Origin of the sequence: Streptomyces fragilis, from assembly GCF_003112515.1 — a bacterium.
In the GTDB taxonomy this organism is placed as follows: Bacteria; Actinomycetota; Actinomycetes; order Streptomycetales; family Streptomycetaceae; genus Streptomyces; species Streptomyces fragilis.
The window spans coordinates 393,681-607,197 of sequence record NZ_BEVZ01000006.1 but is presented as its reverse complement, the minus strand read 5'-3'; the positions used below and the strand labels follow the sequence as shown (position 1 = coordinate 607,197).

Here is a 213,517-nt window from a genome sequence, read left to right as displayed (position 1 = left end):
CCACGTAGGGATCACGTTCGGAGCCACATGACGTCGGTGCCGCCAGTGTCCGCAACCAGGACTATGCGGAACGCAACGTCAGTCAGGGGCCGACGTGTATGACGGCCGCCGATGTAGCCGACCAGCCACGGCTGCCCGCGCCATCCGATAGCGTATCGCCGTGATCACAGGCGAGCTCAAGAGCAAGGTAGGACGCGTCTGGGATGCGTTTTGGTCCGGTGGGATCTCGAATCCGCTGGAGGTGATAGAGCAGATCACGTACCTGCTCTTCATCAAGCGGCTGGACGAGATCCAAACCCGCAAGGACAACCGGGCGAGCCGTACAGCCAAACCGGATCCGGACCCACTCTTCGCTGAGGACCAGCAGGAACTGCGCTGGCAGAATTTCAAGGCCTGCGATCCCGAGGTCATGTACCGCATCGTCGAGCAGGGGGTCTTCCCCTATCTCCGCGCGATGGGCGGTGACGGCTCCACGTACTCCCACCACATGCGCGACGCCCGTTTCACCATCCCGGGCCCCAACCTGCTTGCCAAGGTCGTAGAGCTGCTCGACTCCATCTCGATGGAGTCGAGTGACACCGCAGGCGACATCTACGAGTACCTGCTAGCGAAGATCGCCACGAGTGGCCGGAATGGCCAGTTCCGCACACCGCGCCACCTCATCCAGTTGATGGTCGAGATGACCCAGCCGAAGCCGGACGACGAGGTCTGCGACCCGGCGTGCGGCACGGCTGGCTTCCTGGTTCAGTCGGCGTCGTACGTGAAGCGCGAGCATGCGAAGGCGCTCCTGGACGTGGAGCAGCAAGCGCACTTCAACGCGAGCATGTTCCACGGCTTCGACTTCGACTCCACGATGCTGCGCATCGGTTCGATGAACATGCTGCTGCATGGCATCGAGGACCCGGACATCCGCTACCGCGACTCGCTTGTGGAGTCCTCGGCGGGCGAGGCAGAACGCTACTCCCTGATCTTGGCGAACCCGCCGTTCGCCGGCAGTCTGGACTATGAGTCCCCGGCGGCGGACCTGCTGCCCGTGGTGAAGACCAAGAAAACCGAACTCCTCTTCTTGGCCTTGTTCTTGAGGCTCCTCAAGCCCGGTGGCCGCGCGGCGGTCATCGTTCCGGACGGCGTCCTTTTCGGTTCGACGAAGGCGCACAAAGAGCTGCGCCGGACGCTGGTTGAGGACCACAAACTGGACGGCGTGGTGAAACTCCCGAGCGGGGTCTTCAAGCCGTACGCGGGAGTCTCGACCGCGATCCTGCTGTTCACCCGCACGGATAGCGGAGGCACGGACAACGTTTGGTTCTACGACGTCCAGGCGGACGGCTTCAGCCTCGACGACAGGCGCAACCCGCTCCTCCCGGAGGACCGTTTGGGCGTCCGGCCTGCGGCCGGCTCCTTGTCACAGGAGGAGCACACCAAGAACAACCTCCCGGACGCCCTCTCTCGCTGGTTCGACCGTGGCGGCTCTGAGCACAACCGCGCGCGTACGGAACAGAGCTTCTGCGTCCCAAAGTCAGACATCGTCGCCCAGGGATACGACCTGAGCCTGAACCGATACGCCGAACGGCCTCGTTACCTCACGGCAGGCAGGCGTGTGACCATGGCTGACCTTCTCGATGCTGGTCTAATCACAGAGGGTACGCAGTTGACTTTCGAGCGTGCAGGGGCACGCTACTCCGCGAGAGTGACGGCTGCGGGTCGGCTCGAACTGGTTGGTGGTCAACAGTTTCCATCCCCCAACCGGGCTGCGGCCGCAGCGGTCGGCGAAGGGACCGTTGATGGCTGGCGAAGCTGGGCTTTGGAAGACGGCACAACGCTTGATCGACTGCGTCAGCGATTCCTGGGCACCTCAGCCGTGGGTGCCTCCAGCCCTGGTGCCGGCGAATTGGCCAACGAGCGACTGGGCGTATCGCCCAACTTTGATGCGGCTCCCAAGTCCGTCGCGGCGCAAAGCGATAGTGCAATACGGCACACTGAAACCGCAGAGGATCCACTCCGGATTCAAACGGTCAACGAATCCCCGGCCCAAGGCGAAGACAAGGATGCACCCGTGGTCGGTCTGACCGTAGGCGACTTGCCCTCTGCTCTTGGTGGTGTCGTCCATGTGTCCCCCTCTGCCACATTCGATGAAGCCATCACTCAAATGATGATCAACGACTACTCCCAGCTCCCTGTCTTGTCGGGACGCCAACTCCGCGGGGCCGTGACGTGGAAGTCAATCGCACGGGCACGCCACGCCAATCACGCACCGCCATTTTCTCGGGCCATAATCCAAGCCCGCGAAGTATCCTATGATCAAGACCTCATCGATATTCTCCCAATGCTCGCGGAATCTGAATTTGTTCTTATTCGAAACCGAAGTAATGAGATTTCGGGCATCGTAACTGCGAGCGACGTAGCGGCAGCCTACGGAGCCATGGCCACCCCATTCTTTCTTATCGGTGAATTCGATCAACGGCTGCGCCAGGTGCTCGCCTCTTCTATTGAATTTTCTAGAGTTCAGGAGTTGTGTGACCCGGAAGGCAACCGGAGTATCACAGGATTCGATGACCTGTCGATCGGAGACTACCAGCGCGTCTTGGAGAATAAGGAAGAATGGGAGAGGGTCGGCTGGTCCTTGGATCGAAAAGTCTTCATCGAGCGACTTGATGAGATACGGGAAATCAGGAACGGTCTCATGCATTTCAACCCCAAACCGTTGCCTGGCAACTCCACTCACAAGATACGGCACATGATCAACGTACTGCGAGAGTACGGAAACTGATTCATGTAGAATGCATCCCGCTTTACTGGCGGGAGGGGGTTATTCCGACCGTGCACTATTCCTGGGATTTGGGAAGCCTCGACCGCAGTTGACACCTGCTCTGGCCAGCCGCCAGCCCGTGGCGGACGCCTCCGGCTCAGGAGTCGAACGGGCTTGTCCTGTCGAGAACACGCTAGGGACACAAGGACAGGCGCCGCAGGGCAGTGGTGATCTCTCACAGAGATGAGCTGCCTGAGGCCGTGTGCGGAAGCCACAGCCCACGGTCGGTGTCCCGCATCTCCCGCAGCCACGATCGCAGCATCTCCCGGTTCACCTCATCCACCGGATAGCCTCTCGTCTTGACAAGTTTTCTGGCTCCAGGAGCCCACTCTGCGGTAGCAACAAGCAACCCTTTCTGAGCTCCTACCCATTTCACATCAGCGAAGAGCGCTTTCACGACGACCTGCTCGATCTTCCGGTGTTCACGTTTGCATTGGACGATGAATGTTGGTGGAGCGTCATGCGTTGAGGAGCCGGATTCCCAGACTCGGAGATGAACTCCCCCATCACCGCGTCCAGGCCCTAGATCTACTTCAAACCCTAGACGCTCAAAGCGCTCCGCCACGAGGGCTTCGAATTTTCTCCAATTAATCGACCCGATCGCCTCGAAGTTGCTCGCCAAGTAATTGACGAATCGTTGATCAAAGAATCTTCCATAGGAAGCTGTGACCGACTCTGATGCGAAGAGCTCTTGGAGGTCGAGCACGTCAGCCCATACCTGCTCTTCTCTTACCGGTGTGGGGTTACGCACGGCGCGGAACTGCATCTCATCAAGGGCAGCTTCCACTGCGGCCGCCAGAGCGTGACCATGCAGCTGCGCCGCTTCCCGCACTACTTCACGTGCACGCTCCCGGCTGACGCACTTCAGGGTGACTCCGATACCATCGGCCCTGCCCTCGGGGATTCCGGCGAAGACTTCCTCCTCTGCTCCGTAGATTCTCTGCGCCATGAAGGAGAGTGCCCGCAGAGCAAGGTCATAGTCGTGGACTCGATCTCGGACAACGAGAATGATCGAGTGGTCTTCTGCTCGCATCGCACCTTCTAGGCCAAACGCCTCCAAGACAGCCCTCCCCAGGAGTGGATAGGCAAACCTATAATGCGTCTTGAATGCCTCGGGTAGCAGCTGCATTCCTCCTCTGACGGCACTCTTGATCTTTTCCTCCGATGCCGCCAGGCCGACCCTGATACCGAGCAACTCGGCCATGTCCTCCAAGAATCCCAGATCGCTGGCCCAGTCCCAATCTCCAGCGACCCCCGGCTCCCCGTACCGATGGCTTCTCCCCCACGACTTCTTTTCCGTTTCGGGGTCACGCCTTGCTTGTTCCTTCGGCAGCTGACCTCCGGAACTGCGACGCTCCGTCATGTCCTGCTATTCCCTTCTCTCGTTTCTCGGCGTCGTCTTCGGCTCGGGCGGCGAGGTACTCGGCCCAGTCGCGTCGGGCGTAGGCGACCCAGCGGAGTGCGGTGTGGCGGTGCATCCCGGTCACGTCGGCGAGAATCGGGCTGGGGAGGTCAGCGGCGAGGCCGGCCAGTGCCGCGTTGCGGGCGGTGCGAACCGGGATGCCGTGCCGGTTGAGCTTCTGGGTCATGCCGTGGGTCGAGATCGGCTTGCCCGGGACCATGCCCGGGAAGAGCCATCGAGGGCCTGCGTGGACTCGCGAGAGCTGCGGCCGTAGCTGGGGCTGTTCGACGAGGCGGCGAAGGAGCTCGGCGAGCCGTGGAGGCAGCAGGACGGGGTGGCGTCCCAGGACGAGGTGGGTGTCCTTGTCGCCGAGCTTGAGGTGCTCGGGCGTCAGATGGCAGAGGCGTTCAGTGGACGGGCCGAACAGCAGAGTGATCGCTCCGGCCGCCCGGACATCGGTGGGCAGGGCCTCGTCGGTCAGGCAACGCTGGAGGAGCGGCCATCGATTGTCCTCGTCGAGCAGGTTCTGGGGCTCCTGCCTCGGGATGGAGGGAACCGTGAGCTCGCGGGTAAGCCGACGGCTCGTGGTCCATTTCAAGAAGTACCGGATCAGGTAGCGACGTTGGCTGGTGGCTCCAGCGATCCAGTCGTCGATGTGCTCCTGGGCGAGGTCGGCGAGGGCCAAGCCGCGTTCGTCTGTCCAGGCCAGGAAGTCCAGGGCGACGCTGACGCGGCGCCGCAGGTCGCGATCGACGGAGGCGGGGTGGCGTCGGATGGCGGCCCGCTGGCGTGCCCGCCGGAGCAGAAACCAGTGCAGGAACGGGCGGGCCAGGTTGGCGTGCGCGGCCGGCTCGTCCGCGAGCTCGTGCTCCAGCCAGCCCGGGATGCGTTCGAGGTCCTCATGGCGTTCTTCCAAGATGCCGGTGTGGACCAGGAGTTGACGGATGTAGCGCTGGTTCCGACTGGGCGGGAGCTCGTCCAACAACTCGTGGCTGAGCGTGTGGCCTTCGGCGGCGAGCTGGGCGAGGAGCCTGGTGTTCGGGCTCTCCTTGAGCCACTGGATCGCCGGAAACGGCGAGGGAGCGTCCGCCAAGGCCGAGCGGACGTGTGACCTCTACGCCGCAGCAGAAGAACGGTTGCTCGGCATCATCGCGCGCCAGCTCGCCGCCAGCCTCGACGCGTCCGGATGGGGCAAGGCCAAACTCGCCGCCGTGCAGCAGGTACGCCGCGAGTCTCAGGCCGTCCTCGACGAGCTGGGCGCGCCGCACAGCTCGAAGTGTTCGACGCGGTCGCCGAGGCGTAGAACGTCGGGCACCGCGCCGCGGTCGCCGAGTTGGGCGCCCTGTCCGACGACGCCCGCCGCCTGGTCGACGAGCGTCTACCGCAGGCGCAGGCTGTCGGACCGCCTCGCTGCCGAGGCCATGCAGGTGGTGACCTCGACGTAGCGGTCGATCCTGCGGGCCGTCGCCGACGGTTTCCGGGCGATCGTCGGGGCCGTCGCCGCAACGCCCCTGCTCGCGGGCCCCCTCGGCGCACCACGTCACACACACGAGGGAAGACCTCTGGTCTCAGGGTTCACGACCACTTCCGCGCGGAAGGACAGCAGCATGCGCCTTGCCTCGACGATCCGTACCGCACTGGCCGCCGCCACCCTGGCCGCGGGCACCCTGATCGGCACAGCTGCTCCCGCCAACGCCTTGCCGTGCGGGCGCACCCACAACATCACGATCGACGGCGCGGCAGCCCGTGTCTTGCTGGCCTGCGAAGACAGGTACACGCGGATGAGCGGGTGGGGCAAGGACACACGTACAGACGGCCTGTGCGCCCAACTCAGCGTCTTCCCTGAAGGGCGTGGTCCTGTCGCCCGGCACCGGCACCGGGCGTGCGGCGAGGGCACAGCCCGAAACTTCAGCAATCGCTATTACGGCCGCAGCGTCGGTCTCATCCTGGAAATCATCCTGGCGTGACCGCCCGCACGTGCGACGTGTTCGGATCCATGGCATGACGGCCGCCGAGCCGGGCATGCCGCACCCCCCATGGGAGTCCTGCTCGGCGCCCTGTCGGCGCTCGTCCTGGCCCGCGCCCCCGGCACAACCCCCACGGGTGACAACTTCGCGGACACCGACCGCACCGGCACCCGAGCGCCGCCGGCGGGACGGCCCCTGGGGCCGTCTCATGGTGCGCTCAGGGTGTGCGGCGGTGACGTAGCGAGTTCCAGGCCAATGCCGTGGCCCTGTTCGACTCCACACCCGGGGCGACGTACAAGAGCATCGACGCTGACCTGGGCGTCAAACGGGCCCCTGCGCCAGTGGTTGCTGCGGGACCGCCGTCGCGGCGTCGGCGCCGCTGCCCGGGGACACCAGGACAGCCGCCCAGGTCTCGTAAGCGGCGTCGGCAGCCGGATCCGGACGAGCGGATCCGGCAACTGGAATCGAACGGCGGCTGGTAGCAGTGGCGGCGGTCATCTGGCGTCTGCCTACCGTTTCGCGTCCCGAGGTGCTCTCGACTGCACTCAGTCATCGATTGCCGATCGGCCGGGAGGGGCGTCGGCACGGAAGGCGACAGGGCGCTTGTGGTCGTAGGTGCTGGGGACCTCAGACACTCTGATGCGGGGTACCGCATCGGCGGCATCAGAGTGGCCGAAACGAAGCGTGAATCGTGACGCTCGTTTGACGCTGCGATCTTGGAAGCGGTCTTCTGACGCTTGGAAAAGGCCTCTGACCTGCACTTTCTCCGTCAGCGGGAAGCTTTGATGTGATCCCCATGACCCACCACGTGGAGTGCGTGGCGATCCTGGAGCCGGCCGCGAAGGGATCCTGACCTGGGGTTTTTCTGTGCGCGTTATGTGCGGTGTGGGCGTTGCGGGCGATATCTTCACGCTGAAATGACGCTCATTTGACGCTCCTTCTGATGGGGTGTCAGGTATGTTGCATCGCTGGTCAGGCGGTCTGATGGCTTTAGGTGCAGGCTGTATCTGTGAGGGGGGTGCGCCCACCCGTCGACGAGGGCGGCTCCCAGTGCTGTGCCCGCTGGGTTCGGGCGGGCCACTGCCGCGCCTCGGAGCTGACGCTCATCGCCCCAGGTGCAAAGCAGCGTTTCTGGCTGTCCGCGCTCCGGCCGGGCCCTTCCAGTCCGCCAGGAGGACGTCAGCGACGGCCTCTTCGTAGACGGCGCGGTTCTCCCGTTTCATGGCCTCGGCGAGCCCTGGCTCCCAGGCAGTGTCCTGTGCCTTGCCGCTCAGCTGGACGTGATCGCTGTCGACGCGAACCGCGCTGAGATAGTCCGCAGTGCTCATCCGCCAGGGTTCGGCCCGGTAGCGGGCGCGGAGCTGGTTGGTCATGTCGATGCCGGGCCAGTCGAAGTCCCCGTGGTAGCGCAAGGTGCCGCCAGCTTCGACGATCAGTCGCACCAGCCGGTGGAAAGCGGTCGAGGGGCGGCCCTCGGCGCAGATCAGCGGCGGACTGCTGGCACCGAGCTCACCGGCGGCACGGCGGAGCACGGCGGGGTTCTCGCAGACGTACACCGTGGGGAGGTCTACGGCGATCGGCAGGGTGATGAGCTGGTGGAGGGTGACGTGGAAGGGAGTACCGTAGCGGGCGGCGTCGGTGAGCCAGTGGCCCAGCCCCTGGCCGGTCGCGGGCAGATTGAGGACGAGGACACGGCTGGCGAGGTCGTCGACGATGACGTCGAAGGTGTCCCACAGCTCGCGCCGAGCCTCGGCTCCTTTTTCGAGCGGGATTCCACGTGCCATGGCCAGGGCTCGCAGGACCAGAGTCGGGAGAGAGCCGCGGCCGGGGTTGAGGGCTTTGGTGTCTCCTGTGGTGGCGTCGGCCAGGGCGGGCAGCATGATCGGTGGAGCGTCGCTGGGCCGGCTGTAGAGGTATTCCAGGACGCGGACGGCCTGGCTGAAGAGGCGGGTGTCCTTCTTGTTGATCAGTGCGGTGATCGTGCCGTCGGATGCGAGGTCGGCCAGCCACCGCCGGTACCAGGCGTGCTCGGCGTGCAGCGGGCTGGCCTCGCCCTCAGCAAGGATCCTCTGTCGGGCCTGATCGAGCGTGGTCCGCTCGTCGGCGCGAAAGCGCAGCTTGGGGCCGATCCGTTCGAGGACATCGCGGAGCGACATGCCCGTGACGTTGCGGACGCTCTGCTCCAACGCTGAGAGGGGGATGGTGATGCGGCGGACGTCGGCCGACCGGTAAGTACCGGTGATGCCGATGATGGCGTTGCGTTCGGCCGTGGTCGGGTTGGCAAGGCCGATGGAGCCCTTGACTTCGCCGCCGTTGCGTTCGAGCGAGCGCCGGGCAGCGGCCAGGAGCCGGCGGAACTCGGTGGCTCGGTAGCGCTCGTATGCCTCTGTTGGCCCGGTCACTCTGCTTCCTCGGCATCGTCGTTCGTCGGCTCGTCATCGGGGATGTCCGCGAGCAGTCCTGCCTGTGCGGGAACGTGTCGACGGGGCGTGAAGCCGAGGAGTTCGGCGGCCAGATCGTCGGATCCGGGGTATTCGAGGTCATCGAGGACCTGTTCGCCGTCCCAGACCAGCAACATGGCGGAGACGGTGTGGGATGCCTCGTCGTGCTTCATGTCGTAGTGCGAGATCTGCGGCACGTCGGGGTAGGTGATCCACAGGTCGTAGCCCGTCATGAAGAGGTCGAGGTCGAACTTGGCCGTGAGGGCGAGCAGATCGGGACGGTACTTTTCGTCGATGCCGGCGAATGCCTCGTCGAGGGCGATCAGCCTCGGGCAGGTGGGGTAGGCGGAGCTGTACTGTGCGTGGGCGGCTGCAAAGAGCGGCAGGTGGATGGAGGCGGACTTCTCGCCGCCGGACATCACGCTGTGCTTTGCCTTGGTGAGCAGTTCTCCCTTCTTCCGCTCTTCCTCGGTCATGCCCGGCCGGAACAGACGGAGCTCGAACTTGCGCCAGGCGCGGTAGTCCAGGACTTCCGCGATCACTTGCTGGTAGCTCCTCTTCTTGTCGGCAGCGGCCTTGGTGCGAATCTGGCTGCGCAGGTGGGAGCGGAGTTCGGCCAGTCCGGCCGGACCGAGACCGGAGGCGTCCTTGTCGAGCAGTTTGTTGACGGCCTGCTGGGAGTCGGTGAGCGCGTCGGAGATGACCCAGTTGATGCCCACCGTCGTCCCGGAGGACATCGGCTTGGATCGGGTGTCGGCGTCCATGCTCTTGACCAGGTCGCGGGCGGCGACGGTGCGGTCGTGGATCTGTTCGGCCAGCCCGGTCAGGAGGCCGTCCTCCAGGACGGTCCGTTCCTTGTCTTCCAGTAGCACGCTCTGATCGGCGAGCTGTTCGGCCAGGCGGCGGGCGAAGTCCGCCACGGGAGCCGGCCCTTCGCTGTCGGTGACCCGGGCCAGGATGATGTCACCGGCCGGTTCCCACTCGAAGAGGTAGCCCTGATCGGACTCCAGCAGGGCTGCCTCCAGCGCTGTGATAGCGGTAGAGATCTTGGTTGTCACGGTCTTCAGGAGGCTCGCGGTGATCGGCCGTCCTCGTGTTGCCTCGTCGAGCGCGTTGATCAAGGAGGCAACGGACGTGGGGACGACGTTCTGGGCGGCCTCCATGCCCGTGAGGGAAGTGCCGAGTGAGGTCAGGCTGTCCATGAGGGCCTGGACTGCCTGCTCGGGGCTCGGCCACATGTCGTGCGGCAGCCAGACGGTCTCGGCGTTCGCTTCGAGGAGGCCGAGGAGGTCGGGCCGGGCATAGGGCTCCAGCGTGAGCGTGGTGCGCATCTGCTCAGCCACGGCTGTGGCCAGCGCTGTACGGCCGAACTCCAAGGCATGGTCAGCCTTCAGGAGCCGGTCTCGCTGCTCTTCGGCGTCCTTCTTCGCGCGGCTGTACGTCTTCTGCGCCGCGGTGAGCTGCTCCTCCGCGTCCGCGATCTGCTGCAGAATCTCCTGAAGTGGGGCTTCGAGCGTCGCTTCCTGGGTGCGCAGACGTTCCTCCTGAACGGCGAACTCATCCTTGCGCGCCTGTAGTGCCTCAGCCTGTTCTGCGCAGGACTCGGTCTGCGCTGCGATGATCTCCTTGCGGCCGACGATGTCGCGCTCGGCGGCCTCGGCCTGCTCGCGGCAGGTGGAGAGGGCCTTGCCGGCGTCGGCGAAGTCGTCAGTGGCCTGGGCGACGTTGTCCAGTTCCCCACGGACGGTGGGCAGCCGTGCGGCGGTCGCGGTATGCCGAAGCTGCCGGTTCTTCTCATGGGCGCGCGCGATCGCCCCGTCGAGCCGCTTGCGGGATTCGATGAGGCGGCGGCGGGCGCCGGCGACCTTCTCCGCCACCACGGCCACCTCGCCTACCGCATCGGTGATCGGCCGGGTGCGGGGGAGCTCGCACCTGGCGCGGTCGAAGTCGTCGAATGCTTCTTGCGCGTACCGCTGCTGCTCTTCGATGCCGACGAGCTGAGCTTCCAGGGCGGCGATGGATTCTTCGAGCAGGCGCAACCGTTCGCGCCGACGGGCGGCCCGCGCGGTGGCCCCGATGTACTCCGGCTGGTCCTTGGGATGCGCACCGACCTGGATGCCGAGGCAGAAGTGCGAGCCTGTCGTGACTGCAGCAGCGCGCGGTGGGTCGTCCGTTGCAGGGCTGTCGTCCGCTACGGCGATGGACGACAGGACGGCCTGTACGGCCGCGACATCGACACGCTGCTGATCTTCGACGACCAGTACATCGGCCAGAGTGGGGCCGGTGGGCCGCTGTGCGGGAGGCAGGGGGCGCAGATAGGCGTCGGCGACCTTGTCGTGCAGGGCCTGGTCGGTCAGCGCGGGGTCTGGGTGCAGCCATGCGGTAAGCAGGCCGGCCGCGTACAGGGCGCCCTCCACAGCGGCTGCATGGGCGTCCGGAATGTGATCGGCGAACCGCACGAGTTGCCACAGCGGGGCGCCTGGCCGATCATCGCGGTTGGCAGGACGCAGGTCACTGGATGGGGGCGCGTCATCAGCCTCGGCGGCAACGGTGTCGCGCTCAACCCGTCTGCTGCGCAACGCGTCCGCAGTATCGCTGTGCTCCCGCTTCAAGGTCTCGACGCGGGTCAGGGCCCTGGTGCGGCGCTGGTCGGTGAGAGAACGAAACACCTCCGGCAGCGGTGACGCTTCGGGTTCCCCTACCGCGTCGATGGCCACGCGCAGTGCGTCACCGTCGGCGGCGGCCAAGACCGTGATGTCGTTGCCGCTGCTCCAGCGGCTGATGAATCCGTCCAGTTCCTGTCTCGCCGTGGTGCGGGCGATCACGAGCTTCTCGGCGGCTGCTGCGGACTGCCGCTCGGCCTCGGTCAGCTCACCGCTGGCCGCGTCACAGTGGTCCTGCTCGCGTTCCTGGTCTTTCGTGGCGTCCTCAAACGCGCTGAGGTGGGCGCGTACGTCTTCCAGTTCCCTGCGCCGCGCGGCTACGCGACCTGCTACGTCTATGTCCAGATCGGCACCAAGATCCAGCGTGGCGTCGTCGTGCAGGATGCCGCAACGGCGTGCGGCGTCCGTCAGCCTGTGGGTGTGCCGGGAGGCCGCTTCGCGCAGCTCATCGTGCCGCTGGACAGCGCGCTCAGCCTCCCCCTTGAGGGTGGCCAAGTTGTTCTGAGCCTGGCTGAGGTGGCGCTCGCTGTCGGCGATGCCCCGGCGTTCCGTGCGCACGCGGTCGCGCAGTTCCTTGAGATCGTCACGTTGTCTGATGGCGTCGTGGTTCTTGTACTCGGCAAGGCGGGCGCCGATTTCGTTGCACTGGCGTTCGGCGGTATCCCGCTCATGCTGTGCGGAAGCCAGCTGCCGCTCGGAGGTGCGGCGGTCCTCTGCGGCTTCCATGATCTTCTCGCACTGGGCGGCCGTGTCCTGGATGCGCCCGGTGACCTGGTCGACGCGGTCACGGGCATGGGCGCGAAGGTAACTGGTGTACTCGCGCAGGAAGTTCCGGACCGCGGTATCTGCCCCCGTCAGGGCATTGAGGAGCGCTTGGATCTCGGCGAGATTCTCGAAGTCGCGGGCCGCCTGCAGGATGAGGTCATCGTCGACGGGGCGCAGGCCGGCGGTGAGGGTGTCGGACAGCTTGACCGGGTCAAGATCCTTGGCCAGCAGCGGGCGTCGCAGCTGGAGCAGAAGATTGACCAGCTGGCTGTAGCGCTCGCGGCCCAGCCCGAACAGCCGGTCATCGATCTTTTCCCGGTACGCCTCCGCCGTATCGAAGATGGCCTTCTTACCCAGCAGCTGCTCCAGGGCCTTCTCCCGCAGCGGGCGCGAGGCGGCATCCAGCAGGCCGAAGTCGATGCCGACTCTGCCGTCGGCGACAAAGAAGAAGCGGGCTGGCGTGGACATCGCCTTGGTCACCCGCATGCCGATCCCCACGGTGACGGCTTCGAGGACCTCCCCGTCGGGGCCGGTGCGGGCAAATTCCATCCACACATAGCCGTAGGCGGACTCCTGCCCCTTGTAGAGCAGGTTCGACTTCATGGTCCGCTCCTCGCCGCTGAAGGGATCAAGACGCCTTGCGTCGAGGACACCGTCCAGCACGAGGGGGAACAGCACTTCGAGGGCCTTGGTCTTGCCGGAGCCGTTGTGCCCCCGCAGGACCAGTCGGCCATCGGCGAAGACGAACTCCTCGTCGGTGTAGTCCCAAAGGCCGATCACTCCGGCGCGCGTGGGCTTGAAGCGAACCTCCGGCTCGTCAGCGGTGCGAGAGTGGGGGATGAGCGTCATCGAGAGGTGTCCTCAAGGGGGAAGTCGAGAGCGAACTGGCCGTGCGCGGGGCGCGGCAGGACGGCAGTGATGTTGCGGTAACGGCCGGCCGCGGGCCGGACCAGGATCCCGCCGGGGACGATGTGGACCAGGCGCAGGTCGGCCAGGAGCGCGACCGCCTCTGCCAGCAGCCCGCCAGGGTCGGCCTGCCACTTGTTGGTGAAGGAGGAGGGGCCGAACTCTTCATAGAGCTCGTTGATCATCTGCTCCAACGTGCCGTGTTCCACGAAAGGCAGACCCGCCTGCCCGTCATGCGCTGGCATGTCCGGATCGGCCTCGTCCGCAGGCCAACCAGCGTCCGCATGCGGGTCCTGCGCCAAGGCTTCGAGCGTGCCGGCTTGCGGTAGGGCCATGTCGATGCGGCTCAGTAGGTCCGCATGTTCCTCGCCTGGTCCGGCGGGTAGGAGGTACTGAAGACTGCTGGACCGGTCCGGGTCTTCCCGCAAGTCCGCGATCTTCGCGAGCATCAGCCCCGCGGTGCGGTTGACCGCCCCGCCGCGGCCGGGGAATCGCTTGTCAGTGAAGTGCCCCGTGGTGTCGACGAGCATGATCCCCTCTGCGCGGCGCTCGACCGGCAATCCGGTCAGCCGTGCGATGTCCTCCGCCAGAGTGGGCTGGCGCAGCGCTATCGCCGTCTCCGCGTCGGTGTCGCTGAAGTAAACCACCGGGTACTCGATCAGCAATCGGCGAGCTCGCTGGGCAGCAAAGCGTCGGCGGGGGTCCCGTCCGGTGCCGGCGGTCGGGGTGTCCAGCAGGCCGGCAGCGCTGACCAAGTGCTGCAGCGGCTTGTTCGGCCTGAAAAGTGCCGCGCAGGTGTCGTGGTCGATGTCGAACAGCGCATCGCCGCGGTCGTGGTCACGGGCCCAGTCCTCCATGGAGCCATCGGAGATCCGCAGCGCACCCCGGTCGACAAGCCAGTCCATCACATCCACGACTGCGTCCTTGTGGCCCGGTGCGGTCGCATCGAAGCCCAGGTGCTCGATCGCGTTGGCGGACGGTGTGAGCAGCTTGACGAGATCGGCGAGGTTGATCTCGATGCGTGACCGGTGCAAGCAGGCCAGGATCAGGCAGAGGTAGGCCAGACGCCGCCGGTCGAACGGCCTCTTGCTTTTCACCGTAAGGAACGCCTGGCTGGCATCGAAAGCATCCAGCCGCCGCAGCAGCCGTGCGTGACGGGCGCTCGTCTGCAACGAGTAGCCGAATAAGTCACGGAAATCCTTGGCCAGTTCCTCTGACCACTGCAGCACCAGAGCCAGTGCCTTGGCTCGGGGATAGCTCTCGGTGACAATTCCGTGCAACAGCATGAGCCGGGCAGCTTGCTGGTAGGAGCCGAGGTCCGCGGGCTCCACTGAGGCGGCGACGCGATGGGCGGGCATCAGGGCTTCTCCGTTCGGCGTCGGCGCAGCGCACCGTGGGGCGTGATCTCCAGGGCGAAGCCGGGCAGGTGCAGCGTGCCGGTCTCGGTTCGCAGCTGGCTGCCGCGCTCGTTCGGGACCAGGCGCAGCGTCATCACGTCGCTGCTGCCGGTCCCCGAACGCAGCTGGCCCGCGACGACCGTTCGTGCTTGGAGGGCACGGGTCAGCAGCTTGAGCACGGCTCGGGTCTCTGCCTCGCTTAGCACCCGGTCGTGGGGGCCGTGGTCCAGGAGATCCGTGGCGGCCTCCCGGTCCGCGGCCCGATCCGCCAGCTGCTGCTCTCGCAGCCGGGCGTGCGCGCCACGACGCGTGCGGACTGGCTGCGGCCCGCCCGGCGCAGGCCGCTTGCCATGCCGGAACAGGCTGATGCTGATCTCCACACCGGGCGCATCCCACCACGTCGCCCGCGGCGAAATCTGGTCATCGTCGTCGTGGGCACCCGACAGATGCCGCACCGAGCGTAGGTCGAAGGCGGCGGACACCAGTGCGTTCGCTGCCTGCTCATCCGGCGCAGCCGCCGCCCAGGCGGCAAGATGCCGCAGCTGAGTGGTCCGGCTCACCCCTCCTCGACGTGACTCCGTCACCTGCCGCAGCAGGGCAATGACCCCTGAAATGGCCGTGCGGGTAGCGCCTTGCAGCTGAGCGGCCTTGGTCTCTCCAGGGCCGTCGGCCAAGAACCACTGGCGCAGACCCATCCAGCGCCGCCGCCAGTCTTCAAGCCGGGCGGCCGGCCGCATCATCGGCCGTTCATCCACCGCGGCGGCTCGCTCCAACAGGGTCTCCACTCCGCTGTCTTCCACCTCGTACACGGCCTCCGCCAGCCGGGGCGCGTAGCGCTCCAGCTCTGTGGTGAACTCACTCATGTGTGCCAGCAGCGCGTGCTTATAGCGCAGGAACGTCTCGGGGGAGACGTCCGTGGTCCGCGCCACGTCGTTGAGGGTCAGGTAGAAGCGTGCTGCCCGCTGGGTCATGTCCTCTAGCACGTTGTCGAGCCGGGCGAGCTTGCGATACACCTCGTCCTGGTCACCCGATCGGTTCGCCGCAGCCAGCGCCTTGAAGTCCGCCAGGATGTCGGCGAAGACCAGCCGCGACAGGTTCGCGTCCTGCACGCGGGAGCCGATGACCTCTTCCACTGCGCAATAGACGCGGTAGCCGATCTCCGTGAACTGGTAGACCGACTGCCGGTTCCGGTATGCGGCCAGATTGCCGCACCGCGCCGCGTCCTCCACTCGGTAGAGAACCTGCTCATTGTCCGAGGAGAGGTTGTCCAGCATGGCCCGCAGGTTTAAGTCGGCGGCGGACGGCACCTCGTCGTGCGCTATCGCGAGCTCTTTCAGCGCGTTCGCCACGTCGTCGGGGTGGACCTGCAGTTGGTGAACAGCCCGTAGAACGTTCATCGCCCGCAACACCCACAGATACGCCACGCGGTCATCACGCTGCGTGAAATTGAACAGTCGCAGGCGGTCACCCACCGTCAGGGAATCAAGATCGAATGACTCGGAGACACCAGAGTCATCACGCTGCAACACCTATACCGCCCCTCGTCCCGCCATGCATTGCGCACACCCTGACAGATGCCACTGACAATCGGCTTGGGATCGGGACACGGAGGCCGATTCCGCCCTCTTCGGCATTCTCAACAGTAGACGCCTGCACGTCCGCTCCGGTGAAATGGGACCTCGCTTGCTCTCGCCCGACGCTGCCCTCCCGGAGGGGATGGTGTCCCGCCAAGTGGTGTAGGAATCCGGACCGCCTCGCTCCGGCGACCGCCTCCACGGCGATCACCGTCGAGGCGCCTCGGTCGGTGTCGATCCCGTTCCAGCCCACAGGAGCGACCCCGGAGGGCCCGCTTGGGCCCCGAGCGGGCCCCGAAACAGCGTTCCGGTACTGCTGGCGATCTATGCACGCTGCATCGTCGGTCAGCAAGATGGCTACCTGAAGCGGATCGCAGGCGTCCAATATGCGTCGGGGGCGGCGGTAGGAGAGCGGCCGCGAACCCCCCGAGATGGTGCTCTGAGGCTGCTCTGCCGTGTGCTCGTCTAGTAGTGCTTCGTTAGGTTCTGCGCTGTCTGCGGCGGCTTCGTCGGCTGGGTAGGGGGCGTCCGCAGGTGGTGCAGGCACCGGTCCAGCACCTCAGCAGGTCCTGAAGAACGTCGAGGACCTGGTAGAGGGTCAGGCCGGTGTGCGGGTTTTTGGGTTGTGCCGCCTGAGGGTGAGGAATGCCTGGGCGGCGGTGACGAGGGTGACGTGGTGGTGTCAGCCGCGCCATGTGCGGCCTTCGAAGTGGTCCAGGCCGAGGCCGTGCTTGAGTTCGCGGTAGTCGTGCTCGATCCGCCAGCGCATCTTCGCCCATCGCACGAGGTCGGCGACCGGGGTGGTTGCGGGCAGATTCGATATCCAGTACTCCGTGGGAGCGTCCTGGCCGTCCGGCCACTCGGCCAGGAGTGTCTGTGTGGGCAGGACACCGTCCCACTGGTTGCGGCCGCCGCCTGCTTCCTGGGCCGCGGCCAGGGACTGCTTGCCCGCGGGCCGGACGGTCAGGACCGCGAACCGTGAGGTCATCGCCCCTTTGATGCCCTGCCGCCAGGTCACCTTGGCGAACCGGTCCACATCGGTCTCGGCCGCCAGGGCGGAGACCGCTCGTGGCGGGGTGCGGTAGCGGGGCAGCGTGGGCGGCCCGAGCCCTCCGTAAGCCGGCTGGTGCGGTTCGGCGTCCTCCGGGTGGGCGACCTCCTTGCCGGTCAGTGCGAGGACATAGGACAGGCCGCGTTCCTCAAGGCCGAGCCGGAACGGGGTGCTGACGCCGTAGCCGGCATCGGCGACCACGACCGGCACCTTCAGATGCCACTCGGCCAGACTGTCGAGCAGGCCGAGCGCGATCCGCCACTTCTCCTGGTGGACGACGTCGTCGGGGACTCCTGCCCGGCGGCAGCGGTCCGGCTCGTCCGTCCACTCGAGCGGCAGATACAACTGCCAGTTCAGCGGGCACGAGGCGGTGTCGGTGGCGGCATGGACGCTGACCGCGACCTGGCAGTTCGCCCGTTTCCCGACCGCGCCGCAGTACTGGCGGGCCACCCCGGCCGACGCCCTGCCGCACTTGGGGAACGACACGTCGTCGACCACCCACACGTCAGGCGTGATCACCTCGGACAGCCGCTCGGCGATCCGCCGCCTCACCGGCAGCGGATCCCACGGCGACTGGTTCACGAACTGCTGCAGGGCCTGCATGTTCCCGTCCGGCAGCCGCTCGGCCATCGGCTGGACCGACTTCCGCCGGCCGTCGAGCATCAGGCCCCGCAGGTAACACTCGCCCCACCGCCGTTGATCCCGCCGCGACAACGACCCGAACACATCGGCAACGAACTCCGCCAACTCACCCCGGAGCCGTTCCACCTCCCCCAGCTTCACCCTGGAAGGCTGCCCACCACCAGCGAGGATCACTCAACGTAACGAAGCACTGCTAGACCGTGACGCGGTGGTATTTACCACCATCACCAAGGGCAGGGCCGGACGACTCCTCGATGACGGCAACTGGCGGAGGCAGACCTGGTGGCCGGCTGTCGAAGGCGCCTACTACTTCGACGGCGACGGTGAGCAGCAGCCCGTCCCGCACTACCCACCGCACTCCATGCGCCACACCTGCGCCTCGTGGCTGGTGCAGCAGGGAGTCTCGCTCTACGAGGTCCAGCACCTCCTCGGCCATGAAAGCTTCCAGACCACGCAGCGCTACGCCCACCTGCAGCCGGACGCTCACAAGGCAGTCCTAGGAGCCTGGGAGAGAACGGAAGCCCCGCTCACTGTAGCTGCATGAACGTTCCTCCACCTCTGTCCGTGCAGGACAGGGGTGAAGGCGTTTTGAGTGCAGGCCACGCCCGGATCGCGGTGGGGTGCAGATGCGGTGATGAGCCGACAGTTCCTGACGCCGTGCTACTCGCGGAGTCATCCATGCTCGCGCCCAGTTGGAATGACCAGTTCGCTTCAGGGGCGGGGAGCCGCATGGCCGATGAGATCAAGTACGAGTACAAGGTCGTGCAGACGCTTCGGGGCACCGACGGTTTGGTCATCTCGAAGATGCAGAAGGACGGCTGGGAGCTCGTGGAACAGCTCCCAGGCCGGCTGCGCACCACCCTCAACTTCCGTCGGCCGAAGAGGCCGCTACCGTGGCGTCTGATCGGGGCGGGGGCTGCCGTCCTCGTGGTCTTGGCCGCCATCATCGTCACTGGCGTTGCGCTCGGCGACGGAGACGAGGAGAAGGACGCGTCAGCCAGCTCGACGGCCAGCGGCGAAAAGCCTTCCACTACGCCCTCCGCAGATGAGCCGACTGCCGCTGAGATGATCACGGCGCAAAACGATCGCGAGTTCGCAGAGTTGCTGAAGGCGGACCCGTGCAGCGAAGCGAACGCGAACTTCGCAACCAAGCACGAGGGGCAGACGATCGCGTTCGACGGGTCAGTCAGGCACATGGCGTCCTATGGGAGTGATCAGACCCGCTACGACTTCCTTCTCGGCCCAGGCGACAAGGGGCCGCAGACGACGGACGGCCCGAACTTTAAGTACGAGGACGTCAACACCGGCGACCTGCACCTGGCTGGTCAGCAGGCCCCTGCAACCGTTGCAGTTGGCGATAAGTTCCGCTTCGTCGCGGAGGTGATCGAGTTCAACACGGTCCAGTGCGTCTTCCGCCTCGACCCGGTCTCGACGAAGGCCCGTTAGCCGAAATGGGAAACCTTCCCATCAGGGAGGGGCTGCGCGAAGGAACGGCACCTCCATCCCGCCATCTATTCCAGAACTTTGCACTTTCTAGCCCGATTGTCAGACCGCAGCGCCATCATTGGCCCATGCCCACATCCAGCCCTGCCCGACGGCTCGCCGATCACGTTCAACATCTACTCGGCAGCGGTCCGTTTCCCCAGCCCGGCGGATGGACCCACATGGGTGCTGTCATCTGCGACGTCAGCTTTCAGCCCCGGTGCAACTACGAGAGGACTCTCCGACCGCGGCTCCTCCATCTGCAGTTGAGTTGGCCTGATGCAAGAACGGTCGGAGGCTTCCAGCGCCAGCTCGCCACGGAGGACCTTGCCGTGGCCATGAAGTTCAACCACGCCCAGAAGGTCGCGACGGCCCACGCCATCACCGACCTCCTCGCTGCCCATGGGGTCGACACCCGCGAGGACCTCCACGCGTGGCTCGATCATCAGGCCAATCGCGCTGCTCTGCGCAGGGTGAAGGGGGTGGGGCCGAAGAGCATCGACTACATCGGCAATCTTGTTGGCCGTTCGCATGTGGCCGTTGATGTACATCTGCGCGCCTTCGCCGTAGGTGCTGGCGTTCCGGACCTCCCATACGACCAGTTGCGCGCTGTCTATGAGGAAGCCGCCGCGCTTCTCGGGCACGACAAGGGCGGACTGGAGCACGCCGTTTGGCGGCACAGGTCGAAGGGCGCGTAGCCACCCAGCGGGCCTGGCCGTTGTAGGTGCGGGTTACTGCAGGCTGATCTGCTCATGGGCGACGCGCGGCCGAGTCCGTGGCCCTTGCCTCCGGTCTTCTCCTCTCACCCGCTAGACGAATAGCCTGCAGTGGCACCGTCGAGGCCAGGTGGAACCGGCCTGTGGCCGAGAATCAACGTGGGCGGAAACGGCGTCACGCTGCAGGCTGTGGCGGCCCCAGACCTACGTTCTGACGCGCACATTGGCGCAAGGAAGACCTTAGGCTTCTCCGATGAGCACGGTGCGCGCCCGGGTGTGGCGCTTCACGATCGAGAAGGGGAAGGCCGGCGCGGAGGCTGTCCAGGCCGTCGAGATCGGACAGGGCCCGCTGCCGGTCTCCCTGGCCGCCATGGTCAACATCAACGCCCTCGCTTGTGACCTGCGCAAGACGGTCGACCAGCGCGTGCGCGATTACGAGATCAGCCTCCTCCTCAGTTACATCATCGGTGGCCAGGGCAAAGGGCCGCTCGGAGTCGAGTGCTCTGCTCTCGACTCCAGCGCCGGCCACATCCAGCGCTTCGTCAGCGAGTGCACCGGGCTCGGCGTGATGAGCGCCGCCAGCGAGGCACTGTTCGACTGGAAGCCCGGCGCCAGCCGACTGAGCAGCTTCGACGTGCTTCCGGGCAAACTCTCTCGGGTCTACGCCAAGACCGGTGTGCGGCCCGATCTGCTGTACGACCTGGCTGCGGGGCCGGTTGCCGGAGAGGCGCGAGGGCGGCGACGGCGCGCCATGAAGATGTTCCCGCCGGGCAAGGGCACCCCGGAGCAGAAAAAGCGATTGGAGAAGCTTGCGCAGTGGTCCGTTGACCACGATGATCACGCCTACTTCATGAGCTGGGTCTGGCTCGGCGCGGGCGGTGTCTACGTCGATGTCTTCCTGCCCGACGGCTCCGCCGCCCTGACGGGCCTCAAGACCGGATGGATCGACGTGCCCGGAGGCGCGAAGCCTTGGGAAGTCCGTGTGTCCCGGCCCGATCACCGCCGAGTGGTGAACGTGGCACAGCAACAGGGGCACATGGTCGACCTCCCGCATCCGGAGATCAGCGGTGAGGGGGCTGCGAGCAGGCAAGCGATCAGCCGGGTGGGACCGAAGGTCGAGAAAGCAATGGACCGGGCCTTCAGCCGCGAGGAGCACCAGCTTGGCACGCTCAACGGTGTACCGGTCCGAGGACGGTGGATCCGCGGCGACATCCTCGGCGAGGCGCGTCACGAGGTATTGCTCGGAGTTCTGGGCGAGCGGGTAGAGGTGAACCGCCGTGCTCAACGCGAGCGGCTGGCCACCCTGGCCGGCGGTCGGCTCGATACGTTCCTCGACGGCCGCCGGCTTACAGCCGTACGCCCGGTCGATGGCCCCCGACCGAGCTGGGACCGGATCAGCGCGGAGCTGCTGGAGCAGACCTGAGGCCCGTACCTCGCATGTCGCTGGCGGGCCAACAAAAATGCGCGAACAGCGGCGCTAGAGAGGCGCGGTCGTGACGCTCAAATGACGCTCCGGCCCGGGGCAGGCCGTTTCCGGTGCCGGAGAAAGGCCCCCTCACCTGCGGTTTTCTCCGGCTGAAGAATGCGGACATGTTTCCGATGACCCACCATGTCGAGTGTGTCGCGATCCTTGAACCTGCGGCGAGGGGCGCTGAGCTGCGGATTTACGAATGCGCGTGAGGCGTGGGGTGTGCGGTATGGGCGAGTCATTGACGCTCGTCGGAGATCCTTTCCGGCGGCACGTCAGCGGCAATGTGCGGCGCTGTCCGCGGCGGAGCGGTACTTGCTGCCCACCCGGCGCTTGAAAGGTCCGTTGGCGAGCCGATTGAGGAAGAGCGTCACGGTGCCCCGCCTGGGTTGGAAGGTGTAACGGCGGAGCATGGATGAGCCGCTCATCCGGCCAGAGCTCCTCGAGGCGCGTTGCTACCCGCGCCTCACGCGACCTCTGTGAACACCTCCGTCCATGCCTCGCCATGTGCCGCGCGCCCCGCCCACGATGCCGTACTGCGCAGGGCCGGCATGAGGGCGGGCGGAGTCCGCGGGTCACGCATCAGGGCGTACAGCTCGGGCGAGATGTCGCCGAGGCTCTGGCCGGCGACCTCCACGAGCTGCTTGGCGAAGGCGATGTCCCGGATGGCGAAATCGAGGATCGTCTCGGTCAGCTGCTCTCGGTTTTCGAGGCTGACCACGCGGAGGTAGCGCCGCCAGTCGTTGGCCAAGCCGTCGCGCCAGTTGCCCTTGCCGGAGGGGTGGACCCGGTTGGTGAAGTCGAGCACGCGGTCCAGGAGGGCGCGGGCGGCTTCCCGGTGGTTTGCGGCGGCGAGGCGGCGGCACAGGTGGGGGAGGTGCTCGAAGCGTCGGCGCCATGCGTGCAGCGCGATCTCTCTGTCACCTGGCGGGAGGAAGAGCGGGAGATCCGCGAAGGCCAAGCCTTCCAGGTTGTGGAGAAGTTGGCTCACGGGCCGCGCTGAGAGGTCGTCGAAGTGGGCGTGCAGAGCGATGCGTAGGAGGTACGCCTCGTTGGCGGCCAGCATGAACTGCCGGGCATGGTGGTCGTACGGCGGGCCGACCGTGGCACGCTTCTCTCGTCCTCGGTCCTCCATCGCCTCCAAGACCGGGCCGAGCTTGCCGAACGGGTCCTGACTTCGCCAGTGCTCGGCGTGTCTGTGCAGTTGGTCGCTGACGCTGCTGAGGATGGCCTTGTGGGTCTCGGCGTTGCGTGTGGCCGTCAGAAGGGCGACCGTCTCGTCGACGGTGGCCGGGAGTAGGCCGCCCTGGGTGGTCGCCAGGGTCTGCAGCTTGACGCCTAGGGCCTTGAGACCGGTGGGCGAGTCCTGGAGGGTCTTGGCGATCGTGAGCAGTGTCTCCCGGTGTCCGGGGTCCTCAAGGACGACGGTCAGCATGTCGGGGCCCATGGTGGCCAGGCGTTTCAGTCCGCTCAGGTCGCCGCTGTGAGTGGCGTCCTGCTGGAGTGGGCCGAGCAGAGCATTGGGGTGGTCGGCCGCGAGTCGGCCGAGCGCTTCCCGTAGCCGTACCGCGTAGGTGCCGGTGGCTGGCGGTTCCATGTCGACGTGCAGGGCGAGGGCTTGCTTGGCCACGGCGTGGCCTCCGGCGGCTGCGGCCACCGTGAGAGAGGGCGGCCACGGGTCGCACAGCCAGCGCCGCAGCGTGGAGTTACGACAGCGGGCCGGGTCAGGCGGCGTGGGCAGGCAGGCCGCCACCGTCTCGGCGGGCAGGGGCACCTTGTCCACGGCAAGGGCTTTGGCGATCACGCCCGTGGCGCCACGTTCTGCGTCACTGTCGTGAGTCAGCTCCGTCGGCGACAGATGGCTACGGCACCAATCGCGGGCGGCGGCGACGCCGGTCTGCTGAGGCTCCTGAGAGAGGAGGGGCGCCAGCAGGTACTTGGCGACGGGCTCGGCGGACTCGGGTGAGGTAGCCGCCTCCGCGAGGAGATCCAGGCAGCTGCGGACGAGTTTGCGAGACCTGGTGGCGAACACGTGCGCCAGGGTACGCAGACGCAGCGCATCCGATGGCACTGCAGGGCCGGCCGTCAGATGTTCGGCCAGGGAGCGGGCGGTGTTCTCGATCTGCTCGGCGGTGGCGGCTCGTAGCGTGGACGCCCACGCTGGGGCGGCTGCGTCGACGAGCTTGTCCAGGGATGCCTGCCACTGCTTCTGTTGGAGCCCGTCGAGGAGTCCGGGCAGGTCCGCGGCATTGGCGTCGTACATGCCGGGGTGCCGGGCCGTGAGGTGCGCCAGCGCTGTAAGCGTGTGGAGCAGGACGGACTTGTTCCGAAAGGTGACCGCCGCCTCCAGCAGGTTGCTGACGCCGGTCGCGCATTGCTCGGGTGTCGCGGTGTGCAGGCAGAGGAGGAAGAGGGTCAGATCTCGGCCGTAGGGGAGGCACTTCAGCTGTTCGAGGTCTGTGAAGTCGAGCAGGCCGAGAGAGGTGAGGAACTGTGCGACCTGCTGTGGCTGCTGGTGCGCGAGGTGTGTGACGGCGATCAGTGCCCGGCGTCGGTCCTGGGGGTCCTCGCGGTTCCAGATGGCGCGAAGGGTGTGCGGCCAGGCGGATGGGGCCGGATTGCTGATGCCGGTGAGCACTGTCATGTAGGACGCCGTCTGCCATGGATCGGCGTCCCGCAGGGTCTTCACGGCCTGGGATACCGCGCTCTTCGGGGGGTGGCGCAGACCGGCGTGAATGCGCAGGGCGGTGAGCCGGGTGGCGGCGTGGTGGTGCTGCATCAGCGTGTCCAGCGCGGTGTGCCAGCCGGCCGCGCCGTCGCGATCCGCGATGTGGAAGGCGTGCTTGGCGGCCTCGGCGAGGAACAGGTCGTCCGGGTGACGGGTCACGCGCTCGGCGGCCGCGGAAAGACCGTGTCTGGCGAACCGCAGCGCTTGCCCGGCTGCGTGCTCGGCGAACGCCTGGTGGTGGAAGGAGATGCGGTCGCCGTCGATCTTGCGCAGCACGCCGCGGCGCAGCAGCACGGACACCGCTTGCCGTGCGCGTTGGTATTTGAGGTCCGCATGCGCCCTGAGGGCGTTCAGTGCATTCGCGTGGTGCAGTTCCGGTCTGCCCTCGCGGAGCATCGCCAGCCCCAGGGCCCGTACCTCCTTCGAGAGGTCCCACCGGGTTTCGTCGTCCGCCGGGCCGTCGTTGACGACCGCGTGCCGGACGTCCTCCACCACACGAGCTTCCCAGTACTCCCGGAAGAGGTCGGTGACGTCGAGGTCCTTGTCCCGCGGGCCGGCGGGGGCATAGACGTCGAACAACATGCGCAGGGAGAGCGGGTGGCGGATCAACTGTCCGAGCGGCAGTCCCCGTGCTGCCGCGTACACGAGCGTCGACCGCATGCGCTGGGCGAGCGGCTCCACCGGGCCGCGGCCGTGCCGGCTGTCTTCCTCGCGCGGGCTCGGCATTCCATAGTCTCGGCAGAAGACGCGTAGGTGCGCCTCCACGGCGCGGTCGAGCTCGGAGCCCGGTTCCCACGGGGCGCCGACGTGCTGTCCGCCACCCGCCGCCGAGCGGCCATCGTCGTAGCCCTCCAAGTGCTCCTTGGTGAGCAGGGCCTCGACGCCTTCCAGGCCGCGATCCTCCAGCCTGCGTGCCTCGACCGACCGGCAGGCGACAGCGACGGCAACACCCAGCTTGCGGGCACCCCTGATCAGGGCCACCAGCCGGTTGCGCCCCTGGTCGGTGTCGTCATGGAGGAGCAAGTCCACAGTGTCCAGTAGAAGAGCGACGGGCCGGGGCGTCTTCCGGACACGCATGCCCGACAGATGAGCCTCAAGAGCTGTCAGCAGATCCGGGAGTCTGAGATCCGCGGGGCGGTCGGGAGTGTCGAGCAGGGCGGACGCCGAGACCGCCACGACCGTCCACCCGGCGGCGCGGAGTTCCTCGCGCACTCCCCAGAGCACGCAACTCTTGCCGGTGCCGGGCTCGCCGAGTACGGCACTTCCCTGGGGACGGCGGTTGACCAGCTGGTTCTTGAGGCTCCGGACGAGCACCTTCTGAGCCCGGCGGGTTACGTAGAGGTCCCGCAGGTGGACGGCGGCCCGACTAGGGTCGTCCAGCAGGGGGACGACGGACTCCCAGGTGCGAACGGTCCGGCGGTCGACCGTGTCGACTTTGCGGAGGGCGGCACGGGTCTCATCCTCCTCGCCCGGAACCGACCGGTCGCGGAGGTCCATACGCCGGATCGAAGAGCTGGCGGGCCGGGGAACGGCCGTGTCGATGCGGACCGGTGACCGGCGGACGGGCACCACAGCGTCCCTGCCCTCCTTCTTCTGCTCCTTCTCCTCCTGGTCCGCAGCATGGAGACGCCGGAACAGTTGCTCCTCATCCGCGTACGGCGAATCGCAGGTGGCAGGGGCGCAGCCCACCCGGGACCGCACGACTACGAACCACTCGAGGTTCCAGAGATTGCCCTTGCGCCAGTCCGTAACGGCGGACTCACTGCAGCCGAGCCATGCGCCGACCGTCCTGTTCCGGGGCTGGCACCCGGTCTCGGGGTCGCCATGCTCGGCTGTCCAGTGCGCCAAGGCTCGCCACAACCAGGCGGTATGGGGACGGGCCGTCTCGTCGAAACAATCCGCCACCGACGTCCAGTCGAGCTTGCGCCCTCGCCCCGACGGCAGAGGCCGCGCGTCCACCGATTTCTTCACCACTTCCCCCGGTATGCCGCGCTGAAGAATTCCTCCCATCCTGCCAGGTCGTGGCGATCGGTGAGCAGGCTTCAGGGGGTGCCTCCGCTCGAAGCGGGCGAAGAAATACGGCACCGAGGTGATCTGTTCGGGCCGGTCGCCGACCGGCCTCTCCTCAGGGCCGATTGAAGCCTCACGCAGGAGAGCCCTCGGGCCAGGAGCCGAAGCATGACACTCGACATGGTCCTCGACCTGCTGAGCGCGCTGCCGCACGTTTTCGGGCCAGCCGGCACCATTACCGCCGCCCTTGTCCTCGTGCGCACCACGGTGCGACACCTCACCCTGATCTGGCTGACGCGCGGGGCCACTCCGCCGGAACGGGCGATGATCCTCGCCTCGGTGCATGAGCGACCGCGGCCTTCCTGGCGTGCCCGCGCCAGTCGGCTCTTCCGGCGCTGGAGGTGGCGCCGGTGACGTGACGGAGGCTCCCAGAGCGGCGGCGCTCCACCACGGGCGCCGCCCCGGGCCGCGCGGTATGGAGTGAGCCTGGCGACACCGTATTTCCGGGAAGTCCGGTCGGCCCGAACTGCGGTCTTGTCGTCTGGATCTGAGCGACCTCAGCTTCGACCCAGAGCACAAAGACGGCCCAATCCGTCGGCGGACCCTGGGGAAACTTCGAGTCCGGATCCCTCCCGAAATTCGGGCAGCCTATGCGGACCGTCAAGGTGTCCAGTGCTGGAATTCGCTCACGGCAGACGAGGGAAACCTTGAACGTGCTGGCCTTTGTTCTGAGGCTATGTCAACCTACAACACCTCGCTGGGAACGGAGAGTCGAGAGGTGGATTAATTGGGGTTGGTCAGACGAGCAGCCTGTTCCAGGGGGACGTCGGCGCAACATAGACCACGATCGCCGGTTATGCAAAACGGTAGCCGTGATCATCATGGATGTGGTTGGCCCCGACTGTGCTTGGCGTCGTGTACAGGGAGGTGGGGTGGGTTCCGTAGGTCGCGACGATGAAGATCGTGGCATCTGCTGTTCACGCGATGGCGACGCGACAGAGTATGGGGAACGGTTATTCGCGTAATGGCCACCGATGAGATGGTAGGTGTGATCTTGGCGCATGGCGGGAGCTATCGGCTTCTGACGCCGGCTGAAGTAGCTGACTGGTTGAAGGTCAGCGAGTCGACCATTAAGAACAAGTATCGAGCGTGGGGCCTGCGGCCGCAGAAGGTCGGTCGTCTCCTGAGGTTTCGCGAACGAGACGTGGTTGCCTATCTTGAAAGGAAGTATGGGTAACTCAAGGGGATTGCTGTTTTCGTCGGCCGAGCAGACGGTGCGATAATTGGCTCGAGTATTCCAGAAGTGCAAGGAAGACGAGAAGAGTGGCAACTACCCGTGCGTCATGACTCGCTGCGGTCATCCTTGGACCGTGCGATATCGGGAGCCTGGCGGGCGAGGTGGGCGGCAGAGGGAGAAATCGTTCGACAAGAAGGGGGCCGCCGACTCCTTCGCGGCCAAGGTCGAACGGGAAAAAGATCTCGGTACCTATATCGCTCCCACTGGTCTGCTGGTGCCGCTCGTGGCCGTGTACCGCGAGTTCATCGACTCCGGGACTCGGGTAAATGGAACGCGGTATCAGTACGAGACGAGCCTTCGACTCCACGTGGAGCCCTACTTCGGGTCTACCGCTATCGGCGCGGTCAAACCGAAGCACCTGAACGCGTGGCTGAAGTGGATGGTGGAAGAGCGAGGCTATGAAGAGAGCACGGCGATCAATCGCTATGAGACGCTTGCCGGTGTCTTCAGCTTCGCTGTCGCCAATGAGTACATAACCAAGAATCCGTGCCAGCACGTACGAACCGGTCGGCAGCGTGTGAAGCGGAGGGTGAAGAAGACGATCCGCCTGCCGACCCTGGCGGAGATCGAAGCGATCGAGCGGCACCTGCCGGGTCCTTACAAGCTGCTCGTGTGGCTTATGGCGGGGTGCGGCCTGCGGATAGGTGAGGCATGTGCTGTGACGCTGCAGCAGTTCGACTTCGAGAGCGGAACCCTCCACGTCGACCGCCAGGTCACGCAGGACGGCGAGAATGAGGAGCCCAAGACCGCAGTCCAGAAGGCCATCACGAAGGGGAGAGGGCGGGCCCACTGCGTCCGCCACCTGAAGTGGCGTGATCTGGATGAGGGGCGAGCGGTTCCCGTGCCACCGACCATCGCGGCCAAGGTGCAAGAGCACGTTCGGCTGCACGGCACCTTTCGGGTGGAGGAGGGGCCGAACCGCCTGGAGGGGGACTACCTCTTCTCCAACGTCGGGCGTACCAACATCCTCATGTACTCCCTGGTCGACCGGCTGTGGCGCAACGCCAAGAAGGCAGCGGGCATCAAGCGGAGGATCACCACGCACTGGCTACGCCACTTCTTCGCCTCCGCCGGCCTCTCGAAGGGGGTGCCGGTGACGGACATGGCCGAGTGGCTGGGACATCGAGACCCGAGAGTCACCCATCAGACCTACGCGCACGTGATGCCCGATGCCCCCGAGCGCCTGAGGTCTCTGATGGACGCTGTCTTCACGATGCAGACCGAACTCAACCTGCCTCTCGAGTTCGAGGCGGTGGTTGAGGCGGCCTGAACTGAATTTGTGAACGGGCGATGCCCGCAGCCGGACGCTCGGTTGCGGGCATCGCCCGTTCGGCTTGGTGCCGCTGAGAATCGTTGAACTGACGTATCACTCACCGGCCCCCGCCTACGCCTTGGTGTGTGTCCGCGAAACCTGGCCTCGTCCCGGCGCCTGGTTCTCAGCCACGACCGGCGCGTCGTGCACGGTCACGGACCTCACCGGCGACGATGCGCCGTTTGTACTGCCACAGCTGTTTGCGCTCCTCCGTTGTGAGGTTGTCCGCGAGACGGTTCACCTCGCCCCAGGCCGCTGAGCGGGCCGCGCGGGCGGAGGCCCAGTCGCCTCTCTCAACGGCTTCGCGCAGGTCTTCCATCAGCCTCAGCAGCGGCTTGCGAGCTTCCCGCTGCCGTCTGCTGAACGGTACCGACTTTGCGGGCGCTTGCCGCTGTTCCCAATTGGGTCCGCCGGTCAGCAGGTGCACACGGGGGCGCGATCGGTGAGTCATGACGCATTCTCCTTCCTCTTGCACCACGGGCAGGCGGACTCCCGCTCGATCACGAGATCACGTAGCCGAACCCGGCCGCCAGACGGCCAAGGCAACGCGCCGTGCCGTGGTGAGGACGACATCCGGTGAGCGATGTCGTTCCCTGCTGCGGTCGAGTGCATGGACCAGTGCTGCTGCCTCGGGCTCCTCCAAGGCGACCGACCGGATTCTCGGCCTCAGCCGGTCGAGCCCTTGGGGATCCAGTCCGCGAAGACCTCCGGCAGGCGATTCAGGTCCTCGACCGTGATGGTGACGAGACGCAGTCCGTGGTGGCGGGCCAGTTCCCGCTTGCGGGCGACCTTGGCCGCGTACGCCTTCTTCGTCATGAGGCCCAGGGCCTCGACGAACGTGCCGTCAGCCAGGCGCCAGTCCGCCCGTAGGCCGGTCGTGTTGAGTTCCGGATGGCGCGGATAGGAGGGCTCCGGCTCATGAGCTACCCCCCAGTGATGAAGGAAGTCGTCCACGTGCCGCTCGAACAGGGAGCGGCACGGATGACCGTCCGTGGCCGTGGTCGCTGTACCCATCGAGGTACGGAGCCCGTCTGTGAGGAGCCCTGCGTATGCCAGCCACTCCGTCCAGGTGCGGGCCGGGCGCGTCGGCCGCGCACTCAGCAACGCGGAGTGGGGACGCGGCAGCAGGAAACGACAGAGCAGTACCTCGTCGACCAGGACGTGGTCCTCGAAGGGAACTCCGACACGGTCCAGCTGGGCGAGGGACGGCGGCCCGGAGAACTCGGCCTCCGCCAGCCTGCGTAGGGCGTACACGATCGCCTCCGTCCACGCGCCGTCCACTCCGGTTTCCCGCAGCACTCCTTGGCTCGCCAGGGCGCAGCAGCCGTGGCAGTAGAACAGCCCCGGGCGGGCCGACTGAGCCGATCGCCCGCAGAGCCGGCACGGTCCGCGCTCGGCCAGATTCACGGGCGCGCCGAAGAGCGCCTCCAGAGCTCGCCGGTAGTAGGAGTTCTCCGCTGCGTCGTCGATGAGTGGCGGCGGCAGGCTGTTGGCCCGCGCGGAGAGCGCCTCCCCGTTGTTGGGCTTTGCGTTGAGCCACCGGCGGTGGGGCTTTGGGATCAGCCGCTGCGCGGCGGCCGTCACCCGGCTGTAGCTGCTGACGGGGCTGATCTCGGCCGGCGCGACCGCGGCACGGAGGTTGTGTCGTTCCACCTCCTCGTGCGGCGTGCCCCAGGTCACGAGCAGGGGACGCACGCCGTGCCGGAGCAGCAGCACCGTCAGCGGCTCGGCGAGCGACGCGGCGTACACGGTGAGCGTGCCCGAGTCCGGGTCGAACCAGCCGACCTCGGGGAGTCCGTCCCGCGAGACCCCCGGCTGCGGGAGCCGGATCGACCACCTGCCTACGTCCGCGACGATCACAGCGTCCGGGAAGCCAACGAGGGACGCCAGGTCCTCGGGGGCGTCCACGTCCACCCCGTGCGCGCGCAGTGCGTCGAGTGCCTCTGCGCGCACTCGCTCGTCAATCAGGGTGAGCGGGCCGTCCGGATGATGGTATTGCCCTACCTCCACGCCGGAGCCGTCCAGGACGAGGATTCGGGTGTGGAAGAAGACAGACCGGGTGACGGCGCGCAGGTCACGGAAACCAGGCGGCGAGGTCCGGTACGTTTCCCAGGCGGCCAGGAGCGGCCGTGCCTCGGCGTCCCGGCGCCGGCGCGCACGCTCGCGCTCGGTTTCCCGGCCCCAGGCCCCGCCGGCGGCGCGGTGGCTCAGACCGGTGCGCATCCGGACGGCGAGGCGTTCGGCGAGCGCCCGGCGCAGGTCCCGCTCGACACCGGACGCGGCCGGCTCTCTTTCCGCGCGCGGGTCGGCTTGCCGCCTGTGAGCGGCCAGGTAGTCGTCCACCAGGGCCCGCACTGTCTGACGCTCGGGCAACAGGACACGGACCGAACCGACCCCGTACCCGAACGCCTGCTGCTCCGCCCAGGACAGCGGCTCGTCGCTGCTGGGTTCCCAGCTCGCTTCGTCGCCGTCTTCCTCGTCGTCGTAGAAGCGGCTGTCCTCCTCGAGATCGTAGAGCTCTATCCATCCGTGACAGCCGACGGGCGTCCCCGTCTCCTCGGTGAGCTCGCGGATGCTCTCGCTCGTGACGTGCAGGGCGCTGCTGTAGAGGTAGCCCATGTGTCGGTCAAGGATGGACCCGCCGTCGCAGGGCGGTGCGGCGACCGACACAGCACTCGTGTCGTAGTCGTTGTCGGGCCGGGGGATCAGACCCACGCGCACGGGTATGACGGCACCACTCTTCGCCCTGGGCGCCGCTGGCCTGATGTTCTCCTTCCGCAGCCGGTCCAGAATGAACGCGCGCAGGGCGGGGACGGAGTCGTCGAAGACCGCGAATCCTGGGGAGTAGTCCTTCGCCGGATCACCGGGGATCATGAGGAGTCCCACGTCAGGGGCGTATTGGATGGTGTCACGGCTAGACATGTGCAGATTATGTCAAGAGCATATGCATCTTCATGGCTCGGGGCTGGAGGGGTGACGGATGGGCGGTGGCCCGAGTGAGGCCGCCGCGTACGACCGGCTTCATGTGGTCCCGAGTACGCCCTACTTCATACCGGGCGGATTTCCCGGCATCGGTCAGTAGGGGAAAAGATCGCTGGCGTCGACCGCGAGGTAGGTCTCGGGGGTGGTGGCTTCGAGGGCCGCCGGGGCGACGGTAAGGCGTGGGATGCCCGTCAGGCGGTGTTCCCAGGGCTGGTCGTGGGAGGCGACGAAGACCTCGCGGAGCTGACGTTGGAGGATGGGCCTGACGTCTTCTTGGCGCTCACGGTACTCGCGGCGCGCGGCCGCCGACCGTTCCTCCAATTCTTCCTCCTCGACGGCCGTGGCGCGGTCCTCGGCGCGCAGCCCTGGCGTCCTGTCCGCGATTTCCCTGTCGGCTCGGAAGAGTGCCGCGCAGGTGGCGTAAAGCCGTCGAGACATGCCGAGAGTGACTTCCGTGTGCGGGATGCGACCCGTGAGGAAGCTTTCCAGGCCCGTCGTCCGGGCGCTCGCATCGTTCGGGGCCGCTTCCCGCGAGTGCAGGGCAGCTCGTCGTTCACGGGTGGTCTCGTCGTCCTCCATGAGGGTGAGCGGCCCCGCTGTCGGGCGACGCCCGCCGCGGTCACGGGCCACTGGTACCAAACGGAGCCGGGAGAAGGCGGAGGCTTCCAGGGCCCTCAGGGCCAGGTACGTCAAGATCTGTGAGCGGGCAACATCGAGCAGGAGTTCCCCGGTGTCGTCCTCGTCGAGGAGTTCCTCCGCCGATTGCCCCTCAGTGGGGGCCGTTCCGTCACCGCTCGCAGAGGTCAGGGAACCGCCTTGTGCTCCGGGGTGATGCTCGTGGCGGATGATGACGAACAGGTCATTCTTGGGGCCGACGCCGCGTTTTAAGGCGGCGCCACAGAGCACGACGCGGTGATCCACGCCGTGGGGGTGAAGTACCGTGCATCCGCCGAGGAGCTGCTCCCACCCGCGGTCGAGCTGGGCACTCTTGATGTCTCCGCCTTTGGCCTCGATCAGCCAGTGGCGGCCCTCGGCATGGTGCTGACCCCACAGGTCGGGCCGGGGGTGCTTCTTTCCCTTGGCCGGCTTCGTCCCTGCGGCAGGGTCCCGGATGCCCAAGGGCCAGCTGTTCTCGATGTGCCATGTCTCGCCGAGCCCCATCAGCGAGCGACAGGCCCACTCGGCCATCGTCATGCCCAGCCGGTAACTGAAGGCCCCGACGGCACTGGCTTCGGTGCCCTGTTCGAGTACGACGTTCGCGGTCAGCCGCCTTCCGGCGTTGTAGCCGTGTAGGCGGTCAGCCTCGTGGAGGTCCAGATACGCGTTCAGGGGCGCGATCCGGGCCCCCATCTCGCGCATCGCGTAGTGCGGACGATTGAGCCAGGGGGAGATGTCACGTCCCACACCGACCGCGGCCTGGAGGATGTTCCGCCACGTCGTGGTGGGCAAGTACCAGCCGTTGCTGGAGGGGAAGCTGGTGCCGGTCCACGCGGCGTGGTCGTTCCGGCGCCACTCGCTCCTCGTCCGCCCGCCGGGGACGTCACGGAAGAGCACGGGTATGTCGATGGCGTCGACGTACCTCAGAGGCTTCTGATCCTTCGTGTTCTTGGCGGGCACAAAGCTCACTCTGGCAGGGCCCGGGTGCCTGTCGCCGGGACTTGGATTGGTTCCTGCGTGGGTGTTCCTCTTCGGGCCATCGACTTCCCAGGGCGGCCCAGCATTTGGTAACAGTAAGTGACCGCATCCGGAGGGCGCCAGGGGTAGCTCAGCGCGCTGCGACGCAGTTCGGCCAGCGCCGACTCAGCACGCCGCGCACCCCGTGCTGGTTCCGTGCTGACTTCGAAGACCGGAACAGCGCAAAACCGCAGGTCCTAGCCCTGGTCGGATGAGTTGTCGTACCACTCGATGGTGGTGCCGATGAGGCTCGCGGCGACGATCTTCTTCAGACTGTTCGGCGTCTCAGGCGCGGGCGCGGCTGCCGATGAGGCCATGGTGACCACTTCCAGATGTGGGATGGGGACGTCTACGTGTCGCCACACCGTAGGAATCCGCAGGTCAGGCGCACATGTGGCGGGGCAACATAGTTTCGGCTGCAGCAGTGCGTGTCCCAACCATGACGGTGCGATCGTTCCTCGCCAGAGCCCTTTCGGGGGCCGAAAACCGCCCACGGGGACGCTGCCCGAGTCGCCCTGCCGAGGCCCGTTGGGGAACCGCCGTGCTGACTCTCGTGCTGGTTCGGCGCTGACTACGCTGCGGTGAACTCGGGCATCTGGGGTTGATCGGCTCCGGCGGGGCGCCGGGCAGGCAGTCGAGGAAGTCGGTCGTCTCGTGACCTTCGGCGGGCAACGAGTCGCAGCGGAACCCTCCGGACGCTGCGGAGGCGGGCGATCCCACCACCTCGGAGATCATTTCGTCAGGAGTTCCACGCGTTGCTCCAACCGTGCGTGCGGGAATAGGAGTCCAGCAGATCCACGACGAAGACCAGGGTCGAGCCTGCCGGGATCGACGGCGAAGGCGACTGATTGCCGTAGCCGAGACGTGGGGGAACGATGATCTCGCGCCGACCGCCGACCTTCATCCCCCTCACCCCCCGGTCCCAGCCCTTGATGACCTTGCCACTGCCCAGGGTGAACTTGAACGGCTGACCGCGGTCCCAGGAGGCATCGAACTGTTTCCCGGACTCGAAGGTCACACCGACATAGTGGACCCGTACCACCGTGCCCGGCTTCACCTCGGCTCCCTCCCCGACGACCAGGTCCCGGACGGTCAGCTCGGTAGGAGCGTCGACCTCCGGAACGGCGACCTCGGGCTTCGTCAGTTCACTCATTGCAGCCTCATCACTATCGGTCGGTCGGAAGTCGTCGCACGGACCGGTCGGACACAAGGACACTCCGTGCCGCAGCTGGTCACGCTACCGAGAAGGCACGGCCCCGAAACACACCGGAGCCCGATCGGCGGCCCGTCATCACGCGAAGGCCGCACCGATGGCGTCGCCGATCTCGTTCAGCACGTCGCGCGAGACCTGGACGTCGCGGGTGAAGGACAGGAATGCGTGGGGCACTCCCTCGACCGGTCGGTGCGTCACCGGCACTCCAGCCTCGCGGAGGGCGTCCGCGTATCGGATGCCCTGGTCGCGTAGTGGGTCGAGCTCGGCAGTGACGATGAACGTGGCCGGGAGCCCGGCAAGGTCTTCCGCGCGCAGCGGAGAGACGCGGGGGTCAGCGCCCTCGTCCGGGGTGTTCAGGTAGGCGCCCCAGAACCACTCGAGCCAAGGGCGCGTCAGCAGAGGGCCGGCGGCGTTCTCGTACATCGATGCGCTGTCGTCGAAGCGGTCGGTTGCGGGATAGGCGAGGGCCTGGAAGGCGACGGTCGGTCCGCCGCGTCGCTTCGCTTCCTGCGTGGTGACGGCGGCGAGATTGCCTCCCGCGCTCTCTCCGAACAGGGCGATGCGCTTCGGATCCGCGCCGAAGGCGCCGGCGTTCCGCTCGACCCACCGCAGCGCGGCGTAGGCGTCCTCGACGGCGCCCGGGAACCGGTGCTCCGGCGCCAGCCGGTAGCCGACGGAGACGACGACGGTCCCCGACCGCGTCGCGACCACCCTGGCGAAGTGGTCCTGGCTGTCGAGGTCGCCGAACACCCAGCCGCCGCCGTGGAAGAACACCGTCACCGGGGCGGGCGAGCCCGTCGGGGCCGTCCCGGGTGTGTAGATGCGGATCGGGACGTCATGGTCACCGTTGCGGAAGGCCGTGTCGCGAATCTCGCGAACCGGGACGACGCCACCGGCGAACGAGGCGAACGCAAGACCGACGGCGCGGTTCTCCGCCACGGTGAGGGTGTTGGCCGCGGGCGCGGGGGTTGCGGCCAAGTCGTCGAGCACGGTCTGGATCTGCGGGTCGAGAGCCATGGGCTGCGCCTTTCACAGGTGCTGGAACGATCTTGGAATGAACGCTCCAACCGTAGGCGTCGCAAAATTGGAAAGTCAATTCCAATCCTTGGTAGGCTGGCTCGCATGCAGACGCGCAGGGTCGAGACCCGGGTCAAGGCGGCGGCTACCGAGGGCGGTCGTCGCACACGGGACCGCATCCTGCGCGCCGCCGCCGAGCTGATGTTCAAGCAGGGGGTCGCCGGTACGAGCATCCCCGACGTGCAACGCCGAGCTCAGGTGAGTGCCTCGCAGATCTATCACTACTTCGGGGACAAGAAGGGCCTCACGGCGGCGGTGATCGAGTATCAGAGCACCGTGAAGCTCGAACAGCAGCGGCCCCTGCTCGATCACCTGGACAGCATCGACGCGCTGCGTGAATGGTGCGAACGCGCCGCCGTCCGCCTGGACGCGGTGCACTGTGCCGGAGGGTGCGAAATCGGCTCGCTCGCGAGCGAGTTGTCGGACATCGACCCCTCTGCTCGCCTCGGCCTGGCCGCGGGATTCGCCGCGTGGCAGACGGCGATCGAATCCGGGCTTGCTCGCATGCGCGAGCGCGGCGACCTCGGAGCCGACGAGGACGTTTCGGCGCTTGCGGTCACGCTGCTGGCCGCGATACAAGGCGGCATGCTCCTGTCGCAGGTGAGCCAGGACGCCACCCCGTACCGCCGGGCGGTCAACGTGGTCATCGACCACATCGCAGACCGCGTGGCGGCGGCTCAAACTTCGCGGTCCGCCGATCGCTGAACACGGACCGGTCAGCAGGGGCCGTGGCGTGATGCGAGGTCGGCAACGGCGGGCACTCGTCTACGGCGAAGGCCCCGCCTCCGCCGACAAGGCCGCGGTCGGCTTCCTGGCCACCGGCCGCCTGCCGGACAAGGACGTCCACTCCACCGACGTCACCCGGAATTGACCCGACGGAACGCGGTGCTTCCCCGTCCGGCGGCGGTTCGGCGTGCGGCGTCGGAGCTCGACCCGGCCGAAGCGGTGCCCGATGGTCAGGCACGCACGCACCGGTGAAGCACGATCATGCGACGCGGAACGCACGGGGCTGCGGTGTCGAGCCTGAGCGCGTCAGCAAAACCTCGTCCTCGGCCGGCGCGGGATCGACGCGCACGTGGTCGTTCACCGTTCGTCCGCTGATCGTGACGCCGGTCCGGTCAGCCCGTGCAACAGCAGATCCGTGAGGGTGTCGATGACGCGCTGGTCGTCCTCGCCGCCGGGGGGCGTGACCACAGCGTAGTTGAGGGTGACGAGCATCGCTCCTATCGCCGTCGCGATGAACTCGGGGTCGCCAGGCAGCCGGTGTCCGCGCTCGACCAAGTACTCCAGATGCTCCCGAATGGTTCCGGTCTGCTCGCACAGGTCACGCCAGGCCCGGCCCGTGCCGGGGTCGTCGGCCACCATCGCCTGAAACAGCGCGAGCGTGACCGGGCGGTTCTGCCGCATCACCGTCCACGCGACACCGACGTGGTCGCGCAACTGGCCGCGGTCGGTCAGGTCGTGGTCACGGGGGTGCTCCAGGCCCACCATGCGCTCGTCGATCGCATCCTCCATCTCGGCGAGGAGCGCCTGGAGCAGTTCGTCCTTGCCGGCGAAGTGTTCGTAGAACGAGCCGGTCGAGCGTCCGGCCGCGGCGGTGATGTCGGTGATCTTCGTATTGAGGTAGCCGCGGTCGTTGAACAGCCCCCGCGCCGCGTCCAGCAGCGCGGCACGGGTCTGGGCCGCCCGGGCTTTTCGACCGGCGGTGCTCGCCTGCGGCATGTCGTCCTCCAACGCCTGTTGACAGACACCAGCGTATCGGAACACACTTTCACCGAATCGAAGTTCAGTGAAAATGGATTCAGGGAGGTACCGTGCGGACGATTGTGATCGGTGGCGGGATAGCCGGACCCGCCATCGCCCTTGCGCTGCAGCGGATCGGTCACGACGTGACCGTCTACGAGGCGTACGAGGTTCCGGTCGAGGACGTCGGCGCCCACTTCAGCCTGGCGGTCAACGGCCTGCGCGCACTGGAGAAGCTGGGCTGCCTGCGCGACGTACAGGCGGCCGGATTCCCCGTCGACCGGATGCGGTTCTACACGGCGGGCGGCCACCTCCTGGGCGACGTGCCGCGTCTTCGGCGCGAAGCCGACCCGATGCGCAGCATCTCGCTCCAGCGCGGACGGCTGGTGGCGATCCTGCGGCGCGCGGCGCTCGACGCGGGCGCGCAGATCGTCACCGGCGAACGCCTGGTGCATGCGACGGAGTCGGCGGACGGCGTGGTGGCCGAATTCGCCTCCGGCCGGCGCGACACCGCGGAGCTGCTCGTGGGTGCCGACGGCGTCTGGTCGACCGTGCGCGGGCTGATCGACTCGTCCGCGCCGCGCGCGGAGTACGCGGGGCTCTACGGGGTCGCCGGGATCGCCACCATGACGGGTCTCGAACCCGGCGTCTGGAACCTCTCCTACGCGCGCAACGGCGCGTTCGTATACACCAGCATCGACGAAGAGACCCAGTGGTGGACGGCTCAGATCGGGGATCCGGCCAAGCCCGACCTGCGGGGCATCGACGACGCGCAATGGCTGCGGCGCGTCACCGAGCTGTTTCCCGAGGCAATGCCGAGGGCCATCGTCGGAGCCGCGACATCGATAGTCGCGTCCGGCCACCTGAACGTCTGCGGCCCGGTCCAGAAGTGGCACAGTGGGCGCATGGTCCTGGTCGGCGACGCCGCTCACCCCGTCGGCGTCGGACACGGAGCCTCGATGTGCGTCGAGGACGCACTGGAGCTCGCGGCGGCGCTGAGCGGCGCCCCGACCGTCCCGGCGGCGCTCAAGGCCTACGACGCGACGCGTCGCCCGCGCATCGACAAGCTGCTCAAGCACGGGCACAACGCCCGTGAGAGCAAGAGGCCCGGCGCCGTGAAGCGACAGATCAACTCGGCGAAGATGCGCGTACTCCTTCCGTTCTTCGAACGGGCGCAGGGATACCTGTACGACTACGAGCCGCCCTCCCTGCCCGCCGTAGGCGGATCACGGTCCGTCACGCGCTGGACGTAGTGCCTCGCGACGTTGCGCAAGACCGTACCGACCGGCCATTGCTTGGCCCGAACGGATGACGACCCGGTGCGGCGCCGTACCGAGGACGATGCGGCGTCCCACCCATCGAGAAGGAGGAACAGGTGCTGAAATCGCGGGTGAGGAAGAACCTGGCCATTGGGCTGGTGATCACGGTCGTCATCACGGCGCTGTCGGTGGTCGTCGCGGACGACGGCAGCAAGCGTGAGGAGTTCAGGAAGTCGCTGACAGTGGGCTTATCGGTGACGGGGACGGTGACAGGGGGTACCTGGTTGCTGCAGCGGAGGCGTTCGGCACAGTGACCGGCAGGAGATCAACTCGACTCGCGGACCACCAGTTCGTTCGGCATGATCACCGGGCTGGTGGGGCCGCCGTCGATGAGGCCGAGGAGGAGGTGGACGGCGGCGGTCGCCTGGTCGGCCATCGGGCTGCGCACCGAGGTGAGAGCGGGGGTGGTGTAGGAGGCCGCTTCTATGTCGTCAAAACCGACGACGGCGACGTCTTCGGGGACGCGTCGTCCCGCTTGGTGGAGTGTGCGCAGCGCCCCGATCGCCATCAGGTCGTTGGCGGCGAACACGGCGTCGAGGTCGGGATCGTCCTCCAGGAGCTGGCGCATGGCGGCGGCGCCGGAGGCCCGGGTGAAGTCTCCCAGCGCCACGATGGAGCGCCGGCCGGTGTCGCGTAGCGTGTCGCGGTAACCGTCGAGACGTTCGCGGGCCTCGTAGAGTTCGAGCGGTCCGGTGATGGTGGCGATACGGCGGCGGCCGCGCTCCAGGAGGTGCCGCACGGCCAGTGCTGCTCCGCCGGCATTGTCCAGGGCCACGTACGGGACGTTCGGTGCGGAGGTCCGGTTGAAGGAGACGACCGGCAGGCCCTGTCTGGCCAGAGCGGCGGGCAGCGGGTCCGCGCCGTGCAGAGCGACGAGCAGCACACCGTCCACGTGGCCGCCCGCGATGTGCTGCTCCACCCTCGTTCGGCTCTGGTCCGATTCGGCGAGCATCAGCACCAGTCGTTTCCCGGCGGTCTCGAGCTCCCTGCTGACGGCACGGACCACGGCGGAGAAGAGAGGGTCGTCGGAGACGACTCCCTGGGGCGGGTCGGAGACGACCACGGCGAGGGTGTCCGTACGACGGGTGACGAGGTTGCGTGCCGCCCCGTTGGGGACGTAACCCAGTTCGTGCACGGCTCGCATGACGACGTCGCGGATCTGGGGGGCGACCGTCGTCTCGCCGTTGATGACGCGGGAGACGCTCGACTTGGACACGCCCGCCCGGGCGGCGACCACTTCGAGAGTGGGGCGCTTCATGCCTGTCCGTCCCCGGCGCCGCCACCCGGGTCACTGCTCGGGGAGAGGTGTCTCATCAGGGTGACCTCCGGCTCTGCGTCATGGCGATGCGAGCAGCGTATCCGCAGGCGGGGACCGACGTGAGCCGACCAGGGCGTCAACTCCCTTTGCACGACGCGCGTGTTGTCCACCTGGCGCGAGGGCCGCGAGAAAACGCTCCCCGGAGGCGACGCGCCGGTTCCGGCGCCGTATTTCCTGGGTGACAGGGCTCTTGACAGCCGTCCCCGACCCTTCCATTCTCCGATCAGGGAGCGCTCCCTCAGCCCACCTCCGCCAGAGGAGTCGCCCGTGCAAACACTCTTACGTCGCTTCGGCCTGCTTCTGGCCGTCGCGTCCTCGTTGCTCGCCTTCGTGGCCCTGCCCGCTCCCGCCGCTCAGGCGGCGGACGTTCTGCTGTCCCAGGGGAAGACCGCCACCGCCTCGAGTACGGAAGGCGTCTTCAGCGCTCGCAGCGCCGTCGACGGCGACGCCGGCACCCGGTGGTCCAGTGCGTTCTCGGATCCCCAGTGGATCCAGATCGACCTCGGAACCACGGCCCGGATCAGCCGTGTCGCGCTCAACTGGGAGACCGCGTACGGCAAGGCGTTCAGGATCGAGGTGTCGAACGACGCCGCCAGGTGGACCGTCGTCCACGAGACGGCCACGGGTACCGGCGGCGCCCAGAGCCTGACCGTCGCCGGAACGGGCCGCTACGTACGCATGTACGGCATCCAGCGCGGCACTGCCTACGGGTACTCCCTGTGGGAGTTCCAAGTGTTCGGCGCCTTCGGCTCCGGCGACCCGGGCGGTGACGCGGACAAGCTGCTCTCCTACGGCAGGACGGGCGCGGCCTCTTCGTCGCAGACCGACTCCAACTGCTGGGAGTGCTCGCCCGCCAGGGCCTTCGACCGCGATCCGGCCTCACGCTGGGCGACGAGTCCCGGCACGGGGTGGACGGATCCGGGTTGGATCTCCGTCGACCTCGGCGCGACGGCGCAGATCAACAAGGTCGTACTGCAGTGGGATCCCGCCTACGCCAAGTCCTTCCAGATCCAGGTCTCGCCGAACGGGACCGACTGGACGCCGATCTACTCGACCACGGCCGGCACAGGGTTCAAGCAGACGCTGCTCGTCTCCGGCAGCGGCCGCCATGTCCGCATGTACGGCACCGAGCGCGCCACCCCGTACGGCTACTCGCTGTGGGAGTTCCAGGTGTACGGCGCCGGCGGTGACCCCGTACCGGCCCCGCCCCTGCCGAGCGACCCCGCGAACCCGCCCCGGCTGGTGTGGAGCGACGAGTTCGACGGCGCCGCCAACAGCAGGCCCGATGCCGCGAAGTGGAGGCCGGACCCCGGCACCGGACCCAACAACGAGCTGGAGTACTACACCGACCGCAACGCCACCCTGGACGGGTCCGGGCACCTCGTGATGGAAGCACGCAAGGAAACCACCGCCGGATCCTCGTGCCCGCGTGATCCGCTGAGCGGGAGCGGCACCTGCCAGTACACATCGGCGCGGATCAACACGGGTGCGACGTTCCAGTTCACCTACGGACGTGTCGAGGCACGCATCAAGGTGCCCAAGGGCAACGGCCTGTGGCCCGCCTTCTGGATGATGGGCGCGGACTTCCTCACGGGCCGGCCGTGGCCGTACAACGGCGAGGTCGACATCGTGGAGGTCCTCGGCAAGGACGTGAAGACCGCGTACTCGACCGTCCACGCACCGGCCTACAACGGGGGAGGCGGGATCGGCGCACCGTACACGCTGCCCGGGAACGCCGACTTCTCCGACGACTTCCACACCTGGGCCGCCGACTGGAACAGCAAGGGCATCACCTACAGCCTGGACGGCCGGACCGTGTTCTCCCTCGACAAGGACGAGGTGGAACGAACCCGCGGACCGTGGATCTTCGACCACCCGCACTACATGATCCTCAACCTGGCGGTGGGAGGGGACTGGCCGGGCCCGCCGGACGCCGGTACGCCCTTCCCCTCGAAGATGCTCGTCGACTACGTGCGGGTCTATCAGTAGTCGCCCCGGACGCCTCCGCCGCGCACCCAGGGCACGATCCCTCCGGTCCGCTGCCCTGCCCCCTCTCTCACGGCCGTGCTCGCAAGGAGCCGGCCCCCTGAATCCGACGCACGTGAGGATGTGACATGCGTAGATACCCCCCATCGCTGTACACGCTGTTCGCCGGCGCCTTGGCGGTCGTGCTGGCCGCCGCGCTGGGTCTGACGGTCTCGGCCCAGCAGGCGCAGGCCGCCACGGTCACGGTCCAGGCCGAGTCCTACGCCGCCCAGTCGGGCGTCGTTCTGGAGGCCACCGGGGACACCGGTGGCGGTCAGAACGCGGCGTTCCTCGCCGATGGCGACTGGATGCGGTTCGACAACGTCGATCTCGGCGCGGCCGGCCGCCTGACGGTGTCCGCCCGGATCGCTTCCGCCACCGGCTCGGGCGCGGTCGAGTTACGCACCGGCAGCCTGACCGGTCCGCTGCTCGCCGTCGTGCAGACGTCCCCGACCGGGGGCTGGCAGAGCTGGGTGACCCGGGCGACCGAGGTCGCCACCCATCCCACCGGGTCGCAGACCGTGTTCGCCGTGCTGCGCGGCGCGACCGGGGGCGACTTCCTCAACATCAACTGGTTCTCCTTCGTCGGTGAGGGGGACGGCACGGCGACCGGATGGGTGCCTGTCGACCAGGCCAAGTGGAACGCCCAGCTGGCGCAGTTCCGTGCGATGTCTCCGGCCGCAGTGCCCGCCGGCACGGTCCGTGTTCCGGAGTTCAACGCCACCTGCACCTACAGCCACTCCAAGCAGGACGACCCCATCGTCCTGCCGGGCCTTCCCGGTGCGTCCCACATGCACAGCTTCTTCGGCAACCGGAGCACGGACGCGTTCTCCACCGCCCGATCGCTGCTGGCCAGCACGCCGACCACCTGCGCCCCCGCCAAGGACCTCTCGGCGTACTGGATCCCCACCCTCTACGAGGGCGACAGGGCCGTCGAAGCCGAGGGCATGATCGTCTACTACGGTTCGCGGTTGCCCGACCCGTCGGTGACCGTGCCCTTCCCCGAGGGTTTCCGCATGATCGCCGGCGATGCCAAGGCACAGACGCCCACACCCGCGGGATCACCCGGCCAGTTCTGGTGCGCCGGCGAGGGCGGCGAGACCGGCCGCAGTGCCGACGGCAACTGGCCGGTCTGCGCCCCGAAGGCCCACCTCACCCACCAACTCGTCTTTCCCGACTGCTGGGACGGCAAGCACCTGGACAGTCCCGACCACAAGTCGCACGTCGCGTTCGCCTACGACGGCAAGTGCAGCGGCGCCTACCCCGTCGCCATCCCGAACCTCTCCTTCGTCGTCAGCTACCCCACCAGCGGCAGCGCGGCAGGCTTCCGGCTGGCCTCGGGCATGGCATCGTCCATCCACGGCGACTTCTTCAACGCCTGGGACGACGCCGCTCTCGGGCAGCGCGTGAAGGACTGCATCACCCAGAAGGCCAAGTGCAACTCCGCCGGCACCTTCTGACCCGGCGGACGGCATGTGCCGTGGCCACGGCACTGCTGGCTGTCGGCTGCACCACGCAGCCGACAGCCGGCACGTCGCCGGCGGCCACCGGCGCATCGCCGTCAGCCGCGGGTGCCTCCCCGACGGCCGGCGCATCGCCGTCGGTGGCCTTCAACGCCACCGACACCGCATGGATCCAGCTGATGATCCCCATGGACGAGCGGGCGCTGCTCCTGACCGACCTGGCACCTTCACGCACGGCGGACCCGGCCCTGACGGTGCTGGCGGCCGAGACCGGATCGGCACTGCGTGAAGACCTGCGCCGCCTGCGCGCCCTGCTGCACCTCTCAGGCGTCCCCGACACCCGCCCGCACGAGGGGCACGACATGCCGGGCATGGTCAGCCTCACCACCATCGAGAAGGCACGCGCCGCGACGGGGCACGAGTTCGACGAGATTCTCACCGAGGCGCTGCGGGCCCACTGGACCCAGTCCCGGACGCTCTGCGCAGGCGAACGCGCCAACGGCCGAGCCGGCATGGCGAAGGAACTGGCCGCGACCATCGCGAGGAACACCGGCGAACGGATCACCCGGCTGGGCAGGGTGCGTCCGGCGCGACCTGCGCCGGACGGCACCACGGCGATGCCGGGGCCGTAGGTGCGCAGCAGGTGCGGGGGCCGACGCCGGCGCATCATGCCCCCAGGACGTTCCACTGGCTCCGCACACCTACCGCCGGCCTCACCGCGGCGCCTTGGCGCAGTTGCCCGAGGACCACGGCGACCACCTGGCCGAGGACGCCCGAGCTGGTCGTGGTCGGTCAGGCCGGTTCTGGGCGCCGCAGTGCGCGTTCCCGCCACGACGGTGCGCTCGGAGCACCGTCATGGCGGTGACGGTGGTGCAGGGGCGGATCGGAAGGATCAGCTTGCCCGGACTCGGACCGGCCGTTCATCATGATGGGTCAGGGGAGACGCGAGCAACGGGGTGGGCGGATGGGCCGGAGTCGTCATGCGCTTCTGGTGGGGGTGCCGCAGCAGACCGAACCGGATCTTCCTCTGCGGAGCATCGGCGATCCCGTCCGCGAAGACCTGCGCCGCATGCGGGAGGCGCTGGACGCCTGCGACTACCACTGCACGGTGCGCGGGCTGGGGGACCCCGACGAGAGCAGACGCGACGCGGTCCAGGATGCGATTCGGGAGGCGTTACGTTCCGCCCCCGCCGACGGCGTCCTGCTCGTCTACTTCTCGGGCCACGGCCTTCACCTGGAGGGGAAGGACTACGTGCTCCCCGCCAACGCCAAGGCGCTGTCGGACGGCAGCATGGACGTGGGCTCGCTGATCGACCTGGACAGGGACTTCTTCCAGGTGCTGGACACGAGCGGCTGCCCTGCGGCGCTGGTTCTGGCCTGCTTCGACGCTTGTCGCGACGGTTCGGGTGCGAACGCGATCCGCCCCTACCACTACCGGGCACCGGAGCCCACCCAGCTCGTGGTGGCCAACAGCTGCTCGGCGGGAGAGACCAGTGGTTACGACGCCGACGGCAGCCACTTCACCAAGGCCCTCGCCCACGCGTTGCACCCCGAAGCACCGCACAGGACGCTGCGGGAGCTCAGTGCGTCGGTCACGGCGCAGCTCAGAGACCACGACCAGCGTCCGAGGTGGTCCCCCGCGGGCGAGCTGCCGGACTTCGTGATCGCCGAAGCCGACGGCGTGCCGGAGTGGGTGCAAGCGGTGTCCGTCGCGCGCCTGTGGGATCTGCCGTGCAGCGATCCGCAGGATCTGCAGGACACGCTGCGCGCGAGCGTGACGGCGGCGGTGCGCAGCCTGTCCGGGAAGTACCGCAGGGCGTGCGAGCAACTGCGGCATCCCTGGCAGGACGACGACTACCCGATGCGCGTGCTGGATGCCGTCGCAGGGCTTCCGGCCGGGACGCGTCCGCTCAGCGCGCTCGAGAAGGCGCTGCTGTGCGGTCTGCCGTTCATGCTCGCCACGGCCCTGGCCGAGGAGTTCTCGTCCGTCTTCGACTCGTTCACCGGTTTCTCCCGCTTCGACTCCGCCCAGCTGCAGAACGCCCTGATGGATCACGACTTCTCCCCGCTGGAGGAGAACCGGGTACGCCGACTGCACGCCCGGGGCGAGAACGAGGACGCGTGGGCGCTGGTCACCTGGCGGTTGGTGCACCGCAGTAGTGGCCTGCGCATCGCCGGAACAGAGGGCACGGACCACCTCGCGGACACTGCGGAGAGGCTCGCCGACGCCCTGTTGCCCGACGTGGCGTCCAGCCATCGCAAAAGGCTGCAGGCCATCGTCGACCAGCTTTCCCGGTACCACCTGTCGTATCCGAGCTGCACGGCTCTGGACGACTACCCAGGGACCTCCAGTCACTTCAAGGTCACCTCCCAGGGCGCCTCGCAGCTCAACGACCATGATCTGGCCGCGCGATGGTCGATGGGCGCCGCGCTGGCGATCGATGTGCGCGAACTGTCGGACACCGTCGGCGAACACATCGGAACCATGTATCCGCTGGAGCCGGAGGAGGTGCTGCTCTGCCTCGAGGACGCAAGCCGTCGTGTGGTCGAGGACCGCGCCGAGATACAGGTGCACCTGTGCCCGCACGGAGCGGTCCACAAGGCCTTGGAAGCACACGCGACCCGGTGCCGTGAAGCGATCAGCCGACTGCACGGCCTGGGTCTGCCGCCCGACCTCGCATGGTTGCGCTCCGTGCGGGCGATCGATGTCTCGGTCCACCCCGCTCCGGGCGCGTACAACCTCCCGTTGCTGACCTTCCAGTTCGACCAGCGGGCGGTCTCCCACCTCCTCATGGGTGAACAGTTGTACGGCGATCCGGCGCTGGCGTTGCGCGAGTTGTACCAGAACGCCCTCGACGCCTGCCGGTACCGCATGTACCGCTACCGGTGGGCCGAGTCCTTGGGCGGCGGGGCCGACTGGGACGGCGAGATCCGCATCACCCAGTACGAACGGGAAGGCCGTACCGTCATCGAGTGCCTCGACAACGGGGTGGGCATGACTGCGGAGCAGCTCAAGGACCTGTTCGCCAGAGCCGGCCGCAGGCTCTCCGACTCCTCCGCGTTCCAGCACGAACTCGGCGAGTGGCAGGAAGCCGGCATCGAGGCCCGCTTCAACAGCCGGTTCGGGATCGGAGTCCTCAGCTACTTCATGCTGGCCGACGAGATCACGGTGGTCACCCGGCCCACCAACATCCACGGCCAGACGACCGGGGAGCCGCTCCAGGCCCACATCGTGGGCACGGCGACCCTGTTCCGCATCGGTCCTGCCCGGTACGACAACGACGACGCCTCCAAGGTGCAGAACGGTGGCACACTGATCCGTCTGTATCTGTCGAACGACCAGGCGGACGAGCCGACAGGAGGCGTCTCGGCGAGTCGTACGCTCGGCGACCTGCTCTGGTACAGCGAGTTCGACACCAGGGTGGAGGACGAGTCGACCGGGCACCACGTCCTGTGGAGGAGTCAGGAACTGCGCATCCCTGACGGCGTGGTACGGAGCGTCCTTCCGGTCGACGGCGCGCCGGGGGAACTGTGGTGGGTGGACGGCGACGGCCGGCTGCTCGCGGACGGGATCGCCACCACGCAGCAGACCTTCGGCTGCGTGGTGAACGTACGTGATCAACGCGACCTGACGCTGAGCGTGAGCCGCAACGAGGTGCAGAGCTGGAACCGGAACAAAGTCACGGCCCTCCTTACTGCCCATCTGCCGGAACTGGCCTCCTGGCCGACCGTCACGCTGCCCTGGCTCCTGCGCTTCGGCCAGGAAGCGCCGCGGCTGGGGGACGACCTGCTCCGGGTGTTCTCGGACCGTCCGCTGCGGGCGGAGAGCCTGCGCCAGGACGACGAGTCCGCTCAGGAGGGGGCTTCGGGCCAGGGCGGGGTCTTCCATCTCTCCGACATAGGCTGGTGCCCGGCCGACGCGACCCTGCTCACGACCGGAGAGCTTCCTGCGGTCCTGCAGGCCTTCTCGTTCGCCGACGAACTGCAAGGGTGGCGAAGCGCCGTCCTGGGACAGGAGACCCGCGACCAGGCCAGACGTCCGTGGATCACGACCACGCTCAACATGATGGCCGCGAACCAGGGCGGTCTGTACGCCGATCTCAGGGCAGCGCTCAGTCCACGTGCCGGATCGCGGGCCCGGCTGCTCGCCGCGGAGACCAGCGCAGCCGACTGGTTCCTCCTCTCCGTGCGTCCGGACTTCGGGATGACAGCGAGTTACCAGCTGACAGCGAGAGGGACAGCCGTCGTCTGGCTCCCCGTGGAGGACACGCAACGGGCCGTCCTGGGATGGCGGCGCACCGTGCTGGGACGCGACTACGATCTGCTCGTCCCGCCAGGTCTTCCGATGAGCACGGACCTGGCGCGCATCCTCGCGACCCAGGAGCTCAGGGGACAATTGCTCTCCCGGAAGCAGCACGATTCCTGGCCGTGGCACGTCCTCGTGGGCGTGGCGGCCAGGTGCAGGATCCCCCTGGGGGAGCTCTGGGCGGAGCTCGACGACTTTCCGGAGAGCTGTTTCGGCCCACTTCCCGCGCTGCCGGAGCACCTGGCCGACAACACGCCCCGTGCCAATGACGCGATCTGGAACAACCTGGTGGTCTCGAGGCGCGAAGCTCTGCAGGGGCCCAAGGCGCTGCGCGACTGGGCCGAACGCTACGAAGGTCTCGGCATTCCGGCTCACGTGCGGAGACTGCTGGGATACCTGGACGTGAGGGAGACGCTCACCCCCGCGTCCAGGTCCCTGGCCGAGCGGCTCATGGACTTCCACGGGTTCCTGGAGGACGGCACGGTGAGCGGCTTCGACATCGCCCGTGCGGCGGCCGGTGCCCAAGTGCCCATGGGGGACGTCCTCGAGGTGGTGACGCAACTCCAAGAACCCTTGGAGCTGACCGGTGTTCCGGTGATCAGCGACATCGGTGTCCGCCCTCCGGAATGGCTGGCCGACCTCCCGTCCACCCAGGCGGGGTTGGAGCTTCCCGAAGGGAGCGAGCACGTCAGGGCAGAGGCACTGCACAGAGTCAGGCGCCGTCCCAAGGAACAACTCCGCAAGGGGTTCGAGGTCCTGCACGAACTGGGCGTGCGCTGTCCCGTCGCGCCGGCGGCACTGCAAGACCTGCAGGACGGCGATGTCGACCCGGACGTGTGGGCCCTCGTCACGGGAGCCCTGCACACCCGGGAGGAGGACCGACTCGCCTACGTGGACAGCTGGGAGATCGACGCGGGCAAACTCCTCTGGTTCGCAGCCCAGCACAGACTGACGGTGGGAGAGGCGCTCGAACGCGCCGCCCGGGTATCGGCACGATGGGACGTGCCGCTGACCGTCCAGCCGTCGGAAGCCCTGGCCCGAATCGAAGTCACCCCGGCCCTGTGGACCGCGCTCAACGGTGCCGCGGACCTCGGCAGCGCCTTCACGGAGACGGATTGGCGGGAAGTGACACCGCTGTCCGTCGCGCGACTCGCCTACCTCGAGGACCTGACCCTGTACGAGGCCATGAGCGCCCTGCGGCCGTTCGGGGAACTCGGCGTCGACCTTCCGGAACTCGACGGTGTCACGGAGAAGGCGCTGGGTCGCAGGCCCACCGAGGACGACCTGTGGATCCTCTCCCGGGACGGGGACGGGAGCCTGCCCGCCGCACCCACGGACGTCGACCCGCTCACGCTCCTCCGCGCCGCGCTGCGCCTCGGCCGTACTCCTCGGTCCGTCCACCGGATGCTGGCCGCGTACCGCCCGTTCGGCATGACCCTGTGCTTCACCGAACCGGACGACGACCTGGGTGTTCCCTCCTGGGAGGACGCCATCATCCTCAGCTTTGCCGGAGACGGACAGGCGCCGGCGTTCGAGGGTCCGGTCGGCGAGGGGCGCATCGCCTGGTGCGCCAGGGTCATCGGCCGTCCTGACGACACGGAGTGGGTCCGGGAACGGCTGCGGCTGTACGCACCCATGTTCGGTCTGGAGATCCCGAGCGCACCTGTACGGACGAAGGAGACATGATGGCCACACCGCGGCACCGCAAGCGGCTCGGCTGGGAGAACGCGCCCATGGGGCCGCAGCAGACGCCCTTGACCACGGACGGGGACGGTGGCCTGGTCTTCTCCGGCCCGTGTCCGCGATGCATGGGCACCTTCTCCAGGACCTACCCTGCGGCGATCCCCGGATCGACGAAGGGCGTCGGGTCGTCCGGCGGCTCCGCGAAGCCGATCAGGGTGCTGTGCGAGTGCGGTGTCCGCCACGCCGGGCGTCCCGACGTCGAGAAGGAAGTCGGTTGCGGCGCCCACTGGCAGGTGGACAGGTCGTGACCCAGCGCCCGGAAAGCAGGTGGCAGAACCTCGCCGACGAGCTCCCCTTTCAGCAGCTCGACATCGTCCGCAGGCAGGCGGAGGGCTGGCGCAACGGCCTCACCGGGCTGACCGGGCTGCTCACGGCAGTTCTCGTCCTCAAGGGGCGCGAGACCTTCACGGGTCTGCCCTCGTGGGCGGTGACCCTGGCGAGCTGCCTCATCGCCACCGGCTTCCTGCTCCTTGTGGCCGGGACCCTGCTCGCCGTGCGCGCCAGCCATGGGCGCCGCGCCGAGGACATCGTGACCAACGGTGCGGATCTGGAGGGGTGGACGAAGCAGGAGGCGAAGGACTCCCAGCGGGCTCTGGTCCTGGCCGTCGGCTGCTTCGTTGCCGGGGTTCTGCTCGTGGCGTCATCCGTCGGGGTGGCCTGGACGACGTACCGGGACGCGGGTCCGGACCCGGCCTCCGGTGCGAGCGTCCGGGTGACGACGTCCAGCGGCGCGGTGTGCGGACGGCTTGCGGCGTCGGACGGGAAGACCCTGCGGCTGCTCACCGGTGCGGTGCGGGACCGGAAGATCACGCAATTGCCGATGAGCACGGTGCTGGCCGTGGCTCCGGTGCCCGGGTGCTGACAGGCTGATCAGCGAACCGTCCCCGGAGGGGAAGGGTCCGCGACGGCTTCCGTCCGGGTGAAGTCGTCGAGCGCCTCGGTCAGCCCGTCGAGCAGGGCGCGCAGCGCGAGGGCGTCCTGGTGGCCGAGGCCGGTGGCCGCGGCGATGCGGAGCGGCACCCGGCGAGCCCGGTCCCGCAGGGCCTCGCCGTCGGGGGTCAGGTGGATCTGGACCGACCGTTCGTCCTCGGCCGAGCGCTCGCGGCGCACCAGCCCCGCCGCCTCCAGGCGCTTGAGCAGGGGGGACAGCGTGCCGGAGTCGAGCCGCAGACGCTCGCCCAGGCCCTTCACCGGCGTCGTGCCGTGCTCCCACAGCACCAGCATCACGAGGTACTGGGGGTAGGTGAGTCCGAGCTCCTTGAGTACGACGCGGTAGACGCCGTTGAAGGCCCGCGAGGCCGCGTTCAGGGAGAAGCAGATCTGGCGGTCCAGGACGAGGAAGTCGTCCTCGACGCCGGGGGCGACGTCGCCGGGGCCGGCGGCGGGGCGGCCGGCTTCGGTGGGGCGGGACTCCTGGTGGCTCATGGGAACAAGCCTAGCCAAGAACGAGCCGCACGCATTTTGATTGTGCACAACTGAATTGTGTGCTTCACTTGGTCGTGCCGCGGTCGTCCGACCGCGGGAACACCTGGGGAAGGCACGCACATGGACGCGCTCTACACCGCAGTCGCCACCGCCACGCACGGCCGGGACGGCCGCGCGGTCGCCTCCGACGGAAAGCTGGACGTCCAGCTGGCGCCGCCGCGTGAGCTGGGCGGCAACGGTGAGGGGACCAACCCCGAGCAGCTCTTCGCGGCCGGGTACGCCGCCTGTTTCGCCAGCGCGCTGGGCGCGGTCGGCCGGCAGGCCAAGATCGACGTCTCGGACGCCGCGGTCACCGGCGAGGTGTCGATAGGCAAGGAGGGCGTCGGCTTCGCCCTGGCCGTCACGCTGCGCATCGAGCTGCCCGAGTCGGTGGACGAGGAGACCGGCCGCAAGCTCGTCGAGCAGGCCCATCAGGTCTGCCCCTACTCCAACGCCACCCGCGGCAACATCCCGGTGGACCTCGTCATCGAGTAGGCGCGTTCCCGCGGGCGGCCGTCCCTCGACGCCCCGTCGACCTGCGGCCGACGCCCCCGGCCCCCGCGGCCGGGGGCGTCAGCCGTTCCTCCAGCACCTCGCGACGGAGAAGCGCGCCGCGGCCTCGGCGGGGGTGACCCCTTGACGGCGGCCGGGGACGTCGTGAACGGCGTGTGCGCCTTCGGTGCGCAGCTGTCGGCCCCGGCGTGCCGGGCCATGACCGCCGCGGCGGTGTGGACGTCGGTGGCGCTCACGTCGGTGCGGCCCCGCCCCGCCTGCTGCGCGAGGAGGACATCGAGGCCGGGGTCGAAGCGCAGCACGGTCACCGGAGCGTCGAAGCGCCTGGCGATGGCGATCAGGCGGGTGCGCGCCTGCGGGGTGACGTTCGTGGACTCGGCGACCGCCGTCCGTCCGTCGGCGAGCCGGTCGGCGATCCGTCGGTCACGTACCTGGAAGATCTGCGCGTCCGCCGTGTCGGTGTGCGCTTCGGAAGGCGACGTGCCGAACAGTTCCGCGCGGATGCCGTCGCTGGACACCACGGCGTCCTCCTCGAGGAGCCCACGTGCGACCAGGGCCCGGACGAAGCTGCTCTTGCCCGAGGCCGGCGGGCCGACGAGCACCACGAGGCCTGCCCGCACCGCGGTGGCCTCGCCCGCGATGCCGTCCTCCGGCGTGTCCTTCATGGACGCCGCCCCCTTTCCTGCGCGTGTCCCGTCCATCCTTCCAGTACGGGGCAGCCCGGAGGGGGTGGTGCGCCACGCGGAATTCGCGTTGCACCGGTTCGAGGCGGGGGAGGATCCTGACTCGTCGGAGGTGGGTCAAGTGATCACTCTGACCTTGGGGTTGACCGTACGCGACCTGGTGCACGCGGATCTGGCGGCGTGCGGTTGGGCCGGCTCCGCCCGCCATCTCGCCGTGGTGGGAGAGCAGTTGGAACGCAGGCGGCTCGGCGAGGTGGACTATCTGGCGGTCTGCGCCCGCGCCGACGTCCCGATCGCCAAGGGCGGTGTCGACTACCGGGCCAAGGACGGCGTGGGCACGCTGTGGCAACTCGCCGTCCACCCCGCGCTGCAGTCCTGCGGCGTGGGCACGGTCCTCGTCGAGGCCGCGGAACAGCGGATCAGGGACCGAGGGCTGCGGCAGGCGGAGCTGGGTGTGGAGGACGGCAACGATCGTGCTCGCGCCCTGTACGAGAGGCTTGGCTACCGTGCCTACGACCGCCGACCCGACGCGTGGGACGTGCAGGCCCCCGACGGGACTCTGCGCCGGCACGAGACGATGTGCACCATGATGCGCAAGGACCTGGCGTGACGCGCGACGCGGGGAGTGAGGCCGCCGAGGTGCTCACACTGACGGGCATCGCCGCGGACCCGCTGTGCCTGACCTGCCGCTTGCGGGCCCGTGACGGTGCGGAGCTCGTCCTTCGTCCCCTCGTACACGCCGACGCGGCGGGCCTGGCCGGCTTCCTCGCGGCCATGTCCGCCGCATCGAGGCGGTTCAGCACGTTCGACGGCTACGGCCTCGCGACCGCCCGGGAGGTGTGTGACGCGATCGCGCGCTACGACAAGCTCAGGCTGGTCCTCGAGGACGTCGCGTCCGGCAGGATCGTCGGCCTTCTCGAGCACAGCCTCGACCTGACGCCGACGGACGTCGCGCGCTACCGGGACGCGGGCGTCCGCCTGACCGCGACCACCGACTGCCGCTTCGGCATCACGCCGGCCGACGACCACCAGGACCGGGGCCTCGGGACGCTCGTTCTCCCGCTGGTCGAGGAGGTCGCCCGACGCCTCGGGAGGACGAGGATCATCCTGTGGGGCGGCGTCCGCGCCGACAACCCGCGCGCCGTCCGCTACTACGAGAAGAACGGCTTCCGGACGGTGGGTGCCTTCGAGGAGGCGGACGGGTCCCTGTCGCTGGACATGATGCTCACCCTGGACCCGGTGCCCGATCGGCCGTGACCGTCACCCGGTCGCGCCCGAGAACCGTGCGCGCCGTCGGACGGGCCGAAGGGCCGGAGCGCCTGCCAGGCGGGCTTCCCGGCGAGGACGTGACGGAAGTAGTCCGCCAGGTCCAGCCGGGAGGCGGCCGCCTCGTCGGCCACCACCGTGACGTGCGGGTGCAGTTGGAGCGCCGAGGCCGGGCAGCGGGCGGCGAGCGGTCCCTCGACCGCCGCGGCCAGCGCCTCGGCCTTGCCCGCACCGGTGGCCAGCAGCACCACGTGTCGGGCCTCCAGGATCGTGCCGACGCCCTGGGTGACGACGTGGCGCGGCACCTGTTCGACGTCCCCGCCGAAGAACCGCGCGTTGTCGCCGCGGGTGCGCTCGGTGAGCGTTTTGATGCGGGTGCGGGAGGCGAGCGACGAGCAGGGCTCGTTGAAGCCGATGTGGCCGTCGCCGCCGATGCCCAGGAGCTGCAGGTCCACCCCGCCGGCCGCCGCGAGCGCCTGCTCGTAGGCCCGGCACGCCGCAGGGAGGTCGGCCGCGGTGGTGTCCGGCCCGAGGAACGCCTCCGGGCCCAGACCCAGCGGCTCCAGTACCTCCCGTGCCAGGACGGACCGGTACGATTCCGGGTGCCTGGCGGGCAGCCCCACGTACTCGTCCAGCTGGGCGATCCGCACCCGCGAGAGGTCCGCCTCACCCCCGGACACCAGGGCGGCGAGCGCCCGGTAGACGGGCAGCGGGGTGGAGCCGGTGGCCACGCCGAGCAGCGCGTCGGGCTTGAGCCCGACCAGCCGGGCGATGCCCTCGGCGACGAAGCGGCCGCCGGTCTCCGCGTCCGGAACGATGACGACTTCCATGCGGGTCCTGCCGATCGGTGAGGGGTCCGGTGGTCGGCCGGACCCGGAACGGTGAGTGGTGCGTCGTGGGGCGTCGGCCGGGCGCCGCGTGCGCGGCTCTCCCGGCCGGGGAAGCGGGCTGGGGACCCCCGCCGCGGGCACGAGGCCCCTCCCGCCCGCTGGACGCGGGTGACGAAGCGCCTCCGGATCGCCGGCGTGATGCCCCTCCACACGGGGTCCTTTGCCTGCCGCACCAGGGACGCGAAACGCACCTCCGCCCGCGGGGCGGGGAGGGGAAACGGACCCCCGCCCGCGGGGCGGGGAGGGGAAACGGATCCCCGCCCGCGGGGGCGGGGACGGGTAACGCACCTCCGCCCGCGGGGCGGGGAGGGGAAACGGACCCCCGCCCGCGGGGGCGGGGACGGGGAACGCACCCCCGCCCGTGGGAGCGGGGAGGGGTAACGCACCTCCGCCCGCGGGGGCGGGGGAGGGGAAACGCACCTCCGCCCGCGGGAGGGGGGAGGGGAACGGACCTCCGCCCGCGGGAGCGGGGAGGGTAACGCACCTCCGCCCGCGGGAGGGGGCACGGGAAACGGACTCCCGACCCCGCCCCCGCGCCGGGCGGCGTCAGCCCGTGGTGGTGGTGACGGCGGCGGCCCCCGCAGGGGAGGGCTCCGGGGCGGCCCCGTCGCCCGGCTGGGGGTGGACGCAGTGCCAGCGGTGACCGTCCACCCCCTCCGTTGCCGCCGGGAAGACCGTCGCGCAGGCGTCGTCCGCCTTCCAGCAGCGGGTCCGGAACGGGCAGCCGGAGGGCGGGTTGGTGGCCGAGGGCACCGGGCCGTGCAGCACGATGCGCTCGGGGCGCTCCAGCAGGCTGGGCGTGGCGGACAGCAGGGCCTCGGTGTACGGGTGGCGCGGGGCGCCGGTGACCCGCGCGGCCCCGCCCTCCTCGACGACCCGCCCCAGGTACAGCACCGCGATGCGGTCGGCCAGGTACCGCACCGTCTGCACGTCGTGCGAGATGAACACCATGCCGAGGCCCAGGCGCGCCCGCAGGTCGACCAGCAGGTTGAGGACCTGGGCGCGCACCGACACGTCCAGGGCGCTGGTCGGCTCGTCGGCGACGATCAGCTCCGGCTCCAGGGCGAGGGCCCGGGCGATGGCCACCCGCTGGCGCTGGCCGCCGGAGAGCTGTCCGGGCAGCGCCTCCAGGGTGTGGCCGGGCAGGCCGACCAGGTCGAGCAGTTCCTCGACGCGGCTCTCCCGCTCGGCGCGGGTCCCCCGGCGGTGCACGTCCAGCGGGTCCCGCAGGATCTGCCGGACGGACAGGCGGGGGTTCAGCGCGGTGGACGGGTCCTGGAAGACCACGCCGACGGCCTGGCCGAACCGCTCGCGGCGGTCCGCGGCGGTCATGCCCCACAGGTCCTCGCCGCGGAAGCGCACCCGGCCCTCGGTCGGGCGCTGCAGGCCGGTCACCACACGGGCCAGCGTGGACTTGCCGCAGCCGGACTCGCCGACCAGGCCCAGGATCTCGCCGCGCCGCACCTCCAGCGTGGCGTCGGTCAGGGCGTGCACGGCGTCCCGGCGGAAGAGCCCGCCGCTGCGCGCCCGGTGCCGGACGTGGACGTGGTCGAGCCGGATGAGGGGGTCCATGGCGGTGTCCTTCGGGGCGGTCATCGGGCGCTCTCCAGGGGCTTCGCCGGCCGCCGCGCGGGCGCCGGGTGGTGGCAGGCGAACCGGTGGTCCTCCCCGGCGGCGCCGCGGTCGGCGGTGGGCGGCGGGGTGGTGGCGCACAGCTCGGTGGCGGCGGCGCAACGGGACGCGAACCGGCAGCCGTCACCGAACGCCCGGGGCGCGGGCACGACGCCGCGGATCTGGTGCAGCCGCTCCGTGCCCGCCTCCAGGGAGACGACGGAACCGAGCAGGCCGCGGCTGTAGTGGTGCGCCGGGTCGGTCAGCAGGGCGCGGGTGTCGCCGGCCTCGGCGACCTGTCCCGCGTACATCACCGCGACCCGGTGCGCGAGGTCGCCGACCAGGGCCAGGTCGTGCGAGACCAGGACCATCGCGAAACCGAGCTCGTCGCGCAGCCCGACCAGCAGCTCGACGACCTGCGCCTGCACGGTCACGTCCAGCGCGGTCGTCGGCTCGTCGGCGATCAGCAGCCGGGGGCTGCGGGAGAGGGCCATGGCGATGAGCACGCGCTGGCGCTGCCCGCCGGAGAGCTCGTGGGGGTAGCTGCGCAGGGTGCGCTCGGGGGACAGGCCGACCAGCTCCAGCAGCTCGGCGGGCGTCCTGGTGCCGCCGCGCGAGGTCAGCCGCTTCAGCTGGGTGCCGATCAGCACCGACGGGTTGAGCGAGGACATGGCGTCCTGGTAGACCATGGCGATCTCCGGGCCCATCAGCGCGCGGCGCTCCTTGGGCGAGAGCTTCAGCAGGTCCCGGCCCCGGTAGAGGATCTCGCCCTCGGCCTCGGCGTTGCGGGCCAGCAGGCCCATGACCGCCAGGCTGGTGACGGACTTCCCGCAGCCGGACTCACCGACCAGGCCGAGGGTCTCGCCCTCGCGGACGGTGAAGGAGATGCCGTCGACGACCCGGGTGTCGCCGTAGCGGTCGGGGAAGCGGATCGTCAGGTCGCGGACGACCAGCAGCTCGGGGGCGTCCTCGGGCAGCGCCGGCACGGCGGGCTCGGTGGCCTCCAGCCGGACCGCGAGCTCGGTGAGCGCGGCGGCGACCCCTGCGTCCTCGGCGGCGGGGGCCGCGGCGACGTCCTTGTCCGCACCCGCCCCGCCCGCGCGGGCCTTGTCCGGGGAGGCGGCGGCGTCCGTCATGCCCTCGGAGAGGACGTTCAGGGCCAGCACGGTGACCAGCAGGCACAGGCCCGGGAAGAGGGTCGCCCACCAGCCGCCGGACAGCAGGATCTGCCGGCCGTAGGCCAGCACGCTGCCCCAGCTCGGGTCGGGGTCCTGCACCCCGGCGCCGATGAACGACAGGCTGGCCTCGAAGATGATCGAGTCGGCCACCATGACGGTCGCGAACACCAGCACCGGCGCCGCGCAGTTGACGGCGACGTGCCGGGCCACGATGTAGCCGCGGCGGGCGCCGATCACCTGCTCCGCCGCGACGTAGTCCTCGCCGTACTGCTCCAGCACGTTGGCCCGCACCACGCGGGCCAGCGAGGGCGAGTAGACGAACGCGATGGTGAAGATGATGACCGGGACGCTGGGCCCGAACACGGCGACCAGGACGGCGGCCAGGGCGATCGGCGGGAACGACATGACGACGTCCAGCGAACGCATCACCGCCTCGTCGGCGAACCGGCGCGAGGTCGCGGCCAGGGCGCCCAGGCAGGAGCCGGCGACCAGGGCCAGCAGGGTCGCGCCCAGGCCGATGACCAGGGAGTAGCGCGCGCCGTGCACCACCCGGGCGAAGACGTCACGGCCCGCCCGGTCGGTGCCGAACCAGTGGTTGGCGCCCGGCGGTTGCGCGGGGACGCCGGTGGCCAGCGGGTCCTGGGTGAGCAGGGGTGCGAACACCGCGCCCAGCACGACGACGACGAGGATCACCAGGGCGATCCGTGAGGGCGCCGGCAGACGGCGCAGGCGGGTGCCGGGTGACAGCCGCTCGGCGAGGGATCGGGGGGCGAACATCACACCGTCCTGATACGCGGGTTGACGAGCAGGTAGAGCAGGTCGACGACGACGTTGACCACGAGGAAGGCGACCGCGATGGTCAGCACGGTGCCCTGGACCAGTGCGACGTCGCCCCCGGTGACGCCCTCGAGGATCAGCTTGCCCATGCCGGGCAGGTCGAAGATCGCCTCGATGACCACGGCGCCGCTGAGCATGTAGCCGACCTTGACGCCGAGCACCGTCAACGGCGTGATCAGGGAGTTGCGCAGCACCGACCGGATGATCAGGAACGGCGGCAGCCCGCTGCCCCGGGCCGTGCGCACGTAGTCCCGGTCGAGCTCGGAGACCATCGCGGTGCGCACCAGGCGGGCCAGCGAGGCGGCCACCGGCAGGGCGAGCGCGACGGCGGGCAGGGTCATGCCGCGCAGCCAGCCGCCGAAGGAGTCGGCGGGGTTGACGTAACCGCCGGTCGGGAAGAGCGGCGTGTTCAGCGCGAACTGCTGGATGAGCAGCACGCCCAGCCAGAACGAGGGCAGCGCGATGCCCACCATCGACAGCACCCGGAAGACCTGGTCGGGCCAGCGGTCGCGGTACACGGCGCTGATGACGCCGAGGACCAGGGCCAGCACGACGGCCAGCGCGAGGCCCAGCAGCGTCAGCTGCAGCGTGAGCGGGAACGCGGTGGCGATCCGGTCGGCCACCGGCTGGCTGGGCGGCACGGTGACACCGAGGTCCCCGCGCGCCAGATCGCCCAGGAAGGCGAAGTACCGCACCGGCAGCGGGTCGTCGAGGCCGTGCGCCGCGGCGAACGCCGCACGGGCCTCGGCGCTCGCGGAGTCGCCGAGCGCGTTGTACGCGGGGTCGGCCGGCGAGAACTGCAGCACCACGAAGACCAGCAGGGCGATGCCGAGGACCATCACCGGCATCATCGCGACGCGGCGCAGCGCGAGCCGGAGAAAAGCAACCATCGTGAGGTTCCTAGAGATCGGGGCGACGGCCGCCGCCGCCCGGGGGACGGCGGCGGCCCGGCGTCCGGGCGGACGAGGTCAGGCGCGACCGACGTCGACGAAGGACAGACCGGTGGTGGGCAGCGGCCTGAAGCCGGTGAGGGTGCCCTCGCGCCAGGCGGTGGGCAGCTTGCGGTGCAGGACCGGGTACAGGGCCGCCTCGTCGGCGACCAGGTCGGTGACCTCGCCCCACAGCTCCTTGCGCCGGGCCCCGTCGGCCTCGCGGGCGGCCTCGTCGAGCAGCGACCTGACCTTCTTGTAGGCGTCCGAGCCGGTCCAGCCGTAGCGCTTCTCCGGCCAGAAGCCGTAGTAGAACCAGCGCAGCAGCAGGTCGGCGTCGTTGCCGAAGACGGACGGGTCGCCCGGCGCCGCCAGCACCTCGAAGTCGCCCTTGTCGACCTTGGAGTACTGGGCGGGGGACTGGGCGATGTCGAGCTTCACCTCGATGCCGGCCGCCGCCCAGCTCTCCTTGATCAGCGGGGCGATGTCCTTGACCCAGCCGGTGTCCGTGACCAGCAGGGTGAAGGAGAGCTTCTTCACGCCCGCCTCGTCCAGCAGCTTCCTGGCCTTCGCCGGGTCGTGGCCGTAGACGGTGGCGGCCTTGTGGTAGTCCGGGTGCGTGTCCGGCACGTAGCCGGTGGCGGACTCGGCGTGGCCGAGCAGCGCGGTGGAGATGACCTTCTCGGTGTCCAGCGCGTAGTGCAGCGCCTGGCGCACCCGCTTGTCGGCGAAACGCTCGTCCTTGCAGTTGAACATCAGGAAGAGCAGCCCGAAGGACTGCACGGACTCGACCTTGTCGTCGCCGGTGAAGCCCTTCAGGTCGATGTAGGGCACGTCCTCGATCGCCTGCACCCGGCCCGAGCGGAGCGCGCTGACCCGGGCGGACGGGTCGGACATCAGGTGCCAGGTCATCTTCCGGACCTTGGCCGGGTGGGGGCCGTTGTACTTGTCGTACGCCTCCATGACGATCTTGTCCTCGCGGACCGCCGACACGAAGCGGAAGGGACCGGAGCCGACCGGCTTGGCGTCGAAGGCCTTGGCGTCGGCGCCGACGATCTTCTCGGGCACGATGCGCACCACGGATATGCGCGAGGGGAACAGCGCGAAGGGGTGCTTCAGCTTGAATTCGACCGTGGACGCGTCGACCGCCACCACGCGGTCGATGAACGGCACGAACTGCGCCATCAGCGAGGCGTTCTTCGGATCCAGGACCCGCTCGAAGCTGAAGACCACGTCCTGGGCGGTGACGGGGGAGCCGTCGTGGAAGGTCGCGCCCTCGCGCAGGGTCGCGCGATAGGTGGTCGCGTTGATCTTCTTGGGCATCTCGGTGGCCAGCGCCGGACGCGCCACCAGCGTGGCCGGGTCAAGGTCCACCAGGCCCTCGAAGATGTGCATGTTCGCGGCGTACGGCGTCGCGCCCGAGGTGATCATCGGGTCGAAGCCGGTGGAGAGCGGGTAGGACAGGCCCGCCTCCAGGGTGTCGGCGCCCTTGCCGGAGGCGGAGGAACCCTCGGCGGTGCTGCCCGGGCCCCCGCAGGCGGACAGGCCGGCCGTGATCGCGGTCGCCGCGCCGATGGCGCCGGTGAGTCTGAGGAAGGCGCGGCGGTCGACGCCGGCAGTGCTGCGCGGGGACAAAGGTTCCTCCAGGCGGGAGACATGACGGGCGAATCAGGAAGAAGCGGGGTGCGGACGGCGTCTGCTCCGGATGCATCAGACGTCTGATGTCCGACCCTTGATAGCGTGGGAACGTAGCCCGACAGTGGAGAGGGGTCAAGAGGTGGCGGTGGGACAAGGAGCTGTCCGACGTGCGGAGCCGGAGCCGAGACCGGCGCGTCAGCCGTTGCGACAGGAGGTCGTGGACGGCATCAAGGCCTACATCCTGCGCAACCAGCTGCGCCCCGGGGACCCGCTGCCGACCGAGCCGGCCCTGTGCGAGGCGCTGGGCGCCAGCCGCTCCAGCGTCCGGGAGGCCATCAGGATCCTGACCGCGCTGGACATCGTCGAGGTGCGCCACGGCCACGGGACGTACGTGGGGAGGCTGAGCCTCTCCGCGCTGGTCGAGAGCCTGACCTTCCGTGGTCTGCTCAGCCCCGACGACGACTTCCAGGTGCTGTCCGACCTCGTCGACGTCCGCGAGCTGTTCGAACGCGGCATGGCGGAACGCCTCGTGGAGTCGCTCAGCGACGAGCAGATCGAGCGGCTGGAAGGCCACGTCGACGAGATGCGCCGGGCCGGGGCGGGGGAGGGGCAGGGCTTCGTCGTCGCCGACCGCGCTTTCCACACCCTGCTCCTCGCCCCCCTCGGCAACGACCTCATCGGGCAGCTGTCCACGGCGTTCTGGGACGTGTACGTCATCGTCGCGCCACATCTGGACGTCTTCACCCATGAGCACGAAGTGGCCACCATCGCCCACCATAAGCGCATAGTGGACGCCGTCCGGGACCGGGACCCGGTGCGGTTCGCCGCCGCGCTGACCGACCACTACGCGCCGGTCCGCCAGCGCATCGCCGAGGCCCGCGCCCGCCGCTGACCGGGCGTTTCCCGCGGTGGGGCCGGTCCGGGTCACGGGCCGGCCCCACCGTCGTCCAACTGGGGAGGGCGGGGCGGCACTTCGCCCGCGACGGCCGGTGCGCTCGGCCCGCGGTGACCGCCGCGGCCGGCCCCCGATGCCCGAGGTCCCCGCCCGCGACGACCGCGGTGCCCCGCTCTTGACGGCCGCGTTGTGGATCTCTAAGGTCCCTCAACAGCAGACATCAGACGTCTGTTCTTCCCACACCGACTGGGGCGGACTCCTCATGCCACTGACGGACCTCACCCTCGCCGAGTGCCTCGCACTGCGGCCCGACCTCCACGAACCCCCCGACCTCGACGCGTTCTGGGACCTGACCCTGCGGGAGGCCCGGGCGGCGGGCGGAACCCCCCGCTGGACGCCCGTGGACACCGGCCTGACCCAGGTCACCACCTTCGACGTCGCCGTGCCCGGCTTCGCAGGCGAGACCGTTCGGGGCTGGCTGCACCTGCCCGCCGGCGCGGGTCTCCCGCTCGGCTGCGTCGTGGAGTTCCTCGGCTACGGCCGGGGACGGGGCCTGGCGCACGAGCAGGTGCTGTGGGCCAACGCCGGCTACGCGCACCTCGTCATGGACACCCGAGGGCAGGGCTGGTCCACGGCCGGGGGCGACACCCCCGACACGGCCACCCTCAACGGCGAGGTCCCCGGTTTCCTCACCCGCGGCGTCGAGGATCCCCACGACCTCTACTACCGGCGGCTGTTCACGGACGCCGTGCGCTTCGTCGAGGCGGCCCGGGAGCACCCGGCCGTCGACCCCGACCGGATCGTGGTGACCGGGCACAGCCAGGGCGGCGGCATCTCGCTCGCGGTGGCCGCGCTCGTCCCCGGCCTGGCCGGCGTCATGCCCGACGTCCCGTTCCTGTGCGACATCCGGCGCGGGGCGCAGATCGCCGGGCAGCCCCCGTACACCGAGATCGCGGAGTACCTGAGCCTGCACCGCGACCGTGCCGACGCCGTCCTCACCTCGCTGTCCTACGTCGACGCCGCGGTGCTGGCCTCCCGCGCCACCGCCCCCGCGTTCTTCTCCGTCGCCATGATGGACGCCGTCTGCCCGCCCTCCACCTGCTTCGCGGCCTACCACCGCTACGGCGGCCCCAAGGACCTGCGGGTCTACGAGTTCAACGGCCACGAGGGCGGCGGCGGTCACCACCGGCGCGCCCAGCTCGCCTGGGTCAAGGACCTCTTCTCCGCCTCCTAGACCCGGTGTTCCACCGCTCCGCGCACGTCCCGACCGTCCGACCGCACTCCCGAGAAGAGGCACGTCCATGCAGCGAAGAGTCTCCCTGGTCCTCGGCACCGCCTGTCTGACCCTGCTCGGCCTCACCACCGGCGCCCACGGCGCCCCCGCGCAGAGCGGCTCCGTCGCCGCGGCCGCCGCGGGAGCCCTCACCTCGCAGGACATCGCCACCGCGGGCACCGGCTCCCCCTACTACCGCATCCCCGCGCTGACCAGGACCACCAAGGGCACCCTGATCGCCGCCTACGACGCCCGCCCCACCCTCGGCGACCTCCCCGGCAACCTCGGCGTCGTCATGCGCCGCAGCACCGACGGCGGCGCCACCTGGCAGGCGCAGCAGGTGGTGCGCAAGGACGCCGCGCCCCAGGGGTACGGCGACCCGAGCCTCCTCGTGGACCGGGTGACGGGACGGATCTTCGTCTTCTACGCGGCCTCCGTGAACCAGGGCTTCTTCGGCTCGGCGACCGGCAACGACGAGAGCGACCCGAACGTCCTGCAGGCCGACTACAGCTACTCCGACGACGACGGCCTGACCTGGAAGCACGAGCGGATCACCGCCGAGATCAAGAACCCGGCCTGGGCGGGCATGTTCGCCGCCTCCGGCGAGGGCATCCAGCTGCGCCAGGGCGCCCACAAGGGCCGGCTGATCCAGCAGTACGCCATCCGCGACAACGGCGCCAACTACGCGGTCAGCGCCTACAGCGACGACCACGGCGCCACCTGGAGGATGGGCACCCCCGTCGGACCGGGCGGCGACGAGAACAAGACCGTCGAGCTGTCCGACGGCCGCGTCATGCTGAACAACCGCTCCGCGCCCTACCGCACGGTCGCCCACTCCTCGGACGGCGGCGTCACCTACACGCCCTTCCAGCGCGACACCGAACTGCCCGACCCCGCCAACAACGGCTCCGTCGTCCGGTTCGCGCCGGACGCGGCCCCCTCCCACCCGAGAGCCTCCTGGCTGCTGTTCAGCAACACGGCCACCACCAACAGCCGCAGCAACCTCACCGTCCGGCTGTCCTGCGACAACGGACAGAACTGGCCGGTGCGCAAGGTGGTCGAGGCCGGCTCCGCCGCCTACTCGACGCTCACCCCGCTCGGCGACGGCATGGGCAACGCCCGGGTCGGCCTCCTGTGGGAGCGCGCCAACTACCAGCACATCACGTACTCCTCCTTCGACCTCCAGTGGCTCGGCGGAGTCTGCGCCCCGGTCACCGTCACCCCGCCCGCCGCCCTGCCCGCGGGCCGCACCACCGAGGTCACCGTCCGCGTCGTCAGCCAGAACGACGTCGACCTCCCCTCTGGCACGGTCTCGCTCAAGCTGCCCTCCGGCTGGAGCGCCCCCTCCGTCACGATGCCCGCGCTCAAGCCGGGCCAGGGCGCCAACGTCAAGATCCCCGTCACCGTCCCGGCCGGCACCGCCGCCGGCAACGTGGCGGTCACCGCGGCCTACCAGGTCCGCGGCACCCAGCACTCCTACGGCGACGCGACCCTCCCGGTCACCGCCCCGTAGGCCGAGCCCGGCCGGCCACCGGGACCTCCCCGCCCCGGCGGCCGGCCGACCCCCTCCCGAACCACCCCTCGCACAGCCCCAGGAGACACCCATGTCCTCGTCCCAGCCACTGCGCGGCGTCGTGCCGCCCGTCTGCACCCCCCTGGACGCGTCGGGCGAGGTCGACACCGCGTCGCTCGCACGCCTCGTCGAGCACCTCGTCGCGGGGGGAGTGCACGGGCTGTTCGCCCTGGGCTCCAGCAGCGAGGTCGCCTTCCTCACCGACCGGCAGCGGGCCGTGGCCCTGGAGACCGTCGTGGAGGCCGCCGCGGGACGCGTCCCGGTGCTCGCCGGCGTCATCGACATGACGACCCCGCGGGTGCTCGTCCACGCCGAGGCCGCCCGCAAGGCCGGCGCCGACGCCCTGGTGGCGACCGCCCCCTTCTACGCCCGCACGCATCCCCGCGAGATCGCGCTCCACTTCCGCACCGTCCGCGAGCGGGGGGAACTGCCGCTGTACGCCTACGACCTGCCGGTCTCCGTGCACAGCAAGCTCTCCACCGCCCTGGTGCGCGAGCTCGCCGAGGACGGCACCCTGGCCGGCCTGAAGGACAGCAGCGGGGACGAGGGGGGACTGCGCCGCCTGATCGTCGCCCTGGGCGGACGCGCGGGCCGCGCGGACGGCCCCGCCCCCTCCTTCAGCATCCTCACCGGCTCGGAACTGACCGTAGACGCCGCGCTGCTGGCCGGCGCGGACGGGGTGGTGCCCGGTCTGGGCAACGTGGACCCGGCCGGCTACGTCCGCCTCTACGACGCCGTGCGCGGCGGCGACCTGGACCGCGCGGTCGCCGAGCAGGAGCGGCTGGTCCAGCTGTTCGGCCTGGTGGACGCGGGTCCCGAGAGCGAGATGGGCCGCAACTCGTCGGCCATCGGCGCCTTCAAGCACGCGCTGCGGCTGCTCGGCGTGTTCACGCACGGCACCACCGCGGGTTCGCAGATCCAGCTGGACGAGGTCTGCGTCGCCCACGTCGAGCGGCATCTGCGCGACGCCGCGCTGCTGCCGGTCCGATGACCGGGCGCGACACCCGGGCGCCGGTCGTCGGCCTCGACCTGGGCGGCACCAAGATCGCCGCCGCCCTGGTCGGCGCCGACGGCACCGTCCTGGTCCGGCACACCCGGCCCACCCCGGCGACGGGCGGGGCCGAGGCGGTGCTGGACGCCCTGGCCGAGGCCGCCCGCGAGGTCCGGGTGCCGGGCGTCACCAGGCTGGGCGTCGCCGCGGCCGGGGTGATCGACCCGGTGTCCGGGACGGTCACCAGCGCCACCGACACGATCCGCGGCTGGGCCGGCACCGCCCTGGCCGCGGGCCTCGCCGCCCGCACCGGACTGCGGGTGGCCTGCGACAACGACGTCCGGGCGGCCGCGGCCACGGAGCTGGCGGACCTGGGCGGGGACGGCACCCTGATCTACGCGGCCGTCGGCACCGGGGTCGGCGGCGCCGTCGCGGCCGGCGGACGGATGCTGCAGGGCGCCGGCGGCGTCGCCGGTCACCTCGGGCACCTGCCGAGCCCCGAGGCGGACGGACTGCCCTGCACCTGCGGCGCCACCGGTCACCTGGAGGCGATCGCCGCGGGGCCCGCCATCACCGCCCACTACGCACGGCTCGGCGGAGAGCCCGCCGACCGGCTGCAGACCGTCGCCGCCCGCGCCGCCCTCGGCGACCCGCACGCCACCGCCGCCATCACCCTCGGCGCCCGCGCGGCCGGCCGCGTCCTGGGCGGCCTCGCCAACGCGCTGGGCCCGCACCGGGTGGTCGTCGCCGGCGGCGTGCCGGGCATCGGCGCCCTGTACCAGGACGCCCTGCGCACCGCCTTCACCGCCGAACTCATGCCCCCGCTCCGCGCGTTGCGTCCCACGCCGCCGCGCGGCGGAACCGACGCCGCGGTTCTCGGGGCCGCCGCGCTGACCCGCACCCTGCCGCTGCACGATCCCCACACCACCGGAGTTCCCCGATGACCCCGCCGCCCCCGCCCCCGCTTCCGCAGCCGCGTCCGGCCGACGCCCTGGGAGGACGGCTGATCGTCTCCTGCCAGGCGCCTCCCGGCGACCCGATGCGTCACACCGGCACCCTCGTCCGGATGGCCATGGCGGCCGAGGCCGGCGGCGCGGCGGCCGTGCGGGTCAACGACCCCGAGGTCGTCGCCGCCACGGTCGCGGCGGTCGGCCTGCCGGTGATCGGCCTGTGGAAGGACGGTGACACCGGCGTCTACATCACGCCGGGCGTGCGCCACGCGCTCGCCCTGGTGGAGGCGGGAGCGGCCGTCGTCGCGGCCGACGCGACCGCCCGGCCGCGTCCCGACGGCAGCACCTTCGCCGAACTCGTCGCCGCGGTGCACGCGGCCGGAGCCCAGGTCATGGCGGACGTCTCCACCCTCGCGGAGGGGCGGGAGGCGGCGGCGCGGGGAGCCGACCTCGTCTCGACGACCCTGTCCGGCTACGTGCCGGGCTCCCCGCGGCAGACGGCACCCGACCTCGCGCTCGTCGCGGAACTCGCCGCGGCGATCGACGTCCCGGTGGTCGCCGAGGGCCGCATCGCGACGCCGGCCCAGGCCGCCGAGGCGCTGGCGGCCGGCGCGGCGAGCGTGGTCGTCGGCACCGCCATCACCGCCCCCACGGCCCTGACCCGCCTGTTCGCCGAGGCCCTCCCGCGCTGACCGGGAGGTGGCCCCCCGCGCCGCCCGGACCTGGGTGCCCGCGCGGGCGCCGTGCCTCACGGGCGGCGTCCCGGACAGCGGTTCGCCGTGCGGGTGCACCCGCACGGCGGTTGGTCGGCGCCTGTGTCTGCGCGTGCCTGCGCCGCGTCGTGTGCCAGCGTGGCTCTGCGCCGCGTCGTGTAACCCGCGTGGCTCTGCGTCGCGTCGTGTACCCGCGTGCTTCGCCGCGCCGTGTGCCTGCGCGGGCCTGCGCCGCGTCGTGTGCCTGCGCGGGCTTGCGCCGCGTCGTGTAACCCGCGTGGCTCTGCGTCGCGTCGTGTACCCGCGTGCTTCGCCGCGCCGTGTGCCTGCGCGGGCCTGCGCCGCGCCGTGTACCCGCGTGGGCCTGCGCCGCGCCCGGTGCCCGCGCGGGCACCGGGTCGTGCACCCGGGCCCGGTTCGTCGCGCAGTGCACCCGTGCGGCCGGGTCGCGACGGCTGTCCGGGGGCCCACCCCTCCACCCCCGGGCGGCCTTCGTGGTCCGGCCGCACGGGTGCGGGGGGACGCCACGCGCGGGCGGCGTGTCAGCGGGAGACGTTCTCCGACGCCGTCAGCAGGCCCAGTTCGCGGCGGGTGGGCAGGCCCTCCCAGTCGCCCGGGACCGTGCAGGCGAACGCCCCGGTCGCGGACGCCGTGGTGAGCCGCTCCGCCAGCGGGCGGCCCGCGAGCAGCTCGGCCAGGTAGCCGGCCACGAAGGCGTCGCCCGCCCCCACCGTGTCCACCGCGTCGACCCGCAGGGCGGGCACCCGCAGCCGTTCGCCGTCCGCGACCGCCGCGCACCCGTCCGCGCCCAGCTTCACGACCGCCTGAGAGGGCCCCAGCGCGCACAACGCCGCCGCCACCTCAAGGGGGTCGTCGTCCGCGGCCACGAACAGCTCGGCCTCCTCCGGCCCGGCGAACACCACGTCCGCCTCCCGCACCAGCCAGGACAGCCCTTCCGCGGCCTCCGCCGGACTCCACAGCTTGGTACGGAGGTTGACGTCGAAGGAGACCAGCAGCCCCCGCTCGCGGGCGGCCGACACGGCGTGCCGCACCGCCTCGGCGGCCGACGCCGACAGCGCCGGGGTGATGCCCGTGACGTGCAGCAGGCGCGCGCCGTGGAAGACCTCGTCCGGCACGTCGCCGGGGGAGAGGCGCGACCCGGCGCTGCCGGCACGGTAGTACCAGACCCCGGCCGTGCGGGCCGTGCGCCGCTCCTTGACCATCAGCCCGGTGGGCGCTCCCGCGTCCACCACCGCCCGTACGTCCAGCCCTTCGCCGCGCAGCTCGCGCAGCACCCGCTGCCCGAACGGGTCGTCGCCGACCCGGCCGATCCAGGCCGCGGACACGCCGAGCCGCCGCAGGCCGACGGCCACGTTGCTCTCCGCCCCGCCGATGCCCAGGCTCATCCCCGGCACGTGCGCCAGGGCGCCCACCCGGTCGGGCGCGAGCAGCGCCATGGTCTCCCCGAGGGTGACGACCTCAGCCACCGGACACCTCCGCGGCCGCCTCGGTCACGCCCTTCACGACCTCCCGCGCCCGCTCCCGCAGTGCGCCCAGGTCGCCGCCGGACAGCGCGTCGCCGAGCAGCGGACCGCCCAGGCTGACGGCAGGGCAGCCGACCCGGATCCACTCGCCGGCGCTCGCCCGGTCCACGCCGCCGGAGGGGATGACCGGCATCCCCGGGAACGGGCCGTGCAGGTCCTTCACGTACCGGGGTCCCACCGCGGACGCCGGGAACAGCTTCACCGCGCTCGCCCCGGCCGCCCAGCCGGTGCGCAGCTCGGTCGGCGTCAGCCCGCCGGGCACGATCGGCACGCCCCGCCCCACGGCCGCGCGGATCAGCTCGGGATCGGTGTGCGGGGTGACCACGTACCGCGCCCCGGCCGCGAGCACGGCGTCGAGGTCCTCGGTCGTGAGGACCGTGCCCGCGCCCACCTCGACGCCGGGGCCGAGGTGGGCGGCCAGCTCGGCGATCGCGTCGACGCCGCCGGCGGTGGTCAGCGTCACCTCGAAGCTGCGCACCCCCTCCTCGGCCAGGGCCTCCGCCGCCGGCCGCAGGTACGAGGCGTCGGCGGCGCGCAGCACCGCGATCACCCGGCTCTCCAGCAGTATCGGGCTCAGGGGGATGCTCATCGGTGCTGCTCCTTCGTTCGGGCCCGGCGGCGCGGGGGTGCGGAGTCCTCGCCGTCGAACAGTTCGGGGTGGCGGTCGCGGATGGTCTCGACGTCGGCGAACACCTGCCGCAGGTGGCCGCGGAGCGCGCTGTCCGCGCCGCCCTCGTCCCCCCGCTCCAGGGCGTCGACCACGTCGGTGTGCTGCTGCACCAGCAGCGTGATCCGGTCCTCCAGGGGCAGCGACAGCCGCCGCGCCCGGTCCAGGTGCGCCTTGGCGTGGCCCACCACCGACCAGGCGTCGCCGTGCCCGCCGACCGCCATGAGGCGGGCGTGGAACTCCTCGTCGAGCCGGAAGAACGCCTCCGGGTCGCCGCGCCGGTCGGCGTCGACCTGCCCGGCCAGCAGCGCCCGCAGCTCCAGGACGTCGCGCTCGGTGGCCTGGGCCACGCCGTCGCGCAGGGCGGCCAGTTCCAGGGCCTCGCGGACGAACTGGGCCGAGGCCACGGCCTGCGGCCGGATCCGCGAGACGAAGGTGCCCAGCTGCGGATAGACGTCCACCAGGCCCTCCTCGCCGAGCAGGATCAGGCTCTCGCGGACCGGGGTCCGGCTCACACCCAGCTCGGCGGCCAGGTCGTTCTCCGACAGCGCCGCGCCGGGCCGCAGCTCCAGCCCCACGATCCGCCCCCGCAGCAGCTCGTACACCAGCTGCCTGGTGTTCTGCCCCCGCGCCCGCGCCGCGCGCAACCCGTTGACCGCCGAAGCCATCCCGGGCCCTCCCCTCTTGACGTTGTCTGACGTACTTGTATGGTAGCCGACGAACTCAGGGGCCCGCAGGCACCCGGGGCGCTTCTCCCCAGCTCCCTCCCCGTCCATGCGGCGGCCCTCCCCCTGCAAGGAGGCAGGCAGATGAGCAACACCCCCGCCACGGCGTCCCCCGCGCCGCCGACGCCCAAGGACGTGCGCCGCACCGTCGGCGCCTCGGTCGTCGGCACGGTCGCCGAGTACTACGACTTCTTCATCTACGGCACCGCGTCGGCGCTCGCCTTCAACAAGGTGTTCTTCCCCGAGGTCGACCCCACCGTGGGCACCCTCGCCGCGTTCTCCACCTACGCCGTCGGGTTCTTCGCGCGTCCCCTCGGCGGCCTGGTCTGGGGCCACATCGGCGACCGGGTCGGCCGCAAGAAGGCGCTGGTCCTCACGCTGCTGCTGACCGGCCTGGGCACCTTCGCGGTCGGCCTGCTGCCCACCTACGAACAGATCGGCATGTGGGCCGCCGTCATCCTGGTCCTGGTCCGCCTGATCCAGGGCTTCGGCGTCGGCGGCGAGCAGGGCGGCGCGGTCCTGCTGACCGCCGAGGCGGCGCCGCCCGGCAGGCGCGGCTTCCTCGCCAGCTTCGTCCAGCTCGGCTCGCCCGCCGCCTACCTGATCCCCACCGGCCTGTTCGCGCTGCTCACCACCCAGCTGTCCGAGGAGGCGTTCCTCTCCTGGGGCTGGCGGGTGCCGTTCCTGCTCAGCATCCTGGTCGTCGCCGTCGGCGTCTTCATCCGCCTGCGGGTCAACGAGTCCGAGACCTTCCAGCAGGCCAAGGAGCAGCAGAGCGCGCACCAGGCCGCGCCGCTCAAGCTGCTCGCCCGTGACCACAGGCGCGAGCTGCTCGGCGGCCTGTTCACCAAGTTCGTCGAGGCCGCGGTCTTCCCCTTCTACACGGTCTTCCTCGTGACGTACGCCAAGGAACACGGCGTCGACGAGGGCATGGTCCTCAACTCCGTGCTGATAGCCATCGCCTGCGAACTGCTCGCCATCCCGCTGCTCGGCCGCCTCACCGACAAGGTGGGACGCAAGCCGGTCTACCTCGCCGCCGCGGTCCTCAACCTGGTCCTGGTCGTCCCCGCGTTCAAGGCGATCGAGACCGGCGACATGGCCGTGATCGTCGCCCTCCTGATCGCGGGCCTCGCCCTGGGGCACGCCGGCACGTACGCGCCGCAGGCCTCGTACTTCCCCGAGCTGTTCCCGGCCCGCGCCCGCTACAGCGGCGTCTCGGTGGTCTGGCAGTTCGGCTCGATGATCGCCAGCGGTCCGTTCACCGTCGTGGCGGCCGCGCTGCTGATCGCCGGCGACGGATCCTTCACCTGGGTCGCCGTCTACGTCACGGCGCTGATCCTGGTCAGCATCGTCGCCCTGTACTTCATGCCGGAGACCGCCCCCGGCCGCCGCGGCGGCGTCGAGTACGCCGACTGGGGCCGCGGCCAGGACACCGCGGACGCCTCCGCGGCCACCGCCGCCGCACCCGCCGCGCGCGTCACCACGCACGCCGGCAACTGATCCACCACGCTCCCACGCTCCCCGGGAAGGGCTGCTCCATGGCCACCATCACCGAGGCGAAGGTCGTCGTGACCTCGCCCGGCCGCAACTTCGTCACCCTCAAGCTCACCACCTCCGACGGGGTGACGGGCCTGGGCGACGCCACCCTCAACGGCCGTGAACTCGCCGTCGCCTCCTACCTGCGGGACCACCTGGTCCCGCTGCTGATCGGCCGCGACGCCGACCGCATCGAGGACATGTGGCAGTACCTCTACAAGGGCGCCTACTGGCGCCGCGGCCCCGTCACCATGACGGCCATCGCCGCGGTCGACACCGCCCTGTGGGACATCAAGGGCAAGGTCGCCGGCATGCCGGTCTACGACCTGCTCGGCGGCAAGGCCCGCGAAGGCGCCCTGGTCTACGGCCACGCGAGCGGCGCCACCGTCGGCGAACTGCTCGAGGACGTCGCCCGGTTCCAGGAGGCCGGCTACCGCGCGATCCGCGCCCAGGCGGCCGTGCCCGGTGTCGCCGGCACCTACGGCGTCCGCAAGGGCGCCGTCTACGAGCCGGCCGCGGGGGCCCTTCCCGAGGAGCAGCTCTGGGACACCGAGAAGTACCTGGACTTCGCGCCGCGCTACCTCGCCCGCGTCCGGGAGGAGTTCGGCTTCGACTTCCACCTGCTGCACGACGTCCACCACCGGCTGACCCCCACCGAGGCGGGACGGCTCGGCGCGCGGCTGGAGGAACTGCGGCTGTTCTGGATGGAGGACCCGAGCCCGGCCGAGCTGCAGGAGAACTTCCGTCAGATCCGGCAGGCCACCACCACGCCGATCGCGGTCGGCGAGGTCTTCAACTCCGTCTGGGACTGCCAGCAGCTGATCACCGAGCGGCTGATCGACTACATCCGCTGCTCGGTCGCCCACGCCGGCGGCATCACCCACCTGCGGCGTATCTTCCACCTGGCCGAGCTGTACCAGGTGCGCACCGGCTCGCACGGCGCCACCGACCTCTCCCCGGTCAGCATGTCCGCCGCCGTCCACCTCGACGTCACCGTGCCCAACTTCGGCATCCAGGAGTACATGGAGCACGACCCGGTCACCCACGAGGTGTTCCGGCCCACCTACGAACTTCGCGACGGGGCCCTGCATCCGTCCGACGCCGCCGGACTCGGCGTGGAACTCGACGAGGAGGCCGCGGCGCGCTTCCCGTACGACCCCAGGTACCTGCCGGTGGGCCGCCGTTCGGACGGATCGGTGCACGACTGGTGACCAGGCTGAACCTCGGCGCGCTGACCGGGCTGCCCGAGGGGACCGGACCCCTCGTCGACCCCCGCTCCCTCGGCACCCGCATCGTCCACCTCGGCCCGGGCGCCTTCCACCGCGCCCACCAGGCCGTCCACACCGAGCAGGCCGAGGCGCTGCACGGCGGGGGCTGGGGCATCGTCGGCTTCTCCCAGCGCGGGCGCGGCGTGGTCGGACAGCTCGCCCCGCAGGACGGGCTGTACTCGCTGACCCTGCGCACCCCGGACGGTCCGCGCACCCGCGTGGTCGGCCAGCTCCGCGAGGCCCTGCACGCGGCCGACGACGCTGACAGGCTGCGGGCCCTGCTGGCCTCCCCGCGGGTCACCGTGGTCACCCTCACGGTGACCGAGAAGGGCTACCGCCGCGCGCCCGGCGGCGGCCTGGACACCACGGACCCGCTGGTCGCCGCCGACCTGGCCGGGGCGCCCGTCCCGGGAAGCGTGCCCGGGCAGCTGGCTCACGGACTGCGCGCCCGGCGCGTGGTCTGCGGGGCCCCGCTGAACGTCGTGCCCTGCGACAACATGGCCGACAACGGGCAGGTGGTGGCCCGCCTCGTCCGCGAGTTCGTGCAGGCGTCCGGCTGGGACGACCGCGACACGCTGCTCGCCTGGATCGACGAAGCCGTCGCCTTCCCCTCCACGGTCGTCGACCGGATCGTCCCCGCGACGACCGACGCCGACCGGGACGCCGCGAGCGTGGCCCTCGGCGTCCGCGACGAGGCGGCGGTCACCGGCGAGCCGTTCACCCAGTGGGTTCTCCAGGACGCCTTCGCGGCGGACCGGCCCCGCTGGGAGGACACCGGGGCACTCCTCGTGCCGGACGTCGCGCCCTACCAGGTGATGAAGCTACGGCTCCTCAACGGCGGCCACACGCTGCTGAGTTGCCTCGGTCTCGCCGACGGGCGTGGGACGGTCGCCGACGCGATGACGGCGCCGTGGGCCGAGCCGGTGCTGCGCGCCTACGCCGCCGAGGTCGCAGGGAGCCTTCCGGCGGGCCTCGACGTGGACGGCTACGTGGACGGCCTGGTGGCCCGGTTCGCCAACCCGGCGATGCGCCACCGGCTGCGGCAGATCGCCACCGACGGCTCCCTCAAGGTGCCCGAACGCTGGCTGGCCCCGCTGCGGGAGCTGCGCGCGGCGGGCCACGCGACCCCGGCGCTGGTCACCGCCGTCGCGGCGTGGGCCCGTCACACCCGGGACGAGCGGCTCGACGACCCGGCGGCGGAGCGTCTGCGCGCCGCCTGGCAGGGCCCCGCCGACCGGGGCGTCCCCGCCCTCCTCACCGTCCTCGGCGCCGAGGACCTCGCCGGGGACCGGCACTTCGTCGCCGAGGTGCGCGAACGCCTCGCCGCACTGGACGCCCACGGAGCCGCGGCGAGCATCTGAACCCGACGGCCGCCGCCGGGGCCGGAGTGCCGGCCCGTCGCCCACGGGTGGTGACGGGCCGGCCCGGCCGGGTCACTTCCCGGCGCGCTGCTCCTGCACGTCGCAGTCGGTGTACACCGGAGGCCGGGTCATCAGGGCCGAGAGCTGCTGGGCCAGCTCGCCGGTCTCGGGCGCGTCGCTGTTGGCCATGGCCGTCTCGTAGTCCTCGAACTCCACGACGGCGAGGTAGCGGTTGCCGTTCGCCCGGTCCTTGAGCAGCATGCGGGCGGTGGGGGCGGTGGTCCGGCCCTGGGTACGGGACTGCTCCTCGTACTCGGCCATCCTCTGCCGCACCTCGTCGATGCGCTCCGTCTCGAAGTCGATGATCTGCACGAATTTCATGGCGGGGGCCGCTCCTCCTGGTGCGCTGACCTGCGGGTGGTGGCGCGCCTCCGCACCGGGCGGGGCGACGCCACCAGGCCAACGACCCGCCGGTCACCAGGCAACGGGGAGTTCGGCCACCCGGGGCGGACCCGGGCCGGCGAGGAGCAGGACGATGTCCCCGCCCGCCGCACCCGCGCGGTCTCCCCGGCGGGAGGCCGCGCGGCGGCGCGCCGTCACGCGGCGAGGGCGGCTGCCTTCTCGGCCTGGCGCGTCCGCCACTCCCTGCGGGCGGTGAAGAAGCGGAGGGCGCCCACCGCGAAGAACATCAGCGCGACCGCGCCCCGCTGCCAGGCTCCCGCGACGACGAACCAGTACGCGGCGAGCCCGCCCATGCCGAGACAGAGGCCGACGGCCAGCGGCTCGCGGATCCAGAACGGCAGGACCTTGAGGAGGATTCCCAGCATCGCGCCAGTTGATCACCGGACCTCGCGGACCGCCATGGGCTCGACGACATCGTGGCGCTTCCGAGATGTTCGCCGGACAGCCCCTAGGGGGCGTCGACCACGGCGCGGCCGGCGGCGGTGACGCCCGCGGTCAGGCCGTTCGCGTAGAAGGACTCCACGCGGGCCTGCTCGGTCAGGTTCGGCACCGCGTTGGTGCAGCTGGTGCCCGCGCTGGAGCCGGACATCAGCTGGGAGCACGGGCCGGGCTTGGTGTCGGGCAGCCCCAGGCTGTGGCCGAGTTCGTGGGCCGCGATGCGGGTCTTGTTGTACCCCTGCGCCACGGCCTGGCTGCCGAGTTCGACCCGCACCTGGCCGCCCGGACGCACCGGACCGAGGTACGCCTGCGGCCAGCCGGTGGTGGCGACGATGACGATCTCGGCGCGGGTTCCGGCCGGGGCCTCGACCAGCTGGACGTTGTCCACGTTCCGGTTCCAGGAGGCGACTCCCGCGGCGATCGCCGACTCCCAGCCGGCGGCCCGGCTGTCGTCGTAGCGGAGCGTCACCGCGGCGGCGGCGGCGCGCGCCGTACCGGCCGGTGCGGGGGCCGCCTGCGCGGCGGTCGTCGCGGCGAAGGTGAGCGCTGCGGCGGCGCCGGCCGCCTTCAGCCACAAGGACTTCTGCATGGCTGTCCTTTCGGTCATGGGTTCCGGCCCTGTCCGGAACGGGGGGTGGGGGGTGCGGGACCACACCGGCAGGTGACCAACCGTCGGTCCCGTCGTAGGTTCTCCCAGGGCCCCAGGACACTGCCCACCCCGACCGATAGGTCATGCCCATGTCATGCAAGTAGGCCGGAAAGCGCCCCCGGCCGCGGGCTCCGGGCCAGGGCTGTCCGCCGGCCGGCCGGGCCCGTAGGATCACCGCAGGCAAGGCCGTAGCGCAGTGGTCGTCGCACCCGAGCTCCACGCTGGTGGACGTCGGTTCGAATCCGACCGGCCTTGCCGTCCAAGCCCCTTGGGGGCAGAAACCGGCCGGGGCGCCATGGCCGGGACCCGTCGGAGGAGTGGGGGAGCGGGATGAGGGGGAGTACGCCCGTGCGCTGCCCCGCGATCGGGCATCCGCGGATCGCGCTCACCGACCCCGCGCTGCTGGACCCGCTGCTCGCGCGGCTGACGGAGCGTGAACCGGTCACCGCCGGCCGGACCTTCCCCCTGGGGACGCTGCACGCCGACGGGCGGGTCGACCTGTGCAAGCAGGGGCTCGGCCCCGCCGGCGCGGCACGGCTGATGCCGGTGGCCGCCCGCTCGCCGCACGCCGTGCACGTGCTGCTCGGCACCAACGCCGTCGGGGACGCAGGCGCGCGCTCGGTGGCGGACGCACTCACCGAGGGGCACGCACGCACCGAGCGGCACGGGCCCACCGAGGGGCACGGGCTGACCACCCTCTACCTCGGCTGCAACCGCATCGGCCCCCACGGCGCGGCGGCCCTGGCGGACCGGCTGGCCGGGGACGGCACCGTCCGGGCCCTGTGGCTCAAGCGCAACCCGCTGGGAGACGCCGGAGTCCGGGCCCTCGCCGACTGCCTCTCCGTCAACACCACGCTGCGCACCCTCGACCTGGTGAACACGGGCATCACCTCGCGGGGCCTCACCGCCCTCGTGGAGACGCTCACCGCGAGGCCGCGGCCCGTCGAGCGGCTCTTCCTCGGCGGCAACGGGCTCACCGCCCGGGACGCCCCGCTCCTCGCCGCCCTGCTCAGGGACGCCGGCGTCCGCGAGCTGTACCTGTCCGCCAACCACCTCGGGGACGAGGGCGCGGCCGTGCTCGCCGCCGCGGCCGACCCCGCCCGCCCCGTGCGCCTGGGCCTCGGCGGCAACGGCATCGGCCCGGCCGGTGCGCGGGCGCTGGCCGACGCCCTCGGCGGGATCGAGGCGCTCGACCTCGGCCGGCCCGCCTCCGAACGCGCCCTTGGCGCCCCGCCCAACGGCACCGGCGACGCGGGCGCCGGGGCCCTGGCCGCCGCACTGCCCGGAAGCCCGCTGCGCCGCCTGGAGCTGCGGCACACCGGCCTGACCGGCCGCGGGGCCAAGACGCTCCTGCAGGCCGCGGACGGCGGGGTGCTGGAGCACGTGGGTCTCGGTCCCGGACTGCCCCGGAAGGTGAAGCGCGCCTTCGCCCTCCTGCTGCGCCCCGCGAGCGGGAGCCACCCCGACCTGCGGGCGGTCAGGAGCGCCTACCGGTGAACGGACCGAACCCCGTGGACACGTCGAGCCGGCGGCGGGCGCGCCGCTACGCCGTGCCGCGCACGATGATCGAGCGCGCCACCGAGCGACGCCTGGCCGGTGACTGGGCCGGCGCCTGCGCGGCCGCCCACGTCGACCTCGGCTTCGACCCGCACGACGTCGCCGCACGGCACGGCGCCGACGTCGCCGCCGCCGTGGAGGACGACCTCCGCCACCTCGTCCCGGACCTGTTGCGCTGGCACGCGCCGCGCAGGCTCGGCGGGCGGTCCACGCTGGCTCCCGACGTGGCCGTGCTGCTCTCCCGGCACACCTCGCGCTCGGCCGGGCCCGTCCTCCTGTACGTCCTCACGCCCGCGACGGTCGACGGCCCGCAGCGTCTCCTGCTGCGCCTCGGGTCGCCGCAGGAGGAACGGCGGCCGGGGGCCGAGGCGATCACCTGCGAGGACTGGTCGACGGCCCGCCACCTCTGGGACGAGCGGCACACCGCCGAACTGCGGGAGCGCTGCGGCGGCGGCCCCGACCGGCCGCCCTTCCTGGAGGCCGACGGCACCCCTCGCGACCCGTCCCTGCTTCCCGTCGCGGACCCCGGCGACGCCCCGGGCGCCGACCCCGCGGCGCGCACCGAGTGGACGGTCCTCCTGCAGGAGAGCGGGCGCACGGCCGAGGCGTTCGCCGCGGCGGGCATCACGCTGGAAGCCGCACCTCCCCGGTGGGAGCTCGCCCCGTACGTCCTCACGCTCACCCGCCTGGAGGACGAGCTGGAACGGCTCGCCGCCCAGCTGCCCGGGAGCCGTTTCCGGCTGGACGCCGGCCGGCGCGGGACGCTGTACCTCGAACCGGCGGCCGGGGCGGACGACGTGGTGCAGGCCCAGGTGGCCGCCCCCCGGGGCGACACCCCGCTCCTGCCCCGGTGGCTGCACCAGCCGCTCCCCGACCTGCTGTTGCTGCGGGAGGGCCACCTCAAGCCGGCCGATCTCCACCCTCTGGTGGGCGCCTCGCTGTTCCCCTCGCTCCCGGTCCCCGAGGGACCTCCGGGTCCGCGGAGGCCGGAGCCGGTGCGCGTGAGGTGCGGCGGGACGTGGCACGAGGTGGTCTCCCGCGGCGGACGGCTCGACATACCGCACCGGGAGGAGGAGCAGCCGCCGGAGCATGCCGGGTGCGGACTCCCGGCCGCCTGCGGTCTTCCGGCCGACTGCCGCCGCCTGCTCCGGCAGCCGCGCCCCACCGACTGCTTCGCGGTCCGCGAAACGTGGACGACCGGGGTGGGGCGGTTGCCCAAGGCACTGAGGGCGCAGCGGACCGAGCTGTTCCAGCGGGCGCAGCACGGGGACACCGCCGGCGTGCTGGCGCTCCTGGACGCCGGTGTCGACCCGCGCGTGCGGGACGCAGGACGCCGGAGTCTGCTGCACGTGCTCCACCTGCTCGACCACGAGGCCCTGCTGCCCCGGCTGGTCGAGGCGGGTCTCGACCTCGAGGCCCGGGACTGCCGGCAGCGGACGCCGCTGTACGCCGCGGTGCACCAGGGAGGTTCCCCCGCCCTGGTGCGGTCGCTCCTCGCGCTGGGGGCGCGCATCGATGTGGTGGACGAGCTGGGTCTGACGATGGCCCAGGTGATCGGCAGGTACCGGCGGAGCGACCTGGGCTTTCTGCGTGAACGCGTGGAGAGGGAGCACCCCGGCCGTGGCAGCTGGTGGCCGGGGATGACGCGGGACGAAGAGCCCGTCTGGAAGCGGGGACGCGCCGCGGAGTGACCGCGTCGCGGAACCCGGTCGGTCCGCTCCGGGCGGCCGTCCCGTCGCGCGCCCGACCGCGCGAGGCCCGTGGTCGGGCCGGGGACCGGATCCGGACAGTTCCACCGTGTCGCTCTTGACCCAGACATGCCACGCGTTCACCATGAGCGCCACCGCACCAGCACGTCGTACGCGCACGTCGCACCGCCCCGCTCCACTCCCACAGGCCGGACAATCCCGGTACTCCCGGAGAAACAAGGAGACTTCATGCGACTCCGCCCCCACGGCACGGGCGCCCGCCACCGCGGGCGCACCGCCGCCCTGGCCGCCCTGCTGGCCCTGGCGCTCGCCGCACCCGTCTCGGCCACGGCCGACGACACGCCGACCGCCTCCGCCACGTCGGCCGCGGCGGACGAGGTCCGCCAGTACGAGATCACCGTGCACTCCACCCCCGAGGACCGCGCCGCCCTGCAGCGCACCGGGGTGACCGTCGACGAGGTCCACGGCCACGGCGTCGTCGTCTCGGGCCGCGCCGACCAGATCAGGAAACTGCGCTCGCTGGGCTACGACGTGACGCCTCTCGGCTCGGTCCCCGACCGGTCCGCCGGAGAGGACGACGTCCGCCCCCTCGACTTCCCGTCGGCCGACGCGCGCTACCACAACTACGCGGAGATGACGGCCGAGATCAACGCGATCGTCCAGGCCAACCCGCAGATCGCCTCGCAGCGGGTGATCGGCACCTCCTACCAGGGGCGCAACATCGTCGCCGTCAAGATCAGCGACAACGTCGCCACCGACGAGGCCGAGCCCGAGGTGCTGTTCACCCACCACCAGCACGCGCGTGAGCACCTCACCGTGGAGATGGCGCTGTACCTGCTGCGCGAGCTCACCGGCGACTACGGGACCGACTCCCGGGTCACCAACATGGTGAACGGCCGCGAGATCTGGATCATCCCGGACCTCAACCCGGACGGCGGCGAGTACGACGTGGCCAGCGGCTCCTACCGCTCCTGGCGCAAGAACCGCCAGCCCAACTCCGGCTCCAGCTACGTCGGCACGGACCTCAACCGCAACTGGGCCTACCGCTGGGGCTGCTGCGGCGGCTCCTCCGGCTCCACCTCCTCCGACACCTACCGCGGCACCGCCGGCGAGTCGGCCAAGGAGGTCAAGGTGGTCGCCGACTTCGTGCGCGGACGCGTGGTGGGCGGCAAGCAGCAGATCAAGGCGGGGATCGACTTCCACACCTACAGCGAGCTGGTGCTGTGGCCGTACGGGTACACCACGGCCGACACCGCGACCGGCCTGACGGCCGACGACCGCAACGCCCTCGCCACGGTGGGGCAGAAGATGGCCGCCAGCAACGGCTACACCGCCGAGCAGTCGAGCGACCTCTACATCACCGACGGCTCGATCAACGACTGGCTCTGGGGCACGTACAAGATCTTCTCGTACACCTTCGAGATGTACCCGTCGTCCAGCTCCGGCGGCGGCTTCTACCCGCCCGACGAGGTGATCGACCGCGAGACCTCCCGCAACCGGGACGCGGTGCTGCAACTCCTGGAGAACGCGGACTGCATGTACCGCTCGATCGGCAAGCAGGCCCAGTACTGCGCCTGACGCCCCGGGCGGACACCCGCACCGCCCCTGCCGCCCCGCCGCGCACACGACGCGGCGGGGCGGCGACGGCATGGCGTCAGCGCTGCCCGGCCAGCCACTCCTCGAAGGTGGTCGGCGCGATGCGGGCGTCCGGACCCGGCAGCATCACGTCCCCGGCCATCTCCGTGCCGAACAGCCCCGACCAGGTCGGCACGAGCCGGACGGTGCGGCCGCGCGCCTGATGGGTGCGCCGGGCCATGTCCACCAGGTCCTGCGGGTCGGGCCCCGCGACGTCCCGGTACTGCCCCTGCGGGGCGCCCACGGCGATCTCGGCGAGGACGTCGGCCACGGCCTGCGGCGCGATCGGCTGGACGAGCAGCGGGGCGACGGTCGCGACGCCGTCCTGCTCCGTCCACCCCGTCACCATCTCGGCGAAGTCGTGGAACTGCGTCGCCGGGACGATCGTCCAGGGCACCAGGCCCTCGGAGACGAGGCGTTCCTGCTCCCGCTTGCCGGCGTAGTGCGCGTTGCCCTCGACGCGGTGCAGGCAGGCGATCGAGAGCAGCACGTGGTGGCGGACACCCGCCCGCGCCCCGGCGGCGAGCAGGTTCCGGGTGGTGGTGCCGAAGAACGCGACCGCTTCGTCACGGTCGGCCGCGGGACCGTTGGTGGCGTCCACGACGGCCTCGACTCCGGTCAGGGCGGCGTCGAGGCCGTCCCCGGTGGTCAGGTCGACGCCGAGCGAGCGGCTGATGCGCACGACCTCGTGCCCGGCCTCCTCCAGGGCGGCGACGGTCAGGGCGCCGATGTTGCCGGTCGCGCCGGCGACAGCGATCCGCATGGTGGGATCTCCTCCAGGTCAGGAGTGGTGGATGGTCTCGCCGGTGATCCCGGCGAGGACGTCCAGCAGGCGGTCCTGGACGTCGAGGTCGTAGGCGGCCGGATTGGCCCGCAGGGAGACGCGGTGCTTGAGGTACCGGCCGGTCACCAGCGCGTCCGGCTCGTCGGACGAGGCCAGCCACACCTGGGTCTCGGCACCGTCGGGCAGCGCGTCGGTGGCGTTCGGGCCGCCCATCCGGGTGCGGACCCAGCCGGGGTCGACCGCGTTGACGACGACGTCCGGCCACCGGCGCGCCAGGGCGAAGGCGAGCGCCACGTCCATGAGCTTGCTGTCGGAGTAGGCCTGCATGCCGTCCCACGCGCGCTTCTCGAACATCAGGTCGCCGAAGTCGAGGCGCCCCGCGGACTCCAGCCCCGAGGTGAGGAGGACCAGGCGCGCCGGGCGGGGCGAGAGGGCGGTCAGCAGGTAGGGCGCCACCACGTTCACCTGGAAGATGTGCTCCAGCCCGTCGGCGGTCGTCACCCGCTCGGAGGCGCCGCCGCCCACACCCGCGTTGTGGATCACGACGTCGAAGGGACCCGCCTGCGCGGCCGCGGAGGCCAGCGCGCGGGTGCTGTCCAGGGACGCCAGGTCGCCGGTCAGCACGGCGGCGGCACCGGGCAGGGAGGCGCGCAACTCGGCGGCGCGCCGGTCGTCGCGGGCGTGCACGACCACCCGGTGCCCGGCGTCGATCAGTGCCCGGGCGGTCTCGTGGCCGATGCCCTGGGCCGAACCGGTGACGAAGACGCTGCTCAAGGTGGTCTCTCCCCGTGACGGGAGCGGCGACTGCCGCTCTTGACGATCCGTCGCCAACCCTACGAGACTCCGACGGTGACCGTGCCGAACCTGACCAGCCTGCCCTTCCCGCTCGAACCGGAAGGCGCGCCGCCGTGCGCGTTCGAGACGTCCGGCGGCTCCCTGCGGCTGACCGGACAGGCCGGCACCGACCTCTTCCTCGACCCGGCGGGCGGCGGCACGCCCCCGGACGCCGGCCGTCTCGTCGGCGTCCCGCCCCAGGGCGACTTCAGCCTGGCGGCGCGGGTACGGGTGGAGTTCGCCTCCGTCTTCGACGCCGGCGTGCTGCTGGTGCACGCGGCCGAGGACCGCTGGGCCAAGCTGTGCTTCGAGTACTCCCCGCAGAAGACCCCGACCGCGGTTTCCGTGGTCACCCGCGGCACCTCCGACGACGCCAACGCCTTCGAGGTGTCCGGCGACACGCTGTGGCTGCGCGTCACCCGCTCGGGCCGCGCCTGGGCCTTCCACGCCTCCACCGACGGGCGGTGGTGGCGCCTGCTGCGCTACTTCTCCCTGCACGAGCACGAGCACGAGCACGAGCACGAGCATGAGGCGGCCCCTGGGCGCACCACGGTCGGCTTCCTCGCGCAGTCGCCCACCGGCCAGGGCTGCACCGCCTGGTTCGAGGACGTGACCTTCACGCTCTCGGCCCCCGCCGACCTGCGCGACGGTTCCTGAGGGGGCCGCGTACGCGCAGGTGAAAGTGGTTTGCCGGGGTGATCGGACGCCAGCTAGCGTCGCCGCGTGACCCCGACCCTGCGCACCGCGCGTCTGCTGCTCGAGCCCTACCGCCGTGAGGACGAGGACGACTTCGTCGCCCTGTTCCTCGACGAGAGGGTCTCCCGCTGGATGGGTGACGGTCCCGAGCCCGAGGCGGCGTACCGGGCCCTGTTCGGACGGGTCTTCACCAAGGTCTACGCCCGGGAACTGTTCGACGTCTGGGCCGTGCGGCAGGACGGCAACCTGGTCGGGCACGCCGAGATCAAGCCCAACGAGGAGCTGGGCGGTCACGAGATCGTCTACGCCCTCGCCCCCGGCGCCTGGGGCTCGGGCCTCGGGCGGGAGCTGGCCGCGGCGGTCGTCGCCCACGGCTTCGGCGCCCTCGGCCTCACCGAGGTGCACGCCACCGTCGCCGAACCGAACACCGCTTCCCTGGCCGTGCTCCGGAAGCTCGGCTTCGCGCACGTCCGGGACGTGACCGAGGACGACGGTTCCGTCACGAGGGTACTGACCTGCCGCGACGCCGACCGGTAGGTCCACGGGGAACGGCACGGACGCGAGGACGTCCCCCGGGGAGCCGCGAACGGCGCTCCGCCCGCGCACGATCCGCCCCCGCACGATCCGGGCGCGAGCGGCCTGGTGCCGCGGCGGCGGAGGCACTAGCGTCCCGGCGGGGCACATGTGCAGTACCGATGCGGCAGGGGCCCGCGACTCGGCGGGCCCGCGCCGCTCCGTCCGCTCCCCCCTGCGAAACCCAGGAGCCGTACATGCCGTACCTGCCGTACCCGCTCAAGAGACGATTACCGCGCCGCTGGTCAGGTCTGCTGCTCGCCCTTCCCCTGGTCCTGAGCGGCCCGTTCACCCTCCCGGCCGCCTCCGCCGAGGCCCCGCCCGCCAAGGTGTCGCGGACCGCCGCCGCGGTGCCGCCGCTGGAGGAGGTCGCCGCCACCACCACCCAGGTGGCCTCCGGCCTGCGACGCCCCACCGCCATCGCCGCCCCGAGCGACGGCACCGGGCGGCTGTTCATCACCGAGAAGTCCGGCCGGGTCCGCGTCTACCAGCCCGGCACCGGCCTCTCCTCCACCCCGCTGCTGGACATCGTCGACAAGGTCGACGAGTCGGGCAACGAGCGGGGCCTGCTGGGCATCGCCCTGCCGCCCGACTTCACCACCAGCAAGAAGCTCTACCTCGCCTACACCGCGCTGCCCGACGCCGCGGTCACCCTGGCCCGCTACAGCCTCGCCGACCAGAAGCTCGAGGTCCTGCTGCAGCAGCCGCACGCCGACTACAGCAACCACAACGGCGGCCAGCTCGCCTTCGGTCCCGACGGCAAGCTGTACATGGCCATCGGCGACGGCGGCGGGTCCGGCGACCCGTTCGACACCGGCCAGCGCAAGGACACCCTGCTCGGCAAGATCCTCCGCATCGACGTGAGCCGCAGCTGCGGCTCGCTCCCGTACTGCGTCCCGGCCGACAACCCGTTCGTCGACACCGCCGGCGCCAGGGGCGAGATCTGGCTCTGGGGAACCCGCAACCCCTGGAAGTTCTCCTTCGACCCGGCGGACGGGTCGATGTGGGTGGCCGACGTCGGCCAGGGCCGCTGGGAGGAGATCACCCAGCTGACGCGCGCCGAGCAGGCGGGCGCGAACCTCGGCTGGTCCTGCTACGAGGGCCCCCAGGTCTTCGACGAGACCCAGTGCGCCTCCGGAGCCCGCCACACCCGGCAGGACTTCTACTATTCGCCCTACAACGGCAACTGCGCGGTCATCGGCGGGCACGTCTACCACGGCAAGCAGTTCGCCGATCTGGTCGGCGGCACCTACATCGCCACCGACTACTGCTCGTCCCAGGTCTGGGCGCTGCGCCCGGACGGGAACGGCGGGTTCCGCCAGGCGGACATCGGCGACCTGCCCACCCAGGTGACGGCCGTCGGCACCACCCAGGAAGGCGAGTTCTACGTCGTCAACGACCTGCCCGGGGGCCTGCACAAGGTCTCCTTCCAGCGGACGGAGCCTCCCTGCAGGGTCGACGTGAGGAAGACGGCCTGGGGCACCGGCATGACCGTCGACCTCACCGTCACCAACACGGGCACCACACCGATCGACGGCTGGTCGCTGCAGTTCCCGCTGCCCTACGGGCAGAGCGTCACCTCGGACTGGAACACCGACCTCACCCACCTCGGCGACATCCACACCGCGGTCAACGCCGCCCACAACGCGGTGATCCCACCGGGCGGTTCCGTCACCCTCGGCTACCTGGTGAGCCACACCGGCGACGCCTCCGCACCGGGCCGCTTCACCCTCGACGAGACGCCCTGCGCCCGCACCGGCAGCAGCTGACACCGCCGCGGCGGCAGCACCAGGTACCAACAGGGCCCGTGCCACGGCCGGTCGGCCGTGGCACGGGCGCCTGACGTGCGCCCCGGCCGCCCCGGCCGCTCCGGCAGGCACGGCGGACGGCGGGCCGGAGCCGCCGCCCGTTCCGAGCAGGAGCGATGTCCGACCCGCTCAGTAGGCTCGGGTGACCCCGGGCGCCGGACGGCGGGCGGGCACTGAGTACCCGTACTCATGACCTTCCGCGCCGCCTCGGCCACGCTGGTCGCGCAGGACTACACAAGGGGGACCCATGGCCAGGCCGCTGCTCTACCTCGACGTCGACGGGCCGCTCAACCCGTACGCCGCCGCGCGGCCGAACCCCCTGCCCGGCTACCGGGAGCGTCCGGTGCCCAGCACCCTCAGGGCCCGCCCGTGGCGGCTGTGGCTGAACCCGGCGCACGGGCCCGCGCTGCTGTCGCTGGGCTTCGACATCTGCTGGGCCACCGCCTGGACCTCCCACGCCGACCGGCACATCGCCCCCGTCCTCGGCCTGCCCGAGCTGCCCTTCGTCGACTTCGGCGACGACCTGTTCCGGAAGCGGGCCGACGGCGTCCACTGGAAGACCGCCGCGATCGTGGAGCACGCCGCCGGCCGTCCGTTCATCTGGGTGGACGACGAGCAGAGCGTGCTGGACGAGCTGTACGTCGACGCCTGCAGCCCCGCGCCGGCGGCCCTCCACCACGTCGACCCGCGCCTCGGTCTGCGTCCCGAGGACTTCGTCGCGCTGGCCGATCTCGCGGACGGCCTCTTCGACCGCGCCGGACTGCGGGAGCCGCCACTCGCCCGCAACTGGTAGTTGGCTGATCATTTTTTATAACTGGACTCTTATGTGAAAGCGGCTCATTGATCACCTTCCGCCATTCCTGATCAACCTTTCTTCGCGCCGGATCACTCCGCGTACGTTGCGATCGCAGGCGGGCCCGGAACCGGGGCCCGTACCGCCGACAATCAACGGAGGCTCCGATGGCGAGCGTGGAAGTTGCACTCAAGGAACTGATGACCGAGGTCGAGGGCTCGCTGGGTGCGGCCGTCGTCGACTACACCAGCGGCATGGCCCTGGGCACGCTCGGCGGCGGGAAGGAACTGGACCTGACCGTCGCGGCGGCCGGCAACACCGACGTGATCCGGGCCAAGGTGCGCACCATGGAGCACCTCGGGCTGCAGAGCCAGATCGAGGACATCCTCATCACGCTGGGGACGCAGTACCACCTGATCCGGCTGGTGACGGGCCGCAACGGAAACGGCCTGTTCCTCTACCTGGTGATCGACAAGGAGCGTTCGAACCTGGCGATGGCCCGCCACGTGCTCAAGCGGGTCGAGGCACAGCTGGAAGTCTGACCGCTCCGCGACCCGGCAGACGCATGCCCGTGAATTGCAGAATTCTTCAAGTCATCACTTGGAGATCATTCCAACTGGTGCACGTGAGCTGCGCGGATCGAGAAGATGAGCGGATAAACCCATGGCGCGGTGGGGGAGCGCCGCGCCATGGGAGCCAGCCACCCCGACCGGCAGGAAGAGCGCCATGCAACCGCCCCTCTACCAAGCCAAGGCAGAGTTCTTTCGCATGCTGGGGCACCCGGCACGCATCAGGGTCCTGGAACTGCTGCAGCACGGGCCGGTCCCGGTGCGGGACCTGCTCGCCGACATCGAGATCGAGCCGTCCAGCCTGTCGCAGCAACTGGCCGTGCTCCGCCGTGCGGGCATCGTCGTGTCCATCCGGGAGGGCTCGACCGTCAGCTACGCGCTCGCCGGCGGCGACGTGGCGGAGCTGCTCCGCGCGGCCCGCCGCATCCTCACCGAACTCCTGGCGGGACGCAACGAACTCCTCGCCGAACTGCGCGAGAGCGACCCCGCCCCGCCGGTCCCGGCGGCTGCCGAGTAGCCGACCGGAACCACTCCCGCCGTTTCCGGCGACCGGTCGGGGGCAGACGAACCGTGACCGCCTACGAAGGGAGTAGCCATGAGTGCCGAAGAGAAGGCCAAGGCCAAGGGCGAGCAGATCGTGGGCAAGGCCGTACGCAAGTCCGCCCACGCCGCCGGGGACGACAAGACCGCGGCCAAGGGGGGCGCCCTCGAGGGCCGCGGGCACGCCCGGGGCACCAAGGAGAAGGGCAAGGACGCCTTCAAGGGCTGACCTGCCGACCCGCGGGTCGCACCCGCGACCGACGGCCCGCCGTGCGCCCACTGCGCACGGCGGGCCGTCGCGTCGTTCGGCGGCGGGGCAGGCCGTGCGGGCCGTGCGGGCCGTGCGTGCGCGCCGTGCGGCCGGGGTCGCTGGGGCCCCGGCCGCACGGCCCGCCGTCCTCAGGCCGGCGGCCGCCGGCCCACCAGGTGCTCGACCACGCCCCAGTCGAGCCGGGACTCCTCGGTGCCCTCGGGGACCAGGCTCCAGGTCCGGTCGAGCCAGTGCTGCACCGGCTCCAGGAGCAGGTCGAGGAGCGCGTAGCCGGTGGGGCCCTGCAACAGGATTCGGGCGTGGGTGCTGCCGCAGCAGCCGCACCGGCAGCCGCCGGACGGCCAGACACGGACGTCCCCCTCGCCGGTGGGCTCGTACAGCCCGTCCTGCAGCAGGTCCCGGGAGAACACCCAGCGGCTCCGGCGGTTCTCGTCACAGGGGAAGCTCACGCTCACCCCGAAGGGCTCCGCGGGGTCGTAGCCGAGGCGCACCGTCAGCGGCGTGGCCGCCTCCTGGTTGACGACGAGGTGGCAGGTCAGACAGGTCTCCACCGGGAGCTCCTGCGGGAACCGGCCGTCGGGGCCGGGGCGGTGCGCGGGGGACATGGGCAGCACTCCTGGGGCGGGGCGGGGGACGACGCCGACGCGGGCGCGGCGCCCGTTCGTCCTTCGCCCGTACTGTGGCGGTCGCCGTCGCTCACCCGCCAGACCAGTGGGTGCTCACCCGTCGCTCACCTTGGCGCCGCCCGGCCCGCACGGCCCGCGCCGTCCGCCCGTCCGGGTGGCGGGAGCGGATCCCCGCCCGCCGGGCCGGCGTATACATTGCGCGGATGAAGCGTGAAGCGAAGAGCCTTGCGGAACGGCTGAGGTGGGCGCGGGAGCGGGCCTTCGTCGGGCGTTCCGCGCAGCTGGCGGTGTTCCGCGAGGCCCTCGCCGGCGGCGACGGCGCGCCCGCGGTGATCTACGTCCACGGGCCCGGCGGAGTGGGCAAGTCGACGCTGCTGCGGCGGTTCGCGGACGAGAGCCGGGACGCGGGACGTCCCGTGGTCGAGGTGAACGGTCGGCTCGTGGACCCCTCGCCCGCCGGGGTGGAGGCCGAGGTCGCGGGCGCCCCCGCGGACGCCGTGCTGCTCGTCGACGCCTTCGAGCACTGCCAGGGGCTGGAGAGCTGGCTGGTCGACCGCTTCCTGCCCGCCCTGTCGCCGCGGACGCTGGTGGTGCTCGCCGGCCGGGAGGCGCCGAGTCCCACCTGGACCGCCGACGTCGCCTGGAGCGAGATCCTGGCCGTCATGCCGCTCGGCGACCTCGACGAGGCCGAGGCCGCGCGGCTGCTGGAGCTGCGGGGGGTGTCGCCGGCCGTGCGCCGCCGCGTCCTGCGGTTCGCCGGCGGACACCCGCTGGCGCTCAACCTCGCCGCCGGCATCGCCGCCGACGGCAACGGAGGGGACTGGACACCCAGCCCCGACGTCCTGACGGCGCTGCTCCAGCAGATGGTGGGAGACGTGCCCTCGCCCACCCACCGGCTCGCCCTGGAGGTCGCCGCGCACGCGATGACCACCACCGAGGGCCTGCTGCGCGCGATGATCGGGCCCGAACGGGGCGCCGAGATGTTCACCTGGCTGCGGCGGCTGCCGATCGCCGACTGGGGGCGGCAGGGACTGTTCCTGCACGAGCTGGCCGGCGACGCCATCGACACCGACCTGCGCTGGCGGGACCCCCAGGCGTACGAGGAGATGCACCGCCGTCTCGGGCACATCCTGCTCGAGCAGGCCCGCACCGCCCCGCCGGCCGAGGCCATGACCGCGATCCGCGAGCTCACCTACCTCAAGCGCTACGGGTCGATGGGCGAGTACTTCCAGATGCGCCGGGAGGGCGACTTCCACGAGGACACCCTCCGGCCGGGCGACCACGAGGCCGTGCGCCGGCTGATCGCCCGGACCGAGGGACCCGAGTCCGCGGCCGTCGTCGACTTCTGGCTGGAGCGGCAGCCGGAGGCCTTCTGGCTCTACCGCGACTCGGCCACCGGCGAGGCGGCCGCGTTCATGACCTGGCTGCGGATCTCCACGCCGAGCGAGGACGAACTGGCCGCCGACCCCATCCTCGCGCAGGCGTGGGAGTACGCCGGGCGCACCAGTCCGCTGCGCCCCGGCCAGCACATGCTGGTGGCCCGCTTCTTCGTCAACCCCGCGGCCTACGGCGAGATCTCCCCGGTGCAGCACCTGATGCAGCTGCGCATCTGCGCCGACTGGATCCGCTCCGCGGGGCTCGCCTGGTCGTTCCTGCTCAGCCCGTTCGCCGACCTGTGGGACCCGCTGATGCGGCACCTGGGGCACGAGAGGGCCACGGACATGCCCTGGCCCAACGGCCACACGTACTCGCTGTTCGCCTGCGACTGGCGGACCACCCCGCTGTCGGTCTGGTTCGACCGGACCCAGCCCGGCGCGCTCACCGAGGAGCCGCCGGCCGTGCCGGCGGCCGGACCCGCCGCCCCGCTGACCCGCGCCGACTTCGACACGGCCGTCCGCGCCGCACTGCGCGACTGGCACCGGGAGGACGACTTCGCGGCCGGCCCGCTGCTGCGGTCGCGCATGGTCACCGGCCTGCCCGGTCACACGCCGGACCGCGCCGCGGACCTGCTCCGCGAGCTGCTCACCGACGTCGTCGACGCCATGCGCGCCGACCCCCGGGACGCCAGGGTGCACCGGGTGGTCGCCACCACCTACTTCCACCGGGTGCCCAACCAGATGGCGGCGGCCGAACGGCTGGGCCTGCCCTACAGCACCTACCGACGTCATCTGCAGCGGGCCCACGAGCGCCTGTGCGACGCGCTCTGGCGACGGGAGACCTCCGGCCACCCGGTGCCCGTCCGGGCCGTGACGGCCGGCGCGAACCTGGCGGCTCCGGCCGGGGTGGTTGAACAGTGAATGACCGCTTTTCGCGGGGATCCGCCGCATGGACCGGGAATGAGACGTCCTGTTCGGGCGCGCGCCGGGGCGCAAAGGGCGCGTGAAACGGTTGGCGCGATGTGATGGCTCGCGCAATTGCCGGAGACATTGTCGGACACCGTCGTGAAACCGTCACGAGGGTGACTCCGGCGAATGCTTTTGCCGGATTATTTTCGTGGTCATGACAGCCGGAAGGAAAGGGATCGATGATCGCGGAAAATGTCGTAGTCCCAGGTGGTGCAAGGTGCGTGAAGCAGATCAAGGAATGCGGTGGCATATGCGCCGACGGGTATCGGCGTATGCGTTTCGGCCAAGTGCGGACAGCTGTCTAGGCGGATGCCTGGGAACGTTGGAGCATGAGGGAGTCGGCGGTCGGCGGGACCTCGATTGGCCGACAAGTGGCTTCCGCGCCGCGCCGGAAGCGCGAGGAACGACGGGAACAGGGGGTCTCCACGGTGGATCTGTTCGGTACCGCCACGCACGACGCATTACGGGCCAGGGTGCGGGAGTTCGCCGAGACCGAGATCCGACCCCGGATCGGTGATCTGGAGACGGAGAAGACCGTCGGCGAAGTGGGGCACAAACTCTCCCGGGCCATCGCCGAACAGGGATGGATGGGCGCCACGATAGATCCCGTGTACCAGGGCATGGGCGTAGGACATCTCGGCAAGACCGTGATCATCGAGGAACTCTCCCGCGTCTGCGGCGCGATGGGCGCGATGGCACAGGCGAGCATTCTGGGCGTCGCCAAAATCATTCATTTCGGCGACGCGGCGCAGCGCGCGGCCTGGCTGCCGCGCATAGCCAAGGGCCTGTGCCTGCCCACCATCGCCGTCACCGAGCCGGGCTCGGGCGGTCACGTCCTCGGCATGACCGGCAGTGCGGTCCGCGACGGCGGCGACTACGTGCTCACCGGCCGCAAGGTCCACGTGGGCAACAGCCACGTGGGAGACCTGCACGGTGTGGTGGTGCGCACCGGGCCGGGATCGCGCGGGCTGAGCGCCTTCCTGGTCGAGGCCGGTCGGCCGGGCGTGCGCCTCGCCCCTCAGCGGGAGTCCATGGGGCTGCACGGCTTCTCCTTCGGGGAGATCGTCCTCGACGGCGTCCGGGTGCCGGCGGCGAACCGGCTCGGCGAGGAGGGACAGGGCCTGGACGTCGCCTACTCCTCCTCCACGCTCTACGGCAGACCCAACCTCGCCGCCGTGTCGCTCGGCATCCACCAGGCCGTGGTCGAGGAGACCGCGGCCTTCTGCACGGAACGGATCCGCTACGGCCGGCCGCTCAAGGACCTGACCAACGTCAAGATCAAGCTGGGCGAGATGCAGTCCCGGCTGATGACCGCCCGGACCGCGCTGTACCACGCGGTCAGCCTGCTCGACCACGGCCTGCCGTGCGACGAGGAGATGATGAACGCCAAGGCGGTCAACGCGGAGTACGCCATCACCTCGGCCCGGCAGGCGATGGAGATCCACGCGGCGGCGGGCCTGTTCACCGACCGCGCGGTGGAACGGCACGTACGGGACGCGTTCCACATCCTGGCGCCGGCGGGCACCTCCGACGTCCAGTACCTGCGGCTCGCCGAGACGGCGCTGGGCGAGGGCAAGGGCTCCTGGTCCGTCCGCCTTGCCCACGTGGCCCGCACGGTCCCGCCCGGCCCGGAGCGCGGACTGCTCGCGGTGTGACCGCCCGCTCAGCACACGGTCTCGGGCCAGACGCCGTAGGCGAAGCCGCCGGTGACGTCGTCCACGGTCAGCCGCCAGTGATGGCCCGGCGGCATCCGCGGGGCCACGCCGGTCATGAGCTCCTCCTCCAGCTCCTCCCTGCTCCACTCCGCCGGAGGCACGACGCCCACCAGCCGGGCGTACAGCCCGGTCAGTGCCGCCCGCAGCACCTCGTCGTCCGCCAGCACCTGCGGGGGCACCCGCAGGTGCGCGCCGGGCCACAGCCGCGAGGGGACCACGGCGACGCGGGCCAGGGCCCGCGCCCGCGCGGGGCTCAGACCGGCCGCCTCCTCCACCTCGACGGCGTCCGCGCCCTCGTACCGCGCCTGGAGCACCAGCCGGTCGCGCGCGGCGCAGGCCGCAGCGACGTGCTCGGCATGCCACCGCAGGCGCTCCAGCAGCTCCTTGACCCGTACCCCGCCGTCCCGCGCGCCGCTCACGACACCTCCGCGGGCCAGGGGGAGGCGTTCGCCGGCCGCGGCGCCCGCCCCACGGTCGTCAGCGCCGGGTACGGCTCACCCGGCGGGGTGGTGGCGTACATGGCGCAGGTCAGCGGCCGGATCCCGCTGAGCCGGTGCTCGCCGTGGTCCTCCATCAGGTCCTGCGGGATGCCGGTGATGAAATCGCGCTCCAGCAGGTGCTCCGCCGCCTGGATGTGGGCGCGGACCGTCTTGGGCGCGATACCGACCCGGGCGGCGGCCTGGTCGACGTGGAACTCGCAGGTCACCCACGCCCGCAGGGTGCGGACCAGGTCGCGCCGGTCGGTGGCGAGGGGGCGCAGCGTCTTGTCCGCCCAGGCCCGCACCTCCTGACCGGTCAGCAGGTCGTGCAGGGTGGCCGGCGGGCCGGACTCCGCCGCGCTCCCCGTGCCGTGCATCCGCACCACCTGGATGGCCAGGGACAGCGCGATCCGGTGCATGGCGCGCTCCGGGTCCAGTCCCACCGCCCCACAGGTCTGGGCGACCCGCCGGGCCAGCGTGTTGCGGTGCATGCCCAGCACCTTCGAGGCCGCCGTGGTGCGGAACTCCAGTGCCATGGCCGTCAGTTCGAGCTGCCGAATGCGGGCCGTGCTGAGGATCGGCTGCAGCAGCGCGGTGGCCCACGACCGGGCGGGCCCGGCGGGCAGCACGTCGGCGAGGCCCGGCGGCCGCGGCGAGGCGATGACGATCCGCTCGGGGTAGTGGGAGGCCCGGGTGAGCGCGGCCAGGGCCTCGTCGTAGGCGTCGCCCACCGCCTTGAGCTCGTGCGGCTGGCTGCCGCCGATGTGCACGCCCGCGGTGCGGAACACCTCGAGCAGGTGGCGCACGGTGTGCTCGTGCTCCTGCTCCTCGACGAGCGGGACGACGCTGATGATGTGGTTGTCGAAGGCCGGGCAGGCCACGGTGAGCGCCTGCCCCGCGAAGAGCCGGTCGGCCTGCGCCATCACCAGCGCACGCCCGGCCCGCCCGCAGTCGGCGACGTAGACCTGGGCGTGGGTGGGGTCCAGCAGGCCCGGCATGATGGAGGCGGTGACCCGCTGGGCGTCGACCGCGTGCCCGGTCATCAGCAGCTGGAACGCCGACAGCCGCACCTGGCGGACGGCGTCGGAGACCACCAGGTCGTCGGAGCGCTGCCCGCCGGGCAGGGCGACGGTGAGCACCTTGGCGGCACAGGTGGTGAGCTCGGTCCCGGCCTGCCCCAGCGGCCCCGGCGTGCCGACCACGAGAGCCCCGTGCGCGCCCAGCGGCACCGAGGTGACGTGCAGCCCGTCCAGCGCCTGCCGCGGCTGGTCGGGGTGTTCCAGCGCGGCCGCCAGGGTGACCGGGGCAGCGGGCGGGGCCGCCGCCCGCACCCCGCCGGCGTCCCGGACGACGACGCTGCCGGGCAGCTCCTCCGCGAGGTACTCGACGACCCCGGTGACGGTGTCGGCCCGCGGGTGGGCGAGCTGGTCGAGCAGGGTGCCCAGGCGCGCGGCGTGCCGCCGGGCCGCGGTCACGCACAACTCGGAGACACGGTGGGTCAGCAGCGCCTTCCAGTCGCTCAGCGAGTGCGAGGTGGTCAGCAGCGGCAGCCGGTGCTGTGCCGCGGTGTCCCGCAGGGCGGGGTCGAGCGTGTCGGCACTCGCCCCGGACACGACGAGCGCCGCCGCGCCGCCGGCCGAGAGGGTGAACATGATGCGTTCGGCGTCCTCCAGATATCTGCTGTGCGTGACGATCAGCGCGTGTGCGATGTTCGACCGGATCCAGTCGGTGTCGGACAGCACCTGCGCGGACTGCACTTCACGGTCGTCCCCGACGTGGCACGCGGTGATGCCGAGTTCGGGGAACGCCGGTAAATCTCGGACGGTCAACATGTGCCTGTCTCACTCCTCGTCGCTGGGGCGTACGTCGCGTCCGTCGCGCCAGGTGGAAAGGCCTCTCCTGCCTTTCCGGGTGGTGGAGAACAGCACCCCCACGTGGGCGGGGCAGGCGCGGAACGGGCTGGGCCGCCGGGCGACCGCGGTGATCGGGGCGGTCAGGTCCCACAGCATGTCGACGGCCGTCTCGGTCGCGGCCTCCGCGATGGTGGTCGCCAGACCGGGCGCCGGGCACCGGTGGACCCCCGCGGACCAGGCGAGGTGACTGCGGTCGTGCGCGCCGCCGTCCCCGGGGCGGTCGGGATCGACGCCGGTGGCCGCGTGGTGGATCAGCACGGGGATGCCGGGCGGGACGTGCACCCCGTGCAGCACGGTGGGGCTCACCGCGTAGTAGGCGGACATGGTGGCGGCCGGGCAGCGGCGCGAGAGGGTCTCGGTGAGCGCCGCCCGCACGGTCACCGAACCGCCGATCAGCCGGGTCGCGTAGGCCGGGTCGGCGACCAGGGCGTGCAGGGTGGTGCCGATCCAGGCCGCGGTGGGCGCCGCGCCCAGGATGATCAGGGCGATCACCTGGTGGCACACCTCGTCGTCGCTGAGACCGGCGGGGTGCGCCAGCAGCCAGGACGCGAAGTCCCGGGCCGGATGCTCCCGTTTCCCGTCGAGCACCTCCTGGACCATGCCGTACAGGTCCCACCACGCGGTGGTGGCGTCCGGCTGGGCGTCGGCGAGCCGGTCGGTCGCCGCCCGCACCCGGTCGGCCTGCCCGGGCGGAAGACCGGCCAGCCCGGTCATGGTCCGGGCCACCACCCGGTCCGCGTACTCGGCCATCAGGTCCAGGTGACCGCGCTCGGCCACCTCCTCGATCAGGTCCCGGGCGTGACGCTGCACCGTCTCGCGGACCGCGTGCAGGTTGACCGAGGCCAGGCAGTCGCCCACCGCGCGCCGCAGCCGCTCGTGCCGCTCGCCGTCGCTGTGGTGCAGGCCGGGCGTGGCCAGATAGGTCAGCCGGGAGGGGACCACGCCGCGGTTCAGCGCCTCCCAGTGACCGGGGTCCTTGCGGAAGGCGGGGCCGGTCAGCACCTCGCGGGCCGCCTGCCAGCCCGTCACCACCAGGACGTGTATGCCGTCGGCGATCTCCGCCCAGGCCACCGGGCCCTGCGACCGCAGGTGCGCGTAGAGGTCCTGTTCGTCCAGGGCCGTGCCGTGAAGTCGGGGGACACCCGCGGAAGTCGTCATCGCACCTGGATCTCCTTGGGACTCAGGACGTCCTTGACCAGGGCGATCAGGGACAGTTTCGCCGACTCGCGGGCCCGCGCGTCGATCCGGATCAGCGGCCGGTCGTCGGGCAGGCTCAGCGCGTCCCGCAGGACCGGTTCCGGGTACACGGGCGCCTGGGGGAAGTCGTTGATCGCGATGACGTACGGCAGGCCGGCCTCCTCCAGGAGACCGATCGACTCGTAACAGGCGTCCACGTGCCGCGTGTCGACGAGGACGATGCCGCCCAGCGCGCCGTTGAGCAGGGAACGGATCATGTCGGCGAACCGGGGCTGTCCGGGCGCGCCGAACATGTAGACGACGATGCCGCCGGCCAGCGTGCGCCGTCCGAAGTCCATGGCGACGGTGGTGGTCGTCTTGGCCGCGGTCGGCAGGTCGTCGACCATCTGCCCCGCCCGGGTGAGCCGTTCCTCGGTGCGCAGCGGCAGGATCTCGGAGACCGCCTCCACCAGGGTCGTCTTGCCGACGCCGAAGGCGCCGAGCACCACGATCTTCACGGAGGTGGACCCCGGGGGCAGGTAGTGCGGGCGTCTAGAGTCGCTGAAGGCCATCGAGTATCCGTTCCAGGAATTCCTTCTCGTGCGGCTGGGCCTGCGGGACGAACGGGTCGGCCGCCAGCAGGTTCCCCCGGGTCACCAGGTCGGTCACCAGCACGCGGACCACCCCGCCGGGCATCTCCAGGTGGGCCGCCACCTCGGCCACCGAGACCACTCCCGGCGCGCACAGCGCCAGCACCCGGTGGGCCTGCACGCCCAGGCCGGCCCGCGGTGCGGCCGGGGCGAGCGAGAGGAGGGTGGCGTGGTCGGTGCACAGCCGTGGCGGCTCCGGTTCCGCGTCCACGCCGGCCCGGTCCACCTCGCCGGAGGGCTCGTCCTCCACGAGGGGGATGACGGTGTGGGAGCGGACCACCCCACGCCGGGTGTGCCCGCCGCCTGCCGGTCCGCCGCTCATTGCCCGGCGGTGAGCTGCCGTTCGCGGGCCTCCAGGTACGAGCCGAGCCCTTTGATCAGTTTGAGGCTCTTGCCGATCGCGGCCTGCACCCGTGGTGACCGGTCGCCCTCCACGGCCACCGCCAGACCGGTGTTCCGTCCGGCGGACAGGACCGCGACCGTCATCTCGGTGAAGTCGATGATGTTGTACTTCATCCGCATCTGCTCGGGACGGCTGCCGGAGAACTCCAGGAAGACCGAGGTGTGCAGCGACGCCAGTCCGCTGAAGGCGGCGCTGAGCTTCTCGGCGGTGTCCCGCGGGATCCCGTCGGTGTGGGTGAGCATCATCCCGTCGCTGGAGAACAGCACGGCGCCGGTGACCCCGTCACCGAGCAGGGTGTTGAGCTGGGGGGCCATGTCGACGGTGTCGGCGGTGGCGTGGGTGTACTCGGACATCTCAGGCTCCTAAGTCGTTCGTGCCGTCGCCGTAGCCCTCCATCAGGGTGTCCATCACCCGTCCCAGGTCCGCGGTGAACGTCTCGGGGTCGGGAAGGGCGGCGTGGGTCGGCCGGGGCGACGGCGCGGCATGGCGGCGGGGCGCCCGCGGCTGTCGTTTGGGGAGGACGGGGAGCTCCGGTGCGGCGTCGGCGGGCGCGCCGAACCCGTGGGCGGGGTCGGGCAGCCGCGGGGTCTGTGCCTGGTACGCCCCGTTGTGCTGGGCGGGCGTCAGGCGGGCCGGGGCGGGTGCCGGGGCGGCGGGCGGTGGCGCCACGGCCCAGGCGTCGGCGGGCGGTGCGAGGCCGGGCGGTGCGAGGGCGGCCATCGGCGCGCGGGGACCGGGGACGGCGGAGGGACGTGCGCCGCCGGGGAATTCCGGCCGGACCGCGTGCCGCAGGTCGCCCGCCGCGGCCGGCTCCCGCGGAGCCTCCTCCTGCAGGTGGGCGTCCGGGACGAGGAGGTCGGCGCGCATCCCGCCGGCCGCGGACGGCGCGAGGCCCGCCCGCAGTCCGTACTCGGCCGTCAGCCGTCCCACCACCAGGAATCCCAGCCGCCCGGGCTCCGCCAGGTCGGTCACCCCGGTGCCGCCGGCGGAGAGGGAACGTTCCGCCTCCTCGAGCTGCAGCGGGGCCATGCCGAGTCCCTGGTCCTCCACCGAGAACCGGATCCCGTTGGGCACCCGCTGCACGTGGACCGAGACCGTGCCTCCGGAGTAGGCCGTCGCGTTGGCCAGCAGCTCGGTCAGGGCGACGATGGCCGGCTCCACGATCAGGCCGTCGACGACGATCTCGCCGGTTTCGACGTGGTAGGCGTAGTCGACGGCGCTGCTGTGCCGGATGCGGCCGCGGGCGCTCTCCACGATCTCCGCCACCGTGCAGCTCGCCCGCTGCACGCCGGGCCAGGAGTCGGTGAGGATCCGCAGCCGCTGCACGCTGTGGACGCCCATGGTGACGCTGTGGTCGACCTTGGTGAGGATGGAGCGCACGTCCTTCGCCCCGGCGTACGCGCCGCCGCCGGTCAGCTCCAGGTCGTCGAGACCGTCGTCGATGTCGGCCTGAGCGTGCGTCAGGGCCGCCTGGACCTCCTCCGCGATGCCGCGCAGCGCCCCCCGCGCGGACTCCTCCATGCCGCGCCGGACGACGCCGCCCGCGCCGCGGACCAGCTCCTCGGCGGCTGTGAGGTAGCCGGCCACCTCGGTGCCCTCGAACACGGCAGGGTGTGCGAGTCCGGCCGTGGCCGGCACCCGCACACCCTCCAGTTCCTGCACCACCTGGGGAAGCCGCCGCTCCACCAGGCACTCCAGCTCGCTGATCACCTGCTGGGCGTACTGCCAGTGCCGGCCCTGCTCCTGCCGGGCGAGCTCGGCGGCCTCGGCCTTCTCGCGGGCGGCCGCCAAGGCCTCGTCCAGTTCCCGTGCGACGCGGCGCCTGCCCGGCAGACAGGCCGACCACACCACGATCGCCGAGCCGAGCGCGGACGACGCTCCGATGACCAAGTCCGTGTAATCGAGCACGCGTTATCGCCAATCGACCAGAGTTTTTGTCGTCGCCCGCGGGGACGCGATGCCGGCCTCGCCGGTGATCGCTTATCTCGGGCATGTTCGGCGGTCCCGGGCCGTTGTCGATCTTTCGCCCGGGAGGGGCCGATCGGACCGCCGCCCGCTTTCACGGCCGGCCGGACCGGGGATCAGCCCTGAGGATGGAAGGCGAGCACCCGGCAGCCCGACGAGGACGCCGGGAAATGCACCGAACCAGGATGCCCGATAATCACGGTGCCGGGGCCGTGAACGGCGTCGCCGTCACTGAACTCGCCCTCCAGGACGTGCAGGATCTCCAACTCGGCGTGCTCGTCCCTGCCGAACGCCGCACCCGGGGCGAAGGTCAGTTCCATGAAGACCGACGGGTCCTCCGCCGTGCCTTCCTTGAGGATCTTCGCGGTGATGCCCTCCTTCACTTCCTTCGGTGGGACATCGGTGATCGAGAGAAATCGGAACCCTTCGAGCATCTGTCGTTTCCTTCGGATCCACGGCCGCAGGGGAGCACTGCGCGCAAGCAGCCCGGGCCTCAAGTGGCGGGATCAGGAGACTATGCCAGCAGCATGAGTCGAAGGCAGGGGCCTGGTGCACAATTTTCGGCCGAATCAGGGATCCCGTGCACCACGTGGAAGGGCTTCCGGAAAAGCGTTGGGTAATGCTTTGACGCTGAGTTGCGAATCTTGAAAAGAAAAACAACGAACGGGACGGCGAGGGCTTTTCGGGGTTCACGGGCCCGTGGCCGGTGCTCGTGAGCACCCCACGGACGCCGCCTTGACCCGTCGTCGGGCGGCGACCTACAGTTCAGGCGACGGTTCGCACATGGAGATGACGTCCACATATGTAGACATCAGGAGCCCCGAGGTGCCGATGTTCGACGGCGTACTGTTCTTCCCGGTGACCCCCTTCGCGCGGGCCGGGCACATCGACAAGGCGGCGCTCGCCGAACACGTTGGACGAGGACTCGACGCCGGGCCCGGAGGCGTCTTCGCCGCCTGCGGCACGGGGGAGTTCCACGCACTGGACCCGGAGGAGTACGGCGAGGTCGTCCGCACCGCGGTGGAGACCACGGCCGGCCGTGTGCCCGTCTTCGCCGGCACCGGCGGCCCGCTGCCCCTGGCCTGGCGCCTGTCCCGCATCGCCCAGGACGCGGGGGCCGACGGTCTGCTGCTGCTCCCGCCCTACCTGGTCGAGTCCCCGCCCGCTGGCCTGGTCGCCTACACCCGGCAGGTGGCCGCCGCGAGCGAGCTGCCGCTGATCGTCTACAACCGGTCCAACGCGCGCTACACCCCCGAGGCGGCGGCCGAGGTGGCGCGGCTGGAGAAGGTCGTCGGCTTCAAGGACGGCGTCGGCGACCTCGACCGGCTCTCCCGCACCGTGCTGGCGGTCCGCTCCGCCCTGGCCGGGCGCGACAAGCCGTTCCAGTTCTTCAACGGGATGCCCACGGCCGAGGTGACCGTCCCGGCCTACCGCGGCATCGGCGTCGAGCTCTACTCCTCGGCCGTGTTCTGCTTCGCGCCGGAGATCTCCCACGCGTTCCACCGCGCCGTCACCACGGGCGACGACGCCACCCGTGACCTCCTGCTGCGCGACTTCTTCCACCCGCTGGTGGCGCTGCGCGACCGGGTGCCCGGCTACGCCGTCTCCCTGGTCAAGGCCGCCGTGACCCTGCGCGGCCACGACGTCGGCGGTGTCCGCCCGCCGCTGACCGATCCGGCGCCCCAGCACCTCGAGCGCCTGCGCCGTATCGTCGGCACCGGGCTGGAGATCGCCGCGCGCTCCGGGAAGGAGGCCGTCCGGTGAGCGACGCGATACGGATCACCTCCGTCACCGTCACCCCCGTCGCCTTCCGTGACCCGCCGCTGCTCAACGCCGTCGGCGTCCACGAGCCGTACGCCCTGCGGGCCGTCCTGGAGGTGCACACCGACCAAGGGCTCACCGGTCTCGGCGAGACCTACGCCGACACCGGGCACCTGCGCCGCCTGCGCACCGCGGCGGATGCCCTCACCGGCCTGGACGTCCACCACCTCGGCGCCGTCAGGGCCGCCGTCGCGCGGGCGCTGGACGGCGACACCGGCAGCGACGGGCACGGCCTCACCGGGATGATCACCACCAGCAGCACCGTCGACCGGGTCTTCTCGCCCTTCGAGGTGGCCTGCCTCGACGTCCAGGGCCGGGCCGTCGGCCGCCCGGTCAGCGACCTGCTCGGCGGGGCGGTACGCGAGCGGGTCCCCTTCAGCGCCTACCTCTTCCACAAGTGGGCCGCGCACCCGGGCGCCGCACCCGACGAGTGGGGCGAGGCGCTGGACGCGGACGGCATCGTCGCCCAGGCCCGCCGCATGGTCGACACCTACGGCTTCACGGCGCTCAAGCTCAAAGGGGGAGTGTTCCCGCCGGAGAGGGAGATCGACACCGTCCACGCCCTGCGCGATGCCTTCCCCTCGCTCCCGCTGCGGATCGACCCCAACGCCGCCTGGACCGTCGAAACCTCCCTGCGGGTGGCCCGGGAGCTCGACGGCGTCCTCGAGTACCTGGAGGACCCCACCCCCGGCCAGGAGGGCATGGCGGCGGTGGCCCGTCAGGCGTCGATGCCGCTGGCCACCAACATGTGCGTGGTCTCCTTCGAGGAGGTGGCTCCCGCCGTCGCGCGCGACGCCGTGCAGGTCGTGCTCTCCGACCACCACTACTGGGGCGGCCTGCGGCGCTCGGGCGTGCTCGCCGGGATCTGCGACACCTTCGGTCTGGGCCTGTCCATGCACTCCAACTCACACCTCGGCATCAGCCTCGCCGCCATGACCCATCTGGCCGCCGCCACGCCCAACCTCACCTACGCCTGCGACACCCACTGGCCGTGGAAGGACGAGGACGTGATCGCCCCCGGGGTGCTGGCGTTCGAGGACGGGGCGGTGGCGGTGCCCCCCGGTCCCGGGCTCGGCGTCGAGCTCGACCGGGACGAACTGGCCCGGCTGCACGAGCAGTACCTCGCCTGCGGCCTCCGCGACCGTGACGACACCGGGTACATGCGGAGCGTCGACCCCGCCTACGAGAAGAAGGTGCCGCGCTGGTGAACCCGGCGGCCGGCGCCTCGCCCGGCTGCCGCCGGCCGGCGCCTCGCTCCCGCCGGCCGGCGCCTCGCTCCCGCCGGCCGGCGCCTCGCTCTCCGCGGCCGGTGTCCGTCCGTGGGGAGCCGGCGCCCACGGACGCCGCAGGGGCACGGCCCACCGCGCGCCGTGCCCCTGCGGCGTCGTGCGCGGGCTCAGCGGATCCCCTCCCGCCGCAGGGTGCCCGCCAGCTCGGACCGGTGGTGCAGCACCGCCTCCGAGACCCGCGCGATCTCCTGGTCCGAGGCGTGGTCCAGCGGGATCGAGCAGCTGATCGCGTCCGTCGCGGGGATGCGGTAAGGCACCGCGGCGGCCACGCAGCACAGCCCCGGCGTGTTCTGCTCGTTCTCCAGCGACCAGCCGCGCGCCCGGACCCCGTCCAGCTCCTCGGCCAGCTCCCGGCGCCCGGTCACGGTGTGCGCCGTCAGCCCCTCCAGCGGCTCCGGCAGCAGCGCGTCCACTTCCCGCGCCGTCAGCTCCGCCATCAACGCCTTGCCCAACGCGGTCGCGTGCGCCGGGAGTTGACGTCCCACGCGGGAGGTCAGGCGCCGTGAATCGGTGGCCTCACGGGTTGCCAGGTAGATCACGCGGGCCTCGTCGAGGCGCGCGTAGTGCGTGGTGTACCCCACGTCCGCCCGCAGCCGCTCGATCTGGCGCACCGCGTGCGGCAGCGCCGGATCCCGGTCCAGGTAGGCCGTCCCGCACAGCAGGGCCCGGGGGCCGATCCCGTAGGCCGCGGACTCCCCGCCGTCCTGCGCCTCGATCCACTTCATCCCGGCCAGGGTGCGCAACAGCGCGTACAGGCTGGACCGCGGATACCCCGTCAGCTCCTGCAGCGCGCCCAGCGTGAGCCGCTCGGGCGACGAGGCCAGCGCCTCCATGATCCGCACGGTCCGCTCCGCCGACTTCACCGGTCCGCGCGCGACCGCTTCCTCCCGTGCCAACGAAACCCTCCGAAACATCGACGCATCGATTGACCGCCCCTGGGTGCGGCAATAACCTGCACGCGCGTTCAAGGCAAGAATGCAGACGCAGTCTACATACGTGGACGTCCGCGCTCGTTCGTTCCTCCCGCTCGTCGCCGCATCCCCCACCGCCCGCTCGCGATCGCGCGGACCGTCGCGCTCGCGCCGACATCGAGGAGTTCGTATGGCTTGGCCGGACTGGGTGGCCCTGGCGGGCTACTTCCTGGTGATGCTGCTCATCGGGTTCTGGTCACACCGGCGGATCACCACCGTCAGCGACTTCTTCACCGGCGGCGGGCGCATGCCGTGGTGGCTGTCCGGCATCTCGCACCACATGTCGGGCTACAGCGCGGCGGTGTTCGTCGCCTACGCCGCCGTCGCCTACAGCTACGGCATCACCATCTACATCTGGGCGTTCGTGCCGCTGGCGCTCTCCACCGCCGTGGGCGCCTTCGTGTTCGCGCCCCGCTGGAACCGGCTGCGCATCAGGTACGACGTGGCGTCGCCGCTGGAGTACCTCGCCCGGCGGTACAACGTGCCCACCCAGCAGGCGCTGGCCTGGAGCGGCACCCTGCTGAAGGTGTTCGACGTGGCCGCCAAGTGGGCGTCCGCGGCGATCCTGCTGAACGTCTTCACCGGCCTGAGCCTCCCCGTCGGCATCCTGCTCACCGGCCTGGTCACGCTCGTCTACTGCACCGCGGGCGGCCTCTGGGCGGACGCCCTCACCGACTTCGGCCAGTTCGTCGTCCAGGGCATCGCCGCCCTCACCATGCTCTGGGTCGTCGTCGACCAGGTCGGCGGCCTCGGCGGGCTCGGCGCCGCCCTCGGCGAGCTGCCCGACGGGCACACCGAGCCGCTGGTCGGCCCGTACACGGCTGGCTTCCTCACCGCCTACGTCGTCATCAAGCTCTTCGAGTACAACGGCGGCATGTGGAACCTGGCCCAGCGCTACATGGCCACCGACTCCCCGCCCGCCGCCAGGCGTTCGGCGCTGCTGTCCGCGTCGCTCTACCTGATATGGCCGGCCATCATCCTCTTCCCGTCCGTGCTCGGCCCCGTGCTCATGCCGAACCTGGAGAGGCCCGAGCAGGTCTACGCGCTGATGGCGCAGGACCTGCTGCCCGCCGGTCTCGTCGGCCTGACCGTCGCCGGCATGTTCTCCCACACCATGGCCATGGCGTCCTCCGACGCCAACGCCATCTCCTCCGTCGTGGTCCGCGACATCCTGCCCGCCGTCAGCAGGCGCGCCCGCGCCTTCGACCCACGGTCGGGCCTGCTCGCCGGCCGGGTCTGCACGGTCCTCTTCATCGGCGCGAGCATGGTCGTCGCCCTGCAGGCCGAGGCGCTGGGCGGCCCGCTCGGCATCATCGTCGCCCTGGTTGCCGCGGTGATGGGGCCCATCTCCATCCCCATGCTCCTCGGACTCCTGCCGGCCTTCCGCCGCTGCGGGCCCAGGGCCGCCCTCATCTCCTGGGGCTGCGGCCTCCTCGGATACGTCCTGGTGAAGTACGTCATCGGCAGCCAGGACCAGACCGCCACGGTCGCCACCCCGCTGCTGACCTCCCTGGTCCTCTTCGTCGGCATCGGCCTGCTGTTCCCCGAACCCAGCGCCGCCGCCGACGAGATCACCCGGGCACTCGGCCCCGACGGCGACGACCGTCCCGGCACCGGCACCACCCCCGAACCCCTTGTCGGCACCACCGGCTGACGGACCGGTCCGCACACCACGCCGTCGGCCCCCGCCCGCTCCCCCGGGCGGGGGCCGATGAGGCGCCCCGCCCCCCGGCAGGCCCTGCTCCACCAGGGCAGCCAATTGTCTAGACGGCCTGGTTCCGGGCAGGGCACCCGCCCCCGTATTGGTTCGCGTAGATCGCGTTACCCTGCCTGTCGCTGAGGTGGAAGCAGTGGCCGTTCGCCCACACCGTGACCGAGTCCGGTCGATGCTCGACCTCGAACGGCTCGTCGCCCCATGACGTCCCACCCCAGGCGTCATCTCCTGCGGGCGAGTGGGTGACAACGACGCAGGCCTCCTTCGGCGGGATCCGGTGGATGTCCGCCCAGGGTTCGACCGTCAGCTCCAGTAGTACCTCGCCCTCGTTACGGACCACCAGCCGCGCTGTTCTCCCCGCGAACAATCCAGCACCCCCGCTCGACCTTGCGTACGCCCGCGCCACTGCACTGCCCCTCACCGACCCACCCGTGCGATGCCCCGGCATGATGCCGCGTCCATCGTAGGAGCGGGTGACCAGCGCTCCCGGCACCGTTCGGGACAGCACGAGCTCTGGGCCCACGACTGCCCCCACTCAGTCTCCAGGCACGGTCACGCCCACACGTCCGAGAAGTCGATCTCCCGGGCCCACTCGGGGTGGTCCGTCAGCGGGTTGCGGTTGCCCTGTATCTCCGCGACGGCCGCGTTGCGGTGGCGTTCGTACTCGTCCACCGGCTCACGCTCGTGCCAGGCCAGCAGGACGGGCAGCCGGCTCCGGGGGAACTCGCCGCTCTCGCCGACCAGGCCCGGATAGCGCAGCAGGAAGTACAGCGTCGCCCGGGCGACGGCCCCCTTCCCGTGCGACGGCTCGAAGCCGCCCGCCTCGCGCAGGCCGCAGTCCTCCCGCACGACCTCCTCGAAGTCGGGGAAGTCCTGGTACGGGATGTTGCCCCGGAAGCTGTTGCACCCGGCCTCGCACGCGAACAGGTGGTGCAGGTCGCCCCGCATCGGCTCGCGCTTGGCGAACCAGGACTGGGGCACGACGTGCTCGCAGTTGAACGGCGACGCCGCCTCCAGCGCGTCCAGCTCCGAGGCGAGCTCTCCCGGCCCCGCCGTGCTCTCGCGGAGCAGGAAGTCCTGCAGACCGGTGAGCCGGACCGCCTCGGCGGCGACGTCGGCGCGGATGAACTCCTCGGCGTCGAAGGACTTGCCCGAGTAGACGCTCCGCAGCCTGCGGTCGGGACGCAGGTCGACCCACGGATAGACCATCCGCGCCGGCTGGTAGGCCGGACGCCGGTCGTGCGTGTCCTCCAGCAAGGAGCTCAGGGCCCGGCGCAGCGCGCCGCCGTCGGCCACCGCCCCCAGCGGGGCGTAGTAGGCGTCCCGGGCCCGGCGGTCACCGTCCGCGTCGTAGTAGTCCCGCTCGTCCCCCAGCCGGAGATTGACCAGGGCGGCGGCCAGATCCCGCTCCGCCGACTCCCGGACGGCCGTCGCCGCCCGGGCCGCCCCGGACGCGGCCCCCGCCGACCGGGCGGCGCCGGCCGCCGCGTCGCCCGCGGGGAGCCGGAACAGTTCGTCCCGCAGCCGTGCGGCCGTACCGGTCAGGGACAGCGCGCCCAGCGCCCGCAGGATGCTGCTGACGCGCACCCCCTCGTTGGCCTTCCAGGCCACCCGGTGCTCTCCCGCCTCGGGACTCCAGACGCCGCCGTCGACGTCGAGCGGTCGGCCCTCCTCGTCGGTCACCGGCACGGCGCTGTGGTGCAGCGCGACGACCTCCCACTGGTCGTTGAACACCGGGGAACCCGAGGAACCGGGTGCGCTGTCGGTGGTGTACTGGACGAACCCGTCCAGCAGGTCGACCACCGTGTTCTCCCGCAGCGCGACCTGCTTGGGCTCGCCGTTGGGGTGCTGCACGATGTTGACGGTCTCGCCGACGAGCACCTTGCCCCGCGCGCCGTCCAGGGGCAGCCAGCGGTAGTCCGCCAGCCGCCCGTCCCGCCCGTCCTGCGCGTCCCGGGTCTCCCGCCGGTCCCGCTCCGCGACCGCGACGACGGTGAAGTCCAGGGCCCGGTCGGTGGCGAAGAACCGGCGCGGCTCGAGCGCGAAGACCACCGACGCGAGCGGGTGGCCGTCCGGACCGTCCTGGTAGTCGAACTCGACCACGCCGCGCTCCGCCTCCGCCTCGTCGCGCAGCACGTGGTTGTTGGTCATCAGCAGCGACGGCGACACCATGAACCCGGTGCCGTGACGACCGCCGCCGGGCCCCCGCACCGTCACCCTGCCGACCGGCCGGGCGGCGCTCCGGCCGGCTTCCAGGAAGGCGACGCCGATCAGGTCGTTGCGCCCCATGACCCGCTCCAGGCCCAGCAGATCAGGCCCGAACGGCACCGCCGCCACCGACGGCGCGCCGTCCGCCGTCGCCCCGGGCCCGGTCTCCGCCCGCTCGACCGACCGGGCGAGGGACCAGTCGGCGTTCAGGCGGGCCAGCCGCTCGGTGACCCTGTCGGGATCGTTGGCCTGGAGCACTCCGCGGCGTTCGACCGCCCGCAGGCGCTCCTCGCGCCGCGCGCTGCGGGCGTCGTACCGCCGGGCGGCCTGCCTCAGCTGTTCCGGATAGTCCGTATCGGCCCGGGACACGTGCTCTGCGATGGTCATGACCATTACCTCGCCTCGTGGGGCCCCCTTTCATTGTGCGCGCCATGGACCGGGTACTTCCTGCCGGGAGGGCGTGGTGCTCCGTTCAACTGTCGCCCGTTCAAGCAGGCCCCGGCGGCCTTCGGGTGGGGCTCGTGGCGTGGGGGAGGGGCGCGGCCTCAGCGGAAGGCGGCCTCGCCGGTGAGGGCCTTGCCGATGACCAGGCTGTGGACCTCGCTGGTGCCCTCGTAGGTCAGCACCGACTCCAGGTTGTTGGCGTGCCGGAGCACCGGGTACTCCAGGGTGACGCCGTTGGCCCCGAGGATCGTGCGGCACTCCCGCGCGATGGCGATGGCCTCACGGACGTTGTTCAGCTTGCCGACGCTGACCTGCTCGGGGGTGAGACGGCCCTCCTCCTTGAGGCGGCCGAGGCGCAGCGCGAGCAGCATGCCCTTGTCGAGCTCCACCGCCATGTCGGCGAGCTTCTGCTGGGTGAGCTGGTAGGAGGCGAGTGACCGGCCGAAGACGGTGCGGTCGGCGGCGTAGGAGAGAGCGGTCTCCAGGCAGTCGCGGGCCGCGCCGATCGCGCCGAAGACGATGCCGAAGCGGGCCTCGTTGAGGCAGCCGAGCGGGCCGGACAGGCCGCGGGCGCCGGGCAGCATCGCATCCGCGGGCAACCGGACGCCGTCGAGGACGAGTTCGCCGGTGACACTGGCGCGCAGCGAGAGCTTGCGCCGGATCTCGGGCGCGGAGAAACCGGGAGTGCCGGCCGGGACGACGAAACCGCGCACGCCCTCGTCGGTGCGGGCCCACACCACGGCGACGTCGGCCACCGAGGCGTTGGTGATCCACATCTTGGCGCCGTCGAGGATCCAGTCGGAGCCGTCGCGCCGCGCCCGGGTGCGCATGGAGCCGGGGTCGGAGCCCGCGTCGGGCTCGGTGAGGCCGAAGCAGCCGATCTTCTCGCCGGCCGCCATCCCGGGCAGCCACTGCCGCCGCTGTTCCTCGGAGCCGTACGCGTGGATCGCGTACATCGCCAGCGAACCCTGCACCGACACCAGACTGCGCAGTCCCGAGTCGACGGCCTCCAGCTCCAGGCAGGCCAGGCCGTAGGAGACCGCGCCGGCCCCGGCGCAGCCGTAGCCCTCCAGATGCATGCCGAGCACGCCGAGCTTGCCGAGGAGCCGGGCCAGCTCGCGGGCGGGGATCGCACCGTCCTCGAACCAGTCGGCGACGTGCGGACGCAACTCCCGCTCTCCCAGGGCCCGTACGGTCCGCTGGATCTCGCGCTCCTCCTCGGTCAGCAGGCCGTCGACGGCGACGAGATCGAAGGGGTGGACGGCTGAGCTGGTCATGGCTGGCCTCCGTGGTACACGCGGCGGGCGGGGTGCGGCCCTCAGTTAACCTTGGATCGGATTTTGGATCCAGTGTGGGTCCGGCCACGAGGAAGAGGTGCCCGTGACGAACGGCGCTGTGCAGCGCAGGAGGCCCCCGACCGCCCAGCAGTACGTGCTGGCGGAGCTGCGGAGCGCCATCACCGGCGGTCGGTTGCGGCCCGGCGAGCCGATCCGGCAGGACGCCCTGGCCGCGCGGCTGGAGGTCAGCCGGGTCCCGCTGAGGGAGGCCCTGAAGATCCTGGAGGGCGAAGGGCTCGTCGAACACAAGGTGCACCGGGGCTACTTCGTGACCGAGCTGTCCCTCGACGACCTGCGGGAGGTGTACCGGATCCGCGAACTGCTGGAGGCGGAGGCCGTGCGCAGGGCGGCGGCCAGGACCGACGCCGACCTGCTCACGGTGCTGGAGCGGGCCCAGAGCGAGGTGGAACGGGCCGGCGGGAGCGGGGACGTCACGGCGATGGCGGACGCCAACCGCCGCTTCCACTTCGCCCTCTTCGATGCGTCCGGCATGCCCCGCCTCGTCCGGCTGATCGGGACGCTGTGGGACTCCACCGACGCCTACCGCTCCCTGTACTACGCGGAACCCCCCAACCGGGAACGCGTCGTCGACGAACACCACGCCGTCCTCGACGCCCTGCGCGCGGGCGACACCGACGAGGCCCTCCGCCTGCTCGACCGGCACCGCGCCCACGCCGTCACCAGGCTGGAGCGCGTCCTGGGAAAATCCCGGTGACCGGACAGCCGCCGGTTGCGTAGGGTTCGCCGCCATGGATCCCGCCGACTTCTACACGGGCATCGTCGCCGACCTCTACGGTCCGCTGAAATCCGCCTCGCACGACCCGCTGACCTACGCCGCCTTCATCGAGGAAGCCGGCCAGCCGGCGCTGGAGCTGGGGTGCGGCGACGGCGACCCGCTGCTCGAACTGCGCCGCCGCGGCCTGGACGTCGAGGGAGTCGACTCCTCCGAGGACATGCTGCGACGGCTCCGGCGCAGGGCCGGACAACAGGGGCTCGCCGTGACCGTCCACCATCAGCGGATGGAGCGGCTGGACCTGCCCCGCAGCTACCGGTCGGTCTTCCTCGTCGGGCCCACCTTCACCTTGCTCCCGGACGACGCCACGGCGCTCGCCGCGCTGCGCGGCATCCGCGCGCACCTGGCGGACGACGGCACCGCCCTGGTGCCCCTCTTCGTCCCCGCTCCCACCCCGGCCGGACAGATCGGCCTGGTGCGGACGGCCACCGCGCCCGATGGCGCCGAACTGAGCGTGTCGGTCGTCTCCGAGTACCGCGACGGCACGGCACGCACGCAGACGGCGCTGCTGCGCTACGAGCGCCGGCTCGGCTCCGACCTCACCGTGAGCGAGCGACCGTGGGTTCTCCACTGGTACCCCCGCGACGTGTTCGCGGAGCTGGTCACGGCGGCCGGGCTGACCGTGGCGGGCGTCACCGATCCGCAGGGCCGCCCCGCCCCCGCCGACGCCACCGACGTGACCTACCGACTGCGGCGCGCCGCCTGACACCCCTACAGGTCGGCTGCGGCCGGCGGCAGCGGCCAGCCGGTGTAGGCCTCGGAGAAGTAGGCGCGGCCCGCCTCCGACCCGACGACCGAACGCAGCTCCCCGAGCTGACGCAGACGGTCGAACTCGTCGGCGTCCGGCTGCAGATGGAGCATGCTCGTCATCCACCAGGAGAAGTGCTGCGCCTTCCAGATGCGGTCGAGGGCAGTTCGCGGGAAGGCGTCCAGCAGACCCGTGTCCCGCTCCAGCAGCAGTGCCCGGAGGGCGTCGGTGAGCAGGACGACGTCGGCGACGGCCAGGTTCATGCCCTTGGCGCCGGTGGGCGGCACGGTGTGGGCGGCGTCACCGACCAGCACGACCCGGCCACGGCGCATCTCGTGCGCGACGAAGCTGCGGAAACGCAGCACGTCACGCTGGAAGACGCGTCCCTCCCTCAGCGTGGTGCCGGGGACGCGCGAGCGCAGGATCCGCCACAGCTGCTCCTCGGTGTACGCCTCGGGGTCGTCCTGCGGGTCGCACTGGAAGTACATCCGCTGCACCTCGGCGCTGCGCCTGCTGATCAGCGCGAAGCCGTCCGGCGAGTTGCTGTAGATCAGCTCCTCGGAACTGGGCGGTGCCTCGCACAGGATGCCGAACCAGGCGAAGGGGTACTCCCGGAAGTGCCCGCCGTACGCGCCGCTGACGGCCTCGCGCGCGACCCCGCGGGAGCCGTCCGCGCCGACCACCACGTCGGCCTCGATCTCCACCCGTCCGCCCCGGGCGTCCCGGGCGACCACTCGCGGCCGGTCGGTCTCCGCGTCCTCGACGCGCTCGGCGGTCACCTCGAACCGCAGGTCCTGGCCGGCGGCGAGGCGCGCGGCGATCAGGTCCTTGAGCACCTCGTGCTGCGGGTAGAGCCACACCGCGCGGCCGACGCTGTCCGCGAAGTCGATCCGGTGGCCCTCCCCGCCGAAACGCAGCTCGACGCCCTCGTGCCTCTGCCCGACCCGCAGCACCCGGTCCGAGGCCCCGGTACGGTCGAGGACCTCCACCGTCCCCTGCTCGAGGATGCCGGCCCGGATCGTGCTCTCGATCTCCGCGCGGCTGCGGGAGTCGATCACGACCGATTCGATGCCCTGACGGTCGAGCAGGTGGGCCAGCAGCAGACCGGCGGGGCCTGCGCCGATGATCGCGACACGGGTGCGTACGTGCATGGCGTCTCCTAGAGGGCGGACGGATGGCAGGAGTCTCGCCCGCACCGGCGCGGCTGACGACGGGGTTTCCCGTTCAACGGGAATCGGAGCGGGGCGCCTGCGGACCCACGCCCCTGCCAGGTGTCCGACGCGCCTGAGCCACCATGCTCAGCCTCAGTAGGCCTGAAAGTCGCTGTACGGGTGCATTCGGGCACCAGTAGTAATGATGGCCGGCCCCAACAAGCCGTCCGCGACCAGGGAGACTTCACGATGACTCGCTTCCGCACCGTTTGTCTGGCACTGTCCGGTACCGCGGCGATGTTCGCCCTGACCGCCGCACCCGCCCATGCCGCACCCGGCGATGTCAGCGTCACGTGCTCGAGCGTTCTCACCCCGACGGGCTTCGTGGACGTCAGCTGGGGCTACAGCAGCAGCTGCGGCACGAGCAGTTTCGCCCCGAACCAGAAGTCGATCAAGCAGCTCACCGGGCTGCCCGTCGGCACCGTGGTCTCGGCCTGCTCCTCCACGTACCAGCCGGCCGGGTGGATACAGACCAGCTTCTACTACAGCAGCAGCTGCAACTACTCGTCGGTCCCCAGCCTCAACAACAACGCCTGGCAGTTGAAGCGCGTCTCCTGACCCCGATCACCCCGGACAGGCCCTAGGGGCGTTGGGCCTCGAGGGCGGCGGAGATGCCGGTGGCCGCGGCCCGGAGCTCGTCCACGGCCGGGCGGGTGGGCGCGTCGCGGGGGAGGACCACCGACAGCGCGGCGACCACCGGCCCGCGCCCCTCCCGGACCGGCACGGCGACACCGGTCGAGACGCTCTCCACCGTTCCCGGAGCGACGACGACGCCGTCGCGGCGGACGGAGGCCAGCACCCGGCGCAGCCGCGCCGGATCCGTCTCGGTCTCCGGCGACACCGCGTCGAGGGGCCCGGTGAGGACCTGTTCCTGCAGTTCCCGGGGGCCGTGAGCCAGCAGGACCAGACCCGCGGACGAGGCGTGCAGGGGCAGCCGGCCCGCGATCCGGGTGATGTTCGCCCCCGCCTGCGGATGCGACAGCCGCTCGACGAAGAGGGTCTCACCGTTCTCCAGGACGGCGAGCTGCGTGTGCTCCCGGATCCGCGCCTGCACCCGCTCCATGAAGGGCAGCGCCGCCTGCCGCAGCCGCAGCGCGCGCGAGCCGCGCAGGGCCAGCTCCCACAGCCGCATGCCCAGGCGCACCCGGTGCTCCTCGTCGCGCTCCAGCAGACCGCACGACACCAGTTCGGCCACCACCCGGTGCGCGGTGGACGACGGGAGATGCGCGCGCCGCCCGATCTCCGACGCGGTCTGCACGGTGCGGTCGGTGTCGAAGGTCTCCAGGACGCGGACGATCCGCTCGGTGACCGTCTCGCCGGACGGTGAGTTCGCCATCCGCCCACGGTGCCACAGACACGGCGGCGTCCTCCGGCACGGGGGCCGGAGGACGCCGCGGTGGGGCGGGGCGGAGGGTCAACGCCGAGGGTCGGCGTTGAACTTGGCGGTGGCCCAGAAGTAGCCCAGGATCGCGAGGCCGAGGCACCAGCCGGCCGCCAGCCAGCCGTTGTGGCCGATCCCGGTGCCGAGGAGCAGGCCGCGCAGGGTCTCGATGGCCGGGGTGAAGGGCTGGTACTCGGCGATCGGCTGGAACCAGCCCGGCATCGAGTCGATGGGCACGAAGGTGCTCGAGATCAGCGGCAGGAAGACCAGCGGCAGGGCGTTGTTGCTGGCAGCCTCCGCGTTCGGGCTGATCAGGCCCATGCCGATCGCGATCCAGGTGAGGGCGAGCGAGAAGAACGCCAGCAGCACCGCGGCCAGGACCCACTCGACGACCGTGGCGCCGCTGGACCGGAACCCGATGGCGACGCCGACGGCCGTCACGAGCAGCACGCTCGCCAGGCACTGGACGACGCTCCCCAGCAGGTGCCCGACCAGCACCGAGCCGCGGTGGATGGCCATCGTGCGGAAGCGGGCGATGATGCCCTCGCTCATGTCCATCGAGACGGAGACCGCGGTGCCGACGGCGGTGGAACCGATGGTCATCATCAGGATGCCCGGGACCAGGAACGCGACGTACTCCGAGCGGTCGGCCGCACCGCCACCCATCCCGGCGCTCATCACGTCGCCGAAGATGTAGACGAAGAGCAGGAGCAGCATGATCGGGGTGAGCAGGAGGTTGAGGGTGAGGGAGGGGTAGCGGCGGGCGTGGAGGAGGTTGCGGCGGAGCATGGTTCGGCTGTCGCGGAGGGCGAGGGGGAGGGTGCTGCTCATCGCGCGGTCTCCTTGTCGGTGGTGGTGCCGGTGGTGGGGGTGGTGTCGTCGGTGAGGGCGAAGAAGACGTCGTCGAGGTCGGGGGTGTGGACGGTGAGTTCGGTGGCTTCGATGCCGGCGGTGTCGAGGCGGTCGAGGAGGGTGCGCAGGGAGCGCTGGCTGCCGTCGCCGGGGACGCGCAGGGTGAGGGAGTCCTCGTCGTGCGTGGCGTCGGTGAGCAGGGCGGTGGCGTGGCGGTAGGCGGTGGGGTCGGTGAAGCGGAGCTGGACGTGGCCGCCGGGGATGATGCGCTTGAGTTCGTCGGGGGTGCCTTCGGCGGCGATGCGGCCGTTGTGGAGGACGGCGATGCGGTCGGCGAGCTGGTCGGCCTCCTCGAGGTACTGGGTGGTGAGGAGGACGGTGACGCCGCCGGTGACCAGTTCCCTGATGATCTGCCACATGGTGTGGCGTGAGCGGGGGTCGAGGCCGGTGGTGGGTTCGTCGAGGAAGATGACGCGGGGGCTGCCGACCAGGGTCATCGCGATGTCCAGCCGTCGTTTCATGCCGCCCGAGTAGGTGGAGGCGGGCTTGGCGGCCGCCTCCGCCAGGTCGAAGCGCTCCAGCAGGTCCGCGGTGACGCGTCGGCCCTCGGCCTTGGACAGGTGGTGCAGGTCGGCCATCAGGAGCATGTTCTCCTCACCGGTGATCAGGCCGTCCACCGCCGAGAACTGCCCCGTCACCCCGATCGCCGACCTCACACCCTGCGGTGACGTGGCGAGGTCGTGGCCCGCGACCTGGGCCTGACCGCCGTCGGCGGAGATGAGCGTCGAGAGGATCTTGACGACCGTGGTCTTGCCCGCACCGTTCGGGCCGAGCAGCGCGAACACGGAACCCGCGGGGATGCGCAGGTCGATGCCGTCGAGGACGTGCTTGTCGCCGAAGGACTTGCGCAGGCCGGCGGCGGACACCGCGGCGGGGGACGCGGCGCCGGTCCCGTGATTTGGTGTGGGCATGACAGAAACAGGCATGGGACCCTCCGGTCCGAAGGTGAAGTGACGAGGATGTGGGCGAGCGGGAACGCGGTGGCCGGCGCCGGGCCCCTGGATGCCGAGGGGCCGGCGCGCTCACCTGCGGGTGGTGCGAAGGGGTTCGGCCCGCAGGGGCCGGTGGTGCTCAGCCGCGGGCGCGGCGGACGTCGATGTTCCCGTAACGGGTCCGTGCGCGGATCTTGACGGTCTCCTCGGCGTCCTCGGGGGAATCCGAGGCGGTCAGCGAGTTCCGGACCTGACCGGAGGTGGAGCTGACGTCCAGCCAGGCGGCGGTGCCCTCGCGGACGCCGACCTCGATCGCGCCGTAGGAGGTCTCGAGCTGCACCGAACCTCGGACGGCCTCGCCGATGCGCAGGGTGCCGTGCGCGGTGGTCGCGGTGACCGAGTCCTCGGCGCGGCGGACGTCGATGTCGCCGTTGGCACCGCTCACCCGCAGCTCGCCGGTGGCCGCCTCCACGGTGGTGCTGCCGTGCGAGTTCTTCAGGACGGCGGCGCCGTCGAGGACACCGGCGCGGAGGCTGCCGGAGCTGGTGGTGATCTCGGCCGTGCCCTCGACCCGGTCCACGGTGATGGACCCGTGCGAGGCGGTCAGCTTCAGCGGACCGGTGGCGTCCATGCGGACGTCGCCGGCCGAGGTCTTGACGCGCACCTCGCCGAGCCGTCCCTCGCCGAGCACCTGGGTCCACGAGCCCGTCATGTCGACGTGCGACCCGGTGGGCAGTTCGACCGTCACGTCCACCACGCCGGTGCGGCCGAACAGGCCGGACTTGGGCGTCCGCACCGTCAGTGCGCCGCCGGCGAAGCGGACATCGGTCTGGTCGGCGGCCCGCACGTCCAGGTCCCGCTTCGGGTCCCGGGGCCGCACCTCGACGACCGTGTCGGAGCGGTCGGTCGCCGTGAGCTGGAGTGAACCGGCCTCCACGGTCGCCGTGACCGAGATGGGCGCGGGGGTGTCGAAAGAAGGCATGGCTGTCCCGTCCTCTTGGCTCTGCGGGCGTCCCCGTCGCGGGGACGTGATGGATGGGGTCGGATGTGATGTGCCGTGCGGGACGACGTGGGCGGTCAGCGCACCCAGCCGGTGAAGCTCTGGCCGACGGTCCGTGCCCGTTCCGGTGTGCGCGGCCGGGCGCCGCCGTCGACCGCGGCCGACACGGCGCGCACCAGCCAGGCGTTGACCGACAGACCCTCCAGGTTCGCGGCCTCCTCGGCACGCACCTTCAGATGGGCCGGCAGCCGCAGGTTGACGCGGGCGGTGCCCCCTTCGTCGCCCTCGGCGGACGTCGGCGCCCTGAGGGGTTCGAGGGCCGGGGCCGGCTCGGAAAGGGCGGCTCCGTCCGAGGGCGGCGGGGTCACCACGAAGTCGGGGTCCAGTCCCCGCAGCCGTACGTCGACCGAACCCGGGGCGAGGTCACGGGTGACCTCACTCATCGCCGCGGAGAGAACGTTGAGCATGACCAGGCGGGTCGCCGACTCCAGCGGAGCGGTGAGCCGGTCGGCCAGTTCCCGGGCTTCCTCGCCGCCGGCCTCGGCGGCCACCGCGAGTTCGCGGCGGAGGGTTTCGACATACGGGGTGAGGTCCATGACGCCATACTGGCACCACATTGGCGTCATGCGCAAGCGCCTTGTTGACGCCGCAGGCCACGGCTCGCTTCGTACTGCTCTGACCTGCATGTTCGCCGGTGGCTGCATCGCTTGGCGTGTGGCGTCACGTGGTGCGGGGTGGCGTCATGTGACGCCACGTGGTGCCATGCGGTGCCAAGTGGCGTCATGTGGTCACTGGCGGCGCGCCACGCGGCGTCGGTGTGGCCCCATCGCCGTGCCGGCGGGTGAGGGCGGGCGTCCGGGAGTCGCGGATCAGGACTTCTCGGGAGGCTGGAGCGACCTGGTCAGCACGTCCAGTTCGTCGAGCCGCTGGGACGCCTGGAGCCGGGACGCGGCCGCGACGAGCAGGAGCTCGGTCACCGCGATCTCGTGCGTGAGCGGGGCGATGGGGCCGGCCGCCTCGCGGGGGAGGGGGACCAGGATCTGGGCCTGACCGGCCAGCGGTGACCCCCAGGCGTCGGTGACCAGCAGGAGCCGGGCCCCACGGGCGAGGGCGGCCCGCACGAAGGCCGCCGTCTCCGCCGAGTAGCGCCGGAAGTCGTAGGCCACCACGAGGTCGGCCGAGGTCACCTCCAGCAGCGACCGGGCCCGCTCCGCCGCCGGACCCGTGACGAAGCGCACCGCGGGCCGCAGTGCGCCCAACTGCCGGCCCAGGTAGTCCGCGGCGAGCTCGCTCAACGGGCCGCCCAGCGTCCACACCGTCCCCGCCGACACGAGCGCGTCGGCCGCCGCGTCCAGCAGCGGCGCGTTCACGGCGGTGATCGTCTCCACCAGGCCGCTGTGGAGGTCGGCCGCCGCACTCCGGGGGTCGGCGCCCTCGGCGGTGAAGGCGCGCAGCCGCGACCTGTCCTCCTGCGCCGCCGTGCGCACCGCGGCCTGGAACTGGGCGAAACCCTGGTAGCCGAGGCGGTCGACCAGGCGCGACGCGGTGGGTGCGCTCACCCCGGCCCGCTCGGCCAGGGACCGGAGCGAGCCGAGCGCGGCGAACGGATAGTCGTCCAGCAGCAGGCGGGCGACGGCACGCTCCCCCGGGGAGAGCCGTGGATAGATCTCTTCGAGCCGGGACACCACAGGTTCCATACTGCCGAATGTTACATACACAGGATCTAGAAGGGGTTGGTGAAACATGTGTTACGTTCGCTTCATGACCCCTTGGCAAGGATTGATCAACAGCCGGTACCGGCGCCTGCTCCCGGTCACCGACCGCACCCCGGCCGTCTCCCTCCACGAGGGCAACACGCCGTTGCTGCGTTCCCGGCACCTGTCGGAGCTGACGGGATGCGACGTCCACCTCAAGAACGAGGGCGCGAACCCCACCGGCTCGTTCAAGGACCGGGGGATGACGATGGCCATCAGCAAGGCCGCCGAGGGCGGCGCCCAGGCGGTCATCTGCGCCTCCACGGGCAACACCAGCGCCTCGGCGGCCGCCTACGCGGCCCGGGCCGGCATCACCTCGGTGGTCCTGGTGCCCCGGGGCAGGGTGGCGCTCGGCAAGCTCGGCCAGGCCGTGCGCCACGGGGCCCGCATCGTGGAGGTGGACGGCGGCTTCGACGACTGCCTGCGGATCGCGCGGGAACTCGCCGACCGGCACCCGGTCGCCCTCGTCAACAGCGTCGGCAACGAACTGCGCCTGTCCGGCCAGCGCACCGTCGCCTACGAGATCGTCGACGCGTTGGGCGAGGCCCCCGACATCCACTGCCTGCCGGTGGGCAACGGCGGGAACATCACCGCCACCTGGCAGGGCTACCGGACCTACCGGGCGGAAGGCGCCGCCACCCGCCTGCCGCGGATGTGGGGTTTCCAGGCGGCCGGCGCGGCGCCCCTCGTGCACGGCGAACCCGTCGCCCGGCCGGAGACGTCGGCGAGCGCCATCCGCGTGGGACACCCGGCGACCTGGCGGGGCGCCGTCGCCGCCCGTGACGAATCCGGCGGGCTCTTCGCGGCCGTCACCGACGAGCAGATTTTCGAGGCCTACCGGATGCTGGCCCGCCACGACGGCGTCTTCGTGGAGCCCGCCTCGGCCGCGGGCGTCGCCGGCCTCCTCGACCGGCACCGCCGCGGGCTGATCGACCCCGGGCGGACGGTCGTCGTCACCCTCACCGGCAACGGCCTCAAGGACCAGGACGCGTCCCTCCAGGACGGCTACGACGTGATACCGGCCGGCTCCTCCACCGCCGAGGTCGTCGAGGCGCTGCGGCTCACCGCCTGAACAAGGCCGCGCCGCCTTGCCCGAGTTGCGGCGGGCGGCCGATACGAGATGGTGAGAGGGGACAGCCGCACGAAGGGAGCGTGCTGTGACAGACGGTTCCGTCGACGACGCCGCCGTGCTGAACGCCCTGTTCGCCAACTCTCCCCAGGGCCTGTTCATCCTCGACGCCGAGCGCCGGGTGAGCCGCTACAACACCTCCGGACGTGGGGTGAGGGGACTGGACCCCGAGGACATCATCGGGCACAGCGTCGACGACTTCGCCCCCGGTTTCGACCCGGCAGTCCTCGACGCCCTGATCGACGAGGCGTGGTCGAGCGGACAGCCCCTGCGCGGCAGGCTGGTGCGGGGTGAGGCCCCGTCGGAGCCGGGGCGGACGGTCACGGCCCAGCTGTCCCTGTTCCCCCTGGAGAGCGCGGGCGAGGGGCCTCCGCCGCTGCTGTGCGTGGTGGAGGACGTGACCGAGTCACAGGCCGCCGCCGACCGGCTGGCCGTGCTCGCCTCGGTGCACGCGAACGTCGGCACCACCCTGGACACACGCTCCACCGCCGAGGAGCTCGTGAGGGCCCTGGCGCCCGCCTTCGCCGACGCGGCCGCCGTCGACCTGCTGGAGAACGCGGACGTGGCCGCCCAGCGGGCGGGCACCTCCGCGACGGGCGCCCCGCTGCGCCGGACGGCCTTCGCCCCGTCGTCCGCCCGGCGGATCTGGCGGGACAAGGAGAGCCGGGTGTTCCCCTTCGCCACCCCCTACGCCCAGGCGCTCAACGACCGCCGGGCCCGGCTGCTGACGGTCACGCCGGACACGCCGTGGCTGTCCGTCGCCCCCGACGACTTCGCCCTGCTGGTCCGGGTGGGCGTGCACTCGATGATCGTGGCGCCGCTCACCGTCCGCGACACCCTCCTCGGACTGCTGACGCTCTACCGCCACCGGTCCGACCCGTTCTCGGAGGCGGACCTGGGCATCGCCGTGCAGGCGGCCTCCGCCGCGTCGGCACACCTGGACAACGCGCGCAGCTACCACCGTGAGCACACGGTGGCCACGACGCTGCACCGATGGCTGCAGCCGACCGCGACCCCCGACCTCTCGGCGGTGGAGACCGCCAACGTGTACCTGCCGGAGACGGCCGGCGGCGACTGGTTCGACGTCATCCCCCTCTCCGGCACACGGGTCGGTCTCGTCGTCGGCGACGTCGTCGGGCAGGGCATCGAGGCGGCCGCGACCATGGGACAGCTGCGGACGGCCCTGCGCTCGCTCGCCCTGCAGGACCTGGAGACGGACGAGATGCTGAGCCACCTGTACGAGGTGGCCGCCCAGATGGCGGGCGAGGGGGCGCCGGTCGCCAACAGCCACCTCGCCACGTGTGCCCTCACCGTCTACGACCCGCTCTCCCGGCAGTGCTCCATGGTCCGCGCGGGCCACCCCGCGCCCCTCCTCGTCGACCCGCACGGATTCAAGCTCGAGGTGGACGTTCCCGAGGGTCCCTCGCTGGGACCGGGCGGCGGACACGCCTTCGCCCCCGTCGAGATCGAGGTGGAACCGGGCACGGTGCTGGCCCATTACACCAACGGCCTGCTCGACGCCGGCGGCCCCGACCGCGAGACCGCCGCCCGCCGCCTCACCGACGTCCTCGCGTCCTCCAACGGGCCGCTGCGGGAACTGTGCGACACCGCCGTGTACCGCATGGCTCCGTCCCACGACGACGACGCCGTGCTGCTGCTCGCGCGCACCCGCGCCATGCCCCGCGACCGGATCGCGGACTGGACACTGCCCGCCGACGCCTCCGTGGTCGGCACGGCACGCCGGCTGGTGGACCGCCAGCTCGCCGCCTGGCACCTGGAGGAGTTCGCCTTCACCACCGGGCTGGTGGTCAGCGAGCTGTTCACCAACGCCATCCGCTACGGCAGCGAACCGCTGCGTCTGCGGCTCATCCGCGACCAGAACCGGCTGCTCAGCGAGGTCACCGACGCCAACAGCGCCAGCCCTCACATGCGCCGCGCGCGGGAGAGCGACGAGGGCGGCCGGGGCCTGTTCGTCGTCATGCGGCTCAGCACCCGCTGGGGCGTCCGGCACAACCGCCAGGACAAGACCATCTGGTCCGAACAGCGCCTCGACGGCCCGCCCCCGGACCTGACGGCCACCGACACGGTGTTCGACCTGGACGACGTGCCGGAGCTGTGACGACCCCTCGGTCGTGCGCGGCGGCTCTCCCCGGGTTCGTCACACCGTGAGCCGGTCAGGGGCGTGGATGGGTCGTCCTTCGTCGGAGGTGGACGGGCGGTCTCAGTCGGGTCGACGGGCGCACAGGAGGGTGCAGGAGGTGGGATCGCCCGTGCCGGGTGCGGTGAGGACCTCGACCTGACCGACGGTCAGACCGTGCTCGACGAGCAACTGTCGCCAGCGGGAGGGTGTGAGCACCCACATCTCGACGGGACGAGGGCCGACATCCACCAGGCGCAGGGTCTCGCGGCGGGCCGTGACGGTGTCCCGGGGACCGTCGCCCTCGGAGTTGGTGTGGAGAACGGAGAAGACCAGTCGCCCGCCGGGAGTGAGCGCCGAGGCGAGCGCCGGGAGCACCCGGTAGGGGTCCAGGAAGGCGAGGCCGTGGGCGCAGAGGACGACGTCGTACGGCTCGGCCTCACCGAGATGGGTCACGGCGTCCGCGTGGACGAACCGCAGCCCGGGCGGACCTCCGAAGCGGGCGACGGCGCGCTCGTGCTGGGAGCGGGCGCCCTCGACCGCGTCCACGCGGACGCCCCCACGCGCCAGGTACGCCGCGAACCTTCCCATGCCGGAACACAGGTCGAGCACCCGACAGCCCGTCAGGTCACCAAGGATCTCCTCACCGGGACCCACGCCCTCCCAGTAACCCCAGTACAGGCTGCCGGGCTCGGGGATCTCCGTCCCGCGGGACAGATGGTTGTCGCCGTAGTCGCTCCACACAGCGAGGTTCCGCCGCTCCGGCTCCGACGGACGCGACGGGGCCGCACCGGACCGGTCGACGCGGATGGATTCCACAGATAGCTCCCTTCCAGGACGAACAGGCGTACACCGGGTACAACGACGAGGCCCCGTCCGTCGAACACATGTCTTTCGGACGGAGTGTGCGCCCCGGGCCTGAGCGGTGCGCCGAAGGTGTGGGGGGCACGGGCCCTTGCGGCACCAGGGGCGGCCGATGCGCGGCGGTGGCCGAAACGCCGACGGTGGGTCGGACGGGCCTCCGAAAACAGGTGGCGGCGTTCGCCCCGCGTCCTTACCGTCGTGTTCATGGGATCTCTGTGACAGCCCCCGCACGCCACGGCGTCTGAGCTCGGCTCCGCCGTTGGCCCGTGCTGCCCGCCTCCATCTTCCGGACTCCACATCTCGGCATGCCGAGAGGCGAGGGGCTGCTCATGCGCGCGTCACTCTCATCCCAGCTCTCCCTGCACGGCGTCACCCGTCGGTACGACGACCGCACCGTGCTCGACCAGGTCTCCTTCTCCCTCGCCCCGGGCGAGAAAGCCGGCATCGTCGGCGACAACGGGGCCGGCAAGTCCACCCTGCTCCGGCTGCTGGCGGGGGTGGAGCGCCCCGACGCCGGGGAGGTCACGGTCGTGGCCCCTGGCGGCGTCGGGTACCTGCCGCAGGCCCTCACCCTGCCGCCCGGGGCGACCGTGCAGGACGCGGTGGACCTCGCCCTGGCCGAACTGCGGTCCATGGAAGTCCAGTTGCGCCGGGAGGAGGCCGCGATGGCGGCACTTCCGCCCGGCCCCGAACTCGACGCGGCGCTGGCCGCCTACGCCGGCCTCAGGGCCCGGTACGAGGCCCGCGAGGGCTACGACGCCGACGTGCGGGTGAACGTGGCCCTCGACGACCTGGGGCTGCCGCGGCTGGACCGGGCGCGTCCGCTGGACACGCTGTCCGGCGGTGAGCGGTCCCGGCTGGTGCTGGCCGCCACCCTGGCGTCGCAGCCCGAACTGCTGCTGCTCGACGAGCCGACCAACGACCTGGACGACCAGGCTGTCGCCCGGCTGGAGGAGCGGCTGCGCCGGCACCCCGGCACGGTGGTGGCGGTGACCCACGACCGGGTGTTCCTGGAACGGCTGACCTCCACGGTGCTGGAGGTGGCGGAGGGCCAGGTCACCCGGCACGGCCACGGGTACGCCGGTTACCTGGCCGCCAAGGCGGCCGAGCGCAGGCGCCGGCAGCAGCGGTACGACGAGTGGCGGGAGGAACTGGCCCGCTCCCGCCGCCTCGCGGCGACCGGCGCGGCCCGGCTGGAGGCGATCCCGCGGAAGATGGAGAAGGCCATCTTCGGCGCCTCCGCCTTCCGTGCCCGCGGACGCTCGCACGGCGCGATGGGCCGCATCCGCAACGCCAAGGAGCGGATGGAACGGCTCACCGCCTCGCCCGTCGCGCCGCCGCCGGAGCCGCTGTCCCTGCGGGCGCGCCTCACCACCGGGAGCGGGGCGGAAGCCGGCGCCCGGCCCGCCGCCGAGCTGTGCGACGTGGCGGTGGACGGACGGCTGCGGCTGCCGGAGCTGCGGATCGAGGCGGGCGAACGGCTGCTGGTCACCGGGCCCAACGGCGCCGGTAAGAGCACCCTGCTGCGGGTGCTCGCCGGTGAACTCGAGCCGGACACCGGCACCGTGACGACGACCGGAAGGATCGGGCACCTGCGGCAGGAGGAGGCGCCCTGGCCCCCCTCCGCCACCACCCTGGCCGCCTTCGCGCACGGGCGAGCGGGCGACCGGGAGGAGCACGCCGACCGGCTGCTGTCGCTGGGGCTGTTCGAATCGTCGGCGCTGCGGCTGCGTGTGGCCGAACTGTCCTACGGGCAGCGGCGACGGATCGAACTGGCCAGGCTGGTCGTAGAACCCGTCGACCTGCTGCTGCTCGACGAGCCGACCAACCACCTCTCTCCCGCCCTGGTCGAGGAGTTGGAGGAGGCCCTGGCCGACTACGCCGGAGCGGTCGTCCTGGTGACCCACGACCGGCGCATGCGGGAGCGCTTCACCGGTTCCCGGCTCCAGCTGGACGGCGGCGAGGTGCGCCTGCTCGACCGCCCTGTCGCGTGCCGTTGACGCGGAACCGGACGGGCCGGCGCGTCCGGCTCGGCTCCCGGTGGGCAGGCTTCCCGGACTCCCCGAGACCCTTCGCGTCACCACGGACGAGCAACTGCGCGCCGTCTCCAACCTCACCCGCCACCGGATCATGGCGGTGCTCCGCTTCGAGCCCGCGACGATCACACAGATCGCCGAGCGGGTGGGCCTCGCGAAGAGAAGTTCCAGCTACCACGTGCGGCTGCTGGAGCGGGCCGGCCTGGTGAAGGTGGTGCGGACGCGGAAGGTCCGGGGCGTCACCGAGCGGTACTACGCCATGGCCGCCCGGACGATCGCGCTGCCGGACCCGGGCGAGGGAGCACCGGACGTGCTGATGCGGCACGCGGTGGCGGACCTGGAAGCGTCACCGACCGACGGTGAGGGGCACGTGCGGATGGCGCATCTGCGGCTCACCGAGGAGCAGTTCGCGGAGCTGGGCGCACGACTGCAGGCGCTGGCGGACGAGTACCCCCGACCACCCGGAGTCGCAGGCTCCCGCCACGCACGGCACCCCCGAGGTGTCGTGACACCCGCCACCGGCCGCCGCGGTCGGCGGGTCCCCCCACTGCCGAGGCCGTGCGACAGCGGGAGCCGCCGCCTGGGTTCTCACAGCGGCCGTCCTCGGCCTCGCGGCGGGACGGCGACCCGGCCGGCGCGGATAAATCGGTTCCCCGCGGGCCGCCGCCGGCATGACACTTGCCTCCCACCGTGCTGTCCCCGACGGGCGGGGCCGGCCGGCCGTGCCCGCGCGCCGGCCGCCGGACGTCCGCCTCGTGAACCGACCTGGAGCCACCCGCCGTGACCGTGACCGCACCCGGCCTCGCCGCACTCAACAGCGCGACGAAGTACCCGAGCATCCCCACCTACCACCGCCTCGACCCCAGGAACGGCGGTCTCCTCGAGGAGCCGGCCGACTTCACCGGTGACGTGCTGCTCACCGAGAAGGTCGACGGCACCAACGGGCGGATCGTCCTGCTCCCCGACGGCGACTACTTCATCGGCTCGCGCGAGGAACTCCTGCACGCGAAGGGCGACCGGGTCCACAACCCCGCTCTCGGCATCGTCGAAGAGCTGAGGCCGCAAGCCGACCGGCTTCAGCCCGGTGACGCGCGGGGCCTCATCACCGTGTTCTACCTCGAGGTGTACGGCCGCAAGATCGGTGGCGCGGCCAAGCAGTACACCGGCGGGAGCGGCGTCGGCCACCGGCTCTTCGACGTCGCGTTCCTGCGGACCGAGGACCTGGACCGGAGCGTCGAACAGATATCGTCCTGGCGCGACGGCGGCGGCCAGGAGTTCGGCGACGAGGCCGATCTCCAGCGGATCGCCGCCTCCGAGGACATCCCTCTCGTCCCGCGTGTCGCGACCGTCCCCGGCGACCTGCTGCCCGCAAGCGTCGACGGCATGGCCGCCCTGCTCGCCGGGCGTCTGCCCGCCACCCGGGTCGCCCTCGACGACGGCGCCGGTGGCACCCCGGAGGGCATCGTGCTGCGCACCACCGATCGGTCCGTCATCGCCAAGGCCCGCTTCCAGGACTACGCCCGCACCCTGAAGCGCCGCGCGCGCGGCTGAGTCCTGAGGCCCGGCCATCGGCCCCCGGCCCCTGGGACCGGCCCGGTGGGACATACTCGCCGGATGGGTTCACGCACTTCCGGGGCCGGGCGGCCGGTCACCGTACGGAGGGCCGTCGCGCGGGACGCCAAGCGGCTCACGCGGCTCGTGCGGGGTTCGGGGGCCTACGAGGGCAGATACGCGACCGCGGTCGCGGGTTACCGGGTGGGCCCCGACTACCTCGAGGCCCACCGCGTCTTCGTGGCCGTCGACGGCGGCGCGGAGGAAGGCGGCGCGGAGGAAGGCGGCGCGGAGGAAGGCGGCGAGAAGGGAGGCCGGATCCTCGGGTTCTACTCGCTCGTCCTCGCTCCACCGGAGCTGGATCTGCTGTTCGTCGCCGACGAAGCGCAAGGACGGGGCATCGGACGACTGCTCGTCACGCACATGAAGGCGCAGGCCCGTGCCGCAGGCCTCGACCGTGTCGAGGTCGTGTCGCACCCTCCCGCCGAGGACTTCTACCTCCGGGTCGGTGCGGTGCGGACCGGGACCGTGCCGGCGAACCCGCCCGCCGTGCCGTGGGACCGCCCCGCACTCGAGTTCCGCATCGCGGAGTGAACGGGCACGGGGCGGCGGGCGACCGGACCCGGCGGCGCCGCGGGGACGGCGGGAAGGATCCGGACGACAGCGGCACTCAGGCCGCGACGAGCTCCCGCTCCCGGTCCGGCGTGGTGACCGCGGGCTTCTTCTTGTTCGGCAGCGACAGCCGGACGACCTTGCGCCACGCGGAGAACACCTGCTTGGGCAGCGGCCCGGTGACGTACTCCAGCTCGTACTTCTCGAACAGGGCGCGCACCTTCACCGAGACCTCGGCGTACCGGTTGCTCGGCAGGTCCGGGAACAGGTGGTGCTCGATCTGGTGCGACAGGTTGCCGGTCATGAAGTGCATGGCCTTGCTGCCGCTGATGTTCGCCGAGCCCATCATCTGGCGCAGGTACCACTGACCGCGCGTCTCGCCCTTGATCGACCGGCGCTCGAAGACCTGCACGCCCTCGGGGAAGTGCCCGCACATGATCACCGAGTGGGACCAGAGGTTGCGGACCAGGTTCGCGGTAAACGTGGCGGCGAGCGTGGTGAGGAACGACGGGCCCGACAGCAGCGGGTGAACCACGTAGTCCTTGAGCACCTGCTTGCGGATCTTGCGGCCCACGGCCCTGGCGCGGGCGCGGAACTCCGGGTTCTTGCGGCGGCGCTTGTGCAGGTTCTTGCCGAGCTCCAGGTCGTACGCCGCGATGCCGTACTCGAAGAAGCAGGCGTTGATGAAGTTCCACAACGGCTGGCCGAGGTGGAACGGCTGCCACTTCTGGTCCTCGTCGACGCGCATGATGCCGTAGCCGAGGTCGTTGTCCTTGCCGAGCACGTTGGTGTACGTGTGGTGCAGCTCGTTGTGCGAGTGCTTCCACTGGTCGGCCGGCGAGACGTGATCCCAGTCCCAGGTGGTGGAGTGGATCTTCGGGTCCCGCATCCAGTCCCACTGGCCGTGCAGGACGTTGTGACCGATCTCCATGTTGTCCATGATCTTCGCCACGGACAGACCGGCGGTGCCGAGGATCCACGCGGGCGGGAAGAACGAGAACAGCAGCACGCCCCTGCTGGCCAGCTCGAGCTTGCGCTGCGCCGAGATGACCTTGCGGATGTACGCGGCGTCCTTCTCTCCGCGGCTGGCGATCACCTCGTCGCGGATCGCGTCCAGCTCGCGGCCGAGCTCCTCGATCTGCTCCGCGGTCAGGTGGGCGGTGGGGTCGATGGCGGTCAAGTTGCTCCTACCGTTCGATGTCACAGGGGCCCGCGGCGGCGGACACGCAGGTCTGGATGAGGACGCCCGGCTCGGCCTCGGTGATCTCGCCGGTGCGCAGGTCGCGGACGGCGCCCGCCTTGAGCGGCGTGACGCAGCCGAAGCAGATGCCCATGCGGCACCCGGAGGGCATGAGCACCCCGGCCTCCTCGCCGACGTCCAGCAACGGCGTTGCGCCGTCCGCGTCGACCGTCTTGCCGGTCGCGCTGAACGTAACCTCGCCGCCGGCACCGGCGACGACGACGCTGGGGCGGAAACGCTCGGTGTGCAGGCGTTCCTGGACCCCGTGCTCGCTCCAGTGCTCCTCGGCGGCGTCCAGCAGGCCCGCGGGCCCGCAGGCCCAGGTCTCGCGCTCGGCCCAGTCGGGCACGGTTTCGGCGAGACGGGCCACGTCGAGCGTGCCGTCCGTGTCGGTGTGCACCTCGGTGAGCCGCAGCTTCTTCTGCGCGACCAGGTCGTGCAGTTCGTCGCGGAAGATCACGTCCTGGGGCCGCGGCGCACTGTGGACCATGACGACGTCGTCGAACGCGGTGTCGCGCAGCATGCCCATCACGGGGGTGATGCCGCTGCCGGCCGTCAGGAAGAGCACCTTGGGGGGCTTGGCCTGCGGCAGCACGAAGTCACCGGTGGCCTGGTCGAGCTGGACCAGCGTGCCGGGTTTGGCTCTCCGGACCAGGTAGTTGCTCACCTTGCCGTCCTGGATGGCCTTCACGGTGATCGTGACGCGGCCGTCCCGGCGGTTCGTCGGCGAGGTGAGGGAGTAGGCACGCCACAGGCGCACGCCGTCGACGTCGACCCCGATGCGCACGTACTGACCGGCTGTGTGGCCGCGCCAGCCCTTCCCCGGTCTGATCACGACGGTCGCGGCGTCACCCGTCTCGGGGTGCACGGCCTCGATGCGTCCACGCAGGTCGGCGCCCGCACGCAGCGGGCTGACCAGGTCGAGGTAGTCCGACGGCAGCAGCGGCGTCGTGATCAGCTCCAGCATTTTCCACGCCCGGCTGCGGAGGGCTGTACTCGTCATGACTCCAGCTTGCTGCGCCTCAGGGCGTAAAGTCCTGACCGCAGGACGTAAATCTGATCGGTTAAATTGTTCGCAGGGAACAAAACGTGAACCAGGCAATCCGGAGGGTCAGCGAACTGGCCCTCGACGAGACGACGGTCACCGCGCTTCGGGCCGCGCTGAAGACCACCGCCGACGAGGTCGTCCAGGCGATCATCGACGAGGTCCCTCCCTACGCCAACGCCCTCTCGGGCCACATGGGCGGCACCATCCGCCGGGCCGTCCGCACCGCCCTGGGGCACTACCTGGACCTCGCGAGCGGCAACGCCACCGGCGGCAACGCCGGTGACGCGGCCTACGAGCTGGGCCGCGGCGAGGTGCGCGACGGCCGTTCGATGGACGCCCTGCTCAGCGCGTACCGCGTCGGCGCCCGCGTGGCCTGGCGATGTCTGGCGGCGGGCGCGGTACCCGCGGGTCTGCCCGCCGCCGAGGTCGCCAAGTTCGCCGAGCTGACCTTCGCCTACATCGACGAGCTCTCCGCCGCGAGCGCCGCCGGCCACGCCGACGAACTGGCCGCCCGCGGCAGGGCCCAGGAGCGCCACCTGGAACACCTGGCCCGCGACCTCCTCGCCGGCGCGAGCCCGGACGCGCTGCTGGCCTCCGCGCAACGGGCCGGGTGGCAGCCTCCGGTCTCGCTGACCGCGGTGCTGCTGCCCGCCGTCCAGGCCCGGCCCGCCTACCGCGTGCTCGACCCGAGCACCCTCGTCCTCGACGATCTGCCGGACGCCACCGGCGTGCTGCTCGTCCCCGACGCGGACCGGGTCCATCTCCTGCGGCAGCTGACCGACCGCGCCGCCGTGGTCGGCCCGGCCCGGCCGTGGACCCGTGCGGCCGCCTCGTACGCACGGGCCCTTCGCGCGCGCTCCCTCTCCTGCGACATCCGCGACACCGAGGACCACCTGCCCGAGCTGGTGCTGAGCGCCGACGCGGACGCTTTCGCGGACCTGCGGGCCCGGGCCCTGGCACCGCTGCGGACCTTGCCCGTCGCGACCGCACGGCGGCTGGAGGAGACGTTGCGGGCGTGGCTGCTGCACCAGGGCAGGCGGGACGAGGTGGCGGCGGCGCTGTTCGTCCATCCCCAGACGGTCCGCTACCGCATGGCGCAGCTGCGGGAGCTGTTCCCGGACCTGGCATCGCCGCAGCGGGCCCTCGAACTGACGCTGGCGGTCGGCCTCCGGGCCGGCTGACGAGTACGGCGGCGCACGGAGCGGACCCCCGCTCAGGGGTGGTCCGCCGCGCCGACCGCGACCCCGCCCTCCGCACACCCGGTGCGTCCCATCCGGCGCCGGGCACGGTGCAGGAGGTAGGCGGTGGCCAGACCTCCCGCCATGACCGCCGCCGCCCCCAGCGCCTGCCCGGTGCGGGCCGCCGCCGCGAAGGCGTCCAGCACGGCCGGACCGCCCTCCGGCCCGGCGGCCTCCAGCACCGCGGTCAGCGACGCCGAACCGGCGGACCCCGGCTCCCGCGCGGCGAGGTGGCTGCTGACGACCGCGCCGAGAACCGCCACGCCCAGACTGCCTCCGACCTCGCCCATGGTGCCGTCGACCGCCGCGCCCGACCCCGCCCGGTCCGCGGGGATCGAGCCCATCACCGCGGCGACGATGGCCGGATTGGCGAGGGCACAGCCGACGCCCATCAGCAACAGCCCGGCCAGCAGCACCGGGTGGCCGCCCCGGTCCAGCACGCCGGCCACCGCGAAGCCGCCGGCCAGCAGGCCCATGCCGAGGGCCACGGCACGGACCTCGCCCAGCCGGTTGATCATCCTCGGGGCCAGACCACGGATGTTGAGCACCACGACGCTCAGCGGGAAGGGCGCCATGTACAGTCCGGCCTCCAGGGCGGTGAAGCCCCGGACGTACTGGAGTTGCTGCGCGAGCAGGAACAACGCCCCCGCGCTGCCGAAACTGATCAGCAGGACCCCGGTGACCGCGCCGGTGAAGCGGGGGTCGCGGAAGAGCTGGGGCGCCAGCACGGGATCGGCGCAATGCCGCTCCCACACCACGAGCGCGGTCAGCGCCACCACCGCGGTCACGGTCGCCGCCAGCACCGGGAGGGAACCGGGGCCGTGCTCCGGCCAGGAGGTCACCGCGTGGACCAGCGCCACCACGCCGACGGCGGACAGCACCGCGCCGGGGACGTCCGGGCGTCCCGCCCCCGCCCGCCGCGACTCGGGAACGAGCCGGCGGGCGGCGGCCAGGCCCAGCAGGGCCACCGGCACGTTGACCAGGAAGATGGCGCCCCACGAGAAGTGGGAGAGGATCAGCCCGCCGAGCGGCGGGCCGGCCGCGAAGCCGAGACCGTTGACCGCCGCCCAGATGCCGATGGCCCGCACGCGCTCGCCCTCGGGGAAGACCTGGGCGACCACCGCGAGGGTGGTGCACGTGATCAGCGCGCCGCCCACGCCCATGCCGGCCCGGGCGGCGACGAGCTGCCCGACGTCCTGGCTCAGTCCGGCCGCCAGGGAGCACGTACCGAACAGGGCGAGCCCGGTCAGCAGCAGCCGGCGCCGTCCGTAGCGGTCGGCGGCCGCGCCGGCGGCCAGCAGCAGCCCCGCCTGGGCCAGCGGATAGGCGTTGACCACCCACTGGATCGCCGCCATCCCCGCGTCCAGTTCCCGGGAGAGCGTGGGGACGGCGACGGTCAGCACCGAGTTGTCGAGGACGACGACGAGCTGCACCAGGCAGACCACGCCGAGCACCACCGCCCGCCGGTCGGCGCGCGTCCCCGGGCCCCCGGGTCCGTCCGAGGGGGCGCCGGGCGCGCGGGCGTCGCCCGTGGACGGTGCGCCGGTCACCGGACGGGTGCGAAGCGGGCTATGGGGTTGGTCAGTTCGCCGACCAGCTGGAGTGCCGCGGAGGGGTCGGCGAGGTCCACCATCTGGCGGTTGTTGCGCAGCTGCAGACGGTTGAGGCAGGACAGCGCGAAGGTCTTCGCGAACGGGTCGTGGCGCCGGAACCGCTCGGCGAGGTCGGGGACGGCGTCCTGGTAGTCGGCGACGCAGTGGGCGACCGTCTGCCAGAAGGCTTCCTCGGAGAGCGTGCCGGCTTCGTCCAGCAGCGCGGCCAGGTAGCGCAGGAAGCCGTCGAAGACGTCGGTGAAGATGGACAGCAGCCGCATGTCCTCCGGGACGTCCGCGCGGACACGCTGCACGGCCGGCGGCAGGTCCGCCTGCGGATCCATGACCACGATCTCCTCGGCGATGTCCTTGAACACCGCGCGCACCACCGCGCCCTCGTCGTCGAGCACCAGGATGACGTTCTCCCCGTGCGGCATGAACGCGAGGTCGTGGGCGTAGAAGCTGTGCAGCAGCGGCACGAGGTACGCGTCGAGGTAGCGGCGCAGCCACTGCTGCGCGGGCAGGCCGCTGCGGGAGATCAGCGCCGCGGCGAAGGACCGGCCGTCGCGGTCGGCGTGCAGGAGCGCGGCCATGGTGAACACCCGCTCGCCGGGCGCCAGCGAGGGCACCGGGCTCTCCCGCCACAGTGCGGCCAGCATCTTGCGGTACGGCGAGTAGCGGTCCGTGGCCGCCTCGTACCGGGGGTTGCGGTACCCGATGGCGGCGTGCTCGCGGATGATGGTCAGCCCGGTTCCGCGCAGCACCGGATCGGAGGCGATCAGCTCGGCCAGCCAGTCGTTGATCGCGGGCGTCGCCTCCATGTAGGCGGCCGAGAGACCGCGCATGAAGCCCATGTTGAGGACCGACATGGCCGTCTTCACGTAGTGCCGGTCCGGGCGGCTGGTGTTGAAGAAGGTGCGGATGGACTGCTGTGCCTGGTAGAGGTCCGTGCTCTCGCCCAGCGGGACCAGGTGCCGGGTGGCGATTTCCCCGGCGAAGGTGACCGCCAGCTTGTTGGTCCATTGCCAGGGGTGCGCGGGGAAGAGGAGGTAGTCGGCGGGGTCCAGTCCGAGGCCGGTGAGCACTCCTTCGAGACGGGCCCGCTCCTCGGCGCCGAGCTCCTGCGCGATCAGGGTGTCGTAGTCGATGTCCGCGCAGCAGGTGAAGGTGGCGCGGTCGCGGTGCGCGGCGAGCCACATCAGGCGGATCGGCGCCGCGGCCTCCGGGGCGTAGGAGTGGAACTCCGCGATGTCGAAGCCGATCCTGCCGTTGTTGGCGACGAAGCCGGGGTGCCCCTCCGTCATGTTCGCCTCGACGCTCTGGAAGTCGGCGGTCACCAGTTCGTCCGCGGTCGGGGCCGGGCGGGAGAGCTTGTAGGCGGTGGAGGAGAGGGTGGAGCTGAGTTCTTCCAGGTAGACGGGCAGGACCTCGTCGCTCAGCCCCAGCGTGGTGCGCAGCTCGAGGATCAGTTCGAGGGCGTCCAGCGGCGCTTCGGAGCCGGACCGGTGCCGGGTGACGGAGCCGGCGTCTATCTGCCAGTGGTCCAGGGACATCGTCCGGGCGGCGAAGCGGTACTCGGTGGCGCCGTCGTCGGACCGCACGGTGTAGCGCCCGTCGCCCGCGGGCTCCGGCGTCAGCAGCCGCTCGTGGGCGAACTCCGCGAGCGCCTTGCGGACCAGGGCCCGGTTCGCGGCCGCCCACAGCTCGGGGCGCAGGTGGGTCACCTGCTCGAGGGCGGCGGTGGTGTCCCGGTGGGGCGGGGCGGCGGTCATGCGTGGGCTCCTTCTACGGCGGCCGTGAACTGTTCCCTGGTGCAGAAGCTGAGCAGGGCGGTCTTCTCGGGCTTGGCGAGCGGGCCTTCGGGGACGAATCCGACGAAGGCGTTGAGGGCGTGGACGGCGGTGTTGCGGATGTCCGGCTCGACGACGACGCGGCGTGCCGACGGGTCGTCGAAGAGGAAGGCCATCACGGTGGTGATGACCGCGCGGGTGAAGCCGTGACGGGGAGTGCCGGCCGGAGCGCACAGGAAGTGCATGCCGACGTCCCCCGGCCGTGCGTCGTACAGCCCGGCCAGCTCCACCCGCGCCGGGTCGTAGCGTTCGACCAGGAAGCACGACTCGTCGTCCAGGGCGCCGAGGAACGCGTCGTGGTGCGGGTGCCGGACGATCGCCTCGTAGGTCTCGACGACCTCGGCGGCGCTGAGACCCCCCATCATCCAGTAGGCGGCCTTCGGGTCGGTGACCCAGGCGTGCAGCAGGGCGGACTCCCGTGCCGGGTCCAGCGGATGCAGCGACATCGTGCCCAGGGCAGTGGGCCGGGAGTAGAGCGCGGGGGTCACGGGGCGGGTCACGAGACCACGCCCTCGGGCGCGCCGAACTCCTGGAACGCGATCGACTTCTCGATCGGGTAGACCTCGCGACCGGCGATCTCGCGGATGATCCAGCTGTTGCGGTACGGGCCCATGCCGAGGTCGGGCGAGGTCACGCTGTGCGCGTGGGTGGCGCCGTTCTGCAGGAACACGCCGCGGCCGGTGTCGTCGACGCTGTAGTTCCGGGCCACGTCCAGACGTCCGCGGCCGTCCCACCGCAGCCGGTCGCGGACCGGCTCGAGGAAGGCGGGCGGCTGGTAGGCGTAGCCGGTGGCCAGCACCAGCCCGTGGGTGAGGAGGGTGAAGTCCCGGTCCTGCTCGTCGTGGTGCAGCCCGAGCTCGTACCGGTCCGCGGCCTCGTCGTGGCGGGCGGTGCGCAGCGTGGTGTTGGTGAACAGCCGGGCGGGTACCGGGCCGTGCACGCTCTTCTGGTAGAGCAGATCGAAGATGTTGTTGATCAGCTCGGCGTCGATGCCCTTGCTGAGGCCCTTCTGCTCCGACTCCAGCCGGTAGCGGGTCGCCTCGGGAAGCGCGTGGAAGTAGTCCACGTACTCGGGCGAGGTCATCTCGAGCGTGAGCTTGGTGTACTCCAGCGGGAAGAAGCGCGGCGAGCGGGTCACCCAGTTGAGCCGGTAGCCGTGGGTGTCGATGTCGCCGAGCAGGTCGTAGAAGATCTCGGCCGCGCTCTGGCCGGACCCGATGACGGTCACCGACTCCTTGGCCTGCAGCACCTTCTTGTGCTGCAGGTAGCGCGAGTTGTGGATGGCGTCGTCGGGCAGGTCGCGGCAGGAGGGCGGCAGGTGCGGAGGCGTCCCGGTGCCGAGCACCAGGTGCCGGCCACGGTGTTGGACCCGGTCCCCGGCCGCCCGTGTGGAGGTGACGACGTAGACGCCCTCCGCCTCGTCGAACTCCACCCGCTCCACGTGATGGCCGAACCGTACGGACGTCAGCTGCGCCGCGGCCCAGCGGCAGTAGTCGTTGTACTCGGCGCGCACCGGATAGAAGTTCTCCCGTATGTAGAACGGGTAGAGCCGTCCCTTCTCCTTGAGGTACTGGAGGAAGGAGAAGGGGGAGGTCGGATCGGCGAGGCTGACGAGGTCGGCCAGGAACGGGGTCTGCAGCGTCGCGAAGTCGAGCAGCATCCCGGGGTGCCAGTCGAACCGCTCCCGGCTCTCCAGGAAGACGCCGTCGAGGTCGTCCAACGGCGCGGTGAGGCAGGCCAGGCCCAGGTTGTACGGGCCTAGGCCGACCGCGACGAAGTCGTGCACGGGCTCGGTTGCGGGCTGGGGCATGCGTGTCTCCAGAAGCACTGTGGTGATGGGGGTGGCGGCATGTGACGCGCGGCTCCGGTCCGCCGGGGCCGGTCGGGCCCGGGGCCGGACGGAGCGGTGCGCCGTCAGGAGGCGTCGTCCGCGGCCCTGCCGCGGGGAGCGGCCTCGATGAACTCGGCGGCGTGCGCCGCCAGAAGGTCGAGGACGTGGGCGACGTCGCCCGGGGTGGTGCGGGGGTTGAGGAACGTGCACTTCAGGAAGTGCCGCCCGTCCACCTTGGTGCCGGCGACCATGCCCTCGCCCGAGGCGGCGAGCGCTTCGCGGGCGTGCAGGTTGGCGTCGTCGGCGAGATGGGCGTCCTGCGCGGCGGGGCGGTAGCGGAAGACGACGGTGGACAGCTGGGAGCGGCCGACCACCTCGAACCGGGGGTCGGCGGCGAGCATCTCGTGCACGGCGCCCGCCAGGTCCACCACTTCGTCGAAGAGGGCTCCCACTCCGTCGGCGCCCATGACGCGCAGGGTCATCCACAGTTTCAGGGCGTCGAAACGGCGGGTGGTCTGCAAGGACTTGTCCACCTGGTTGGGGATCCGGCGTTCGGCCATCCGCGCGGGGTTCAGGTAGTCGGCGTAGTAGGTCGCGTGCGACATCATCCGGCTGTCACGGACCACCACCGCGCTGGAACTCACCGGCTGGAAGAAGGACTTGTGGAAGTCCACCGTCACCGAATCGGCGCGTTCGATGCCTGCGAGCAGGTGCCGACGGGTGGGGGAGACCAACAGCCCGCAGCCGTAGGCGGCGTCCACGTGGAGCCAGGTGGAGGCCGCCGCGCAGACGTCCGCCGCTTCCGCGAGGGGATCGATGCTGCCGAAGTCGGTGGTGCCGGCGGTGGCGACCACGGCCATCACCGTCAGTCCTTCGGCGCGCAGGCGGTCGCACTCCCGGCGCAGCGACGCCGCGTCCATCCGCCGGTCGGCCGTGGTGCCCACGCTCACCACGGCCTCCATCGGCAGGCCGAGCATCTTGGCGGACTTGCTGACGCTGAAGTGGGCCGCCTCGGAGGCGAGCACCCGCATCCGCGGCAGCAGGGACTGGCGGGCCTCGGACGTGCGGGCCCCGGCGCGGGCGAAGGCCTCCTCGCGCGCCAGCACCAGCGCGTGCAGGTTGGACTGCGTGCCGCCGCTGGTGAAGACGCCGTCCGCGTCCAGGCCGAAGCCGATCCGTCCCGCGGTCCAGTCGATCAGGCGGCGCTCGATCAGCGTGGCGCCGGCGCTCTGGTCCCACGTGTCCATGGAGGAGTTGACCGCGCTGAGCACCGCTTCGCCGAGCAGGGCGGGGATCACGACGGGGCAGTTGAGATGGGCGAGATAGCGCGGATGGTGGAAGTAGACGGCGTCGCGGAGGTAGAGCTGTTCCAGCTCGGCGAGCGCCGCCGCCGAGTCGCCGAGCGGCCGGTCCAGATCGACCTGGTCGACCTCAGGTGCGAGCGCGTCCGGGCTGATGCCGGTGAACGGCCCCTCGACCCCCGTCACGCGGGACGCCACCGCGTCGACGCCCAGGAGCAGCGCCTCGCGGTAGGCGTCCGCGGTCGGCGCGCCGAAGAGGTGCCGCCGGGCCTCGGCGTGCCGGACCTCGGGGTTCGGCGAGGCGACGGAGCGCTGCGTCGGGACAGTCTTGCCGTCAATGGTCATGTCAGCCTTCTGGTGGGGACAGCGGAACGAACAGGAGGTTAGGTTAGCCTCACCTAACCATCACTTGTTCCGCTTGTCGACACCGCCCCCGGCAGGTCACCCGGCGGTTGTCCTCGTCCTGGCCCGATGAGTAAGGTTAGGCTCTCCTAAGCGCATGTCAACCGTCCCTTCCGCCGGCGGGCCGAATCCACGACCGGCCGCAATTCGCCGCGTGGGAGCACCCGTTGACCAGCCGAGCCCACGCCGACCGAGGAGTCCGGGTTGCCCCCAGTCCGCCACCGCGTCCACCGCGACCCCTACGGCATCCCGCACGTGTGGGCTCCCGACGCACTCGCACTCGCCCACGCCCAGGGCGTGGTGACCGCGCGCGACCGGGGCTGGCAGATCGAGGTCGAGCGGCACAGGGCGCTGGGCAGCTCGGCCTCCTTCCTCGGCCCGGATCACCTGTCGTGGGACGTCCTCGCCCGTCGCGCCCGACTCGCCGACACCGCCCGGCGTTGTTACGAGGCGCTCGACGAGTCCACCGCCGCCTGGGTTCGCGCGTACGCCGAAGGAATCGACAGCGCACTGCCGGAGGCGGCCGGCCGGGCGCCCGAGTTCGCCCGAACCGGTCTGCGGCCGGGCCGCTGGGAGCCGTGGGCGCCGCTGGCCGTGTGGCTCTCCCACCACCTGCTCTTCGCCGGTTTCCCGGCGAAACTCTGGCGCGGTCGTGTCGCCTCGGCACTCGGGCCCGGCATGGTGGCGTCCTTCGCGACCGACGGCCCGGGCACCGCGGGCAGCAACGGCTGGCTCCTCACCCCGGAGCGCACCACCACAGGTGCGGCGCTCCTGGCCGGCGATCCGCACCGCTTCATCGAGGCCCCCGGGGTGTACCAGCAGATCCGGCTGGCGTGCCCGGAGTTCGACGTCGTGGGTCTCGCGGTACCGGGCGTGCCCGGCATCGCCCACTTCGGTCACACGGGACATGTCGCGTGGGCCATCACCAACGCCATGGCGGACTACCAGGACCTCTACCGCGAGCGGCTGCGGCGCGTCCGGCGGCCGAACGGGACGACCGCGGTGGAAGCGTTCGGGCCGGACGGCTGGGAACCCGCCGAGGTCCGCACCGAGACCTTCCTGATCGCGGACGGCGATCCGGTGGAGGTCGAGACGGTGGAGACCGCCCGAGGACCCGTCGTGCTCCAGGGAGCGATACCGGACGCGCCGGAGGAGGCCCCCGACGCCGCTGCCCGTGCCGCCGACGCCCGGCACGCGGAGGCGCACGGGAGCGGTCCCGGGACGACCCTCGCCCTGCGCCTGCCGGCGAGAGTGCTCGGCACCCTCGGCTTCGAGGCCCTGCCCGCCCTGCTGCGGGCCACGACCGTCACGGACGTCGACACCGCGGTGGACGCGTGGGTGGAACCGGTCAACGTGGTGATGGCCGCCGACACCTCGGGTGGTCTGCTGCACCGGGTGGCCGGAGCCGTCCCGGTCCGCGCCGAAGCCAACCGGCGGGGTCCCGTCGACGCCTGGGACCGGGCCGCGGCCTGGTCGGGCCGGTGGGAGGTGATGCCGCGGGGTGACGTCGCCGACGGCCGGGCCGTGATGGCCAACGCCCGCGGGATCGCCACCCCGCTGGGCTCGGAGTTCGCCGCCGCGCACCGAGCGCGCCGGATCGCCGAGCTCCTGGACTCCCGGCCGCGCTGGTCACCCGCCGACATGCCCGTCGTGCACGCCGACACGCTCTCGCCGGGCGCGTCGGTGCTCCTGGCACGTCTGGTGGAACCGTTGGCCGGACTGTCGTCCGAGGCCGCGTCACTGCGGCGTGAACTGGCCGCATGGGACCGCCGCATGGCTGCGGGCTCGCGGGGAGCCGCGGTGTTCGCCGCGTGGCGTGGCGCCCTGGTGCGTCGGCTGGCGGGCGACCCGGCGCTGGCGGCCCTGACACCCCGTCCGGACGATCCCGAGATCTTCCTGCCCTGGCTGTCCCTCATCGCCCGCGTCGGACACGCACTGGAGAACCTGACCGTGCCGGGGGCGCTGCCCGCGGCGGTGGACGTCCTCGCCCACGCCCGGGAGGCGCTGGAAGAGGTGGCCCGTGACGGCGCACCCGCGAGCTGGGGCGAGACCCACCGTCTGGCCGCGTGGCAGGCCCTGCCCGATGCCGCCACTTCTCCCGGGTCGCCCGCGCTGGAGGGAGACCACGACTGTGTGATGTCCTCCTCGAGCATGCCGGGACTGACCGACCTGAGCGCCCGTGCCTCCGCCGCGCGTTACGTGTGGGACCTGGCGCGCAGGCAGGACAGTGCCTGGATCGTTCCCCTGGGCGCCTCGGGCATCCCCGACGACACCCACGCCCACGACCAGCTCCCGCTGTGGCTGCACGGCGCGCTGGTCCCCGTGGTCACCGACTGGAACCTGCTCACCGAGGAGCGATCAGCATGACCGGACCCACCACCTCCCCGACGCCCCGGGAACCCGCCGCGCCACACGCGCCGGCCCTCGCGCACGTCTCCCGCGTACCGGGCTTCGGCACCGTCGCCTTCCGGGTCCTCGACCCGGAGCACGACGCCGCGGTCGTGCACCGCTGGGTGGACGACGAGCGTGCGCGGTTCTGGGGCATGGTCGGGCACACGGTCGAGCAGGTGCGCGACATCTACGCCTTCGTGGACACCCTGGAGACCCACCACGCCTACCTGATCGAGCACGACGGGCACCCCGCGGGACTGCTGCAGACCTATGACCCCGCGCACGATCCACTGGGGGAGCACTACGACGTCCGGCCCGGCGACTTCGGGATCCACATCCTCCTCGCACCTCCCGCGACCGCGCCGCGCAGCGGCTACGCCGGCTCCCTGTTCGAGGCCGTTCTGGAGTTCGTGTGGTCCGATCCCACGCACCTGCGGGTGGTGGCCGAACCCGACGTCCGTAACGACAGGTCCCGCCGGCGACTGCGCCTCGCGGGATTCACCGAAGGCGCCGAGGTCGCCCTGGAGCACAAGCGGGCCCGCCTGTACTTCCTCGAACGCGACCGCCGGGGTCGAGCTCAGTAGGCGACCCCCACTCCCTGTTTCACCGTCCGCGGGTCGCCGGTCATCGCCAGCATCGCGTGGGCCACGTCCGCGCGGGCGACGAACCGGCCCTTGGGCGGGAAACCGCCGACGACCGTCCGGTACCTGCCGGTGAGCGGTCCGTTCCGCAGACGCGGCGGGCGCACGACGGTCCAGTCCGTGGTGCTCCGGGCCACCTCGGCCTCCATCTCGCGCAGATCGGCGTAGACGTCCTTCAGGACGGCGGAGACGATGCCGCGCACGGAGCGGTCGAGGAGGCCGTCCTGCGGTGCGGGGCCGACCGGAGCGGCACTCACGACCAGGAGACGCCGGGTGCCCGCTCCCTCCATGGCGCGCACCAGGCTCCGCGTGAGCAGCGTCGCCACCCCGGCGTCCTTGCGGCTGCGGGCACCGAGGCCGGAGAGGACCGCGTCCCGGTCGGCCACCGCGGGACGCACCGCCTCGGGGTCGGTCAGGTCGGCGCGCACCACCCGCAGGGCCTCACCGGTGACGGTCAGTGCGGCGGGATTCCGGACCACCGCCGTGACACGGTGTCCCGCGTCCAGGGCCTGCCGGACGATCTCCTGGCCGATGCCTCCCGTGGCACCGAGGACGGTGAGTTCCATGAGCTCCCCAGTTCTCCCGTTCTCCGGTTCTCCCGTTCTCCGTCAGCTGACTTCGACGATCTCCCAGTGGCCGCGCTTGAGGAGGCTGCTCCCGTCCTCGGCGTCGCTGAAGAAGTCGACGACGACGTAGCGGCCGGGCTGGAGCGTGAGTTCGAGCAGCGACGCCTCACCCGTGTTCATGGGCAGACCACCGGTGCCCTGCTCCAGGTCGAGGGGACCGGCGTGGTCGGGGAAGGCTCCGGTGTCCCCGAAGTCGTCGACGTAGGCGCGGACGTCCTCCTCGGTGACGTCGTCCGCGAGCCGGAAGAAGATGGCCTCGGCGTTCTGGCCCTCGGGCATCTCGTTGCGGAAGAGGATCGGGCGGCCCGCCCGCACGGTACCGCTGAGGATCCAGCGCGGCTGACCGTCGATCATCCTGCTGACGAGGGTGGCGGTGGGGAACGGCGTGGTGGCGGCCCTGACGGTGCCGTCGACGCGCAGCACGCTGTGGCGGGGGTTCGCGTCCCGGATGTTCCGGTAGTCGAAGAACCAGTAGGTGCCCGGGGTCAGGGTCCTGGTGAAGGAGGCCGGGAGGTTCGTGTGGATCACCGTGCCGCCGAGCAGCTCCGCCTTCTCCCGCATCTCGGCGCTGCCCTCGACGATGTCGGGCCCGACCGCGTTGATCATTTTCAGGATGGATGAGCGGAAGCTCTCGAACGTCACGCCGGGCTTCGGGCGGACGAGTGATATCCAGCCCGACGCGGGATCCGTGGTGGACACCCGGAACTCGGTCGGACCGGGGCGTGCGGTGGCCGGTGCGTTGAGCCCGTCGACGGTGGACCTGAGGTGCAGGACCTGCGGGGCCCCGTTCTCGGCGACGGCTCCGACGGCTCCGCTCAGGGCGGGGCGGACGGCCGAGGGTTCGGCCGCGGCGGTGGTCAGGCCCGTGGTGGTGGTGAGCGCCAGCACGGTGACGGCCGCGGTGGCCCAGGCACGGCGTATGCGCGTCGATCGCATGGGTTCTCCCGTGGAAGGTGTGCGGAGCGGTCGGATCAGTGCAGTCGGGCGCTGCCCGCGAGGGCGGACGCGAAGGCCCGCCGGAACGCCTCCTCGGACTGTGCGCCCGACAGGCGGATTCCCCCACCGAAGTCGAACAGCGGTACGGAGCGGACACCCGTGGCCAGCACCCGGGACAGTTCGGCCCGCAGTTCGTCGGCACCGTCCGGACTCGGCTCGACGCCGGTCTCGGCGGCGAGCCTGTCGAGGGTGGCGCGGTCGCCGATGTTGAGCCCTTCGGTCAGGTAGGCCCGGAAGATGCGTTCGGCCATGGCTTCGCCCCGTCCTTGGCGGGCCGCGGTGGCCAGAAGGCGGTGGGCCTCGAAGGTGTTCACGTGCACGGCGCGGTCGAAGTTCAGCTCCAGGCCCTCCTCGGCGCCGATGGCGGCCATGCCCGCGGTCGCCTGGGCGGCCCGGGCGGCGCTGCCGAAGAACTCACGGTGCACTTCGGCCAGCGGCCGCCCCTCCGGCGGCGCGTCGGGGGAGACCTGGAAGGGGCGGAAGACCACCTCGAGCCGGCCGCCTTCCGCCCGGTGGCGGGCGGCGACCCGTTCGAAGCGGGTGAACCCGATGAAGGAGTGGACGCAGGTGAGATCGAGGGTGATCTCGACCCGCAGGAACGCGGCTTCGTCGACGGTCATGGTCGTGTGGTCCTTCTCTTCACGGTGATTCGGGTGTGCGGTTCGAGGTGAACCGTGCAACTCGTCGCGAGCCGGGCCTCTCCTGGTGCACCGGGCACGCGGGGTGATGGGCGGGAGTGCGAGGGCCGGGGCGCTCACCCCTGCGGGCGGCGGGCCCACGCCGAGACCATGAGCGTCGTCATGTCCCGCCCCTCCGGCCGGCCCAGCAGGTCCATGAATTCCGCGAGTTCGTCCGCGGTGACCATGCCGTTGTCGACCAGTGCGTGGCCCTCCTGCTTCAGCCGCAGGCCGATCAGCTCGTCGTCCGCGGCCGACTGCCCCGGGCCCGCGGGGGTGAGCCGCAGGCCGGCCGGTTCCAGGCCGGCCCGCGCCAGGGCGGCCGGCAGGTGCCGTGCCCATCCCATGTCGGCCCCCTGTTCCTGCATGCGCCGTACGTATCCGCCGACGAGGGTGCGTCCCACGGCCGTCGCGGCGTGCTCGGCCGGCAGGTAGTAGAAGTCCTCCACCACCAGCCAGCCACCGGGTGCCAGCCAGCGCGCCGCGCGCCGCAGCACCGCGTCGGGGTCGGGCAGGTGCTCGAGCACGGCCCGCGCGAGGACCAGGTCGTAGGCGCCCTCCTCGAACTCCGCGGCGACGATGTCGGCCTGCCGCACGGTCAGGTTCGCGGCATGCTCGGCGTCCAGCCGGCTGACGTCGATGTCGACGGCGAGTACCTGCCCCTGGGGCACCCGCTCCGCCAGCCAGTAGGACATCGACCCCGCGCCGGCGCCGAGTTCGAGGCAGCGCCACGCCGGCTCCACGGGAAGCGCCTCGACGACGGCGCGGGTCACGGGGTCGTACTTCCGCTCGAACAGCCGGATCTGGTCGAGCGGGGAGAAGGTCCCCCGGGTCAGTGATCCCGTGCTGTACGACTGCTGCGACGTTCCGCTCGCCATGTCCGACGCCTTCCTTTTCCGTCCGTTCCCCCGCCTGCCCGGCCGGGACGCCGGTGTCGAGCAGGCGAAGGAACGCGAGTGGTGGGGAAAGAGGTCCGCGACCGGCTCGCGCATCGGCGAAGCGGTCGGGAGAACCCGGCCACCAGGATCTTGGGCGGTGAAGAATGGCGCAAGATCCGCCCTATCAGATCGTTGCGCAAGTTTGTCACGTTTACGTCAAATGTCGTTGCCGGACCGCCGGCATTCCGTCGTCACCGGCGGAGTGCGGGACCGGGGCCGCTCCGTGGTGGCCTCGAGGCCGTGGAGGGGACGACCGGTCCCGGACTCCCGCGGTGCCCCGGGACGGGGCGCGACGGATCCGTCCTCACCCGGTGCGCGTGGTGGTCTGCGGGACCGGGGCCGGAGCGCCGCCGTCGGCGTCGGCGTCGGGCTCCGTCGTGTCCGTGCGGGTGACCATCAGGAGGACCGCGGCCAGTGCGGGCACGGCCGCCGCGAGGAGGAATCCCGTGAGCGGCGAGGTCGCCTGGATGAGCGGCCCGATCAGCAGGGGTGAGGCGAACTGCCCGGCGAAGGTGGCCGTCCCCGACAGGGAGGTGGCCTTTCCCCGGACCTCTTCGGGCACGCCCTCGCCGATGAGGACGGTGGAGACCGGGAAGAACACTCCCTGGCCGAGACCGAACAGCAGCGGCGCGAGGAACAGGAGGGGGGCGTTGGGCGCGACGGCGAGCACGAGGAAGGCGGCCGTCAGCAGCACCAGCGAGCCGCGCAGCAGCGTGCCGTAGGCCAGCCGCGCGCGCAGCGTCGCGTACGCGAGCCCGATCAGACTCATCGCACCGGACATGCCCACGGTGTAGAGGGAGACCAGCAGCGGATCCTCGACGCCGAACCCGGACAGCCGGTCCGGGACGAAGACCACCAGCGCGTACATCAGCAGGGAGGCGCAGAACTGCAGCGCGTACCAGACGAGCAGGAGACGGTACCGGCGCAGCATCGCCCAGGCGCCGAGTCCCGGTCCGGCCGTGCCGGCGGAGCCCGTCGGCTTCGTGCGGGGGAGCATCAGGGCCGTGGCGATACCGAGGGGCACGCCCACCAGGTAGATCCCGAAGGGGAGGTGCCAGGAGATCCCCCCGACGGCTCCGGACAGCAGCGGCCAGAGCACGCCGCCCGCGCTGGTGGCCGTTCCCCGCAGGCCCATCGCACGGTCCCGGGCGGTTCCCCGGTACAGGTTGAGCATGGCCACGGTGGTGCCCGAGAAAACGAAGGCCGCTCCGACGCCGAAGACGGCACGTGTGGCGATGAGTGCGGGATAGCTGTCGACGACCATCCCGACGCCGCCGGACAGCCCGTACAGCACCAGTCCGCCCGCCAGTGGCATGCGGACGCCCCAGCGGTCGATCATCCAGCCGACCAGGGGGCTGGTGACGGCGATGGAGAGGCTGTGGGTGGTGATGATGAGGCCGGCAGCGGTGCCGCTGACCCCGAGGTCGCCGCGGATGACCTGGATGACCGGCGCGAGGATGGAGCCCGCCATCACGGCCAGGGTCGAGGCGAAGAGCAGGAGGGGCAGCGTCCCCCGGCGGACGGGTACGGGTTCCTGTTCCTGTGCGACGGCGCTCATCGGGCACCCGCGTCTTCGAGGACGGGCCCGCCGACGCCGCCGGGACGCTCCAGGCCGCGGTTGGCCAGGTGGAAGACGGCGCTGTTGAAGGACATGAAGGGCTGGATGAGACCGTCGACGAAGACCAGGAAGGCCAGGGTGCCGATCCCGACGGGGCCGCCCAGCAGCCACCCGAGCGTGAGCAGGACGGCTTCGACGCCGACCTTCGCGCACCAGAAGGGCACCTTCCAGCGCTGGTTGAGGGAGATCACGATCAGGTCCATGGCGCGGATGCCGGTGCCGCTCATGATGATCAGGGAGGAGCCGTAGGCGCACAGCAGGACCGCGAGGACCAGCGAGGGCACGGGGGCGATCCATTCCAGGTCGGCGAGGAGCATCAGGTCAATGAGGCTGCCGCAGAGGAGGAAGGTGACGAAGGGCATCACCACCGGGCGTCGGCGGTTCCACAGCGACCAGACGGCGATGCACACGGCCGCGATGAACGCCTGCGCCACGCCGATCGTGAGGGGGACGTGCTCCAGGATGCCCAGCGAGAGGACGTCCAGGGGGTCCACCCCGAGGTCGGAGTGGATGAAGAGGGTGGCTCCGGCCGCGAAGACCAGGCAGCCGGCCAGGTAGAGGACGTAGCGCGTGAGGTTCTCACGCAGGGCCCGGGGGCCTCGACCCCGGACCGACACGGCGGTCGTTCGTGAAGTGGACATACGGGGTTCCTCTGGGGAGGCCCCTGCGGGACGTCCGGCGCGTGAGGGGGAAGACACGGGCCGGAGCGCCCGCAGGGGAGCATCAAGGGGGAGGGTCGGGCCCGCCGGCACGTCCAAGGGGAGACGCCGCGGCAGGCCCGCCGCAGGGAGCCGTCAGGCGTTGACGAAGATCAGCTGGTTGCCCTCGGGGTCGGTGATCTCGAACCGCTCACCCGTCTTGTGCGGGAAGACGTCCGTGGGGCCGAGGTCGCCCAGGGCTTCGTGGGCCGCGGGGATGTCCACCTGGGTGAAGGCGAGGGCGTTGGGCTGGGTGCCCTTCTGGATGATCAGCTCACCGTCGTGACCGGTGTCGAAGACCACGCTGACGCCCGGGTACTCCTCGCGGATCTTCAGGCCGAGCCGGTCGCGGTAGAAGGCGGCCATCGTGTCGAGGTCCTCGCAGAAGATCTTGATCACCGTGAGCTTGCCGAACATGACGTCCTCTCTTTCATGAACACCCCTCGTCGGGGGCTGCCGAGACGGGGAGGGGCCGGACACGCCGGGGCCGGATGGTGCGGGGCCCGCCGTCCGCCATAAAGGAAACTACACCGTGCAGGGCAGAAAGTAAACCGGACGGTGCAATCGAAGGAGGGCGGGGGTCCAACCGGGCGGGGTGGACGCGGCGACGGTGGGGGCGGACGTGGCGACGGTGGGGGCGGGCGCCGCCGGTAAACCGGGCGGTACAGTTTCGAACGTTGGCGCGCAATCGAAGGAGTGGAGCACCATGACGGCCGCAACGACCCCGCCGGCGCGAACAGGGAGGCCCGCGAAGCGCGTAGCGATCGACCGCGCGGCCCGCGTCGTCTTCGGCCGCGAGGGCTACATCCGTGCCAGCGTGGACAGCATCGCGGCCGAGGCGCACGTCTCCAAGCGCACCATCTACAACCACTACCAGGACAAGGAGCAGTTGCTCCTGTGCGTGCTGAAGGAGAGTACGCACGCGGTGGCGGAGCACCAGGAGGAGCTCATCGACCGGCACCTGGCCTCGCCGGTCGACCTGGAGGCCGAGCTCGTGGCGCTCGGCTGTGCCCTCGCCACGCCGCAGAGCGGCTTCAAGGAGCACTTCGCCCTGGTACGGGTCATCTTCGCGGAGGCGTCCAGGCTGCCCGGCGAGGTCACCGACAGCTGGCGCACCGAAGGGCCGGGGCGTACGCAGGCCCGGCTCGCCCGGCACTTCGCCACCCTGTCCGCGGCCGGCCGGCTGCGGACGGACGAGCCCCAGGAGGCGGCCGCCCACTTCACCCAGCTCGTCACCTCCGAGGCGTACGAGCGCTCCTTCCATGGAGCCCTGCCCCTGCCCGCGGACGAGTTGGAGGCGCTGGTCACCGCCGGAGTGCGTGCCTTCCTGAGGCTGTACGGGGCGCGCTCCTGACCCTGCCCACGGTCGGCGGGAGCGCGACCCGGAAGGACTTTTTACTCCGCACGGTGTAGTTTACTTTGATGTCAGGGCGTCGCATGTCGCGTCCCGCACCAAGCCGTCTCTTCTGGAGGGAAACATGACCACCCAGCCCCTGTCTCTCGCGGTCATCATCGGTAGCGCGCGCGGCGGGCGTCTCGGCGACAAGGTCGGCCACTGGTTCGCCCAGCAGGCCCAGGAGCGCGACGACATGACGGTCGACGTGATCGACGTCGTGGACCACCCGCTGCCGCTCGCCATGCCGGCGATGGGCGAGGAGCCGGCCGAGCACGTCCGCACCGTGAAGGACCAGCTGTCCGAGCGGCTGCACTCCGCCGACGCGTTCATCGTGGTCACCCCCGAGTACAACCACTCCTTCCCCGCCTCGCTGAAGAACATCATCGACTGGCACCTGCAGGAGTGGGCCGCCAAGCCGGTGGGGCTGGTGTCCTACGGCGGCATGGGAGGCGGCCTGCGGGCCGCCGAGCACCTGCGGCAGGTCTTCGCCGAGGTGCACGCCATGACGGTGCGCGAGATGGTCAGCCTGCACAACCCCTGGGGGGCCTTCGCCGACGGCAACGCGCCTCAGGGCGCGGACGTCGCGGCGAAGAAGCTGCTGGACCAGGTGGCCTGGTGGGGCAGGGCGCTGCGCGCCGCGCGCACCGCGGAGCCGTACACCTTCTGAGCGCCCGTGGCTCCGAGCCGGGTGCGGACGCCGCGCCACGTCCGCACCGCCTCGGACCGGGTACAGACCGGGTGCGCACCGAGTACGGACCGAGGCGGCGGACCGCGCGAGGCGGCCCCGCCGTCTACTCGTCCTCTCCGCGGTTCGCCTCCTCGGCCTCCGCGACCACACGTGCCCCGCGCGTCGGCGACAGGTCAAGGGTCATCAGGACGCCGGGTACCGCGATGCTCGGCAGGACGTGCCGGTACAGGGCCGCCGCGCGCACTCCGAGGCTGGCCTGGTCGTTCATGGAACGCGCCATCATGTTGATGCCGGCGTAGGCCCCCACGAGCACCATCGCCGTCTCCTCGGGAACCGCGTGGGGCAACAGCTCCCCCTGCTCCTTGGCGGCCCGCAGGATGGCGGCGTTCAACTCGATCCATTCCTGGTACGGACCGCTGCGGTTGAGCCGCGTGGTCGTGTCGTCCAACGTCAGCCGTACGCTCCCGCGCACCAGCGGGTCGTAACTGAGCCGGTGGGCGAAGGCCAGGCCGACATCGACCGCCTCCTGGAGCTTGGACGTACCCGAGACGGCGGGCGCCTGGTGCGAGACCTGCGCTTCGAGGACCGCCAGGGCGAGGTCCTCCTTGTTCTCGAAGTGGAAATAGAGCGCGCCCTTGCTGACCTGGGCACGTTCGAGGACGTCGCTCAGCTTCGCCGCCTCGTACCCGTGCTCGTCGAATACCTGTGCGGCGGCGGTGAGGATGGCTCTGCGCGTTCTGATCGCACGGTCCTGCTTGGCCACGGATGTCCCCCTCTACAGGTGCGTCATCGCGTGCGGGCCGCCGCATGGCGTCCGGCGGCGCACGCCCGGGCGGGCATCATAAACCGCCGAGTATGTTTGCAATCAGGTGTCCGACGTGACGACTCCGCGTTTCGTCGAAGTGAACGACCGTGTTCCGCACCGGACTTCGAGCCGGCGGCCCGCGCGGGCGGAGCGGGCCGGCCGGCGGCCGAGGCAGGCGCCCGGCCGGGAACGCGGACACGCTCCCGGCCGGGCGGCCGGGATCAGACCCCGGCAGGTCTCCCGCACAGCGCGCCCGGTCGTCCCGCGGCGCGAGCCGCGGCCTCGGCGTCCACGAGCCGTATGAGTTCCTCGTCGATCCGGTCCGGGCCGTCCACGAGGTGACGCACGCCGAGGGCGCGCATCACCGATCGCTGGAAACCGTGCTCGAAGTCGCTGGGGTGGCCGATGAAGGAGGCGCCCGACTCCTGCGCCGCCTGCCCGACTCCGGCCACGTCGTCGATGAACAGCGTCCGGTCGCAGGGGAGCCCGAAGAGTTCGGCGATCTCCCGCACCCCGGGCCGGAAGTCGTTGGTGCACACGTAGGCCGGGTCGTCGAAGAGCGCTGCGTGGGCGCCCAGGTGACGGTCGAAGTGACCGCGTTCCAGGCCCCCGTAACACACCGTGCGCAGGCCCAGGGACCGGAGCCTGGCCACGAGCTCGACCGCACCCTCGAGCACCCTGACCGGACGCTCGGCCAGGTACTCCTCCCGCTCGGCGAAGTACTCCGCACGGATCTGCTCCGGTGCGGCGTCGCTGCCGACGGCGGCCCCGAGCACACCGCACGCCACGAGCTGGGGCTGGGAGAACACGGCGCGCTCGACGTCCACCGTGTAGGTGCCACCCCGCCGTGTGACGAACCGGTGGATCACCGGGCTGAACGTGTCGTTCAGGAGGACGCCGTCGAGGTTCACGGCGGCCAACCGGAGATGACGCAGAGGGTGCACATGCTCTCCCGTGACGATCTTGAACGCTTCAAAGGCGCGCAGAGTCTTCCCAGGCTGCCGGAAAACACACCTGCGAGTAGGTGAACCAAGCGTTCCCTCGAGGAAAGACGGCGGTCGCAGCGGCGTCACACAGTGCGGGGAACATGCTCCGGTGCCCAGGGCCGGGCGCGACGGGCGGAGGGGCCGAACGGAAGAAGGTACTCTGCTTCCGGGTATGACCAAGACCATAGAGCGGGCGCCAACAGCTGTGTTTCATACGGGACTTGGCGTCCCAGCTGCGAGGATGCGCGGCCTCCTCCACCTCCGCGCACCCCGCGGGCTGTGCGGATCTTGAGGCCCCTTGAAGAAAACCGCCGAGTGTGTATCTTTTTTGGATGTTGAACGGCTGCAGGCCTGGCCAACCAACCCAGGGGGTTCCATGGAGCAAACACTGTCCTTAGCCCGCGAAGAGCCGCGGATGTCCCGCTACGACCCGCCCGTCCCCTCCGTGCGCGGGCTGACGGCCACCGTGCCGCGGGAGTTCGTGCACCGGGCGTCCGTCGCCGAGGTGTTCCTCACGGGGTGGCATGAGCGTGGCAGTGATCGTTTCACGGTCTTCGCGCAGTGGCCCAGAGGGCACAGCTTCTACAGTCCGATCGCGAAGCACTACGACCCGATGCTCGCCGCGGAGACCATCCGCCAGGTGGGCGCCCTGCTGGCGCACGCCGCCTTCGACGTGCCGATGGGTCACCAATTCCTGATGTGGGAACTGTCCTACGACGTCGTTCCCGCTCTGCTGCGCATCGGGTCCGCCCCCATGGACCTGGAGATCGACGTGAGATGCGTCGAGATCAAGCGCCGCGGCGGACGACTGACGGGACTGCGGTACGAGGCGGTGCTCCGCTCCGAGGGCGAGATCGTCGCCGAGGGCGGGGCGCGGTACACCGTCACGACACCCGAGGCCTACCGTCGGCTGCGCGCCTCCCGGAACGCCGACGTGGTCGTGCCGGACACCTCGAACCGGCGCCTGTCCCCCCTCTTCGTCGGCCGCGCCGACCAGAACGACGTCGTCCTGGCCCGCACGGGAACCCCCGGACAATGGCTGCTGCACATCGACCTCTCACACCCCGTGCTCTTCGACCACTTCGTCGACCACGTGCCGGGCATGATGCTGCTGGAAGCCGCACGACAGGCGGCGCTCACGGTCGGCAGCCCGGAAGCACGACTCCTTCCGCAGGGCGTCGCGGGAACGTTTCACCGGTACGCCGAGCTGGACAGCCCTTGCTGGATCCACGTCAACTCGGTGACTCCGACCGTCCAAGGACAACGCGCCCGGATCACCGGACATCAAGGTGGCAACGCTGTCTTCACCGCGACGGTGGACCTGTTCACCGTGCCGGCGGGCGCCGGATGAACCGTGGACCGGACCGGCACGGCTTCCTCCGGAGCGCCGGGCAGCTCCGGACACCCGTGCGCCGCCCGGCCCGGGCCGGTCCGCCGTGGCAGGAGGTACCGGGGGAAGCGGGTCCGTTGCGCGGCCCGGCGGTCGCCACCGCCGGTTCCGCGCCGACGGACGGTGTCAGCCCGCTGTGCCGTCCGCCCGGACGGAGCCAGCACGGTCCTGGGACCGGGTGTCGAACACGCTGGACGTCCCCGCCGGGTTGAGCGCGGCGCGGTGCTCGGGGACGACCAGGGAGGGGAGCAGCAACTGCCAGAGTGACGTGAGTACGCCGGCCGAGATCCACTGCTCGTCCTCCCTTCCCAGCACGTCGAATCCCACGGTGGAGGCGACGATCACCGAAGCGGCGGCCTGCCGGGAGACGTGCGGCAGCAGAGCGCCCGCGCGGTCGGCCTCGGCCAGGAGCCGCTGGACGCAGCCGTGCCACTCCTGGCGCAGGTCCGTGTGGTTGTGCGTGTGCCGGTCGCAGTTCAGCTCGAGACCGACCTGAGTGACGAGGCTCGAACGCAGTGCTGCGACCAGCGCGTGGGAGGTGTCGATCAGGGACTGCAGCGGCGAGGTGCGCGAGTGTCGGACGTCCAGGGCGGCCGACCGGAGGGTCTCGATGGCCTCGGCCTCGACGGCGGCGGCGAGTTCCTCCTTGCCGGAGAAGTGGAAATACAGAGCTCCGGAACTGACACCCGCGTTTCGGCTGATCTCGGTGAGTCGGGAGCGGCTGAACCCGTGCCGGCGGAACGACGAAGCGGCTTCGGTCAGGAGCTGGTTCCGCGTGCGGACGGCTCGTTCTTGACGGGGCATGGCCTTCCTGTGGTCATGAAGAGGCGACGGATTGAGGGCATCCGCAGCGAATTATCAGGGATGGGGGTCTGTTTACGTAAGGGGTGGGATGCGACACCGAAGGAAGAAGCGAGACAGGGCTCTCCTTCCCCTCGAAATTATCGGTTCGTTTCGGGCAGAACGGACATCACTTCGACGTTGACAAACGGCGGAGTCGGTTTTTAAAGTCCCGATGACTGGCTTCTGGTAGGTAGCCGACCTGCTTCGATCAAGGGGGAAACAGTGACGCGCACCATGGAAAGCACAGTGAAGTCTCGAATATCCGGTTCCTGGGGATCCGGATTAGCGGAGGAGGGAGTGGGGTCCGCCACCGGCCGGGGGACATCGGGCGGGTGGCGGGTACTGGTCGTCGAGAGCAACGCCTCCGACGCGGACTCCCTCGTCCGCGGACTGCGGCGGCACAGTCACGAGGTCGACCACGTGAGGACGGGGTGTGCCGCTCTGGACCTGTACGAGCAAGCCGATCTGGTGCTTCTGGACCTGGAGCTGCCCGACCTGGACGGGCTGGACGTCTGCCGGAGCATCCGGCGGGGCAGTGACGTCCCGGTGATCGCGGTCACGGCCCGCAGCAGCGAACTCGACCGGGTGCTCGGCCTGCAGGCCGGCGCAGACGACTACTTGGTGAAGCCGTACGGGTTCCGGGAGCTGATGGCCCGCATCGAAGCCGTCATGCGCCGTGCCGGCCGGCAGCGGACGGAGAGCAGCGCCATCGAGCACGGCCCCCTCCGCATCGACCCCCGCACCCGGCAGGTCCGGGTGAACGGCGTCAGCGTCGAGATGACGCGCAAGGAGTTCGACCTTCTTCACCTCCTCGCCTCCCACCCCGGCGCCGTCATCTCGCGGCAGCAGGTCATGCGGCAGGTGTGGGGCGGCACGTGGTCGCGCCGCACCGTCGACACGCACGTCAGCAGTCTCCGCAACAAACTCGGGGAACGGGACTGGATCGTCACGGTCCGGGGAGTCGGATTTCAATTCGCTCCCGAATAGGGGAGGCGGGGGAATGGACCCCCGCTCGGCATAGCGCTCGGCGGAAAAGCTCCGGCGCACGGGATGATGAGCAGGACCACCCGTGTTCGTCCGGAGCTTTTCGCCTTTCTGCCGTCCGGCCGGCCGGACGGCCGCGTGAGCGGGCCGGTGGTGCGCGATCGCCAGGCCGCCGGGACGAGGGCATTTGACCCGCCTCTGACACTCCGCTTGCCCTCGTCGAAGAAAGCGGCAGTCATCTGACAAACCTGTCCGAGTCATGAACTTCGAAGGCTTGCCCACCGGCAGGGAAAACCCGGAACCTTGTTCACGGAGCCGGCCGCCGCGCGAAACGGCAGTGCGGCCGCTGTCGAAAGGGAGGAGGCTGCCAACGTGCGCAAGGTGCTGATCGCCAACCGTGGTGAGATCGCTGTCCGTGTCGCCCGGGCGTGCCGGGACGCGGGGATCGCGAGTGCCGCGGTGTACGCCGACCCGGACCGGGACGCTCCGCACGTCCGCGCGGCGGACGAGGCGTTCGCGCTGGGCGGGGACACTCCGGCCACCAGTTACCTCGACATCGCCAAGGTGCTCCGGGCGGCCAAGGACTCCGGGGCGGACGCGGTCCACCCCGGTTACGGCTTCCTGTCCGAGAACGCCGACTTCGCGCAGGCGGTGCTGGACGCGGGCCTGATCTGGATCGGTCCGCCGCCGCAGGCCATCCGCGACCTGGGCGACAAGGTGGCCGCCCGTCACATCGCACAGCGCGCCGGCGCCCCGCTGGTCGCGGGCACCCCCGACCCGGTCTCGGGCGCGGAGGAGGTCGTCGCCTTCGCCGAGGAGCACGGCCTGCCGATCGCGATCAAGGCCGCCTTCGGCGGCGGCGGCCGTGGCCTGAAGGTCGCCCGCACGCTGGAGGAGGTACCCGAGCTGTACGACTCCGCCGTCCGCGAGGCGGTGGCCGCCTTCGGCCGGGGTGAGTGCTTCGTCGAGCGTTACCTGGACAAGCCGCGTCACGTGGAGACCCAGTGCCTCGCCGACAAGTACGGCAACGTGGTGGTCGTCTCCACCCGTGACTGCTCCCTGCAGCGCCGCCACCAGAAGCTGGTCGAGGAGGCCCCCGCGCCGTTCCTCTCCGAGGCGCAGGTGGAGGAGCTGTACGCGGCGTCCAAGGCCATCCTCAAGGAGGCCGGCTACGTCGGCGCCGGCACGGTGGAGTTCCTGGTCGGCGCGGACGGCACCATCTCCTTCCTCGAGGTCAACACCCGCCTCCAGGTGGAGCACCCGGTCACCGAGGAGGTCGCCGGCATCGACCTGGTGCGCGAGATGTTCCGCATCGCCGACGGCGAGGAGCTGGGCTACGACGACCCGGAACCGCGCGGGCACTCCTTCGAGTTCCGCATCAACGGCGAGGACCCGGGGCGGGGCTTCCTGCCCGCCCCCGGCACGGTGACCACCTTCGCGCCGCCGTCCGGTCCGGGCGTGCGCCTGGACGCCGGGGTGGAGTCCGGCTCGGTCATCGGCCCGGCCTGGGACTCCCTGCTCGCCAAACTGATTGTCACCGGCTCCACCCGCGAGCAGGCGCTGCAGCGCGCCGCCCGGGCGCTGGAGGAGTTCCGCGTCGAAGGCATGGCCACCGCCCTGCCCTTCCACCGCGCGGTGGTCCGCGATCCGGCATTCGCCCCCGAACTGACCGGCTCGAAGGACCCGTTCACGGTCCACACCCGGTGGATCGAGACCGAGTTCGTCAACGACATCAAGCCCTTCACCGCCCCGGTCGACGCCGAGGCCGAGGAGGACACCACCCGCGAGACGGTCGTGGTCGAGATCGGCGGCAAGCGCCTGGAGGTCTCCCTGCCCGCCGCGCTGGGGATGTCGCTGGCACGCACCGGCCTGGCCGGGGGCGCCAGGCCCAAGCGTCGCGCGGCCAGGAGGTCCGGCCCCGCGGCCTCCGGCGACACCCTGGCCTCCCCGATGCAGGGCACCATCGTCAAGGTGGCCGTCGAGGAGGGCCAGAAGGTCCAGGAGGGCGACCTGATCGTCGTCCTGGAGGCCATGAAGATGGAACAGCCCCTCAACGCCCACCGCGCGGGCACCGTCAAGGGCCTGACCGCCGAGATCGGCGCCTCCGTCTCCTCCGGCGCCCCGATCTGCGAGATCAAGGACTGACCGGTGCTCCCCGGCCGGCCGACGCGGAACGATGCCCGGGTGTTTCCATTCCCCGCACTTTCCCCGTGGCCTTTCTCGACCATTTCGACCGGCCGGGCGAAGACCTGACGTGAATTGACCAGGATCTGACACAGACCGTATTGATCCGCCATATGGGCTCCTGCTTTATTTTGTATGGCTTTCATTTGCGCGGTCGCGCAGCCATGCACTCGTGAGTGGATTTCGGCTTTCCCCTGGGAGGGGTAAATGGATGCTTCTGTGATTGTCGTGGGTGCCGGCCCCGCCGGTCTCATGCTTGCCGGGGAACTGCGGGTCGCAGGTGTCGACGTCATCGTTCTCGAAAAACTGGAGAAGCGCACAGGGGAATCCCGCGGCCTCGGATTCACCGCCCGCACGATGGAGGTGTTCGACCAGCGGGGACTGCTGCCCCGGTTCGGTGAGGTGGAGACCAGCAACGTGGGTCACTTCGGCGGCCTTCCCGTCGACTTCGGGGTGCTCGCCGGTGCCCACCAGGCCGCCAAGACGGTGCCGCAGTCCCAGACCGAGGCCGTCCTGGAGGCCTGGGCGAAGGAGCTCGGCGCCGATCTTCGCCGAGGCCACGAGGTCCGCTCGGTCATCGAGAAGGAGGACTGCGTCGAGGTCGAGGTGGTCACCCCGGCGGGGGAGCGGACCCTGCGCGCGCAGTACCTCGTCGGCTGCGACGGCGGTCGCAGCACGGTGCGCAAGGCCGCCGGGTTCGACTTCCCCGGCACCCCGGCCACGCTCGAGATGTTCCTCGCCGACGTCAAGGGCCTCGACCTGCAGCCGCGGATGATCGGCGAGACGTTCCCGGGCGGCATGGTCATGGTCGGCCCGCTGCCCGGCGGCATCACCCGGCTGATCCTGTGCGAGAGGGGCACCCCGCCCCAGCGCCGCACGGCGCCTCCGTCGTACGACGAGATCGTGGCGGGCTGGAAGCGTGTGACCGGGGAGGACATCTCCCACGGCGAAGCGGTCTGGGTCAGCTCCTTCGGCGACGCCACCCGCCAGGTGACCGAGTACCGCCGCGGTCGCGTCGTCCTGGCCGGCGACTCGGCCCACATCCACCTGCCGGCCGGTGGCCAGGGCATGAACACCAGCATCCAGGATGCCGTCAACCTCGGCTGGAAGCTCGCCGCCGTGGTGCGCGGCAGGGCGCCGGAAGCCCTGCTGGACACCTACCACAGCGAGCGCCACCCGGTCGGCGAGCGGCTGATGATGAACACCCGTGCCCAGGGACTGCTGTTCCTGAGCGGGGCGGAGATGCAGCCGCTGCGCGACGTCATGTCGGAGCTCATCGAGTACGACGTCGTCAGCCGTCATCTGGCCGCCATGGTCAGCGGTCTGGAGATCCGCTACGACGTCGGCGGCGGCAGCCACCCGCTCCTCGGCCGGCGGATGCCGGACGTGGAACTGGCGGGCGACGGCCTGAGGACCGGCAGCACCCGGCTGCTGCACTCCGGGCGGGGCGTCCTGCTCGACCTGGCGGACAACCCTCGGCTGCGGCAGAGGGCGGTCGGCTGGACGGACCGCGTCGACGTGGTCACGGCCGCACCGCACAACCCGGCCGACGACAGCCCGCTCCACGGCACGGGCGCCGTCCTGATCCGCCCCGACGGCTACGTCGCCTGGGCCGCGCCGGGCAGCCACAGCGACCTGCCGATGGCCCTGGAGCGCTGGTTCGGACCCGCCCGCGGCGTCTGAGCACCGCTTCGTCCGCAACAAGCCACACCGCCCACAGGACACGGGGGCCGGCTTCTTCCCCCGGTCCAGGTTGTTGAGGAGAGAGCACGATGCACAGCACTTTGATCGTGGCCCGAATGGAACCGAGCGCGCACGCCGACGTCGCCGAGCTGTTCGCCGCATTCGACGCCACGGAGATGCCCCACCGCATGGGGACCCGGCGACGCCAGCTGTTCTCGTACCGAGGGCTGTACTTCCACCTGCAGGACTTCGACACCGACAACGGCGGCGAGCGCATCGAGGACGCGAAGACCGACCCCCGCTTCGTCCGGATCAGCGAGGACCTGAAGCCGTTCATCGAGGCGTACGACCCCGCGACCTGGCGCTCGCCCGCCGACGCGATGGCCACGCGCTTCTACACCTGGGAGGCGTCGAAGTGACCGGCCGACGCGTCGTGATCACCGGCATCGAAGTCCTCGCGCCCGGTGGCGTCGGCAGGAAGAGTTTCTGGGACCTGATCAGCAGCGGCCGCACCGCGACGCGCGGCATCACCTTCTTCGATCCGTCCCCGTTCCGCTCCCGTGTCGCCGCCGAGATCGACTTCGACCCCTACGAACACGGTCTGACCCCGCAGGAGGTCCGCCGCATGGACCGTGCCGCGCAGCTCGCGGTGGTGGCCGCGCGCGGCGCCGTGCAGGACAGCGGCCTGGACCTCACGGACCTGGACCCCTACCGGGTCGGGGTCACCGTCGGCAGCGCGGTCGGCGCGACCATGGGGCTCGACGAGGAGTACCGCGTGGTCAGTGACGGCGGCAGGCTCGACCTCGTCGACCACACCTACGCGGCCCCGCATCTCTACAACCACCTGGTCCCCAGCTCGTTCGCCGCCGAGGTCGCGTGGGCCGTGGGCGCGGAGGGTCCCAGCACCGTCGTCTCGACGGGCTGCACGTCCGGGATCGACTCGGTCGGTTACGCCGTGGAACTGATCCGCGAGGGATCCGCCGACGTCATGGTCGCCGGTTCCTCGGACGCTCCGATCTCGCCGATCACCATGGCGTGCTTCGACGCCATCAAGGCGACCACGCCCCGCCACGACGATCCGGAGCGCGCCTCCCGTCCCTTCGACGGCACGCGCAACGGGTTCGTCCTCGGCGAAGGAGCCGCGGTCTTCGTCCTCGAGGAGCTGGAGAGCGCCCGGCGGCGCGGTGCCCACGTCTACGCGGAGATCGCCGGCTACGCCACGCGCAGCAACGCGTACCACATGACCGGCCTGCGGCCGGACGGTGCCGAGATGGCCGAGGCCATCCGTGTCGCGCTGGACGAGGCGCGGATGAACGCCGAGCAGATCGACTACATCAACGCGCACGGTTCGGGGACCAAGCAGAACGACCGGCACGAGACCGCCGCGTTCAAGAAGAGTCTGGGCGACCACGCGTACCGCACCCCGGTCAGCTCCATCAAGTCCATGGTGGGGCACTCCCTGGGCGCCATCGGTTCCATCGAGATCGCCGCCTCCGCGCTCGCCATGGAGCACAACGTGGTGCCCCCCACGGCGAACCTGCACACCCCGGACCCGGAGTGCGACCTCGACTACGTGCCGCTGACGGCCCGCGACCAGCTGACCGACACCGTCCTGACGGTGGGCAGCGGGTTCGGCGGCTTCCAGAGCGCGATGGTGCTCGCCCGTCCGGAGAGGAGCTTGGCATGACCGCCTCTGTGGTGGTGACCGGCCTGGGCGTCGCCGCGCCCAACGGCCTGGGGACGCGCGACTTCTGGGATGCGACCCGGAACGGCAAGAACGCGATCGGCCGCGTCACCCGCTTCGACCCGTCGGGGTATCCGGCCCGGCTCGCCGGGGAGGTGCCCGGGTTCGTGGCCGCGGACCACCTGCCCAGCCGGCTGCTTCCGCAGACCGACCACATGACGCAGATGGCCCTGGCGGCGACCGACTGGGCCCTCGCCGACGCGGGGGTCGAGCCCGCGGACCTGCCCGAGTTCGACATGGGGGTGGTCACCGCCAGTGCCTCGGGCGGCTTCGAGTTCGGCCAGGGCGAGCTGCGCAAGCTGTGGAGCCAGGGCAGCCAGTACGTCTCCGCGTACCAGTCCTTCGCCTGGTTCTACGCGGTCAACAGCGGCCAGATATCCATCCGCAACGGCATGAAGGGCCCCAGCGGCGTCGTCGTCACCGACCAGGCGGGCGGTCTGGACGCCGTGGCCCAGGCCCGCCGCCAGATCCGCAAGGGCACCCCGCTCATCGTCTCCGGCGGCGTCGACGCCTCGATCTGCCCCTGGGGCTGGGTGGCCCAGCTGGCCGGCGGACGGCTGAGCACCAGCGACGAACCGGACCGGGCCTACCTGCCCTTCGACCGGGAGGCCCGGGGGCACGTGCCCGGCGAGGGCGGTGCGATCCTGATCATGGAGGCCGCCGACGCGGCCCGTGCCCGTGGCGCACGGATCTACGGCGAGATCTCCGGCTACGGTGCGACCTTCGACCCGAGGCCGGGCAGCGGGCGGGCCCCCGGGCTGCGCAAGGCGATCGAACTGGCACTGGCGGACGCCCGGGCCGAGGCCGGCGACGTCGACGTGGTCTTCGCCGACGCGGCCGCCCTCCCGGACCTCGACCGCGTCGAGGCCGAGGCACTCACCGCCGTCTTCGGACGGCGCGGCGTCCCCGTCACGGCGCCCAAGACCATGACCGGGCGCCTGTACTCCGGAGCCGGCCCCCTCGACCTGGCCGCCGCCCTCCTGGCGATCGAGGAGGGGCTCATCCCTCCCACGGTGAACGTCGAACCCGCCGAGGAGTACGGCCTGGACCTGGTGAACGGAGCGGCGAGGACCGCCGAGGTACGCACGGGCCTCGTCCTCGCCCGTGGCCAGGGCGGCTTCAACTCCGCCGTCGTCGTGCGCGCCGTCGACTGACGGGCCCGCCGGCACCCCCATCCGCACATCTCTTCCGATCCGTTCCACCGACCCATCGCACAGACAAGGAATGCCCGTGAGCGCACAGGAATTCACCCTCGACTCCCTCAAGCGCATCCTGCTGGAGGCGGCAGGGATGGCCGAGGACGTCGACCTCGGCGGGGACATCCTCGACACCGACTTCGAGGACCTCGGCTACGAGTCCCTCGCCCTGCTGGAGACCGGCAGCCGCATCGAGCGCGAGTACGGCATCACGCTCGACGACTCGGTGCTCACCGAAGCCCGTACGCCGCGCGCGCTCATCGACGCGGTCAACGCGCACCTCATGTCCGGCGCCACCGTCGCCTGACCCCCTCCCACACGGCCGCCGGGTGCCGACCCCCGCACCCGGCGGCCCCGCCCCTCGCCATCGACTGGAGAAGTGAGAAACATGCCGCAGCAGGACAAGCGGGTCGCCCTCGTCACCGGCGCCACCAGCGGGATCGGTCTGGCCTGTGCCAGGGTCCTGGCGGAACAGGGCCACCAGGTGTTCATCGGAGCGCGCAGCGCGGACGCCGTCGCCGACACGGTCAAGCAGCTGCAGGCCGACGGGTTCGACGTGGACGGGACGACGCTCGACGTGCGGTCGCAGCCCTCCGTGGAAGCCTTCGTCCGTGCCGCCGTCGACCGGTTCGGTCCCGTCGACGTCCTGGTCAACAATGCCGGTCGCAGCGGCGGCGGAGTGACCGCCGACATCGGCGACGACCTGTGGAACGACGTCATGGACACCAACCTCAACAGCGTCTTCCGCATGACCCGGGAGACCCTGAACGCCGGCGGCATGCGGGAGAAGGACCGCGGCCGGATCATCAACATCGCCTCCACCGCGGGCAAGCAGGGCGTGGTCCTGGGCGCCCCGTACTCGGCCTCCAAGCACGGGGTCGTCGGTTTCACCAAGGCACTCGGCAACGAGCTGGCCCCCACCGGGATCACCGTCAACGCGGTGTGCCCGGGGTACGTCGAGACACCGATGGCGCAGCGGGTGCGCCAGGGGTACGCCGCCGCCTACGACACGTCCGAGGACGCCATCCTGCAGAAGTTCCGGGCGAAGATCCCGCTCGGCCGCTACTCGACTCCCGAGGAGGTCGCCGGGCTGGTGGGCTACCTCGCCTCCGACACCGCCGCCTCGATCACCGCGCAGGCGCTGAACGTCTGCGGCGGTCTCGGCAACTTCTGAGTCCCCCGCCCCACGTGAAGGAAGGAAGTCCGTCATGACGACCCGTGAGGTCGAGCACGAGATCACCGTCGACGCCCCGGCCGCCGAGGTGTACCGGCTGCTGGCCGACGTGGAGAACTGGCCGCGCATCTTCCCGCCCACCATCTTCGTCGAGCAGGTCGAACGCACCGGCGACCAGGAGCGCATTCGCATCTGGGCGACCGCCAACGGCGAGGCCAAGAGCTGGTCCTCACGCCGCACCCTCGACGAGCGGGCCCTGCGGATCGACTTCCGGCAGGAGGTCTCCGCGCCGCCCGTCGCGTCCATGGGCGGGGCCTGGATCATCGAGCGCGTCACCGAGGCGCGCTCCCGGGTCCGGCTGCTGCACGACTACCGGGCCGTCGACGACGACCCCGGTTCCCTGAAGTGGATCGACGAGGCGGTCGACCAGAACTCCCGCTCGGAGCTCGCCGCGCTGAAGAGCAACGTGGAACGGGCGCACGCCGACCGGGACCTGACGTTCTCCTTCGAGGACACCGTGCGCATCGCCGGTTCGGCCAAGGACGTCTACGACTTCGTCAACGAGGCCGACAAGTGGGACGAGCGGCTGCCGCACGTGGCCAAGGTCCGCCTCGAGGAGGACGCGGTGGGCCTGCAGACGCTGGAGATGGACACCCGCGCCAAGGACGGCAGCGTGCACACCACCAAGTCGTACCGCGTCTGCTTCCCGAACCACAGGATCGCCTACAAGCAGGTCACCCTGCCCGCGCTCATGACCCTGCACACCGGCTACTGGACCTTCGAGGACGACGGGGACGGGGTGCGGGCCTCCTCCCAGCACACGGTCGTGCTCAACACCGCGAACATCGAGCGGGTGCTGGGGCCGGACGCCACGGTGGAGGACGCCAGGACGTACGTGCACAACGCGCTGAGCACCAACAGCCGCGCGACGCTCGGGCACGCCAAGGACTACGCCGAGAGCAGGCGCTGAGCGTGGCGAGCACCCCCTTGGACACCCAGGTCGTCGTGGTCGGCGCCGGCCCCGTGGGGCTGATGCTCGCCGGCGAGCTGCGGCTCGGCGGCGCGGACGTCGTCGTGCTGGAACAGCGCACGGCGCCGACCACCGAGTCGCGCGCCTCCACCCTGCACGCCCGCACCATGGAGATCCTGGACAGCCGCGGCCTGCTCGACGCCGTCGGCGTCCCGCCGAACCAGCCCAGGGGCCACTTCGGCGGCATCCCCCTCGACCTGACCCTGCCGAGCCCCTACCCCGGCCAGTGGAAGGTGCCGCAGACGAAGGTCGAGGAGGTCCTGGGCGCCTGGGCCGTCTCCTCGGGCGCCGACGTGCGCCGCGGGCACACCGTGTGCGGCCTCACCGTCGAGGACGACCACGTCGAGGTGGAGGCGGCCACCTCCAGCGGCACCGTCCGGCTGCGCGCGCTGTGCGTGGTGGCCTGCGACGGCGAGCGGAGCACGGTGCGCCGGCTCACCGGGGCCCGTTTCCCGGGCGCGGACGCCTCCCGGGAACTGCTCAGGGCCGACGTGGCCGGCATCGAGGTCCCCGACCGGCGCTTCGAACGGCTGGAGCGCGGTCTGGCCATCGCGGCCCGCCGGCCCGACGGGGTGACCCGTGTCATGGTGCACGAGTTCGGCAGCGTCGCGCGCGAGCGCGGTGAGGAGCCCTCCTTCGAGGAGTTCGCCCGCACCTGGGAGCGCGTCACCGGCGAGGACATCGGCCACGGCACCCCGCTGTGGGTCAACTCCTTCGGCGACGCGTCACGGCAGCTCGAACGCTACCGCGACGGGCGCGTCCTCTACGCGGGAGACGCCGCCCACCAGCAGATGCCGATCGGCGGCCAGGCACTCAACCTCGGCCTGCAGGACGCGTACAACCTGGGCTGGAAGCTGGCCGTCCAGGTGTCCCGCAGAGCGTCCGAGGGGCTGCTCGACAGCTACCACGACGAGCGGCACCCCGTGGGGCGCCGGACCCTGGCCAACATCAGGGCCCAGGCCACGCTCCTGCTGGGCGGCCCGGAGGCCGAGGACCTGCGCGGTGTCATCGACGAGATGATCGGCCTGCCGGACGGCCGCGCGCGGCTGGCCGGGATGATCTCCGGCCTGGACGTGCGGTACGAGGTGGGCGGCGGCGAACACCCCCTGCTCGGCGCCCGCCTGCCCGAACTGCGGCTGGAGACCGCCCCGGGAAGCACCACGACCACGACCGCGCTGCTGCGCACCGGGCGCGGGCTGCTGCTCGACCTGTCCGGCGACGACGACCGGTTCGCCCGGCTGCGGGAGACCGCCGCGGACTGGACCGACCGGGTCACCGCGGTGGCGGCCCGCCCGGCGGACACGGACGGGCCGGACCCCCTGGCCGGCGCGGACACCGTCCTCGTCCGGCCCGACGGCCACGTGGTGTCCGCCGGCACGGACACCGACGGGCTGGTACCCGTCCTGCGGCGCTGGTTCGGGCTGCCGGCGTCCGAACCCACCCCACCGGCGGCGGCTGCCGCGCAGACCGCAACACCGACCACATCTGTCACCGAGCGGAGGAACGACATGGGCAGGCTCACCGGAAAGACGGCACTCGTCACGGGGTCCAGCCGGGGCATGGGCCGGGCGACCGCGCTGCGGCTGGCGGCGGACGGCGCGCTCGTCGCCGTGCACTACGCCCGCGGCAAGGAGGAGGCGGAGGACGTCGTCGCCACGATCGAGAAGGACGGGGGCCGGGCCTTCACCGTGCGCGCCGAACTCGGTGTCCCCGGCGACGTGCACGAGCTCTTCCTCGGCCTGGAGGAGGGACTGCGGGAGCGGACCGGTAGCACCGCCCTCGACATCCTGGTCAACAACGCCGGGGTGATGGGCGGAGTCAAGCCCGAGGAGACCACGCCCGACCGGTTCGACGAGATCTTCGCGGTCAACGCCAAGGCCCCGTTCTTCCTCATCCAGCGCGCACTGAAGAACCTGCGCGACGGCGGACGGATCATCAACATCTCCTCCGGTCTGACCCGCTTCGCCAATCCGGACGAGATCGCCTACGCCATGGCCAAGGGCGCGGTCGAGCAACTGGCCCTGCACTTCGCCAAGTACCTCGGCCCGCGCCGCATCACCATCAACAGCGTGGCGCCCGGCATCACCCGCAACGGCTCCCCGGTCTTCGACATCCCCGAGGCGGTGGAGCAGATGGCCGCGATGTCCGCCTTCAACCGGGTGGGCGAGCCCGAGGACGTCGCCGACGTGGTGGCCTTCCTCGCCTCCGACGACGCCCGCTGGATCACCGGCTCGTTCGTCGACGCCACCGGCGGCACGCTGCTGGGCTGAGGAGACCGGCGCCTCCCACCGCGCTGGCGGGGGCGGCCGCCCCGGCACGGCCGCCCTCCGCCCCGGCACTTCCCCGCACCCACTTCCCCGCACCCTTTCCGCTTTCCGAACAGGTACCGGACAACGCCATGACGACGCTGCAGACCTCCGCAGGCACCTCCGTGCGCACGGTGTGGAGCCCGAGCATGTGGGCGCTGCTGGCCGTGCTCGCGGGCAACATGCTCATCGACGCGCTCGAAGTGTCCGTGCTGATCGTCGCCCTGCCCGCCATCGGCGCGGACCTGGCCCTCCCGGTCACCTCGGCGCAGTGGCTCATGACGGGCTTCGCCCTCGGCTTCGGCGGGCTGATGCTGTTCGCCGGACGTGTGGTCGCCCTGCTGGGCAGGCGGAGGGTCTACCTCCTCGCACTCCTGGCCTTCGCGCTCGCCTCCCTCGCGGCCGGGTTCCTGGACAGCCCCGGACTTCTGCTCGTCACCCGGGTGGTGAAGGGCTTCTGCGCCGCCCTCACCGCGCCGACGGGGCTGTCCATCATCACCACGGCCTTCCGCGAGGGGGCGGACCGCAACCGCGCGGTCTCCGTCTACACCTTCTTCGGCGCCTGCGGGTTCACCGCGGGACTGGTGCTGTCCGGCCTGCTCACGCCGGTGGACTGGCACTGGGTGCTGGCCTTCCCCGCCCCGGTGGTCCTCGTGCTGTTCGCCGCCGGACTGCGCCTGGTCCCCGCCGACCCGCCGTCCGCCGCCGGACCGCGTCACTACGACCTGCCCGGCGCGGCCGCGCTGAGCGGCGCCCTGCTCACCCTGGTGTACGCCGTCGTGCACGTGCCGGAGCAGGGATGGGGCGACGCGCGGGTCGTCGCGGCCTTCGCCGGCACGGTCGTGCTGGGCGTCTGCTTCGTCCTGGCGGAGAGGTCGGCCCCCGAGCCGCTGATACCCGTCGGGCTGCTCGCGAACGCGGCGATGATCCGCTCCGCGCTCGCGGCGGCCGCGCTCAACGGCTCCCACCTCGGGCTGCTGCTCATCCTCAGCTACCGCACCCAGCACGACCTGGGCTGGGGCCCCCTGCGCACCGCCTGCGCCTTCCTGCCGGCCGGCGCCCCCCTGGTCGTGACGGCCCTGCTGTCGGGCCGGCTGGTGGCCCGCTTCGGCGCGCCCCGGCTCGTCGCGGCGGGACTCCTCCTGCCGACGGCCGGTTACGCCTGGTACCAGTGGGGGCCGCACCCGACGTCGTACGCGACCGGGATGCTGCCGGCGCTGCTCCTGGTGGGGGCGGGCTTCGTGCTCGCCTTCGCCGCACTGAACCTGCAGGCCACGGCGGAGGTGCCGGCGGCCGGACGGGGCGCCGCCGGGGCCGTCTACCAGACGGCCGTACAGACCGGCGCACTGGTGACGCTCTCGGTCGTGGCCGCGGTCATGGCCGGCGGAGGTCCGGCGGCGGGACTGGTCGCCGCGGTGGGCGGCGGCGGGTTCCTCGTCGCCCTGACCGGACTGCGCCGTCGGGCGGGGCGGGGCTGACGTGCCTGGGCCCGCCCACCGGCAGGAGGTGCAGGTGTGGCTGCGCACCGCACCGTGGGACGGTCTCGACACCGCCGTCCTGGATGCCCGCGAGCGGCGTCGTGCGCGGTCCTTCGTACGCCCGGACGACGGGGCCCGGTACGCCGCGGCGCACACCGCCCTGCGCGAGATCCTGGGCCGGCACCTGCGGATTCCCGCCCGGGAGGTGCCGTTCGAGCGGCTGCCCTGCGCCCGCTGCGGCGCCCCGCACGGGCGTCCCGTGCTGGCCGCTCCGTACGCCGCGCTCCAGTTCTCGCTCTCGCACAGCGGCAGCATGGTGCTGATCGCGGTCTCCACCGCGAGGGTCGGCGCCGACGTGCAGCGGATCCCGTCGGCGGGCACGGTCGCCGCGTGCACCCGCGCCCTCCACCCGGAGGAGCAGCGGGAGCTGGCCGCGCGGGCGGGGGCGGACCGGTGCCGGGCGTTCGCCCGGATCTGGACCCGCAAGGAGGCCTACCTCAAGGCACTGGGCACAGGGCTGTGCCGCCCCGCGTCGCTCGACCGTCTCGGCACCGGCACCGGCACCGGCACAGGCCCAGGCGCCGGCGGCAACGGCGGCGGGCCCCGGGGCTGGTCCTTCTTCGACCTTCCCTGCGGCCCCGGCCACAGCGCCGCGGTGGCGGTCCGGGGGACGGGGGTAGGCCCCCCGGTCCTGCGCAGGCTGCCGCACCCGGCGTACCCCCATTCCGTGGATCGTGAAGGAGTAAGTCCGTGAACCGACTGGACGAACTGACCGACATCAAGGCGCAGGCCCTGCGCGGCCCGAGCGACAGGGCCACCGAGGCGCAGCACGCCAAGGGCAAGCTGACGGCGCGCGAGCGGATCGGGCTCCTGCTGGACAAGGGGTCGTTCACCGAGGTCGAAACCTTGCGCCGGCACCGGGCGACGGGCTTCGGCCTGGAGGAGAAGAAGCCGTACACCGACGGCGTCGTGACCGGCTGGGGCACCGTGCACGGACGCACCGTCTTCGTCTACGCCCACGACTTCCGCATCTTCGGCGGCGCCCTGGGCGAGGCGCACGCCCAGAAGATCCACAAGATCATGGACATGGCCGAAGCCGCGGGCGCTCCCCTGATCAGCCTCAACGACGGGGCCGGCGCCCGGATCCAGGAAGGGGTGACGGCACTCGCCGGGTACGGGGGGATCTTCCGGCGCAACACCCGGGCCTCCGGCGTCATCCCGCAGATATCGGTGATGCTCGGCCCCTGCGCCGGCGGGGCCGCGTACTCCCCGGCACTCACCGACTTCGTGTTCATGGTCCGCGACACCTCGCAGATGTTCATCACCGGCCCGGACGTGGTGCGCGCCGTCACCGGCGAGGAGATCACCCAGAACGCCCTGGGCGGTGCCGACGTGCACGCCGGCACGTCGGGGGTGGCGCACTTCGCCTACGACGACGAGGAGAGCTGCCTGGAGGACGTCCGCCACCTGCTCGGCCTCCTCCCCTCGAACAACCGCGACCTGCCGCCGCACGAGTTCAGTGGCGACCCCGCGGAGCGGAGCTGCGACGCCCTGCTCGACCTCGTGCCCAGCGAACCGGGGCGCTCCTACGACATGCGCGCGGTGGTCGAGGAGATCGTCGACAACGGGGAGTTCTTCGAGGTCCACCCCGGCTGGGCGCCCAATATCCTCTGCGCCCTCGCCCGAATGGACGGGAACGTCGTGGGAATCGTCGCGAACAATCCCCGGTCCATGGCGGGAGTCCTCGACATCGAGGCGTCGGAGAAGGGGGCTCGATTCGTCCAGTTCTGCGACGCGTTCAACATTCCGCTCGTGACGCTGGTGGACGTCCCCGGATTCCTGCCGGGCGTCGACCAGGAGCACGGCGGAATCATCCGGCGCGGGGCCAAACTGCTCTACGCGTACTGCAACGCCACCGTGCCGCGCGTCTCCCTGGTGCTGCGCAAGGCCTACGGCGGCGCCTACATCGTCATGGACTCCCGGTCGATCGGCGCGGACCTCGCCTTCGCCTGGCCGTCCAACGAGATCGCCGTCATGGGGGCCGAAGGCGCCGCGAACGTCATCTTCCGGCGTGAGATCGCCGCGGCCCCGAACCCGGACGAGGTACGGGCGGCGAAGATCGAGGAGTACAGGACCGCGCTCATGCACCCGTACTACGCGGCCGAACGCGGCCTGGTCGACGACGTGATCGACCCGCGTGACACCCGTTCGGTCCTCATCAGGGCGCTCGCCATGCTGCGGGACAAGCACGCGGGCCTTCCCTCCCGCAAGCACGGAAATCCCCCGCAGTGACCGGGCGGGAACCCGCCGGCGAAGAATTGACATTGACGTGACAGCCCCTTGTACATGTCTGACGCGCGATTTCTTGAAGCGTGATCCTCCGCCGACGATCCTGTTGTTCGGGTCATTCGTGAAAGCAACGTGAAAGCAAGGGGAAAAGGCCGCGGCGGAAAGCAGCGGCCGTCCGCCGCGCCCGTCCTTTCGAAGGAGTCGAAATGAGCGCACAGAACGTCGTCCTCGTCACGGCGGCCACCGGGAACCTGGGACCGCACGCCGCGGCCCGTCTGCTGGACGCGGGCGTCTCCGTCCGGGCCCTCGTACTGCCCGACGACCCCCATCGTGACCGGCTGCCCGAGGGGGTGGAGGTCTTCCACGGAGACCTCGCCGACCCGGACAGCCTCGACGCCGCGCTGGACGGCGTCGACGGCGTCTTCCTCATGTGGCCCTTCTTCACCCTCAACGTGGACACGGCCCCGGCCGTCGTGAAGAAGATCGAGGCCACGGCGCGGAGGGTCGCCTTCGTCTCCTCCGTCGGGGTGCACATCGGCCTGGAGCCGGTGGACAACAACTGCCACGCCTACATGGAGCAGTTGCTCGAGGGCACCAGCCTGGACTGGACCTTCCTGCGCACCACCGGGTTCCACTGCAACGCACTGGGCTTCGCCCCGCAGATCCGGGCCGGCGACGTCGTCCGCTACCCCTACGGCGCGGCCACCCGCACCTCGGTCGACGAGAGGGACCTGGCCGCGGTCGGCGCCGCGGTGCTCACCACCGACGGGCACGCCGGCAAGAAGTACCTGGTCTCCGGCCCCGAGGAGGTGTCCCAGGCGGAACAGGTGCGCATCATCGGAGAGGTGATCGGGCGCGAACTGCGCTGGGAGGACATCGAACACGACGCCGCCCGCCGGGCGATGGTCGACTCCGGCTGGCCGGCCTCGTACGCGGACGGCGCACTGGACTACTTCGCCCAGCTCACCACCACACCGGAAGTGAGGTCCGACGCCGTGCGAGAACTGACGGGCAGGCCCGCGCGCACGTTCCGCGAGTGGGCCCTCGACCGGGCCGACGCGTTCCGGTGAGCGCCGTCATCCCGCAGAAGGCGGGCTTCGCGGCGTTCCACGTGTTCGGCGTCCGCCGGCCCGCGGCGGCCGGCAGACTGGGGGCGGTCCTCGCCGAGGCCGTGGCCGAGCGGCTGCCCCGGCGGCCCGGGTTCGTCTCGGCCCGCGTCCACCGGACCACCGACGACACCCGGGTGGTCACGCGGATCCTCTGGCGCGACCGGAAGGACCACGCGGCGGCCGTCGAGGACGGCGTCCTGCCCGCCGCGCTGCGCGAGGGCGGACGGGGCCCGGGGAACCGGCCCGTGGTCGAGTTCCTCGGGACACCCGTGCCGGGCATCACCGGTCCCCAGGAGGGCGAGCCCCCCGGCGTCGTCGCCGTCGCCACACGACACCTGCGCGACGGGGCCTCCTTCCACTCCCTGATGGGGCTGCTGGAACGGAGCGAGGAGTGGAAGCGCCACCATCCGGGCTTCATCCGGGCCACCCCCTACCGGGGGCTCGACGGCGTCACCTTCGTCAACTACCCGGAATGGGCGGACGAGGAGTCGTACCGGGCCTGGATGGCGGACCCCCGCCTGCCCCGTGGGCAGGAGGAGATCGCCCGGCTGGAGGCCGCGCGGCCCGAGTACCTCCTGTGCACGGTGACCGCCCACATCGACGCCGAGGAGGTGCGCGCGTGACATCCCCCGGTGACGTGATCCGCGTCGAGAAGGGCGCGGCGACCCCCGAGGAACTGGCCGTCCTGGTCACCGTGCTGACCTGCCGCCGGCCCCAGGCCCCCGTCGTCCCCGGGCGGCGGACCGGGCCCCGGTGGAGCCGCCCCGAACGGACCCCGCGCTTTCCGGGCCCCCGCAGCTGGCGGGCCTGAGAGCGCCCCGAGCGAGTCAGGAAGGCAGCAGATGAGAACCGAACCGACAGAGCTCGACCTCCCCGATCCCGCCAACTCCCGTGAGGCCGCCCGTCCGCCGGCCCCCCTCCTGGCGGGCGAGGACGAGAACGAGGCCGAGCCGCACATCCTGCGGGGTCTGGACTGACGGGCGGGGCGGACACGCACGGACCCGAGGTGCGTGCCGCCCGCCGCCCCCCCGCCGCTCCCCACCCCCTCACCGCTCGAAGATCGCCGCTTCCCGCCACCCTCGCCGCTCGCCGCTCGAAGACCGGAGTCCGATCCCGTATGACACCGCACACCGCGCTCCCCGTCCCGTCCTCCCCGGCCCGACGCGTGCTGCTCGACGCCGGCGGCGTCGAACTGTCCGGGCTCCTCGCCGTTCCGCGGGGGAGGCCGCGGGCCACCGTCGTCGCACTGCACGGTGGCGGCATGAGCGCCGGGTACTTCGACGGACCGGCCCACCCCGATCTCTCCCTGCTGCGTCTGGGCGCGGAGCTCGGCTACACGGTCCTGGCCGTGGACCGCCCCGGCTACGGGCACTCCGCGGCGGCGCTGCCGGAGGGCCAGTCCCTGGCGGAGCAGGCGACGACGCTGAACCACCTGCTGCGCGACTTCGCCGCACACCACGACATCGGGGCCGGCTACTTCCTGCTCGCCCACTCCTACGGCGGGAAGCTGGCCCTCACCGCGGCGGCCGCCGCCGACCCCAGCCGGCTGCTGGGCCTCGACATCTCCGGATGCGGTCACCGGTACGCCACGCCGCCGCGGCGGTCGTCCGCACGGGGCGGCGACTGGAAGCGCAACTGGGGTCCCTTGAGCCTGTATCCACCGGGTACGTTCCGCGCCTCCACGGAGCTGGTGCGGCCGATGCCGGCGCGGGAATGGACGGAGGCGGCGCGTTGGCCGGAGGTCTTCCCCACCGTCGCGGCCGGGGTGCGCGTGCCCGTACGGTTCACCTTCGCCGAGCACGAGTACTGGTGGCGGCACGACGACGAGGCGGTGGCGGACCTCGTCGCCCACCTGGCCCCCGCGCACACCGTCGTCGACCGTGCCGCCCGTGCGGGCCACAACATCAGCCTCGGCTGGGCCGCACGCGCGTACCACCTGAAGGCACTCGCCTTCCTGGAGAGCTGTCTCCTTCCGGGGACGGACGGGATCCGGCCCGACGCCGCCCGGGTGCCCGAGCCCGCCCGGGCATGACCGGACATGACGGCCGTGGCCCAGGACCGGCCCGCGCTGTCGCAGGAGTTCGTGGACGGCCCGGCGGGGCGCGTGCGAGGATCTGGGCCGATCACCCGGTCCCTGTCCGCCGGTTCGTCGCCGAAGCGGTCGGGACCTGACGGAACCGCCGGCCGCTCCCAGCCCGGCAGGCCGACCGCGCGGGCGTCGGGGCACGGCGGCTGGTGGGCGGGCCGGGACGGGCCGTGGCGCACATGCGCCTCGGCGACCGTGGGCACGAACACAGGAAGCAGGCCACCACATGAAGGACGAGTCGGGGATGCTGGCCGGGAAGGTCATGCTGATCACCGGAGCGAGCAGCGGGATCGGGGCGGCCGCGGCGAGGGTGGCGGCACGGCACGGTGCCACACTCGTGCTGATGGCGCGCCGCGGGGCGAGGCTGCAGGCCCTGGCCGACGCATTACGGGCCGAGGGGGCCGAGGTCTCCTGGTCGGCGGGAGACGTGTCGGACGCCCATGACGTGCGGCGGACCCTCGACCTGACGGTCGAGCGGTACGGCACGCTGGACGCCGCGTTCAACAACGCGGGCGTGGCAACGAAGCCGGCCCTCCTGCACGAGACCGACGACGCACAGCTCGACGCGGTGCTCGACGTCAATCTGCGGGGCGTCTGGCTGTGCATGAAGTACCAGGTCAAGGCCATGCTCGCGAGCGGCTCGGGCGGCGCGATCGTCAACAACAGCAGCGTGGCCGGACTGCGCGCCACCTCCGCCGGTCCTGCCTACGTCGCCGCCAAGCACGCCGTGCTCGGGCTGACCAAGTCGGCCGCGGCCCAGTACGCCGAGCACGGCATAAGGGTCAACGCCCTCGCGACCGGCCTCACCCGCTCGGAGATGTCCGAAGCCGTCTTCGCCCGTGATCCGGGCGCGGAGGACCGGATGCGGCGCCGGAACCCGCAGGGCAGGGTGGCCGACCCGGAGGAGGTGGCGCAGGCCGCGGCGTGGCTGTGCAGTGACCTGGCCGGCTTCGTCACCGGTGCGACGCTGGCGGTGGACGGCGGGGCGGGCGCCTGGTGACCGTCCGCCGACGGATCGCACCGGCGACGGCGGGTGTTCCCCGGCGAGGTACGGGCCGGCCCGTCCGGGAACGCTGCGAACTGCCCCGACCGGAGCGCGGAGACCTCACACCGGTCTTCTCGCACCGGTCCTCACAGTCCAGGCAGTGGAAGCGCCACCCGTCGTCCCAGACCGAACTCCTCGGCCTCGTCGGTACTGACGACCGCGACGACTCCGGCCGGGACCCCGGGCAGCGTGGCTACGCGGGACGCCACCTCCAGAAGATCCGCCTGGCCGGCTCCGGTGACGAAGAAGACGTAGACGTCCCCGTCCTCCTCTCCGCCCGGCTCGACCGGGGGCGAGCCGCGTCAGCAGCCCTGCTCAGGCCGGAAAGGAACGCCGGACTCCCCAAGACGGTCGAAGCCGGCGAGGCGCGGCGAGACGACGAAGGGGAAGGATCCGCCATCGGGGGTCCTGAGAGCCGCCACGATGTCATGGTCCGGTGCACCGAATATCTCGAAGTGCTGCACGGTGCAGTGCTCCATCACCTCGCGGATGTACGGATCCGAGAGCCGCCAGTGGGCGCGGATGGCATCGGAGTCGCGGTAGAGCTGGAAGCTGTGCGCCAACATCCGCTCCTCGTCGATGAAGACGTCGACCATGAGCTGAGGGCCGTGCTCTTGAGCGAATGCCACCGCCTGCGCGATGGCGCGCCGGAAACCGTCGAGGTGACCGTCCGCGATGCGCATGGTGTTGCGGAAGAGAATGGTGCTGCTCCTTGTGGTCGCCATGTGCCGAGTGTTGCGCCTCAACCAAGGTTGAGGTCAAGGGTGCGGCCCGGCCGGGGATCCGGCGACGACACCGAGGCTGCTGATGGAGACGAACCGGCCTCTGGGGCCGCGGACCTGGTGGCCGCCGGACGGGAGTCCGCCGTGACTCCCTCGCGGCCGCCCCCTTGAGCGGATGCTGCAACGTGGCCCGGGCGCCTGTGGCCGGCGTGCTCGGCCGGGCGTTCAGCGGTTCCTCCTCGGCGGCCGGTCAGCAGGCCGAGCACGTGGTGCGTGAGGGTGAGGAAGTCGGGTGAGCGATGATGACGGTGACAGGGCGACGGCGGTACGAGGAAGCCGGTGCGAATCCGGCGCGGTCCCGCCACTGTGATCGGCGAGCGGATCCCATGAAGGCCACTGCCCCCGAGGGCGGGAAGACCGGGACGAGCGACGACCCGAGAGCCAGGAGACTCACGCGGTCGCCTCCTCGACGGAACCCCGGGGCGGATCTCCCCGGAGAGAGGAAGGCTCGGCCATGCCCGAGAAGCCCGACGGAGACGGCCGGCACCGCTCGTCGCTGGATCCGGTGCCCTACCGGGTGGTCGTGTGCCGCGACTGCTGCTGCGGCACCTCCAAGGTGACCGGTGTCGATCATGCGGCGCAGATCGAACGACTGCGCGCGGCTGTGCCGGTGCGAATATCGGACTGCCTCGACGCGTGCGACCAGGCCAACGTGGTGGTGGTGCGGCCTTCGGCGGCCGGCCGCGCTGCCGGGGCACGGCCGGTGTGGCTGGGTCTGGTGAACGATCCGGACGCCACCGAGGACATCGCCGCCTGGGTGCGCGCCGGAGGACCCGGCGTGGCCCCCCTCCCGGACATCCTCGGCCTGTACGTGTTCACCCCGCCGCGCCGCCGTGCCACCGGCTGAGCGACACGGCGGCGCGGCGGGCGGGCCTTGTCCGTCACCACCAGGTCGTGGGCGCCGCCGAAGTGGCCTCAGGTGAGGTGGCATCACCCCGTCGTCCTGGCGCTCCGTTCGCTCCTTCGCTGGGCCGGCGTCGTGGTGCCGAGGGGGCCTTCCTGCTCGTCCCGGCGCAGGCACTCGATCAGGTAATCGCCGGTGTCGGGGGCCCGGGTCACCCCGTGCGTCTCGCTGCCGAAGCCGGGGAAGCGGCGGTCGAAGGCCTCCAGGGCGCGGAGGTAGCGCAGGAGAGGACCGCCTTCCTCCCCGACGCTTTCGCCCGGCATGAGGACCGGGATGCCGGGCGGCGTCACCGTAACCATCGCCGCCGCGACCCGGCCCGGTGCGTCCGCCAGAGAAATCCGTTCCGTGCCACCGCGGATCAGGCGCTGGTAGCACACCTGCGGCGGGGCGACCGGCTCCGGGAGCTGCTGGAAGGCCGTGTCGAGCAGTTCGACCAGGCGGGCGTCGCGCAGATGGGCGTGCATCTCCTGGCACAGGTCGCGCAGCCTCCGCCCTGAGTAGCGCCGCGGGTGATCGGCGACCAGGGCGGGCAGCACGCGGTCCAGTGGTGCGCCACTGTCGTAGAGGTCCTTGAAGTCCATCAGGGCGTCCAGCAGCGTGCCCCACTTGCCCTTGGTGATGCCCATGGAGAACAGCACCAGCGTGGTGTAGCTGTCGGTCTTCTCCACGACGATGCCGCGGTTGGTGAGGTAGGCGGTGAGGACCCGCGCCGGGATGCCCTGGTCGGACATCACGCCGGCCGCGTCGAGCCCGGGGCAGGTCAGGGTGACCTTGATCGGGTCAAGCATGCAGTAACCGTCGGTCAGGCCGGTGAAGCCGTGCCAGTCCGCGTCGGGTGCCAGGTGCCAGCAGGACGCCTCGGTCCGCAGCAGTTCCGCCGGAGCCTCGTCGAACGGCAGCCGCGTCCCGTCCGCGGGGTCGGTCACCTCGTCCGGCTGCCATACTCCGAAGAACCAGGGCGGCCGGTCCCCGGCGGCCTTGATCCGCCGCCCGATCCGCACCATCTCCTGGCGGAGCCGGACCGCCTCCGTGACCGCCTCGTCGACCAGCCACCGCCCTTGCGGACCGTCCATCATCGCCGTGGCCACGTCCAGCGAGGCGATCATCGGATACAGCGGAGACGTCGTGCCGTGCATCATCAGCGTCTCGTTGAACCGGTCGTGCTCCACCGGCGCCCGCGGGGCGGTCCGGACGTGCACCATGGCGCTCTGTGACAGCGCGGCCAGCAACTTGTGGGTGGACTGGGTAGCGAAGATCGTCGGCCGGTCGGAGCCGGGGAAGACCGTCTCGTCGACGGACATGCCGTAGCGCCCCGCGTACAGCGGATGGAAGCGGGCGTAGGCGAACCACGCCTCGTCGAAGTGCAGCCGGGGTGTGCTGGCCGCGAAGGCGCGGGCCGCTGCCGGCGCGTCGTAACACAGGCCGTCATAGGTGGAGTTGGTGAACACCGCGTACTGGGCACGGGACGACAGCGCCTCCCTCGTGAGAGGGCTCTTCGCGATTCTCGCCGCAACCGATGCCGCCGCGATCTCGGCCGGTGGCAGCGGTCCGGCAAGCCCGTAGCCGTTGCGGGTCGGTACCAGGTAGACCGGCCGGGCGCCGGAGACGACCAACCCGTGCAGGACCGACTTGTGGCAGTTGCGGTCCACCAGGGCGATCTCGTCTCGCGTCACGCTGAAATGGCCGACGAGGCGGTTGCAGGTGGAGTCGCCGTGCAGGACGAAGTATGTGTGGTCGGAGCCGAAGACCCGGGCGGCGTTGCGCTCCGCCTCGCCGATCGGCCCGGTGTGCTCGAACAGCGAGCCGAGCTCCTCCACCGAGATCGAGAGGTCACTGCGCAGCAACCGCTCCCCGTAATAGTCGTGGAACGCCCGCCCCACGGGTGACTTGAGAAAGGCGACACCGCCGGAGTGCGCCGGAGTGTGCCACGAGTACTCGTGCGCGTCGTCGAAGCGCCGCAGGGCCTTGAAGAAGGGTGGCAGCAGCGCGTCCTGGTAGGCACGCGCGGCTGATGAGATCCGCCCCGCGATGAACGTCGGCGTGTCCTCCAGCGGCCACACGTAGCCCACCACCGACTGCGACACCCACAGCGGCAGCTCACGCAGCCCTTCGTCCGCCATGACCAGGAACACCGGCAGATCACGGAACCGGCTCGCGATCCGACGCAGAACCGTCGCGCCGCCCGGCCCGTCCTCGGCTCCGGGCGGAAGATCCCAGGCAACCACCGCGGCGGACAGGCCGGCCTCCGTCCTGAGCACCGCATCAGCGTCCGCGGCGTTCACCACCCACCGGACCTGCAGGCCGGTCGCCCGGATCGCCTCGGCGATGCGCGTCAATTGCCCGGCAGCGACACCTCCACCCTCCTGATGTTCCGTCACCGCAACGAGTACCGTGCCCTCGGCCATGCCGCCCCCTTCGCCTGATGGCCCACGCCACCTGCGACCAGCGTTCACGGCCCGCCCGACCACGCTGTTCCAGTCGCCGGTCAACCGACTCCAACGGATGGCAGCCGGAACCGCTCCTTGACGCATCGCCAAGCAGGTGCGGCATCCGGAGAAACGACGTCCTGCCGCCGGGCCGGCGCCGTGTCACCCGTCGTCGGCGGCCCCGGACGCCCGCTCCCGACCGGATCAGGCACCAGCGATGGACGGTCGTCTCCGACTGGTGGAGCCCGACGCAGACAAGCAGAGGAAGAAGGTCTTGCTCCTGTTCACGACACGGCTCGGTCATGCCCGCGATGAGGGCGCGAAGCGCCGGCAGTGGGAGGCGGCGCGGAAGGACGGGTTTCATGGGCTGGGCCACACCAGGCCGGGAGCAAGGGGCGCGCCGTTGTCGACAGGTCCGGTACCGAGTCGGACAAGGGCCAGATGGTCGGCGAACACGCCCGTGAGGATTCCCCGCGCTGGGCTGCGTACAGCGGCTGGCGCCAAGCCGTCCACTCCCGTTCACTCGGCTTGGTCATGGGCAGCATCTTCCTCCTGTCCTGGCTGGCCCAGTCCGTCACGGGCTGCGCCGCATACAACGAGGAGCAGCTGCGCCAGTCACAGGCTCCTGTTAGTTGGGCCGAAGACCTTCTTTCCGCGGACTTCTGGAGCCGCACCTTGCAGAACTGGCAGTCCGAGCTGCTGGCGGTCGCTTCGATGGCCATCTTCGCGATCTATCTGCGGCAGCGCGGATCACCGGAGTCCAAGCCGGTTGGGGCTTCCCACTCCGTCACCGGAGTGGAGGGCTGAGCGCGTGTGGTGATATGAGCATGGCTTTTCGGCGAACATACATTCTGACGGGTGAGTGAGCGCCCTGCCGGCCCGAAGGCGGTGACCTGACGACGATGTTCACCGTGCGTCGGATCGCGGCGTCATCCGGTGTGCCGCATCGTTTCGCCGTCGTATCTGGAACATCGCGCCCAAGCAGGATCTGAAGGTGACAATCGGACAGGTGGAGCGGCCGGCCACCGCGGTTCCACGTCGCTGCGGGTCAGCGGATGAGCCGCCCATGGTGCCGCGCCGCAAGGGTCGGCACCACCAGGCGTCCGGGCTGACGCGTGTGCTGCGGCGCGCCGTGAGCCGAGAAGGAGCTTCCTTCCGGCCCAGGGGATGTCCCGTGCCGGGTGGCCGACCAGACTCGTGTCGGCACGAGCGGCCGCGTGCATCACCTTGGGGTGGGAGAGAAGGACGGGAGCAACGGTGTCCAGAACCGTCACGGCCCACCACCGCAACGCCGGCGACCGGCTGGTTTCGGCGACACCGTCGATGACGCGCAGGCCATCCTGCTCTCCGACGTCTATCCCACGGCCTGGTCCGGGGCGCGGCTGGCCGAGATCGCCGACGGTGATGCGGTAGCGATCGTCGGGGCCGGGCCGATCGGGCAGGCTGCCGTCGCCTGCGCCCGCCTGCAGGGAGCCGGACGGATCATCGTCGTCGACGGTGTGCCCGACCGGCTGGAGCTGGCCCGCGACCAGCACGCCGAGACGGTCGACTTCAACGCGGATGACCCGGTCGAAGCCGTCATGGAGCTGACCGGCGGAAATGGTGCGGACCGGGTGATCGACGCCGTGGGCGTGGACGCCCAGCGTCCCTCCCACGGGGCCGGCGGCCGACGCGCTCCAGACCTGGGTGAGCAGTTCGACCACGAACGGGACGAGGCGGCCCCCGGGAGAACGTGGGTGCCGGGGGACGCGCCCTCACTGGCGGCACGCTGGGCGGTGCACATGGTGGCGAAGGCGGGCACGATCGGCACAGTGGGGGTGTATCCGCCGCAGGTGGGGCACTACCCGTTCGGTGAGGCGTTCATGAAGAACCTCACCCTCAGCAACTGCGACCACCGCCGGCACACAGGGACCGGCGGCAACGGACCGGGGGAGCGGAAGCAATCAGCCGGGCAACAAGTCCTGAGCGGCTTGTCCTGTCTGGCCGTGCCCGCGCAGAGCAAGGTTCGGCAAGCCCGCCCACCCCGTCCGCGCCGTCCCGGACGGGGGTAGGCGCGGACGGGGTGGGCGGGGCCTGGGGCCCGCTTTCAACGACCGAGGGCCTTGGCGAGCTGGTCCTTGTTCATCGAGGACCGGCCGTCGATGCCCTTCTTCTTCGCCTCCTGGTAGAGCTGATCCCGGGTGGGGCCCGCACCACCGCTGCCGGACCTTTCCCCGCCGCGCTGCGACGGCGACTTGCCCTTCGTGGAGCTGCTGCTCGAGGACTTGGCCTCGCCGGACCGTGCGCGCTCCTTGTTCACCGTGCGCGCAGCCATCTCCTTGGCCCGGCCTTCGGATGCGCCACGTTCCTGGGCGCTGTCCTTGATGTGCTCGTACTGGCGCTCCCGCTTGGAGCTGGAACCTGCGGGCATGTCGGCCTCCTTCCGGTGTCGGCGTGCCGACCGTGCGTCGGACGACGCGATCGGTCCAGGCAGGGTTTCCCTTCGTCACTGAGTGAAACGGCCGTCGACGGCGGCCGCCCAGGCGCTCGACCGACACAGGTCCGCACATGACGCCTGACCCGACGTGCGGCGGACCGGTGGTCTTTCCTGTGCGCGGGTTGCCGTGGCCGGCAGGCGGGTACACGTGGGCCGCCATAAATCCCCGCCAACCAGGAGTGAGTGCCCGTGAAGGACCGGATCGCGGACATCTGGGGCGCCCGCACCCCGCACGCGAGGGACACTCCCTGGCCGGTGCGCGTCGACACCCACTTCGACTCCTCGGTGTCCGAGGGGGACGTGGACCGGTGGGTGCAGTCGGCGTGCGTGCTGTGCAGCAACGGATGCGGCTGCGACATCGCGGTCAAGGACGGCCGCATGGTGGGCATCCGGGGCCGTGCGGCCGACACCGTCAACCACGGCCGGCTGGGACCCAAGGGGCTGTACGGATCGTGGCAGTGGAGTCGTACCGACCGGCTCACCCGGCCGCTGGTCCGCGACGGGAACGGCGCCCTGGTCGAGAGCGACTGGGACACGGCGATGGACCGCATCGTCGAACGCTCGCGGCAGCTGCTGGCGACCGACGCAGGAGCACTCAGCCACGGCTTCTACACTTCCGGGCAGCTCTTCCTGGAGGAGTACTACACCCTGGGCGTGATCGGGAAGGCCGGGCTGGGAACGCCGCACATGGACGGCAACACCCGTCTGTGCACGGCGACCGCGGCCGCCGCGCTGAAGGAGAACTTCGGCTCGGACGGGCAGCCGGGTAGCTACAGCGACATCGAAGCCACCGATGCCGTGTTCCTCTTCGGACACAACATGGCCGAGACCCAGACCGTGCTGTGGATGCGCGTCCTGGACCGGATCCACGGCCCCAACCCGCCACGGATCGTCGCGGTCGACCCCCGCACAACCAAGGTCGCCGAAGCCGCGCGGGCCACCGGCGGGGTGCACCTGGCACCGCTGCCGGGCACCAACCAGGCACTGATGAACGCCCTGATCCGCGAGGTCGTCCACAACGGCTGGGTGGACGAGCGGTACATCGAGGCGCACACCCTGGGTTTCGACGAGCTGAAGGCCACCGTCGAGCCGTACACCCCTGAGCACTCGGCCGGCATCTGCCGGGTCCCGGCCGACGACATCCGCCGCGCGGCGCGGATCTTCGGAACCTCCGAGCGGGTGCTCTCCACGGTCCTGCAGGGCTTCTTCCAGTCCCACCAGGCCACCGCCGCCTCCTGCGCGGTGAACAACCTGCACCTGCTGCGCGGGATGCTGGGACGCCCCGGATGCGGGATCCTGCAGATGAACGGCCAGCCCACCGCCCAGAACACCCGCGAGTGCGGCGCGGACGGAGACCTGCCGGGGTTCCGCAACTGGGACAACGTCGAGCACGTCCGGCAACTGGCGAAGCTGTGGAACGTCGACCCCATGACCGTTCCGCACTGGGCGCCGCCGACCCACGCCATGCAGATCTGGCGCTACTGCGAACAGGGATCGATCGGCCTGCTGTGGATCTCCGGCACCAACCCCGCCGTCTCTCTGCCCGAACTGCCCCGGATCCGCAGGATCCTCCAGCAGGAATCCCTCTTCACCGTCGTGCAGGACGGCTTCCTGACCGAGACCGCCCGCTACGCCGACGTGGTCCTGCCGGCCGCCCTCTGGGGCGAGAAGCAGGGCACGTTCACCAACGTCAACCGCACCGTGCACCTGTCCGACAAGGCGGTCGAGCCGCCCGGCGAGGCGCGCAGCGACCTGGACATCTGGCTGGACTACGCCCGCCGCATGGACTTCCGCGACAAGGACGGCGCCCCGCTGATCACCTGGTCCGGTCCTGAGGAGGTGTTCGAGGCGTGGAAGGAGTGCACCCGCGGCCGCCTCGTCGACTACACCGGCCTGACGTACGACAGGCTGCGCGGCGGCAGCGGCATCCCCTGGCCCGTGAACGAGCAGGCTCCCGAGGGCACCGACCGCCTGTACGCGGACGCCGAGTTCCCCACCCACCCGGACGTCTGTGAGACCTACGGCCACGACCTGCTCACCGGCGGGGCGCTCAGTGAGCAGGAGTACCGGGCCAAGAACCCCGACGGCCGCGCCTTCTTCAAGGCCGCCCCCTACGTGTCGCCGCCGGAGAGCCCGGGGGAGGAGTATCCGTTCGTCCTCACCACCGGCCGCACCGCCTACCACTTCCATACCCGCACCAAAACCGGGCGCTCCCGTCAACTGCAGCGCGCCGCACCCGGAGTGTGGGTGGAGCTGTCCGTCGGCGACGCGGCACGGCTCGGCGTGCGCGAGGGCGACCTGGTGCGGCTGGAGTCACCGCGAGGAGCCATGCAGGGGCCGGCGCGGATCGGCCGCGGTCGCGACGGGGTGGTGTTCACACCGTTCCACTACGGCTACTGGGACCGGCCGGGAACGGACGGAGCCGCTCCCGGCGGCAGCCCGAGCGCGGCGAACGAACTCACGATCACCGAATGGGACCCCGTCTCCAAGCAGCCGTTGTTCAAGATCGGGACCGTCAAGGTCGTGAGGATGGCGGACGCCACCGGCCCTTCCCCCGCACCCACCACGACCGCGTCGGCACCGGCCGACCCGGACGGCGTCCCGGCCACCGTCGGCGGCCCCGGCGCCGAGGAGCGCGAGCACCCGGACGCCTGCGAACCGCCGCGGCCCCCGCGGCAGCCGGAAGCCCCTCCGCAGCCGCCCGGCTCCGGAGGCACGACGTCCACCACCGGCACGAAGGGCTGACCCGTGCATCTCGCCACCTACATCGGCCTGCAGCACGCGGCGTCCAAAACGCTGGCCGACTCCTTCCGCCAGGTCGCCGAGGGCCACGTCGGCGAACCGGACGTGCACTCCCTCTGCCACACCCTCGCCCGGGCCAGCGACGGACACGTCGACCGGCTCTCGCCCGTCGCCGAGCGCTACGGCGAACAGCGCGAGGACGAGCCCGAACGGCTGCACGCCGAAGGACTGTCAGGCATCCGCTCCGGCGGCGTCGGCCTCCTGCGCGACCTGCAGGACCTCTACCTCCTGGCCTCCTTCGTCGACATCACCTGGACCGTCCTGGGCCAGGCGGCGCAGGGGACGCGCGACGGCGAACTGCTGGACGTCGTGGAGACGTGCAAGACCGACACCCAGCGCCAGCTGAAGTGGCTGAACACCCGCATCAAGCAGGCCGCCCCCCAGGCACTGATCGCCACCGCCACCTGACCCGGCTGGTCACGGCCCGCTGAGCGGCGGCGCGGGCCGGCGGAGCAGCACAGCCAGTCCTCCAGAGGAGAGCTGTATGAGAGACAGCCGATCACCGAATCACACGTCACCCGTGGTGGTCCACCTGCGCCCGTTGGCCAGTCCTCTTCCCATGGGATTCCTGGGACTGGCCGGCGGCACCTTCGTCGTCGCCGCGCTCCAACTGGAGTGGCTGCCACCGGTCCAGGGCCACGCCGTGGCGATCGTCCTGCTCGCCTTCGTCTTTCCCCTGCAGTCCGCGGCCGCGGTACTCGGTTTCCTGTGCCGGGACGATGTCGCGGCGACCGGCATGGCCGTGCTGGCCGGGACCTGGTTGTCCCTGGGGTTCATCATGCTCAGCTCTCCGCCCGGGAGCACCAGCAAGGCGGTGGGACTGCTGCTCCTGCTCACCGCCTTCGCGTTGTGGGTTCCGATCGCCGCCGCCGGCGCGGGAAAGCTCGTCGCCTCACTCGTCCTCGTCGTGGCCTCGCTGCGGTTCGCGGCCACGGGTGTCTGGGAACTCTCCGGGGCGCAGTCGTGGAAGCACACGGCGGGTGCCGTCGGCCTGGTCCTCACCGCGGTCGCCGTCTACGCCTCCTTCGCCCTGGTGCTCGAGGACCAACGCCAGCGCCCCGTGCTGCCGACGTGGCGGCGCGGGAAGGGCGCTGCGGTACTGACCGGCGACTGGCAGTCCCAGACCGAGCACGTGACCGGCGAAGCCGGGGTCCGCCGTCACCTGTGACCGGCCGCGACGAGTCGGACGAGGCCGGGGACGCAGACGTCGCGAGCGGATGACACGCGGGCACGAACGGACAGGGGATGTGAGGGCACGCGGGCGACGTCACCGCGGCCGGCCCAGGCGTCAGCCCAGGGACATGAGGAGGCCACCTTTCGTCCGGACGGGTGCACCGGGAGATCGACGGGCGCGCAGCGGGGTACGGCTGTGCCATGAAGGCACTGGTGATCAACTGCACGCTCAAGAAGTCCCCCGCGCCGTCCAACACCGAGGCACTGGCCCGGGTGGTCGGTGACTGGCTGGCGGAGAACGGCGGCGTCGAGGTGGAGCACGTCCGGGCCGTGGACCTCGACGTCCACCCGGGCGTGGTCAGCGAAGCGGTCGCCGCCGGCGACGACTGGCCGGCCGTGCACGCCAAGCTGTTGCAGACGCAGATCCTCGTCGTCGCCTCCCCGACCTGGCTCGGCCGGCCGTCCTCGATGGCCCAGCGGGTCCTGGAGCGGATGGACGCCATGCTGTCCGAGACCGACGACCACGGCCGCCCCGTCGCCTACAACCGCGTCGCGGGAGTCGTCGTCACCGGCAACGAGGACGGTGCACACCATGTGATCAGTGAGATCAACGGCGCCCTGTGCGACATCGGATACACCATCCCCGGCCAGTCGTGGACCTACTGGCACCTGGGCCCCGGCCCGGGCCCCGACTACCTCGACGACCAACGCGGCCACGACTGGGCTCACAGCACCGGCCGCGCGATGGCCGCCAACCTGTACGGCACCGCTCGCGCGCTCGCCGCGAACCCGCTGAGCGCCCCGCCGCAGTGAACCACCCCCGGCCGGGTGCGAAGGAAGGAGGCCCGCCCTGCCGCCCTGTGCTTCGTGCACCGGGCGGGAACGGCGGGCGGCGCGGCGGGCTCCGGCAAGATTTGCCAGTGAGGTCGACCTGCCCCATCGACTGCTGGCCGGACGCCGCCCTGGCGCGCTGGTGTGGCAGTGCGGAGACGCTGACACGGATGACGAGCGGGAGACTGGTGCACGGTGACCGATCGCGAGCGCATGTCCGGCATGCTCACGGGCCTGATCCAGATTTCTCATACGGCGAACTTCGAGGCACTGCCGCAACTGGTGGCCGAGCATGCCGCGTCCGCAGGTCTTCATGACGCGGTGATGTACCTCGTGGATCTGCAGGATTAGTGCTTAGCGACGTCGCGTCGGTGGTCGCCCTGCTCCTGCTGAGCAAGCGCTCCTTCAGCAATTCCTATGCACGGCTGGTGCGCGTCGCGCCGATGAACGTCGCGGCGGAGATGCAGATGGACCTCATGCCGCCCCCGGCATACGCCGGCCACAACGTCACCGTCGGGGCGGTGCTTGAGCCCACCTACGACCTGGGGGCGACGCCTTCGACTTCGCGGTCGCCGACGACACCCTGCACCTGGCGGTCTTCGACGCGATGGGGCACGACGTGTCCGCGGGCATCACCGCGAACGTCGCCGTCGCCGCGTGCCGCAACGCGCGCCGCCAGGGCGCGTCCTTGACCGAGGCGAGCCAGACGGTGGAACGGGCCCTGCTCGAGCAGTTCGGCACCCAACGCCACGTCACCGGCATTCTGGCCGAGCTGAACATTCGAACGGGTGGACTGAGCTGGGTCAACCGTGGCCACCACCTGCCGCTGCTGGTCCGCGACCGGCGCGTCAGCGCCACACTGACCTGCCGGAGTCGTCGAGGCCCGCGACGCCGAGGGAAACGAGTTCGGCAAGGGCCGCTTCATCGACTTCGTCCTTCGCCACCACTCGGGCCACTTCACCCTCCACGAGACCCTGCGCCGCCTCATGCGTGCCGTGCTGAGCACAACGCCGGGCGCCTGAAGGACGATGCCACTGTTCTGCTGGTCGAGTGGCGAGGTGGACACCATGACGCCCTCACCCCCTGACCCCGGCGCAGGGAGGGGGTGGACGGTCGTTGTGTGTGATCCTCTCCCTCGGTCGGCCGCCGGGTCTCGACATGGCTCAGGTCGCTGGGGCATCCCGCATCGCCTACGTCGACCGCTACGTCGGCTCGGCGGCTGGAGCACTCGCCAGGGCCGTCACGCACGGTGAACCGGGTCTCCAGGACCGCTTCGGCCGGATGGCTGAGGGAGGCTGAAGTCACGCGGGAGACGGGTTGGCCGGTCGGCGGGACGGGTTGTTAGCCTCGCCGGATGAGCATCCCGTCGCCCGAAGAGATCCGCGCGTTGCACGAGAAGTGGGCGCCCACGCCGGAGGCGTTCCGGTCGGTCCACACCCACTGCGAGATCGTGTGGCGGATCGCCGAGCACCTGATCGAGTCGGCGGGGCTCGATGTCGACTTCGAGCTGGTCAGGGCCGGTTGTCTGCTCCACGACATCGGGGTCTACCGGCTCTTCGCGGATGACGGAGTGCTGGACCACAAGAACTACATCCGGCACGGCGTGCTCGGGCACGAGCTGCTCGAGCAGGCCGGTCTGCCGGAGACGCTGCGGCGGTTCTGCTCCCACCACACGGGGGTCGGCGTCACCCGCGAGGACATCGTCCGGCAGGGGCTGCCGCTGCCGCCCGGCGACTACGTCGCGGAGACTCCGGAGGAGAAGCTGGTGATGTACGCGGACAAGTTCCACAGCAAGTCCCGGCCGTCGTCGCTGCTGACTCCCGAGGAATACGCCGCCCACGTCCGCCGGTTCGGGGACGAGAAGGTCACCGCCTTCCAGGAGCTGCGGGCGACCTTCGGCGATCCCGATCTCGGCCTCGATCTCGGGCCCGGCACGGGCCTGCCGGTCGCCGCCGAGACGCCGGGGCGGCCGACGTGACGGGTCCGGCGGCCGCTGCGGACCCCCTGTCCGCCCTCGTCTGGCCGCTCACCACGGAGCGGCTCTCCCTGCGGCGGGTGACTCCCGGGGACGCCGAGGCCATGTTCGCGTATCGGCGGCTTCCGGAGGTGTCCTACTGGCTGACGTTCGCGCCGAGGGACCTCGAGGACTGGCGGGAGCTCCTGACCAGGCCGCAACGGCTGGCCACCACGCTGGTGGCGGAGCTCGACGGCCGCGTCGTCGGCGACTTCTACGTCCGGGTGGAGGACGCCTGGGCACAGCGGGAGGTCGCCGAACAGGCCAGGGGCGCCCAGGCGGAACTCGGCTGGGTGTTCGACCCCGCGGTGGGCGGCCGGGGATACGCCACCGAGGGGTGCCGCGAGCTGCTGCGGGTCTGCTTCGAGGAGCTGAAGGTGCGACGGGTGTGCGCCAACGCCTTCGCCGACAACGAGGCCTCCTGGCGGCTGATGGAGCGGCTGGGGATGCGCCGTGAGCAGTACACCGTGCGCGAGTCCCTGCACCGGGACCTGGGGTGGATCGACGGAATCGGTTACGCGCTGCTGGCCGACGAGTGGCAGTGCGGCCGGGGTGCGGCCTCCGCCTGAGCGGGACAGCGGAGTGGCCTCGCCCCCGTCGGGCGCGGTCGCGCCGGTGGCCCGGGGCGGTGCCGGGACGCGGCGACCGGGGCAATGTACCGGCCCGCACGGGTGAAACCGGGCCCCGGCCCGCCGGACGGACCGGCCGGCGGGGGAGACGGGTACTGGCCGGCGCTTCCGCCGACCACGCTCCGATCCCTCTCCCCATCCGGAGGAACAGATGCGCGTACGTCGCGTCACCGCCACCGTCCTGGCCGCCTTCGCCCTGAGCGCCGCGCTGGGCGCGGGCAGCGCGTTCGCGGGGGACCACCCCCACGACAACGGCAACCAGGCCCAGCACCAGAGCCACCACCAGGGTCACCACCAGGGCGATCACCAGCGTGACGAGAAGGCCCAGGACAAGGACAAGGGCAAGGAGAAGGGCCAGGACAAGGGCCAGGAGAAGGAGCAGGACAAGGGCCGGGAGAACGGCCACGACAAGGGCAAGGGCCAGGACAAGGGCCACGAGAACGGGCACGACAAGGGCAAGGGCCACGACAAGGGCAAGGGCCAGGACAAGGGCCACGAGAACGGCCACGAGAACGGGCACGACAAGGGCAAGGGCCACGACGAGGGCCGTCACCAGAACGACCACGAGCGTGACGGCAAGAACCGCCAGGGCGAGCACCGTGGCGACGACAAGGGCCGTCAGAACGACCACGGTTGGAACCACAACGGTGACAACCGCGGTGACCACCGTGGGGACAACCGCGGCGACCACAACGGCGACCACCGTGGGGACAACCGCGGCGACTACCGTGGTGACCACAACGGCGACCACCGCGGGGACCACAACGGCCGTCACTGCTGGGGCGGCAACTCCATCTTCGCCGGCACCCAGTGGCAGTCCCCGTACGGCAGCTACGGGACCTACGCCGCCGTGTGCTCCTCGGTCGACTTCGACGACTGACCCATCCCGAGCGGTCCCTCCGCCGACGGCCGGCTCACAGGTTGCGCAGGCCGTCCAGGACGGCCTCCAGCAGCGTGGGGTCGCTGCCGTCGGCGGAGCGGTCGGGCATGGCGTGGATCAGGAAACCGCCGCCGAGCAGGTCCGCGACGACCACCTTGGTCACCTGGAGCGGCAGTTGCAGGAGGGTTGCCAGCTCGGCCACCGACAGCGCCTGCCCGGCGCAGAGCCGCACCGCGGTCAGCGCCTCCGGGGAGACAGCGTCGTACGGAGGCCGGGCGGCCGCCCGCACCAGTGAGTCGGCTTCCACCGGCACGGCGGGACGGGTCCGGCCCAGGGTCACGGCGTAGGCGCGGACCGTCGCCGTCTCCTGGGTCACCCACGGGTCGGGCCGGGCCACCTCAGCGCCCGCCCGTGCGGCCGTCGTCGGCGCGCCAGGCGCCCGGGTGGTGCGGGCCGAACAACGCGTCGTCGCCGAGCGGCCCGGAGTGCGGCGCGGGCCGCGGCACGGACCCGGGCACGTCCTCCGCCCGGGCGGAGCCCCGCCACCGAACGGCCGGCTCGCCGACGGCCCGCTCCGTGACGGCCCGCTCCGTGACCGCCCGCTCGGTGACGGCCCGCTCCGTGACGCCTCGCCGCAGGCCGGTGGCCGGCACGGTGCGGAACTCCGGCCGGACCTGGCCCGGTTGGCCCACCCGGCCCAGCGGCATGGTGTCCGCCGCGTGCGCCGTCGACGGGTCGGTCCGACGGTGTTCCGGACGGTCGTGGCCGGCCGGGTCCTCGTCGGCCAGGTGCAGCAGCGTGGCCGGCAGGCGGACCAGCGCCTGCACGCCGCCGTAGAGATTGGTCTGGAAGCGCACCGCCAGCCCCAGCCGCTGGGCCACCCTGGCCACCACCGCCAGACCGGTGCGGCCGTCGTCCCCGCCCGGCTCGTGGACCAGGGAGACGACCTGGTTCATCTCCTCGAGCTGGTCTCCGGTCAGACCCGGACCCCGGTCGTCGATCTCCACGACCAGTCCCTCCCGGGCCAGCGCCGCGCGCACCGTCACCTTGGTCCCGGCGGGCGAGAAGCGGGCGCCGTTCTCGGCGAGTTCCGCGACCAGATGGATGACCTCGGCGGCCGCCGGGCCCACCAGCGCGTACCCCGCGGGGGGCGGCGCGACCTCGATCCGCGTGTAGTCCTCGGTCTCCGCCGCTGCCTGCCGCAGCACCGTGGCCAGCGGCACCGGGCGGCGGACGGCCCGGGGCAGCCGGCCGTCGAGGACGGCTGCGCTCTCCACGGCCCGCTGGGTACGGGTGACCAGGTGGTCGATCCGGAACAGCACGTCCAGCAGTTCGGGATCCTCGGTGCGGTCGTGGGCGTCGTCGAGCAATTCCAGCGCCATCAGGACCAGCGCCTGGATCTTGCGGACGATGGCGAGGGACGCGTCGGTGTGCCGACGCGAGCCCGCGGTCAGCACGGCGGTGTGCGCCGCGGTCAGCGCACGGCGGACCGCGTCCTCCAGGCCGTCGGCGGGACCGGCCGGCTGTCCGCCCGGGACCGCCCGGGACGCCGCCGACCCGCGGCCCGCCGCGGGGACGGGCCCCGCCGGAGAGGCGGGCAGCTCCAGCGGCTCGGGGGTCTCGCCGCGCCGGACCCGCCGGGCGGCCGAGGCGATCTGCCGCAGGCCCTCCTCCAGCAGCGCCGGCACCACGGCCGCGGCGGCCTCCGCGGTCTCCTCGCGGGAGGCGGACCGGGCGGCCGTCCGGGCGGCGTCGCGGCGGGCCGCCACGGTGGCCGTCGTGGTGACCGCGACGCAGCCGATGGCCGCGCAGATGCCCGCTCCGACCGCGGCCGAGGTCGGCAGCGGGGACAGGGCGGCGGCGTAGGCGGCGCCCGCCAGCAGGGTGGCCGACGCGGCAGGCAGCGCCCCGAGCAGGGTCGCCGAGCGCAGTGACGTCCGGCCGCCCTCCGGCGGATCCGACGCGGGCGTGGCGGATGCCGACCGGTGCCGCTGCGGGCGCGTTGTCATGCGGGACCCTCCTCACCACTGCCCGGTCGGCCCGCGGACGTCGAAGCAACGCGCGTAGGTGGCGCAGGCAGGAGCGGTGGAACGAGTGGACCAGACCACGCCGGATTATGCCCGGGGACGGTCCACGCCGACCTGACATCCGCGGAGGGGCGGCGGCCGGACATCCGGCCATGGCCGACTTCCACCCCCGTCGCCCGGGGCGCCCTCGGACGCGCCGTGCGAGGTTTCCGCACGTCGTGGGGGTGGCGTCGGCGACTGCGCGGAGGCGACCGGAAGGGCAGGGTTCGCGTGCCGCTTCGCCCACATTGGCCGAATCGTTCCCGCACACGCGGACTCCGCCTCCCGCGCCCCGCACGCTCCTTTTCGCGCCCCTGGACGCCGCCCGCGCGCCCACCCCGACGAGGCGGACGCTGCCACCCCTGCCGCCCCCCGCCGGCACCCGGTTCGAGGTACCCAGGCACCTGGCCCCGATGGCACCCGGCACCGAGTGCGCCCGGCACCGAGCGCGCCCGTCGCCCGCACCCGTCACCCGCACCCGGCGCCCCAGCGGCCGCCAGCCCGGCACCCGCACCCGGCGCCCCAGCGGCCGCCGGCCCGGCACCCGGACCCGGCGGCACCGCGGCCGCCGGCCGGCCCCCGCTCCGCGCGGCCGGTCAGTCCGGCAGCCGCCGCAGGGCGAACCAGAGCTCCATGCGCACATCCGGGTCGTCCAGGTCGGCGTCCAGCAGCGCCGCGCACCGGGCGATCCGCTGCCGGACGGTGTTGCGGTGCACCGAGAGCGCCACGGCGGTGCGGTCCCAGCTGCCGTGCAGGGAGAGCCAGGCGCGCAGGGTGCGCGGTAGCGCGGGGGTGCCGGCGATCGGCGCCAGCAGGGCGCGGGCGTGCTCCTCGGCCTCGCCCGGCGGCAGGAGGTCGGCCAGCCGCCCGCCGGAGCCGTGACGGACGAGCGGGGAACGGGTGGCGAGGGCGCGGCCCAGGGCACGGGCGGCCCGGTCGTCGACGGCCGGCCAGTCATCCGGTCCGGTCACCTCCGCGACCCCCAGCGTCCATCCGGCCCGCCGCTCCACGGGCCGCCCGCCGGGTGCCAGCACCCGCACCACCCGGTCCGCCAGGTCGACCAGCGGGGAACCCAGCGCCTCGCCCAGCGCCGCGGCGGCCTCCGCGTCCGGGACTCCGGCGTCCGGGCGGGCGTGCACCAGCGTCCAGCGCTCCCCGCCGAGCAGCGGAGCCACCTCCGCGGGACCGCGGCCCAGCAGCAGCCGCACCAGCGCGGCCGCCCAGGAGGCGTCCGGTCCGCTGCCGCGTTCCCCGGTGAGGAGGGTCAGCAGCACGGAGGCCGCCGAGGCGATGGTGTGGTCGCCGGGCTCACGGCGGTCCGTCGCGAGCCCGAGCACGTATCCGGGCGCGGTCCCCAGCCCGTACGCCGCCAGGTGGGCGCCGCCGGCCGTGTCGGTGGCCGACGAGGGCCCCGGCGCGGAGCTGCCGGGTGCGCCGGGCCGCACCACCCGGGCCAGCTCGGCCAGCGCCGCACGCACCCGCGCCCCCGGGTCCCGCCCGGCCGTGAGGTCCGCCGTTCCGCGTGACGGCCCGGCCGGCCGCGGCTCCTGTCCCGTCGCTCCGGCACGCGCCCCGAAACCGGCGGGCGGTCCACCTGCCGACGCGCCCGGTGACACGCCCACCGTCGCACCTGCCGACACGCCCGTCGACATGCCCGCCGACGCATTCGCCGACGTGCCCCCCGACGCATTCGCCGACGTGCCCCCCGACGCATTCGCCGACGTGCCCCCCGACGCACTCGCCGACGCGCCCGCCGACGCGTCCTCGGACGACTCCGCCGACCCGGCCACCGCCCCCTCCGGACCGAACAGCACCGCCCAGCCCCCCAGCGCCGCGGCCAGCTGCCGCAGCACGGACGGCACCGGGTCGGGCCGCGACGCCGCCGCGGCCAGGCTCCGCTGCGCCTCGGCGACCCGCCGGAGCTCCGCCAGCCGGGCCCGGGCGACCAGCTCGCCGACCGCGCGGGCCACCGCGGAGAACGTGGTGCGCCGCGGCACCTCCAGCAGCGGCAGGTCGTGCGCCTCGCAGGCGGCGACCAGCTCCCCGGGCACCGTGTCGTGCACGGGGGCGACGCCGAAGCCCAGGGCCGCGCCGCCCGCCTCCAGGATCCGCCGCACGTAGGCGCCGAAGTAGGCGGCGCCGGCCGAGGGCGGCACCTGGACCCCCGCCGTCAGCAGCAGTTCGCCGCCCAGCAGGTACGGCAGGGGATCGGCCATCTCGGAGACCTGCGCCCAGTGGACGTCCGCCTCCTCGGGCCCGGCGAGACGGACCAGACCCAGGTCGCCGCGCGCCAGCAGGGCCGACAGCGGCACCGGGGGAGTGGGCGGTGGTGCGGGAGGGGACGCGGGGGCGGACGGCATGATGGACGATTCCTCTGTTCTTCTCCGGCCCGATGGAGGAAACGTACACTTCGCAGCCGTCCGGGGGCCATCTAGGGTCGGTCCGTGGTGCGCTCCGCCGGTGACTTCGGCGCCGCGTACCCTCGGTACCGGTGAGAGGAAGGCATCACCTCCATGACCTCCATGAGCAACAGCGGGACGCCCCGCGGCCCCGTCGACTCCTCGCGGATCCCGCGGTACGCGGGGCCGGCGACGTTCGCCCGGCTGCCGCGGCTGGACGAGGTCGGCGCGGCCGACGTGGCGGTGATCGGCGTCCCCTTCGACTCGGGCGTCTCCTACCGGCCCGGCGCCCGCTTCGGCGGCAACGCCATCCGTGAGGCGTCCCGGCTGCTGCGCCCCTACAACCCGGCCCAGGACGCCTCGCCGTTCGCGCTGGCGCAGGTGGCCGACGGCGGGGACATCGCGGTCAACCCGTTCAACATCGACGAGGCCGTCGAGACGATCGAGGCCGCGGCGGACGACCTGCTCGGCACCGGCGCCCGCCTGATGACGCTCGGCGGCGACCACACCATCGCGCTGCCGCTGCTGCGCTCCGTGGCGAAGAAGCACGGCCCGGTCGCGCTCCTGCACTTCGACGCCCACCTGGACACCTGGGACACCTACTTCGGCGCCGAGTACACCCACGGCACCCCGTTCCGGCGGGCGGTCGAGGAAGGCATCCTCGACACCTCGGCCCTCTCCCACGTCGGCACCCGCGGCCCGCTGTACGGCAAGCAGGACCTCAAGGACGACGAGAAGATGGGCTTCGGCATCGTCACCTCGGCGGACGTCTACCGCCGGGGCGCGGACGAGGTCGCCGACCAGCTGCGGCAGCGGATCGGGGACCGGCCGCTGTACATCTCCATCGACATCGACTGCCTCGACCCGGCGCACGCGCCCGGAACCGGCACGCCCGAGGCCGGCGGGATGACCTCGCGGGAGCTGCTGGAGATCCTGCGCGGCCTGGCCGGCTGCAACCTGGTGTCGGCGGACGTCGTGGAGGTCGCCCCGGCGTACGACCACGCGGAGATCACCTCCGTCGCCGCCTCGCACACCGCCTACGAGCTCACCACCATCATGTCCCGGCAGATCGCGAAGGCGCGCACGCAGTGACCCACGACCACGACCTGGTGCTCCGCCCGACGGCCGCGCAGACGGAGGCGGCCCTGAACCCGCCCCCCGGCCGCCACGGCGGGGACCTGGTCGTGGAGACGCTCGCCGGGCTGGGCGCCACCACCGTCTTCGCCCTGCCCGGCCAGCACGTCCTGCCGGTCCTCGACGCGCTGCGCAGGTCGGACCTGCGCACCGTCGGCCTGCAGGTCGAGAACAACGCCGCCTTCGCGGCGGACGCGTACGGCCGGATCACCGGAGAGGCCGCCCCGCTGCTGCTGTCCACCGGGCCCGGGGCGCTGACCGCGCTGGCCGCGCTGCAGGAGGCCGCCGCCGCCTCCTCGCCGGTGCTGGCCCTGTGCGGCCAGGTCCCGTCCGGCGGCCCCGGCGGACGGCGCCGAGGTCACCTCCACGAGCTGGAGGACCAGGCGGCCGCCTTCCGCGGGATCGTCAAGTCCGTCCACACCGCCCGCACCCAGTCGCAGATCCCCACCGCGATCGCCGAGGCCTGGCGCTCGGCGCTGACCGTCCCCTTCGGGCCCGTCTACGTGGAGATCCCGTACGACGTGCTGCGGGAGCCGGCCCGCGTCCCGCAGGTCACCGCGGTGGACGCCACCCCGGAGGAACTGCCGCCACGGCCCGAACTGACCGCCGTCGCCGCGGACCTGCTGGCCCGCGCCGAGCGCCCGGTGATCGTCGCGGGAGGCGGCGTCGTCCGCTCGGACGCCTCCGGCAAGCTGCGGCAGCTGGCCGAGAAGCTCGCCGTCCCGGTCGTCACCACCTTCGGCGGCAAGGGCGCCTTCCCCTGGACGCATCCGCTCTCGCTGCGGTCCTGGATGGAGGACCGGCACACCACCGACTTCCTCGAGGACGCCGACGTCCTGCTGGTCGTCGGCTCGGGACTGGGCGAACTCTCCTCCAACTACCACACGTTGGCACCGCGCGGCACGATCGTGCAGATCGACGCCGACGCCGGGAAGCTCGAGGCCAACCACCCCGCCCTCGGCATCCACGCGGACGCACGGCTCGCGCTGCAGGCCCTGCTGGAGACGCTGGAACCGGTGCCCGCGCGGGAGAACGACCGGGCCGCCCGCAGGGTCCGGGAGCTCCTCGACCGGGTCGGCGCCCGGATCGCGGCCCAGGACCTCGACCTGGAGCAGGACGTCCTGGAGTCGGTGCGCGCGGCCCTGCCCGCCGGGTCGCCCTCCTTCTGGGACATGACGATCCTGTCGTACTGGGCCTGGTCCGCCTTCGACCCCCGCAGGCCCAACACCATGCACTCCGCGCAGGGGGCCGGCGGCCTCGGCTACGCCTTCCCCTCCGCCCTGGGCGCGGCCGTCGCCGAGCCCGGCCTGCCGGTCCTCGCCGTCTCCGGCGACGGGGGCGCGCTGTACTCGGTCGCCGAGCTCGCCACGGCGCGCCGCCACCGGCTCGACGTCACCTGGCTGATCGTCGACGACGGCGGGTACGGCATCCTCCGCGAGTACATGACCGACGCGTACGGCGAGCCGCACGGGACGGAGCTCGCGGGGCCGGACTTCGTCGCCCTGGCGGAGTCCTTCGGGGTGCCCGCCGTCCGGACGAGCCCGCGGGAACTGCGGGCCCACCTGTCCGAGGCGCTCGCCACCCCGGGCCCCTCGGTGGTGGTGCTCCCGGCGACCCTGCGCATGTTCGCGCCGACCCACCTGGAGAACTGACCGCCGAGAGGGCTCCGGGGGACCGGGGCCGATTCGTACGCGCATGTCCCCCCTGTCCACCGAGGGTTATCCCTCGAAGCGGCCGTCCGGGCCCCCTGCACTCGTGACATGGCCGAGTCAACGCTGCCATCCTCACCCCTGACCGTTACCCCTGCCGGTCACCGGCGGTCCACCGCCCGCCCGGCCAGCCCCCGGTCGCCACAGCGGCCGCGAACGGACAGGACACCGAGTGAGACACACAACCCTCCGCCGACGGGCCGCCTCCGCCGGCCTGCTGGCCGCGGCGGCGCTGGTCGCCGTCGGCTTGCCCGCCCTCCCGGCCGCCGCCCAGCCGGACGCCGCCCCCAAGGCCGCCCAGCTGCGCACCGGCGGGCTCGCCGCCGACATCACGGCCTCCGAGCGCACCTCGCTGATCAGGTCCGCACAGACCAAGGCGGACGACCACGCCAAGAAGCTGAAGCTCGGCGGCAAGGAGAAGCTCCTCGTCAAGGACGTCGTCCAGGACAACGACGGGACGCTGCACACCCGTTACGAGCGGACCTTCGCGGGTCTGCCGGTCCTCGGCGGCGACCTCGTCGTCCACGACGCCCCGGAGTCCGGCAAGGGCGACGGGCTGAACGCCACCTTCAACAACAAGCGCGCCATCACGGTGGGCACCACCGCGAAGGTGGCGGAGACCACCGCCGAGACCAAGGCGGTCAAGGCCGCCAAGGCGCACGACGGCAACGCCACGCCGACGGCCGACAACACCCGCAAGGTCGTCTGGGCCGGCTCGGGCACCCCGCGCCTGGCGTGGGAGACCCTCGTCGAGGGCTTCCAGCACGACGGCACCCCCAGCCGCCTGCGCGTCGTCACCGACGCCCTGACCGGCGAGAAGCTGCACGAGTCCGAGGACATCAAGACCGGCACCGGCAAGAGCCTCTACAGCGGCACGGTCACCCTGGGCACCACGCTCTCCGGGTCCACGTACCAGCTGACGGACGGCTCCCGCGGCGGTCACCGGACCACCAACCTGGCCCGCGCCACCTCCGGCGCCGGCACCCTGTTCACCGACGCGGACGACACCTGGGGCACCGGAGTCGCCTCCAGCTCGTCGACCGACCAGACCGCCGCCGTCGACGCCGCCTACGGCGCCGCGGTGACCTGGGACTTCTTCAAGAACACGTTCAACCGCAGCGGCATCGAGAACAACGGCCAGGGCGCCTACTCCCGCGTCCACTACGGCAGCGGCTACGTCAACGCCTTCTGGGACGACAGCTGCTTCTGCATGACCTACGGCGACGGCTCGGGCAACACCCACCCGCTGACCTCGCTCGACGTGGCCGCCCACGAGATGAGCCACGGCGTCACCTCGGCGACCGCCAACCTGACCTACAGCGGTGAGTCCGGCGGCCTCAACGAGGCCACCTCCGACATCTTCGCGGCCGGCGCCGAGTTCGCCGCGGGCAACTCCACCGACGTCGGCGACTACCTGGTCGGCGAGAAGATCGACATCAACGGCAACGGCACCCCGCTGCGCTACATGGACAAGCCGAGCAAGGACGGCGGCTCCAAGGACTCCTGGTACTCGGGCATCGGCAGCATCGACGTCCACTACTCCTCGGGTCCCGCGAACCACATGTTCTACCTGCTCTCCGAGGGCAGCGGCACCAAGACGATCAACGGCGTCACCTACAACAGCCCCACCAGCGACGGCGTCGCCGTCCAGGGCATCGGCCGCGCCGCCGCCCTGCAGATCTGGTACAAGGCGCTGACGACCTACATGACGTCCAGCACCAACTACGCGGGCGCGCGCACCGCCGCGCTCAACGCCGCCACCGCCCTGTACGGCGCGAACTCCGCGCAGTACGCCGGTGTGGCCAACGCCTTCGCGGGCATCAACGTCGGCGCCCGCGTGCCCGTGCCGGGCAACGGCGTCACCGTCACCAACCCGGGCAGCCGCACGGCCACCGTCGGCACCGCCGTCAGCCTGCAGATCAGCGCGAGCAGCACCAACGCCGGCGCACTGACCTACAGCGCCACCGGGCTGCCGGCCGGCCTGGCCATCAACGCCTCCACCGGCCTCATCTCCGGCACGCCGACCACGGCGGGCACCTACAGCACCACCGTCACCGTCACGGACAGCGCCGCGCAGACCGGCACGGCCTCCTTCACCTGGACCGTCAACCCGGTCGGCGGCGGCACCTGCACCGCCAAGCAGCTGCTCGGCAACCCCGGCTTCGAGTCCGGCAACACCACCTGGACCGCCAGCAGCGGCGTCATCACCACCGACTCCGGCCAGGCAGCGCACGGCGGCTCGTACAAGGCCTGGCTGGACGGCTACGGCTCCTCGCACACCGACACGCTCTCCCAGTCGGTGACCATCCCGGCCGGCTGCAAGGCCACCCTCAGCTTCTGGCTGCACATCGACACCGCGGAGACCACCGCCACCACGGCGTACGACAAGCTCACCGTCACCGCCGGTTCGACCACCCTGGCCACCTACAGCAACCTGAACGCGGCCACCGGGTACGTCCAGAAGTCCTTCGACCTGTCCTCGCTGGCCGGTCAGACCGTCACCCTGAAGTTCAACGGGGTGGAGGACACCAACCTGCAGACCAGCTTCGTCATCGACGACACCGCCCTGTCGGTGAGCTAGTCACCGCCCACCCCCGGCTCCCGGGCCGGGGGTGACGCGCGCGCGGGCCGTCCCTCCACGGGGCGGCCCGCGCTCCGGCGTCCGCCCCGTGCCCTCTCACGCCCGGCCGGTGCGGACCGGCGGCCCCACGGCCTCACCGGAGTCACCGGCCCCCTCACCGCGGCCGCCCCGGTCGCGGCGCCAGTCGGCCACCGCCAGCGCGAGCGCCGCCGTCATGCCGAGGAGCGCGGCGCCGAGCGCGATGGCGACCGCGTCGCGGAAGTTGTCGTCCCGGCCCGCCAGCACCAGGTAGAAGAGACCCGGCAGCGCCGCCGTGCCCACCGCCGCGCCCAGCCGCTGCCCGGTCTGCAACGCGCCGCCCGCCGCCCCGGCCATCCGCACCGGGACGTCGCGCAGGGTCATCGTGATGTTCGGCGAGATGACGGAACCGCTGCCCATGCCGGCCACGAACAGGGCCGGGGCGGCCAGCCAGGTCGCCGACGACTCCGGCGCGAAGCGCAGCAGCAGCGCCGTGGCGCTCATGCCGACGATCACCGCGCTCAGCCCGCACACCGTCAGCAGCCTGCCCAGCCGGTCCACCAGCCGCCCGGACACCACCGCCGCGCCCGCCGACCCGACCGCGAAGGGAGTGACCGCCAGGCCCGACCGGAGCGGGGAGTAGTCCAGACCGTGCTGGAAGAAGAGCGCGAACACCAGCCACACCCCGCTGAAGCCGACGAAGTACAGCGTGCCGACCCCCGCGCCGACCGCGTACCCGCGGGTCTGGGTGAACAGCCGCAGATCCAGCAGCGGTTGATCACCGCGGGCGAGGACCCGGCGCTGCCAGAGAGTGAACACCGCGAGCAGCGCCGCCCCGACCAGGAACAGCCACCACAGCCGGCCCAGCCCGCCGGCCTCGGCCTGCACCAGCGGCAGCATCACCGCCAGCACGCCCGCGCCGAGCAGCAGCACGCCCGGGACGTCGACGTGGCCCTTGCCGGTCGGGCGGGTGCGCGGGAGCAGCCGCCGGCCGAGCAGCACGGCGACGACGCCGATCGGGACGTTGACGTAGAAGATCCACCGCCAGCCCCCGCCGCCGGAGGCCAGCGCCAGGATCAGACCGCCGGTGATCGGACCGACCGCGCTGGAGATGCCCACCGTGGCGCCGAAGAAGCCGAAGGCGCGGCCCCGTTCGGGACCGCGGAACATCTGCTGGATGAGCGCCGAGTTCTGCGGGGCCATGCAGCCCGCCGCCAGCCCCTGGGCCAGCCGGGCGACCACCAGCCAGGTGCTGCTCGGGGCGGCCCCGGCGAGGGCGCTGCACAGCACGAAGGCGCTCAGCGCCAGCAGGAAGATCCGCCGCCGGTTGAGCGCGTCGCCCAGCCGGCCGGCGGTCACCAGAGCGAGGGCGAAGGTGAGCGCGTAACCCGACACCACCCACTGCACCTCGGCCGGGGTCGCGCCCAGGTCGCGCTGGATGGTCGGCAGGGCCACGGCGACGATCGTCACGTCCAGCAGGCTCATGAACCCGGCCACCAGGGTGACCCACAGGGCGTGCCACCGGTTCGGGTCCCGGCCCTCCCCGCCCTCCCTCCCGGCCGGGGACCGTCCGCCGGACGCCGACGTCGACGATGTCACGAAGAGCTCCTCTCACCAGGACGGCGGCCGCGACGGCGGGTTCCGTACGACTGCCCGCACGGGACAATCTGCCCGCAACGGGGCGGGGCACCGGTGTGCCGCACCGGTTCCTTCCCGCGATTGCCCACCGGTTCCCGCGTTTCCCCACGGGTTGCCGTTCCCGGGGGCCGCCGGCCGGGCGGCGCGGGGCCCTCACCCGGGGCGTCCGCCGGAGCCCACCGCGGAGACCGCGGCGTCGATCCGGTCGGCCAGCTCCAGGTCGGCGGTGGTGACGGCGTCCACCGAACGGGTGCGGACGGTGAAGGTGATGCCCTCGTCCGAGACCGAGTGGCCGACCCGGCGGTGCAGTTCCCGGGCGTCGTGCTCCACCTGGTGCAGCAGCGGCGGGACCCGGTCGCGGGGCAGGCCGACGGTGCGGGTGAGGCGGTGGCCGTCGCCGCTCCACGACGGGCGGCGGCGCAGTGCGTCGCGCAGTTCGCGGTCGGTGAGCGGGGCGTCCTCGCCGGGCAGCCGCTCGGGATGGGCGTCCGGCGCGGTGAACGCCTCCGCGAAGCCGGGCGGCAGGTTCTCCACGAGGTGGCGCGCCAGGCCCGGGTCGTCGCGGGCGATCAGCGACAGCACCGCGCGCGCCACGCGACGGCCCTGCTCCGGCGCCGCCGGCAGGTGGGCCGCGACCTCGCCGTAGAAGTCGGTCACCGTGCCGTGGGAGCGGGGGACGGTCGCGTAGGCGGCGTCCCGGGCCGGGCCGGGCACCGCCTGCCGCAGCCGCTGCCGCGCCGGCACGTCGAGATGGAGAGCGAGGACCGCGAGCGTCACCTTGACCGCGCGGGCCACCCGCTCGGAGGGCAGACGGGTGCGTGCGGCGGCGTCCTCGACCAGGCGTCGGTGAGTGATCATGTCGTCTCCCGCAGCGGATACCGGGGGCGGGGGTCGCCGGGCCGAGTACCCAGCGGTTTCCCGGACGATGCGCCAGGGGCCCGGGAGCGGCGGCGGAGCCGCGAGGACCACGTGCCGTGCGGTGTAGGCGCCCGGCGGGCGGGTACCTCGGGCTGGGTCGACACCGGGGTCGAACCGCACCAACCGCCGTCGATACCGGTCGAATCCCCGCAGAGAGCACACGGCCCGACAAGGAGAGTCACCGACGTGAACCAGCCCCAGCACCCGGGCGAGAAGCACCCCACCCCCGAGTTCTCCTCCCAGGACCAGCCGCACCCCGGCCACACCGCGCCCATGGACCCGCCGCCCGACCACGGCGAGGAGTCCTACAAGGGCAGCGGCAAGCTGGAGGGCCGCAAGGCGGTGATCACCGGCGGCGACTCCGGCATCGGCAGGGCCGTCGCGCTGGCCTTCGCCCGCGAGGGGGCCGACGTGCTCTTCACGTACCTGGAGGACGAGAAGGAGGACGCCCGGGAGACCGTGCGCCTGGTGGAGGACGCCGGGCGCCGCGCGGTCGCCGTCTCCTGCGACATCCGCGAGGAGGCCAACTGCCGGGCGCTGATCGACCGGGCGGTCGAGGAGTTCGGCCGGATCGACGTCCTGGTCAACAACGCCGCCTACCAGATGTCGCAGCCGGACGGCATCGAGGCGATCACCACCGAGCAGTTCGACCGGGTGATGCGCACCAACCTCTACGGCATGTTCTGGCTGTCGAAGTTCGCCCTGCCGCACATCCAGGAGGGCGGCTCGATCGTCAACACCACCTCCGTGCAGGGCTACCAGCCCAGCCCGCACCTGCTCGACTACGCGATGACCAAGGCGGCCATCGTCAACTTCACGCAGGGGATGGCGCAGATGCTGGCCGAGCGCGGCGTGCGCGTCAACGCCGTCGCCCCCGGCCCGGTGTGGACCCCGCTGATCCCGGCGACCATGCCGGACACCAGCGAGTTCGGCAAGCAGTCGCCGCTCGGACGTCCGGCCCAGCCGGCCGAGATGGCGCCCGCCTACGTGTTCCTCGCCTCCGAGGACGCCTCGTTCATCACCGGCGAGATCGTCAACGCCACCGGCGGCACCCCGCTGCCGTAGCCGCGGCCGTGCCCGCCCGCCCGCCCCGCAGGCGTGCCGACGGGACGGGCGGGCACAGGTACCGAAGCGGACACCGTTCGGCGGAAACCGGACAACGCACCACACGGCACGGACAAGGGCGGACACGGAACATGGCAGACACCCCGGAAGGCGGCGGCCTCGCACAGCGCCTGCAGGCGGCGCTCCACCGCACCCACGGCGCGTACGCCGGGGGCGGGGACCGCCCGCTGAGCGGCTACCTGGCGGCGATGACGGCCTTCGGCACGTACACCGCGGCCTGGACCACCGCGGTCCGGCTCCGCGGCCGCCCGGTCCCCGAGCGCCCCGACCCCTGGGACGTGGCGCTCACCGCGGTGGCCACCTTCCGGCTCAGCCGGCTGCTCAGCAAGGCCGCGGTGACCAGCCCGCTGCGCGCGCCGTTCACCCGGTACGTCGGCCCGGAAGGCCCCGCGGAACTGCACGAGGAGGCCCGCCCGGAGAGCGGCCGGGAGACCGTGGGCGAGCTGATGACCTGCCCGTTCTGCACCAGCGTCTGGGTGGCCTCCACCCTGACCGCCGGACTGCTGCTGGCCCCGCGCGCCACCCGCACCGCCATGGGCGCCCTGACCGCGCTGGCCGGCGCCGACGCCCTCCAGCTCGGCTACGCGGCCCTGGTCCGCAAGGCGACCGGCGAGGACTGAGACGGGAGCCCGCCGGCCCGGGCTGTGGGCCTGGACCGTCCGCGCGGGGTGGGCGCCCGCGGTGGCCGGGCTCAGTCCTCCCGCCGCCCGGCGACGGGGCCTGTGAGCGGCTCCGCGTCCTCCCCGGGCGGTGCCGCCGCCCCGTCGGGCGCGGCCCCCTCGCCCGCCCCCGTCGCGCGGAACAGGCGCAGTTCCGGATCGGCCACGTCGTCGGAGCGGAGCAGCTTCACGTCGGAGTGGTAACTCATCGACGTCAGCCACGGCATCCGGTCCCCCTGGCGGGGAAGCTGGTCCACCGCCCTGAGGATGTAACCGGCCGCGAAGTCCAGGAAGGGCCGGGTGGGCATGTCCGGGTCGCCCGGCTCGGGACAGGCCGCGTCGTAGCCGTGGGCGTCCAGGTGGGACAGCAGGCGGCAGAAGTGCTCGCACAGCAGGCCGATCTTCAGCGTCCAGGACGAGTTGGTGTACCCGATGGCCATCACCAGGTTCGGCACGCCGGACAGCATCATGCCCTTGTAGGCGACGGTCCTGGAGAGCTGGACGGGCTCGCCGTCGACGGTCAGGGCGATGCCGCCCAGCGCCTGCACGGTGAGACCGGTGGCGGTGACCACGATGTCCGCCTCCAGCTCCCGGCCCGACTCCAGCAGGACGCCCCGCCCGGTGAACCGGACGATCCGGTCGGTCACCACCTCCGCGGCGCCGCGGCCGATCGCCTTGAAGAGGTCGCCGTCCGGCACCGCGCACAACCGCTGGTCCCACGGGTCGTACGGCGGGTTGAAGTGCTCGTCGACCGGATAACCCTTCGGCAGCTGCCGGGTGTTGACCCACCGGATCAGCTTCCGCGCGGTCTTCGGGAACCTCTGGGCGAACGACCAGACGGCGCGCTGCTGGGCGATGTTCTTGCGCCGGGCGAGGGCGTGACCGCGTTCCTCGCCGAACCACTTGCGCAGGGCGGCGGCGACCGCGTCCTCACGGGGCACCGGCATGACGTAGGTGGGCGTCCGCTGGAGCATGGTGACGTGCGAGGCCGTCTCCGCGAGCGCCGGGACCAGGGTGACGGCGGTCGCGCCGCTGCCGATCACCACCACCCTCCGGCCGGCGTGGTCCAGGTCCTCGGGCCACTGCTGGGGGTGGACCACCGTGCCCCGGAAGTTCTCCCGTCCCTCGAAGCGCGGGGTGTGTCCCCGGTCGTAGCGGTAGTAGCCGCCGGCGCAGAACACCCAGCGGGCGCTCAGCCGCAGCCGCTCGCCGGTGTCGGTGCGCTCCACGTCGGCCAGCCAGCGCGCCTCCCCGCTCGACCAGGACAGGGCGGTCACCCGGTGGTGGTAGCGGATGTGGGCGTCGAGACCGTTCTCCGCCACCACCTCCCGCAGGTAGGCCAGGATGCGCGGCGCGTCGGCGATGGCCTGCCGGTCCCGCCACGGCTTGAAGTCGTAGCCGAAGGTGTGGAGGTCGGAGTCCGAGCGGACGCCCGGGTAGCGGAAGAGGTCCCAGGTGCCGCCCGAGGCGCCGCGGGCCTCCAGGACGGCGAAGGACTTCGCCGGGTGCTCGGTCCTCAGGTAGCGTCCCGCGCCGATGCCGGAGATGCCGGCTCCGACGACGAGGACGTCCAGCTGCTCGGGGGGCGTCTCGGCCCGGCTCACGGCGTCACTCCCTCCAGGGTGCTCCCGCTTCGGTCACGGTGCTCCGACTATGCGCCACGAGGGCCGTCACAACCAGCCGTTGCGCTTGAACCCGCGGTGGATGAAGAAGCAGGCCACCACGATCAGCCCGATCGCGTAGGCGTACCCGTACCGCCAGTGCAGCTCGGGCATGTGCTCGAAGTTCATGCCGTACACGCCGCACACCATGGTGGGGACGGCGATGATCGCGGCCCACGCGGTGATCTTGCGCATGTCCTCGTTCTGCGCCACGGTCACCTGGGCCAGGTGGGCCTGCAGGACGGAGTCCAGCAGTGCGTCGGAGGCGGTTATCTGCTCGGTGACGCGGGCCAGGTGATCGGCGACGTCGCGGAAGTAGGCCCGGATCTCCGGCGTGACCGGCGAGGAGGGGTCGCTCGCCAGCCGGGCCAGCGGCTGTGCCAGCGGCACCGCCGCCCGCTTGAACTCCAGCACCTCGCGCTTGAGCTGGTAGATGCGGCCGGGATCGGCGGTGCGGTCGGCGGGGGAGAAGACCTGGGTCTCCACCGCGTCGATGTCGTCCTGCACGGCCGCCGCCACCGTCAGGAACTCGTCGACGACGTGGTCCGCGACCGCGTGCAGCACCGCCGACGGGCCCTCGGCCAGCAGCCGCGGCTGCGATTCGAGCTCCTCCCGCAGCGGGCCCAGCGAACCGTGGCTGCCGTGGCGGACGGTGACCACGAAGCGGGGACCGGTGAAGACCATGATCTCGCCGGTGTCCACCACCTCGCTGGTCGCGGTCAGTTCGGCGTGCTCGACGTAGGTGACCGTCTTGAAGACGGAGAACAGCACGTCGCCGTACTGCTCCACCTTGGGCCGCTGGTGGGCGTGGACCGCGTCCTCCACCGCCAGCGGGTGCAGCCCGAACAGCTCGGCCACATCGGCGAACTGCTCGGCGGCGGGCTCGTGCAGCCCCAGCCAGACGAAGCCGTCGCGGTGCCCGGCGGCGAGCCGGACCGCCTCGTGCACGCTCGCCGGACCCTCCTGCCGGACACCTCCGCGGTAGACGACGCAGTTCACCACCGTCGATCCCAGGGGCGAGCGGGCGGGATGGCTGAGATCCACCCGGCGCGCACGCCGCGCCAGGCGCGCCACCTTGCGCAGGTTGCCGACCATGGACATGTTGGGGGCCACGCTCCTTCGCCCGACTAGGCCTTCAGCGCTGCTCATTGTGCCTCGCCCGCCGGCCCCGCGGCGTCTCGCATGGCGGCCACGGCGTTGACGGCCGCGAAACCCCCGTGCTTGCATCGGAGCATGCCGCGCCAGATTCTCACCTGCCGCCGCTGCGTCGACCTGGTCCGTGTCGCCGCAGCGCTGTGTCGCGTGGCCTGACACCGGTTCCTTCCCGGTCGCTCCCTCCCTCCGCGCCGCACGGTGAGCAGCCGTCGGGCCGCTGACGTTGCGTCGGCCCCGGCTCGCGCCACACGTCCGGCCCCGGTGCCCGCATGTCCCGCGGGGCCTTCGCCCGTCCTTCCTCCCGGGCGCCCTCGTCCCTGCCCCGGCCCGTCCCGGCCGCCGCGCGGGGGCGACCGGCGTGCCCGTGCGCGGAGGGTCCGGCCCACCGCGCCCGCAGTCCACCGCCGCATTCCCCCATCCCGTTCCAGGAGATCCGCCTCATGGCCACCGTCCTCTCGCTCTCCGGCAGCCCGTCCCCGACCTCCCGCACCGCGCGCCTGCTGCGCCACCTCGACGCCCGTCTGACCGCACAGGGCCACCACGTCGTCCCGCTGGACGTCCGCACCCTGCCCGCGGAGGCGCTGCTCGGCGCCGACTTCGGCCACCCCGCGATCGCCCGGGCGACGGCCCTGGTCGCCGAGGCGGACGGCCTGGTGATCGGCACGCCGGTCTACAAGGCCGCCTACTCCGGGCTGCTCAAGTCCCTGCTGGACCTGCTCCCGCAGTACGCGCTGACCGGCAAGACGGTGCTGCCGCTCGCCACCGGTGGGTCCACCGCACATGTGCTCGCCATCGACTACGCCCTCCGCCCGGTGCTGAGCTCCATGGGCGCAGGCCACATCGTCCAGGGCTGGTTCACCCTCGACAAGGACATCACCGTCGCCGAGGACGGCACGGTGACCGTCGCCGAGCCGGCCGCCGGCGCCCTGGAGGGCGTGGTGGACCAGTTCTCCGCCGCCCTCACCGACCACGCCCGCCGGACGGTCGTCCGCGCCGTCGCCGCGTGAACGCGCGCCCCGCAGACCCGACCGCTCCCGAAAGGCGACCCCTCCGGTGACCCTCACCTTCCACTGGTTCATGCCCACCAACGGCGACAGCCGTGACATCGTCGGCGGCGGCCACGGCGTCCGCACCGGCGCCGCCGGGGCGGACCGGCCGGCCACCGTCGGCTACCTCAGCCAGATAGCCCTGGCCGCCGAGGACCTGGGCTTCGTCGGCGCGCTGACCCCCACCGGCACCTGGTGCGAGGACGCCTGGCTGACCACCGCCATGGTCAGCCGTCACACGGAGCGGCTGAAGTTCCTGGTCGCCTTCCGCCCCGACTCCGTCTCGCCCACCCTCGCCGCCCAGATGGCCTCCACCTACCAGCGGCTCACCGGCGGGCGGCTGCTGGTCAACGTGGTGACCGGCGGCGAGAGCAGGGAGCAGCGCGCCTACGGCGACTTCCTGGACAAGGACCAGCGCTACGAGCGCACCGACGAGTTCCTGCACGTGGTCCGCGGCCTGTGGGCGGGGGAGCGGGTCACCCGCACCGGCCGGCACCTGCGGGTGGAGGAGGCCGAGCTCAGCCGGCTGCCCGACCCGGCGCCGCAGATCTACTTCGGCGGCTCCTCGCCCCGCGCGCTCGAGGTCGCCGCACGGCACGTCGACGTCTACCTCACCTGGGGAGAGCCGCCCGCCGCCGTCGCGGAGAAGATCGCGCGCGTCCGGGCGCACGCCGAGGCCCAGGGCCGCCGGCTCCGCTTCGGCATCCGGCTGCACGTCATCACCCGCGACACCGCCGAGCAGGCGTGGGCGGAGGCGCGACGGCTGCTGGACGGCTTCGACCCGCAGACGGTGCGGGCCGTGCAGGAGGGGCTCGCCCGCAGCGAGTCCGAGGGGCAGCGCCGCATGCTGGAGCTGCACGGCGGCGGCAACACCGACGGCCTGGAGATCCACCCCAACCTCTGGGCGGGTATCGGCCTGGTCCGCGGCGGGGCGGGCACCGCGCTGGTCGGCAGCCACGAGGAGGTCGCCGACCTGATCGGGGAGTACCACGCCCTGGGGATCGACGAGTTCGTGCTCTCGGGGTATCCGCACCTGGAGGAGGCCTACTGGTTCGGCGAGGGCGTCCTGCCCCGCCTCGCCTCGCGCGGCCTGTGGACGCACCCGGCCCGCCCGGCGTCCCTGACGCGGCCCGCGCCCCAGGTTCCCTTCGCGGCGGCGGCCCCCCGCTGACCGCGGCGGCCCGGTGACGGCGGTCTGCTGACGGCAGCGGCCTGCTGACCGGGGCCGCCGCACACGGCGGTGCGCCGGGCGGGGACCTCCTCCCGCCCGGCGCACCGGGACCGTGGCACCGCCCCGCGGCTACCCCTGGTCCGCCGCGAACGACGCCATCCAGGCCAGGGCCGCGTTCCAGTTCACCGTCAGCTCGTTGGTGGACCAGGACTGGATGTCGTCCACGTAGCAGAACTGGCCGGTGCAGCCGCGCAGCAGGCTCTGCGCCACCGGGTCCTGGATGCTGGAGTTCGGGCCCCCGGACAGCGTGCCCGCCGGCGGGTTGGGCAGGCTCGGCTCCAGCTGGTGGGCGTACCACCGGCTGTGCTGGTTCACCGAGGTGACGTCGCCGTAGCCGGTCACGTACGAGATGTTCAGCGCGTTGCGGCCCAGGATGTAGTCCAGGCTCTGCAGCGCCCCGTCGCGGTAACGGCGGTCACCGGTCAGGTCGTACGCGGTGGCGATGACGTGCGCGTTGTTCAGGATCTGCGCGTTCGAACCCCAGTCGTAGACGTTGTCCTTCGGCGCGTACGGCAGGCCGTACGGGTGCTCGCGCAGGGTCGCCAGGTAGGTGTCGGCGCCCTTGACCACCGAGGCGCGCACGGAGCGCAGACCCGGGAGGCGGTTCGGCACGGTGGCGAGGTCCAGCCGGCCCGCCGCCGCGGTGCGCTGCCAGTCGAAGCCGAGCGGGTTCCAGATGTCCGCCGTGTGCACCGGGGACTTGAGGATGTACCGCTCGTACTCGCGGTCACCGGTGGTCAGGTACAGCTGCACGGCCGCCCAGTAGAACTCGTCGGAGGCGTCGGTGTCGGGGTAGGCGCCGCCGCCGATGCCGTCGTTCGGGTCCGGCAGGAGGTCCGGGTGGGCGAGCGCGGCCCGCCAGGCGGTCTTCGCGGAGGCCAGGGACTCCTTGGCGAACGCCCGGTCGTAGGGACGGTAGAGGCGGGCCGCCTGCGCGGCGGTGGCCGCCAGGTTCAGGGTGGCCGTGGTGGTCGGCGGGTGCAGCTCACGCTTCTTCGGGTCCAGGTGCGGCATCAGCGGCAGCCCGGTCCACTCGGAGTCGTGGATCTTGTGGTGCGCCATGCCGGCCAGCGGCTGCCCGCTCGGCACCTGCATCTTCATCATGAACTCGAGCTCCCAACGCGCCTCGTCGAGGACGTCGGGGACCCGGTTGCCGGACTCGGGGATCACCAGGCTGCCGTCGCGCAGGGAGCCCGGGCTGCCCGAGGGGGCGTGCAGGGCACGCTCGTAGGTGCGCAGCAGCTCCCAGGTGGAGATGCCGCCGTTGACGACGTACTTGCCGTGGTCGCCGGCGTCGTACCAACCGCCCGCCACGTCCAGGGAGTAGTCGCAGACGCCTTCCTGGCAGGGCACGTCGGTGTCGCCCTGGTTGGGCGCCTCGCCGACGTGGCCGGCCGGGCGGCCGTAGCCCGGGCGCAGGTCGTCACGGATCGCCTGGCCGGATCGCTGCGTGTAGTAGAACTTCAGCGAGTCCAGCCGGAGCCGCTCGTAGGCCGTCGCGGAGATGTCGAAGGGGCGGCTGGTCTCGCCGTCGGCGACCAGCACGAAGCCCCTGCCGGAGCCGCGGTAGGAACCGAAGTCGACGGAATGGACGTTCTGTCCGGAGGAGGCGTCGACGCCGCGCGGCACGGTCCTGCCGCGGGCCACCGCCTTGCCCCTGGAGTCGCGCAGCTCCCACGGCAGGGCAGCCGTCGCCTCGGTGACCACGGTCGCGTTCTTCGGTCCCTTGGGCAGGTAGCCGACCTGGTTGACGCGCACCCGCGGGCCGGTGTCCGGCTCGTACTCCTGCGGCGGCACGCCGCCCACCAGGGAGATGTCGTCGAGGCACATCCGCCACGCGTCGGCGCTGCCGCCGGCCTGGAAGGCCACCTGGGCCTGCGTGGTGTCGGCCGGCGCGGTGAAGGTGTAGGTGTAGTCGTTGCCGGAGACGCTCAGCTGCGGGCTGACCTCGAAGTAGGTGTCGTACGGATCCACGGCCAGGCCCACCACGGCCCGCACCACGTGGTCCGCCGGGTTCCCGGTCGCCGAGAACGAGAAGCGGTAGGTCTGGCCCTCCTGCAGCGTGAGGTCGTTGTGGCCGACGATCGCGTCCCAGCGGTTGGCGGTGCCGCCGGGTATCGCGGCGCACAACTGCCCGTCCTGCAGCGCGGTGGTGACGTTCGCGCTGCTCCACCAGGGATCGGTGGACGAGTCGAAGGTGCCGTTCCTGATCAGCTCGACCTCGTCGGCGCCCGCCGGGCCGGCGGGCAGGGTGAGGGCGGCCGCCAGCAGGGCCGTCGTCACGCCGAGCAAGGTGGTTCTGCGTCGTTTCACGTCCGGGGCTCCTCGGTCGTGGTGCGGGTGGTCACGGGCGTGCCCGACCGGGAGGCAGGCAGGTGGGAGCGCTCCCATCCCGGTAGGCGGTCATGCTCATCCACATCTGATCCGGCGTCAATGGGATGGACGGGACGGATGTGGGGGACGGGAAGAAGCGCGACGTCAGAGCGGTGGGAGTTCTCGGGCGCGAGGAGGGCGGACCACCGCGGAGGGCGGCGACGGACGGGTCCGCGGCGGGAGTTCGTGTCCGGAGGGGTGGAACGGGCGGCGGCCCGGGCGCGGTCGGCGGGCCCGGGCCGGCGGAAGGCGGGAGGCGTCAGGCGATGGAGGCGGAGACGATGGCGGAGACCGCCAGGTTGCAGGAGGCGGTGACCCACACGGCGGGGTGCGGCTCGGGCTCGACCAGGGTGGCGCCCAGCTTGCCCGGGGTGACCAGGTCGACCACGAGGAAGGCCACGGCCATCATCACCAGACCCAGCAGGCCGAACACCGCGGTCGACAGCAGCCCCTTGCCGAAGTCCTCGTAGGTGGTCCAGATCGACGTGAAGACGATGCCGCCGATGCCCAGCAGCGCCGAGCTGAGCAGCACGGCGGCGTTGCGGTTGCGCTGCTCCCATATCTGCCGGCCCAGCTTGCCGGGCGTCAGCAGGTCGATCAGGAAGATGCCGAGGATCAGCAGGACCACGCCCAGGGCGCCGTACGCGGTGGCCCGGCCGAGGCCTTCGATGATGTCGTTCATAAGGGTGTCCGGCTCCAGCGATGAGTGATCGGCAGTCAAGGAGAGGCAAAATCTAGCGCAGATGTTCGGCACCGGCGGTGGCGAGGCCGCGGCCCGGTCCGGCCGTCCGCTGTTCAGGCGGACTTCACCGCGGCGTCCCCTGCCGTGCGGGGCGCCGCCGGTACGTTCCGGCCATGCCGACCGACCCCTCGGTGATCCGGCTCCTGGCCGTGCTCGCCGTCCTCCTCTGCGTGCCTCTCGCGGCCGCGCTGGGCCTGCGCGCCCTGGAACTCGCCGGGCTGCTGGGTGCCGGACGGCCAGGCGCGCCGCCCTCCGCCCGGCCCTCCGTCCGGCTCGCCGAGGTGGCGGACGCCGCCGTCCGCCGCCCCCGGGCGCACCGTCTGCGCGCGCTGGCCGGGTGCGTCCTGGGCGCCTCGGCCCTGGCGTCGTGCGCCGCCCTCGCCGTGGTGACGGCGGTACGCGGTCAGGCGTGACGGTCGGCCCGGAGCGACCTGCGGGCCGACCGCCGGCCGTCAGGGGCGAGCCGTGTCCTCGGGCCACACGACGGTGACGGGGACGTGGACGCCCAGCGCGTACGCGACCGTGTCGGCGGTGCCGCCGTGGCCGAGGGCCGGCCGTCCGTCCCACACGGCGAGGAGTTCGTCGCTCAGACCCACCAGGATCTCCCCCGCGGCCTGCCGGGCCTGGGGGGTCGACGCCTCCATTCCTGTCCGGTGCACGCACCGCGCCTGCTTCACCAGGTCGTCGTAGAGAGGCAGGTGCTCCGACGACAGGGTGGACCGGTGGTCGTCGGCGGGGACGACGATCTCCAGCGCGGCGCCCGCGTCCAGCGCGGCCCTGGCCAGCCGGCTCTCCGGGCCCTCGGCGGCGCAGGTGACCACGGTCAGCGAGGCCGGGTCGTAACGCCTCAGCCGTTCGGCGAGCCTTTCAAGGACCTGGGAGACGATCTCGTGGCCCAGGCCGTGGTGCCCGGTGATTCCCACACGCATGGTGCGATTCCTCTACACGTACGAAAGTGGAACGTGATGTCGAACTTCCGCACCATAGCGCCGAGTCGGCGCCGCGGAGTGGCGCGTTACGGGAAACGCCGGGAGAAGAACGGGAGCGGCGGGAGGGGGCCGGGCCCGGTGGTCGGGTGTGCGCGCGGCGGCGTGCGGGGATCCACGTCGTCCGGCCCGCGCCGGTGCGCGGCTCGCGCCGGCGCGAAGACCGCCTCCCCGGTGCGAAGTCCGCCTCCCCGGTGCTCACCTCGCGCCGGTGCGGGGCCCCCGTGCTCGGCCCGCCCCGGGCCGAGGGCCGCCCCCGTCCGCGGCGCACGCCGATGGGGAGGCAGCCTCCGTACGCCGTGGCCGTCGGGTCAGGCGAGCTTGGCCGCCTGGGCGTCGATGACGTGCGAGGGGATGTCGTAGGGCTTGTTGTCGACGAGCCGCGCGAGGTTGGACCCGTAGAAGGTGGCCACCACGTTGCCCTGGCGGACCACCTCGACGTGCACGGTGGCCTCGCCCTCCTCCGCGGCGACGGTCACCGCGTAGGCGACGGACTCGTCGCCCTTGCCCGACGCCTTCTCCTCGACGACCTTGTTGACCTTCTGCGCCCCGTCGAACTTCATGTCGAAGCCGCCGGCGCAGTCCTTCGCCGACGCGGAGGCCGCGGCCACGCCCTCCTGGGCGCCCTCGCCCTCGTAGGAGGCGAGCGAGACGATCACCATGTCCATGTCCATGGAGTCGTCGAAGGCATCCTTCCACTCCTCCGGCTCCATGCCCTCCATGGACTCCGGAGCCTCCTTGTCCTCCACGACGTTGCTCAGGGTCTCGGCCGCGGGCGACCCCGGGGCGAAGCCGGACACCGTCTGGGCGATGGCGAGGCACTTCGGATCCGTGCTCTTGACGTCCTCTCGGTCACCGGGGGCGGCCGGCGCCTTCTTGACCTTGAACCCCTTCTCGACCTCGTCGTTCGTGAGGTGCAGGGCCTTCAGCTCGGTCTCGGTCAGCGGCTTCGCGGCGGGCCCGGAGCCGCCGGCGGCATCGCTGCCGGACTTCGCGGCGGAACCGCCCTCCGAGCAGCCGGTCACCAGCGCGAGGGAGAGGGCGGAGAGCAGGGCCGCGCCCGCGTGCAGGCGGGTGATCTTCTTCAACATCATGACTTTCTGGTGATCCCGGCACGGAGAACCGTGGTCGTTCCCGTCGTGCGCCCATGAACGGGTCGAAGTGTCCAAGTCCCGTTGACACACTGTCAAACAGAATTTCGAACACCGGCATTGACACCGACCGTCCTTCCGCCGAGTCTGCCGGACGGCAACGGAGCCACCGGAACGAAGGGGTTGGGGAGTCGTATGGGGAAGAGCCGCCGAAGGACACTTTCCGGACTGGCCGCGCTGGGCGCGGCGGCATTGATGATCGGTGCGGGGGCGGCACCCAGCCCGGCGACGCCCGCCGAGCGGTACGTGGCGCTCGGGGACTCGTACACCTCCGGGCCGGGCATCCCGCGGCAGACGGACGCCGACTGCGCCCGCTCCGACCGCAACTACCCCTCGCTGACCGCGCGGGCGCTGCACGTCGCCTCGTTCAAGGACGTCAGCTGCGGGGGTGCGACCACCGCCGAGATGTGGCGTTCGCAGCGGAGCAACCCGCCCCAGCTGACCGCCGTCTCCAAGGACACCACGCTGGTCACCCTACAGATCGGCGGCAACGACATCGGCTTCGGCGAGATCATGGACACCTGCGGACGCCTCGGCGCGACCGATCCGGCCGGGGCGCCCTGCACGGCCCACTGGACCGGCGGCGGCAGGGACGTCCTCGCCGACCGCATCGCGGCGGCCGCTCCGCTGGTGGAGAAGGTGCTGGACGCCGTCCACGCCCGCTCGCCGCGGGCCCGGGTGTACGTCCTGGGCTACCCGCCGATCCTCCCGGAGAGCGGCCCCGGCTGCTGGCCGGTGGTGACGGCGGCGGCCGGCGACGTGCCGTACATGAGGGCCACCGCCAAGCGGCTCAACGCGATGCTGCGCGAGGTCGCGGAGGACGGACGCGCCCGCTACGTCGACACCTACACCCCGGCGATCGGCCACGACGCCTGCCGGCCGCCCGCCGAGCGCTGGACGGAGCCGCTGGTGCCGGCCTCCCCGGCCGCCCCCTTCCACCCCAACGCGGCAGGCGAACGGGCGATGGCCGACGCGCTGCTCGCGCGGCTGGCGGAACCGGGCCGCGGTCGCTGATCCCGGCCCGCGAGGGGCCCGGCCGGAGACGGCCGGGCCCCTCGCGGGCGGCGTTCGCCGCCCCCGCGCCGCGGCCGGCACGGAGTGCGCGGCCCCCGCGCCGGCGTCTTCGCCCCGGGTGGTCGAGGTCGTGCTCCGCTCCGCGGAGTGACCGTCCCGCGGGGCGCGGAGGCCGGCGGAAACGGTCCCGGCGACCCCCCTCCCGGACAGGCGTACCGGTCGGTATGCTCGGCCCGTCGTCGTCACCGTGCGGGAGGAAACACGTGTCCGAGGTCAGCAACTCCCGTACCGCGCTGCGGATCTGCCCCCTGTGCGAGGCTACCTGCGGCCTCGTGCTCACCGTGGAGGGCAGCCGGGTCACCGGCGCCCGGGGCGACCGCGAGGACGTGTTCAGCCAGGGCTTCGTCTGCCCCAAGGGCGCGGCCTTCGGCCAGCTCGACGGCGACCCCGACCGGCTGCGCGCGCCCCTCGTGCGCCGGGACGGCGAGCTGCGCGAGGCCACCTGGGAGGAGGCGTTCGCCGCCGTCGCCGAAGGCATGGCCCCGGTCCTCGAGCGGCACGGGGGAGAGGCGGTCGGCGTGGTGCTCGGCAACCCCACCGTGCACACCATGGCCGGCGCCCTCTACCCGCGCCTGCTGCTCGGCGCGCTGGGCACCCGGAACCTCTTCACGGCCTCCACCGTCGACCAGATGCCCAAGCACGTCTCCTGCGGACTGCTCTACGGCGACCCCGACGCCATCCCGGTGCCCGACCTGGACCGCACCGACCACCTGCTGATCGTCGGGGCCAACCCCCTGGAGTCCAACGGCAGCCTGTGCACCGCCCCCGACTTCCCCGGCCGCCTCAAGGCCCTGCGGCGGCGCGGCGGCACCCTCACCGTGATCGACCCGCGCCGCACCCGCACCGCCGCGCTCGCCGACCGCCACGTGGCGGTCCGCCCCGGCACCGACGCGCTGCTGCTCGCCGCCATGGCGCACGTGCTGTTCGAGGAGGACCTGGTGGACACCGGCGGCCTCGCGCCGCACCTCGACGGCCTCGACCGTCTCCCGGAGGCCCTGCGGGAGTTCACCCCCGAGGCGGTCGCCGCCGTCTGCGACGTGGAGCCCGCGGTGGTGCGCACCCTGGCCCGCGAACTGGCCGCGGCGCCGTCCGCCGCCGTCTACGGACGCGTCGGCAGCTGCACCGTGCCGCACGGCACCCTCGCCAGCTGGCTGGTCGACGTCCTCGCGGTCCTGACCGGCAACCTCGACCGCCCCGGCGGCCTGATGTTCCCCCAGGCCGCCACCGCCCGGGCGCCACGGCCCGCCGGGCCGGGCCGCGGCTTCACGCTGGGCCGCCGCCACTCCCGGGTCGCGCGGCACCCCGAGGCCAAGGGCGAACTGCCGCTGGCCGCCCTCGCGGAGGAGATCGACACCCCCACCGACGAGGGCGAGCCGATCCGTGCCCTGGTCGTCTCCGCGGCCAACCCGGTCCTCTCCGCGCCCGACGGGGAGCGGCTCGACCGGGCGCTCGCCTCACTCGACTTCATGGTGAGCGTGGACCCCTACCTCAACGAGACCTCCCGGCACGCCCACGTGGTGCTGCCGCCTCCGCCGCCCGCCCAGAGCCCGCACCACGACTTCGCCTTCAACTCCCTCGCGGTGCGCAACCAGGTGCGCTACACCCGCCCCGCCGTCCCCCTCGAACCCGGACGCATGGCCGAGAGCGAGATCTTCGCCCGCCTGGTCCTCGCGGTGAGCGGCGCGCCCGGCGCCGACCCGGCCACCGTCGACGCCACGGTGGTCTCCCGGACCCTCGGCCACGCCGTGCAGGACCCGCACTCCCCGGTGCACGGCCGCGACCCGCAGGAGCTCGCCGCCCAGCTCACCGGCGCGGACGGCTGCGAACGCCGCCTCGACCTGATGTTGCGCCTCGGCCCCTACGGCGACGGCTTCGGCGCCCGCCCCGACGGGCTCCGGCTGAGCGAGCTCCTCGACCACCCCCACGGCATCGACCTCGGACCGCTGCGCCCGAGGCTCCCCGAGGTGCTGCGGACCCGCAGCGGGCGCATCGAGCTGCTGCC

General features: G+C 71.6%; 183 protein-coding genes, 1 tRNA gene, 4 pseudogenes and 1 riboswitch (1 of these 189 running past the window's edge). Of the genes and pseudogenes, 106 read left to right on the top strand and 82 right to left on the bottom strand.

Going from position 1 to position 213,517, the window contains the following annotated elements; genetic code table 11:
• Window positions 1-160 precede the first annotated feature (160 nt).
• Window positions 161-2,767, top strand: a complete 2,607-nt coding sequence (locus Sfr03f_RS31365) for an N-6 DNA methylase (protein ID WP_108955961.1) — start codon at window positions 161-163, stop codon at window positions 2,765-2,767.
• Between the two features lie 214 nt (window positions 2,768-2,981).
• Here Sfr03f_RS31365 and Sfr03f_RS23505 read toward each other — a convergent pair whose 3' ends face one another.
• Window positions 2,982-4,169, bottom strand: a complete 1,188-nt coding sequence (locus Sfr03f_RS23505) for a restriction endonuclease (RefSeq protein ID WP_159105726.1) — start codon at window positions 4,167-4,169, stop codon at window positions 2,982-2,984.
• On the bottom strand, window positions 4,114-5,190 hold the full coding sequence (locus tag Sfr03f_RS23500; RefSeq protein ID WP_159105725.1) for a site-specific integrase: 1,077 nt from the start codon (window positions 5,188-5,190) through the stop codon (window positions 4,114-4,116). The genes Sfr03f_RS23505 and Sfr03f_RS23500 overlap by 56 nt, the downstream gene beginning before the upstream one ends.
• A 52-nt stretch (window positions 5,191-5,242) precedes the next feature.
• Here Sfr03f_RS23500 and Sfr03f_RS23495 point away from each other — a divergent pair, with 52 nt between their 5' ends.
• Both Sfr03f_RS23495 and Sfr03f_RS30705 read left to right on the top strand, forming a co-directional pair.
• A complete protein-coding gene (locus tag Sfr03f_RS23495) occupies window positions 5,243-5,653 on the top strand; it encodes a phage minor capsid protein (RefSeq protein WP_245967717.1) in 411 nt (136 codons plus the stop codon).
• Between the two features lie 162 nt (window positions 5,654-5,815).
• Window positions 5,816-6,175: a hypothetical protein gene (locus Sfr03f_RS30705; RefSeq protein ID WP_170145128.1), complete on the top strand. Its 360-nt coding sequence runs from the start codon at window positions 5,816-5,818 to the stop codon at window positions 6,173-6,175.
• Window positions 6,176-7,278: 1,103 nt separating this feature from the next.
• Here the strand turns inward: Sfr03f_RS30705 and Sfr03f_RS23490 are convergent.
• The 5 genes and pseudogenes from Sfr03f_RS23490 to Sfr03f_RS23465 all read right to left on the bottom strand — a co-directional run bounded on the left by Sfr03f_RS23490 (window position 7,279) and on the right by Sfr03f_RS23465 (window position 17,755).
• Complete coding sequence (locus Sfr03f_RS23490; protein ID WP_108955959.1) at window positions 7,279-8,577, bottom strand: TIGR02679 family protein; 1,299 nt, start codon at window positions 8,575-8,577, stop codon at window positions 7,279-7,281.
• Window positions 8,574-12,893 (bottom strand): TIGR02680 family protein, encoded by a 4,320-nt coding sequence (locus Sfr03f_RS23485; protein ID WP_108955958.1) that lies wholly within the window; start codon window positions 12,891-12,893, stop codon window positions 8,574-8,576. Before Sfr03f_RS23485 ends, Sfr03f_RS23490 begins: the two co-directional genes overlap by 4 nt.
• Window positions 12,890-14,308, bottom strand: a complete 1,419-nt coding sequence (locus tag Sfr03f_RS23480; RefSeq protein ID WP_108955957.1) for a DUF2398 family protein — start codon at window positions 14,306-14,308, stop codon at window positions 12,890-12,892. Before Sfr03f_RS23480 ends, Sfr03f_RS23485 begins: the two co-directional genes overlap by 4 nt.
• Window positions 14,308-15,876 carry a TIGR02677 family protein gene (locus Sfr03f_RS23475; protein WP_108955956.1) on the bottom strand — a complete coding sequence of 523 codons (1,569 nt, stop codon included), beginning with the start codon at window positions 15,874-15,876 and terminating at the stop codon, window positions 14,308-14,310. Before Sfr03f_RS23475 ends, Sfr03f_RS23480 begins: the two co-directional genes overlap by 1 nt.
• 643 nt (window positions 15,877-16,519) lie before the next feature.
• A pseudogene (locus tag Sfr03f_RS23465) lies at window positions 16,520-17,755 on the bottom strand (IS701 family transposase).
• 67 nt (window positions 17,756-17,822) lie between these two features.
• On the opposite strand from Sfr03f_RS23465, the gene Sfr03f_RS23460 reads away from it, so the two are divergent.
• The 5 genes from Sfr03f_RS23460 to Sfr03f_RS31735 all read left to right on the top strand — a co-directional run bounded on the left by Sfr03f_RS23460 (window position 17,823) and on the right by Sfr03f_RS31735 (window position 21,446).
• Entirely contained in the window at window positions 17,823-18,158 is a 336-nt protein-coding gene (locus Sfr03f_RS23460; RefSeq protein WP_245967716.1) for a tyrosine-type recombinase/integrase, read from the top strand.
• A 185-nt stretch (window positions 18,159-18,343) separates the two neighbouring features.
• Window positions 18,344-19,060, top strand: a complete 717-nt coding sequence (locus Sfr03f_RS23455; RefSeq protein ID WP_108956024.1) for a DUF4839 domain-containing protein — start codon at window positions 18,344-18,346, stop codon at window positions 19,058-19,060.
• A 374-nt stretch (window positions 19,061-19,434) separates the two neighbouring features.
• Window positions 19,435-19,794 carry a DUF8548 family protein gene (locus tag Sfr03f_RS30830; protein ID WP_494485778.1) on the top strand — a complete coding sequence of 120 codons (360 nt, stop codon included), beginning with the start codon at window positions 19,435-19,437 and terminating at the stop codon, window positions 19,792-19,794.
• 271 nt (window positions 19,795-20,065) lie between these two features.
• The gene (locus Sfr03f_RS23445) at window positions 20,066-21,235 is read left to right on the top strand and encodes a hypothetical protein (protein ID WP_170145139.1); all 1,170 of its coding nucleotides are present in this window, start codon (window positions 20,066-20,068) and stop codon (window positions 21,233-21,235) included.
• A 136-nt stretch (window positions 21,236-21,371) separates the two neighbouring features.
• A complete protein-coding gene (locus tag Sfr03f_RS31735; RefSeq protein ID WP_359290546.1) occupies window positions 21,372-21,446 on the top strand; it encodes a hypothetical protein in 75 nt (24 codons plus the stop codon).
• Window positions 21,447-21,746: 300 nt separating this feature from the next.
• Here Sfr03f_RS31735 and Sfr03f_RS30375 read toward each other — a convergent pair whose 3' ends face one another.
• Window positions 21,747-25,982, bottom strand: a complete 4,236-nt coding sequence (locus Sfr03f_RS30375) for an NACHT domain-containing protein (RefSeq protein WP_159105723.1) — start codon at window positions 25,980-25,982, stop codon at window positions 21,747-21,749.
• Between the two features lie 204 nt (window positions 25,983-26,186).
• Between Sfr03f_RS30375 and Sfr03f_RS23435 the strand changes: the two genes are divergently transcribed.
• The 3 genes from Sfr03f_RS23435 (at window position 26,187) to Sfr03f_RS23425 (ending at window position 28,585) form a co-directional block, all read left to right on the top strand.
• Window positions 26,187-26,432 (top strand): hypothetical protein, encoded by a 246-nt coding sequence (locus tag Sfr03f_RS23435; RefSeq protein ID WP_108955954.1) that lies wholly within the window; start codon window positions 26,187-26,189, stop codon window positions 26,430-26,432.
• Window positions 26,433-27,042: 610 nt separating this feature from the next.
• Window positions 27,043-27,255 carry a helix-turn-helix domain-containing protein gene (locus tag Sfr03f_RS23430; protein ID WP_308216781.1) on the top strand — a complete coding sequence of 71 codons (213 nt, stop codon included), beginning with the start codon at window positions 27,043-27,045 and terminating at the stop codon, window positions 27,253-27,255.
• 133 nt (window positions 27,256-27,388) lie between these two features.
• Window positions 27,389-28,585 carry a tyrosine-type recombinase/integrase gene (locus Sfr03f_RS23425; RefSeq protein ID WP_159105722.1) on the top strand — a complete coding sequence of 399 codons (1,197 nt, stop codon included), beginning with the start codon at window positions 27,389-27,391 and terminating at the stop codon, window positions 28,583-28,585.
• A 166-nt stretch (window positions 28,586-28,751) separates the two neighbouring features.
• Here the strand turns inward: Sfr03f_RS23425 and Sfr03f_RS23420 are convergent, their stop codons facing one another.
• The 5 genes from Sfr03f_RS23420 to lipP1 form a co-directional block, all read right to left on the bottom strand.
• Window positions 28,752-29,078 carry a hypothetical protein gene (locus Sfr03f_RS23420; RefSeq protein ID WP_245967715.1) on the bottom strand — a complete coding sequence of 109 codons (327 nt, stop codon included), beginning with the start codon at window positions 29,076-29,078 and terminating at the stop codon, window positions 28,752-28,754.
• Window positions 29,079-29,293: 215 nt separating this feature from the next.
• Complete coding sequence (locus tag Sfr03f_RS23415; RefSeq protein ID WP_108955951.1) at window positions 29,294-31,549, bottom strand: hypothetical protein; 2,256 nt, start codon at window positions 31,547-31,549, stop codon at window positions 29,294-29,296.
• 153 nt (window positions 31,550-31,702) lie between these two features.
• Window positions 31,703-33,226 carry a gamma-glutamyltransferase gene (locus tag Sfr03f_RS23410; protein ID WP_159105721.1) on the bottom strand — a complete coding sequence of 508 codons (1,524 nt, stop codon included), beginning with the start codon at window positions 33,224-33,226 and terminating at the stop codon, window positions 31,703-31,705.
• Between the two features lie 796 nt (window positions 33,227-34,022).
• Window positions 34,023-34,436 carry an FKBP-type peptidyl-prolyl cis-trans isomerase gene (locus Sfr03f_RS23405; protein ID WP_108955949.1) on the bottom strand — a complete coding sequence of 138 codons (414 nt, stop codon included), beginning with the start codon at window positions 34,434-34,436 and terminating at the stop codon, window positions 34,023-34,025.
• 138 nt (window positions 34,437-34,574) lie between these two features.
• Entirely contained in the window at window positions 34,575-35,513 is a 939-nt protein-coding gene (gene lipP1, locus Sfr03f_RS23400; RefSeq protein ID WP_108955948.1) for a LipP1 family hormone-sensitive lipase, read from the bottom strand.
• A gap of 105 nt (window positions 35,514-35,618) precedes the next feature.
• Between lipP1 and Sfr03f_RS23395 the strand changes: the two genes are divergently transcribed.
• Both Sfr03f_RS23395 and Sfr03f_RS31565 read left to right on the top strand, forming a co-directional pair.
• Window positions 35,619-36,278, top strand: coding sequence for a TetR/AcrR family transcriptional regulator (locus tag Sfr03f_RS23395; RefSeq protein WP_108955947.1), 660 nt, complete (start codon window positions 35,619-35,621; stop codon window positions 36,276-36,278).
• 31 nt (window positions 36,279-36,309) lie between these two features.
• Entirely contained in the window at window positions 36,310-36,444 is a 135-nt protein-coding gene (locus Sfr03f_RS31565; protein WP_281262849.1) for a hypothetical protein, read from the top strand.
• A 212-nt stretch (window positions 36,445-36,656) separates the two neighbouring features.
• Here the strand turns inward: Sfr03f_RS31565 and Sfr03f_RS23390 are convergent, their stop codons facing one another.
• Window positions 36,657-37,295 (bottom strand): TetR/AcrR family transcriptional regulator, encoded by a 639-nt coding sequence (locus tag Sfr03f_RS23390; protein ID WP_108955946.1) that lies wholly within the window; start codon window positions 37,293-37,295, stop codon window positions 36,657-36,659.
• Between the two features lie 92 nt (window positions 37,296-37,387).
• Between Sfr03f_RS23390 and Sfr03f_RS23385 the strand changes: the two genes are divergently transcribed.
• Both Sfr03f_RS23385 and Sfr03f_RS23380 read left to right on the top strand, forming a co-directional pair.
• A complete protein-coding gene (locus tag Sfr03f_RS23385) occupies window positions 37,388-38,569 on the top strand; it encodes an FAD-dependent oxidoreductase (protein WP_108955945.1) in 1,182 nt (393 codons plus the stop codon).
• Window positions 38,570-38,691: 122 nt separating this feature from the next.
• Window positions 38,692-38,889 carry a hypothetical protein gene (locus Sfr03f_RS23380; RefSeq protein ID WP_108955944.1) on the top strand — a complete coding sequence of 66 codons (198 nt, stop codon included), beginning with the start codon at window positions 38,692-38,694 and terminating at the stop codon, window positions 38,887-38,889.
• An 11-nt stretch (window positions 38,890-38,900) separates the two neighbouring features.
• Here the strand turns inward: Sfr03f_RS23380 and Sfr03f_RS23375 are convergent, their stop codons facing one another.
• Window positions 38,901-39,893, bottom strand: a complete 993-nt coding sequence (locus Sfr03f_RS23375) for a LacI family DNA-binding transcriptional regulator (RefSeq protein ID WP_108955943.1) — start codon at window positions 39,891-39,893, stop codon at window positions 38,901-38,903.
• 327 nt (window positions 39,894-40,220) lie between these two features.
• Here Sfr03f_RS23375 and Sfr03f_RS23370 point away from each other — a divergent pair, with 327 nt between their 5' ends.
• The 6 genes from Sfr03f_RS23370 (at window position 40,221) to Sfr03f_RS23345 (ending at window position 50,352) form a co-directional block, all read left to right on the top strand.
• Window positions 40,221-41,942, top strand: coding sequence for a discoidin domain-containing protein (locus tag Sfr03f_RS23370; protein WP_108955942.1), 1,722 nt, complete (start codon window positions 40,221-40,223; stop codon window positions 41,940-41,942).
• Between the two features lie 125 nt (window positions 41,943-42,067).
• The gene (locus tag Sfr03f_RS23365) at window positions 42,068-43,438 is read left to right on the top strand and encodes a DUF1996 domain-containing protein (RefSeq protein ID WP_108955941.1); all 1,371 of its coding nucleotides are present in this window, start codon (window positions 42,068-42,070) and stop codon (window positions 43,436-43,438) included.
• 143 nt (window positions 43,439-43,581) lie between these two features.
• Entirely contained in the window at window positions 43,582-44,073 is a 492-nt protein-coding gene (locus tag Sfr03f_RS23360) for a DUF305 domain-containing protein (RefSeq protein WP_108955940.1), read from the top strand.
• A gap of 365 nt (window positions 44,074-44,438) precedes the next feature.
• Window positions 44,439-49,433 (top strand): caspase family protein, encoded by a 4,995-nt coding sequence (locus Sfr03f_RS31560; protein ID WP_159105720.1) that lies wholly within the window; start codon window positions 44,439-44,441, stop codon window positions 49,431-49,433.
• Window positions 49,430-49,738: a hypothetical protein gene (locus Sfr03f_RS23350; RefSeq protein WP_159105719.1), complete on the top strand. Its 309-nt coding sequence runs from the start codon at window positions 49,430-49,432 to the stop codon at window positions 49,736-49,738. The genes Sfr03f_RS31560 and Sfr03f_RS23350 overlap by 4 nt, the downstream gene beginning before the upstream one ends.
• On the top strand, window positions 49,735-50,352 hold the full coding sequence (locus Sfr03f_RS23345) for a hypothetical protein (protein WP_108955937.1): 618 nt from the start codon (window positions 49,735-49,737) through the stop codon (window positions 50,350-50,352). Before Sfr03f_RS23350 ends, Sfr03f_RS23345 begins: the two co-directional genes overlap by 4 nt.
• An 8-nt stretch (window positions 50,353-50,360) precedes the next feature.
• Here the strand turns inward: Sfr03f_RS23345 and Sfr03f_RS23340 are convergent, their stop codons facing one another.
• Window positions 50,361-50,915 (bottom strand): MarR family winged helix-turn-helix transcriptional regulator, encoded by a 555-nt coding sequence (locus tag Sfr03f_RS23340; RefSeq protein WP_108955936.1) that lies wholly within the window; start codon window positions 50,913-50,915, stop codon window positions 50,361-50,363.
• 120 nt (window positions 50,916-51,035) lie between these two features.
• On the opposite strand from Sfr03f_RS23340, the gene Sfr03f_RS23335 reads away from it, so the two are divergent.
• Window positions 51,036-51,449, top strand: coding sequence for an organic hydroperoxide resistance protein (locus tag Sfr03f_RS23335; protein ID WP_108955935.1), 414 nt, complete (start codon window positions 51,036-51,038; stop codon window positions 51,447-51,449).
• Here Sfr03f_RS23335 and Sfr03f_RS23330 read toward each other — a convergent pair.
• Window positions 51,398-52,132, bottom strand: coding sequence for an ATP-binding protein (locus tag Sfr03f_RS23330; protein WP_245967714.1), 735 nt, complete (start codon window positions 52,130-52,132; stop codon window positions 51,398-51,400). The two genes, Sfr03f_RS23335 and Sfr03f_RS23330, sit on opposite strands and share 52 nt — an antisense overlap.
• Window positions 52,133-52,271: 139 nt before the next feature.
• On the opposite strand from Sfr03f_RS23330, the gene Sfr03f_RS23325 reads away from it, so the two are divergent.
• The gene (locus Sfr03f_RS23325) at window positions 52,272-52,760 is read left to right on the top strand and encodes a GNAT family N-acetyltransferase (protein ID WP_108956021.1); all 489 of its coding nucleotides are present in this window, start codon (window positions 52,272-52,274) and stop codon (window positions 52,758-52,760) included.
• The gene (locus Sfr03f_RS23320; RefSeq protein ID WP_245967713.1) at window positions 52,757-53,407 is read left to right on the top strand and encodes a GNAT family N-acetyltransferase; all 651 of its coding nucleotides are present in this window, start codon (window positions 52,757-52,759) and stop codon (window positions 53,405-53,407) included. The genes Sfr03f_RS23325 and Sfr03f_RS23320 overlap by 4 nt, the downstream gene beginning before the upstream one ends.
• Before the next feature lie 56 nt (window positions 53,408-53,463).
• On the opposite strand, the pseudogene nagB reads toward Sfr03f_RS23320, so the two are convergent.
• From nagB to Sfr03f_RS23295, 5 genes and pseudogenes are all read right to left on the bottom strand, one after another.
• Window positions 53,464-54,246, bottom strand: a pseudogene (gene nagB, locus Sfr03f_RS23315) (glucosamine-6-phosphate deaminase); the annotation flags it as partial.
• A 606-nt stretch (window positions 54,247-54,852) separates the two neighbouring features.
• Window positions 54,853-55,902 carry an ABC transporter ATP-binding protein gene (locus Sfr03f_RS23310; RefSeq protein WP_108955933.1) on the bottom strand — a complete coding sequence of 350 codons (1,050 nt, stop codon included), beginning with the start codon at window positions 55,900-55,902 and terminating at the stop codon, window positions 54,853-54,855.
• The gene (locus Sfr03f_RS23305; RefSeq protein ID WP_108955932.1) at window positions 55,899-57,872 is read right to left on the bottom strand and encodes a dipeptide/oligopeptide/nickel ABC transporter permease/ATP-binding protein; all 1,974 of its coding nucleotides are present in this window, start codon (window positions 57,870-57,872) and stop codon (window positions 55,899-55,901) included. Before Sfr03f_RS23305 ends, Sfr03f_RS23310 begins: the two co-directional genes overlap by 4 nt.
• Entirely contained in the window at window positions 57,872-58,822 is a 951-nt protein-coding gene (locus tag Sfr03f_RS23300; protein WP_108955931.1) for an ABC transporter permease, read from the bottom strand. The genes Sfr03f_RS23305 and Sfr03f_RS23300 overlap by 1 nt, the downstream gene beginning before the upstream one ends.
• Window positions 58,823-58,900: 78 nt before the next feature.
• Window positions 58,901-60,496: an ABC transporter substrate-binding protein gene (locus Sfr03f_RS23295; protein WP_108955930.1), complete on the bottom strand. Its 1,596-nt coding sequence runs from the start codon at window positions 60,494-60,496 to the stop codon at window positions 58,901-58,903.
• 142 nt (window positions 60,497-60,638) lie between these two features.
• Between Sfr03f_RS23295 and Sfr03f_RS23290 the strand changes: the two genes are divergently transcribed.
• The 6 genes from Sfr03f_RS23290 to Sfr03f_RS23265 all read left to right on the top strand — a co-directional run bounded on the left by Sfr03f_RS23290 (window position 60,639) and on the right by Sfr03f_RS23265 (window position 66,873).
• Window positions 60,639-61,391, top strand: coding sequence for a FadR/GntR family transcriptional regulator (locus Sfr03f_RS23290; RefSeq protein ID WP_108955929.1), 753 nt, complete (start codon window positions 60,639-60,641; stop codon window positions 61,389-61,391).
• A 265-nt stretch (window positions 61,392-61,656) separates the two neighbouring features.
• Entirely contained in the window at window positions 61,657-62,628 is a 972-nt protein-coding gene (locus Sfr03f_RS23285; protein WP_108955928.1) for an acetylxylan esterase, read from the top strand.
• A gap of 67 nt (window positions 62,629-62,695) precedes the next feature.
• A complete protein-coding gene (locus Sfr03f_RS23280) occupies window positions 62,696-64,180 on the top strand; it encodes an exo-alpha-sialidase (RefSeq protein WP_108955927.1) in 1,485 nt (494 codons plus the stop codon).
• A gap of 91 nt (window positions 64,181-64,271) precedes the next feature.
• Window positions 64,272-65,231 carry a dihydrodipicolinate synthase family protein gene (locus tag Sfr03f_RS23275; RefSeq protein ID WP_108955926.1) on the top strand — a complete coding sequence of 320 codons (960 nt, stop codon included), beginning with the start codon at window positions 64,272-64,274 and terminating at the stop codon, window positions 65,229-65,231.
• The gene (locus Sfr03f_RS23270) at window positions 65,228-66,175 is read left to right on the top strand and encodes an ROK family protein (RefSeq protein WP_108955925.1); all 948 of its coding nucleotides are present in this window, start codon (window positions 65,228-65,230) and stop codon (window positions 66,173-66,175) included. The genes Sfr03f_RS23275 and Sfr03f_RS23270 overlap by 4 nt, the downstream gene beginning before the upstream one ends.
• On the top strand, window positions 66,172-66,873 hold the full coding sequence (locus Sfr03f_RS23265) for a putative N-acetylmannosamine-6-phosphate 2-epimerase (protein ID WP_108955924.1): 702 nt from the start codon (window positions 66,172-66,174) through the stop codon (window positions 66,871-66,873). Before Sfr03f_RS23270 ends, Sfr03f_RS23265 begins: the two co-directional genes overlap by 4 nt.
• Before the next feature lie 563 nt (window positions 66,874-67,436).
• Here Sfr03f_RS23265 and Sfr03f_RS23260 read toward each other — a convergent pair.
• The 3 genes from Sfr03f_RS23260 to Sfr03f_RS23250 are packed head-to-tail and all read right to left on the bottom strand — an operon-like array spanning window position 67,437 to window position 69,773.
• Window positions 67,437-68,381 carry a sugar kinase gene (locus Sfr03f_RS23260; protein ID WP_108955923.1) on the bottom strand — a complete coding sequence of 315 codons (945 nt, stop codon included), beginning with the start codon at window positions 68,379-68,381 and terminating at the stop codon, window positions 67,437-67,439.
• Complete coding sequence (locus Sfr03f_RS23255; protein ID WP_218028179.1) at window positions 68,374-69,027, bottom strand: bifunctional 4-hydroxy-2-oxoglutarate aldolase/2-dehydro-3-deoxy-phosphogluconate aldolase; 654 nt, start codon at window positions 69,025-69,027, stop codon at window positions 68,374-68,376. The genes Sfr03f_RS23260 and Sfr03f_RS23255 overlap by 8 nt, the downstream gene beginning before the upstream one ends.
• Window positions 69,024-69,773 carry a GntR family transcriptional regulator gene (locus Sfr03f_RS23250; RefSeq protein WP_108955922.1) on the bottom strand — a complete coding sequence of 250 codons (750 nt, stop codon included), beginning with the start codon at window positions 69,771-69,773 and terminating at the stop codon, window positions 69,024-69,026. The genes Sfr03f_RS23255 and Sfr03f_RS23250 overlap by 4 nt, the downstream gene beginning before the upstream one ends.
• A 141-nt stretch (window positions 69,774-69,914) precedes the next feature.
• Between Sfr03f_RS23250 and Sfr03f_RS23245 the strand changes: the two genes are divergently transcribed.
• From Sfr03f_RS23245 to Sfr03f_RS23235, 3 genes are read left to right on the top strand one after another with little or no spacing between them, the layout of a single operon-like run.
• Window positions 69,915-71,330: an MFS transporter gene (locus Sfr03f_RS23245; protein WP_108955921.1), complete on the top strand. Its 1,416-nt coding sequence runs from the start codon at window positions 69,915-69,917 to the stop codon at window positions 71,328-71,330.
• A gap of 38 nt (window positions 71,331-71,368) precedes the next feature.
• A complete protein-coding gene (manD, locus tag Sfr03f_RS23240; protein WP_108955920.1) occupies window positions 71,369-72,577 on the top strand; it encodes a D-mannonate dehydratase ManD in 1,209 nt (402 codons plus the stop codon).
• Window positions 72,574-73,995, top strand: a complete 1,422-nt coding sequence (locus Sfr03f_RS23235) for a mannitol dehydrogenase family protein (RefSeq protein WP_245967712.1) — start codon at window positions 72,574-72,576, stop codon at window positions 73,993-73,995. The genes manD and Sfr03f_RS23235 overlap by 4 nt, the downstream gene beginning before the upstream one ends.
• Window positions 73,996-74,067: 72 nt before the next feature.
• Here Sfr03f_RS23235 and Sfr03f_RS23230 read toward each other — a convergent pair whose 3' ends face one another.
• From Sfr03f_RS23230 to Sfr03f_RS23220, 3 genes are all read right to left on the bottom strand, one after another.
• The gene (locus Sfr03f_RS23230) at window positions 74,068-74,376 is read right to left on the bottom strand and encodes a hypothetical protein (protein ID WP_108955919.1); all 309 of its coding nucleotides are present in this window, start codon (window positions 74,374-74,376) and stop codon (window positions 74,068-74,070) included.
• Window positions 74,377-74,591: 215 nt separating this feature from the next.
• Window positions 74,592-74,822, bottom strand: coding sequence for a hypothetical protein (locus tag Sfr03f_RS23225; protein WP_108955918.1), 231 nt, complete (start codon window positions 74,820-74,822; stop codon window positions 74,592-74,594).
• An 83-nt stretch (window positions 74,823-74,905) separates the two neighbouring features.
• On the bottom strand, window positions 74,906-75,484 hold the full coding sequence (locus tag Sfr03f_RS23220) for a snapalysin family zinc-dependent metalloprotease (RefSeq protein WP_108955917.1): 579 nt from the start codon (window positions 75,482-75,484) through the stop codon (window positions 74,906-74,908).
• A gap of 242 nt (window positions 75,485-75,726) precedes the next feature.
• On the opposite strand from Sfr03f_RS23220, the gene Sfr03f_RS23215 reads away from it, so the two are divergent.
• The 4 genes from Sfr03f_RS23215 (at window position 75,727) to Sfr03f_RS23200 (ending at window position 80,388) form a co-directional block, all read left to right on the top strand.
• Window positions 75,727-75,799 (top strand) — tRNA-Trp (locus tag Sfr03f_RS23215).
• A gap of 75 nt (window positions 75,800-75,874) precedes the next feature.
• The gene (locus tag Sfr03f_RS23210) at window positions 75,875-77,041 is read left to right on the top strand and encodes a leucine-rich repeat domain-containing protein (RefSeq protein ID WP_108955916.1); all 1,167 of its coding nucleotides are present in this window, start codon (window positions 75,875-75,877) and stop codon (window positions 77,039-77,041) included.
• On the top strand, window positions 77,038-78,792 hold the full coding sequence (locus Sfr03f_RS23205; RefSeq protein WP_108955915.1) for an ankyrin repeat domain-containing protein: 1,755 nt from the start codon (window positions 77,038-77,040) through the stop codon (window positions 78,790-78,792). Before Sfr03f_RS23210 ends, Sfr03f_RS23205 begins: the two co-directional genes overlap by 4 nt.
• Window positions 78,793-79,038: 246 nt before the next feature.
• Complete coding sequence (locus Sfr03f_RS23200; protein ID WP_108955914.1) at window positions 79,039-80,388, top strand: M14 family metallopeptidase; 1,350 nt, start codon at window positions 79,039-79,041, stop codon at window positions 80,386-80,388.
• A 76-nt stretch (window positions 80,389-80,464) separates the two neighbouring features.
• On the opposite strand, the gene Sfr03f_RS23195 is transcribed toward Sfr03f_RS23200, so the two are convergent.
• Both Sfr03f_RS23195 and Sfr03f_RS23190 read right to left on the bottom strand, forming a co-directional pair.
• Window positions 80,465-81,208, bottom strand: coding sequence for an SDR family oxidoreductase (locus tag Sfr03f_RS23195; protein WP_108955913.1), 744 nt, complete (start codon window positions 81,206-81,208; stop codon window positions 80,465-80,467).
• 18 nt (window positions 81,209-81,226) lie between these two features.
• Window positions 81,227-82,003: an SDR family NAD(P)-dependent oxidoreductase gene (locus Sfr03f_RS23190; protein WP_108955912.1), complete on the bottom strand. Its 777-nt coding sequence runs from the start codon at window positions 82,001-82,003 to the stop codon at window positions 81,227-81,229.
• Between the two features lie 75 nt (window positions 82,004-82,078).
• On the opposite strand from Sfr03f_RS23190, the gene Sfr03f_RS23185 reads away from it, so the two are divergent.
• The 7 genes from Sfr03f_RS23185 to Sfr03f_RS30700 all read left to right on the top strand — a co-directional run bounded on the left by Sfr03f_RS23185 (window position 82,079) and on the right by Sfr03f_RS30700 (window position 87,271).
• On the top strand, window positions 82,079-82,720 hold the full coding sequence (locus Sfr03f_RS23185) for a DUF1349 domain-containing protein (RefSeq protein ID WP_108955911.1): 642 nt from the start codon (window positions 82,079-82,081) through the stop codon (window positions 82,718-82,720).
• 66 nt (window positions 82,721-82,786) lie between these two features.
• Window positions 82,787-83,296, top strand: a complete 510-nt coding sequence (locus tag Sfr03f_RS23180) for a GNAT family N-acetyltransferase (RefSeq protein WP_108955910.1) — start codon at window positions 82,787-82,789, stop codon at window positions 83,294-83,296.
• Between the two features lie 233 nt (window positions 83,297-83,529).
• A complete protein-coding gene (locus Sfr03f_RS23175) occupies window positions 83,530-85,101 on the top strand; it encodes a PQQ-dependent sugar dehydrogenase (protein ID WP_108955909.1) in 1,572 nt (523 codons plus the stop codon).
• 286 nt (window positions 85,102-85,387) lie between these two features.
• A complete protein-coding gene (locus Sfr03f_RS23170; RefSeq protein ID WP_108955908.1) occupies window positions 85,388-85,933 on the top strand; it encodes an HAD domain-containing protein in 546 nt (181 codons plus the stop codon).
• Window positions 85,934-86,100: 167 nt separating this feature from the next.
• A complete protein-coding gene (locus Sfr03f_RS23165; protein ID WP_108955907.1) occupies window positions 86,101-86,475 on the top strand; it encodes a hypothetical protein in 375 nt (124 codons plus the stop codon).
• A gap of 184 nt (window positions 86,476-86,659) precedes the next feature.
• Window positions 86,660-87,019, top strand: coding sequence for an ArsR/SmtB family transcription factor (locus Sfr03f_RS23160; RefSeq protein ID WP_108955906.1), 360 nt, complete (start codon window positions 86,660-86,662; stop codon window positions 87,017-87,019).
• Window positions 87,020-87,097: 78 nt separating this feature from the next.
• Window positions 87,098-87,271, top strand: a complete 174-nt coding sequence (locus Sfr03f_RS30700; protein ID WP_170145138.1) for a hypothetical protein — start codon at window positions 87,098-87,100, stop codon at window positions 87,269-87,271.
• 170 nt (window positions 87,272-87,441) lie between these two features.
• On the opposite strand, the gene Sfr03f_RS23155 is transcribed toward Sfr03f_RS30700, so the two are convergent.
• Window positions 87,442-87,918, bottom strand: a complete 477-nt coding sequence (locus tag Sfr03f_RS23155; protein WP_108955905.1) for an SsgA family sporulation/cell division regulator — start codon at window positions 87,916-87,918, stop codon at window positions 87,442-87,444.
• Window positions 87,919-88,142: 224 nt separating this feature from the next.
• On the opposite strand from Sfr03f_RS23155, the gene Sfr03f_RS23150 reads away from it, so the two are divergent.
• Together Sfr03f_RS23150 and Sfr03f_RS23145 are read left to right on the top strand one after the other, a co-directional pair.
• Complete coding sequence (locus tag Sfr03f_RS23150) at window positions 88,143-90,236, top strand: ATP-binding protein (protein WP_108955904.1); 2,094 nt, start codon at window positions 88,143-88,145, stop codon at window positions 90,234-90,236.
• A 476-nt stretch (window positions 90,237-90,712) separates the two neighbouring features.
• Entirely contained in the window at window positions 90,713-91,939 is a 1,227-nt protein-coding gene (locus Sfr03f_RS23145; RefSeq protein ID WP_108955903.1) for an acyl-CoA dehydrogenase family protein, read from the top strand.
• 8 nt (window positions 91,940-91,947) lie between these two features.
• Here the strand turns inward: Sfr03f_RS23145 and Sfr03f_RS23140 are convergent, their stop codons facing one another.
• The 8 genes from Sfr03f_RS23140 to Sfr03f_RS23105 all read right to left on the bottom strand — a co-directional run bounded on the left by Sfr03f_RS23140 (window position 91,948) and on the right by Sfr03f_RS23105 (window position 99,019).
• Window positions 91,948-92,418 carry a hypothetical protein gene (locus Sfr03f_RS23140; protein ID WP_108955902.1) on the bottom strand — a complete coding sequence of 157 codons (471 nt, stop codon included), beginning with the start codon at window positions 92,416-92,418 and terminating at the stop codon, window positions 91,948-91,950.
• Window positions 92,415-94,310 carry a helix-turn-helix domain-containing protein gene (locus Sfr03f_RS23135; protein WP_159105718.1) on the bottom strand — a complete coding sequence of 632 codons (1,896 nt, stop codon included), beginning with the start codon at window positions 94,308-94,310 and terminating at the stop codon, window positions 92,415-92,417. Before Sfr03f_RS23135 ends, Sfr03f_RS23140 begins: the two co-directional genes overlap by 4 nt.
• A gap of 9 nt (window positions 94,311-94,319) precedes the next feature.
• Window positions 94,320-95,549, bottom strand: a complete 1,230-nt coding sequence (locus Sfr03f_RS23130; protein ID WP_108955900.1) for a cytochrome P450 family protein — start codon at window positions 95,547-95,549, stop codon at window positions 94,320-94,322.
• A complete protein-coding gene (locus tag Sfr03f_RS23125; protein WP_108955899.1) occupies window positions 95,546-96,139 on the bottom strand; it encodes a GTP-binding protein in 594 nt (197 codons plus the stop codon). Before Sfr03f_RS23125 ends, Sfr03f_RS23130 begins: the two co-directional genes overlap by 4 nt.
• On the bottom strand, window positions 96,120-96,539 hold the full coding sequence (locus Sfr03f_RS23120; RefSeq protein WP_108955898.1) for a DUF742 domain-containing protein: 420 nt from the start codon (window positions 96,537-96,539) through the stop codon (window positions 96,120-96,122). The genes Sfr03f_RS23125 and Sfr03f_RS23120 overlap by 20 nt, the downstream gene beginning before the upstream one ends.
• On the bottom strand, window positions 96,536-96,973 hold the full coding sequence (locus Sfr03f_RS23115; RefSeq protein ID WP_108955897.1) for a roadblock/LC7 domain-containing protein: 438 nt from the start codon (window positions 96,971-96,973) through the stop codon (window positions 96,536-96,538). The genes Sfr03f_RS23120 and Sfr03f_RS23115 overlap by 4 nt, the downstream gene beginning before the upstream one ends.
• 1 nt (window position 96,974) lies before the next feature.
• The gene (locus Sfr03f_RS23110) at window positions 96,975-98,528 is read right to left on the bottom strand and encodes an ATP-binding protein (RefSeq protein ID WP_108955896.1); all 1,554 of its coding nucleotides are present in this window, start codon (window positions 98,526-98,528) and stop codon (window positions 96,975-96,977) included.
• A gap of 173 nt (window positions 98,529-98,701) precedes the next feature.
• The gene (locus tag Sfr03f_RS23105) at window positions 98,702-99,019 is read right to left on the bottom strand and encodes a cupin domain-containing protein (RefSeq protein WP_108955895.1); all 318 of its coding nucleotides are present in this window, start codon (window positions 99,017-99,019) and stop codon (window positions 98,702-98,704) included.
• A gap of 349 nt (window positions 99,020-99,368) precedes the next feature.
• Here Sfr03f_RS23105 and Sfr03f_RS23100 point away from each other — a divergent pair, with 349 nt between their 5' ends.
• Together Sfr03f_RS23100 and Sfr03f_RS23095 are read left to right on the top strand one after the other, a co-directional pair.
• Window positions 99,369-100,349, top strand: coding sequence for a 5-dehydro-4-deoxyglucarate dehydratase (locus Sfr03f_RS23100; protein ID WP_245967711.1), 981 nt, complete (start codon window positions 99,369-99,371; stop codon window positions 100,347-100,349).
• Window positions 100,346-101,614, top strand: coding sequence for a glucarate dehydratase family protein (locus tag Sfr03f_RS23095; RefSeq protein WP_108955893.1), 1,269 nt, complete (start codon window positions 100,346-100,348; stop codon window positions 101,612-101,614). The genes Sfr03f_RS23100 and Sfr03f_RS23095 overlap by 4 nt, the downstream gene beginning before the upstream one ends.
• A gap of 188 nt (window positions 101,615-101,802) precedes the next feature.
• Here Sfr03f_RS23095 and Sfr03f_RS23090 read toward each other — a convergent pair whose 3' ends face one another.
• Window positions 101,803-102,591 (bottom strand): IclR family transcriptional regulator, encoded by a 789-nt coding sequence (locus Sfr03f_RS23090; protein WP_218028178.1) that lies wholly within the window; start codon window positions 102,589-102,591, stop codon window positions 101,803-101,805.
• Between the two features lie 205 nt (window positions 102,592-102,796).
• On the opposite strand from Sfr03f_RS23090, the gene Sfr03f_RS23085 reads away from it, so the two are divergent.
• Entirely contained in the window at window positions 102,797-104,320 is a 1,524-nt protein-coding gene (locus tag Sfr03f_RS23085; RefSeq protein WP_108955891.1) for a sodium:solute symporter family protein, read from the top strand.
• 612 nt (window positions 104,321-104,932) lie between these two features.
• Here Sfr03f_RS23085 and Sfr03f_RS23075 read toward each other — a convergent pair.
• Window positions 104,933-106,975 (bottom strand): endonuclease, encoded by a 2,043-nt coding sequence (locus Sfr03f_RS23075; RefSeq protein ID WP_108956017.1) that lies wholly within the window; start codon window positions 106,973-106,975, stop codon window positions 104,933-104,935.
• A gap of 158 nt (window positions 106,976-107,133) precedes the next feature.
• Window positions 107,134-108,309 carry an acyl-CoA dehydrogenase family protein gene (locus Sfr03f_RS23070; RefSeq protein WP_108955889.1) on the bottom strand — a complete coding sequence of 392 codons (1,176 nt, stop codon included), beginning with the start codon at window positions 108,307-108,309 and terminating at the stop codon, window positions 107,134-107,136.
• Between the two features lie 103 nt (window positions 108,310-108,412).
• Between Sfr03f_RS23070 and Sfr03f_RS23065 the strand changes: the two genes are divergently transcribed.
• Window positions 108,413-109,084 (top strand): GntR family transcriptional regulator, encoded by a 672-nt coding sequence (locus Sfr03f_RS23065; protein ID WP_174721636.1) that lies wholly within the window; start codon window positions 108,413-108,415, stop codon window positions 109,082-109,084.
• Window positions 109,085-109,118: 34 nt separating this feature from the next.
• The gene (locus Sfr03f_RS23060) at window positions 109,119-109,868 is read left to right on the top strand and encodes a class I SAM-dependent methyltransferase (RefSeq protein ID WP_108955888.1); all 750 of its coding nucleotides are present in this window, start codon (window positions 109,119-109,121) and stop codon (window positions 109,866-109,868) included.
• 5 nt (window positions 109,869-109,873) lie between these two features.
• On the opposite strand, the gene Sfr03f_RS23055 is transcribed toward Sfr03f_RS23060, so the two are convergent.
• Window positions 109,874-111,061: a 4-hydroxybenzoate 3-monooxygenase gene (locus Sfr03f_RS23055; protein WP_108955887.1), complete on the bottom strand. Its 1,188-nt coding sequence runs from the start codon at window positions 111,059-111,061 to the stop codon at window positions 109,874-109,876.
• A gap of 249 nt (window positions 111,062-111,310) precedes the next feature.
• On the opposite strand from Sfr03f_RS23055, the gene Sfr03f_RS23050 reads away from it, so the two are divergent.
• Window positions 111,311-111,679 carry a hypothetical protein gene (locus Sfr03f_RS23050; RefSeq protein WP_159105717.1) on the top strand — a complete coding sequence of 123 codons (369 nt, stop codon included), beginning with the start codon at window positions 111,311-111,313 and terminating at the stop codon, window positions 111,677-111,679.
• 22 nt (window positions 111,680-111,701) lie between these two features.
• Here Sfr03f_RS23050 and Sfr03f_RS23045 read toward each other — a convergent pair whose 3' ends face one another.
• From Sfr03f_RS23045 to Sfr03f_RS23020, 6 genes are all read right to left on the bottom strand, one after another.
• On the bottom strand, window positions 111,702-112,457 hold the full coding sequence (locus tag Sfr03f_RS23045) for an IclR family transcriptional regulator (RefSeq protein ID WP_108955885.1): 756 nt from the start codon (window positions 112,455-112,457) through the stop codon (window positions 111,702-111,704).
• 78 nt (window positions 112,458-112,535) lie between these two features.
• The gene (locus Sfr03f_RS23040) at window positions 112,536-113,333 is read right to left on the bottom strand and encodes an ABC transporter permease (RefSeq protein ID WP_108955884.1); all 798 of its coding nucleotides are present in this window, start codon (window positions 113,331-113,333) and stop codon (window positions 112,536-112,538) included.
• Window positions 113,330-114,340, bottom strand: coding sequence for an ATP-binding cassette domain-containing protein (locus tag Sfr03f_RS23035; protein ID WP_174721635.1), 1,011 nt, complete (start codon window positions 114,338-114,340; stop codon window positions 113,330-113,332). Before Sfr03f_RS23035 ends, Sfr03f_RS23040 begins: the two co-directional genes overlap by 4 nt.
• 145 nt (window positions 114,341-114,485) lie before the next feature.
• Window positions 114,486-115,328, bottom strand: coding sequence for a DUF4097 family beta strand repeat-containing protein (locus Sfr03f_RS23030; RefSeq protein ID WP_108955882.1), 843 nt, complete (start codon window positions 115,326-115,328; stop codon window positions 114,486-114,488).
• Window positions 115,329-115,423: 95 nt separating this feature from the next.
• A complete protein-coding gene (locus Sfr03f_RS23025; RefSeq protein ID WP_108955881.1) occupies window positions 115,424-115,942 on the bottom strand; it encodes a hypothetical protein in 519 nt (172 codons plus the stop codon).
• A 273-nt stretch (window positions 115,943-116,215) separates the two neighbouring features.
• The gene (locus Sfr03f_RS23020) at window positions 116,216-117,043 is read right to left on the bottom strand and encodes a MurR/RpiR family transcriptional regulator (protein WP_159105716.1); all 828 of its coding nucleotides are present in this window, start codon (window positions 117,041-117,043) and stop codon (window positions 116,216-116,218) included.
• 64 nt (window positions 117,044-117,107) lie between these two features.
• Between Sfr03f_RS23020 and thrC the strand changes: the two genes are divergently transcribed.
• Both thrC and Sfr03f_RS23010 read left to right on the top strand, forming a co-directional pair.
• Entirely contained in the window at window positions 117,108-118,172 is a 1,065-nt protein-coding gene (gene thrC, locus Sfr03f_RS23015) for a threonine synthase (RefSeq protein ID WP_108955879.1), read from the top strand.
• An 85-nt stretch (window positions 118,173-118,257) separates the two neighbouring features.
• Entirely contained in the window at window positions 118,258-120,348 is a 2,091-nt protein-coding gene (locus tag Sfr03f_RS23010) for a SpoIIE family protein phosphatase (protein ID WP_108955878.1), read from the top strand.
• Between the two features lie 102 nt (window positions 120,349-120,450).
• Here Sfr03f_RS23010 and Sfr03f_RS23005 read toward each other — a convergent pair whose 3' ends face one another.
• Entirely contained in the window at window positions 120,451-121,185 is a 735-nt protein-coding gene (locus tag Sfr03f_RS23005; RefSeq protein ID WP_245967710.1) for a class I SAM-dependent methyltransferase, read from the bottom strand.
• 374 nt (window positions 121,186-121,559) lie between these two features.
• Between Sfr03f_RS23005 and Sfr03f_RS23000 the strand changes: the two genes are divergently transcribed.
• The 4 genes and pseudogenes from Sfr03f_RS23000 to Sfr03f_RS22985 all read left to right on the top strand — a co-directional run bounded on the left by Sfr03f_RS23000 (window position 121,560) and on the right by Sfr03f_RS22985 (window position 125,411).
• On the top strand, window positions 121,560-123,230 hold the full coding sequence (locus tag Sfr03f_RS23000; RefSeq protein ID WP_108955877.1) for a TlrC/CarA/OleB/SrmB family ABC-F type ribosomal protection protein: 1,671 nt from the start codon (window positions 121,560-121,562) through the stop codon (window positions 123,228-123,230).
• Between the two features lie 40 nt (window positions 123,231-123,270).
• Window positions 123,271-123,717: pseudogene (locus Sfr03f_RS22995) on the top strand (ArsR/SmtB family transcription factor); the annotation flags it as partial.
• A gap of 329 nt (window positions 123,718-124,046) precedes the next feature.
• Entirely contained in the window at window positions 124,047-124,817 is a 771-nt protein-coding gene (locus Sfr03f_RS22990; RefSeq protein WP_108955876.1) for an RNA ligase family protein, read from the top strand.
• A gap of 63 nt (window positions 124,818-124,880) precedes the next feature.
• Window positions 124,881-125,411: a GNAT family N-acetyltransferase gene (locus Sfr03f_RS22985; RefSeq protein ID WP_170145136.1), complete on the top strand. Its 531-nt coding sequence runs from the start codon at window positions 124,881-124,883 to the stop codon at window positions 125,409-125,411.
• A gap of 76 nt (window positions 125,412-125,487) precedes the next feature.
• Here Sfr03f_RS22985 and Sfr03f_RS22980 read toward each other — a convergent pair whose 3' ends face one another.
• Complete coding sequence (locus Sfr03f_RS22980) at window positions 125,488-126,609, bottom strand: fatty acid desaturase family protein (RefSeq protein ID WP_108955874.1); 1,122 nt, start codon at window positions 126,607-126,609, stop codon at window positions 125,488-125,490.
• 7 nt (window positions 126,610-126,616) lie between these two features.
• Entirely contained in the window at window positions 126,617-127,672 is a 1,056-nt protein-coding gene (locus tag Sfr03f_RS22975; protein WP_108955873.1) for a ferredoxin reductase, read from the bottom strand.
• An 86-nt stretch (window positions 127,673-127,758) separates the two neighbouring features.
• On the opposite strand from Sfr03f_RS22975, the gene Sfr03f_RS22970 reads away from it, so the two are divergent.
• Window positions 127,759-128,898 (top strand): PucR family transcriptional regulator, encoded by a 1,140-nt coding sequence (locus tag Sfr03f_RS22970; protein ID WP_108955872.1) that lies wholly within the window; start codon window positions 127,759-127,761, stop codon window positions 128,896-128,898.
• Window positions 128,899-128,930: 32 nt separating this feature from the next.
• Here Sfr03f_RS22970 and Sfr03f_RS22965 read toward each other — a convergent pair whose 3' ends face one another.
• The 5 genes from Sfr03f_RS22965 to Sfr03f_RS22945 all read right to left on the bottom strand — a co-directional run bounded on the left by Sfr03f_RS22965 (window position 128,931) and on the right by Sfr03f_RS22945 (window position 135,874).
• Entirely contained in the window at window positions 128,931-130,505 is a 1,575-nt protein-coding gene (locus Sfr03f_RS22965; protein ID WP_108955871.1) for an MFS transporter, read from the bottom strand.
• Window positions 130,502-132,319, bottom strand: a complete 1,818-nt coding sequence (locus Sfr03f_RS22960) for an IucA/IucC family protein (protein WP_108955870.1) — start codon at window positions 132,317-132,319, stop codon at window positions 130,502-130,504. Before Sfr03f_RS22960 ends, Sfr03f_RS22965 begins: the two co-directional genes overlap by 4 nt.
• Window positions 132,316-132,843, bottom strand: coding sequence for a GNAT family N-acetyltransferase (locus Sfr03f_RS22955; RefSeq protein ID WP_108956014.1), 528 nt, complete (start codon window positions 132,841-132,843; stop codon window positions 132,316-132,318). The genes Sfr03f_RS22960 and Sfr03f_RS22955 overlap by 4 nt, the downstream gene beginning before the upstream one ends.
• A gap of 50 nt (window positions 132,844-132,893) precedes the next feature.
• Window positions 132,894-134,207 carry a lysine N(6)-hydroxylase/L-ornithine N(5)-oxygenase family protein gene (locus tag Sfr03f_RS22950; protein WP_108955869.1) on the bottom strand — a complete coding sequence of 438 codons (1,314 nt, stop codon included), beginning with the start codon at window positions 134,205-134,207 and terminating at the stop codon, window positions 132,894-132,896.
• Window positions 134,208-134,311: 104 nt separating this feature from the next.
• Window positions 134,312-135,874 (bottom strand): pyridoxal phosphate-dependent decarboxylase family protein, encoded by a 1,563-nt coding sequence (locus Sfr03f_RS22945; RefSeq protein WP_108955868.1) that lies wholly within the window; start codon window positions 135,872-135,874, stop codon window positions 134,312-134,314.
• A gap of 261 nt (window positions 135,875-136,135) precedes the next feature.
• On the opposite strand from Sfr03f_RS22945, the gene Sfr03f_RS22940 reads away from it, so the two are divergent.
• A complete protein-coding gene (locus Sfr03f_RS22940; protein WP_170145135.1) occupies window positions 136,136-138,298 on the top strand; it encodes a penicillin acylase family protein in 2,163 nt (720 codons plus the stop codon).
• Window positions 138,295-138,906 carry a GNAT family N-acetyltransferase gene (locus Sfr03f_RS30695; protein ID WP_170145134.1) on the top strand — a complete coding sequence of 204 codons (612 nt, stop codon included), beginning with the start codon at window positions 138,295-138,297 and terminating at the stop codon, window positions 138,904-138,906. The genes Sfr03f_RS22940 and Sfr03f_RS30695 overlap by 4 nt, the downstream gene beginning before the upstream one ends.
• Here Sfr03f_RS30695 and Sfr03f_RS22935 read toward each other — a convergent pair.
• The 7 genes from Sfr03f_RS22935 to Sfr03f_RS22905 form a co-directional block, all read right to left on the bottom strand.
• On the bottom strand, window positions 138,900-139,529 hold the full coding sequence (locus tag Sfr03f_RS22935) for an NAD(P)-dependent oxidoreductase (protein ID WP_108955867.1): 630 nt from the start codon (window positions 139,527-139,529) through the stop codon (window positions 138,900-138,902). The genes Sfr03f_RS30695 and Sfr03f_RS22935 overlap by 7 nt on opposite strands.
• 42 nt (window positions 139,530-139,571) lie before the next feature.
• Window positions 139,572-140,525, bottom strand: a complete 954-nt coding sequence (locus Sfr03f_RS22930; protein ID WP_108955866.1) for a hypothetical protein — start codon at window positions 140,523-140,525, stop codon at window positions 139,572-139,574.
• A 35-nt stretch (window positions 140,526-140,560) separates the two neighbouring features.
• The gene (locus Sfr03f_RS22925) at window positions 140,561-141,205 is read right to left on the bottom strand and encodes a DsbA family oxidoreductase (protein ID WP_108955865.1); all 645 of its coding nucleotides are present in this window, start codon (window positions 141,203-141,205) and stop codon (window positions 140,561-140,563) included.
• A 134-nt stretch (window positions 141,206-141,339) separates the two neighbouring features.
• Entirely contained in the window at window positions 141,340-142,140 is an 801-nt protein-coding gene (locus tag Sfr03f_RS22920) for a class I SAM-dependent methyltransferase (protein ID WP_159105715.1), read from the bottom strand.
• A 364-nt stretch (window positions 142,141-142,504) separates the two neighbouring features.
• Window positions 142,505-143,758 (bottom strand): MFS transporter, encoded by a 1,254-nt coding sequence (locus Sfr03f_RS22915; RefSeq protein ID WP_108955863.1) that lies wholly within the window; start codon window positions 143,756-143,758, stop codon window positions 142,505-142,507.
• Window positions 143,755-144,459: a YczE/YyaS/YitT family protein gene (locus Sfr03f_RS22910; protein ID WP_218028177.1), complete on the bottom strand. Its 705-nt coding sequence runs from the start codon at window positions 144,457-144,459 to the stop codon at window positions 143,755-143,757. Before Sfr03f_RS22910 ends, Sfr03f_RS22915 begins: the two co-directional genes overlap by 4 nt.
• Window positions 144,460-144,612: 153 nt before the next feature.
• Window positions 144,613-144,933, bottom strand: a complete 321-nt coding sequence (locus tag Sfr03f_RS22905; RefSeq protein ID WP_108955861.1) for a VOC family protein — start codon at window positions 144,931-144,933, stop codon at window positions 144,613-144,615.
• A 289-nt stretch (window positions 144,934-145,222) separates the two neighbouring features.
• Between Sfr03f_RS22905 and Sfr03f_RS22895 the strand changes: the two genes are divergently transcribed.
• Window positions 145,223-145,870, top strand: a complete 648-nt coding sequence (locus Sfr03f_RS22895) for a TetR/AcrR family transcriptional regulator (protein WP_108955860.1) — start codon at window positions 145,223-145,225, stop codon at window positions 145,868-145,870.
• Window positions 145,871-145,994: 124 nt separating this feature from the next.
• Window positions 145,995-146,579, top strand: coding sequence for an NADPH-dependent FMN reductase (locus tag Sfr03f_RS22890; RefSeq protein ID WP_108955859.1), 585 nt, complete (start codon window positions 145,995-145,997; stop codon window positions 146,577-146,579).
• A gap of 124 nt (window positions 146,580-146,703) precedes the next feature.
• Here the strand turns inward: Sfr03f_RS22890 and Sfr03f_RS22885 are convergent, their stop codons facing one another.
• Window positions 146,704-147,363 carry a ScbR family autoregulator-binding transcription factor gene (locus Sfr03f_RS22885; RefSeq protein ID WP_108955858.1) on the bottom strand — a complete coding sequence of 220 codons (660 nt, stop codon included), beginning with the start codon at window positions 147,361-147,363 and terminating at the stop codon, window positions 146,704-146,706.
• 263 nt (window positions 147,364-147,626) lie between these two features.
• Complete coding sequence (locus Sfr03f_RS22880) at window positions 147,627-148,316, bottom strand: HAD family hydrolase (RefSeq protein WP_245967725.1); 690 nt, start codon at window positions 148,314-148,316, stop codon at window positions 147,627-147,629.
• Window positions 148,317-148,806: 490 nt separating this feature from the next.
• On the opposite strand from Sfr03f_RS22880, the gene Sfr03f_RS22875 reads away from it, so the two are divergent.
• Window positions 148,807-149,742, top strand: coding sequence for a ScbA/BarX family gamma-butyrolactone biosynthesis protein (locus Sfr03f_RS22875; RefSeq protein ID WP_108955856.1), 936 nt, complete (start codon window positions 148,807-148,809; stop codon window positions 149,740-149,742).
• A 165-nt stretch (window positions 149,743-149,907) separates the two neighbouring features.
• Here the strand turns inward: Sfr03f_RS22875 and Sfr03f_RS22870 are convergent, their stop codons facing one another.
• Window positions 149,908-150,585 carry a ScbR family autoregulator-binding transcription factor gene (locus Sfr03f_RS22870; protein WP_108955855.1) on the bottom strand — a complete coding sequence of 226 codons (678 nt, stop codon included), beginning with the start codon at window positions 150,583-150,585 and terminating at the stop codon, window positions 149,908-149,910.
• A 336-nt stretch (window positions 150,586-150,921) separates the two neighbouring features.
• Between Sfr03f_RS22870 and Sfr03f_RS22865 the strand changes: the two genes are divergently transcribed.
• The 19 genes from Sfr03f_RS22865 (at window position 150,922) to Sfr03f_RS22775 (ending at window position 170,887) form a co-directional block, all read left to right on the top strand.
• Window positions 150,922-151,611 (top strand): response regulator transcription factor, encoded by a 690-nt coding sequence (locus Sfr03f_RS22865; protein WP_245967709.1) that lies wholly within the window; start codon window positions 150,922-150,924, stop codon window positions 151,609-151,611.
• 369 nt (window positions 151,612-151,980) lie between these two features.
• Window positions 151,981-153,753, top strand: coding sequence for an acetyl/propionyl/methylcrotonyl-CoA carboxylase subunit alpha (locus tag Sfr03f_RS22860; RefSeq protein ID WP_108955854.1), 1,773 nt, complete (start codon window positions 151,981-151,983; stop codon window positions 153,751-153,753).
• A gap of 246 nt (window positions 153,754-153,999) precedes the next feature.
• Window positions 154,000-155,475 carry an FAD-dependent monooxygenase gene (locus Sfr03f_RS22855; RefSeq protein WP_108955853.1) on the top strand — a complete coding sequence of 492 codons (1,476 nt, stop codon included), beginning with the start codon at window positions 154,000-154,002 and terminating at the stop codon, window positions 155,473-155,475.
• Window positions 155,476-155,564: 89 nt separating this feature from the next.
• Window positions 155,565-155,894, top strand: a complete 330-nt coding sequence (locus Sfr03f_RS22850) for a TcmI family type II polyketide cyclase (protein ID WP_108955852.1) — start codon at window positions 155,565-155,567, stop codon at window positions 155,892-155,894.
• Window positions 155,891-157,162 (top strand): beta-ketoacyl-[acyl-carrier-protein] synthase family protein, encoded by a 1,272-nt coding sequence (locus Sfr03f_RS22845; RefSeq protein WP_108955851.1) that lies wholly within the window; start codon window positions 155,891-155,893, stop codon window positions 157,160-157,162. Before Sfr03f_RS22850 ends, Sfr03f_RS22845 begins: the two co-directional genes overlap by 4 nt.
• A complete protein-coding gene (locus Sfr03f_RS22840; protein WP_108955850.1) occupies window positions 157,159-158,373 on the top strand; it encodes a ketosynthase chain-length factor in 1,215 nt (404 codons plus the stop codon). The genes Sfr03f_RS22845 and Sfr03f_RS22840 overlap by 4 nt, the downstream gene beginning before the upstream one ends.
• Window positions 158,374-158,449: 76 nt before the next feature.
• Window positions 158,450-158,722, top strand: a complete 273-nt coding sequence (locus Sfr03f_RS22835; protein WP_174721634.1) for an acyl carrier protein — start codon at window positions 158,450-158,452, stop codon at window positions 158,720-158,722.
• Window positions 158,723-158,803: 81 nt separating this feature from the next.
• The gene (fabG, locus tag Sfr03f_RS22830; protein ID WP_108955848.1) at window positions 158,804-159,589 is read left to right on the top strand and encodes a 3-oxoacyl-ACP reductase FabG; all 786 of its coding nucleotides are present in this window, start codon (window positions 158,804-158,806) and stop codon (window positions 159,587-159,589) included.
• Window positions 159,590-159,623: 34 nt separating this feature from the next.
• Complete coding sequence (locus Sfr03f_RS22825) at window positions 159,624-160,559, top strand: aromatase/cyclase (protein WP_108955847.1); 936 nt, start codon at window positions 159,624-159,626, stop codon at window positions 160,557-160,559.
• Between the two features lie 2 nt (window positions 160,560-160,561).
• Window positions 160,562-162,889, top strand: a complete 2,328-nt coding sequence (locus Sfr03f_RS22820; protein WP_281262848.1) for an SDR family oxidoreductase — start codon at window positions 160,562-160,564, stop codon at window positions 162,887-162,889.
• A 128-nt stretch (window positions 162,890-163,017) separates the two neighbouring features.
• Window positions 163,018-164,403, top strand: a complete 1,386-nt coding sequence (locus Sfr03f_RS22815; protein ID WP_108955846.1) for an MFS transporter — start codon at window positions 163,018-163,020, stop codon at window positions 164,401-164,403.
• A gap of 1 nt (window position 164,404) precedes the next feature.
• Window positions 164,405-165,157, top strand: a complete 753-nt coding sequence (locus Sfr03f_RS22810) for a 4'-phosphopantetheinyl transferase family protein (RefSeq protein WP_159105714.1) — start codon at window positions 164,405-164,407, stop codon at window positions 165,155-165,157.
• On the top strand, window positions 165,154-166,695 hold the full coding sequence (locus Sfr03f_RS22805) for an acyl-CoA carboxylase subunit beta (RefSeq protein ID WP_108955844.1): 1,542 nt from the start codon (window positions 165,154-165,156) through the stop codon (window positions 166,693-166,695). The genes Sfr03f_RS22810 and Sfr03f_RS22805 overlap by 4 nt, the downstream gene beginning before the upstream one ends.
• 203 nt (window positions 166,696-166,898) lie before the next feature.
• Window positions 166,899-167,762: an NAD(P)H-binding protein gene (locus tag Sfr03f_RS22800; protein WP_108955843.1), complete on the top strand. Its 864-nt coding sequence runs from the start codon at window positions 166,899-166,901 to the stop codon at window positions 167,760-167,762.
• Complete coding sequence (locus Sfr03f_RS22795) at window positions 167,759-168,424, top strand: antibiotic biosynthesis monooxygenase (protein WP_108955842.1); 666 nt, start codon at window positions 167,759-167,761, stop codon at window positions 168,422-168,424. The genes Sfr03f_RS22800 and Sfr03f_RS22795 overlap by 4 nt, the downstream gene beginning before the upstream one ends.
• Complete coding sequence (locus Sfr03f_RS30370; protein ID WP_159105713.1) at window positions 168,421-168,612, top strand: acyl-CoA carboxylase subunit epsilon; 192 nt, start codon at window positions 168,421-168,423, stop codon at window positions 168,610-168,612. Before Sfr03f_RS22795 ends, Sfr03f_RS30370 begins: the two co-directional genes overlap by 4 nt.
• Before the next feature lie 31 nt (window positions 168,613-168,643).
• A complete protein-coding gene (locus Sfr03f_RS22785) occupies window positions 168,644-168,778 on the top strand; it encodes a surface protein (RefSeq protein ID WP_108955840.1) in 135 nt (44 codons plus the stop codon).
• 140 nt (window positions 168,779-168,918) lie between these two features.
• Window positions 168,919-169,833 carry an alpha/beta hydrolase gene (locus Sfr03f_RS22780; protein ID WP_108955839.1) on the top strand — a complete coding sequence of 305 codons (915 nt, stop codon included), beginning with the start codon at window positions 168,919-168,921 and terminating at the stop codon, window positions 169,831-169,833.
• 280 nt (window positions 169,834-170,113) lie between these two features.
• A complete protein-coding gene (locus Sfr03f_RS22775; RefSeq protein WP_108955838.1) occupies window positions 170,114-170,887 on the top strand; it encodes an SDR family NAD(P)-dependent oxidoreductase in 774 nt (257 codons plus the stop codon).
• Between the two features lie 131 nt (window positions 170,888-171,018).
• On the opposite strand, the gene Sfr03f_RS31555 is transcribed toward Sfr03f_RS22775, so the two are convergent.
• On the bottom strand, window positions 171,019-171,141 hold the full coding sequence (locus Sfr03f_RS31555) for a hypothetical protein (RefSeq protein WP_281262847.1): 123 nt from the start codon (window positions 171,139-171,141) through the stop codon (window positions 171,019-171,021).
• Window positions 171,142-171,234: 93 nt separating this feature from the next.
• Complete coding sequence (locus Sfr03f_RS22765) at window positions 171,235-171,657, bottom strand: hypothetical protein (RefSeq protein WP_108955837.1); 423 nt, start codon at window positions 171,655-171,657, stop codon at window positions 171,235-171,237.
• A gap of 326 nt (window positions 171,658-171,983) precedes the next feature.
• A riboswitch (cobalamin riboswitch) is annotated at window positions 171,984-172,106 on the top strand.
• Between the two features lie 62 nt (window positions 172,107-172,168).
• On the opposite strand from Sfr03f_RS22765, the gene Sfr03f_RS22760 reads away from it, so the two are divergent.
• A complete protein-coding gene (locus Sfr03f_RS22760) occupies window positions 172,169-172,561 on the top strand; it encodes a hypothetical protein (protein WP_108955836.1) in 393 nt (130 codons plus the stop codon).
• Window positions 172,562-172,644: 83 nt separating this feature from the next.
• On the opposite strand, the gene Sfr03f_RS22755 is transcribed toward Sfr03f_RS22760, so the two are convergent.
• Entirely contained in the window at window positions 172,645-175,023 is a 2,379-nt protein-coding gene (locus Sfr03f_RS22755) for an Orn/Lys/Arg family decarboxylase (protein ID WP_108955835.1), read from the bottom strand.
• A 399-nt stretch (window positions 175,024-175,422) separates the two neighbouring features.
• On the opposite strand from Sfr03f_RS22755, the pseudogene Sfr03f_RS22750 reads away from it, so the two are divergent.
• Window positions 175,423-175,851: pseudogene (locus Sfr03f_RS22750) on the top strand (DUF6766 family protein); the annotation flags it as partial.
• Between the two features lie 374 nt (window positions 175,852-176,225).
• The gene (locus Sfr03f_RS22745; protein WP_108955834.1) at window positions 176,226-177,095 is read left to right on the top strand and encodes a zinc-binding dehydrogenase; all 870 of its coding nucleotides are present in this window, start codon (window positions 176,226-176,228) and stop codon (window positions 177,093-177,095) included.
• 35 nt (window positions 177,096-177,130) lie between these two features.
• Here the strand turns inward: Sfr03f_RS22745 and Sfr03f_RS22740 are convergent, their stop codons facing one another.
• Window positions 177,131-177,454, bottom strand: coding sequence for a plasmid stabilization protein (locus tag Sfr03f_RS22740; RefSeq protein WP_108955833.1), 324 nt, complete (start codon window positions 177,452-177,454; stop codon window positions 177,131-177,133).
• A 255-nt stretch (window positions 177,455-177,709) separates the two neighbouring features.
• Between Sfr03f_RS22740 and Sfr03f_RS22735 the strand changes: the two genes are divergently transcribed.
• The 10 genes from Sfr03f_RS22735 (at window position 177,710) to Sfr03f_RS22700 (ending at window position 185,849) form a co-directional block, all read left to right on the top strand.
• Window positions 177,710-180,265 (top strand): molybdopterin oxidoreductase family protein, encoded by a 2,556-nt coding sequence (locus Sfr03f_RS22735; protein ID WP_108955832.1) that lies wholly within the window; start codon window positions 177,710-177,712, stop codon window positions 180,263-180,265.
• Between the two features lie 3 nt (window positions 180,266-180,268).
• Window positions 180,269-180,730: a hypothetical protein gene (locus Sfr03f_RS22730; RefSeq protein WP_108955831.1), complete on the top strand. Its 462-nt coding sequence runs from the start codon at window positions 180,269-180,271 to the stop codon at window positions 180,728-180,730.
• A gap of 76 nt (window positions 180,731-180,806) precedes the next feature.
• Complete coding sequence (locus tag Sfr03f_RS22725; protein WP_108955830.1) at window positions 180,807-181,490, top strand: GPR1/FUN34/YaaH family transporter; 684 nt, start codon at window positions 180,807-180,809, stop codon at window positions 181,488-181,490.
• 206 nt (window positions 181,491-181,696) lie between these two features.
• Complete coding sequence (locus Sfr03f_RS22720) at window positions 181,697-182,308, top strand: flavodoxin family protein (protein ID WP_108955829.1); 612 nt, start codon at window positions 181,697-181,699, stop codon at window positions 182,306-182,308.
• Window positions 182,309-182,521: 213 nt separating this feature from the next.
• Complete coding sequence (locus tag Sfr03f_RS31355; RefSeq protein ID WP_245967708.1) at window positions 182,522-182,677, top strand: hypothetical protein; 156 nt, start codon at window positions 182,522-182,524, stop codon at window positions 182,675-182,677.
• A 256-nt stretch (window positions 182,678-182,933) separates the two neighbouring features.
• A complete protein-coding gene (locus Sfr03f_RS31350) occupies window positions 182,934-183,413 on the top strand; it encodes a SpoIIE family protein phosphatase (protein WP_245967707.1) in 480 nt (159 codons plus the stop codon).
• 71 nt (window positions 183,414-183,484) lie between these two features.
• Window positions 183,485-183,625, top strand: coding sequence for a hypothetical protein (locus Sfr03f_RS30365; RefSeq protein WP_159105711.1), 141 nt, complete (start codon window positions 183,485-183,487; stop codon window positions 183,623-183,625).
• A 55-nt stretch (window positions 183,626-183,680) separates the two neighbouring features.
• Window positions 183,681-184,304 carry an HD domain-containing protein gene (locus Sfr03f_RS22710; RefSeq protein ID WP_108955828.1) on the top strand — a complete coding sequence of 208 codons (624 nt, stop codon included), beginning with the start codon at window positions 183,681-183,683 and terminating at the stop codon, window positions 184,302-184,304.
• The gene (locus Sfr03f_RS22705) at window positions 184,301-184,909 is read left to right on the top strand and encodes a GNAT family N-acetyltransferase (protein ID WP_108955827.1); all 609 of its coding nucleotides are present in this window, start codon (window positions 184,301-184,303) and stop codon (window positions 184,907-184,909) included. The genes Sfr03f_RS22710 and Sfr03f_RS22705 overlap by 4 nt, the downstream gene beginning before the upstream one ends.
• A gap of 211 nt (window positions 184,910-185,120) precedes the next feature.
• On the top strand, window positions 185,121-185,849 hold the full coding sequence (locus Sfr03f_RS22700; protein WP_108955826.1) for a hypothetical protein: 729 nt from the start codon (window positions 185,121-185,123) through the stop codon (window positions 185,847-185,849).
• A gap of 34 nt (window positions 185,850-185,883) precedes the next feature.
• Here the strand turns inward: Sfr03f_RS22700 and Sfr03f_RS30360 are convergent, their stop codons facing one another.
• From Sfr03f_RS30360 to Sfr03f_RS22685, 3 genes are all read right to left on the bottom strand, one after another.
• Entirely contained in the window at window positions 185,884-186,225 is a 342-nt protein-coding gene (locus tag Sfr03f_RS30360) for a DUF742 domain-containing protein (RefSeq protein WP_159105710.1), read from the bottom strand.
• 22 nt (window positions 186,226-186,247) lie between these two features.
• Window positions 186,248-187,858, bottom strand: a complete 1,611-nt coding sequence (locus Sfr03f_RS22690; RefSeq protein ID WP_108955824.1) for a sensor histidine kinase — start codon at window positions 187,856-187,858, stop codon at window positions 186,248-186,250.
• Between the two features lie 653 nt (window positions 187,859-188,511).
• A complete protein-coding gene (locus tag Sfr03f_RS22685; protein WP_108955823.1) occupies window positions 188,512-190,275 on the bottom strand; it encodes a PucR family transcriptional regulator ligand-binding domain-containing protein in 1,764 nt (587 codons plus the stop codon).
• 162 nt (window positions 190,276-190,437) lie between these two features.
• Between Sfr03f_RS22685 and speB the strand changes: the two genes are divergently transcribed.
• From speB to Sfr03f_RS22670, 3 genes are all read left to right on the top strand, one after another.
• Window positions 190,438-191,406: an agmatinase gene (gene speB / locus Sfr03f_RS22680; protein ID WP_108956011.1), complete on the top strand. Its 969-nt coding sequence runs from the start codon at window positions 190,438-190,440 to the stop codon at window positions 191,404-191,406.
• Window positions 191,403-193,100, top strand: coding sequence for a thiamine pyrophosphate-binding protein (locus Sfr03f_RS22675; protein WP_108955822.1), 1,698 nt, complete (start codon window positions 191,403-191,405; stop codon window positions 193,098-193,100). The genes speB and Sfr03f_RS22675 overlap by 4 nt, the downstream gene beginning before the upstream one ends.
• Before the next feature lie 229 nt (window positions 193,101-193,329).
• A complete protein-coding gene (locus tag Sfr03f_RS22670; protein ID WP_245967706.1) occupies window positions 193,330-195,738 on the top strand; it encodes a M4 family metallopeptidase in 2,409 nt (802 codons plus the stop codon).
• 96 nt (window positions 195,739-195,834) lie between these two features.
• Here Sfr03f_RS22670 and Sfr03f_RS22665 read toward each other — a convergent pair whose 3' ends face one another.
• Both Sfr03f_RS22665 and Sfr03f_RS22660 read right to left on the bottom strand, forming a co-directional pair.
• Window positions 195,835-197,355, bottom strand: coding sequence for an MFS transporter (locus Sfr03f_RS22665; RefSeq protein WP_245967705.1), 1,521 nt, complete (start codon window positions 197,353-197,355; stop codon window positions 195,835-195,837).
• 192 nt (window positions 197,356-197,547) lie between these two features.
• Entirely contained in the window at window positions 197,548-198,252 is a 705-nt protein-coding gene (locus Sfr03f_RS22660) for a DUF2267 domain-containing protein (protein WP_108955821.1), read from the bottom strand.
• A gap of 246 nt (window positions 198,253-198,498) precedes the next feature.
• On the opposite strand from Sfr03f_RS22660, the gene Sfr03f_RS22655 reads away from it, so the two are divergent.
• Both Sfr03f_RS22655 and Sfr03f_RS22650 read left to right on the top strand, forming a co-directional pair.
• Window positions 198,499-199,377: an SDR family oxidoreductase gene (locus Sfr03f_RS22655; RefSeq protein ID WP_108955820.1), complete on the top strand. Its 879-nt coding sequence runs from the start codon at window positions 198,499-198,501 to the stop codon at window positions 199,375-199,377.
• A 131-nt stretch (window positions 199,378-199,508) separates the two neighbouring features.
• Complete coding sequence (locus tag Sfr03f_RS22650) at window positions 199,509-200,057, top strand: DUF1360 domain-containing protein (protein WP_108955819.1); 549 nt, start codon at window positions 199,509-199,511, stop codon at window positions 200,055-200,057.
• A gap of 71 nt (window positions 200,058-200,128) precedes the next feature.
• On the opposite strand, the gene Sfr03f_RS22645 is transcribed toward Sfr03f_RS22650, so the two are convergent.
• Entirely contained in the window at window positions 200,129-201,700 is a 1,572-nt protein-coding gene (locus tag Sfr03f_RS22645; protein WP_108955818.1) for a flavin-containing monooxygenase, read from the bottom strand.
• 66 nt (window positions 201,701-201,766) lie between these two features.
• Window positions 201,767-202,858 carry a magnesium and cobalt transport protein CorA gene (locus tag Sfr03f_RS22640; protein WP_108955817.1) on the bottom strand — a complete coding sequence of 364 codons (1,092 nt, stop codon included), beginning with the start codon at window positions 202,856-202,858 and terminating at the stop codon, window positions 201,767-201,769.
• Window positions 202,859-203,352: 494 nt separating this feature from the next.
• Between Sfr03f_RS22640 and ssuE the strand changes: the two genes are divergently transcribed.
• Window positions 203,353-203,919, top strand: coding sequence for an NADPH-dependent FMN reductase (gene ssuE, locus Sfr03f_RS22635; RefSeq protein WP_108955816.1), 567 nt, complete (start codon window positions 203,353-203,355; stop codon window positions 203,917-203,919).
• Window positions 203,920-203,965: 46 nt separating this feature from the next.
• Window positions 203,966-205,129, top strand: coding sequence for an LLM class flavin-dependent oxidoreductase (locus tag Sfr03f_RS22630; protein ID WP_108955815.1), 1,164 nt, complete (start codon window positions 203,966-203,968; stop codon window positions 205,127-205,129).
• 129 nt (window positions 205,130-205,258) lie between these two features.
• On the opposite strand, the gene Sfr03f_RS22625 is transcribed toward Sfr03f_RS22630, so the two are convergent.
• Window positions 205,259-207,502, bottom strand: coding sequence for a glycoside hydrolase family 9 protein (locus Sfr03f_RS22625; protein WP_108955814.1), 2,244 nt, complete (start codon window positions 207,500-207,502; stop codon window positions 205,259-205,261).
• A gap of 319 nt (window positions 207,503-207,821) precedes the next feature.
• The gene (locus Sfr03f_RS22620) at window positions 207,822-208,244 is read right to left on the bottom strand and encodes a DUF350 domain-containing protein (RefSeq protein WP_108955813.1); all 423 of its coding nucleotides are present in this window, start codon (window positions 208,242-208,244) and stop codon (window positions 207,822-207,824) included.
• A gap of 173 nt (window positions 208,245-208,417) precedes the next feature.
• Here Sfr03f_RS22620 and Sfr03f_RS22615 point away from each other — a divergent pair, with 173 nt between their 5' ends.
• Window positions 208,418-208,717 (top strand): hypothetical protein, encoded by a 300-nt coding sequence (locus tag Sfr03f_RS22615; RefSeq protein ID WP_108955812.1) that lies wholly within the window; start codon window positions 208,418-208,420, stop codon window positions 208,715-208,717.
• Between the two features lie 39 nt (window positions 208,718-208,756).
• On the opposite strand, the gene Sfr03f_RS22610 is transcribed toward Sfr03f_RS22615, so the two are convergent.
• Both Sfr03f_RS22610 and Sfr03f_RS30355 read right to left on the bottom strand, forming a co-directional pair.
• Window positions 208,757-209,233: a hypothetical protein gene (locus Sfr03f_RS22610; RefSeq protein WP_174721633.1), complete on the bottom strand. Its 477-nt coding sequence runs from the start codon at window positions 209,231-209,233 to the stop codon at window positions 208,757-208,759.
• A gap of 368 nt (window positions 209,234-209,601) precedes the next feature.
• On the bottom strand, window positions 209,602-210,384 hold the full coding sequence (locus Sfr03f_RS30355; protein ID WP_159105709.1) for a hypothetical protein: 783 nt from the start codon (window positions 210,382-210,384) through the stop codon (window positions 209,602-209,604).
• Window positions 210,385-210,576: 192 nt separating this feature from the next.
• Here Sfr03f_RS30355 and Sfr03f_RS22600 point away from each other — a divergent pair, with 192 nt between their 5' ends.
• Together Sfr03f_RS22600 and Sfr03f_RS22595 are read left to right on the top strand one after the other, a co-directional pair.
• Complete coding sequence (locus tag Sfr03f_RS22600; RefSeq protein WP_108955810.1) at window positions 210,577-211,455, top strand: SGNH/GDSL hydrolase family protein; 879 nt, start codon at window positions 210,577-210,579, stop codon at window positions 211,453-211,455.
• Window positions 211,456-211,679: 224 nt separating this feature from the next.
• Window positions 211,680-213,517 carry the 5' portion of a molybdopterin-dependent oxidoreductase gene (locus Sfr03f_RS22595; protein WP_108955809.1) on the top strand. Its footprint extends 448 nt past the window's final position, so the window shows 1,838 of its 2,286 coding nt (coding positions 1-1,838); it begins with the start codon at window positions 211,680-211,682; the stop codon falls past the right edge of the window.

Excerpts from the sequence above, each read along its gene's own strand:
- Sfr03f_RS23040 (WP_108955884.1), bottom strand. The coding sequence starts at position 113,333 with ATGAGCAGCACCCTCCCCCTCGCCCTCCGCGACAGCCGAACCATGCTC.
- Sfr03f_RS23225 (WP_108955918.1), bottom strand. The coding sequence starts at position 74,822 with ATGCTGGGAATCCTCCTCAAGGTCCTGCCGTTCTGGATCCGCGAGCCG.
- Sfr03f_RS23105 (WP_108955895.1), bottom strand. The coding sequence starts at position 99,019 with ATGCTCGAAGGGTTCCGATTTCTCTCGATCACCGATGTCCCACCGAAG.
- Sfr03f_RS22615 (WP_108955812.1), top strand. The coding sequence starts at position 208,418 with ATGCCGACCGACCCCTCGGTGATCCGGCTCCTGGCCGTGCTCGCCGTC.
- Sfr03f_RS23430 (WP_308216781.1), top strand. The coding sequence starts at position 27,043 with ATGGCCACCGATGAGATGGTAGGTGTGATCTTGGCGCATGGCGGGAGC.
- Sfr03f_RS23155 (WP_108955905.1), bottom strand. The coding sequence starts at position 87,918 with ATGTCCCCCGCGCACCGCCCCGGCCCCGACGGCCGGTTCCCGCAGGAG.
- thrC (WP_108955879.1), top strand. The coding sequence starts at position 117,108 with ATGACCCCTTGGCAAGGATTGATCAACAGCCGGTACCGGCGCCTGCTC.
- Sfr03f_RS23250 (WP_108955922.1), bottom strand. The coding sequence starts at position 69,773 with ATGGCTTCGGCGGTCAACGGGTTGCGCGCGGCGCGGGCGCGGGGGCAG.
- Sfr03f_RS23285 (WP_108955928.1), top strand. The coding sequence starts at position 61,657 with ATGCCACTGACGGACCTCACCCTCGCCGAGTGCCTCGCACTGCGGCCC.
- Sfr03f_RS23175 (WP_108955909.1), top strand. The coding sequence starts at position 83,530 with ATGCCGTACCTGCCGTACCCGCTCAAGAGACGATTACCGCGCCGCTGG.
- Sfr03f_RS22955 (WP_108956014.1), bottom strand. The coding sequence starts at position 132,843 with ATGTCGCTGCATCCGCTGGACCCGGCACGGGAGTCCGCCCTGCTGCAC.
- Sfr03f_RS23025 (WP_108955881.1), bottom strand. The coding sequence starts at position 115,942 with ATGGACCTCACCCCGTATGTCGAAACCCTCCGCCGCGAACTCGCGGTG.
- Sfr03f_RS23120 (WP_108955898.1), bottom strand. The coding sequence starts at position 96,539 with ATGAGCGGCGGACCGGCAGGCGGCGGGCACACCCGGCGTGGGGTGGTC.
- Sfr03f_RS23045 (WP_108955885.1), bottom strand. The coding sequence starts at position 112,457 with ATGGCGAACTCACCGTCCGGCGAGACGGTCACCGAGCGGATCGTCCGC.
- Sfr03f_RS23115 (WP_108955897.1), bottom strand. The coding sequence starts at position 96,973 with ATGTCCGAGTACACCCACGCCACCGCCGACACCGTCGACATGGCCCCC.
- Sfr03f_RS22870 (WP_108955855.1), bottom strand. The coding sequence starts at position 150,585 with ATGCCCCGTCAAGAACGAGCCGTCCGCACGCGGAACCAGCTCCTGACC.
- Sfr03f_RS22755 (WP_108955835.1), bottom strand. The coding sequence starts at position 175,023 with ATGGCCGAGGGCACGGTACTCGTTGCGGTGACGGAACATCAGGAGGGT.
- Sfr03f_RS22850 (WP_108955852.1), top strand. The coding sequence starts at position 155,565 with ATGCACAGCACTTTGATCGTGGCCCGAATGGAACCGAGCGCGCACGCC.
- Sfr03f_RS22640 (WP_108955817.1), bottom strand. The coding sequence starts at position 202,858 with ATGTCCATGGTCGGCAACCTGCGCAAGGTGGCGCGCCTGGCGCGGCGT.
- Sfr03f_RS23150 (WP_108955904.1), top strand. The coding sequence starts at position 88,143 with ATGAAGCGTGAAGCGAAGAGCCTTGCGGAACGGCTGAGGTGGGCGCGG.
- Sfr03f_RS23335 (WP_108955935.1), top strand. The coding sequence starts at position 51,036 with ATGGACGCGCTCTACACCGCAGTCGCCACCGCCACGCACGGCCGGGAC.
- Sfr03f_RS22685 (WP_108955823.1), bottom strand. The coding sequence starts at position 190,275 with ATGCCGTCCGCCCCCGCGTCCCCTCCCGCACCACCGCCCACTCCCCCG.
- Sfr03f_RS23415 (WP_108955951.1), bottom strand. The coding sequence starts at position 31,549 with ATGTCTAGCCGTGACACCATCCAATACGCCCCTGACGTGGGACTCCTC.
- Sfr03f_RS23020 (WP_159105716.1), bottom strand. The coding sequence starts at position 117,043 with ATGGAACCTGTGGTGTCCCGGCTCGAAGAGATCTATCCACGGCTCTCC.
- Sfr03f_RS23275 (WP_108955926.1), top strand. The coding sequence starts at position 64,272 with ATGTCCTCGTCCCAGCCACTGCGCGGCGTCGTGCCGCCCGTCTGCACC.
- Sfr03f_RS23195 (WP_108955913.1), bottom strand. The coding sequence starts at position 81,208 with ATGCGGATCGCTGTCGCCGGCGCGACCGGCAACATCGGCGCCCTGACC.
- Sfr03f_RS22600 (WP_108955810.1), top strand. The coding sequence starts at position 210,577 with ATGGGGAAGAGCCGCCGAAGGACACTTTCCGGACTGGCCGCGCTGGGC.
- Sfr03f_RS22910 (WP_218028177.1), bottom strand. The coding sequence starts at position 144,459 with ATGTCCACTTCACGAACGACCGCCGTGTCGGTCCGGGGTCGAGGCCCC.
- Sfr03f_RS23055 (WP_108955887.1), bottom strand. The coding sequence starts at position 111,061 with ATGCACGTACGCACCCGTGTCGCGATCATCGGCGCAGGCCCCGCCGGT.
- Sfr03f_RS23340 (WP_108955936.1), bottom strand. The coding sequence starts at position 50,915 with ATGAGCCACCAGGAGTCCCGCCCCACCGAAGCCGGCCGCCCCGCCGCC.
- Sfr03f_RS22780 (WP_108955839.1), top strand. The coding sequence starts at position 168,919 with ATGACACCGCACACCGCGCTCCCCGTCCCGTCCTCCCCGGCCCGACGC.
- Sfr03f_RS23230 (WP_108955919.1), bottom strand. The coding sequence starts at position 74,376 with ATGAAATTCGTGCAGATCATCGACTTCGAGACGGAGCGCATCGACGAG.
- Sfr03f_RS22660 (WP_108955821.1), bottom strand. The coding sequence starts at position 198,252 with ATGATCACTCACCGACGCCTGGTCGAGGACGCCGCCGCACGCACCCGT.
- Sfr03f_RS23075 (WP_108956017.1), bottom strand. The coding sequence starts at position 106,975 with ATGACCATCGCAGAGCACGTGTCCCGGGCCGATACGGACTATCCGGAA.
- Sfr03f_RS23395 (WP_108955947.1), top strand. The coding sequence starts at position 35,619 with ATGCAGACGCGCAGGGTCGAGACCCGGGTCAAGGCGGCGGCTACCGAG.
- Sfr03f_RS22975 (WP_108955873.1), bottom strand. The coding sequence starts at position 127,672 with ATGACGAGTACAGCCCTCCGCAGCCGGGCGTGGAAAATGCTGGAGCTG.
- Sfr03f_RS22690 (WP_108955824.1), bottom strand. The coding sequence starts at position 187,858 with ATGACAACGCGCCCGCAGCGGCACCGGTCGGCATCCGCCACGCCCGCG.
- Sfr03f_RS23505 (WP_159105726.1), bottom strand. The coding sequence starts at position 4,169 with ATGACGGAGCGTCGCAGTTCCGGAGGTCAGCTGCCGAAGGAACAAGCA.
- Sfr03f_RS23480 (WP_108955957.1), bottom strand. The coding sequence starts at position 14,308 with ATGCCCGCCCATCGCGTCGCCGCCTCAGTGGAGCCCGCGGACCTCGGC.
- lipP1 (WP_108955948.1), bottom strand. The coding sequence starts at position 35,513 with ATGGCTCTCGACCCGCAGATCCAGACCGTGCTCGACGACTTGGCCGCA.
- Sfr03f_RS22740 (WP_108955833.1), bottom strand. The coding sequence starts at position 177,454 with ATGCCCGCAGGTTCCAGCTCCAAGCGGGAGCGCCAGTACGAGCACATC.
- Sfr03f_RS22945 (WP_108955868.1), bottom strand. The coding sequence starts at position 135,874 with ATGACCATTGACGGCAAGACTGTCCCGACGCAGCGCTCCGTCGCCTCG.
- Sfr03f_RS30695 (WP_170145134.1), top strand. The coding sequence starts at position 138,295 with ATGACCGGACCCACCACCTCCCCGACGCCCCGGGAACCCGCCGCGCCA.
- Sfr03f_RS23170 (WP_108955908.1), top strand. The coding sequence starts at position 85,388 with ATGGCCAGGCCGCTGCTCTACCTCGACGTCGACGGGCCGCTCAACCCG.
- Sfr03f_RS23310 (WP_108955933.1), bottom strand. The coding sequence starts at position 55,902 with ATGACCGCCCCGAAGGACACCGCCATGGACCCCCTCATCCGGCTCGAC.
- Sfr03f_RS22920 (WP_159105715.1), bottom strand. The coding sequence starts at position 142,140 with ATGGCGAGCGGAACGTCGCAGCAGTCGTACAGCACGGGATCACTGACC.
- Sfr03f_RS23375 (WP_108955943.1), bottom strand. The coding sequence starts at position 39,893 with ATGAAGCGCCCCACTCTCGAAGTGGTCGCCGCCCGGGCGGGCGTGTCC.
- Sfr03f_RS22710 (WP_108955828.1), top strand. The coding sequence starts at position 183,681 with ATGAGCATCCCGTCGCCCGAAGAGATCCGCGCGTTGCACGAGAAGTGG.
- Sfr03f_RS23280 (WP_108955927.1), top strand. The coding sequence starts at position 62,696 with ATGCAGCGAAGAGTCTCCCTGGTCCTCGGCACCGCCTGTCTGACCCTG.
- Sfr03f_RS23130 (WP_108955900.1), bottom strand. The coding sequence starts at position 95,549 with ATGACGACTTCCGCGGGTGTCCCCCGACTTCACGGCACGGCCCTGGAC.
- Sfr03f_RS23100 (WP_245967711.1), top strand. The coding sequence starts at position 99,369 with ATGGAGATGACGTCCACATATGTAGACATCAGGAGCCCCGAGGTGCCG.
- Sfr03f_RS23435 (WP_108955954.1), top strand. The coding sequence starts at position 26,187 with ATGACACTCGACATGGTCCTCGACCTGCTGAGCGCGCTGCCGCACGTT.
- Sfr03f_RS23135 (WP_159105718.1), bottom strand. The coding sequence starts at position 94,310 with ATGTTGACCGTCCGAGATTTACCGGCGTTCCCCGAACTCGGCATCACC.
- manD (WP_108955920.1), top strand. The coding sequence starts at position 71,369 with ATGGCCACCATCACCGAGGCGAAGGTCGTCGTGACCTCGCCCGGCCGC.
- Sfr03f_RS30700 (WP_170145138.1), top strand. The coding sequence starts at position 87,098 with ATGAGTGCCGAAGAGAAGGCCAAGGCCAAGGGCGAGCAGATCGTGGGC.
- Sfr03f_RS22725 (WP_108955830.1), top strand. The coding sequence starts at position 180,807 with ATGAGAGACAGCCGATCACCGAATCACACGTCACCCGTGGTGGTCCAC.
- Sfr03f_RS23035 (WP_174721635.1), bottom strand. The coding sequence starts at position 114,340 with ATGCCTGTTTCTGTCATGCCCACACCAAATCACGGGACCGGCGCCGCG.
- Sfr03f_RS22785 (WP_108955840.1), top strand. The coding sequence starts at position 168,644 with ATGAGAACCGAACCGACAGAGCTCGACCTCCCCGATCCCGCCAACTCC.
- Sfr03f_RS23085 (WP_108955891.1), top strand. The coding sequence starts at position 102,797 with ATGGCTTGGCCGGACTGGGTGGCCCTGGCGGGCTACTTCCTGGTGATG.
- Sfr03f_RS23485 (WP_108955958.1), bottom strand. The coding sequence starts at position 12,893 with ATGACGCTCATCCCCCACTCTCGCACCGCTGACGAGCCGGAGGTTCGC.
- Sfr03f_RS23200 (WP_108955914.1), top strand. The coding sequence starts at position 79,039 with ATGCGACTCCGCCCCCACGGCACGGGCGCCCGCCACCGCGGGCGCACC.
- Sfr03f_RS22765 (WP_108955837.1), bottom strand. The coding sequence starts at position 171,657 with ATGGCGACCACAAGGAGCAGCACCATTCTCTTCCGCAACACCATGCGC.
- Sfr03f_RS22890 (WP_108955859.1), top strand. The coding sequence starts at position 145,995 with ATGACCACCCAGCCCCTGTCTCTCGCGGTCATCATCGGTAGCGCGCGC.
- Sfr03f_RS23160 (WP_108955906.1), top strand. The coding sequence starts at position 86,660 with ATGCAACCGCCCCTCTACCAAGCCAAGGCAGAGTTCTTTCGCATGCTG.
- Sfr03f_RS22800 (WP_108955843.1), top strand. The coding sequence starts at position 166,899 with ATGAGCGCACAGAACGTCGTCCTCGTCACGGCGGCCACCGGGAACCTG.
- Sfr03f_RS31565 (WP_281262849.1), top strand. The coding sequence starts at position 36,310 with ATGCGAGGTCGGCAACGGCGGGCACTCGTCTACGGCGAAGGCCCCGCC.
- Sfr03f_RS23455 (WP_108956024.1), top strand. The coding sequence starts at position 18,344 with ATGGCCGATGAGATCAAGTACGAGTACAAGGTCGTGCAGACGCTTCGG.
- Sfr03f_RS22925 (WP_108955865.1), bottom strand. The coding sequence starts at position 141,205 with ATGACCGTCGACGAAGCCGCGTTCCTGCGGGTCGAGATCACCCTCGAT.
- Sfr03f_RS22825 (WP_108955847.1), top strand. The coding sequence starts at position 159,624 with ATGACGACCCGTGAGGTCGAGCACGAGATCACCGTCGACGCCCCGGCC.
- Sfr03f_RS22840 (WP_108955850.1), top strand. The coding sequence starts at position 157,159 with ATGACCGCCTCTGTGGTGGTGACCGGCCTGGGCGTCGCCGCGCCCAAC.
- Sfr03f_RS22905 (WP_108955861.1), bottom strand. The coding sequence starts at position 144,933 with ATGTTCGGCAAGCTCACGGTGATCAAGATCTTCTGCGAGGACCTCGAC.
- Sfr03f_RS23270 (WP_108955925.1), top strand. The coding sequence starts at position 65,228 with ATGACCGGGCGCGACACCCGGGCGCCGGTCGTCGGCCTCGACCTGGGC.
- Sfr03f_RS22935 (WP_108955867.1), bottom strand. The coding sequence starts at position 139,529 with ATGGAACTCACCGTCCTCGGTGCCACGGGAGGCATCGGCCAGGAGATC.
- Sfr03f_RS22775 (WP_108955838.1), top strand. The coding sequence starts at position 170,114 with ATGAAGGACGAGTCGGGGATGCTGGCCGGGAAGGTCATGCTGATCACC.
- Sfr03f_RS23245 (WP_108955921.1), top strand. The coding sequence starts at position 69,915 with ATGAGCAACACCCCCGCCACGGCGTCCCCCGCGCCGCCGACGCCCAAG.
- Sfr03f_RS23000 (WP_108955877.1), top strand. The coding sequence starts at position 121,560 with ATGCGCGCGTCACTCTCATCCCAGCTCTCCCTGCACGGCGTCACCCGT.
- Sfr03f_RS23305 (WP_108955932.1), bottom strand. The coding sequence starts at position 57,872 with ATGTTCGCCCCCCGATCCCTCGCCGAGCGGCTGTCACCCGGCACCCGC.
- Sfr03f_RS23330 (WP_245967714.1), bottom strand. The coding sequence starts at position 52,132 with ATGAAGGACACGCCGGAGGACGGCATCGCGGGCGAGGCCACCGCGGTG.
- Sfr03f_RS22950 (WP_108955869.1), bottom strand. The coding sequence starts at position 134,207 with ATGCCCCAGCCCGCAACCGAGCCCGTGCACGACTTCGTCGCGGTCGGC.
- Sfr03f_RS22895 (WP_108955860.1), top strand. The coding sequence starts at position 145,223 with ATGACGGCCGCAACGACCCCGCCGGCGCGAACAGGGAGGCCCGCGAAG.
- Sfr03f_RS31350 (WP_245967707.1), top strand. The coding sequence starts at position 182,934 with ATGGGGCACGACGTGTCCGCGGGCATCACCGCGAACGTCGCCGTCGCC.
- Sfr03f_RS22650 (WP_108955819.1), top strand. The coding sequence starts at position 199,509 with ATGGCAGACACCCCGGAAGGCGGCGGCCTCGCACAGCGCCTGCAGGCG.
- Sfr03f_RS22960 (WP_108955870.1), bottom strand. The coding sequence starts at position 132,319 with ATGACCGCCGCCCCGCCCCACCGGGACACCACCGCCGCCCTCGAGCAG.
- Sfr03f_RS23255 (WP_218028179.1), bottom strand. The coding sequence starts at position 69,027 with ATGAGCATCCCCCTGAGCCCGATACTGCTGGAGAGCCGGGTGATCGCG.
- Sfr03f_RS22855 (WP_108955853.1), top strand. The coding sequence starts at position 154,000 with ATGGATGCTTCTGTGATTGTCGTGGGTGCCGGCCCCGCCGGTCTCATG.
- Sfr03f_RS23390 (WP_108955946.1), bottom strand. The coding sequence starts at position 37,295 with ATGCCGCAGGCGAGCACCGCCGGTCGAAAAGCCCGGGCGGCCCAGACC.
- Sfr03f_RS23060 (WP_108955888.1), top strand. The coding sequence starts at position 109,119 with ATGGATCCCGCCGACTTCTACACGGGCATCGTCGCCGACCTCTACGGT.
- ssuE (WP_108955816.1), top strand. The coding sequence starts at position 203,353 with ATGGCCACCGTCCTCTCGCTCTCCGGCAGCCCGTCCCCGACCTCCCGC.
- Sfr03f_RS23265 (WP_108955924.1), top strand. The coding sequence starts at position 66,172 with ATGACCCCGCCGCCCCCGCCCCCGCTTCCGCAGCCGCGTCCGGCCGAC.
- speB (WP_108956011.1), top strand. The coding sequence starts at position 190,438 with ATGAGCAACAGCGGGACGCCCCGCGGCCCCGTCGACTCCTCGCGGATC.
- Sfr03f_RS23050 (WP_159105717.1), top strand. The coding sequence starts at position 111,311 with ATGACTCGCTTCCGCACCGTTTGTCTGGCACTGTCCGGTACCGCGGCG.
- Sfr03f_RS22985 (WP_170145136.1), top strand. The coding sequence starts at position 124,881 with ATGGGTTCACGCACTTCCGGGGCCGGGCGGCCGGTCACCGTACGGAGG.
- Sfr03f_RS23125 (WP_108955899.1), bottom strand. The coding sequence starts at position 96,139 with ATGGCCTTCAGCGACTCTAGACGCCCGCACTACCTGCCCCCGGGGTCC.
- Sfr03f_RS23445 (WP_170145139.1), top strand. The coding sequence starts at position 20,066 with ATGAGCACGGTGCGCGCCCGGGTGTGGCGCTTCACGATCGAGAAGGGG.
- Sfr03f_RS22620 (WP_108955813.1), bottom strand. The coding sequence starts at position 208,244 with ATGAACGACATCATCGAAGGCCTCGGCCGGGCCACCGCGTACGGCGCC.
- Sfr03f_RS30705 (WP_170145128.1), top strand. The coding sequence starts at position 5,816 with ATGCGCCTTGCCTCGACGATCCGTACCGCACTGGCCGCCGCCACCCTG.
- Sfr03f_RS22815 (WP_108955846.1), top strand. The coding sequence starts at position 163,018 with ATGACGACGCTGCAGACCTCCGCAGGCACCTCCGTGCGCACGGTGTGG.
- Sfr03f_RS22760 (WP_108955836.1), top strand. The coding sequence starts at position 172,169 with ATGCCCGAGAAGCCCGACGGAGACGGCCGGCACCGCTCGTCGCTGGAT.
- Sfr03f_RS23365 (WP_108955941.1), top strand. The coding sequence starts at position 42,068 with ATGCGTAGATACCCCCCATCGCTGTACACGCTGTTCGCCGGCGCCTTG.
- Sfr03f_RS30355 (WP_159105709.1), bottom strand. The coding sequence starts at position 210,384 with ATGATGTTGAAGAAGATCACCCGCCTGCACGCGGGCGCGGCCCTGCTC.
- Sfr03f_RS22915 (WP_108955863.1), bottom strand. The coding sequence starts at position 143,758 with ATGAGCGCCGTCGCACAGGAACAGGAACCCGTACCCGTCCGCCGGGGG.
- Sfr03f_RS23210 (WP_108955916.1), top strand. The coding sequence starts at position 75,875 with ATGAGGGGGAGTACGCCCGTGCGCTGCCCCGCGATCGGGCATCCGCGG.
- Sfr03f_RS23165 (WP_108955907.1), top strand. The coding sequence starts at position 86,101 with ATGGCGAGCGTGGAAGTTGCACTCAAGGAACTGATGACCGAGGTCGAG.
- Sfr03f_RS22930 (WP_108955866.1), bottom strand. The coding sequence starts at position 140,525 with ATGCGATCGACGCGCATACGCCGTGCCTGGGCCACCGCGGCCGTCACC.
- Sfr03f_RS22700 (WP_108955826.1), top strand. The coding sequence starts at position 185,121 with ATGCGCGTACGTCGCGTCACCGCCACCGTCCTGGCCGCCTTCGCCCTG.
- Sfr03f_RS30365 (WP_159105711.1), top strand. The coding sequence starts at position 183,485 with ATGGCTCAGGTCGCTGGGGCATCCCGCATCGCCTACGTCGACCGCTAC.
- Sfr03f_RS30830 (WP_494485778.1), top strand. The coding sequence starts at position 19,435 with ATGAAGTTCAACCACGCCCAGAAGGTCGCGACGGCCCACGCCATCACC.
- Sfr03f_RS23030 (WP_108955882.1), bottom strand. The coding sequence starts at position 115,328 with ATGCCTTCTTTCGACACCCCCGCGCCCATCTCGGTCACGGCGACCGTG.
- Sfr03f_RS23405 (WP_108955949.1), bottom strand. The coding sequence starts at position 34,436 with ATGAGTGAACTGACGAAGCCCGAGGTCGCCGTTCCGGAGGTCGACGCT.
- Sfr03f_RS23420 (WP_245967715.1), bottom strand. The coding sequence starts at position 29,078 with ATGACTCACCGATCGCGCCCCCGTGTGCACCTGCTGACCGGCGGACCC.
- Sfr03f_RS23220 (WP_108955917.1), bottom strand. The coding sequence starts at position 75,484 with ATGCAGAAGTCCTTGTGGCTGAAGGCGGCCGGCGCCGCCGCAGCGCTC.
- fabG (WP_108955848.1), top strand. The coding sequence starts at position 158,804 with ATGCCGCAGCAGGACAAGCGGGTCGCCCTCGTCACCGGCGCCACCAGC.
- Sfr03f_RS22875 (WP_108955856.1), top strand. The coding sequence starts at position 148,807 with ATGTCCCGCTACGACCCGCCCGTCCCCTCCGTGCGCGGGCTGACGGCC.
- Sfr03f_RS22610 (WP_174721633.1), bottom strand. The coding sequence starts at position 209,233 with ATGCGTGTGGGAATCACCGGGCACCACGGCCTGGGCCACGAGATCGTC.
- Sfr03f_RS23300 (WP_108955931.1), bottom strand. The coding sequence starts at position 58,822 with ATGGTTGCTTTTCTCCGGCTCGCGCTGCGCCGCGTCGCGATGATGCCG.
- Sfr03f_RS23350 (WP_159105719.1), top strand. The coding sequence starts at position 49,430 with ATGATGGCCACACCGCGGCACCGCAAGCGGCTCGGCTGGGAGAACGCG.
- Sfr03f_RS22720 (WP_108955829.1), top strand. The coding sequence starts at position 181,697 with ATGAAGGCACTGGTGATCAACTGCACGCTCAAGAAGTCCCCCGCGCCG.
- Sfr03f_RS23070 (WP_108955889.1), bottom strand. The coding sequence starts at position 108,309 with ATGACCAGCTCAGCCGTCCACCCCTTCGATCTCGTCGCCGTCGACGGC.